The following is a 230,686-nucleotide window of genomic DNA, read 5'->3' on the forward strand; positions in this document are numbered from 1 at the left end:
CGATGCCCGACTGCCGTGTGCCGCCCAAATCGATGGGAATCCGATCGAGCTCTTGATGGTTCAAGGCACAGAGGACGCGTTCACGAGACAACATCGATGGGTATCCCCGCCGTGACGGTATTGGCTATCGATTCAAACGACGCCGGATGGCCGCGATGAATGCCGGCGAGGTACCGCAACAGCCGCCGATAAAGGCAACGCCTAGCTCCACCAATTGCGGAACGTATTCGGCGAACTCTTCCGGCGTCATAACATAGGCGGCTTTGCCGTCGACGATTTGCGGCATTCCGGCATTGGCCTTGATCCAGATGGGACGGTCGGTGGCCGCTTTGAGCCTGCCGGCGATGGCGACGTAACCCTCGATTCCTTGGCCGCAATTCGCGCCGATCACATCGGCGCCCGCCTGGGCGAGGGTCTCCGCCGCTTGCTCCGGGGTAGTGCCCATCATGGTCCGGTCGCGTTGCTTGCCGGAATCGAACGACATGCAGGCGACGGTGAGCAATCCCGCGGCTTTGGCGGCGCGGACCGCCAAGACCGCCTCGTTTGGATCGGACATCGTCTCGACGACGACGGCATCCGCACCTGCTTGGGCCAATGCTTGCGTCTGTTCGAAGAAGGCTTCTTCCAACTCGGCCGCCGTTTTCTCGCCCATCATCAACAAGACGCCGGTCGGTCCGACGGAAGCGAAGACCGCGGCCCGGCCGTTCGCTGCGAGCCGCGATATCTCAACGCCCGCCCGGTTGATCTCCGCCACCCGATCCGCCAGTCCATGCTTTTCCAAGGTGATGCGATTCGCACCGAAGGTGTTCGTGAGAATGACGCGGCTGCCGGCCTCGACATAGTCGCGGGCCACGGACTCGACGGCTTGCGGATGAGAAAGGTTCCACTCATCAGGGCACGCTCCGACGGGAAGCCCGCGTTCTTGAAGCTGCGTACCCCAAGCACCGTCCGTTATGATGGGCCGGTCTTCCAACAACCTTTTCAATAGATCGGACATGAATGCTGCGCCTTTTTGAACAAGGGATAACGATTCAGCCCGCGTAGAAATTTCGCACATGCATCAGAGCTTCGAAACCGTCGGCCTGAAGGACGGCGCGCAGGCATTGCATGGCGGGGTGATCCTCGGGCAGCAATTCGTACTTCCGCTTGACCGAACCGATGATCATGTCGAGCCCCCGCGGCATGGCGATCGTCAGAAAAGCGCTTTCCAGTGCGCTCTTGACGGGTGTACCGTCTTTTCGCTTCGACGGCAGCATGACCGTGAAATTGCTCAACCCGACCGACATGTGTATCCCCGCAAGGTCGGGATCGGCATGGATTCGATCCATGGCGGTCACAAGCCGTTTCAAGTTACCCTCGGTATCTCCGGCAATCGGTGCGATCCCGGGATCAATGATGAGATCGTCGTTCGTGATGCCCGGACAATGCGTCCGTGCCGCTGCAACCAGGGCTTTCGCGGCTTGATACGTTTGCTCGGCCGTTCGGGCCGGAATGTGCCTGCCGTCGGCGGCCAGCTCGGTTGCCAGGAGAATCGGCCGAAAAGGCTGGACGGCGTAAAGCTCCCACATTTGTTCTCGGGCCACCGTGATCGAATTGAGAATCGGCTTTTCGCCCCCGGCAAGGTCTGCCTGGTATGCCGCAAGACCGGCCTTCGCAATGACCGGGTCGGGCGTGTCGATGGACAAGGGTTTTCGGGTCACCTGCTGGATTTGAACGACAAGGTCCGCCATGAACTCGGGCGACCTCGATCCCACGTTGACGTCGATGTAGGCCGCTCCCCCTGCGTCTTGGCTGCGGGCCAACTCCAGAATGCCGGGAATGTCTCCCGCCTCGAACAAGGCTTTCGTAGAGGGCACGGAATCGTTGATAGATTCCCCGATGATCGTCAAACCTTCTATTGCCATATCGCGTGCTCCCGGCAATCCCCTTGAACCAATCCGCAACTGCGAGACGCGGCTCGATCGAACGCGAACGAAGCGTCTAGGAATATGTTTTAGGGGTTCTAACAAAACCGCTCTTGCCTAGTCTTTGCAATGCTGCTTAACTCTCGGGCCAGCCTGGTTAGCCAACGGAAGTGTCAAGGAGGACATGATGGCGAAGCCGTTGTTGCCCGACGCGCTGTGGGAACGAATCCAGCCACACCTACCGCCCGAACGCCCCAAGCCGAAAGGAGGCCGGCCGCGTGTTCCCGATCGCGCCGCGCTGACGGGGATTCTTTTCGTGCTGAAGACCGGTTGCCCCTGGGAGTATCTTCCGAAGGAATTGGGTTGCGGAAGCGGCATGACGTGCTGGCGGCGACTCCGCGACTGGCATGCAGCCGGTGTGTGGAAGAAGATCTGGAGGCTGCTGCTGGACGAACTGGGGGCGGCCGGTCGCATCGACTGGTCAACATCGGCCATCGACAGTTGCTCCGTGCGGGCGCTTTTTGGGGGGCAAAGACCGGCCCGAATCCCACGGATCGCGGCAAGAATGGCTCGAAGCGCCATCTGATGGTCGACGGCAGCGGCACGCCTCTGGCGATTGCCCACACCGGCGCGAACTGTCACGACTCGGAGATGGCCGTTGCTCTGGTTGATGCCGTTCCTCCGATCAAACAACCTCGCGGCGCGCCGCGCAAGCGGCCCGACGAGGTGCTCGCGGATCGCGCGTATGACGCCGAGGCCAAGATTCGCAAGCCCTTGCGGAAGCGCGGCATTCGGCCGTTGATTGCCCGTCGCAACACCGAACATGGCAGTGGCCTGGGCAAGTTCCGCTACGTCGTCGAAGCCTGCTTCGATTGGCTGTTCAACTGGCGCCGTCTGCGGGTGCGTTACGAGAAACGACCGGATCTTCACGATGCGTTCCTGTTCATCGGTTGTGCCATGATCTGCTGGAACCGGGTCATGGAGTTTTGTTAGAGCCCCTTAATGGTTACGTCGCTGAATTGCGACGGGACGCTCCTTTCACGACCCGAGGAACTACCGGCTCGGCGGGAAAAGTCAGCGGTGTTCGAAAAAATGCGGGCACCCGGTGGAGGCGGTGAGAGGACTCGGGCTGAAAGCACGTTCCCCGCCGGTTCAATCTTTGCCGTCCTTGTCGGTCGGCGGAGCGTGGTGGTCGCGGTCCAGGAAGGTATTGGCCCAAGATGAAGTGTGCTGCAACGCCGCGTCGTAGATCACAGGCGAGCCTTCCAGAAAGCGATCGGTTTCTCCATAGGCCTTCAAACGTTGATACACCTTGGCCCATAGGCACTCTTTGTCTTTCAGTTCGCATTGGCCGTCCGCGGCCCCACCGCACGGACCGTTTCGACTGCACTTGGAGCACCACCGCTTGGGGCAAATGTAGGCACAGTCCGGCAGACTGCAATCGCCGCAATCCTGGCATCCGTACATCGCGAACTTGGCGAAACGCTCGGCGGTATATGCGGCCTTGGCGGGCAAAGAGGATGGGCGTTTGTCCCAACGGGCGTACAATTTTCGCAACAATCCCCACAGCCCGCGGTCTCGCGTGAATGCCAATCGATGAACGAGCCGGGAGATTCGGTAGCTCAGAGTCACGGACTTGTTTCGGCGGGGTCGCTCCAACGATTGCAAGTACTCGCGGTTGATGCGATCCGGGCTGCTCAAGCCCGTCTCCGGATCGTGTTCAAAAAAGAAAAACTCCCCCGGCAAAGAAAACCGGATCTCCGGGAGGAATTGCCGCCAGTCGTCAGGCCCGAAGGACTCGGCCGACTCGATGACCCGGAAAAAGGCCTCTGGAGAGTTCAATCCTCCAAGATAGCCGGCCGCGAAGCCCAACCCCTTGAATACGGCCAATTGCTTAGCCGCGAGTTCGTAAAAGAATCGAGCGCCGCGATCGGGACCGCCGCCGTATTTCTCGCAAAGGGCCAGCAATTCGTCGCTGACCACGCAACCCGGCAATCGACCGTCGTGGAATAGCTTGGCGATACCTTTCGTCAGGACGTAAACGTTGCCGATGACCGGCACACCGCGAATGCCTCGGGCTTGGAGGAATAGCTTAACCTCGTGAAATTTTCGCACGTCGTAGCCCAACTGGGTGATGACCCATTGAGCACCTGCGGCGATCTTTCGAATCAACTTGTAATACTGGGGTACCAATTCATGCTCGTAGCGTTTGAACGGAGAAACGGCACAGCCGATATAAAAGGCTGTCGGCCGGAGTCTTTCCCGCCCGCCTTTGCAGTTGGGGATTTCCAATCCCCGATTCATAGCCGCGAGGAGGCTGATCAGCCCGACGGAATCCAGATCGAATACCCCCGTGGGTCGCCCGCCGAAGCCGGTCGCGGGGTAGTCGCCGGTAAGTGCCAAGACGTTCCAAAGTTCTTGGGCCGCCAACCGCCAGGCGTACGATTCGAGCCCGCTGCGATTCATGTCTTTACAGGTAAGGTGGATGACGACCTTACCCTTACCTTGGGCCTCGGGGAGCAAAGCAGCCAATCCGTCCGGCGGTAGCATGGGAGAGCCGCCGGGATTGTCGGTGATCGACACCCAAGCAATGCGGGGATCACTCGCCAGTTCCCGGGCCAGAATGACGGGCGGAAGCCTCTCCGGCTCCGACGGCAGCCCCCGTGTGGAGACGATTTCGGCTCCGTAGACGAATGTACCGCTCTCGAGGGCACGCCGAAATGCCGAAGTCGGCGAGTCCGCGGCCGCCGACTCGCGGCGCGAGACATCGGGGTTGTCGGCGGGCAGCGTCGGTTCATCAGCCATAGCGCAACACTCCGGCGCATCACTCCGGGTTAATCGCCTCAGCGGCGGCGAAGTCTCGTCGGAAAACGCGCGCCCGGGAAACGAACTCCGAAGGTCGCTCAACGATCAGCGCGGCGCTTCCTCAGCCGATTCGAGCGACGTGACGCGCGGCATCCTCTCGCGCTTCGGCGGCGCCGCGGCCATCGACAGCCGAAGATCAGGCCGATGTTGCCAACTCCGCGGCCAACTTGCGAGCCAGAGCGACGGCTTCCGTCGCGTTCTCACTGTAGCCGTCCGCTCCGATCTGCGAGGCGAATTGTGGTGTGAGCGGCGCACCGCCGACCATGACGCGGACTTTGTCCCGCAGTCCGGCCGATTGAAGCCCTTCGATGACCGATTTCATGTTCGTCATCGTGGTCGTCAGCAGCGCCGACATCGCCACGATCGTGCCCTCTTTTTCTCGGGCCGATTCGACGAATTTTTCGGCAGGCACGTCCACGCCCAAGTCGATGACCTCGAAGCCGGCTCCCTCCAACATCGATGCCACCAGGTTCTTGCCGATGTCGTGGAGATCGCCCTTGACGGTACCGATCACAACGCGTCCGGCGCGTTGTGCTCCGCCGGCGGCCAGCAACGGCGTCAGTAGTTCCAGGGAAGCCTTCATCGCGCGGGCGGCAATGAGCAATTCCGGCACGAAGTACTCGTTGCAGGCGAAGCGGTTTCCCACCTCGTTCATCGCCGGAATCATGTATTTGGCGATCAACTCCGAAGGATCAACTTTGGCTTCCAGGGCTGCCTTGGTGACCTCCGCAGCAAGGCGGTGGTCTCCGTTGATAATGGCATCATAGAGTTGCGAATAGTCGGCCATAATCCCTCCGATTCGTGAAAGCGGAAATCGACGTGGCGTCGACTGCCGATCGCAGGAGGCCCAAGAGAATCCCCTCCCCTCGGTGCGTCTCCGATTCACCCGGTTATGTTAGCTCGACTCCACCGATGCTACAAGAGCCGATCCATCCGTGCGCCCGCTTTTCAAACGAGGATCGGAGAATCAGGGGAGCGTTCGTGGCTCCAATTCTTGAAGGGGAACGATCCGTACCGCGTTCACCGGGCGTAGATCGAAAAGTTGGGGACCGATGAGGCCCTCCAAAGACCCGTGCTCCTGGTAATAGATAACAAGGCGCCGAATTTTCACCTCGGTGCTAGCCTCATCACCGCGCGGAACATCCGGCGGCGATCCCCAGATTACCCGCGAGCCGCCTCTCGTTTGCAATTCCAACAACAAATCCGAACGGCTCGCCGGTTCGGTTTGCGTTGGAATGATGCGGGCGAGCTGCAATTGCGTCCAATAGGGAGATAAGATTTCGGCGAGCTTGGCGGCCGCCTCGACACGTGGATCGCCCCAGGGCCGGCCGGCCGCATCGCTCGGCGGGGTTTGGATTCCTTCGATGCGTGGGTAACGCGCTGCCTCTTGCGGCGTAAAGTCACCGGTCGGAAGCAGAACACCGTTGACATCCACGGGGAGCAATCCCTCGGGTACCCGGACCATAGCCACGGGCTTGCGGTATTCGCAGGCAATGTGGACGCGGGCGGGGAAGGTTTTTCGGACCTGGTTGACGGCGGCGATCCAGGGATGGGCCGCAGCCGCATGATAAATCCGCTCGGTCAGATTGTCGTCGAGAATGGAAAGATGGCTGAAGTGGCCGAGGTACGCAAGAATCTCGGGCCGCAAATCGTGGTGGATCCACTCCGGAGGATCGGGAAGAACGAGAGTCTCCGCTGTTACGTCGTATCGGGGATCGATCGCGAGCTGCGCTCCGGCCTGCTTCCAAAGCAAATTCCAAAAAGCCAAAAGCGTTAACATGGCAAGAGCTAGCGCAGCGAAGGCACGCCCGAGCCAAGATATCCTCGATGCCGACGCCTTCGGCCTCTCCGCGGACATCTTGCCGACCTTCGCTGACTCAGCGGACATCGTCAACTCCGCCTCTTCCACGAAATAATCATGGCATCGCCAAATCTCGAAACGTCGATTCCCGGGTGAGCCGGATGGACGGACGGTATCCCCGCTCCGAGCGACTCGTTTCCGATCGGGTTCTCGTCGAGGAAATCCCCGGGTGCGCTTTCCAATAGGAGGCGGTCTGTCAATGGTGGAGCGGGCTGCCTCTCTTGCGGCTCTCCGTCGGGGAAAAATCCCACGATCGCACAAATCGCGATATCATGGCGCAGGATCGGATGCCGCCCCTATTCGTTCATCGTCGCGACTGTGACGAATTCGGCACGGCGGCCAAGATCGCCAACACGATCGTTCCGAACGTCGCAGCAACGATGACCGCCGCAATCCGTCCGGTAAAGTCTTCGCAACCGGTAAGAGCGATCGGCGGGACGCTCGAAAGGAATCGAAATCACCAGATTTCCAGGTCCAATTCGAGCTGCACGCCGAGTCGGTTTTGAACTTGCGTGCGGACGGTATCGATGATTCGCATGATATCGTTGGCCGAGCAGTTGGCCTCCGCTACCACGAAATTGACGTTTCGCTCACACAGGGTAGCGCCGCCGATCTGGGTCCCTTTCAGGCCGGCCGCCTCGATCAGCTCGGCCGCCGAGGCACCGCGTGGATCCTTGAACAACCGTGCGGAATTCTGATGTCCCAAAGGCTGACCGGCCTTCCTCAGAATCCACAGTTTGTGGAGGCGTCGCGTCAAATCCGCCGGGTCTTCCGGCGTCAATTCCAATTCCACCTCCACAATCACGGAGTCGTCCAGCGTGCTCTTGCGGCGGCTGAAGAGGATTTCGCGGTGCGTTCTGGTTTCGATCACACCGGAGAGGGTAACGACCTCCACCCGCCGGACCCATTCGCCGATATCCCCGCTGTGGGTGCCGACGTTTCCCTGGACGGCGCCGCCGACCGTTCCCGGGATGGCAACCAAGGTTTCCAGTCCGCCGAATCCCTCATGGGCGGCAAAAGTCACCACCCGCGTCAACGAAGCCCCGCCGCCGACGATAATGCGGTTTTCCTGCGACCGCATATCCATGAAGGCCGGACAGCCCAGATGCACCACCAAGCCGGGAACGCCTTCGTCACGGACCAGAATATTGGACCCGGCACCTAGGACGCGAACCGGCAGGCCCTCTTGCTTGGCACGCGCGACCAGAGCCGCCAATTCCTCCGCCGTCCGCGGCTCGGCATAATACTGGGCCGGTCCGCCCAATCCCAACCAGGTATGCATTGCCAGTACTTCCGACGGCCGGACCACCTTTTCGAAGCCGGACCAAGTGCCCATGACCAAGCCTTTCTATACTACCCAGCCGATTTCCTGCGATATGCCCCTGATTGGAACGGCGCGGCGCTTTTATGATTGTGCCCCGCGACCCGCATCCGGTCTAGGCGTTCTCAGCGGGTCTCGATCCGCGCTTGCGACTTTTGGCTGCGTTGTTCGGCAACGGCGTCGTCTGCTACAATTGCGTTATTCTACGGTCAAGGAGAAGTGGACGACAGTTGCAAACACGTTCGGATTCGCAAGAAGCAGCAATCGCGACGATCGCACGCCTCCCGCGGAATTGATGTCACGATGCATATCCGGAAGGCTGTCTTGCGGGACCCTTTCTTGCCACGGTCGAGGGACGCATGTCGAGTGCTTCGAGGGAGTCGAAAAGGCTGGCCGACAACCGGTGGTGGCGGAATTTGCCGAATCTACTCACCTTGTCACGAATCATTTTGGCCGTCGTTCTGTTCGTCGTTCTCTCGTTTCCGGCGTCGGCAACCTACCTCATCGGTTTGGCAATCTTCGTTTTGGCAGCGATTACCGATTTTCTGGACGGTTATTTGGCTCGCCGCTTTCATTTGGTCACTCCCTTGGGGCGAATACTAGATCCGTTTGCCGACAAGTTGGTTATCTGTGGAACGTTCGTATTCTTAGCGGCTTCACCGCGCATGTTGGAGACGCCTTGGGGACTGCATCCGTGGATTGTCGTCGTCATCATCGCCCGGGAGCTTCTGATCACGGGGCTTCGCAGCTTTCTTGAAGAGCGGCACGTGGACTTTTCGGCTCGTTGGTCGGGAAAAATCAAGATGGCGATCCAGTGCCTCTTGACCGTTGCGGCTTTCGTGTATCTTGCTTTCGACCAAGCCCCTCCCGGCTCGCCCGCCTGGTGTTGGATCAGCTTAGTAGTGTTGACGTACGCTGCCTTGCTGGTCACGGTGTACTCGGGATATCGATATGTGTGCATTGCCGCGCCCCATTTGAAAGAAGTGTTATGACGACGCCGACCGATGTCGGCGGTCGAGGCGGTGTCGGTGCGGCAGGCTTGCTGTGTCCAAACCACGGGAGACCCCTGCGGTGAGCCAGGGCTCGGGCGAACTACTCCTTGGGTCCGCCGTCGCCCGAGTGAGGAACGCCGCCGGACTTGACCGCAGGCGGTTTGTCTGAGGCCGGGTGCTCAACGCAATAACAACCAAGAACCACCAGTAACCCAGGTATCAAAAAAGCAGCGATGGTGTTCTTGCCGGTGATTGTCATCGTTTGTGCCGTGGCCGGGAGTTTCGCCTGGTGGTTGATATTGCTAAATCGTCGGGAATTGCGGCGTGAACTTTGGCCGGCCTTTCGATTTCGGCCCGCTCGCTGGGGAGCGTTGGACGTCCTGGGAGCTTTTTTCGTAGTCTTGCTATTGGCCGGGCTGCCGTGGGACCGGTGGTTGCTCGGCCGCGACGCGGGCCTCCGCAACGCTCTCCGTGCCCCAGGCGAGGCGTCGCATTCCGCGTCATCCGGGATGGACGCCGAGCCGTCCTCGAATGGCCAGCCCCCGGGAGCGGCTTCCTCGGCTCAGGAGCAGCACTCCGGCTCGACCGATAGCAAAGCGTCCGGGTTCCCACGATCGGAATCCGAGCGAAAACGAAGCCACGGCCTGTGGCTTCTCTTGCAAGATCGTCCTACCGCCGGCACGTTCTTCCTGTGCTTCCTGGTTGCAGTGGTGGCCGCCCCTTTGATGGAGGAGACCCTCTTCCGTCTGATCTTTCAGGGATGGCTTGCGACTTGCGAATTGCGGCTCCGCGAGCTGCAACGTGGAGGCCTCATCGTCAGGCGAGATGCCCCTATCTTAAGGATTCCCCGCCCGCGATGGTTTGGAGCCTTCTCGGTATTGGTGGTCGCCGCGTGCTTTTCCTTGATCCACATTCGATCAACGGTGGACGTCCCCACGGCGGACGACATTTTGGCGGTCTTGCTGCGTCAGTCGTGTGGATACGGCGCCGCTTTGCCCTTGTTGGCGGTCTGGCTGGCATGGGGCAGGGGAGTCCGCCTGCGCACTTGGGGCCTTGCCCGCGAAACCTTTTGGCCGGACCTACGGCTCGGTTTGCGCTGGTTCGCGACGTTGGCCGTACCGATTTACGGCCTGCAAGTCGGCCTTACCGCCATTACGCCGGACAGTGTCGTAGTGGACCCTTTGACACTTTTCCCCTTCGGGTTGGTGTCCGGTGTCTTGTGCCTGCGCACCGGCCGGCTCTTGCCCGCGATCATTTTTCACATGGCTCTCAACGGGACGAGCTTGGCTTTGGCGGCAATCTTGCTGCTGTCCGGGGCGTTTTCTTGAGGCAGCTCGGTTCCCGGCAAGGACGGCAAGCCGCCACAATGCATGGGCGTCCGCACTTCTGCCGTATGCCGCCCCGGCTTATAATGACCATAAAATGCCCTTGCACGGTTGTGCTCAGCCCCCCGTCGACGGCTTGAACAAAGGGTGGAAGCCGCGGGACAGACTGTGGATCGGCACTATTCCGGAGGACGTGTCATGGAACTCGGGTTCGGCATCATTGGGTGCGGCTTGATCGCAAAATTCCACGCCCGGGCGATTGCGGACGTGCCGGGGGCTCGTCTGGCCGCCTGCTATGACGTCGTGCCGGCGGCCGCAGAAAAGGTCGGAGAGGAATTCGGCTGCAAGGCATACAACGATCTCGACGCCATGCTGTCGGATCCGAACGTCCACGTCGTCACCGTTGCTACGCCGAGCGGGGCCCACATGGAACCTGCCATAGCCGCTGCCAAGGCCGGCAAGCACGTTATCGTGGAAAAACCTCTGGAAATCACCTTGGATCGTTGCGACGCGATCATCCGAGCCTGCGAAGAGGCGGGAGTGGTTCTCTCGACGATTTTCCCCTCGCGGTTCCATGCCTCCAGCCGCTTGCTCAAGGCCGCCGTCGAGGAAAAGCGGTTCGGCAAATTGACCATCGGCGATGCCTACGTCAAGTGGTGGCGAACTCAGCAATACTATGACGGCGGCGCGTGGCGAGGCACATGGAAACTCGACGGAGGCGGGGCCTTGATGAACCAGGCCATTCACAGCGTGGATCTGCTGGTCTGGTTGATGGGACCCGTGGCGGAAGTCTCCGCTCGAACGGCCCTCTTGGCACACGAACGGATCGAGGTCGAGGACGTCGCGATGGCCGTGTTGCGCTTCCAGTGCGGCGCGCTGGGCGTCATCGAGGCGACCACGGCGGCGTATCCCGGCTATCTCAAGCGGATCGAGCTGCACGGCGACCAGGGTTCCGCCGTGATGGAGGAGGAAGATATCGTCAAGTGGGATTTCGCCCAGATTCGTCCCCAAGATGAAGAGATACGTCGCAAAATGGCGGAAAAAGTCAGCGGAGGCGGCGGCGCCTCCGATCCGGCCGCCATCGGTCACCACGGTCACGCCATGCAGTTTGCCGACGTCGTCCAGGCGATCCGAGAGGGCCGCAAACCGCTCATCGACGGTGCGGAAGGGAGACGGTCCGTAGAGGTGATCATGGCCGTCTATCAGTCCGCAGAGACGGGGCAAATCGTCAAATTGCCGTTGCCTGCGGACCCGGTGCTGAAGGCGAGGGAGGTCGGCGTGGCGGGCTTGCGATGATGGCAATCGGGCGTCCAAGCAACAACGGACGCGACGGCGACCGCCATGACCGGTCGCACGGCGGCCGCCAAACATAGGTTCGGATCCATTCGGTAACATCCATTTAGCTTTCAAGGCACGAGACATGGTTGTCGAGTTCAAGCTTCCCAATTTGGGCGAGAACGTCACGTCCGGAGATGTTGTTAACGTCTTGGTCCAAGAGGGAGATGTCATTACGGGCAACCAAGCGGTTTTGGAATTGGAGACGGACAAGGCCGTCGTGGAGATTCCTTGCCCTCATGCCGGACGCATAAACAAGCTGTTGGTGAAGAAAGGCGACGCGGTCAAGGTTGGTCAGACGATTCTCTTGGTTGAGAGTGAAGCCGCGGCGGATAGTGCTGCGAAGGCTGAAACATCGGGCGCACGCCAAGCGGAGGCCGTTTCGGAAACGGCGGTTGCAACCCAAGCGGCGGACGGCAGCGGCAAGTCGGGTTCGGCGGCAAGTCCATCGGCTTCTGAATCTTCGGCGGCTACAAAGCCCGATGCCGCGGCCGGAGACGGTCGCAAAGTTTCTACAGACTCGGATTCCGCCGCGCGGAGGGATTCCCGGCTTCCGCTTCCCGCAGGACCTGCGGCCCGCCGTTTGGCTCGAGAACTTGGGGTGGACTTGCAGTCCGTTCGCGGCACGGGATCGCATGGACGCATCACCGTCGAGGACGTGCAGTCGGCCGCGGCAAGGACGACTCGAGAAATCGGTGTTCCCAGCCCGGTCGTCCCGCCCGGTGAACCCGGCCGGGATAACTGGGGAGCGGTGCGGCGGGAAAAGATGAGCAAGATCCGCAAGACCATCGCCGCGCAAATGACGCGGTCTTGGACCACGTGTCCGCGCGTCACCAATTTCGATGATGCCGACGTGACCGATCTGGAAAACTTGCGGAAAAGCATTCCGCCTGACTTCCTCGGCTCCGGCTTAAAGCTCACCATGATGCCGTTTATCCTTCGCGCTACGGCCTTGGCTCTTCGGCATCATCCTTTGCTCAACGCATCCTTGGACGAAGAAAACGAACAAATCGTTTACAAGGAATACGTGAACTTGGGGATTGCCGTGGATACGCCCCGCGGGCTCGTGGTGCCGGTACTGCGGAACGCCGACCGTCTGAGCATACCGCGTTTGGCCGAAGAGCTGGCCCGTTTGGCCGGAAAAGCCAGAAACGTCGATTTCACCGTCGAGGATCTCCGGGGTGGCACGTTCAGCATCAGTAATTTGGGAGCTGTGGGAGGCACCTACAGTACCCCGATCATCAATCATCCGGAAGCGGCCATCCTTTTGGTCGGCCGTTCTCGGTGGTTGCCCGTGGTCCGGGACGGCGCCGTCGTGCCGCGGTTCATGATGCCTTTATCCCTCTCCTACGATCATCGACTGGTGGATGGCGCCGCGGCGGCTCGCTTCCTCAACGAGGTCATCGATTGGTTGCAATCGCCGGGTAAATTGCTGCTGAGCGGTTGAACGCCATTCTTCCATAACGTGCGCCGCCCAGGTTTCCAAGTGCCCGCTTCCGGCGAGACGTTTCAAGGGAGGACGTTTCTCCGGGAGGTGAATTTCAATCGTATCGTCGGAGTGATCCAAGATGGAAACACAGTTGGTCGTCATCGGCGGCGGACCGGGAGGGTACGCAGCTGCGTTCTTGGCCGCCGATTTGGGAATGAAAGTGGTCCTTGTCGATCAAGAGCCGAGATTGGGCGGGGTATGCCTGCTTCGAGGTTGCATCCCTTCCAAGGCCCTACTCCACGTGGCCAAGGCGATGGCCGAAGTTCAACATCTGGGCGAATGGGGAGTCCGATACGACACCCCCAAGATTGACGTATCTTCTCTGCGGAACCGAAAAGACAAGGTCATTTCCACGCTGACCGGCGGCTTGGCCCAGTTGGCCAAAAACCGCGGAGTGCACGTAATTCAGGCCCGCGCGCGATTCGAGAATTCACGTCAAATCCGCCTCGGCGGCGTCGGTGGGAAGGCACCGCCCGCAGAGACCTTGACCTTCCAGCACTGCATCATCGCGGTGGGATCGCGCCCAACCGTCTTGCCCCTATTCGCAGGCGGAGGCAGCCGCATCATGGATTCCACGGCGGCGCTTGATTTGGAGGACATCCCCGAACGGTTGCTGGTGGTGGGCGGCGGATACATCGGCTTGGAACTCGGCCAAGTTTATAGCGCGCTGGGTAGCAAAGTTTCCGTGGTGGAAGTCACCAACGGCTTGTTGCCGGGCGCAGACCGCGACTTGGTTCGGCCGTTGCACAAGCGATTGGAACGGACGTTTGAGGCGATTTACCTGGAAAACAAGGTCGTTGCGCTGGAAGAAACGAAAGACCGAGTGCGGGTGAGTCTGGAAGGTACCGGCGGGAAGAGGAACGAGACCTACTCCCGCATTTTGGTATCGGTAGGGAGAACGCCCAACAGCGACGGCTTGGGGCTGGAAAACACCAAAGTCGAGGTCTCGGATCGGGGATACATCGTGGTTGACGCTCAAAGGCGAACCGCGGATGAGAGCATCTGGGCGATCGGCGACGTCGTCGGGCAGCCGATGTTGGCGCACAAGGCCGCCCATGAGGGCAAGGTCGCGGTCGAGGTGATCTTGGGGCACGCCGCGGTCTTCGAACCTCGGGCCATTCCCGCCGTCGTATTCACGGATCCGGAGATCGCTTGGGCCGGACTGACGGAGACGCAGGCTCAGGCCGCAGGCATTCCGTACGAGACGGCGGTCTTTCCGTGGGCGGCCAGCGGACGGGCCCAGGCGGTAGGTCGCACGGAAGGGTTTACCAAGTGGTTGGTGGATCCGCAAACCGAAAGGGTCCTGGGCTGCGGCATCGTCGGCCCGAACGCGGGTGATCTCATCAGCGAGTCCGTCCTGGCGATCGAAATGGGGGCCGTCTTGCGCGACATCACCGACACGATCCATCCCCATCCCACGCTCTCGGAAACCCTGGCCTTCGCGGCGGAGGTCTATTTCGGCACCGCGACGGATTTGTACCGTCCGAAACGGACGGCCCAAACGGAATAAAATCGAAGCCGGCGGCGGGGACGAAGAGGCCCGGCAACTTCTCCGTGCCGCCGCCTTCGGGCGTCAAGCGTATTCCGGGATGGGCCGGCTTGGTCGTTACCGGCGAATCTTTTTCCGCCGAAATACCCTCGGCAAATGCGTGGGACGAAGCGCGACGATGGATTTTCCTCGGGTAGTGATTGTCGGACGCCCCAACGTCGGCAAGTCCAGCATCCTCAATTGGCTGGCGGGAAGACGGGTATCCGTAGTCGACGTATTGGCGGGGGTTACGCGGGATCGGGTCTCGGAACGCATCACCGTGGGCGACCGGCACGTGGAATTGGTAGACACGGGCGGAATCGGCATCGTCGATGAGAGGGATTTGGCCGAGCAAGTGGAACGCCAGATCGCCGTGGCCATGGCGAGCGCGGATGTGATTCTCTTTGTCACCGACACTCGCGCGGGGATCACGCCCTTGGATGAGGAGGTGGCGAGACGGTTGCGATCGGTCCCCGGTCCCGTTCTTTGCGTGGCGAACAAGACCGATGCCCCTTCTTGGGACGCCGCGGCTGCCGAATTCACGCGATTCGGCTGGCCCGTCATTGCGGTCAGCGCGGAGCAACGCCGTGGTCGTGAGGACCTGCTCGAAGCCCTCGGCGAACTCCTGCCTCCGTCCCCGGCTGTGCCGCCGGAACCGGAAGTCATGAAATTGGCGATCGTCGGACGCCGTAACGTGGGCAAGAGTACGTTCATCAATACGCTGGCCCGGGAAGAGCGAATGATCGTGAGCGAAATCCCGGGCACCACCCGCGATAGCGTGGACGTGCGTTTTGAAATCGACGGTCGGGCGTTCGTCGCCATCGACACGCCGGGCGTGATGAGACGGAAGAGCGTTCGCGAAAGCGTGGAGTTTTACGGTCTGGTCCGCGTGGGAGAAAGCATCCGCCGGGCGGACGTGGTTTTGCTGTTCTTCGATGCCGCCCGTGAAATCGGCCGGGTGGACAAGCAACTCGCCCAAGCCGCCTTCGATGCTTTCAAACCCACGGTATTCGTAGTCAACAAATGGGATCTATTGGCGAAGCAGTTTCCCACCGCGGTCTGGGTGGAACGATTGCGCGACGTATTTTCCTCACAGCAGTACGTGCCCATAGCCTTCATCACCGGCAAAAGCGGCAAGAACGTGCGGCGTCTGATCGACGTGGCACAGTCCTTGTACAAGCAGTCGCAAGAGCGATTGACGACGGGTGTTTTGAATCGAATGATCCGCACGTTGTTGGTCCGAAATCCCCCGCCGCTCCACTCGGGCCGCCGGGCCAAGATCTATTTCGGAGTTCAGGTTCGCGCGGCGCCGCCGACCATCGTCGTCTTTTGCAATAACCCGCAGGCGTTTTCGCCGTCGTATCGGCGGTATATCCTCAACGCGATCCGCGATCAATCGCCGTTTGCGGAAGTTCCGATTCGATTGCTATTCCGTCAACGCACCGGCGCAAAGGGCGGTGAACTGCGGCGCCCGGCCCTGGACGAATTGCCGGAAGAAAGGCTCTCGGACTCACACCTTGCCGATCAGGAAGAGGCTTGGTTGGATGCCGCCGAAGAGCAACCGCCCGAGGGTGCCGACGACGATGTCGGCGAATTCTGATCGTTTTTCCGAGTTACGGCGGCGAGCTACGGCCCCGTGAGTTCGTAGACCTGGATATGGTTCGGCTGCGATCCGCCGGTCTCCTCGTTGTGAAGGATCATGCGTTTGCCATGAATCCAGGCCCCGTTCTGCGTTCCGTCGGATCGCACGAACGGCGGCAGGGCTCCGTCTTCCCCCGTATTTTTCGACCGCACGACTTGGCTCCAGCCGTCTCCTTCAGGCGAAAGCAAGGCAACCAGGCATCCCGAGGGGCCGGAGAAAACCAGGTCCGGAAAGTCATCGTCGTTCAAGAGGGTAAATCGCAGCCCCGCATCGCGCCCTTGCTCATCGACGAATGCGGCCGGGGCGGGCAGCGTTAAGTCCGTCAGTCGCCAACGCCCGTCTTTCCAGGCAAAAACGCCGCGGTGTGTGGGATTGGCCGCCACGACTTCAGAACAGCCGTCGCCGTTCACGTCCAGCAAACGAATGCCCTGGTCGATTCCGCGGCAGGCTGTAAAAACCGGGGTTCCGTCCTCGGGAAATTCCAGTCCGGCAAGCCCGTCCGGAACGGCGATCCAAGCCGTTCCGTCGAAGGTCCAAAGTCCCGCCCATGATTCATTTCGGACCAGGACGCAGGGGAGGGCGGGGGAGCCGAACATCCCGAATTGCGCGCCCGTCCCGGCCAAGGCACCGTCTTCCGTCGTGTACGTCAAGGGCACGGGAAAACCCGTCTCCCTCCATTCTCCCCGCTGCGCATCCCAGCGGCGCGTGACGCGAAGGCGCTCGTTGGCGATCACAACATCCAGAAACCCGTCTCCATCGACATCCAGCAGGCGCACGCCCTGGTCGCCGCCGTTCTCTCGCCGGAGGCCGACGGTCTTGGTGAGCTGCGAATCGAGGCGTTCCACGACGTCGCTTAGCGTAAGGAATCGTACCGCGGAGCCGTAGTTTTCGGATGCGTGGCGAATCAGTTCCATTACCTGATCGTTGCGAATCCACCAACCGGGATGGAACGTAAGAACGTAGACCCCTTGCTTGCGAACCGCGGCGTCGAGCGCGCTCTTCATGTCCTTTAGCGACTCTTCGGCGAACGGCTGCTTGTGAAAATGAAACGCGACCCAGTCGTCGGGCAACGTCATCGGAATCTCCCAGCAGCCCCAGCCCACAACCCAAGGATAGGGGTAATTCTCAACGAAGTTGACGAAGCCGCGATCGGCAGGTAGGTACCGAGCCAAACGCGGCAAACCTTGAACGGAGGCGGTCCATTCCGCCGGAATTTCCGGGTCGGCTGAAGTCGCGACTTGGAAAATGGAGGAGTCCGCCGACAAGAAACGGCCGTTGGGCGTGGCGGCATGGAATATCTCGGCGAAGAAGCGAGGACTCATGGCGTTGATGGAATCGCAACACGGCATGCGATACGCCCGGGGAGCGTGCGGCCCGAGGGCGTCGCTGATTTGATCCACCGCCCGGTCGTACGTGGCCTTGGCGGCCGCAAAATCGCCCTTTTGCAGGAGAGGACAGGGATGATCCGCGGTATGGGCCCCGATTGCGGCCCCTTCCTCCAACCAACGCCGGACGACGGGATCGTCCGCCGCGACGCTGTTGGCCATCAGGGTGACCGCGGCTTTTCCCTGGACGGCCTTCAGCTTGTCGAAAACCGGCCGGAGAAACTCTTCGAAGACGGCAGGATCGGGTTTGCGATCGGCTCGCAAGTCGTCGATCGTGAGCAGTATTACCGCCCGCACACCTTCCTCGCCGACCCACTGCGGAGTGACCAAGCGGGGAAACGTTGTGTGGGGGTAATACGGGTTATATGGCTCGGAGAGATACCAAAACCGATTGCCGGCAAGGTCGGTCATGGGGCGTATCGGTGTCGTTGACGATGCGGGCGACTCCTCCGCCATGAGCGACGATCCTGCCACGAAGGCCACGATCGGAATGACGGCAATCGCTGCGAGGCAGGCGACGGCGAGCCGAACTCGGGCCGGCATCGGGCACGAACCGAGAGGTACCGTGGGAGAATTCTTCGCGATCCATGTGGGTCGGCAACCGTAAGCGGACATGCTGTTCACCTTCGTGAAAGTCTTGTCGGATAAGTGCGGCGTTGAGCACGGCTCGCGACGGAACGGCGGGCCGCGCACATCGTTTCGGACTACGTGGTCGGGGCTGTTTGGACGGCGTATTTTCGAACCAACGAGGCATTCGCGGCCACTTGGTCCGAGTAGACGGGAAACATGCCGACGATCGCGCCGTCGCAAGGCTTGATGTTCCGGAATGCGAACGCGAATGCCTCTTCGATGTCCCTGCTACCGGTACACTTGCGCCCTGCCGCGAGAATCTTGAACGCCAGGCACGGCTGGGGGACCTCGCGGACAACGGCCGTCATCTCCACTGGATCCGTCTCCAGGTAAGGTTCTCCCACGATGGCCCGGCCGAGCAAGTCCACTTGTTCGTCTCGCGGCCGATTGACCTTGTACATGCAGGTCATGAACAGGTCGTTTTCCCAGCCTTCATCGGCGATTCGGCGGATATTCTCGGGATTGTGCGACGATACGCCCGCCAACACGCCGTGATCGTGGGCCTTCTTGACATAGTCTCTGACGAGTCGGGCCTTGCCCTGCCGAAATAGGCTATCGGTCACCCCGCCGTGATGAACCAGGGCGATACAGTGCGTGTCGTCGATGATTTGTTTCATGGGCGCATCGGTCGGACGTTCCGCGTGCAAGCAAATGAAATTCATTCCGGCGTCCGACTCTTGGAGCTTTTGGATGGCCCAGACCGATCGGGGTTCATAATCGAATTGCCAAGTTCGGATTCCATGCCGGATACATTGGCGCAAGAAATCGTGGATCCGCTCCGGCGTAAAATACTCTCGCATGTATCGGTCCAGGATGGGTGAGGCGTGAGAATACCCGCCGATGGGATTCCATCCCGCCACAAGCCGTGTGATGCGATGGGGGCCCAAAGCAATGGTGGGCAATACTCCGTCCTGCCCGGAGTCGCCCTGCTCCGGGCCGTCGGTCCGTTCCTGAGCGACGAGGTGCGGTACCGCCGGTCGAATGAAACCGGTACCGGCCGCCGCGATGGCGGTTTTCAAAAAGAAACGGCGTTCTCGCCCGTGGTGTTGGGGAGCGTGCTCACGCATCGGTCGGCTCCTCGATACGAAGATTGCTCTTGGTCGGAAGCCGCGCCGCTCGAATGTTATCGGGCGACGTGCCGGCCTCGCGAACGAAATGACTGCCGGTGAATGCGCATCACGAGGGCCGCATTGCCGCAGCGCCGCATCGAGCAGTCGGTCGTGATTTTAGCGCGGCGCCAAGGCCGGAGCAAGAGTAGGAATGCAATGTCCTCGAAAAGCCTGATCGGCTTGTCGGCCTGAACTCGGCACCGGAGGCCGCCGTTCCGCCCCGCCTTCCGCTCGGGAAGGCAGACGGTGGGCTTTGCGGTGTGACTTGCCGCGCGGCGCGATCATAAACCCGAGAAGGGGCCGGGAGAATCGCTAACGGATTTCTTCGACGGCCAAGGCGTGGCGAGCCATGAAGGCGACCGCCTCTTCCTTCGTGAAAACGCTGTCGGTGGTGCCGATCGCCCGGACGCAGCTTGCCCCCAACGCGCTCCCCCATCGAACGCATCCGATCGGATCCTCCCCCCAAAGTAGTCCGGCGATGAAGCCCGCGTCGAAGGCATCACCCGCCCCAGCGCCGCTGACGAACTCCACAGGGTAAACGCCGGCCCGAAACCGCTCGCGTTCTCCCCAAAAAAGCGATCCGCGCGATCCGGAGGTGATGACGACGTTGGCTGCCCCGGCATCGTGGAACCGCTTGGCCTGTTCCTGCGGATCGGAGACGCCCAGAATGATCTCGGCTTCGTCCTCGTTGGGCAGGAAGTAATCCACTTCGGGTAGAAATCGGCGGATGATGGGCCAGTAGTCGCGCTTTCCCATCAAAACGACGTCGAGAACCGTCTTGACGCCTTGGGATCGCAGGCGCCGGAGGGTCGCCAAGAAGGCATCGGTTTCGAGAGCGGGCATCATGAGGTAGCCGCCCACGTAGAAGACGCGCACGTCCTCCAGCCAGGATCGCGGAAGATCTTCATCGGAAAAGACGTGATTGGCCCCGGGAGTGCTAATGAATCGCCGATCTTCACCTTTTACGTTAACGATCATGGTGGCGGCCGTTCCGCGATCCGGCACGAATCGCACGCCCTCGGTGTCGATGCCCGCCTTGCTGAGTGTGTCGGCGATGAAGCGTCCGAAGGGATCGTCGCCCACGCAGCCCGCCACGCCGACGTCGATTCCCAGCCGACACAAATCCATGGCGACGTTGGCTGCGCATCCGCCCAAACCGAGTTGAATGCGGGGCGTCGGTACCAGTTCCCCCGCGACCGGAAGATGATCGACGGGTTCGCACGCGACATCGGCGAAAAGGATTCCTGCGCTGACGACTTCGTGTTTTTTCATCATGGATCACCCTCTTCGGCGGCTAAAGGAGTGCGCCTGCGGCGGCTGCAAGCCTCCGTTCCTCAATGCATGAGCCTCCGTTCCACCCAGCCGCAAATTTCACGCGCCGCGTCCGACTTCGAGCCGACGAAATTTCCCAGCACCGTGCCGTCGGGGGTGAACGCTGTGATTGCCGTTCTGTCGGAATGGATGGCCTCGGGATGGTTCAGGATAATCAGGTCGCATTGCTTGCGTTGCAGTTTCTGCATGGCCCGAGCGGGACCGTCGCGCGTCTCCAGGGCAAAGCCCACGATCCACCGTCCCTGCTTTTCGGCGGCCAAAGCGGCCAAGATATCAGGAGTCTCCACCAGCCGCAAGAACAGGTCCTCGCCGGTTTTCACGATCTTGTCTGCTGCCCGAGACTCGGGACGGAAGTCGCAGGGCGCCGCCGCCCCGATGACGCCGTCGCAGGCCGCGAACAGCTCGGTCGCCGCAAGCAACATTTCCTCGGTAGTGGTAACGTAACGCACCCGGCAATCCGGCGGATAAGCGATCTCGACCGGGCCCGAGACGATCCAGACGTCATGACCGGCGGCGAGGAAAGCCGCGGCCAAAGCGCTTCCCATGCGCCCGCTGGAGGCGTTCGACAAATATCGCACGGGATCGAGGTACTCGCGGGTGGGTCCCGAGGTAATCAGCACTCTGGCCACGGTGCAACCTCCGCACGCCGCTGAAGGACGATCGTGCGATGCCGGGGGGCCTGGACGGGCCGGTCCGCCGCCGAAACGGTCTCACCTGCCTCCCGATCGATCAGACGATGCGGCGATCAAGGATTTCCTCGATCTTGGCGAAGATGATGTCCGGCTCGGCCATGCGTCCCGCTCCGACCTCGCCGCAACTAAGGTGTCCTTCGCCGGGATCCATGATGATATACCCATCCTCGCGAAGCTGTTGCAGATTGCGTTGCACCGCCGGCTTAGCCCACATTTGGCTGTTCATGGCCGGGGCGATCAAGACCGGGCCGGTAAACGCCAGGAGGCAGGTCGTCAACAGGTCGTCGGCCAGTCCCCAAGCCGCCTTGGCGAGGAAATTCGCTGTGGCGGGCGCAACGCACAGCAACTCCGCCCGGCGCGCCAACTCGATATGGGGATGCGGCGTCGGCAACCACATGTCGGTGCCGACGGGGCGGCCCGTCAATGCCTCAAAGGTCTTCGGCCCTACCAGGTGTGCGGCCGCTTTCGTCATGACGACCGTCACGGAAACTCCGCTCTGTACCAGGCGGCTGACTAGCGCGGCCGTTTTGTAGGCCGCGATTCCCCCCGTCACGCCGACCAGAACCTCATGCCCGGGCATGACCGTTCGGACCTTTCCCTTGTTATGCCTGACGAACCGTCGCCGTCCGCATCATGAGGCGATGCGAATGTTATGCCGGCGGATCAAGCCGGCGGCAGGCCCCCGCCGGTCAAACCAAGATCTTCCGGTTCCGGGAGATCCGCCACGGTCCTCACACGGTCATGAAGATCCAGATAAATCTTATCCTCCATGATCTCTCGCAGGACGATTTTCATGCGATCTTTCGTCTCCAGGTCCACAAGGGGCGGCGCGCCCTTCATCAAGGCCACCAAGCGCTTTTGAATCAGCGTCGAGAGCTTGAAACGCCCGCCGACTTTGTCCACCAGCGCATCATCCTTCAATTCGTCGTACATGGGCTACAACCTCCGTCGGAGACGATTCCCTTTGGATCGTAAGTTCCGGTCAGTCCGGCCTCGAGGGCCAGGATTCCACAAATCCGGGCGGCGGCATCCTCCACCCGGTCATTGATCACGCGATAGCGGTATTGATCGGCCAGGCGCAGCTCCTCTTCGGCCCGTTGCAGTCGAAGTCGAACCGCTTCTTCGTCTTCCGTCCCTCTGCCACGAAGTCGCTCCAGCAGGACGGCGGGGTTTTCGGGCAAAAGGAAAATGCTCACGGCGTGCGGTAATGCATCGCGCACGGCGATCGCGCCTCGAACATCAATGACCGATAATACCCACTTCCCGTCCGCGAGCAAACGCATGACCGGATCGCGCAGCGTCCCGTACCAAACCCCATCGCCGAATACTTCCGCGGCTTCGAGGAACTCCCCGGCCTCGCGGCGGCGAAAAAACTCCTCGGGCGTCAAAAAGAAGTAATCGACGCCATGGACTTCCCCCGGCCGCGGCGGGCGAGTCGTGGCGGAGATGCTCTTCACCAAGGGCACGGGCGACTGCCTCAGCACCAGCCCCGCGACCGTCGTCTTGCCCACGCCGGAAGGCCCCGAAAGCACCACCAGTTTGGCCTGCCGTGACGGTTCCTGCGGTTTGTCGTCGAGGGAACGGCTCATGGGGCGCTTCGCAGCATTTCATCATTCCACGTTTTGTACCATTTCCCGGATTCGCTCGACCACCGTCTTGGCTTGCACGACGTAGCCGCTGATCCGCACATCGTTCGCTTTGGCCCCCAGCGTATTGATCTCGCGCACCATTTCCTGGGTCATGAAGTCGAGTCGCCTGCCGATACCCTCCGCGGACTCGGAATCCAACGTATGCAGAAACTGCTCGACATGACTTTGGAAACGAACCAATTCTTCCGAGATATCCGATCGCTCGGCGAAAAGCCCGACTTCCCGCAGGATGTCCTCCTGTGCCGCCTGCACATCGACTTCGCCGAGCAGGCGGTTGAGTCGCTCGCGCAAACGCTCCCGATAATTCTCGATGACGGCGGGAGCCCGGGCGCGGACCTGCTCGGCCAGCTCCAGCAGGTCACGGCAATTGCGACGCAGGTCGTCCGCCATGTTGCGGCCTTCGATTTGCCGCATCCGCTGAAATTGCTCAATCGCCTGCTTTAAGGCCGCCATCAGGCTCGGTTTCAGCTCTTCCACTCGGCCGGCCGGGTCGGAGCGATCCGAAATGACGCCGGGCAACTGGAGGAAGGCTTCCAGAGAATTGGGCGGCGTCGCATGAGCGTCGATGGCGATGCTCGTGAGCTGGCTCCAGTAGCCCAACAGGACTTCACGATTGACGCGGAAATCGACCGAAGCGGGCGGACGATCGACGAACAAATTGACTTGCACCGTCCCTCGACGGACGGCCTGCTTGAGCAAGGTCTCGATTTCCGCCTCGACCGCAGCCGTCAAGCTCTCGTTGGAGCGGATGCTGAGCTTAAAGTAGCGATTGTTGACGGCACGGAGCTCGGCACGCACGGCGAAGCCCGGCCCCTCGGTTCTCGCCTCTCCGAATCCGGTCATGCTGAGGAGCAAGACGACGACCTCCGGTGCGAATCAGCACTTGGGTGGAACAGGATCCACGATGAATCTCGAAGGATGCCGAATTGGGAATCTACCGCGAGCGGGGGAAGTTTCGGCGTGTCCGATGCAATCAAGGGGTTGCACCGGCCCCGCTTTCGCCGGATGGAGTGGGAACGTTAGCAGATGCCTCAGCCCCGTTCGCGGCCCCCGACGTAGGACCGGCCGGGGAACCGCCGTCACTTGACGAGGGGAGAAGCGTGGCTCCCGCCGACGGCTCCGAACCGCCGATATCGAGCCGGGATCGTTCCCCCCAGCGGAAATAACCCAATGCGAGGACGCACAAGACGATCCAAAATCCGGCCACGCCGATCGTGATCCGGGTAAACGTATCACCCGCTTTGGCGCCGAAGGCGCTTTGACCGCCCATCCCGCCGAAAGCGCCGGCAAGCCCTCCGCCCCTCCCTCGCTGGATGAGCACCAGCAGGATCATGAACACGGCAGTGACGGAAAGCAGGATCAAAAAAATGATTTTCATGGTCGTGTGATCGCCGTTCTGAGCCTTATTCCGAACGCTGAGGGCGAGACGCCGACGGCCCTCACAAGGCCTTGCAATTCTGTGCCGCCGCAACGATGGCGAGAAAGCTATCCGCCTTCAAGCTTGCACCACCGATCAAGCCGCCGTCGACGTCCGGCATCTTCATCAAGCTCTCGGCATTGGCCGGCGTCACGCTTCCCCCGTACTGAATTCGGAGTGCGTCCGCGGCGTCTTTGCCGTAGCGGACGGCAATCAACTGCCGAATTTCGGCCTGGACCTCCTCGGCTTGCTCGGGAGTGGCGTTTTCACCCGTCCCGATCGCCCAAACCGGTTCGTAAGCGATGACGCAACGCGACAATTGTTCGGCCGACAACCCGGCCAGCGAGCCGTCCACCTGGCGACGAATGACCGCGGCGGTCTTGTTTTCCTTTCGTTGACGCAACGTCTCCCCGACGCACACGATCGGCTTAAGCCCAGCCTCGAGCGCCGCCAAAACCTTCTCGTTGACGAAGTCGCTGGATTCCCCCATCGCACGGCGTTCGCTGTGACCCAAGATCACAAACGTGCAGCCGACATCCCTCAGCATGAGGGGACTGATTTCGCCGGTAAAGGCACCCTTCGGCTCAGGATACAAGTTTTGCGCGCCGAGTGCTACGCGTGAACCGGCCACCGCCTCCGCCACCGCGGATAAGTAAACGAACGGCGGGCACAGAGCTACGTCAACTCCCGGAAATGACTCGACGCCTTGCACTACCGCCTTGGCCAAGGCAATGGCGGAAGCTCGATCCAGATTCATTTTCCAGTTACCGGCCACGATCGGTCGCCGCATTCCGCAAACCTCCTTGAAAGGGATAGGGTGCGCAGAAAGTCCCCCTTGTCGCGTGAATTATCATTATCATCTACCAATTCCGCACTTATGACAAGGGGAGTGTCGCCTGGTTCTCGCCGCCGCATAGGTCGTTCTTCGAGCTTGGGCAACTTCTTCGGGAACGTACGAAACCCTGCCTGTTACGAGCCGATTCGCGGCCAAGCAGACCGATCTATTCCACAAACCGTCCTACCGTTTACACCGGACTCCGCAGAGAGAAACTTCATTCCTTCCGGGCGAGAATCACCCTGATATCGCAGACGTTGGTGTGAGTCGGGCCGGTCTTGATCAGCCCCGCCGTTCTTTCGAAAAAAGTGTAGGCGTCATTGCGTTCGAGGAATACGGCGGGGTCAAGGTTCAGCTCCTTGGCCCTCGCAAGAACGTCGGCATCCACGATGGCACCGGCCGCGTCGGTGGGTCCGTCTTCGCCGTCCGTCCCTCCGGAGAGAAGTGCGATGCCGCGAGCGCCGTCCCGCCATAGGGCCTGTGCCGCCGCGAGAACCAGTTGTTGATTCCTGCCCCCTCTTCCGCGTATTCCGGCCGGCGCCAATCGCACGGTCGGCTCTCCGCCGTTGATCAAGCAGTCGACGGTGCGTCCGGCACGCATGTCCAAGGCTTGCTCGGCGAGCTGCGTGCCGATTGCTTCCGCAGGGCCTTCCAAGCACGGACTGCTGACGCAAGCGTGCTGATAGCCCAACCTCTCGGCTTCCAAGGCGGCGGCATCGACCGCGACGGCGTTGTTGCCGATGACGAAGTGATGGACACGTTGCGGTCCTGCTTCGTCGCCGACGGCAACCGTCCTTTCTCCGCTCTGAAGCCAAGCGATCAGATGAGAAGGCAAGGCGGCCTTGACCTCCGGATACTTTTCCAAAACGGCGAGCGCCTCGTCGGGACGGACGGCATCGGGGACGGTTGGACCGGATGCGATGAGGCTCAGCGGGTCGCCGAGCACATCGGAAATGATTAGGGAGATGAGCGTTCCGGCACCGCAGGCTCGCAGCAACCCTCCCCCTTTGACGAGACTCAGCGCCTTGCGCACCGCATTCAACTCTGCGATATTCGCGCCGGCACTGCTGAGAAGCCGCGTCACGTTCAGCTTGTCGTCCAGGGTAACTCCCGACGCGGGCAATGGCAGCAGCGCGGAACCGCCGCCGGAAATCAAACAGATACAAAGGTCGCGAGCAGTCAAATTGCGTACGATCGCCAGAATCTGCTCGGTGCCCCATACCCCTTGGGCGGTCGGCTCGTTTACGCCGCCGGGACGCGCCGGATGGAGGTGAATCCGCCGAGTCGAGCGGACACAATCGTCGGGGACGTTGACCCAACCGCCGAGTTGAAATCGGTCCGCCCAGGTCGGGCAGAAAACCGACTCGATCCCGGCGACCATGCCGGCTCCGGCCTTGCCCGCCCCGACGACCGCAATTCTGCCGATGGATGCTAACGGGATTCGAAGCGGATCGAACTCTCCAAAAACCAGGTACCCGTCCTCGATTCGGACGTTACGTCGAACAAGCCGATCGGCATGGACGGCCTCAACGCCGGCCCGCCAAATGCGGAGCGCATCTTCGCGTAGGCGCTTGCGGTGATCCAGGGTCATCCTCAGAAAGTAAAACGAACCGAATCGGCGACGGCACTGCGGCCGGGGAACGAATCCACGGGGATGGGAACCGCCCTGTTTGCCGCTCTCAGCAAGGATTTTGCCGTGAGGACGGCGATTGCAAAAAAGGGCAGACGCCGAGTGTCACGGTAGCAGGCGGAGAATCACGGCGCGAACGTCGGCCACCTGTTCCCCCGCAATGTGCTTCGCTTTCAGAGTTAAGGTTCCCCGCCCCGACGGCAGTCGCATGGTACCCAGGGTCAGGGGTTTGAATTCTTTGACGTACGATTCTCCCGCACGCGGCACGCGGTCGAATTCCGCGCCTCGAAGGGGCGGATCGAACGGCTCGCTGATAGTCGCCGTCACTTGCGCCGATCCCAGAGAAAGCTCCACCACCGATCCGGTATCCGAGGCCGCACACGTGTAGAGCAGAACGGCCTCATACTCGCCGGGAGTGTGTACCTCCACGCTCCAGGTCACGGTATCGGAAAGGTTCTTCCAATGGGTGAAAAACGAACAGTTCGGCGCCTGGGCGCTCCGCCGGATTTCGCCGGCAGGCACGCCGTCGCGAGCCGGCAAGACCGTGGTCGGATATTCTCGGTAGCCCACGGGGAAAGGTCGATCGTCCGCTGTATCCGGAAGTACTTCCTTTCTCCATTCGTCCACCGCTCGGCTCAACTCGGCGGCAATCTCCGGAAATCGGTCTTGGACGGCGACTTTTTGCCCCGGGTCATTGTCCAGGTCGTAGAGTCGTCCCTGATGATCCAAAACGAATCGCTGCGTACGAACGCTGACGCGGCCGTTCCAGTGCGAAAAGATCCTGCGATCGACCGTATCCTCGCGCCGTCCTAGGAGCCAGGGAGCCAAGCTCATGCCGTCCCAGGGCTTCGGAGGATCGCACGAAATCTCCGTCAAATCGACGAGGGTTGGGAACAGATCGATGGCCGCCGCCGCTTGCGCGATTCTTTGACCGGCGGGAATCACACCGGGATAGCGGATAAAGCAAGCGGATCGGACGCCGCCCTCATCCGTAGACCCTTTGCGGCCTCGAAGGCCGCCGTTCCAGCGAGCGGAATTGGGGCCGTTGTCCGAGAAATAAATGACAATCGTGTCTCGGCTGACGCCGCGGCGCTCCATCGCTGCGAGCAAGCGGCCGACGTTCCAATCGATGTTTTCGCACATCGCCAACGCGGCTCGCGTGACGTCGATGTTTTCCGGCTCCGGCCCCGGATACCTCAACTCGATTGGGTTGTCGCGAAATTTGTCATAAAAACGATCCGGAACCTGGAACGGCGAATGCGGCGTATTGTAGGCCAGGTAACAGAAAAACGGGCGGTCGCCGGTTTCCTCGACGAAACGAATGGCACGATCCGTGAGATCGTCGGTAATATATCCCGTTCCGCGAACCCATTCGCCGTTGTGTTCCAACGGAGGTTCGAAGTAAATCCCCCAGTGGCCCGATGTGAAGCCGAAGAACTCCTGGAAGCCGCGGGCCAGCGGATGGTAAGGATATTGGCTTCCGTTGTGCCATTTCCCGAAAATCGCGGTTGCGTAGCCGGCGGATTGGAAGGCCTGGGCGATGCAGTACTCATCCAGATTCAGGCGTTCTCCGCCTCGGGTAACGTCGCGGACGCCGCCTCGGGGATGGTATCTTCCCGTCAAGAATTCGGCTCGCGTGGGGGAGCAAACCGGGCACACATAAAAACGCTCGAGGCTCGCCCCCTGTTGCGCCAAGGAATCCAGATTCGGAGTCTCCAGATTCGTGTTCCCCCGGCTGCGAAGATCTCCCCAGCCTTGGTCATCCGCCAATATAACGACCACATTGGGGCGAGTTTTCGCGGTCGCTACATTTTCGGGCAGCGCCGCCGAACTCAGAAGAATCCCCGTCGCGCAGATCGCCGCGAGCCTCAATCGCATCGCACCGTCTCTCCAAAAAAGGAAAAAGGATTCACGATCGGCATCGGTGATCGCGGCACGGTTCCCAAGTGTGAACCCTCCCGAGGACTCACCAGCGCCGAATCAGGAAATACGGGAGCGGCCGGCTCTTCGGCAAGCATGGGCGAACACCAGCCGTCGCCGCTCTCGGCACGACTCGCCCCCCGCCGATCCGGATGGATAGGATAACACGAAGGTCTCACGCCCAAAACACCCGGTCCGCGGGCTAATGCAAGGTCCGATCATAATTGAATCGGAAGCGGTCGAATCGGCGGCGGCGATCGAGCCATTCGGAGACGGGATCGGGTGAGGCGGTGAGATCCACGACCAAGTGCCGGGCACGGATCTTGCCGTTGGCAAAGTCGCGCCAGTCGAACGGATCCCGGGGACGAAACGTCCAGATGCCCGCTTCGCGGCGAGGGATCATTCGGAGACCGCGACGGTCGGCGAATTCCCGTTCCAGATAGTCCTCCGGCAATTCCACGCGGCTGAATGCGAGCGGCGGTCTTCCGAAGATGTACAGCGACATGGGAACCCGACACGAGGCGGATAGGGCTTCCAGTTGACGGCGGTCCGCTTCGTACGAGACGGTGACGCAGCTTGCCCCGAGGCGACGAAGGACGCCGGCGGCGAGGCTGTTGAGGACGGCCAAGCCGGGCCCCGCTTCAAAGGCCGTTCCGGCTTCGCGGGCCAGATGCCAGGCCCCCCAGCTATTCACTTCCAAACCGCACCGGGCCTTGCGGCACCGCTCGATGAGCCGAGCCATTTCTTCGACGTGCGACTCGAAGCACACGGGCGGAGTAGCGAGGATCAAGCGACGCTTACGGCAAACCGCCGCGAGCTCGGAAATCTGGTCCGGCGCGGCGTTTTCCACGATCACGTCCACTCCCGCAATTTCGGCGACGAAAGAGGCGACTTGATCGGCTGCAAGACGTACCCGGTTCGGCGGGGAACCGAGGGCGCGAATGTTCGGGTTGCTTTCACCGGGCATTCCCAACCATTCCGTGATTTCCGCCGGCGGTTGCCAATCCGTTTGCCGATGTTCGTTGCGTTTGGCCCGAGCGATTTCCGCCGCCAACCGCTCCACGGCCGCGTTGGCCGTCCGCGGCACCAAGAGGTAGTCCGGAAGGTCGGTCAGCAGCCTCTCCGCCGATACGCCGTGGAATGCGCGGGAGGCTACGGCTTCCAGGAGTTGCGAAACCGGAATCGCCTTGTTCGCTCGCACGACGCGGCTCTTCGGATACTCCCACTCGGCCGCCCATTTGTCCCATTGTAACCGGCAGCGGATTTCAGGACCTCCGCACAAGACTTGAAAGAGGAAACCTTGCTCGCGTCCCGGCTTGGTCTGCTCGGGCGTCGCTTCATCGGTCGAGCTGTCGGCTTCGGCGCTCGACGTTTCGAGGTTCAACGCCGCATCGCAGCCGTCTCGGGAACTCGCCCGTCCCGCGTCCGTGCCGGTCAGATCGGTATAAACTCCTTCCAAGAAACCCGCCGTCAATCGGCGACCCGTATAATCAGCCAGTCGCAGCGCCTGTTGAGACAAACGATCGGCGTCCTCGCCGTCGAGCGCGCGGCGATAGAGCGATACGGCGGTCTCGACCCATCGGGCATTTTTTAGGCGGCCTTCGATCTTCAGCGCGGTGACCCCGGCCCGGCGGATGGCCCCCAGTTGCTCGAGGGTGCAAAGGTCGTGCATGGAGAGCGGATTGCCAGCCGGGTTGCCGGCAACCGTCCAGGGTACGCGGCAAGGGCTGGCGCACGTGCCCCGATTGCCGCTGCGTCCGCCGACCCAACTTGACATGAGGCAACGACCCGAAACGGAAAAACAAAGGGCGCCTTGTGCAAAGACCTCGGTTTCAATGCCCGGCGTCGCCGCAGCCGCTCGAATATCCTCCAGCGACATTTCCCGGCCGAGAACCACGCGGCGGAACCCCAGCTCGGCAGCCGCCGCCACATCCGCCGAATTGACTGTTGCGGCCTGCGTGCTGAGATGCAGCGGCAGGTCGGGGATCAGCTTTTGGATCGCGAGAACGGCCGGATCGCGAACCAACACGGCGTCAACCCCGGCCTCCGCAGCACAGCGAAAGGCATCGAGGACGCGAGGCAGCTCTCGCTCCGCGAATACGGTGTTAAGAGTCAGATACACCTTCGCGCCGCGGCTATGCGCGAAGGACACGGCTTGCCCCAGTTCTTCCGGGGAGAAATTGCGGGCACGCCTTCGCGCGTTGAAATCCCGCAAGCCCAAATACACCGAATCGGCCCCCGCCTTGATTGCCGCCTCCAAGCACGACCGATCGCCTGCCGGTGCCAACAGCTCCACGCCGCAGTCCTCTTCCAGATCTCGAGCCGTCTTTCCTCTTGTTACCAACGCGTCGCCGCACGATCGGGGGCGGGCACTCCGGGCGATCTACGCGGAAGCCGAGCCGCTTTCCGATTTCTGAGATTGCGACTCTTCCTCCAAGAGTCCGTCGATCACCGTCATCAAACGTTGGACGTCCACGTGGTCGCTCACGAAATGCTTGACCCCCAACCTTCTCGCCTTAACTTGATTGTGATCGGGGTCGTACACGCCGAACGTGATAATCATAACGCAATGCGACGGCGTTCGGCGGAGGATTTCCTCGACCTTCTGAATGAAGTCGGCGCCGCCCATGTCGGGCAGGATATTGGCCACCAAAATGCCGGCGTAATCCCCCTCAGGACCGGTGGCCCGAACCATCCGTAGGCCGTCCGTGCCGCGAGCCGCGGTTTCGACCAGGCCGCCCGCCGCCGAGAGAATGCGATCCACGTCGGTTCGGACGGCGGGGTTCTCATGGACGACCAAGAAGCGCTTTCCCGCCAGCCGCCGTTCCTCTTGTGCTTCCGGCGGCGTGGGGGTGGCTTCGGTGGGAGGAAGCGTCTCGCCGACTTTCCACACGACCTCCTTGATCCCCCGAGCCATTCGGATGATTTCTCGTACTTCGCTCCGCAGCGTCTCGCGCAACTCCTCGGCCAACGCGTGCATCTCCGGTGATTCCAATCGCTCCCACAAACGAGCCGCCGTGTTGGTAATCGTTTCGACCGGCCGCGCGATCTTACCGTGAACCGCTTCCAACATGCTGCTGCGCGCCTGCTGTTCCTCGACCGCAATCAAGTCGAGAGCATTGAGCGCGACCACCAGATCGCGAGAAAACAGCTCCAAGAACAGGCGATCCTTCTCGTTGAAATCGCGGGGTTTGTCGCTCTCGACGTTGACGGTGCCGATGACGGTCTTTTTCTGGAAACCGGTCTCGTACTTGATAAGCGGGACCGTCAGCGAACTGCGGGACGTGCTGGTCCCCGGCAGGTACAGGCTATCGGTCAAGGTATCGTCGCAGATGTAAGACAGTCCCGACGCGGCGACATAGCCCGTGATGCCGCTGCCGGAGTATTCGACGTATAACGTTCGGTTGCTGGCCGCATCGCTCATGCCGTCCGCGATCAATTGCACCAGCTTCATTCGGCCGCTCGAGGGTTCCGGCGTGACGAGTCGAATCTCGAACACCTTGAAATGCAAGACGTCGCGCAGAAAACTCAGGCAGCGTTCCTTCAGCAGTTCTATCCGCTGCGCCGAGGTCCGATGAATCAAGTCCTGCGGCGCGATCTCGGCCAATTGCAAACCGGCCTCGTAGATAACGTTCAGCCGTTGCCACGGCTCGCGTTCCTCCGTGACATCGCGCAACACGGCCAAGGCGCACGTGGGCAAGGCTTCGGCGGCGATGCGCGGGATGACTTCCAATTGCAGGATCCTTCCATCCCACGTGGCGAAACTGGTCGAGGTGGAGCGGCGTTGACGAAAGGCGAAACTCAAGGGGGCAAAATCCGCGTGCAGGAGCCGCACGTTGGGAAACAAATCCTTGTAGAAATGTTTTCCGATCAAGGGCGCTGCGGCTCGCGCAAGCATCTCCGCTCGCCGATTCGCCCAAAGCACTCGGTGACTGCGATCGACGATCACCAATCCTTCCGGGACATCCTCTAGGACGGGGCATGGACAGCAATCGGAGGCCCCGATCGTCTTCGTCTCGTCAGTCAGGCCCTTCAAGAGGCGGGCGGGACACACGGACTGGTCAGCACAGGGGTTTGGTGATGGTGACGGGGGCAGGGGAGAAGCAAGCATGAGACGGGACCTTGCGCTGGGAAATGGCCGAACGTGCCCGAAAGACGATGTTACCACTCCTGCCGATGCCATCGGGATCGGCGGCAACACCCTGATTCGATTCGGCCGCGGACGGTTTCCAACCGCAAAATCATTGTACCGGTAGCGATTTATCTTGCCAACGAAGCCGGGCGATCGCGGCGACCGCCAGAGATGTCTCCATTTGGAATGAAGGTTGCCACCGCCGATCCCGACTCACGCATAGGGAATCCGATTTTCCCGTGTGATCAACCGGGCTCCCTCGCGTGCTCGGTGATAGCCTGTCCGGCGAATTCCTGGAAGAATTGAGAGTGCTCTCACCTTTCTCTTTATCGCCTATCAGATTGCGGGGCCGCGGATCCGGGAGTATCATCACACCTGTCGCCGGCAAGGTTCACCGAGGCAGGGGTTCAGGGAGGCATTTGCAGCCCGCACGATTCCGCCCTCGGGTTTCTCGAAAGGGTTGCGCACGGCTTCCTCACCCACAAAAGGATCGGCCATGAGGCGAACCATTTTCATATGGATGGCGGGGCTGTTGCCGTGGGCTCTAGGCGGGTTCACGCCGCTTCCAGCCGCGACTGGGACGGACACCGGCGGCAAACTGCCGAATTTCCTGATCATCATCGCCGATGATATGGCCTGCGAAGACTGCGGCGCCTACGGCCACCCGCATATTCGTACGCCCAATATCGATCGTCTGGCGGCGGAAGGCATCCGCTTCGATCAAGCGTTTCTCACATGCAGCTCGTGCAGCCCCAGTCGAGCGAGCATTTTGACCGGCCGGTATCCGCACGCTACGGGGGCGGCGGAATTGCATCAACCTTTGCCCGGCTCTCAAATCCTACTCACAACGCCTCTCCGTCAGGCCGGATACTTCACCATGGCCGCCGGTAAGTGGCATTTGGGAAACGCAGTCAAACCTCAATTCGACACGGTCCGCGAGGGCGGCGGAGACGGCGCCTACGGCTTTTGGCTGCCCGTCTTACGGGAACGCGACAAGAGCCGCCCGTTTTTCGCCTGGCTGGCCACGACGGACCCGCATCGTGATTATGCGCCGGGAACGATCGATCCTCCGCATCGCGAGAGCGATGTCGTGGTACCTCCCTATCTGCCCGACGTCCCCGAGACGAGACGGGACCTGGCCATGTATTACGACGAAATCGGGCGACTCGATCAATGGGTGGGCAGGGTTCGAGAGGAGTTGGAAGAGCAGGGCGTTTGGGATGACACCTTGGTAATCTTCATGTCGGACAACGGGCGTCCCTTCCCGCGGTGCAAGACCACCGTTTTCGACAGTGGAGTGCGAACGCCGCTCATCGTCCGTCTTCCCGGAAATCGTCACGCCGGCACCGTGTGCAAGGCCTTGGTCAGTTCGATCGACCTTGCTCCCACCTTGACGACCTTGGCGGGCCTCGACGTTCCGACCTCGTTCCAAGGCGTCAGCATGGTATCGCTTCTCGAAAACCCGGATGCGAAGATTCGCGACTACGTCTTCTCGGAACACAATTGGCACGATTACCGGGCCTTCGAGCGGGCGGTAAGAAGCGAACGGTATCTCTTGATTCGTAACTGGGTGAAGGACATGCCGCGGACGCCTCCCGCCGACGCCGTGCGAAGCCCCACGTTTCAGGCCATGCGGAGACTTCGCGATGCCGGAAAGCTGCCGCCTGAGCAAATGCAATGCTTCGTCCTTCCGACATCCGAGATCGAGTTGTATGATACTCAGGCGGATTTCCACAACTTGCATGACCTGGCGGGGCGTCCGGAGATCCGCGAGATTCGCCGCGAACTGGAAACTGCGTTGGAAGACTGGATGCAGCGCACCGGCGACGCCGTCCCTTCGACACTGACGCCCGATCGTTTCGATCGGAACACGGGAACGCCGTTGCCCAAATAGCTCCCTGGGAACCAGCGTGCCGCACGAACGTGCGGTTACGTACTGCAAAGGTCAGACCTCGAGCATCCTGTAACGGGGACGGATCCACTGGGAGGAGAATCATGAAATCGGCCTTGCCCTCGAACAGCTTCCGCGCCACCGGCAACCGTACCGCCCCAAAAGGGATCCATTGGAGCTTTGGGCCGGCAATCCTCGTCGTGGCGGGAATAGGCTTCCTCGCCTCGGCCGGCGGAGTCGCGGCCTCCGACCTGGCGGCCGGCGCCGCCGTCGGTGAGTGGGAAGAGGCGAGGATCAGCGAAACGATGCTGATTCGCGACTGGGTGCGGCAGGCGGAATTGCGAAGCGGCGTCGATACGCGCGTCCTGCCCGTTACTCCTGAAGAGGATGCCCGCGGTGCGTGCGACGGCATCAAAGACGGCAAGTGGGGATTTCACACGCAAATGGAGGCTCAGCCTTGGTGGCAAGTGGACCTTGGCGAGGCCCATGCGATCGATCACTTGCTGATTTTCAACCGGTGCGACGGCGGGACCGCCGCCCGCGCCGCCAAACTGTGCGTTCTGATATCCGATGACGGCGTGACCTGGCGGGAAGTTTATCGGCACGATGGGTCGTTGTTCCAGGGCGTGCCGGACGGCAAGCCTCTCCGCGTCGCGATGAACGGCGCCGCAGGAAGATTCATACGCCTCCAGCTTGCCGATACGCAGTACTTTCATTTGGACGAAGTCGAGGTGTACGTCTCGGGCGACGCTTCGGCCGGCAACATCGCCCTGGGAAAGCCGGCGCTTCAAAGCAGTGTCAGTCCGTGGTCGGTCAAACACCCCCTTCCCGGAACCGCCGAATCCGAACTTCGTTACCCGGTGGAATTATGGGTCGAGCGTGGCAAAAAACTCGCCGCGGCACTGTTGGAAATGCATCTGTCGGCCGAGGCGGAAACGGCGGTGCGCCGCGAACTTCAGGTGCTGCAAGAGGCCGAGAGAAGCATTGCCAGGGACCCGGAGTTGCCGTCGGAAGCTAGGCAAGTCGTCTATTTCACGGTGTGCGGAGCCATACGACGGATGAGCCGGGCCAACCCCTTGCTGGATTTCGACCGCTTGGTTTTCGTCAAGCGGGCGCCGCCTGCATTCCACCATATGTCCGATCAGTTTTACGGCTGGTGGTGCCGTCCCAACGGCGGCTTGTACGTCATGGATCAATGGAAAACCGACCGGCCGCGGCTGCGGTGTCTGACGGCGTCCTTGCCTTCCGGTTCGGTGATTCGGCCTGACGTTTCTTACGACGGTACGAAGATCCTGTTTTCCTACGCTCGCTATTACCCCGGCTTGCACGAGGAACCGAACAAGTTGGACAAGGGTAATGTCCCCGAGGATGCTTTCTTCCACGTATATGAAGTCAACGCCGACGGCAGCGGCCTGCGGCAACTGACCGCCGGAAAGTATGACGACATGGATGCCCGCTACCTCCCGGACGGCCGCATCGTTTTCCTGTCCACGCGCCGGGGCATCCACACTCAAGTCTTGCCGACGGCCGTGTCCGCGGCCGGCGAAGGCGGACCGGACTGCTATGTGCGCTGCGGCGGCGGCCCCGAGAGACCGGTCGCGATCTACACGCTGCACGTCATGGACGGCGACGGGAGAAACATCCGGCCGATCTCGGCATTCGAGAGTTTCGAGTGGCATCCCTGCGTCGATTGGAGCGGTCGCATCCTTTACGCTCGCTGGGACTACGTGGATCGCCATAATCAGCCATATATGGGGCTTTGGGCGACATTTCCCGACGGTACCGGCGTACAAGCCGTCTACGGCAATTTCACGCGGAATCCGCTCTCCATCTTCGAAGCACGACCGATTCCCGGTTCGCACAAACTGGTCTTCACGGCCTCGGCGCACCACTCGATTACCGGCGGTAGCCTATGCCTCTTGGATACCCGCCGAGGTTTGGACGATGAACCGCCGCTCACGCGTCTGACCCCGGAGGTATGCTTCCCCGAGAGCGAGGGATGGCCGAAACACTATTTTGCGAACCCCTATCCCTTGTCCGAAGAGCACTTGCTCGTGTCATGGTCGCACAGTCCCTTGGCGGACCACGGTCAAAAGATGGAGGACGCCGGCGCCGGCATCTATTTGTTCGACGCTTTCGGCAACCTCAATCTGATTTATCGCGACGAGGCGATCGGCTGCGAATGTCCCATCCCTCTGCGGCCCCGTCGCCGTGAAATCTCAAGCACCGGTATCGTGGACTCCCAACCGGCTGAAGCCGAAGGATCGCTGTTGGTGGCGGATGTCTATGAAGGGATGCCGGGCATTCCGCGAGGGACGATTCGCGAGCTTCGCGTGGTGGGCATTCCCGTCAAGACGCATCCCACCATGAACTATCCCAACTTGGGATTGACGCGCGAAGATCCGGGAAAATTCGTGATTGGCAGCGCCCCGGTGGAAAGCGACGGATCGGCCTATTTCCGCGTACTCGCCGGCGTCTCGTTGTTCCTCCAGGCCGTAGACGAAAAAGGGATGGCGGTCCGGACCATGCGCACGGCGATCTACGTGCAACCCGGACAAACCGCCTCCTGTGTGGGCTGCCATGAGCCGAGGACGCAGGCTCCGCCGGCCCGACCGATTGCCGCCATGTATCGACAGCCTTCGCGCTTAAGGATCGGGCCGCCGGGTTCATGGCCCTTGGACTACGAGGTGTTGGTCCAGCCGATCCTCGATCGCCGTTGCGGGGAATGCCACCAGGCCGGCAAGCCGGGGGAGAAATGGGACCTTTCTCCCGGCCGTTCGCTCGAGGTGCTCACCAATTACGGCAACCCGAGTCTGGCCCAGTCGGTGGCCGTCGCCTACCATCGAGGCCGTTCTCTGCCCGGTGAGGGCCATGCACGCATGAATCCGCTCTGGCCGATGTTGGATAAGGGACATTACGATGTTCGATTGACCCAGGCGGAGCGTGAAAGTCTGGCTTTGTGGATGGATCTTTACGGACAGCATCGGGGCAGTTTCGACGTCCGCCAGGAAGACGAATTGCGGGAGTTGTTGCGAGCCTGGAGCAACCTCCTTGTTCAGGAGCACCCATGACCGACCACTGGGAAGGCCCAACCTGCGAAGTCATCTCAATCGGCGACGAAATCGTCAACGGTCGCCTTTTGGATACGAATAGCCAGTGGATCAGCCAACGCCTGGAGGACCTCGGCGCGCGCGTGCTATACCACACGGCCGTGGGTGATGATCTTCCGGCCATGGCGGCCGTCTTCCGCCAAGCAATGGAGCGATCGGACTTTGTCGTCACGACCGGCGGTCTCGGCCCCACGGCGGACGACCTCACGCGACCGGCCTTGGCCGAAGCTGCGGGTTTGTCGCTGGTCGAATACCCTGAGGCGGTGCAAGCGGTGGAGGAGTTTTTTCGCCGACGCAATCGACAGATGCCGGAGCGGAATCGCATCCAGGCATTGTTTCCCGTCGGCAGCAAGATGATCGTCAATCCCCGCGGCACCGCGCCCGGCATCGATCTGGAAATTCCTCGTCCCGGCCGGAATGCTTGCCGTATCCTTTGCTTTCCGGGCGTACCCGTGGAACTGTACGAAATGTGGCCCGAGGCGGAATTGCGGCTGTGCCAAAGCGGCCTGGGCAGGGATTATATTCTGCACCATGACGTCAAATGCTTCGGAGCCGGTGAAAGCCAAGTCGAAGCAATGCTTCCGGACCTCATCCGTCGAGGACGCGATCCCTTAGTGGGAATCAACGCGTCCCAGAACACCATCATTCTGCGGATATCGACCCGCGGCCCCGATCGAGAGGCCTGCCAAGCGAAGGTCGAGCCGGTCCTGCGAACGATCCGCGAGAGTCTCGGAAATCTGGTCTTCAGCGAAGACGGCCGTGATTTGCACGACGTCGTTGCCGATGTGCTGGCACAGCGCGGCCTCAAGCTGGCGATCTTCGAATCGGACAGCGGCGGGCTCGTGACGGACTGGATGACGCAGACGCAGCAGGGAAGTTCGGTCTTGGCCGCATCCTTGATCGCGCCGGCGAACCGACTTTGGCAAGAGGAATGGGCAACCTTGGGCGACACCGGCGAAGCAGCCCAAGCGGCCAGGGAGCTCATCCAGCGCGTGGGCATGATCGTCCCGGCGGACATCGTCCTAGCCTCTCCGCCGGTCGAATCCGACGACGGGGAAATTCACAAGTTGACCGTATTCGTGTTCATGCTTCACCCGTCCAAGATGAGCGTTCGCAGCATCCATTTCAGTTCCCATCCGGCCTACCGCCGCATCACCATCGGCAAGCACATGCTGAACACGCTCCGACTTTGGCTACTCGAGACGCCGGCGTAGTCCGAGTTACCGGCCCGGTCGGCCGAGGCACGTGCGAAGGCGTCCTCTGATCAAGGGATCGGGAGAGCAGCAGAACAACGTCAGCGATTCGGCTGGGGCGTCAGGCTGCCGGAGAGCTCTTCCTGATAGCGCCGCCAGGCGACCATGGACGCAGAGAGGTGTTCCGCGGCGTCGCCGGGAATGCCATAACATTGCAAACCGATCGGACCCGAGTAGCCGATTTCACGCAACTCCTTGAGGAATCGCGGCACGTCGAAGGAACCCTTGCCCAAAGGCTGAATGTACTCGCTCCAGTCTCCTTTACAGGAATACTCTTCCGCCCCGTTGATGGAAACCGCTCGTAACCAGGGCCGGCACAGTCGCAACGCGCGCTGGAAATCTCGGTCCGGGCTGACGCGGAGCCAATGGCAGAGATTGAACATCACACCCAGGTTGGGCCGATCGACTTTCTCCGCCACGCGAACGGCGTCTTCCACCGCTTGGACCCAATCACCAGTGTGGGGATAGAGGACCAGCTCAACCCCGCTCGCGGCGGCGGCATCGGCCAATTCTCGCAGAACGGGAACCGCCCTTGGATCCCCGGAGGGATCGCCCGCCGGCAACCCGCGGAGCGTCAGCGCCACCTGAGTTCCGCGCCCTTGGAGAAGCGAGAAACACTCGAGCAGCCGCGGATCGTACGCTTGCCGCTCCGGCCCGACGTCGATAACGACGTAAATCTGAAAGAGCCGCAAACCCACCTGATCGAGCGTGCTCAGTCGCTCCTGAACTCGATCCAAGCCGATGTGGCCGGCACCGTCGTAGCCCAAGTCCTTCAACATCCGCGCCTGTTGTTCCAGATCCCGCTTCTCGGCATCATGGGTATCCATGCAGAGGGCGAAAAAGGGTTGCGAGGCAGCGCCCCCCGACTCCCCGGCGTCCACACCGCCCAAATTGCTCAAACCGCCGATCAAGGTCAAGGACCATAGGCACGCCCAAAATTGTAATCGAATCATCGTCTCATCTCCCTTCCCATGGAAACCCAAAACCGGGCAATTCGGAACCGGTCGAACATCGGGAATGACGTATTGCTTTTCCGCCGGATTCAAAGCCCGACTCGCTACTCAATCTCTCGGACGGCGTAAATGCGCGGCTGCGTCCGAATCGCGATCGGCCTACCACACTCGGCAGATGAAGCATTTGAGGTAGTTCGTCTCCTTGCAGGTCACCAAAGTCGGATGGTCGGGGGCGGCGCCGCGCATTTCTAGGATTTGAATCTCCCGTCGCGTCTGTTGGGCTACTCCGAACAACATGTTGAAGAAATCCTCTCGCGTGACGTAGCCGGAGCAACTGCACGTGACCAGCACGCCGCCCGACTCCAGCAGTTCGATGCCCAGCCGATTGAGGGAGTGGTAGGCGCGAAGGGCGTCGGGAACCGAAGATTTCCCAGCCGCGAACTTGGGCGGGTCGAGGATGACCATGCCGAACCTTTCGCCTTCCTTTCGCAGGTTTCCCAAGGTCTGGAAGGCATCGCCCACCGCAAACCGTACGTTGGCGACCCCGTTCAACTGTGCATTGGCTTGCGCGAGCGTGACCGCCCGCTCGCTGCCGTCAAAACCCAGAGCCTCCTCGGCCTTGCCGATCTTGACGCAGTCCAGTGCGAAGCCGCCCGTATAGCAGAACATATCCAGCACGCGTCTTCCCGCGGCATACCGGGCCGCAGCCAAGCGATTCTCGCGTTGATCCAGGTAGAAGCCGGTCTTTTGCCCTTCCATCAAGTCGACGCCGAACTTCAGCCCATGTTCTTCGACGACGATCGGACCTGGAGGCGGATTTCCGCTCAACACGCCGTCTGCGTACGCATCGCCCTGGGATCTCCGCAATTCCGCATCGACACGCACCAGCATCGCCGCCGGTCGCAGGAGATCGCCGATCGCCGCCGACAGGATCGGCAGGCGCTGCGCCATGCCGACCGATCCCACCTGTAGTACCACGTAGTCGCGGTATCGGTCGACGATCAGACCGCTCAAACCGTCGGCCTCGCTGAAAATCAATCGGCAAGCCTCGGAGGGCCGCATCAAGCCCAGCATCTCGCGGAGCATCACCGCCCGGCGAATGCGATCCCGCCAAAAGGTGGCATCCAATCTTTGCCGCGTATCCCACGAATACAGCCGGACCCGGATTCCGCCGCGACCTTCGTAAATTCCCCGGGCTATGACGCGGTCGCCTTTACCCACCAGATCCACGACCTGGCCGTCGCTGGGATTGCCTTCGATCCGCTCGATCGACGTAGCGCGTACCCAGGGATGCCGCTCCAAGAATGGTCGCGATCGGTCGCCGCGAACAAATACTCGCCCCGCCGCTGATTCCAGATCCATGCTTTTCTCTCAATTTTGTATCATCCGTCTCGCGTTCCGTCCGTCGAAGCGGCATTCGCACCGCAAGCGACAAAAACCGTTCGGCCGCCGAGGACGAGGCTGTGCAAAGTCCGTGGATTGGAGGCGCGGTATGATACTCCCATCCTCATCCACCCGACGGCGTTTCACATCTCGGTCGGTCAAGAGTCGGCCCGATCCACGGCCGCGTGTACCAAATCGCTGAAATCGCGTAGATCCCGCAGTTCCGCGCAAATACGCGGAGCGGCGAAGATTCTCACACGCTTCACATAGTCGTCGAATTGCTGCTGCGCCAAGGCTCGCACGACCGGCGACACCTGAACAAGCGGTCGATAACACTGTTCTTTGGGGAAAAATACATCCACCTGAAACTCGATCTCTTTATGGACGGGAGGAGCGTCGATCAGCACTTCGAACGGCGCCACCACCTTTTTGATCCGCGCGGACAATAGGGCCGCCAACTCCTCGCCGCAGGCGGCGAGCCACGGATACGGCCGCCGCGCCAAACGCCGATACAGCTCCTCGTTTTCGATGGCGCTGTACTGTGCCACCCGCTTGAACAGGCACCGCTGCGTACCAAACACGCCGTCGAGCAAGACTCCCGCGGCTCCGTTCCCCGCGATGCCGCGAAGCGTCTGCACAAAATCCCACTCGCTTTGGCGGAACAAAAGATCGAGGTCCAGCCGCGGGTAGATTTGGTAGAAGGCCCGCTGCAACATGGCCGTAGCGGACCGGACCGCGTGATGCCAATACACTTCGCTGAACATGACGTAACGCGCGAATAACATCAGCTCGGCCGCCGTCTTGCCCTTTTCCGTAATGGCCAAGCCGTCGCCCGCCTCGTTGACGCACAGGCTTTTCACCAATCGCTGCTGATCGAAGTTGCGCCCGTACGGAACTCCCGCATGCACGCTGTCCCGGTAAAGATAATCCATCTTGTCGATGTCGATCGGCCCCGAGAGGATGCCGGCCAGCAATCGCTCGCCCGGCTCTTGCGAATTCCCTCCGTGCAGCAAATGGACCACGTCCCGCGGATTGATGTTCCATTCGTGCCGAAGCACGTCTCCGATTTCGCTTTCGAGCAAGAAGCTGCTTACGAACATCTCGTGGCGAGGCACCCCGGGCAATCGCAGGTCCTCGATGGCGTGGCAGAACGGCCAGTGCCCCAAATCGTGCAGCAAAGCCGCCGCGATCAAGAGTTCGGCCTCTTCCGGCCGGACGATGCGTTGAAACCGCTCGTCGCTCTCAAGTCGTTTGAGGAATAGCAAGGCGAGGCGATACACGCCCAACGAATGCTCGAATCGCGTGTGATTGGCGGCGGGATACACCAGCGACACCAAGCCCAACTGCGTGATCCGGGCCAGCCTGCGGAACTCCACCGTGTCGATGAGGCGTTTCACCCGATCCGTCAAGGGCACGTCCAGTTCCGGGGGAATGCGTACCAGTTGCCGCTGCTCGTCGCAAGCTCGCAGTTCGGGGATGTCCTGGATGGCGTACATGAAGGGATCGTGAATCGTTCCTGAGAAAACTTCGCGCAACGCGGGACTATGCCGACCCGGCTTTTACACGAGGGGAATTTCCGTGGTAGGAATGTCCCAAATCCAGCCGAGATTGGCCGCCCAACGGAGCAGCACGGTGACCAACACGAAGAACGCGAAATGCAGCAGTCCGTTGCCGTAATCTAAATCCATCGTCAAGTAGGCGACGAAACCTCCCAACACGAAAAGCGGCGAGGCGAACACCACCCAGGTCCATGTCTCGGGCGTGATCAAGAATCCTCGCATCCCTTCGAAGCCCGCCCAGATCACCAGATAGCAGGCCGCGCACAAAATCGCCCGAACGTACAATCGGCGTCCCTGAAGGGGGAAGAGGTCATCCTCGCTGTGGAGAAAGGCATACCCGCCCGCCGCCAGCGCGGGCGTCACAAGGACAAGCCCCAAGATGCGGACGATCGGGTTCTCGAAGGCGGATGCCCTGCCCAACATGAACGTACCCACCGCGACGAGGAGGATCACCCCGATCACGGCCGCCGCGGCCACGGCATTGACCTCCAAACGCGGCCGGGCGATGGGTTTGGTGGCCAACTTGCCGGTCTGCGTGCGCCCTCCGGAAGCGAATTGCTCCGGTTCATGAATGACAAGTTGCTCGGTGAGCTTCGGGATTTGGATGACGGTCTTGCATTTGGGGCACGGACCGCTCTTGCCTGCGAATTTGTCGCTGACGTTGAATCGCGTCCTGCACCCGGGACACACGACGAAGATGGCCATGGCGATCCCCCGACTCTCTCGGCCCGGCGGAATCCGACTACGCTTCTTGACGCAGTCTCAGTCTCTAAAGCTTACCGGATCGAAGGGGGCTAAGCGAAGTCCTACCCACCGCGTTTTGGTGGCGCGAGCGATCTGGCGAGACACGCCGCAAGCGAAATGCCCGTCGCCCGGCGGGTTGCGGGCGGGATAAGCCGAGGAAGGAACGGACCTTCCGCAGGGCCATGAGAGACCGGTGACGAGGCACGAGCGTCCCGCCGTTTGCCGTAAGCCGTCTTTGCAGAAGAGAACCGGGCAACAATGCACGCCGTAGGGTTGGAACGCCATTATAAGCATAGCACGCATCTGAGCGTCAGCATGGGTCGGAGCATGATGCGCCGCCCTCATGGCATTCACTGAGCTAAATTATCTTGGGAGCCCACCTAAACACAACGGTGCCGATGGGTTGTGTCCGGTGCCGCACCTGACGCGGCTGCCGCTTGCGAGTGACCCCGAAATCGAAATTCTTCCATCCATGAAGCCGCATTTGCTCACCACTCCGTCCGCGTTCCCGGCTGCGACGATCGGGTTGATCGTTGCCTGTGGAACCGCCCTCGTCTGGTGGCTCGTCGTCGATACCGACCGAGAGCTGCGATCCCAAGTATTGCTCCAAGCCCGTACGGCGGCCGGTGCGATCAACGCCGAAGCCCTCCAAGCCTTGAACGGAACCGCGAACGACGCGGCCTCTGATCAGTACCGCTCACTGAAAGAGCAACTAGCCTCCATCCGCGAGGCCGACCCCAAGTGCCGTTTTGTATATCTGATGGGACAAAAAAGCGATGGTCGCGTGTTCTTCTTCGCGGACAGCGAGCCGGCCGGCTCCCCGGATGAATCTCCGCCGGGCCAGATTTATCAAGAAATATCGCCGGAAGATCTCGAGGTTTTCCGAACCAAAACCGCTCGAGTGACCGGGCCGACACACGATCGGTGGGGAACGTGGGTCACGGCGTTGGTGCCGCTATACGAACCCTTATCGGGACGACCGACGGGCGTCTTGGGAATGGATATCGACGCCCGGGATTGGACTTGGAACGTCGCCTTGCGGGCCGCCTTTCCCAACGGTGTGTTGCTGCTTCTTAGTCTTGGTCTTCTCGTGGCAATCACGTTCGCACTGAACGTAGCACGGCGGAAAGTCGGACGTTCCCGCACAAGCTCGATCGAGACGGCCCCGGGGACACGAACGGCACCCGGCCTGGCCGAAAAACTGACCATGTCGCGATTGCTTCTCGGAATGGGCCTCTTGGGCGTCGCGTTCTTGACGGTCGTCCTCTATCAGACGACACATTGGTCATGGGAACACATCAACCGCACCGCACAACACGAGGCCGTCTTGGCCGTGGCTTTCAACTCGGCTCTCCGCGACTACGTAGCGGAACATATTCGGCCGGAGATGGAAAAGCGGGTCCAATCCGGTGAATTCATTCCCGAAGCAATGTCCACATCCGTCATCTCAAGACACATCTTCGAGAAGGTTCAAGCCGCCTTTCCTGAAGCCGTCGTGCGATTCCCATCGAGAAATCCTCGTAACCCGCTCAATCGGGCCACACCGGCGGAGGAAGACATCATCCGCTTTTTCGAGCAAAATCCAAATGCCGCTTCCTGGACCGGCACGATTCGGTTTTCCCAGGACGGTGAAGAATACGTGGATCGAGCCATCCCGCGCCGATTCAAAACCGAATGCTTGAAATGCCACGGCGATCCGCAAGATGCGCCGGCCTCCCTTGTGGAGCGCTACGGGCCGATTGCCGGGTTCGGCCATTCCGTGGGGGACGTATCCCTGGATTTGGCGGCCATCCCCATCAGCGCCGCGCACGCTGAGGCGGCGTCCGATCTCCGCCGACACATGATTTGGGCCGCGATTCTCTGCTTGCTTTTCATCGCGGGAACGGCAGGCCTGGTGTGGCTCGACCTTGCCCAACGACGCCGAGCGGCAGAGAGACTCCGAGCTAGTGTAGTGTCTTGTAATTGAGGGAACTTATCCATGGCCGCCGGCGTCTCACTCTCAGACCGAGGAGGATGACGCCATGCGAGTTGCGAAAGCCATCGAGTTGAGTGACGCGGAACGAACGACGCTGACGAAATGGTCGCGGGGTCGGAGCACGCCGGCACGCGTGGTGTTGCGTGCCAAGATCGTCCTGGCCGCGGCGGCGGGCAAGCGTAACGACGAGATTGCCGCCGAACTCGGCTGCACGCGTCGCACGGTGGGAACGTGGCGGACCCGCTTCCTGGAGGCGGGTCTGGCGGGCCTCGACAAGGACAAGCCGCGCGGCGGTCGCAGACCGAAGGTCCGCGCCGCGAAGGAGGCGGAGATCCTCCGCAAGACGACGCAGGAGAAGCCCGCCAACGCCACGCACTGGTCGACCCGCTCGATGGCGAAGGCCGTGGGGGTGAGCAAGGCGACTGTGCATCGCATTTGGCGTGACCACGGCTTGAAGCCGCACTTGGTGAAGACCTTCAAGGTCTCCAACGATCCGCGGTTTGTCGAAAAGGTCGTGGACCTCGTAGGCCTGTACCTCAACCCGCCCGAACACGCCTTGGTGCTCTCCTGCGACGAGAAGAGCCAGATTCAGGCGCTCGATCGCACGCAGAAAAGTTTGCCGCTGTATCCCGGCCGGTTGGGTACGCTGACGCACGACTACAAACGCCACGGGACGACGACGCTGTTTGCGGCCATCGAGGTGGCTGAAGGCAAGGTCATCGCCGAGTGCATGCCGCGACATCGCCATCAGGAATGGTTGAAGTTTCTCAAGAAGATCGATGCGGAGACGCCGCCCGAACTCGACTTGCATTTGATCGTGGACAACTACGCCACGCACAAGCATCCGAAGGTGCAGCGGTGGCTGGCACGGCACCAACGCTTTCACATCCACTTCACGCCGACGAGTAGTTCCTGGCTGAATCTGGTCGAACGCTGGTTTCGCGACATCACGGATCGCCGCATTCGCCGCGGCGTCTTCAAGAGCGTTCGGCAGTTGGAACGGGCGATCTATGAATACATTGCCGATCACAATGCCAATCCCAAGGGCTTCACGTGGACGGCCAAGGCCGAGGCGATCCTCGCCAAAGTCCGTCGCGCCCGCGCCGCACTGGATAAGGCCCCATCTGAGTGAGACACTACACTAGCGAGGAGAAACACCGCCTCTTGTTCCAACATGCCATATCCGGCATCGGCGTACAGAGGATGGTGTGGGATGCCTCTGGTCGTCCCGTCGATTATATCTTCCTGGACGCCAATCCCGCCTTCGAAACTCATACCGGCCTTCGCGTCGGGGATATCCTGGGAAAGCGCGTCACCGAAGTGATCCCCGGTATCGAAAAAACAGGGTTGATCGAGCTTTACGGACGCGTGGTCTTGACCGGTGAACCCCTGAACTTCGAGCAATTCGTCGAACCGCTCGGCCGTCACTACGCCATCAGCGTTTACAGGATTGTCGAGGACCGATTCGCGACCGTATTTTCGGACGTCACCGAACATAAGCGGATCGAGTTAACTTTGCGAGACAACGAGGCGATGCTGCGAAGCATCACCGATGCCGCGCAAGAAGCCATTATCATGATCGATTCCCAGGGGGTTGTGACCTTCTGGAATCCGGCGGCCGAGAAAATCCTCGGATACTCGACCGATGAGGTCATGGGACGAAACCTGCATGAGCTTATAGCGCCCTCGCGGTTTCTTGATGCTCACCGCGCAGCATTCCAGGAGTTCACCAGGAGCGGCGGAGACCCGGCTGTGGGCAAAACACTGGAGCTTGCGGCCAAACACAAGGATGGGCGAGAGATTCCTGTGGAACTCTCCATCTCCGCGGTGTCGCTCAACGGTCGCCGGCATGCAGTCGCAATCCTTCGCGACATCACGGAACGCAAAGAAGCCGAGACGCGACTGAAAGAGCAAAATAATCTCTTGCAGACCATTCTCGACGGCATTCCCGATGTGATCGCCTTGAAAACGTCAGATCAGACGGTGCTCTCCTTCAATAAGGCCGGATACGAGTTGCTCGGTCTGTCGCAGGAACAGGTGCAGGGAAGAAAATGCTACGAGTTATTGGGCTGTGCTCAACCTTGCGAAAACTGCCCCACGCTGGAGTCACTGGCTACGCGGAAGGTCACGACGAATGAGATTCTCTTTTCGCAATTCGATCGATGGATTCGCGTAACTAGCATTCCCATTCTGGATGATTCCGGGGAAGTAACGCTGGTGGTGGAACAACTCCAAGATATCACCAAGCAGAAACGCGCCGAGCACGATCTGAACGGCATGGTGGAAGCCCTAGCGTCCGCCAATCAGACCCTAGAGGAATTTTACCACGTTGCCGAGTCCGCCACCCGGGCCAAGAGCGAGTTTCTGGCCAACATGAGTCACGAGATTCGCACGCCCTTGACGGCGATTTTGGGCTTTACTGAAATCTTGATCGGGGATCCCCGTCTTGAACAGGGACCGCCGGATTGGATCGATGCGCTCCGCACCATTCACCGGAACGGCGAACACCTCTTGCAGTTGATCAACGGCATCCTCGATCTTTCCAAAATCGAGGCCGGCAGGCTGGAGGTGGAACGCATCGCATGCTCCCCCCCGCAGATCCTCGCCGATGTAATCTCCCTGATGCGGGTCCGCGCCGCCGCCAAGAATCTGCCTTTGAACTTGCAATTCGCGGGCAGGATTCCCGAAACCATTTACAGCGATCCGCTGCGCCTACGGCAAATCCTGATCAACCTGATCGGAAACGCCGTCAAGTTTACCGAGAAAGGCGAGGTGCGCGTCGTCGCCCGGCTGGTACGAGACGCGAACCGGCCCTCCTTGCTTCAAATCGATGTGATCGACACGGGAATCGGCCTCACCGACGAGCAGATTTCACGGTTGTTCCAGCCGTTCAGCCAAGGCGATTCATCGACCACCCGGAAATACGGTGGAACCGGGTTGGGATTGACGATCAGCAAGCGTCTGGCCGAGATGCTCGGCGGCGACATTACGTGCCGTAGCAGCCCCGGTTGCGGCAGCACCTTTACGCTGACCGTCGCTACCGGGGACATCAGCGGGGTCGCACTGTTAGAATCGCCGGAAGAGAGCGTCGCGGCATCCCCAAAGCAACGCGAAGGCGTGGCCGTCCCGCTCGTCCGCTTGCAAGGGCGAATCCTGCTCGCCGAAGACGGTCCGGACAATCAGCGGCTCATCAGCTTCATCCTCAAAAGAGCCGGCGCCGAGGTGACCTTGGTCGAAAACGGTCAGGCTGCCTTCGATACGGCCCTGGCCGCCCGGGACCGCGGCGAGCCTTTCGACCTGATTTTGATGGATATGCAAATGCCCGTCATGGACGGCTACACGGCCACGGCACGACTTCGCGATGCGGGCTACACCGGCCGTATTATCGCCCTGACCGCCCACGCCATGGAGGGCGACGACGTCCAATGCCGTGAGGCCGGCTGCGACGATTATTTGACCAAACCGATCGACCGAGCGAGATTCCTGGCGACGATCGCTCGATTCTTGGAAGCCCGGCGGACGTCCACGGCCCCCATCGGCCCCAACGAACCCCAACCCGCGCACGAGGAATCGTCGGGGCCGCTAACGTAAGGCGTTGATGGATCGGCCGGGGCAATTCTACGCTGTGAGCCGGGCCGAGTCGCGAAGTGCATCACGCCGTTCGCCCGGCCGCAGGACCTCCGGGACGGCACCGACAGGGAGCCACCGCTTGAAGTTCCGGCGCGCCCGGGTAGAATCAGTAGCAAGTGCACGTCGTTACCCTGCGATCACGAGCGGCTTATGAGCCGAGCGATCCGCCGGAAAACGGGGTGACGTCTTCGCCATACTGTCGGGCGGCTAGCTCAGTTGGTTAGAGCGCGATCCTCACACGGTCGAGGTCACTGGTTCGAGTCCAGTGCCGCCCATTAGGGGCTGTGCTCTAGTCTGAATAGAAGCGCAAAACGCGGGAAAAGCGGGTTTCCGCGATTCGGCATCCGTTCTTTGCCGTTCTAGTCCGACGTGTGCATGGCCGCCGGTATGGCCAAGCCCGCAGCCCGTTGGAAATGCTCATCGAGGTGTTCAACGTCATGCTTCGCCGCAATCGCCACTGTGTTGCCAATCGACCTGTATACCGTGGCGATCGGAAACCGGCTTGCCAGGTCGGTTTCGCATGACGCCCGCAAGTTATGGACAATGCGGGGCCGCGGTTCCAAGCCTGCTCGCCGCACATCGACACAAGGCGATGATTGTTCGCCAAACCCAATTGGCTGCCGTCTCCATCAGTCGCCGCGTCTCTTCACGCGTGACATAACGCCGCCGCTCCAGAGGATTGCCCGCCGCGTGTTTGACTTTGGCAAAGGGATTTGCGGCCGTCAATCCGTTATCGACGGCCCACGCGAAAAACTGGCGCGCGGTTCGGAGTCTCCGGCTGATCGTCGCCGACGGTAATGCTCACTCTCAAATGATCAGCCACTTGCTTCAGCCCACCTTCCGATAACTTGTCGCAAGCCCGCTGGATGGCGTGATTGACCCACACGCGACACTTGTCGCCTTCCGCTCCCAGGCGGCGACTTTTGCCGTGAATGCCGTGGGCGGATTGCATTTCCTCAATTAGCCGGTCGCTTCGGCCTGTAAATGCTCAAGCCGGCCAATATCGTTGAAACGCTCGGCCTCTTCAATTACTTGTTCCGCCGATGCCATGCCGTGCCGCACTCTGCCGCAACTTGATGAGTTTCACTTTTTGTAGAGCAATCCGGCGTGCTTGCCGAAATAGCCACATTCTGGGTTGGACATCAGCGGTCCAAGCTCGCCGGGCGTCATCTCGACCGCCGGAGTCACCAAGAGTAGGATAGCTCCTTGGAGTAAGGCGGGAAGGTGGCTTAGGATTGATACAGCAGAAACGCCGGCTTTTTCGGTGTCGCGCATAGGACGCTGCGAATGTGGGCGACGCAGGACAAGATTCCCATGTGCCTCGTTTTCCCCAAAGGCCGCCGTCTATTTGGCAAGGGGAATTTCGAACAGTTCCCGTGTGAGTTGTCGCAGTCGTTGCGACAGCCGAACAGGCCTCGACGGGACGGCGGTCACTCCCCGTGCAGTGACCCCTCCCGACAGGATGTGGCCGGTACGGACTTGAACAGTGGATCGGACTTCCTTCCATGAATCCAGGATCAATCGTTCGCTGTCGAAACCGCGAGTGGGTACTCCTGCCGAGTGACCGACCCGAAGTTTATCTTCTGCGGCCGCTGACGGGCACGACCGACGACTGCACGGCCGTCCACAAGCGGCTGGCCGACTTGATTAGTTACGAATTGGCTGAGGAAAGGCTGACTTCGGCGACCTTTCCGCTGCCAACTGCCACGGACGTGGCGGACGCCGCCGGCGCGCATCTTCTTTGGCACGCTGCGCGGCTCATGCTGCGTGAGGGAGCCACGCCGTTCCGGTCGTTGGGTCGGATTTCGATTCGTCCTCGCGTTTACCAATTTGTCCCGCTGCTCATGTCGCTGCGGTTGGAACCGGTGCGACTGTTCATTGCCGACGATGTTGGTGTGGGCAAGACCATCGAGGCACTGCTGATCGCACGGGAACTCTACGACCGCGGCGAGATCGGGCGGATGTGCGTGCTTTGCCCGCCCAATCTCTGCCGGCAGTGGGCAAGCGAGATCGAACAGAAGTTTAATCTTGAGCCGGTCATCATCTCTTCGGGATCCGTCGGTCAACTGGAACGGCGGCTTCCGCCCGGCAAAAGCATTTACGAGCATTTTCCCGTTCAGGTGGCCAGTATCGACTTTGTCAAGACCGATCGCAATCGCCATCAGTTCCTTCAGTTCTGTCCCGAACTCGTGATCGTGGATGAGGTGCACGGTGCTGCGGCGACTCAGTCGCAGAGCCGGCAGGAGCGTCACGGCCTGCTTCGGGAAATCGCCAAAGATAACCAACGCCACCTAATCCTACTGACGGCTACCCCGCACTCGGGCATCGAAGAGGCCTTCCGGTCACTGTTGGGCCTTCTCCGGCCCGAGTTCGAAGGCTGGGACCTTGCCAACCTCAAAGAACCCCAGCGCATCGATCTTGCCAAGCATTTCGTGCAGCGGACTCGAGCGGATATCAAGCAGGATTGGGAACGCGGTGGGCAGTCGATCACCCCTTTTCCCGAACGCGACTCCTGCGACGAGACCTACGAGCTTTCCCAGGAGTATCGCGAGCTTTTCGATGGCACGTACGCGTTCTGCTCTGAGATCGTGCGCACGGGCAGCCAATTGGCAAAGCCCAAACAACGGGTTCGCTATTGGGGGGCTTTGGCTCTCTTACGTTGTGTTATGTCGAGTCCGGCCGCGGCCCTGGCGGCGTTGGCGAACCGCGATGGTGGGATCGTACCGGTGGAAGACGAGCCGGAGTTCGCTTCGTTTGTGTTCGAATCATCGGAAGAGGCCGCGGACGACGAAACGCCCACGCCGCCGGTGGAGGCTGCCGAGAGGATCCTGGCTCCGTCGGAACGCCGCAAGCTGCGGCAGTTGGCCAAGCTGGCCGAAGGTCTCCGCGGCCTGAAAAGCGACCCGAAGCTCCGCCGGGCGTGTGAGGTTATCAGAGAACTATTGAAGCAAGGTTTTAACCCTATCGTTTGGTGCCGCTATGTCGCCACCGCCGAGTATGTGGCCCAATGCTTGCCCGAGGTCCTTCCTTCCGACGTGCAAGTAACGTGTGTCACAGGCCGGCAAGGCGACGAGGAGCGGCAGGCGAAGATCCAGGAAATCGACGCCGCAAGGTCGCGGGTGCTCGTGGCGACGGACTGCCTTTCGGAGGGGATTAACCTCCAAGAGAAGTTCAACGCCGTCCTCCATTACGATCTGCCCTGGAATCCGAACCGCTTGGAGCAGCGCGAAGGCCGCGTGGATCGCTTTGGGCAGCCGGCCGGCCAGGTCAAGGCGGTCCGGTTCTTCGGCCGTGACAACGCCATCGACGGCGTGGTCATTGAGGTCCTGCTCGACAAGGCCCGCAAAATCCACCGCGCTCTGGGCACCCACGTTCCCGTGCCGGAAGAGAGCGAGTCGGTCACCGAGGCACTGCTCAACGCCCTTTTCCTCCGCGGCGGGCGCGCCAAGCCCGCGGGCGACAAGCAAATGACGCTCGACTTCGGAGATGACATCGCCGACAGCGTTACCGCGTTCCACCGGCGATGGGACAGGGACGCCGAGCGCGAGAGAACCAAGCGCCCCCGTTTTGCCCAGCGGGCCCTCAAACCGGAGGAGGTCCGGCGCGAGCTCGAAGCGACCGATAGCGTCCTGGGCGATCCGGACGCGGTCCGGGAGTTCGTCCTGACAGCAGCCCAGCGACTCCATTTGACCATCACGCCGGACAAGCGTCCCGATGTGTTTCGGGTGGCGGTTGGCCGGGACGTCCTAACCACGCTGCCGGAGGCCGTACGCTTCGCGCTTCCCGACTCCAAGACCGGTCAGTGGCTCATCAGCTTTGTCTCACCTACGCCCGAGGGGGCCGAATACGTCGGCCGCAATCACCGCTTCGTCTCCGCCTTGGCACGGTATATGTTGGAGCTGGCACTCAGCGCTCGAGCTGCGCCGGACGGAGACAGGACAACCCCTCAAGTCGTCTGCCGTTGCGGGGCCGTCCGCACCGGCGACGTCTCGCGTTTGACCACGATCTTGCTCCTGCGGGTTCGTTACCTTGTCCATCAGCCTGAGCGGGCGCCGCTCCTCGCGGAAGAGATCCTGGTAACCGGGTTCACCCACGGTTCCCCTGCCGGCCTTGCGAGAGGCGTCGCGAGTGAGGGCAGTATCCCCTCTCCCAAAGCGAGGCAGGGCGGAGATCAGGTAGGCGAAGCCCGGCAGTGGCTCTCCGACGCCGAGGCCTTGCGGCTGCTCGCCGCCCAGCCCGATGCCAATCTTCCCATGGCCGAGAAGCGAGAGCTGATCGAAGCCGCCCTGGCGGCCTGGCCCACCCTCGAAACCACCGTGCGTGAGCGGATTGCCGCCAGGGCAAGCGAGTTGGAGAAGAGCCATAAGCGAGTCCGCCAGGCCGTTGCACTGAAAGTCCGGCAATTAACCGTCAGCCCGCAATTCCCTCCAGACCTTCTTGGATTACTCGTATTGCAGCCTGTGGTGAAGTCATGACGATTTCCTCCATACGTATCGAAGGCGGCTTGCTTGGGCCGGAGATCCTCGAACAACTACTGACCGACGAGCTTCCCGGCCAGAAGCCTGGGGACTTCGGCTTGCCCGGAAAGCGAAACCTAACCGACGAAATCGCGGCGATCTTTGCCGATGCGCGAGCCCTCTGGGGCGTGTTCCAAAATCGCCTCCAGCGGCTTTCCGAAACGGACACGGCTACCAGTGCTACACGCGATGCCTGGGTCATTCCCTTTCTTGGGCTTCTCGGCTACGAGCTTCGCTTCAACCAGAAGGCCTACGACGTGGACGGATTGACCTTCGCCATTTCGCACCGCGCCTATTACCCCGCTTCATCCGGCAAAGGCGCCAAGGATGCGCACAATCGCCCCTCTCCGTCGGGGAAAGGGGGCGGGGGCGAAGGCGATGACGACGCTCCGCCGGTCCACATCGTCGGGGCCCGGCAAGAGCTCGGCCGTGTTCCCCCCTCGGGCCGACCCCGCCTGGCGCCGCATTCCCTAGTGCAAGAATACCTCAACCGCACCGAGCACCTTTGGGGGATCGTGACCAACGGGCTGGTCCTCCGCTTGCTCCGGGATTCCACCTACGTCCGCCGCCAGGCGTATGTCGAGTTCGATCTTCGACAAATCTTCGAGGACCAGCGGTTCAACGACTTTGTCGTGCTCTACCGCCTGCTGCACCGCACCCGCTTGCCGCGCGGCGTTGCCGACGCCGGGGACTGCCTGCTGGAGAAGTATTACCAAGAGGGGCTGGAGCAGGGCGGGCGAGTCCGCGAGCAACTCCGCGACGGCGTGAAAGAGTGCCTCAGTCGTTTGGCCCAAGGCTTCCTCAGCCATCCCGCCAATGACGACCTGCGGCGTCGCGCCTCGCCCGATTATACCGCGAATGATCGCATCACCCCCGAAGAGTTCTATCGCCAACTGCTCGTCCTGGTCTATCGTTTCCTCTTTCTCTTGGTTTCGGAGGACCGCGGGCTACTAAGCTCCGATCCCCTCTACCGCGAGCACTACGGCGTCGGTCGGCTCCGCCGCCTGCTGGACCGACAGAGTGCCTCGACGGAACACGACGACCTTTGGTGCTCCCTCCGCGTGCTTTGGCTCGTTTTGGTCAAGGACCGGCCGCAACCGGCCCTGAACAACAAACCGCCGGCCGCCGCCTTGGGATTACCCATCCTTAACGGGCAACTGTTTGATCGCCTAGACCTGGACGCCTGCCGGATTACGAACCGCGATCTCCTCGATGCCTTCTGGTATCTGGCCTACTACCGCCCGGAACCCAACGCCCCGCGGCGGCGGGTCAACTATGCCGCGCTCGATGTGGAAGAGCTCGGCTCGGTCTATGAAAGCCTGCTCGACTATCATCCGGGCATCACCTCCGACGGCCGCGGCCGGCTCAGATTCGACTTCCTTGCCGGCTCCGAACGGAAGAAAACCGGTTCGTATTACACACCCACGGAACTCGTGACCGAGCTGATCCGCTCCGCTCTGGATCCGGTGATCGCGGAACGTCTGAAGGCCGCGAAAACACCCGAGGAAAAAGAGAGGGCCTTGCTTTCCATCCGAGTTTGCGATCCCGCCTGCGGTTCGGGGCATTTTCTGCTGGCCGCAGCCCGCCGCCTGGGAAAGGAGCTCGCCCGTATCCGCACCGGCGAAGATGAGCCCGCCCCGGAACGCGTCCGCGAAGCCGTTCGCGATGTTGTTTCGCATTGCATCTATGGTGTGGACAAAAATCCGCTGGCCGTGGACCTCTGCCGCGTGGCCCTCTGGCTGGAGAGTCACACCGGCGACAAGCCGCTGACGTTCCTCGACCACCGCATCCGCTGCGGCGACTCGCTGGTCGGAGTTTTCGACCTGTCGGTGCTCCGGCGGGGCATTCCCGACGAGGCCTTTGCTGCCGTGACGGGCGACGATAAGGGCTTCGCTCGCTCCGTCGCCAAACGCAATCGGGAGGATATTCAAGGGTACCGCGACCTGATCGATTGGAGTGCCGAGACGGCCGTAACGGAATTCGCCCACCGCAGTCAAGATATTGACGCCATCGCCGACGACTCACCGGAGGCCGTCCGCCGCAAAAAACGGCTTTACGACCAGATGCGCCATTCACCATCCGCCCGGCGTCAGCGCCAGGCCTGCGACCTCTGGACGGCCGCCTTCTTTCAGTCACTGCGGCGCGGCGCCGACGTCGTGATTACCACCGCCGCGCTGAACGATCGTTTGGCCGATCGCCCCGTCGATGCCCGCGTCTTGGCCCAGGCCGAGGCCCTTGCGGTCCGCCACCGCTTCTTCCACTGGCCGCTGGAGTTTCCCGAGGTCTTCGCCGCCGGCGGCTTCGATGTGGTCCTGGGCAACCCGCCTTGGGAGCGCATCAAGTTGCAAGAAGAAGAGTTCTTCGCGGCGCGCGACCCCCGCATCGCCGACGCCCCGAACAAGGACGCACGCTCGAAGTTGATCGATCGGCTTGGAACCTGCAATCCGGCCCTTTATGGCGAATACCAGGAGGCCCTCCACAGCGCCGAAGCAACCAGCCTTTTCTTGCGACACAGCGGGCGATTCCCCAAAACCGGGCGCGGCGACATCAACACGTACGCCGTCTTTGCCGAGATCATGCGGGCGCTCCCGGCACCGACCGGTCGCGCCGGCGCAGTTCTCCCTACGGGCATCGCCACCGATGCCACCACACAGCACTTCTTCCAAGACCTGGTGGACACCAGCGCACTGGTAAGCCTCTACGACTTCGAGAACCGAGACAACCTTTTCCCCGCCGTGGACAGCCGCATGAAGTTCTGTCTGCTAACCATGACCGGCACCGCCCGACCGGCCCACGCCATCGAGTTCGCCTTCTTCTGCCGGCGCGCGTCCGACCTCAATGACACCGAGCGGCGCTTTACCCTCGCTCCCGAAGACTTTCGCCTATTGAATCCCAACACCCGCACGGCACCCATCTTCCGCTCCCGCCGCGATGCCGAGCTGACCAAGCACATCTACCGCCGCGTCCCTGTCCTAGTAAACGAGGGAAAAGGCGAGGAGGGCAACCCTTGGCGGGTACAGTTTTTCCGCATGCTGGACATGGCCAACGATTCCGGATTGTTCCGCACGCACGACGAGTTGGCCGGGCAGGGGTTCCGCTTAGAGGGGAACGTCTTCGTCCGCGGAAACGAGCGCTATTTGCCGCTGTACGAGGCCAAGATGATCCACCAGTTCGACCATCGCTTTGGGGATTACCGCGACCTGCCGCCCAATTCCAAGAGCACGCAGTTGCCCGAAGTACCGCTGGACCGCCTCCAGGACCCCAATTACCGGGTGCTCCCTCGCTACTGGGTCCCAGAGGCCGAGGTCGAAAGCCGCCTGCGGGCCAAGGGCTGGGATCGCGGCTGGCTGCTGGGCTGGCGCGATATTACGAACGTGACGAACGAACGTACTGTCATTGCCGCCGTCATCCCGCGCGTCGGCGTAGGAGACAAGTTTCTTCTCATGCTTCCGGACAAGCCGACTCAAGGGAAATGGCTGGTGGCAAGTTGTGATTCTTATGTCCTGGACTATTGTGCCCGTCAAAAAGTAGCGGGTACTTCCCTTAAATATTTTACCATGAAGCAGCTGCCTTTCCTGCCTCCCGCGACGTTCGGCTTTCCGTGCCCGTGGTCGCCGGGAGAGACGTTGGCGGACTTTTTGCGTTCGCGGGTGCTGGAACTGACCTACACGGCGGGGGATCTGGAGCCTTTCGCCCGCGACCTGGGCTACACTGGCCCGCCCTTCCGCTATGACCCTGAGCGTCGGGCGGTGCTGCGGGCCGAACTGGATGCCGCTTTCTTCCACCTGTATCTTGGCAGCCCCGAGGAGTGGCAGCGGGAGGCCCCGGCGAGCCTCCGCGAGCTATTTCCCACGCCGCGGGAGGCGGTGGATTACATCCTCGAGCAGTTCCCCATCGTCCGGCGGCACGACGAAGAGCGCTACGGCGAATATCGCACCAAGCGGATGATCCTGGAAATCTACGACGCCATGCAGGAATCGATACGGACGGGCATTCCGTGGCAATCCAAATTGACAGCAGCAGGTGAACGATGAGCAGGGGAAAAAGCATCTTCGACCTTCATTCGCAAGTCCTTGCCGACTATCGCGATTTCGTTCGTTCCTTCATCGAGATTGCCGACGCTCGGGCGCGGGAGTTTGTGGAACAGGCCTTGGCGGAGCAGGGCGACCTCTGGCCCGAACCGCTGGTGCAACTGAGTCCCGCCTACGCCGCGGGCAAGACGGTGGACGACTTGGCCGCCGAAGGGCTGATTGCCCCCGAGACCGCGGACATCTTTCGGCAAGACAACGGAAAACCCTTCCGGTTGTACCGGCATCAAGAGGAGGCCATCCGCAGAGCCCTGGCGAAAAAGAACTTTGTGGTCACCAGCGGCACAGGTTCGGGGAAGAGCCTTTGCTATTTTCTTCCCATGGTGGACAGCCTGGTCCGCGCACCGGATACCGGCGACCGCGTGGCGGCTTTGGTGGTCTATCCCATGAATGCCTTGGTGAACTCGCAGCTTCAGGCGCTGAACCGTCTGAAGGAGCGGTACGAGGCCCGCATGGGACGGCCGTTCCCGGTGACGTTCTCGAAGTACACCGGCGATACCGGAGAGGACGTCCGCGGCCAAATGCGGCGGCAGCCGCCCCAGATCATGCTGACCAACTACGTGATGGCCGAATTGCTGTTGGTGCGGCCCGAGGATCAGCGCTTTTTGGAGCGGGCGATGTCCTCGCACGCGGGCCCTGACGCGGCGGGGGAGGGGAGAGTGCCCGGCGGGCTGCGATTTTTGGTATTCGATGAATTGCACACCTATCGCGGCCGCCAGGGGGCCGATGTGGCGATGCTGATCCGCAGGCTGAAAGAGAGGTGCGCGGCCCCGGGGCTGGTCCATATCGGGACCAGTGCGACGATGGTGGCCGGCCGCCAGGCCGCGCCCGCCGAGCGCCGTGCCGCGGTGGCGGACTTCGCGGGGCGGTTGTTCGGCCATCCCTTCCAGGCCGAGGACGTCATCGAGGAAACGCTGGTGCCGTTCACCGAGGGCGGCCCGCCGTCCCCGGAGGAGCTGCGGCAGGCCATGGCCGGCGGGCGACCGGCCGACGAGGATTGGCAAAGGGATGCCGAGCGTTTCCGCGGACATCCGCTCGTGCGCTGGGTGGAGTACGCCTTGGGGATCGAAGAGGACGCCGAAGGCCGTCTTCGGCGGCGTGTTCCACGGACGCTGACGGAGGCGGCGAATGAGCTTGCGGAAGTGACGGGCATCGCGCCGCAGCGCAGCCGGGAATACCTGCGGAAGGTCCTGGAGTCGGGCGGGGCCGGGCCGGGAGACGGCGGCAATCGCGCCCCGGCCTTTAAGTTGCACCAATTCATCAGCCAAAGCCGGGCACTGTTTGCCACGTTGGAACCGGCACCACAACGTGAATTCTCGTTGGAGGGGCAGACTCCGGCCGGCGGCGGCCGAATCTTCGTCCCCCTGAAGTTCTGCCGCCAGTGCGGCCAGGACTACTATCACGTGCTGAGCACCGGTCTCCCCTCTTCCTCCGAGAGCGGGGCCGGCGGTGAGGGCTGCTTCCTGCCGCACCCCATCGGCGTGGAGTTCGGCCACGACGAGGAGGCGCAGCAATCGGGCTATTTGATGCCGGCACCTGCCGAGGACGATTGGAGCGAGGACCGCATTCCTGAGGAGTGGTATGACAGCCGCGGGCGGCTTAGGTCGACCTGGCGCGAACGGGTGCCCACTGCGGTCTGGGTCGCCCCGGACGGCACGTACCGGACGACCCCTCAGGCCGGGGCCATCAAGATGTGGTGGCAAAGGGAGCCGTTCTCGCTGTGTCTGCGCTGCGGCGAATTCTACACGGACCGGGAGCGCGAGTTCGCCAAGTTGGCGTCGCTCTCCAGCGAAGGACGCTCGAGCGCGACCACCGTGCTGGCGGTGTCTCTCTTGCGTCACGCCAGAGGTGGCGACGGGCCGCGCGACAAGCTGCTCAGCTTCACCGACAATCGCCAGGACGCTTCCCTTCAGGCCGGGCATTTCAACGACTTCGTCCACGTCTCACTGCTGCGTTGCGCGTTGTACGCGGCGCTGAAGCAAGACTCCGAGCTGACATTTTCGGAGGTGGCCAAACGCGTGGTCGAGTGCAGCGGTCTGACGATCCGGGACATTGCGCGGAATCCCGAACTGGCCCCGGAATCGGCGGCGGCCCGGGATGTGTGGAAAGTCTTTACGGACCTGACGGAATACCGTCTCTACGAGGATCTCCGCCGGGGGTGGCGTGTGGTCCAACCGAATCTGGAGCATGTCGGGCTTTTGCGGATTGAGTATCGCGGGCTGGAGGCCTTGTGCGCCGGCGAGAAGTACTGGCAGTTTCACCCCAACGTGGCGCGGCTGTCACCGGCGGAGCGGGAAACCATGGTCCGGGCCGTGCTGGACCAGTTTCGCCGCAAGCTCGCGATCTCGCGCCGTTGTCTTGAGGAAACCGAGCAGCAACAGATCCGCAAACGGGTTGAACAACAACTCAACGAGTTCTGGGGGCTCGACTCGAACGCCAACGAGCTTCGCCCCGCCGCGCGATACGTGCTACCGGGACGGTCGAATCAGCCGGCAAAGGGATACAGCTTGGGCGAAGGAGGTGCGATCGGCAGGTTCCTGCGGCAACGGCTCGGTCTTGCGACGGGCGAGTATCCGACGTGTCTGGATGCCTTGCTGAAACTGCTGGTGGAACAAGGCTTTTTGGTTCAGGTTGAGGCGAAAAACGACCACCGGTTCTATCAGCTCGACGCGGCCTGTTTGGTGTGGCGACTGGGAGATGGAACGCCCCCGTTCGACCCGATGTATTCACGCCGCACATCGCCGCGGGTCAACGCCTTTTTCCAGCGCTTCTATCAGGAGTGGCCGGGCTTTTTGGCGGGACTTGAGGCCCGCGAACATACGGCCCAGGTGGGTGAGCAGGGCGTGCGCGAGCACCGCGAGCGCCGCTTCCGTTGGGAAGAGAGCGATACGCAGAAGGAAAGAGAGGTGGGACGCCGCCTGCCCTATTTGGTGTGCTCGCCGACGATGGAGCTGGGCGTCGATATTGCGGACCTGGACTTCGTCCACTTGCGCAACGTCCCACCGACCCCTGCCAATTATGCGCAGCGAAGCGGGCGGGCGGGACGTCAGGGCCGGCCGGGGCTGATATTCACCTATTGCGGCGCCCTGAACAATCACGACCAGTACTTCTTCCACCGCCGGGAGGAGATGGTTGCCGGCAGCGTCCGACCGCCGCGCCTGGACTTGACCAATGAAGCCCTGCTGCGGGCCCACGTGCACGCCATGTGGCTCGCCCAAGTTCGCCTGCCGTTGGGTCGGTCCATCGAGGAGGTGATCGACACGAGCCAGGACGATTTGCCCCTCAAAACGGAAGCGGAAGGGGCCGTTCAACTCGGTGAGGCGGCGCGCTATGAACTGCGCCGTCGCGTGCAGAACGTCTTGACGCCGGATATGGGAATTCTGGAGCAGACGGGCTGGTTCAGCGACGATTGGCTCGACCGTGTCTTGGACAAAGCACCGGAGCAGTTCGATAAGGCGTTCGATCGGTGGCGGGAACTTTACCGGGCGGCGGTAAAGCAGCGAGACGCGGCCTATAACGAGCTTAAGCGGGCACGCACAACGGAAGATCAGGATAAAGCCGATCGCAAGATGAAGGAAGCCCAGCGGCAACTCAACCTGTTGTGTCAAATTGCCGTCACGCGAGAGGAAGGCGACTTTTATCCGTACCGGTATTTGGCGAGCGAAGGGTTCTTGCCCGGCTATAACTTCCCGGCCTTGCCGGTGCGGGCATGGGTGCCTAGGAAGGAAGGCGAATTCATCGGCCGTCCGCGTTTTCTCGCCATCCGCGAGATGGCACCGGATAACATTCTCTATCACGAGGGGGCCAAATGGGAGGTCGTCAGCTTCCAGTCGCCGCCGGGAGGACTCGATGAGCGTTTGGTCCGACGCCGGCTATGCCACGCCTGTGGTGCCTTCTGCGACAGTACGTTCGACCTTTGCCCCGTGTGCCGGACTCGCTTCAACGGCGAGAACAGCCTGCTGGCGCCCTTGCTGGACATGCCCAATGTAAGGTTGATGCGGCGCGAACGCATCACCTGCGACGAAGAGGAGCGGCGTCGGCTCGGCTACAACATCCAAACTGCGTTCCAGTTTGCGGGCAGCCCAGAGAAACCGCGGGTGCAAAGAGCGGACGTCGTTCTCGGTACCACCCCGGTCCTCCACCTGATTTATGCACCGGCGGCCACGTTGCTCCGCGTGAACCACGGCTTTCGGACGGCGAAACAGCCGGGTTTCTGGGTGGACTTCGAGAGCGGCGAGGCACGCGCGAGCGCTCCGGAGAAAAATGATGCCGCTCCACGAGGTACCCGGTTCCAGAATATCCGGCTCGCGGTTCAGGGAACTCAAAACATGCTCTTCTTGCAACTCGCGCGACCGGAATTGCGCGACGATCCGATCTTGGAAACATCCCTGCAATATGCCCTCCAACGGGCTTGCGAGCAGCTCTTCCAGCTAGAAGAATCGGAACTGGCTGCCGAACGGATCGGAACGGAAAAGTACCGGGGGATTCTGTTTTATGAGGCGGCGGAAGGAGGCGCGGGCGTCCTTCGCCGGTTGGTTGAGGAGGCGGATGCCGTTGCGCGTCTGGCTCGGGAGGCGCTCGCGATCTGCCACTTCGACGAGGATGGCAACGACCTCCTACGCAAATGTCAGGGAGCTTGTTACCAGTGCCTAATGAGCTACGGCAATCAGCACGAGGCGATGCAGTTGGATCGTCATCGCATTCTTCAAACCCTCCAAGACCTATTGGGCGGCCGGACGCTGCCGTGGACCGGCGAACGCGACTGGGGCTCGCACTTGGATTGGCTGCGAAGTCTGACCGATTCGCGTTCAGAATTGGAACGTCAGTTTCTGGACGCCCTGGCCGCGGACCACCGCCGGCTTCCCGACGAGGCGCAACGACGCATTTCCGAGGTACCGTGCATTGCCGACTTCTTCTACTCGCCGAATATTTGCGTCTTCTGCGATGGGTCCGTCCACGACGAACCTGCGCAAGTCGCACGGGATGAAGCTATACGTCGCGAACTGATTAACCGCGGCTACCGCGTGATCGTCATTCGATACGACCGCGACCTGCAATCGCAGATTGCAAAATACCCGGAGGTGTTTGGATAGACATACAATCTGGTACCGTGCCTGACCCCGGCTCCTGGGAAGGGATCGAAACGGGATGACTCGATTTTTAAGCAATATCTGCACCCAATGCTCCGAATGTACGTACTGCGATTGCTCCCCGTGGTCGCCTGGCGGAAATGCGGCCACGATTGCCCTTAGAGCATGTTTGAAAAGACTAGGAAGAAGCGGGTATTTGTGCGCAGCGATGGAAACAGGGGGGACGTTTTCGCAAGGGAGAGCGCAGCATGGAAGCCTACTACGCAACGGACCCGACCGATGACCAGTGGCAAGCGATATCGGGTCGGATTCCCTCCGCCAAGCCTGGTGGCCGCCCGCGCAGCGTGAACATGCGACAGGTGCTCAATGCGCTGTTCTACCTCGCGCGGACGGGCTGTGCGTGGCGAATGCTGCCCAGGGAGTATCCCCCGAAGAACACGGTGTTCTACTACTTCAAGACCTTCCGTCAGGAACGAATTCATGACTTGGTGCGGAAGCGCGTGCGGGTAAAACACGGGAAACGGCGGCAGCCCAGTGCGATGATCATCGACAGCCAGTCGGTCAAAACGACCGAAAAAAAGGGAGCTGTTGCGGCTACGACACAGGCAAGAGGGTGAAAGGACGCAAGCGGCGTCTCCCCGTCGACACCCTGGGACTGGTATGGGGGTTGGTGGTCCATGCGGGGGACGTGCAGGATCGTGACGGAGCCAAGTTGTTGCTGAAGGCATGCTGGGGACATTTTTCACGGCTGAACCGGATGTTACGCCATCTCAAGCCAGCCGAACTGGCCGCCCGATGGGAAACGTGACTTCTCAAACACGCTCTAAGACAAATCCATTCTTTCGGCAGCCATTTCGAGTCCCCCAGCGTCCACCTTGGGGACTGCGCCTCGCAACGGCGCGGTCATGGAACGTACCAAATCGGCAGGCGGGGAATTTGACCCAGCCGCTCCAGCGCCCGCAACTGCTGCCGATACCCGCGCGAAGCCTGCGCGGCATGTCCTTCTCCTCGATCCAGCGCGATGACGGCGTCGATGACGTCATCGCGGGTGAGGTTGCGGCCGCGACTCGCCCATCGCAGCATCCCCATCCCCACGGCGAAGGATACGCTGAGCGCCCGAACGCGGTCGGTCAGAGGCCGGCCGTTGGGGCGACCCGGCGGAGATGCGACCCGGTTTTCCGATCTTGCTCAATCCGAAAGGGGCCGGAGGGGCGCTGCGTCCTCTCCGACCCAAGACTTCCGGGCAGGATCGCTTACTTGAGGTCGGACAGGCTCGCTCCGAAATTGATGTGGAAGACCTGGCCATCCAGGACCAGCGCTGGAACCGATTGGACGCCCAGCTTTTCGGCCTCGGGGAGGCGGGCCTTGTCGGTACCTAGGTGCACCACCTCGATGTCGAAGCGCTGCCGGTCCAGTGCCCCAAGCACCGATTGCTCGGCACTGACACACACGGGGCAACCGGCGTGATAGAAGACGGCCTTTTTCTTCATGGCGCAGCTCCTTTCGTACAGGGTTGTTGTGCTTAGACTGGCCTCACGCGGGCCACATTGAATAATTATGTGGTTGGTGCGATGTGGCCAAGACGGCACTTTCCGGTAAGGTAGTTACGCAATGGTTCGTAATCGCCCCTCGTGTTTTACGGCGTCGCCGGCGGAGGCCGGAAGCGGCCCTTCCGTGGCAGCAATGGTCGAAAGCATCATCGGCTGCAAGTGGTCGGTCCGCCTCCTGGACCTGCTGGCCGGCGGATACTGCCGGCCCAGCACGCTGCTGCGAGCGTGCCCCGGTCTTTCGGCCAAGGTGATGAACGAGCGGCTGCGCAAGATGATGGGCTTCGGCATCGTGCGGCGAGTCGTGTTCGGCGAGAAGCCGCCCATCGAGGTGCAATATTCATTGACGCCCTTTGGCAATCGGTTTATCCGAATCCTGGAGGAAGTACGGCAACTCCAGGAGGCCCTGGACAAAGGGGACTTTTCGGCGGCTGAGTCCCCCTAAGAGGAGCCGGATACAACGGATCGGCTCTCAAGCCGCTGAAGCGGACGCCCGCCTCGGGCACACCCGGCGCTAATATCCTGTTCAATTCGGCCAATCATAATCGCGAGCGGGAGCTCCGCCGGATTGGCAATCCGGTGCCGCGCCTGTTCACGGCAAGCCTTCCGCCGGTGAGAGGGCCTTGGCTTGCGCCACATGTTTCTTGAAGCCCTATACGAGGAGACCGCGCCATGCATAGCTCAGCCTCTGCCGCACCGACCACGGGACGAATCGCCGCTATCGATGCCCTTCGGGGCTTCGATATGTTTTGGATCGCCGGGGGACAAGGGGCCTTTTTGGCCATCTTAGGGATCTTCGTCTCACCTCTGCCCGATTGGTTCAAGGCACAGTTCGAACACGTCCGCTGGGAGGGCTTCACCGCATGGGACCTCATCATGCCGCTTTTTTTGTTTGTGGTGGGCCTGGTCATGCCGTGGGCGGTTGCTCGGCGGATCGAGCAGGGCCGGACCAAGACATCACTCTACCTCCGAGTGCTTCGCCGAGTCGTCGTGCTATGGATTCTGGGCATGATGGTGCAAGGGCATCTGCTGGAGTTTGACCGCCAGACCATCCATTTCTATTCGAACACTCTTCAAGCCATTGCCGCCGGCTACCTGGTGGCATCCGTGTTCCTTTTACACTTGCCGGTCTGGGGCCAGGTGGCCGGCACTGCGGTGCTGTTGATCGGCTATTGGCTTCTGATGCTGCTGGTCCCCTTTGGAGGCCATCCGGCCGGCACGCTGGAAGAAAACGTTAACTTGGCCCTGTATGTCGACGAACGGGTGCTCGGCTCCTTCCGCGACGGCACAACCTATACATGGATACTAAGCAGCATGGCCTTTGCCGGCACGGTCCTGATGGGAGTGTTTGCAGGGCACCTCCTCCGCTCACGCCGGTCTGGAGGAATGAAAGTCGTGTGGCTTGTCATGTGGGGTGCCGGAAGTCTTGCCGCGGCTTGGCTGTGGTCGGGTGGTCTCGATCACTGGTTCCAAATGACCCTCGTGGGTAACTGGCGATTCCCCATAATCAAACACCTTTTCACCAGTTCGATGGTACTATGGGCCGCCGGCTGGAGCTACTTGCTGCTGGCTATTTTCTATTTGGCGATCGACGTGCTGGGCCAACGCTGGGTGGGGTGGTTCTTCGAGATCCTTGGGGCGAATGCCATCACAGCGTATGTAGCGTGGAATCTGATTAGTTTTCCAACTATCGCCGAGCGATTCGTGGGGGGCCTGGCTCGCTACCTGGTAACGCTCGGCGGGCCGTGGGCCGCCGTAGGCGAAGGCCTCAATCCGGCGGGGGCATTTGTGATCCTGTGGCTCCTCCTGTTCTATATGTACCGTAAGGGAACCTTCGTGAGGGTCTAAGTAATCCCGCTTTGCAAGCATCGCGCTAGCTGTTGCGATTGTCGGTGGCGGGAAGGCCCTATGTCTTCCGAAACAACGCCGCCCGAGCCACATCGCGCCAACATTTTGCTTCCCCGAGTTCATCAGCGTGCAACACGCCAATTACGACTTGGAGCGTCCTAGGCGGAAGAGACGCAGAGCATCGGATGATTGGATGCAAAGCATCCCGGACCACTCTGCTGCGCGCGGCTGCGACCGGCGTGCTGCATAAAGCTGATCGACGCTGTTGCCCGAACCGAAGTCTTGAATCACCTAGGGCAACACTTCGGCGGCAAACCAAAGGTTACCGCGTGGCAGCCTTCGCTCCGCCGGAGGGGTTTTCAACCGGAGGGGTTTTCAAAGGGTGTATCCGAGGTTGGCTCGCTCGCCTTGTAGTTGGCCCAGATCATCGCGGCCTTACGAAATCGTTGCGGCGTGATCCCCAGTTCACGACGAAAATAGTAAGTGAGTGCGCTCTGATCACAGAACCCGGTGTCCAAAGCGATCTGAACGAGCGATGCTTCGCTCTGCATCAAAAGTTCAACCGCCGTGTGTACGCGCGTCTTAATGATGAACTCTTTCGGACTTATACCGAACACGGAACGAAAAAGCCTTTCCAACTGACGTGCAGAAAGGTGCGTCGCGCGAGCAATATCCCGAACCCTTAGTGGGGACGATATGTTTCTTTTGATGCAGGCGATCGCCTTACCAAGGGGTTCACTCACCGGCAGCTGCTTGATATGCTCGTACTCTTTCAGAAAGCCAATGATCCCCACGACCCGGCCTGCACGGTTTCTGAGGGGAAGCTTATGGCATACAAACCACTGGGGCAATCCTTCTCGCGTAAACCATACCTCCAAACCGGTAATTGATCGACCGGATCGTAACACCTCCTCATCACGACGTCGATACAGATCCGCCAGCGGTCCCGGGGTCAGTTCATGATCGCATACACCAATCAGCGAGACCTCATCGTCTGCACGTAGCGTGTGAACCATTGCGCGACTCACGAACATGATTTCCCCCGGCCGACGCTTGAGAAAGACCCGATACTCGGGCATGTGATCGAAAAGGGTATCGAACGCGTCCAGGAGATCAACTTGCCGAAGCCATTGCCGTCGATCGCGCAAGCGTCGCTGCTTTTCCGATTGCGACACCTTCCTTAACACACCAATTGCCGCCCGGATCGGTTCCGGTGTCGCATTTTGCATAACATTCGACTCGTTTTGCATAGACGTGCAATTCTCGGGTCGAGTACGCTTCAATCTAGCAAGATGCACGTGGAGAGCCACGTGGAGAACTAACCGATCGGCGGTGTTCAACGGCTAATTATAAGCGTTTCAGTGACGGTGTCACGTTTGTCGCGTTCATCCAAAGAGTTTCCTCGTCTTGGGTCTCAAGAAAGGACGGTGTCTCATGTTGCGGGTCAGACGAAGTTATTGGTTCACGTTGGTGGAGCTTCTCGTGGTGATTGCCATTATTGGCATATTGATCGGCCTGCTCCTGCCCGCGGTGCAGGCTGCCCGGGAAGCGGCCAGACGAACGCAATGTGTTAACAATCTGAAGCAGGTTGCTATGGCGTTGCACTCTTACCATGATACTTACCAGAGCTTTCCCGCACTGGGTTCCCGTATCGTTGACGCGTCCCGCAGACCATGGCACTTTTATTCTTGGGCGATGATGATTTTGCCGTACATTGAGCAACGTGCGCTTTATGATGAGGTAATGGCGGCCGCGAGAGCTGGCACAATACCGTCACCGTGGTCGAGCTGGGCGACGTGGAATCGCGATTTGGCCTCGTTCATGTGTCCCTCGGACATACCTCCTCCGAACCGCAGCAAGGCCCCTGCACTCCTTAACTATAAAGCGTGCGTCGGCGACGACTATCTTCAGAACCATCTCCCACCTCAAAATCCCCAAGTGACCGGCGCCCCGGTGGGGATCCAAAATCGGGGCATTTTCCAGCCCGAGCGATGGCTGGGAATTTCATTCGTTTTGGATGGCACGTCCAATTCGGTTATGCTTGGCGAGATGGTGGTCGGAGGTCGGCCGCCCGAGTTGCTCGGCAGTGTCGCATTAAATATGAGTACCACGACCCCGGCGGCTTGTGTCGCGCGGATTGATCCCACCGATCCGAAGAGGCTCACTGGGCCTGTCCAGGATAACTCACGGCCCGTGGGTGGTCGTGCGTGGTACGGGCTACCGAATTTTTCAGGCTTCGCCACAGTGGTTCCCCCTAACGGCCCAAGCTGTCTTTACGGAGTGGATGGAAACGAATTCATGGGCACGGCGTCCAGTCGACATCCCGGCGGGGTGAACGTCGCGCTGGCGGACGGCTCGGTTCGATTTATAAGCCAAACGATCGATACCGGGATTCAGGCCGAACCCGACATACAGAATCCCGGATCGCGGCGGTCCCCATGGGGCGTCTGGGGGGCCCTGGGCAGCTGCACTGGAGGCGAAGCTGTGTCCGCCCCTTGATAACTCACCATTACCTTGTCGCATTTATCGTTCGGTCGGTGTATTGCCCTTCGTCATACCGGCTATCGAAAGGGAGCAGTAATGCTGCGCAACACAACGTTGAACGGGATCAGCATCCTTTTATTTACGGGAATCCTCGTGGTATCCACAGGATGTGGGAAGCGTGGCCCGAAGCTGGTGGACGTAAGTGGCACGGTCACTTTGGACGGACAGCCGCTGGGCAATGTGATCGTTACCTTTGTGCCCATCGAAGGCGGCGTTTCCTCATCCAGTGTCACCGATGAAGCTGGGCGCTTTAGACTCTCGTGCTCGCTGGGCCGAGGCGCCTTGGTGGGCCGGCACCGGGTGTATGTCCAATCACAGGCGGCCGGCCCGGAAGACATCATTATTCCCGATGAGGACGCCCCCGATTACAGGCCGGATCCTTACGCGAGCCTCCGCGCACCGCATTTCGTTGAAAAGATACCCGGCCGTTATAACACTAATACCGAACTTGTTCAGGAGGTACGGCCGGGTGTTATCGTGAATCTTGACTTGACATCCCGCCCGTGACTCCTTACCTGCGGATTTCTTGTTAAAGTGAAAGGCATTAATGCCGGAGAAAGGGGCAGATTTTATACACATCGATGCTCCCAGCAGTATGAGATTGCGGACACCGAGGAGTAGTTCATGATGCGCGTTCTTCAACGACGAGCGGCGGCGAAGTTATCTCTTGTCTTTTTCATACCGGGGATTTGTGCGTGGCAAATCGAATGCATAGGGCAGTGTTCGGCAGAGGTGCGTTGGAATCTGAAAAGTACGGCGCATGGTGATTTGCCGGTTCCCAATTTGGGAAGCGAACAAACATGTTGCATCGTGCTTGATGTTGACCAAGACGGTATCGACGATTTCGTGGTTGGTGAACGGACACAGGCACCGTCATTGGTTTGGTATAAGTGGCATGGTAGGGGATGGTATCGCTACATCATCGATCCCGATGCCTTACCCCTTGAAGCAGGAGGAGCCGCGGTTGACATCGATGGGGATGGAGACCTTGATTTGGTGTTCGGCGAAGACTACCGAGGAAACCGAATCTGGTGGTGGGAGAACCCTGCCCCGGATTTTCGCGGCCCGTGGCGACGACGAATCATCAAGAATTACGGGGACCGTCAGCATCACGACCAGGCTTTCGGCGACTTCTTGAAGTTGGGGCGTCCCCAACTGGTGAGCTGGAACCAGAAAGCAAAATCGCTGCTACTTTTTGAAATTCCTAAAGACCCCAGACAGGCGGAACACTGGGAGGGCCGGGTGGTTTTTCAGTGGGTGAGTGGGCCGCAGCGAGAGGGCTTATCTGCTCAATCCGTTGATGTTGATCTGGATGGACAGATTGACATTGTTGGGGGTGGGTCCTGGTTCAAACACAAAAGTGGTTACGAATTCCAGGAACACGTCATTGATCCGGCTATGGTGACGACTCGATGTGCCGTGGGGCAGCTCGTCCCCGGAGGACGTCCGGAAGTCGTTCTGTCCCCCGCCGAAGAGTCCGGCATCGCTCGTTGGTATCAATGGGACGGAAGCCGCTGGATCGCGCACGATTTGGGCTTCGTCCGTAACGGCCACACCTGCGAGATCGCAGATTTTGATCAAGATGGTCATTTGGATATCCTGATCGGTGAAATGGGAAAACCGGGGGCCGGTGACGATGCAAAGATTTTCATTTGGTATGGTGACGGTGCGGGAAACTTCCGGCAGACGATCGCCTGGCATGGTTTGGCCATTCATGAGGGAAGAGTGGGTGACTTTAACGGCGATGGGCGACCGGACATCCTAGTAAAACCCTATAGCCATCGCGCCCCTCGCGTCGACGTCCTCCTGAATATGGGGACCCAGGATTTACCTCTCGATCGGTGGACGCGAGTGGAGATCGGCCAATTGCCACATCGCGCCATCTTTGTGAACGCCGCCGACATCAACGGTGATGGCCTGTTAGATATCGTGGCTGGGGGATGGTGGTGGAAAAATCCTGGCACGGTCGGTGCTGCATGGCCACAACATTCCATCGGTCCGTCTCTTCGAAACATGGCCGCGGTTTACGATTTTAACGGTGACACGCTTCCGGACGTTCTGGGAACAAAAGGCGAGGGGAGCGATTCTAATCGAGATTTTGTGTGGGCCCGCAATACGGGCCCAGGAGAGTTCGAGATACTGGACAACATCCACTACTCCGGCGGCGGAGATTTCCTGCAAGGCTGCATCGTCGGCTCGCTTCCGAATGGTCTGAGCGTGTTCCTCTCCTGGCATCGAGACGGCGGCGGCATCCACGTCCTTTCCGTGCCCGAAGCTCCCGCCGATTCCCCTTGGACCTCTCATTTGATTAGTGAGACGGTTAGCACACCTCCTCAGGGTGAAGATTTGGCCTTGGGCGACATTAACCGCGACGGCGACCTCGATCTTTTGCTGGGTGACAAGTGGCTGAGAAATGACAACGGACAGTGGACCACGGTCGTGATCGGGAATATTGAGCAGGGCGAGCCGGATCGCTGCCGCCTGGCGGATGTCAATCGTGACGGCCGCCTAGATGCCGTTGTCAGCTTGGAGAAAGGAACCGACGTGTTATGGTTTGAACAACCAGTCGACCCCATGAGTCTATGGCACAAGCATAGGGTCGGCGTGGTAGACGGCCAAGGATTTAGTATGGACGTAGCCGACTTTGACGCAGACGGTTACCCCGACGTGGTAGTCGGAGAACATCGCGGTTCCCAGATGAACCGAGTGATCGTGTTTCGCAACCCCGGGCGCGAAAACCCGACGAACTGGAGTGACTGGCCCGCCGTCGTGATTGACCAGGGCAGTTCCGGAACCATCGACCATCACGATGGCACTTTGGCATACGACATTGATCGCGACGGCGACCTGGACATCATATCCATAGGTTGGCGCAATCCCAAGGTGTGGCTATTTCTCAATCAAGCGATACGCAAGACAACGAACGCCGAGTGATTCCTACAACGGCACGCTCTCGCCGGTCATAAACGCACGTCATAAAATGTAACCATCAAGCACCCTGTGGAGGAAGAACGTGATCGCACGTAATTGCGTTATAATCGTTGCTCTTGTCCCATACCTGATGTGGGGTTATGCGGCTCGGACGCAGTCCGCCGAGCTAGGTCCTCGCTCCGGAGATGTCTATAGGGAGTATATCCTTCACAACTCGGGGGATCGTGCTTGGCGGGTGACCAGTCCTGAGGCACGCGATCCTGGAGCCCAGAAATTCTTACCGAATCCAACCTGGGAGCTGGAGATTGACAACCTCGAGGGCGCAGTCCGTGCCGAGGTAATCCTTGACCGTTGGGGTGGACATCTGGATACAATGAACCCTGCAATCCGCTTCAACAAACAGGAATGGCTTGCCCTAACTCCTCCTACGATGACAAATGGTGATTCGCTCCCGGAGAATTATTATTTCCAAGACAATCCTGTGATTGCGGTGCCGTTACAACATCTCAAGGAGGGCACAAATATCATAGAGGGAATCTGCGGACACAAGAAGCCTGGGGGATGGGGACAATGGGGCCTGTATTCCCTCATGTTGCGGGTGTATTTCGATCCGACAAAGAAACCACATGTGAAAGGCCGCATTATTTCTCCTCTATCCGAGCAAACCATCGGGGAAAATCCGGTAATCACAATAGCCGTCGAGAGAGAGGATCAATTAGACCGAGTTGAAGTGTTTTCCTGGTATGAGGGTTACGACGAAAACGGGGACGGCCGCTTTCTTGATTGGCACGGGGGCTGGTTTCAGCCGGATCGTAACGAACCTGCACGATGGCTTGACCACGTCGGAACGGTGCTCGAGCCGCCGTTGCAAATTACCTGGGATACCCGGTGGGTTCCCGACCAGCCTCCGGGAAAGATTCGTTTGATCGCGCGCATCTGCGACAAGTCGGGGACTTGGCTTGTAACGGAGGAGGTGACGGGGCTGACATTGCATCGTCCCAATGAAACGGTCGCCTTGCATTGCGTGCGCGAGTTGCCTCCGGAGTTTGGTGTTCGTGTCGGCCAGCGCCGTTCATGTGTTATTAGCCTACCCGAAACTTATTACCCCGAAGCCGTCGTGGAGGCCGGGCTACATTACCGCACGTGGCACGGTTGGGATAGGCATCATGCACCTTACAAGCTCAACGACTATGAGCGACTGCACGAGGGGAATAACCACCACTATCACTATCATATCCACGCTATTCCCCCTCAGGTCTTGCGGCCTGGTGACAACATTTTCGAGATTTTCTCCGAAACCGACCATCACATGCTTGAAATCCTTTTGCCCGGCCCCGCTCTTATCATCCGCGCAAAAAAATGATCTGCAAACCAAGTCTTGTGCCCCTTCGGGTGCCGGCGGACGCGATGTGAACCTGCCAGGCAAAAATGATCGAGCACCACCCAATGGGCGCGCCACATTATGGTTAAGGAAGGGCGTCTCAAAGCCGATTCGCCGCGGGGCATCGGCCATCTCGATTGATTCGCGCTTTCTCGAGCCGGCCTGCGACGCGGGCAACTTTCTGACGGAGATTCTCAGACGCAAGCTGCGCGTGGTGGAGGACCGCTATCAGAAAAGCCGGCTAGAATACGAGCGTTGTGCCGTGCCGGCGGTTTCGTGCGGTTATGGTATACACCTTCTGGAAGACAACGTGCAGGAGTGCCGGGGGAATCTTTTCGACATTGCGAAGCAAGCCTACGCTCGCCTCAACAAAGACACGGCCAAAGACGCCTTTCTGGATCCGGGTGTCCCGGGGGCAGCGCCGGGCTCATCTACACCAAGGAGGCGAGGCCGGACGCCTTCGTGACTGTTTTCGTCTCGAGTGGAGCCGCCTGTGCGGCTAAGGATTCCCGGTTATCGTCGTGATGAACTGACAAATCGACAATTTCGGAAACTCGTTCGAGTCCACCGCGCCCATTCCGGCTTTTCTCCCTCGCTTCGCCTTCCGGACTTGCTTTTGACAGCAGGTTCTTCGCTTCCCGACCGAGGCAAGGGAATACGGGTTCTGCGCACCTTCAGCCACGGAAGCAGGGCAGGGCGAGGCGAGGCGACTTCTTGAAAAGGCGGAGTCGCTGCTTACTGTTCGCGATGACAGACGAACTCTGCCAACTGTCGCAGCGCCGCGGTGACGGCATTGTTCGGCAGCGGCTCTAAGACCTCCACGGCCTTCTGCACAAAGGACTGGGCCTTGCGATCGGCACGCGCCATCGCATCCGTCTGAACGAGCCGACTCCGAATTAAGGCTCGGAATCCCTCGCGGTGATCCCGCAGCGCGGCCACGACCTCCGCCCTCTCCTCTTTTCCAAGGCTTTCCAATAGATAGATCAACGGCAGCGTCGGTTTTTGCTTGCACAAGTCCGTGCCTAGCGACTTGCCCATTTTTCCTTCATCGCCCCAAATGTCGAGGATATCGTCCACGATTTGAAAGGCGATCCCCAAGTTGATGCCGAAACGGGCAAAGCGCTCGCAGACGTCCTCGTCGGCGCCCGCGTACAGCGCACCCAACCGTCCGCACGCCGCGTAGAGGGAAGCCGTCTTTTCGGAAATGATGTTGAGATACTCGTCTTCTTCCAGCTCGTAGTGCCCCCGAGTCGCAATTTGTCGCAGTTCGCCATGGCACATGAAATGGCTGGCCTTGGCAATTTCGCGGCAAGCATCCATGGTGTCCAGCGATCCGGCCAAGCAAATCGCACGTGCAAGAAGATAATCGCCGAGGAGAACGCTGGCCTCGTTGTCCCACCGAGCGTTGACGGTGTCCAAATGCCGTCGAATCACCGCCTCGTCCAAGACGTCGTCATGGACCAAACTAGCCGTATGCACCAGTTCAATAGCCGTGGCGATAGTGATGTGGTCGGGTGTGATTCGACCGCCGACCTTGCCGGCCAACACCACCAGGGCCGGACGCAGACGCTTGCCCCCCAATTGAGAGCCGTGCTTCAACATCCGGTCGATGAACTGACAGTCGCTCTTCAGCTCGCGGCGGAGAGCGTCCTCGATTTCCATCATCTCGCTCTGGATGACGGCATAGACCTGCCTCAGTTCGTCGGATGCCGCGGCCCAATTGGGGACTCCGGGATTCATGCTGAAGACGATCCTTCCGAAGCTAATACGGGGCTACCGGAAACAGCCCTCACCGCGCCGTCATCGTGCGGTCGAGCCTCCTCGCGAAATGCCGTAAACCGGCCGGTACAGCGCTGCGGTATGTCGGCGCCAAGCCGCTGCCCGTGCCGAAACCTCAAGTTTAGTCGCTCCGACACTGCTGCGACAGTCAGAATTACCCGTGCTCCCACGCGGATCGACCGCCCAAACATCGCGTGCGGACCGCATGTGCGGTGACATCCGGACGCAAGGATTAATCTCAATCATTCGTTAACTAATTCTTATTACGCATGCGCCGCCGGCAACGTTCGAGTCACCGCCGGGTCGGGATGAAAGGCTTGAGCCGCAATGTCGCCACGTTTTGCGTATCCGCCCGGGGAGCCTGCGCTACATCCAACGGATCGGATCGACTTCGGTGGAGGCCGGCCAAACCTCGACTTGGGGAAACTGTTCTTGCAGGACAGTCGCCAAGTGTTCCACCGCGAAGCGCTCGCTCGCGTAATGCCCCACCATCAGCAGCCCGATCCCGCGAAATTCCGCCTCGATGCAGCTATGGAATCGCGCCTCTCCCACGACAAAGGCCTGGCATCCCGCGCCGACGGCCGCATCCAACAGGTCCTCGGAGGCGCCGCAGCCGACGGCAACCCTTTGGACTCGCATTTGCGGCGATCCTACCGCGCGAGTGTACTTGATCCCAAGGACGTTTTTGACAAGCTGGGCGCATTCCAGCAACGACAGCTCCCCCGGCAGCGTTCCCAGGCGGCCCAATCCCAGTTCCGGAACCTCGGCGTTCGGAACGAGCGGTCGGATATCTTGCAGACCGATCTTTTCTGCCAAAAGCTGATTGATCCCCCGCGAAGCGGAATCGAAGGCGGTGTGCGGGCTGTAGACGCAGATACGCGCCGCGGCCAGTTCCCACAAGACTTTGCCGGTGAGCGTTTCGTCCGTCCAGCGTCGCTGCGGCCGGAAGGGCAGGGGGTGGTGCGTAACGACCAGCCCGGCCTCGCGCTCCACCGCCTCTCGGGCGGTTTTTTCCGATAGGGTCAGGCAGGTCATGATCTTGCGCACCCGCCGCTGCGCTGTACCGACCAGCAGTCCCACATTATCCCACTCTTCCGCCAATCCCAAGGGGGCGAAAGATTGCAGAAAGTCCATGACCTGACCGACCGAGAGCATGTCTGCCCAGCCTCCTTGAGTTTCGCGGTCTCCGCTTGATGTTGACGGTTCTTTTCACACAACTTCCCGTCGGCATGCCTACTCATTATGATGGCCGTGATCCAAGCACGAAACCGGCACCGATGTTTTCGCACCTTTTCGGACTTCCGCCGCGGCGGGGAGACCATCCGTCTCAACCGAGCCGTGGCGAGTCGAGAGGCAGGCCGGGCACCGTCCCCGCTCGCGCCGAACCGCAAAAAGAGCGCATCGATGGACCTGATCGATCGTCGACTGGACCGTTTGTCGCAAAACCGATTTCGCGCCTCTTTCGCCCTCTCCGATGCCGATCGAGCTTACGTCCATCGAAAGGGCTGGAAAACCATCGCCCGCCACGCAGAAGAGATCATCCTCACCCGTCTCGCGGAAGCGTTGCCCCCGAATGACGGCAGGCAAACTCCGTGGCAAGGGCATCCCGTCTTCGTGGCTCAACACGCCACGGCGACTTGCTGCCGCAAGTGCGTCGAGCGGTGGCACGCGATTCCGCGCGGCCGCCGACTCTCGCAAGACGAGGTCGCACTCCTAGCCGCCGTAATCCTGCGCTGGCTCCGGCGACGGATCGGCCCGGAATCGGACGGTGTCGCACACGACTCCGGTCATCCGCAACTGTTACTGCCCCTCGAATAGGTCTCGTGCGATTACCCGCGCACCGTCGCTGACCTTGGGCACGGTTCGCCGATCGCTCGCCGACCAAGTTACTCCTTCAAGGCCGCGATGAGGTCCAAAACCGCCTTCTTTCCGTCGGCGAAGAACATGAGCGTGTTCTCCGCAGCAAAAAGCGGATTCGGTATATTGGCGAATCCCGCACTGAGACTTCGTTTGATCACGACGACCGTCCTGGCCTTACCGACCTCGAGGATGGGCATCCCCGCGATGGGGCTTTGCGGATCGGTCTTGGCCAGCGGATTCACGACGTCGTTCGCTCCCAGCACCACCGCCACGTCCGTCTCGGCGAAGACGGGATTGATCTCATCCATTTCCTTGAGTTTCTCGTACGGTATCTCAGCTTCCGCCAAGAGCACGTTCATGTGGCCCGGCATACGACCGGCGACGGGGTGAATGGCAAACAGGACTTCGATCCCGCGGGATTCCAAGAGTTGATATAGATCGCGGACGGCGTGTTGCGCCTGTGCCACCGCCATACCGTAACCCGGAACAATCACGACACGCGAAGCGGAGTCGAACAAAAGGGCCAACTCCTCCGCCGAGGCCGATTTGACCGTCTTGTACAGATCATCCTGCTTGGGCGAGTCGTCGCCGGCCTGCAATACGCCGAACAAGACGTTCGTCATGGAGCGATTCATCGCCTTGCACATGATGTTCGTGAGAATAATCCCCGAGGCCCCCACGAGAGATCCCGAGATGATCAACACGGAATTGCCCAGCACGAAGCCGGTGGCCGCCGCCGCGAGACCGCTGTACGAGTTCAGGAGGGCGATTACTACCGGCATGTCGGCCCCGCCGATGGGATTGACCAACGTCACGCCGAGAATCGACGCGACCACGACAACCAACCAATACGCCGCCGCTGAATTCGGGTCGATCACCCCCCAAACCGTCAACAAGAGGGCGAGCAACCCGAGCACCGCGTTGATCGGCTGCAACAGGGGGTAGCGGACGGGCTGCCGAAAGGCCTTGTATTCCTCCAACTTGGCAAAGGCCAATAGGCTGCCCCAGAAGGTCACGGAGCCGATCACAGCCGAGGCATAGGTGGCGACGGCTACATCACTCAAGGCGAGAGGCGGCGAACGGACCAACTCGGCACCGGCAACCAAGACCGATGCCGCCCCGCCGAAACCGTTCAACAGAGCCACCATTTGCGGCATCGCGGTCATGCGAATTCGTACAGCCAGTACCGCGCCGATCAGGCCGCCCAGAACCAAGCCGACGATGATCCACGTGTACTCGATGACGTCCTGATGCATCAAGGTAGCGACCACGGCGATCAGCATGCCGAGCGCGCCGATGCCGTTTCCGCGGACGGCGGTACGGGGATGCGTCAACCCCCGAATGCCCATGATGAAGCAAATCGACGACACTAGATACAAGAGATTGATGATGGAAGCTTTATCCACGGCAAACTCGCTCTCGCCCAAATGCCGGCCTCAATCGCACTTCGGAAATGCCCCGGTCTTCGATTCAAGACCTCCATCCACGGCTGCCTGTCTCTCCGCCGCCCCGCCGTAACGCGAGGACTTTCCGCATCACTTCGATTTCCGTCGGAACATGTACAACATTCGATTGGTAACCAGGAATCCGCCCACCACGTTGATGGTCGCCAACGTTACCGCCAGCGTGCCCAAGATGGTGGCGATGATCGAGTGCCCCGCGCCGGCGGCAATGATCGCCCCCACGACCGTGATACCGGAAATTGCGTTGGAGCCGGACATCAAGGGCGTGTGGAGGGTCGGCGGGACTTTGGTAATGATTTCGAAACCCACGAATACCGCGAGCACGAAAATCGTGATTGCCAAGCTGAGCGGCAAGCTCGACGTTTGGTCCGAGGTTGAGGCGGCCTGCTCCGCGAAAAGAACCAAGTCAAACCACGCTGCCATAATTACCTCCTAGGAACTTCCACTTGCGTCCCGCCCCCAATCACGGGAAATCGCTTTCGCGCCGTTGATTCACCAAGCTTTGCGGAATACTAGCTCGCGTCTCCGAAAGCAAGTCGCGGTCCCACACTTATCCCACCTCCGGCAGCGGCGATCAGCATCACGTGCCGACCAATCCGGCATGAACGATCCGCCCATCACGACATAACATGGTCTCGCGAATGATTTGATCGTCCGCATCCAATTGTGCGGCCCCGTTTTTCACCAAATGCTGTAGGAAGTTCGTGACATTTTTGGAATACATCTGGCTGCCGTGGTAAGGCACTTCCGCAGGAAGATTGACCGGCCCAAGAATGGTGACGCCATTTTCCACGACGGTTTCACCGGCCTTGGTCAGCTCGCAATTCCCTCCGCGCTCCGCCGCCAAATCCACGATCACGCTGCCCGGCTGCATCCCGCGAACCATATCCGCCGTAATCAGCAGCGGAGCTCGCTTGCCGGGTATGGACGCCGTCGAAATAACTACATCGGACTGGGTTAAAACCCGGGCCATCATCTCGCGCTGCTTGCGATAGAATTCCTCCCCCAATTCCTTTGCGTAGCCCCCTTTGTCCTCCGCCGCAGCGGTTTCCAATTCCAACTCCAGAAATTTGGCTCCGAGGCTTTGCACCTGTTCTTTCACGGCAGGTCGCACGTCATAGGCGGAGACGGCCGCCCCCATGCGCCGTGACGTAGCGATCGCTTGCAACCCCGCCACACCCGCGCCGATCACAAACACTTTGGCAGGCGTCAAGGTTCCTGCCGCCGTCATCAGCATGGGGAAGATGCGGGGCAGGGACGCGGCCGCCAAAATCACCGCTCGATAGCCCGCCAACGTGGCCATCGACGAAAGAACGTCCATGCTCTGCGCCCGCGTGATACGGGGGAGCAACTCCAAGGCAAACAGAACAGCGCCCTTTTCCGCCCACCGTTGAATCAAATCCCGATGATTCCAAGGGTCCCACATCCCGATCCATATTTGCCCCTGCCGGCTGAGGGCCATGGCCTCGGAAGCGGCCTCTTGTGGTAGGTCCCAATGGACGCCGAGGACGACATCCGCCGCCAGAGCATCCGCCCGCGAGACAATTTGAGCCCCCTTTTCGGCGTACTCGTGGTCCGCGAACCCGGCCGATGTGCCGGCACCGGCTTCGACTCGAATACCGAATCCCGCTTTCACAAGCGGACCGACCTGAGCAGGGATGAGCGATACTCGTCGCTCACGGGGGAAAACTTCACGGGGAATGCCGACGATCATGGAAAACACCGGTCTCTTGACGCAATGCGGTATTCGCGGGTCCGTCGCCGCGATGGGTACCCAAGTTTTACAAACAAGCAAAAAGATCTGTTCGCGGTGAAGATTTTAGGATACCCCCGAGGCGCACGGCTTTCCAGGGGCACATTACCTCCCTCCTTTCCGGGGCGCGGCATCAACAGAAACGTTGGACGATCACGGCCCAATCCCCGGAGCAAGCCTACTGCGTGGGCACGTCAATCTCCGCCACGAAGCCCCCAATAGTTGCGCGGAGGACTTTCCCGCTCGGCCACCGGCCGCCCGACCGTCAGTGCGCGCTGAAGAACCGGGAATTGACTCCATCCGGTCCCACTCGCACGCAAATCGGGCGCGTGCATCGCGGACAGTGCCCCTGATAGGCGGTGCCCTCACGGTTGAGGTAAATGCGGGCATAGACTCCGCAACACTGGAAGAGAATTCCGAGAAAGGGCCGGACGGAGCGTCCCGTATCACCGAACCGAGGCGGCTCGGACGTCAAGTCGATGTGATCGGATTCCCTCTCTGCGGCCATGGCAAGCATCCTACACCGCAAACCGAACTTTCCCGCCATTTTCCTGCCCTAAATGGCGCGGTCCTCCAAGGTCTTTCGGTCGCTCCAGGCTTGAGGCTCAGCCAAAACTTGGCCGGGCGCCCCCGAATTGCGGGAAATGCGATCTCAACGCGTCTTCTCTTCCGTCAAGACGGCAGCCTTTTCCGAAGTCCTCAATCTTACGCATTCCGCAACCGTTAAATCCCCCACGACGTTGACCACGGTGCGACACATATCCAAGAAGCGATCGAGGCCGAGAATAATCCCGATGCCTTGGGCCGGAACGCCCACGCTTTGCATGATAATGACGATTACCGGTAGCGACCCGCCCGGAACACCCGCCGTACCGATACCGGCCAGCACGGCCATGAGGATTACCAGCAATTGTTGCAGGAGGGACAGATCCACGCCGAAGACCTGGGCAAGAAATAAAACCACCACGCCCTCGTAGAGCGCGGTTCCATTTTGGTTGGCCGTGGCGCCCACGGTGAGTACGAACCTCGCAACATTCCTCGGGATACCCAAATCCGTTTCGGCTACGCGCAGGGCGGTCGGCAGAGTGGCGTTAGAGGACGAGGTCCCAAAGGCAACGACGATAACTTCGCCGATTCGCGAGAAAAACTTGACCGGATTCCGCCTTCCCGCGACGAGCAGCATGAGAGGATAGACCACGAACATTTGTAGGGCCAATCCGAGCACGACGACGAGGACAAACGCGGCCAACGGTACGAAAAGGCCCCAACCCAGCCGAGCCGCGGCCCCGAACATCAAACACCCCACCCCGATCGGGGCTAAGGCCATGGCCCACTGCACCACCCGCATGGAGACGGCGAACAACGCCTCAAACACTTGCTTAAGCGGCAGCGATTGTTGACCCACAGCGGCCATGCCCATCCCAAAGATTAGGGCGAATATCATGACCGCCAACATACCGTTGCCTTTGGACGAGCCGTCCAGGGCGCCAACCATCTCTTGGAGGGGGTTTTCCGGGATCAAGTCGAGCAGGATAACACGCAGCGGCTTGGATTGCATGGCCGCAGCGACCGCATCCTGTGCTTGCCCCCCATATTGATGATTCAATGCCTCTCGCTGTTGCGTAGTGAGGGACCGCCCCGGCTGAATCGAATTAACCAATCCAATTCCGATTAGGACTGAAGACAGCGACAAAAAACCTGTGAGAAAAAGTGATATCCCGCCGATCTTTTGCAGCTTTCGGAGATCACCTAGCTCAACCGCCCCCAGGACCAAGGCTGAAAAGACCAGGGGCAAAACGATTGAGAAAATCAGTCGCAAGAATATCTTCCCAACCGGCTCGGTGACGTTCCGGATGAACCCATCAACCCGATCATGGCTGATTCCCAACCACGACGGCCCGCCGCCGGAAGATGAAAGCAGCAAGTTGACGGTCACCCCCAGGCCGACGCCCAAAATCATGCCGATTAGGATCCGCCGCGGTAGTTGCCAAGAATGGGATCGTTCACGGTCAGCCGTCATCGGCAACTCCAAAATCCATGGAATGAGGCCCGCGTGAAAGCTTACTGTTCCTCAACTTGACCTGCTATTGCAATCTAGCAAAAAGCGCGCGAGCCTTGGGGGACAAACCTGACGTCGCGATTGTGACGGACAGGTGTCAACAAAACCTAGTTAGTTTTGTTTCGTTTGCAATTTCCTGGTTCCGAACTTCGCCCGCAACCCCTTCTTTTCGACGGTTATATACTATCAATGTGTGGTAGAAGTCGAGATTTCGTCTGCTCCTAATCCGCAAAAAACGCTAAACTTTTGCTGTCTGACAAGAACCGCAATAGCGCCCTCAAGCCGCGACCTGCAACACGGCCGGCATCGCCTGGATCTCGGCCGCGCGGCTGAAGGGCGTTTTCAGGGCTAAAACCGAGACATTGACGCGGAGGTTGTGGAGATGTGCGGTATCGTGGGCTGCACCGGAATGGGGAATGTCGCTCCTTTTCTATTGACCGGACTCCGGCGATTGGAATATCGCGGATACGATAGCGCCGGCGTGGTATTGAACAACCCCGAAGGCACACCTCAGTTGCACGTCGTCAAAACCGCCGGTCGGATATCCAATTTGGAGAAGGAACTGGGACACAGCGCCGTTCAGGGCATGTGCGGACTGGGGCACACCCGCTGGGCGACCCACGGGCCGGCGACCACCGCCAATGCCCATCCGCACTTCGGCGGGGACGGCATCCTGGCCGTGGTCCATAACGGTGTGATCGAGAATTTCGACGCCCTGCGTCGTCGCCTCTCAGGCCTCGGCTACGACTTTCGCTCGGATACCGATACCGAGTGCCTTGCGCATCTCATTGCGGAATGCCTCAGAGAAATAGGGTTGAGCACGGACGAAATCGTGCGCCGCGGTTACCAACCGTTGGTTCGAGTGGTGCAAACGGCCTTGGCTGAAGCTCGCGGCACCTGGGGCTTGGCCGTCGTCTTCCGCGACTTCCCGGATGTGATCATCGCCTCGCGGTTGGGAAGCCCTCTCATTTGCGGCGTGGGGGAAGGCGGACATTACCTGGCCAGCGACGCATCCGCCTTAGCAGGATTCGCGACCAATGTGATTTTTCTGCGGGATCACGAGACGGCGCTGCTCACTCCCGATTCCGTGCGAATTTATCACCGTGACGACGGAGCCGTTCGCGTCACCCCCCAAGAGTTCCAGATGTCCGCCGGGGAGGCGGAATCGGGCGGATATCAGCACTTCATGCTCAAGGAGATTTACGAACAGCCGCAGACCCTGGAAAGCGCCATGCGCGGCCGAATCGATACCGATTTCGCCACCGCCAAATTCGGCGGAATCCAATTGTCCCCGCAGCAGCTCTTGCAGATCGAGCGCATCGTCTTAACCGGTTGCGGCACCAGTTGGCATGCGGGCTTGGTCGGCGAGTACCAAATCGAGACCTTAGCTCGTATCCCGGTCGAGGTCGAGTACGCCAGCGAACTCCGCTATCGCAATCCCCCCATGGATCACCGCACGCTGCTTTTCGCCATCACCCAGAGCGGCGAGACGGCCGACACCCTGGCAGCGCTACGGGAGATGAAACGCAAAGGGCATCTCAGCCTTGCGATCTGCAACGTGGTCGGCAGCACGATCGCGCAAGAGGCGGACGGCGGGATCTATCTCCACGCCGGACCGGAGGTCGGCGTCGCCTCGACCAAGGCATTCACGTCGCAGTGCCTTGTTCTCGCCATGCTGGCCCTATATTTCGGCCGGCTTCGCCACCTCAGCTTCGAGGCGGGGTTACGAATTATTGAAAACCTGCGGTCTTTGCCGGACAAAGTCCGCCAAGCATTGAACTGCGATGCCGCCGCCCGCCGCATCGCCGATCGCTTTTACCGCTGCAACAATTTCCTATACCTCGGCCGCCAATTCAACTTCCCCACGGCATTGGAAGGGGCGCTGAAACTGAAAGAAATCAGCTACATCCACGCGGAGGGCTATCCGGCGGCCGAAATGAAGCACGGCCCGATCGCCTTGGTGGACGAGAATACCCCCAGCGTCTTCCTGCTGCCGCGTGGGCCGGTGTACCATAAGGTCCTGGCGAACATCCAGGAAATCAAGGCCCGGGGAGGTCCCGTCATCGCCGTCGTCGAGGAGGGCGATACGGAAGCCGCCAAGTTGGCAGACGAATTGATCGAAGTCCCTGAGGTCGCGGATTTTCTCCAGCCGATCGTTTACATTATTCCGCTGCAGCTCTTGGCCTATCACATCGCCGTAGCCCGCGGTTGCGATGTGGACAAACCTCGGAATCTGGCCAAGAGCGTGACCGTTGAATAACAGTTGCGATCGACTGTCAAACCCAGGGTCTCATCGAAGAGATGGAGCTTCGGCCCCGAATGCGGCGGTCGATCGATTCGGACCGCGGCCGACGCCACTGGGAATCGTCGGCCTGTCGCACGGCGGTTGCGTGCGAGGATCACATGGGAGCCTGAGGCAACCTGCGAGGGTAGGGCGGCCGCTCACGAGAAGGCAACGGCTGCCGGTACATGGTGGCCCAGGCCTCTCGCTCATCTTCCGTTGCGTAGTAACGCAACCAGACTTCCGGATCCCCGTTCGCAAAGGCACAATCCCAATGCAGGTAGTTGTTGCGCAAATCGAGCTTCTTTTCCCGGGCCGGCAGTATGTCGCGATAAATGAGGCGGTAAAGTTCACGGTCGGAGAGGTGATCCGTGAACTCCAAGACGATTCGCTTCTCGAACAGGCGGTCTATCGTGTCCCACAGGATTCGTCGTAGCTCCTCATCGCTGAGGACTTCCGGGCGAGGCAGTCGCAACTCGGGCTCGAACCAGCGGTAGATGGGAAGAACCGGGGCCATCTCCCAGGCCAACATGCAGGCCAAATACTCGTTCTCAACGGCCAGCGGCAAACGATGGATGTTCACGCGAGAAATCGAGTCGTCGTAATACGGCTCCAACTCGTTTCGCAATTCGGCATTGCGAACGAGCAGATCGATTTCGTCCGGTTCACGACCCAAATGATCTCCCATCGCCTACCGCCCTGTTGCCAGAATCGAAGGAGCATTGCATCCGCAGACCGGGCTTCGACCACGAGGACTCCGCTTGCCACCTCATTCCCCGCAATCCAAGCCCCTCCATATCGACTTTACTCGAGAATTGTCCGGCCGCAAGTCGTCCGAAGCGGAAGATTTCTTGAGCTTTGCAAACGCCTCCAGCATATTCCGAACAGACGGTAAATCTTCGGATTCAAAATGGCAGGAGATAAAGTCTGGGGTACGAGGAGAAAATGGAGGGCATTGACCTCCGGCATACCGCGGCGGACAAAACACAGGTGCCGTCCCTATTCGCAGCAGCGTCGGACGTGATCGCGGTTGTCCACCGAATGCAATCAACAAGAACGAACACCGTCCCCGCAGCAGGCCGGCGCTTGCTTGTTCGAGACTATCACAGGCTGGCGCAAAGGCACATCGCTCCGCTGTCGGTTTTACCGCCGCTTACGAGCGAGCCGTCTCGGATCCGTCTTGCCCCTTTTTTTGTGAACAAATCTCTTGAGCAATCTCTTCTTCGATGGCCGAGATCTTTTCCAGGCGACGAGCGTGCCGTCCGCCCTCGAACGGCGTTTTGAGCCAGATCTCTATGACACGAAACAACAGTCGTTCCCCCAGCAAATCGGCGGAAAGGCAAAGAATGTTCGCATCGTTGTGCCTGCGGCTCATCTCGGCGGTCAGATCATCGTGACACGGCACCGCCCGCACGCCGCGAACCTTGTTGGCCGCGATCGACATTCCCAGCCCCGTGCCGCATAGCAGGATTCCCCGATCCACCTCGCCTTGCCCGACCTTCATCGCCACCGCTTCGGCGATGTCGGGATAATCCACGGGATCCTGCGAGTGCGAACCGACGTCGATGACTTCGTAGCCTCGTTCTTGAAGCCACTCGATGATTCGGGGCCGAATCTGATAACCGCGGTGGTCACTACCGATTGCAATTCGCATTTTGCTTGCGACTCCGAGACTCCGCAACCTTCAACGGCCGCGGGTATTCAACGATGTGTGGTGTACGATATTCCGCCAATTTCAGATCGATGCCAAGATTTGACCCAAGCGGCCCGCAATCGCCTTCTCGATCATGCAGGCACAGCGGCGATAATCCTGAATCGTTCCGCCGTAAGGATCTTCGATGTCCGTGCCGTCGGGACTGAGCAATTCCGTCCGATCACTCGCGAACGGGAAGGATGCGATCAACGACTCTTTCAGGGCCTGCGTCATGACGTAGATTCGATCTACGTACCGCAAAATGGAAGGGTTAACGGGCTGTGCCGCGTGGTTGTGCAAACTTATCCCCCATTCCTCAAGGACCGCCTCCGCCTCGGGGGTGGCTTGTCCGCCGGGCTGAGCGTGCAGTCCGGCCGAGAGTACAAGGAACCCCTTTTCCGGCAAGTCTTGCGGAGTACACTCCAGCTTCTCCGCCAAGAGCTTACGGCACAAAGCCTCGGCCATGGGACTGCGGCACGTGTTTCCCGCACAGACGAACAGAACCGCGACGGCCGCCAAGCTCCGCAGAGACTTTTCCGAGATCGCTCCCGCCCGCACCAGCTCCCAATCTCCGCCGCTATTCACGCGAACCACGGAGGACGCGGTACCATATCGGGTAGGCCCATCGTCCAGAATGACGTCGATCTCCGGAAAGGCTTCCGCAATTTCCCGTCCCGCGACGGCCGGCGGCTCTCCGCTGCGATTGACGCTCGTCAGAGCCAAGGGGCCGCTGGTCATGCGCAAAATCGACAGCGCCACCCAATGGTCCGGAACACGAAACCCCAGGGTCCCATTGGGGCACACCAAGCGGCGTGCGGCGTCCGGCAACGTCTTCGACAATCCGCCTTCGTCCGGCTCGGGCAACACCAGCGTCAGCGGCCCCGGCCAGGCCCTTCTGGCCAAACGCCATGCCATGGCCGGCAAGTTGGGGCAATAATCCCACAATTCGTCGGCATCCTTAATGGCCAGGGCGAACGGGCTTGCGGGATCCCGGTTCTTGAGTTGAACGATTCTTTCCAGTGCATCGGGACGAAGCGCCGACGCGGCCAGACCGTAGACCGTCTCGGTGGGAATTGCCAGCAATCGCCCTTCGGCAAGAGCCTGCACGCAACGATGGACAATATCTCGCGGCTCTTCCGCCTTGTGAAGATCAATGATCACTGGAGAACTCGTATTCGCCCCTGACCGACCGGCCCGAAAAAGACGCAAAATCTTTGTACGTCGTACGCCAGCGAGAATTGAAGCAACCCAACAAGTCCCTTGCCTTTTTATAAGTCTTCCGTGAGCAACCGGTCAAGGGTCCGGAGGTCGGAAGCTTTCCGGAGGATTCCGTCAGGCCGCTCAAGATAGTACGATAGGTGAGCTTGCGGAAAAGTTGCGAAGCGGCAAACCGAAACTGAGGTTACGACGATGCCCTTGATTCAAGACGTAAACCGACACCGGCAAGCCCTGGAATTCGGCGAAGCGCAGGTCGAGCGGCTGATCACCCGGCACCCGGACTTTTTCCCCATCTACACCGTTCAAGGCAAGTGGTATCACGAGGGCGAACTGTGGACGGATTGGACGGGGGGATTCTTGGCCGGAATGATGTGGCAGTTCGCGCTGCGCACCGGCTCGCAAGAATGGCGGCAGCGGGCCGTCCACTACTCCAAACTATTGGAGCACCGAAAACTCGACCGCAACGTTCACGACCTCGGTTTCATTTTTCTGAATACCTACCTCCCCTGGTATCAACAGACCGGCGATCGCGATTTGTTGGAAGTTTTGATCACGGCGGGACGCACGCTCTCTCTCCGGTTTCAACCCAAAGGGCGCTATCTCTGCTCGTTTATCGGGCCGCACAGCCTCTTCATCGACATCATGATGAACGTCCCGCTAATTTTCTACGCGGCTCAGCAGACCGGCGACACCGATCTGTATCGCATTGCCGCCGAGCACTGCCGAACCACACGAGACCGATTGGTCCGCGAAGACGGTTCGACCGCCCATGAGGGTCTCTTCGATGTTGAGACCGGGGAATTCCTGGGACAAAGCACCCATCAAGGCTTGCGGCCGGATAGCCGCTGGGCGCGGGGGCTTGCCTGGTCTCTGTACGGCTTCAGCAAGGTATACGGCCTCACCGGCGAAAAGGAGTTTCTGGAGGTCGCGGAACGGAACGCCGAGTTCTGGATCACCCATCTTCCCGACGACAAGATCCCGTATTGGGATTTCGACGCCGACCTCACGGCTCCCTTGCCCTGGGGACCCCAAAAGGATAGTTCGGCAGCCGCGATCGCGGCCGGCGGGCTGTTGGATCTCGCGTCCCAGACGCCGATTCCCGAGCGAGCCGCGATCTATCGCAACACGGCATTGGTGATGATCGAAGCCCTCCTCGATCCGGAATATCTCGCCACGGAGACTCCCGGCTGGGAGGGCATCCTCAAGCACGGAGTGTACCACACCAAAAAGGGCCTCGGCGTCGACGAATCCGTGATGTGGGGCGAGTATTTCTTCGTGGAATCTCTCACCAAGATACTCACGCGACAGCCGTGAAGCTCGGCCCGTCAGGGGTGACGGACGGAACCGCGTCGCACCGAGTTTCATCCGGTAGGAATTTCATCAGGTAGGATGCGGGCGACCGTTGCCGCCTTTCCGGCCGACTCCCCGCGGTCTCTCCCCGCGGTAGTAAGCGTCCATCAATTCCATGGGATGGAGTACGGCCACGGGTGCTCTCGCGCGCCGGATCTCGCGCTCGATCTGGAGGAGGCACCCGGCGTTGGACGCCAGCACTGCGTCTGCTCCCGTCCGCAAGATGTTTTCCAGCTTGCGCCTGCCCAGGCGCGATGCCAAGTCGTGGTGAAACAGATTGTAACTCCCCGCGGAACCGCAACACATGTTGCTCTCGGGAAGCGGAATAAGCCGCAAACCGGGTACCTGCCGCAGCAGGCGTCGCGGCTCCTCGACAACCCGCTGCGCATGTGCCAAATGGCAAGCGTCGTGATACGTTGCCGTCATGTCAATCGCATGGACCGGCGGAATGAAACCCAGCCGGTCCAGGAACTCATTGATATCCCGGACTTTTTCCGCGAACCTTCTTCGCCGGGGCGCGAGGTCGTCATGCCAATAATCGCCGTACTCCTTCAGCATCGCGCCGCAGCCCGCATGATTGACGATCACCGCGTCAACGTCGTCAACGGGAAAGGCACGGACATTTTGATCGGCCAAGCGTCTCGCCCCGTCTTCTTCCCCTGCGTGATAGTGTATGGCTCCGCAACAGACCTGTCCGTCGGGGATCAGCACGTCGCAGCCGTTTTCCTGAAGCACGCGGACCGTCGCCCAGTGGATATGCCGGAACATGGCATCGGCCACGCATCCAAGGAAAAAGGCGACCCTCGCCCGGCGCCGCCCCTTCGCGGGCAGAAAACCGGGCAGGGCGGGGCCCGGCGGCACCGGCGCGTTGACCAGCGTCAGCATGGCCCGCAATCGCGGCGGAAACAAATCCCATAGCCCCATGCGTTCCAAGCGATCGTATAAACGCGCCTTCTGAAGCAATCGGATCGGCGTCAAAGCCCCGCGTATTCGATCCGGGTAGGGGAAAATCCGCAACAGCACCAGTTGCCGAAACCAATCCAGCCGGCGCTTCCAAGCAGGCCGCACTTGCGCCGTCGCCAGCCGGAACGGCTCGAGAATCCGACTATACTCCACTCCCGACGGGCAGGCAGTCTCGCACGCGCGGCAATCCAAACATCGATCCAAATGAGTCTGCACGCTTTCCGTCACAGGGAGGCGTCCCTGCACGACCGCCCGCATGAGGTAGATTCGCCCTCGCGGACCGTCGTTTTCGTCGCCCAAGAGCGTGTAGGTGGGACACGTCGCGGTACATAAACCGCAATGCACGCAACTCAGGATTCGATCCTCGGGAATGGACACGGGCAAAGGCGGCGCCTTGCCGGGTGTGTCACCGCCGAACACGGCCGGAAGTAGGGAAGCTGGGGTCTTCATGCGACGCTGCAACTCGATTCGGGAGCCTGAACAACCAAGGACGGGTAATTCGCGCGAAGGATTTTCATCCGCCGAGATGATTCCCAGTGGGCCGTTCCCGAAGACTACGGCGGAAAGACATACCGACCGGGATTGAGGATGTGGTGCGGATCGAATTGGTCTTTCAATCCTTGCATGTGGCGCGACGCCGGACCGTTCGGTCCCCAAATGACCGATCGATTCCACGATTGATCCCATGGGTACCGCAAAACGGTCAAGCGGCCGCCCAAAGTCGCCGTCGCGCCACGCAAACGAACGACGACCTCAGGCGTTACGTCGGCGTCCTCATCCGCGAAAACGAAAATCTTGCCCAGCCCCGCGTGGCTGATGAACGAGGCACGTGGACGCATGCTTCGCAACTGCTCCAGGGCCGCCGGCACGCGGCTCGGCCGGACTGCCAGCTCGCACACAAAATGAGGTGGGGGAACATCCGCGAGAAACTGTGAGAGCAAGGCATAGCAGTCCGCGGGCAGCTCAACTCCGAGCTTCAAACCCGCGTTCGACAATTCTCGCCGCAATTCATCGCAGAAAGCGTCCACTTCTCCGGCCGAACCTTCATGAACGGTCACCACGCGAAAGCCGCAGGAATCATCGCCGACTCGCAGGAATCGATCGCGCCCCCATCGCGGGCCGCCCAAGACCTCGATGGCCGACGGCTCGCTGCGACTGGCAACCAAGCAATCCAACAGCCGTTCGAGGTCATCCCTCTTCGCGACCGTCCAACTCAGCACGCGCAGGCGTTCCGGGAGCGGTCGCACCATCAGGGTCAGTTCCACAATCAGCGCCAAGGTTCCCCAGGATCCGGTCAGCAATCGCGTCAAGTTATAGCCGGCCGCGTTCTTCACGACCTTGCCTCCGGCGAAGAAGGTGCGGCCCGTCCCGTCCACCGCCCGCACTCCCAGCACATAGTCGCGCAACATCCCCCAGCGATACGACCGCGGCCCCGGCGGTGACCAGGCCACGGCTCCCCCAATGGTGCTTTCGCCGCCGAAAACGCAATCGATGGGCAGGAACTGCGACTGTTGGGCCAAAATCTCGGCCAGACGCTCCAAGCGGACGCCGCAACCCACCGTCATGGTCAAGTCGCGATAGGAATAATCGACTACCTCTTGCATGGCGCCGGTGACCAGCAAGAAGCCGTCGCGACCGGGCGGACAACCGTACTCGTAATGCGTACCGGCCCCGCGAGCATACACCGAACGCCTCCCTCTTGCGGCTTCGGCGACAACCTCCGCCGTCTCCGCGATCGAAACAGGCGAAACTTGCTCGAGCATCACGTCGTTATCCATGGATGGCCGTCCCTGTGGAGCGGGTTGTTCTCTCATCGACCTGTTTTCGCGACGCCGGAGCCTATCTCGGATGCCGCTGCGATGCCTCCCCGAATGCGCTCCTACTCAACTGTGAATTCAAGCTTGGGATGTCGACGGCTCGAGGGGAGGCAGGACCTTGCCCGGCGTCAAAACCAGGTCGGGATCGAAGACTCGCTTGATCCGCCACATGGTCTCCAGATCTTCGCGGGCGAACAACTCGGTCATCAGCGGAAGCTTCTCGATCCCTACGCCGTGTTCTGCCGTGATGCTTCCGCCCAACTCGATACAGGTCTCCAGAATCGCGCGCCCGGCTTCCATGGCCCGCCGCACCTCATCGGAATCGCGTTCATCAAACAGCAAGATGGGGTGGATGTTGCCGTCGCCGGCATGGGCGACGTTCACGATCCGAACTCCGCGTTCGCGTCCGATGCTCGCCACTCGCCGCACCAACTCCGGCAGACGGGACCGCGGAACGACTCCGTCTTGAATGAAATAGCCCGTGCTGAGGCGTCCCACGGCACCCACGGCGGACTTGCGACACCGCCATAACAGCGCGCGTTCTTCTTCGGATGACGCGGAGAGAATTTCCTTGGCGTGACAATCCCGACACAACTGTAGGACCATGCCTTCCTGCTCGTCCAGCGCAATCGGCATACCGTCCAGCTCGATCACGAGGATGGCTTCCGCATCGGCGGGAAAACCGAAGTGAAAGGCTTCCTCCAACGCCTGGAGAATACCGCGGTCCAATAATTCCATGGCCGCCGGAATGACTCCCGCCGCAATAATGCGGCTGACGGCGTTGCCTGCGTCATCCAGGCGATCGAACGTGGCACGAAACGTTCGATGGGCGACGGGCAACGGCGTCAGCCGAAGCCACGCCTCCGTGGCAATCCCCAACGTACCCTCGGAGCCGGTCAGCAATCCGATCCAGTCGAACTCCGCGGAGCTCGTCTCGGGACCGATTTCCAGCACCTCGCCTTCACCCGTTACCCACGTCAGACCTAGGACGTGGTTGACCGTCACGCCGTACTTCAGGGTGTGCGGTCCGCCGGCATTGGTGGCGATATTGCCGCCGATGGTGCAGGCGACTTGGCTGGAAGGATCCGGCGCAAAATGCCAATACGTTCCCGCCAATACCGAACCAAGCTCCAGGTTCAGAACGCCGGCTTGCACCCGCACCATGCGATCCCGAAGACAGACTTCCAAGATCTTCTTCATTCCGGCGAGAGAGACGACCACGCCCCCATGAAGCGGCGTCGCTCCACCTGCAAGACCGGTGCCGGCGCCCCGCGGCAGCACGGGGACGCCATGCTCTCGACACGCTCGAATCACCTCGGCCACCGCCTTGGTCGATTTGGGAAACACAACGGCGGGCGGCGTCTCCTTTTCCAGCGTGTATCCGTCACACTCGTAGACGATCAGCTCGGACGGCCTCGTTATCAGATGCTCCGCTCCCACGATCCGCCGCAGCGCGCGCAGTAGAGCCGGCGGAAGCTCCGTGCCCCGTCGCGTGTCCTTGCAAACCGCCGCCCTGCGCGCCGCCGGATTGCCGCGTGAGAACCATCGAATCATTGGATATCCAGGCTATCGCCTCTCCGTGGGATACCATCGCGTTTCAAACCGAAACCATTCATGGGCGGAAACCTGACCGCCAAGAATCGCGAAATCGCCCCGTCGCGGGCCGACCGACGGGCAAGGACGCGGCGAAGGTCGATTGGATTCACTTCTTGACGGGGCGACCCAGCTTCGCTTCCACCGCCGCCACCTTGGCCCGCAGCCTCCCCGTATGCCCGCGACGGTAGTCCATTTTGATGACGCATTCGATCCGATTGCACTCCTGCGCCATGCGTTCGAAGCAGCGCCGTACCACCTCCATCACTTCTTCATACTCGCCTTCGAGAATGGTTCCCATCGCGTGGCATTCGTAATCCAAGCCGCTTTTGTCAATGATGTCCAGACTCCCCGCCACGTAGGAACTCAGACTTTCGCCTTGCCCCAAAGGATACATACTGAACTCTAACAATACCACGGCTCAATTCTCCCACACAGATTGCATTGGACGATCTACATGGAACGATTCTTTTCCCCGCTGCACTGCAAGTCGATCGCGAGCCTATCTCGCCTAATGTTATGCCGTTCGACTCCAAAGGGCTATCCGGCGGTTGCCCAACAGCCGCCGCGACTTCGTGCACATGGCCCCAATTCGCAATCACGGGTAAAATCAAAGGTCCGACCCGAACCTCGAAGCGGAAGTCCGGGGAGCCTTTCCCTAACCGGCTTGCGGCATCGGCCCGTCGCAGATTACGGAGGCGAATCGACGGGGCAGCATCGGCCTCCCGACCGGCTTTTCGTCGCGATCGCCGCCTGCCCCTGCCCGGGGAACGCCGAAGGAAACGCGTCGCATCCAACAAGCTCCGGGCCAACCGTGAAAGGCGTTTTCCGGCTTCATCGCGGGCACAGACATGACCCGTCTCGCGGTTCACAAGAAGCTTACGATTATGGTAACCGGATTCGCCTTGCCAACGGGGCATCTCCGGTATCATTTGATCCCATCGTGACGAAACGAAAACCTGTGAGTAAAGCACCACAATGTCCTCGGTTTACGACTTCGACGTACTGGTAATTGGGGCCGGGCACGCCGGGATCGAAGCCGCCCTCGCTGCCGCGCGGATGGGCGCGCAGACGGCATTGCTCACCACCAACCTCGACACGGTTGGGAAGATGAGCTGCAACCCCTCCATCGGTGGAGTCGGCAAGGGCAACATCGTGCGAGAGATCGACGCGCTCGGGGGCGTCATGGCTCGCGCGATTGATGAGACCGGCATCCAGTTTCGCATGCTCAACCGGCGTAAAGGCCCGGCCATGCACGGTCCGCGCGCCCAGGCCGACAAATGGGCGTACCATCAAACCGTGCTGTGGTATTGCCTGAATGAGCCGCGACTCATCCTGCGACAAGAGACCGTCGAATCTCTGCTGGTGGAAAAGACCGCAACGGGCCTTCGCATCGCCGGGGTCGGCGTCCGCGGCGACGCCGTTTACCGTGCCCCTTGCGTCGTGCTGTGCGCAGGCACGTTCATGCAGGGACAGCTCCATTTCGGCGAGAAGACGCAGCGCGGCGGGCGGGACGGCGAGGACGCCGTGTACGGCATCAGCCGCTCCCTCACGGAAATCGGTTTTTCCCTGTCGCGATTCAAGACCGGAACGCCCCCGCGACTTCACGGCGGAACCATCGACTACGATCGGCTGGAATTGCAACCGGGAGACGAAAACCCCGTCCCCTTCTCCTTCTTGACCCCGGCCATCCATCAACCGCAGTTGCCTTGTTGGATCACGTACACCAACCCCAGGGTGCATGAGATCATTCGGGCAAATCTGCATCGAGCGCCGATGTTTACGGGCCAAATCCGATTCACCGGCCCCCGTTATTGCCCGTCCGTGGAGACCAAAATCGTCCGCTTCGCCGATCGAGAACGCCACCAAGTCTTTTTGGAGCCCGAGGGAAGGCGGAACCGCGAGATTTACGTCAACGGCCTGGCCACGAGCCTGCCGCGCGACGTTCAAGAGGCGGTGGTTCGGTCCATTGTGGGCTTGGAGCGCGCCGAGATTCTCCGATATGGATACGCCGTGGAGTACGACTATTTGCCTCCCGATCAGTTGCAGCCTTCACTGGAAAGCAAGCTAGTCACGGGGCTTTTCTTAGCGGGACAAGTCAACGGCACCACCGGCTACGAGGAAGCGGCCGGCCAGGGATTGCTCGCCGGCGCCAATGCGGCCTTGAAACTACAGGGACAACCGCCCCTCATCCTCGGTCGGGAGCAAGCCTACCTCGGCGTCATGATTGATGACCTGGTCACGCGCGGAGTTGATGAGCCCTATCGCATGTTTACCAGCCGGGCGGAATACCGCCTCCGGTTGCGTCACGATAATGCCGACCGACGCTTGACGCCGCTGGGCCGAAAACTAGGGTTGGTGGATGACCGCCGATGGACCGTCTTCCAGGAGAAAACGGCCGCCGTGGAAGCCCTGCGCACGGCGCTGGCGACCTGTCGGCGGCAGGGGGTTCCGCTCGAGCACGTCTTGGCACGTCCGGACGTGGAATGGCACGAACTGCGCGCGGATTTCCCGCAGTTCGGGGAGTTTTCCGAGGATGTCGTGCAAACCGTAGTCTACGATATCAAGTACGCCGGTTATTTGTCCCGCGAAGATGCGGCCGTGGAACGTCAGCGGCGTTTGGAGCAGAAGCGGATTCCCGCCGACGTGGATTATTCGTCCGTACCCCATCTCCGCGCCGAAGCCCGCGAAAAGCTCAGCCGCGTGCGTCCTTGGAACTTCGCCCAGGCCGGAAGAATCAGCGGCATCACTCCCGCTGATTTGGCCGTCTTGGCGGTCTTTTTGGAAAAAGGATTTCGAAATCATCGAGAGTGCGATCCGAGCGTCGAAAGGCCGACGCAAGGGCCTTGAGGCACGGCACGTTTGGCGGCGGAAACGATTAACGTACTCCCGTCGCCGCACCCCGCCGCCCCAAGTTTGCGCCTTATCCGTACACCATGGGATGCATGCGATTCCTCTTGCCGATCAATCAGATGGAGCCAAGCCGGCTCAGCCTTGCCTATCTTGCCGGCTGGGACTGCATCCCTTGGCCGGGCAAAGTCTCGTGGAACCATGACGTCCTCGAGGTCATGCGCTCCGTCGACCAATCCGCGGCTCTGACCCTCCCCTGGCCGATCGCGGACAAGGGCACGCTGGCGGTCAGCACGGGAACCCTGATCGAGCGGGAACACCCCTACGCTTTGCCCCTGGAACTTGCCCGAGGAAAGGTGGGACGCCTGCTCAATCAAATGAGCGATTGGAAGGCGTTGGGGTTCCTATCGCCGACGGCGGCCGAGGAAGCGGCGAGCGAAGCGACCGCCTGCTTCGCCCAAGCCGTCGTCCTTCGTTCCGATAGCGAGCGATCGCGGAAACTCGCGCAGACGGCACTCGATCTGGCCGTAAGGGCGGGAGAAACAGCCCTCGCTGCGTTCATCGATCAGACTCTCGCCGCCCTGCGAAGCCGCCGGCCTAAAAGCCACATCTGGTGCGGCGCCGAGTACGGTCGCGTCGTCTTGTCCGCCGAGGAGCACCAACTGCTTGACGAGTTCTCGACCGCCGCAATGCTGCGAGTGACTTGGCGCGACTGTGAACCGGAAGAGGGGCAGTACACGTTCGACCTCTTAGACCGTTTGCTCTTTCTTTGTCGCGAACGGCGTCTACCTCGTTCCGTCGGGCCGCTGATTTCTCTCCTGCCCGGTGAACTGCCCGGCTGGATTGCGCCGGATACTCCCGCGGAGGATATCCAGCGACGCGCCTTGAAGTTCTTGACCACGCTCTTGCGAACCTATCGTGGCAGAGTTGATCTGTGGGAGGCGGTCGGCCCGCTCAATGTCCCCAACCCTTTCGGCTGGAACGACGAATTCTTGGCCAATTTCGCGGCTCGCATTGTGCAGCACATCCGCAACCTCGGCCCCGGGATTCCGATCGCCGTCTCCGTGCGTCAACCCTGGCTCGAAGACCTGCGTCGGCGGGAGTGCGAGTTCCCCGCGCCGATCGTGCTGGACGCCTTAATTCGAGCCGGCGTCGGTCTGTCGCAAATCATCTTGGATACGCACCTGGGCTACGATCGCGGTACCCTCCTTCGCGACGGTCTCGACGTCTCTCGTCAACTGGAATTCTGGGGCCAGTTGGGGCTACCCCTGATCGTGCGATTCTGCGCCCCCAGCCGCGGCGACGCCGACCCCTTCGCCCTCGGAGACGCCAAGGTTCAAGCCGCCCCGTGGAGCGAAGCGGCGCAAGCAGAATGGACGAAACTCTGGCTCCGGCTTATCCTCACGAAGAGCTTCGTGCGGGGCTTTTTCTGGTGCCAATTGAGAGACGCCGAGCCGCACGAGTTTCCCCACGGCGGGCTTTGGGATGTCACGCGGCGCGCAAAACCAGCCGTCGAAGCTCTCATCGAGTTTCGACGGCGCTATTTGGGCTAACGATCGCTTTTCACCGCAGCCTTCGCCGCCGTCGAATCTGCGTCCGTCGAATCTCGAAAAACTTCACCCAAGCGATTGCTTTCGACCTTTCGGCAAGCGCCCCCGTACCTGCCCGTCCGGCGCGGTCAATCCCGCGCGCTCTCACGAGGCTTCTTCTCCGCGGCGTCTCGGCCCTCCCGGATGCGAGACTCCAGACGCGGCAATCGCGGATTGTTCGGATCCTTCTCGCGTGACTGACGCAAGGCATTCTCCGCGTCATCCCAACGACCGCACGACAGGTAGGCCTCGCTCAGCAATTCGTAATTGACCGCCGAAGGGTCCGCGGCAACGACCTTTTCCGCCAGTGCCGCGGCCTCATCCGGGTTTTCGCCGGTATCGATGTAAAACTTGGCCAGCATGGCTTGCGGAATCGGATCGTCGGGAAACCTGGCCACGGCGGTCATCAACACGTCCTTGGTACGCAGAAAATCTCGCCGCCCGCCGTAGAAAGCCGCCAGAAACAGGTAAGGCAGCTTGTCGTCCGGATCGATGCGGCGCCATTCCTCCAGCACGGTCGCCGCCGCAACATCGTTGCCGAGCCGCTCGTAAACGACCGCCAGCATCCGCCGCGCTTCACGGTTGGCGGCATGAATCGCAAGCGCTCGGCGCAAATACTCTTCCGCACGACGCGCATCGCCGTGCGCATAATAGACCCCGGCCGCCCGGGTTTCCAACGTCGATAGCAGCTTCGCCGCCTCGCTGAAATCGCCTGAGAAACGCAATAGCGTCGGCTTGCCATCCAAATCCGACTTTCGTTTCTCGAACTGAGCGGCATATTCCTTCGCGGCCTCCTGGTCGCCGCGCAAAGCGTAGAGGCGGCTGAGCGACTCGTAGACATAAGCATTGCCGGAATCGGCGCGGAGGCATCGTTGGAAGACGTCTTCCGCCTCGATCAAATCCCCACGCTCCAGGAGTATTTCACCCAACACAAAAAGGCAACGCGCTGCTGCCGGGTGTTCTCTCAAATGCCCCCGCAGAAGCGACTCGGCTTCCGTCTCTCTGCCCCGCATCACGCGGTATTCCGCGGCTATCGCGACGGCATCAGAGCTATTCGGAAAACGCCGACTTAAGCGTGCATCCACGACCTCGGCCTCGTCCAGGACCTCCTCCATGCTCCGCGGCAGCTCCTCCGGGAAATCAGGTTCGAAGAGTTCGGGCACCCGAGACTCTGGGCCGTCTCCCGAGCCTATGTCTTTTGAAATACCTGTCGAGTCGCCATTTCCCAGGGAAGCTGCTTCCGGCAATGCCACGCGCTCCATCCGAGGAGATTCCGCTCGCCACGCCACCAGCCAAGGCGGCAAATAGGCGGCAGCAACGACGAGGGCCAAATAGGCCCACCCCGGTACAGGCATCCCGGCTTTCGGCATGATCTTCGATCCCTCCTCGCCCGCCCCAACTCTCGGACGAATCCCGCCTGTTTCGCGAGCCGACGGGTTTCCCGTTTGCCGACGATTTCGGTCTCAATCTTTCCACCCATTTTAGCCGCCCCATCGTGATGGGGGATACGGAACGAGCCGAAGAACCCGCTGGATAGTCCGATCCGAAGCCGCCTCGCGCCGCACGTCGGGATCTTCCCAAACGCGATCTACCCTGATTGAAAAAACGACGACAGGCGACTACGCTTGAATTGCCGAATTTCGGCAGCAGGGCGAACATTGCGGATCCGCAATCCCCCGCAGCGGTAACTGTCCGTCTCGTGTGGCTCGCACGGACGGAGTGTCGCCGTCGCGGTTCCGGTACGATGCTTCAATCAGCCGCCTTTTTGGGTCTGGTTCTGTGCCGGATTGGATCCGTAACGTGCGCTGGATCGTACCTGTCGCGGGCAATGCGGTATTGTTTTTTGACATGAAGGGGCACCCCAAGCTTTCAGGAGCGGTCGGAATGAGTACCTCTAGCAAAGGCCTGCCGATGGCGGCCAAATGGGATCCCGAAAAGCTCGCCAGAGATGAGCAGGTACTACGTGAATTGGAGAAAGAACCGCTTCTGAAACGCATTCGAGGCTATGCCAAGCTCACCGGACCGGCCTGGTTGCAAAGCGCCATGACGTTGGGGGCGGGAAGCGCGGCCGCCTCGGTGATGGCGGGGGCCTCGTTCGGCTACAAACTCCTCTGGGTCCAACCCCTCGCCATGGTCTTGGGTGTGGTGATGTTTGCCGCACTCGCCAAGATCGTTTTGAACACCGGAGAGCGTCCCTACCAACTATTCGCCCGCGAGTTGAGTTGGATTTTGGCGTTCCTATGGGCGTTGGGGACCATCGTCGCTTCGATCATATGGCACTTTCCGCAATACGGTTTGGCGGGAGGAGCCGCGTGGGACCTGGCTCAGGTCTTCGGCGCCCCCGCGGATCACCCCTGGCTGTCGTATGTCGTCCGGTTCGGAGTGGCCGTTTGCATCCTCGGGATCAACATTTTTACCGTTTGGAACTACGGCAGTCATTCCGCCGGAATCAAACTCTACGAAACCTTCCTGCGCTGGGTGATCCGAATCGTGATCGTCGCCTTTTTTGCCGTGGTCATTCTGTCCAAGACGGATTGGCTCGGTGTCTTCTGGGGATTCTTCGGCTTTTATCTCCCAAGCGACTCCACCGGTTGGACTGTCGTCTTGGGCGCCTTGGGAGCCACCGTCGGCATTAACATGACCTTCCTTTATCCTTACTCTCTCTTGGCAAAAGGTTGGGGAAAGTATCACCAGGGGCTTGCCAAATGGGATTTGATCAGTTCCATGCTGATCCCGTACACGATCGTGACCTCGCTTGTGATCATTGCCATGGCCAACACGGTGTATGACGGCAGGGATGTCGTGAACACGGACCTTAAGCCCGTCCAAGCGGCGGCCGTATTTTCCCAGCTTATGGGTTCCAATCTTGGCCGGATCATTCTCGACCTCGGGTTCTTGGCCATGACCTGCGGCGCCATCAGCACGCACATGGTGGTGTGCGGGTTCACGGTGTGCGAGATGTTCGGCCTGGAGTACACCGCCAAGCGGTTCCGAATCTTCGCCTTGACTCCCAGCATCGGTATTCTCGGTGCCGCGCTGCCCAGCCCGCTTTGGATGCCCGTACTGGCCTCGGCCATTTGTTTGACCATGCTTCCCATCGCTTACCTCGCCTTCTTCTTGATGGTGAACAAGAGATCGGTACTGGGAGAGGCATTGGGTAGCGGCCCCAAGCGGTGGGCGTTCAACATCGCGCTCATCGTCGCCATCGTCGTGACGACGGTGGGGGCCGGAATCAAGATCAAGACGGGTGCGATCGACCCCATCCGCAAGTGGCTCAACCCGCCCGCCGCCGATGCCGCCGAGAAACCCGCCCAAGGGGCGCCGCAGACGTCCGACCCGGTAGGTCCGGATCGGGAGACCCCTCCCTCGAAGTAGCCCCGATTCCCGCACTACAAGCGGTCGTTCCGTCTTCCCGTCGCCGACCGGAATCGGTCAGGAGAAACGAGTGGCGCGTCGCAACTTGGTTGGAAGCCGCGGAGTCATCACCGGTGCCTCAAGCGGGATCGGTAAGGCGCTCGCGGAAGAGCTGATTCGGCGTCAGTGCCGGATGGTGGTGGCAGCGAGACGAGCGGATAGATTGAACGACCTGGTGAGAATGGGCGAGACGCACAAGGCGGAAGTGTTTCCGTTTGTGGGCGACCTGGCGGACCCTGAAACCAGAATCCGACTTGCGACTTCGGTACGAGAGCAGCTCGGCGCACTCGACTTTCTCGTCAACAACGCCGGCATGGGGGCCCTTGGGCGTTTCGAGGACATGCCGCCCGAACGACTTCGTGAGGTCATGGAGCTCAATTTCTTCGGGCTGGTGGAGTTGACGTATGCCGTCCTTCCGCTGCTAAAGAGCGCACATCACCCCATCATTGTCAACGTTGGCTCCATCTTAGGACACCGCGGCATCCCTTGGCGAAGCTACTATTGCGCTTCAAAATTCGCCGTCCAAGGTTTCAGCGAGGCCGTTCGAGCGGAGCTCTCACGGCACGGCATTGACGTACTTGTCGTCAGCCCGGGACGAACCAAGACTGAGTTATTCGAGGGCCCGCTTGAACGGGGAACCGAGCCGGCGTGGCCGGAACCAAAACCGGTCACTGCCGAATACGTCGCCAAAAAAATCGTCAAAGCCATGACCCAGGGAAAAGCGGAAATCATTCCCCACGTATGGGGAAAAGGCATGGTCCTGCTGAGCAGACTCTTCCCCCGGCTGATGGACTGGATTCTCAAGCGCTACGCCTGAAACAGTGGATTAGGGGAATCCGGCGATTCTGCTCTGCTATGGCATAACCAGCATTCGGGGAATTTCGGCAAGGCTCGATGCAGTAAAAAATATTGCCACAAGCCCCCATTCTGCTTATGCTGTAATTAGCACTCATCTTTCCGACTTGGCGCAATCGGCAATTCCGCTGCTCGATTTTCTAACTTATCGAGAATTAGGTATGAAGACTCGGCAGTCGACCGTCGCTCTTTTCCTCATCAGCCACCTCATCCTATTTACCACAGGCTGTTTTTTGCTCGGCGCAGCGGACGAACTGGTCGCGGACGCTGCCGGGAACTCGTCAGGCTCGAGCGACGACGATTCTACTAAGGTTCAGAACGAGACCGTTCGCCGACTTCTGGAAAAACTCGACGATACCGACGCCGATCCGGAATCGATTCGCACGGTCCGCCGAATGCTGATTCAGGCGGACAAGGAATTGTCCCAGGGCTTGGCTGGAAACGGCCGTTCCCCACGGCAAAATGGATCATTCGCCCCTCCGAAAGCTGCGAGCGGCGGTACCGAATCGGACTTGTCAGCCAATCAAGCGGCTCCGAATCCGGCGGCCGGCAACGCTAAAGAGACCGTTGCTCCGAACTCGTCCAAGCCCGGCCAGGCCAGGACTCCAATCGTGGAAGCCCTTCTCACCGTGCTCGACGAGATTGCCGAGGCCGACAAGGACGCAAAGGATGCTATTCGCGACGCCTTGACGCAAGCAGATTCGCAACTCTCGCAATTTCTGGGAGGCAAGAGCAAGGAACGAATCCTTCAGGCCAACCGCAAAGCCCCCGTTCGCGTGCCCGTTGAGCCGCACCGTAGCTCTCCCGGCAAGGCGGGCAAGGCGAATCAAGACGGCAGCACCGAGAACGAGAACCCTTCGCAGCGCGACTGAGACCCGTCTACAGGCTGGGCTTCGGCGGAACTTTCGGTGTCCGCGGACCTTTTCTTCAACAACACCGATCACAATTCTCGATACTCGTAAGGGAATGCGCAATAACCGCTGCGCACGTTATCGCCGGCATTCCCCTCTTTTTCGGCTTCCGTGCGCGAATGCACCGACAAGGAAGTTTCTATGCAGGGCAAGGACTGCTCCCTACGGATAGCTGCGTTGGTTCTTGTACTCATTCTTCCGATCGCGGCGTCGGCCCAAGAGCAGGTTCTGATCCTCCGGGATCAAGGAACGGTGCAACCGGCGGGGAATGCCGGGAAAGGCGACGCGGAAAGCCCGCCGGAGACCTGGCTGTTTCTCGAGGACGCGCCGGTTCCCCGCGACGAAACGTCTTACGGCGAAGTCGAAGTCACTGTTCCGACGTTCCCGGAATCGGAGTTGGAAAGCCGGCCCAAACCTACCGTAAGACGCCATTACCCGGTTGCATTGACCTCAATCGAGGAAGTAGCGCCGCTACTGGAACCCACCCCGGCAAAAGCGAACCAACCGACTCCAGCCGTCCCCGACCAACTTCCACCCTCCGGCGAGGGAACGCGAGACGTGGCCGCGCCGTTTGAAATCATCGAGGAGTCGGGAGAGTTGACGGTGATCGTGCGGCGGAGCAAGCTGCTGCGGACGAAGGTGGACGTGTACCGCACGGCGGTGGTCGATCCGGCGGTGTGCGACGTCAGTCAGTTCACGCCCCGCGAGATCGCCATCCTGGGCAAGGGGCAGGGGGCCACGCACGTCACGTTCTGGTTCGCCGACGATCGTTATCGGCCGGTGACCTACCTGGTCCGCGTCAAACCCGACCCGGAGATCGAAAAACAGCAGACCGAGCGGTATGCGTTGCTGCAATCGCACCTGGCCCGGCTGTTCCCCGAGAGCAAGGTCGAGCTGCTGGCGGTGGGAGACAAGCTGATCGTGCGGGGTCAGGCGCGGGACGCCGCCGAAGCCGCCCAGATCATGGCCGTGATCCGCGGTGAATTGATCCGCGCCCGGGGCGTGGCCGAGGGGCAGGCCGACGACCCGGTGGGTCGCATGGCCGCCGGCCAGGATCTGCCGGCCCTGCAAGTGATCAATCTGCTCCGCATCCCCGGCCCGGCGCAGGTCGCCCTGAAGGTCAAGATCGCGGAGTTGAATCGCTCGGCCGCCCGCAACTTCGGCGTGGACATGAAGCTCAATCTCGATCAGGGCAAGTTCCTGATCCAATCGTTGCTGAACCTCAGTTCCGGCGGGACGGCCTCGATCCTGGGGACCTTCGACGGCGGGGACCTGAAGTTCGGCATCCACTACCTGGAGGAGCACGGCGTGCTGCGGATGCTGAGCGAGCCGACGCTGGTCACGCTCAGCGGTCGGCCGGCCACCTTCATCGCGGGCGGCGAGTTCGCCGTGCCGACCACGGTGGGCGTCAACGGCGTGGGGGCGGTGACCACGGACTTTCGGGCCTACGGGGCGATCATCACCTTCCTCCCCACGGTCATTGACAAAGACCTCATCCGCCTGGAGGTCTCGCCGGAGTTCAGCCAGATCGACAACAAGAACAAGGTCAACGGGACGCCGGGACTGCGGACCCGGGCGGTGACCACCACGGTGGAGATGCGGGAGGGTCAGACCCTGGCCCTGGCCGGTCTGTTGGACGACTCGATGTCGGGTAACAACCAGGGGGACCTGCCGATCGTGGCCCAGATCTTCGGCCGCCGCAGCATGTCCCGCAACGAGACGGAGTTGATCATCTTGGTGACGCCGGAGCTGGTCCACCCGATGGAGCCGGAGGAGACGCCGCCGCTGCCGGGCTTCGACGTGACCGAGCCGACGAACCACGAGTTTTTCATCAAGGGACACCTGGAGGGCCGGCCCACGCTGGAGTACGACGGCACGACCTGGCCCAACCTCCGCCGGCGGTACAACGCGGGCGGACCGGCGACGATCTCCGGTCCCTTCGGTCACGGGGACTGACACGACCGGCGGGCGGAGAGGCAAGGGCGGCGGTGCGCGGCGGCGTGCGAACCGCCCCAGCGATCAGACACGAAACGAAGCAAGACCCGGAGCGGAAGCCATGGAACGGCATCGGCAATATCAGGCAGGCGTGCGTCCGCGATCGCGGCGGACGGCGGCGGAGACGATCGGCGGGCTGGCCCTGCTGGCACTCTTGAGCGGCTGCCACGGGGCGGTGGGGGAGGCCAAGCGGGGACCGGCCTACGACCGGCCCTTCCCCTTGGGCCAGGTCACCGACGCCCATTGGGAGACGATGCAGACCAACGCCGAGGCGGCCGACTTCATCTTCTACGACCACGAATTCGTGGGCCGGACCCCGGAGTTGACGCCGCTGGGGCGAAAACACCTGCTGTCGGTCGCCGTGCGGCTGAAGCACGTCCCCTTCCCGGTGGTGGTCGAGGAACTGCCGGACGAGAAGGACCCGGCCTTGGATCAGGCCCGGCGGGCGACGATCGTGAACCTCCTGACGGAGTTGGGCTATCCGCGGGAGGAGATCGACGCGCGCGTGATCACGGCCCCCGGCTTCACGGCCGGCCTCAGCGCCGTGGAGGGCGAGGCCGCCTACTACCGCACGCTCAACGATACCTACGGCACCGGCGCCGGCTACGGCGGCTACGGCCGCTCCTTCGGCGGCCTCCGGCGGTAACGACGCCTCCGACCCGCGTTACTCCCGGCCTCCCGAGGGGCGGGCAACGGCCGGCTGATTTCACGGATCGGAGACGGCCGCGGGCAGCAAGCGAATTTCGAGGGATCAGCGAGAGATAGCTGAAAAAGCCATGCACATCAACACGCCCACGCTCCTTGCCGCACTCGTTTGCCTTTGTCTGCAATCGGGCTGTAGCACTCTCACGGAAGCTTTTAAAGGCAAGAATGATCCCACTCTTGCCGCAAAACCCGGAGAATCCGCACTCGGTCTTGCGACTGCTTCCCCATCCACCTCAAAGCAGACCGCCGCAAAGCGTCTCTCCGATGCGGAATACAACGCGCAAATCCTTCAGGGCAAAAACTTCGAACGGGTCAAAAAGTGGGAAGAGGCTCGGTCAACCTATCAGCAGTTGATCGCCGCTCGCCCCGACCGCTACGAGGCGTTCCATCGTCTGGCCGTCGTCGCCGACCGCCAGCAGCGATATTCCGAGGCCGAGGCGCTCTACTCCCAAGCCATCCGCTTGAGTCCCGGGAATCCGGAGCTGTTCAACGATCTGGGCTACTCCTACCTCCTGCAAAACGAATTCGCAAAAGCCGAAGTCGCTATTCTGAAGGCCGTGGCGATCGCACCGTCGAACGAGCGGTATCGCAACAATTTGGGATTGGCATACGGTTTCCAAGGCCGATACGAAGAGGCGATGGAACAATTTCGCAAAGCGGGAAGCGAGGCGGATGCCTGTTGCAATATGGCTTTTGTCCTTGCCCAGCAAGGCCGAACGGCGTCGGCCGAGGAATACTTGCAGAGGGCGATCAGCCGTGATCCTCATCACAAGGCTGCTCGTAAGGCATTGGAATCGCTCTATTCGACACCGGAAACGGGCGACGACGCTCTTCTGACCCAAGGCGTACGGCGTTGGGAACCGTTCGAGAACTACGGCCGCTCCGAGGACTCGGCGCTCGAAGCCAAACAGCCGATCGTTCAGACATCCCATGCCACGCCGTCCACCGCGGCGCGAGTTGCCTCTTTCGGTCGGCCGACATCCCAATCGCATCTGCAATCCGCCCGTTCCGCTTGGAGTGCGGGCATTCAGGAGCAAATCGGGGAATAACAACGCTCCGCTCGGTCAAAGTTCCGTCGCTTTCGCGGCCGTTGAGACACCGAGCTAATCGTTTTCGCGAGCCAACCGTTCCAAGTCCGCCAAGACCGATTCGAGGTCACGAACCTTTGCGCCGACTTTTCGCCCTTGGCGGTCCAATCGGGCCAGCTCGATGAGTTGCTCGAAGTCCGGATGGGATTCCAGCCTGGCCCGCAGCCGCCTTCCGACGCTGCCATTCAACCACTGCTTGGCCAAGGGAAGGTTCTCCACGAACCAGCGAGTCCTGGGCGAAGTGCAATCTTCGATCGCCCGCAACCCCGCTTTGACGTGGTCTCGGGGATCGATCGCCTTTCCGACATCGTGGAGCAAGGCGGCCAGAAGAAACTCCTCGTCGTAGGGGTAGGACTGCCACGCCAATTCAAATACTTGGAGGCTATGATAAAGAGCATCCCCTTCCGGATGCGTCCGGCCGTCCTGCCGTACGAACTCCAAGGCGGCCAGGAGCTTGCGATACCTCTGGATCGGACTCACCACGTCCTCACCAACCGCAATCGTCGGGGCCGCGCCGTCTTCGGGTCGCTCCGCTCGCAGCAGGGCATCCAAGGCATCTACTCCGATACCGGCCGCCATCCGTGGCTCCGGAGTTTCGCCCCCGGAAGGCGCCGTGATGAGCACGTTGAGCAGGACCGGAAAGCGTCCCCGCAACACGAGCGTCCCCGCATCGTCGTCGTAATCCGCGCTCCCATTCGAGTGGGATTTGCTCTCTACGAAGTCAATCCCGCCATTCCGGAGGGCCGCGCGTACGCTGTCCAAAGAGTCTGACAAGATCTCGATCCGTATCTCGCGACCCCGGTATATGAATCCAAAGGCAGGATCTCCGACCAGTCGGGGAGAAAATGCCGCTAAAGAGCGCATGACGTCCAGGGCGGCCGTTTGCAGTTCTCGAAGCTCCGAACGGCGGAGTTGCGGCTCCGAGGCCCGGGAAAGATTTCGCAATTGACTCTCAATCTCTGCAAATCCTGGTAAATCATTCGCAAAGTTGGCCTCTTTGGCGAAGCGCATCGCAGCCCTGGCACGGGCTTTCGCCAAATCCGTCTCCTCTTGCCGCAGGAGAAGCCGCGCCGCCTCTAGGGCGATTCGTCGACGAATGTTGATGTTTTTCATCGATTTAGGGTTTATTGGAAAGGTCGTTACCTCGTTCGAGAACGGTCTTCAATCCACAGCAGCTCGGGCCGCGTTTCGAATCATGGATTTGGAATCAAGCGACGCACAAACGCTTTCATCATTTGGATATCACTTTGATATCATCGAACAACCGACTTACGCATCCGTATACGGAGCAGCCCGATTCAGTATCCCGGTAACAAAATACTTGAAAGATAGTAGGAAAGTTGTATACTTACCATGATATTGCGGCGGTATCACAACGATCGAACTTCGCGATGGCGATTCATCGCAGCCCTGTGAGTCATCATTCCGATTTGCCGGCTCCTCTGATTGTTATCTCCGATTGCGGGTGCGAAGCAACGAGATTCCGCGGGGTTTTTCAATGAGAACCAAACGCATTATCAGCAGCGCCTTCTTCTTATTATGCTCAGTCGGCGCAAGTGTCAGCCCTTGGGCCGACACCCATGCTAACGCCCCCCACGGTTGGGATCGCCTGCCCCATGCCGTCGTCCTCGTCCAAGTCCCCTTTCCACATCCATGTGAGGAGGACGAGGCGGCACAGCCCGAGTTGGCGGCACAGGACTACCTCGACGGCGCTCGGCTGGTGCTTTTGCGGCCCGGAAGTGATCCGGAAGTCTTGGTCCCCCAGTTCGACAGCGCGGGGGATCCCGAAGTCTCTTACGACGGACAACACTTACTATTCTCGGGAAAAAGAGAGAAGGCCGGCCCGTGGAATATCTTCGAGTTGGATATGGCCACGCGTGAAGTTCGGCAAATCACCCGAGATCTGGGAAACTGTCGGCAACCCCGTTATCTGCCCCGCCAGTTCATGTTGGTTGCAATGGCGTCTCCCCCGACGCACTCGCAGCCATCGTCGGCACCAAGCGGAGAAGCGGAAGTCGAAGGGAAATTCACGTTTCAATCCGCCGACGAGGCATGGACCTTGATAGGTTTCGTGCGGGAATCGTCCGACATGCGAAGCGAGGGATCTCCCTTGCCGGTAACGCGTCTGTACTCCTGTCGTCCCGACGGCACCCAAGTGCGGCGACTCACGGCAAATCTCGCACGCGACTTCGATCCGAGCGTTTTGCCGGACGGCCGCATCGTCTATTCCGCATGGCGGCGGAGCAGTCTGGCCCGAGGTCCGCTGGGATGGATCAGTCTGCTGGCGCTGAACACCGACGGCACGGATATCATGCCGATTTGCGGGGACGTCGGCGCGCGGAGCAAACGGATGGCGGCCGCGGTCCCTCAAGGTCTCTTGGGCAAATTGGTTTTCGTGGAATCCGACGTCGCGTCCTGGGACGGGGCAGGGGACTTGGCTACTGTGGACCTGCGTCGTCCTTTGGCTACTTACGCCGTTCTGAAAAAGGATCAGGATTTCGCCTACCACTCACCGTCATTCTTTGCGGAGGGCGAAGTCTTGGTGTCGCGCCGCCCGCGCGACGGCTCGGCCTCGCACGCGTTAGGGATCTTGCAGCTAGCCGACGGAGAATGGACGCCTTTCTTCGACGATCCCCGATATCATGATTTTCACGCCAAGATCGTCGCTCCCAGGCCCGAACCGGACGGCCGTTCTTCCGTGGTGGACGACCACGACCCATTTGGAACGCTCTATTGCCTGAATGTAAATATCAACGATCTCCCGGCAGATCGGCAAATGTCCGCCGGAATGGCCCGCGCCGTAAGGATCCTCGAAGGGGTGCCCATGAGCGGCAACCGCGCCGAAAGCGGCCGGGTCGGCGAAACCGTCGTCCCGGACGGTGCCGTACGACGTCTATTGGGCGAAATTCCCCTTTATCCGGACGGCTCGTTCCAAGTCAAAGTCCCGGGCGGGGTACCCTTGGAAATCCAGCTCCTCGACGAAGACGGCATGAATCTGCGGAGCTGCGGTTGGATTTGGGCACAGAACCGTTTCTACCAGGGCTGCATCGGTTGTCACGAGGATCGCGAGTTGGTTCCGGACAATCGCATGGCGGATGCCCTCTGGAAGCCGGCCCCCACGCTGGCGCCGCCGGAGACCCAGCGACGGACGCGCGACTTTTTGCACGATATCTGGCCGCTCGTGGTCAAGGATTGCGGCGATTGCCACGGCCCGACCGGCGCCCATTCACCTCGGCTGTGGCAGACGGCTTCCACCGGCACTCCGTCCGAGCTTGCCGCCGCGCGGGAGGCCTTCGTTGCACTCATGGTCCCGGAATATCCCGATTGGCGCGACGGCAAGGGGCGGTACGTCGTACCCGGACACGCCCGCCTTAGCCCGGTCATTTGGCACCTAGCCGGGAAAAACACGGCGCGTCCCTGGGATGGTCCGGTCGCCTCCCAACCGGTCGTTTCCATGAATCGCCCGGAAAGTAGTTACCCCGTCGATTCACTCAAGACTTGGGTCGAATGGATCGACTTCGGCGCCACGTGGGACGCCGCCCTAGATCAAACATCTTCCAAAGGGCGTGAAGCGTCCGAAAAGGATCGGAGCGACGATCCCGCCGATGGAAACTGAACTCTTGGGACCTACGGCATGAATCCTGCTCCAATCCATCGTCAAGATTGTCATAGCCGAATTGCCGTGCTCTCACGCATTGCGATCGCCGCCATCGCGAGCTTTCTCCCGTACACCGTAAGCGGCGAGGAGGCGCTGCCTCTTTTCACCGACATCACGAAACAAGCCGGCATTACTTTCCGCCATTCCATCGGCGATCTGGAGTTGAGCAATATCGTCGAAGGCTCCGGCTCGGGTGCATGCGTCTTCGACTACAACAATGACGGCTGGATCGATATCTATTTTCTGAACGGTGCATGGACGCCCGGCGTGAGCGACAATCGGGGCCGGCACCTCCGTGGAAAGCTGCGCAACACGCTATACCGGAACAACGGAGACGGGACTTTCACCGATGTTACCGAAGAGGCGGGCGTCGGCGACTTGTCGTTCAGCTTCGGGGCGTCCGCCGCCGACATCGATAACGACGGCGACCTGGATCTCTACGTGCTCAATTACGGGCCCAACGTCCTTTATCGCAACAACGGCGACGGCACCTTCACCGATATTTCGCGGTCATCCGGCCTGGACGATCCCCACTGGTCGCTTTCCGCGCCGTGGCTCGACTACAACGGCGACGGCTATCTCGACGTCTACGTCTGCAATTACCTAGAGTACGATTTGGGGGCTTTTTCCGCCTATTATCGTGCGGACAACTTCCCCGGACCGCTGAGCTACAAGGGACAGCCGGACTTCCTCTACCGCAATAACGGTGACGGTACTTTCACGGACGTGACGCGCGAAACCGGCCTCTGGAATCCCGAGGGGCGGGGAATGAGCGCCACCGCGGTCGATTTGGATAACGACGGCCTCTTGGATATTTTCGTGACCAACGATGCCATGGCCAACGATTACTTCCGCAATCAAGGCGACGGCACCTTCGTCAACGAAGCCTTGCCGCTCGGTTTGGCGTTCGGAGAAGGCGGCCAAGGCGTTTCCTCGATGGGACCGGATTTCGCGGACGTCAATCGCGACAAGCTCTTGGACGTTTTCATTCCGGACATGGATTACGGATGCCTGATGTTTAATCGGCGGGACTACTTTGAGGACGTAACCGCCCGGGCCGGCGTCGCACAAGTCTGCGGGCAATACACCGGTTGGGGCAGCGTACTGTTCGATTACGACAACGACGGCCACGTGGACATTTTCGTCGCCAACGGCAATGCCCATCATGAGTTTCCCGAGGAGGACGTCCTTTTGCGCAATAACGGCGACGGCACCTTCAGCGATGTGGCCCGTGCGTCGGGCGACTATTTCGGCGAAAAATGGGTCGGCCGCGGGGTGGCTTGCGCCGACCTGGACAACGACGGCGATCTCGATCTGATCGTCGTTAATCTCAACAGCGAGGCCCGGATTCTGCGGAACGACGGTGGAAACCGCAACCACTGGCTCATGGTGCGACCGAAGCTCGCCAAAGAAAAGCGCGATGCCGTGGGTTCACGCGTGACGATCGTCGCCGGCGGACAAACGCAGTTCCGTGACGCCGTGCCGGTGCGAGGTTACCTGTCGCAAATGGATCCCCGCGTCCATTTCGGTCTGGGCGGAGTCTCCACGGTGGATCGCGTCGAGATCCGCTGGCCGGACGGTTCAAAGACCGTTCTCACCGGCGTTCCCGCCGACCAGGTTTTGGAAGTGGTCAAACCGGAATGAGCGCGTGTGAGGGCGACGAGTGATTCATTTTTCAGAATAAAAAGTATTTCATCAAAGACGATGGTTGCTCGCCGTACGGGGCGGCCCCTTTGGGCAGGGAATCGGCCGGGCGAAAGCAGAGACGCCTGGAGGGTGGCGATGTTCTTTCGGGGACGGCATGTCGGCGCCGAGTGGCTACCATTCCTCGGTCTGCTCCTGATCGGTATCGGCCGGACGGCCGGGGCCTTCGAGGGGGCTCTGCGCCACCCGGTCTACGTGGGCGTCAAGGTCTGCGCCCAATGTCACGACGGCGACGCGATGGGAAATCAATGTTCGATCTGGGCCAGGTCCAAACACGCCGACGCCTACGCCGCCCTATCCAAACCCGAGGCCCGGCAAATCGCCAAGTTGAGCGGGGTCCCCGTCCCCCCACAGCAATCGCCTTTGTGTTTGGGTTGCCACGCCACGGCCGCCGAGGCCGAACCCTGGGAACGCGACCCCACGTTCGCGATTCAGGACGGTGTGCAGTGCGAACACTGTCACGGGCCCGGCAGCGAGTATGCGGATGCAGCAATCATGATGAATCGCGAACAGGCCATGAAAAGAGGCCTGCGAATGCCGAGCAAAGAGGAATGCCACTCGTGCCACGCGCCCAAAGGTTCTCATGACGCCGTCTTGAAAGGCCAACGATTGGACATGGACGCGGCCTGGGAGCAGATCAAGCACCCCACCCCCGAAAACGCCGAATTCCGCAAGCCGTCTTTTCCCGAGTTTGTCGCCTCCCCTAAAGAACCCGCCTTCGTGGGGGCCGCATCCTGCGCCGAATGTCACGAAGGTCCGGATCAACAAGACCACTTCAGTGCATGGAAGCGCAGCCGTCACGCCGACGCCTTCGCCGTCTTGGCCACGGCTGAAGCGCGCGCCATCGCGGCCGCCATGGGTGTTGCCGGCGACCCGCGTACGAAGTTGGAGTGCCTGAAGTGTCACACCTCGGTCTACCATCGACCGGCTTCGCACGTGCTGGGAACCGCCTCGGTATACGAGGGGGTGTCCTGCGAAGCGTGTCACGGGCCCGGCAGCCAACACGCCCAGACCTATTCGCGACCTCAAGCCGCCGAAAAGAACGGCTTGCTCAAGGTCAACGCGGCCGTCTGCCTGAGCTGCCACGAGAACGCTCACGGCAAGCCTTTTCAAATCCCCGACAACTTGGCCGAGGCCTCCCATCCGACCCGAGCGCGCGAGCGCGAAGAAGTGGAACCGCAGTACAAGACTCCCGTCAACCTCGCGGTCAGCCCCGACGGTAAAGAGCTGTATGCGGCCTGCGAGGCATCAAAAAGCGTCGTTGTGGTCGATCTCGGATCATTACGGAAGGTAGCGGAAATCTCTGTCGGTGCGCAACCGCACGACATCGCGTTCTCCCCGGACGGCAAGACCGCCTTCGTCAGCAACCGACTGGATGATACCGTTTCCGTAATCAACACCGGTTCGCGCAGGGTCACGGCGACGATCCCTGTGGGAGACGAGCCGCACGGTATGGTTGTGGACCGCCGAGGGGCCTTTCTTTACGTTCTCAACACGCTTTCCGAAGATATCTCCGTCATCGACTTGAGCACGCAGACGGAAGTCAAGCGTCTGGCGGCGGGGCGCGGGCCCTGGTCGGCCGCCATCTCCGCCGACGGCAATTGGATTGCATGCACCAATGTCCTCTCGCATTTCGTCCCGTTTCGTACGCCTTCGCGTTCCGAGGTGACGCTGATCGATGCCCGGGAGGGAAAAGTGACGCTGCGTGCGATGGTGCCGGGCGCCAACGGCCTCCGCGGCATCGCTTGGCATCCCAGCGGAGACTTCGCCCTTTTCACGCTCAATCGGCACAAGAATTTGGTCCCGATGACGCGCGTGGTCCAAGGATGGACAATCACGAACGGATTGGGGATTTTGTGGCGGGACGGCCGCGTGGATCAGGTGCTCCTGGACGAACCCGGCATCGCCTTTCCCGATCCCACGGATGTGATTGTCACCGAGGACGGCAAACACGCCTTGGTGACCAGTGCCGCCTCGAACCGGGTGGCCGTCGTCGCGGTGGACAGGCTGCTGAAAATTCTCGAATCCGCCGATGAGACCGAACGCGCGCAGGTCATCCCCAACCACCTGGGAAAGGCGTCGGAATACGTCCTCAAGTGGATCGAGACGCCCATCTGCCCGCGCGGCATTGCGATTCAGCCGGGTGCCGGCCGGGCCTTCGTGGCGGCCTCGTTGGACGATCGGATTGCCGTGATCGACCTAAATACCTTCGAGGCGGCGGGCGTCGTGCAACTCGGTGGGCCGCAAGTCATCACGAAGGAACGCCTCGGCGAGCGGGTCTTCCATTCCGCCGCGAATACCTTTCAGCGGCAATTCGCTTGTTCCAGTTGCCACCCGGACGGTCACGTCGAAGGCTTGACCTACGACATCGAACCGGACGGGATCGGCGTCAACCCCGTGGATAATCGCACTTTGCGAGGGATCCTGGACACGGCGCCGTTCAAATGGGAAGGTTTGAATCCGTCACTTTCGCGGCAGTGCGGGCCGCGGCTTGCCGTGTTCTTCACGCGCATTCACCCTTTCACGCCCGAGGAATTGTCCGCCCTGGATTATTACATCTGCACCATCCCCTCGCCGCCTAACCGGCATCGTCCCATGGGCGCGGAACTGACGCCGGCACAGCGCCGCGGCAAAGAGATTTTCTATCGCACCATGACCAACGACGGGCGGCTGATTCCCATGGAAAAGCGTTGCAGCACTTGCCATTATCCGCCGCTCTATACCGACCGCCGCATTCACGACGTGGGCACGAAAATGCCCCTCGATGAGCACGGCCTGTTCGACACTCCCCAGTTGTTCAACGTGTACAATTCCGCCCCTTACCTCCACAACGGCATTGCCGAAACGCTGGAGGAAATTTGGACGCGGTTCAACCCCTACGATCAACACGGTGTGACCAACGATATGACGAAGGATCAACTGAACGATCTCATCGAATACTTGCGGACGTTGTAGTGATCGGTGTATTCGCGTTATCAATACAAGGCGATCGGAGGTCCGGTCATGAGAAGCGTGAGTCGTATGCGGAGACTGTTGCTGCGGTCGGCGGCCGTTCTGCTTTTGGGTAGCTGGGCCGGCGTCGGTTCGACCGGGGAGAGCACCGAGGCACAACCGGAGCCTGCGCTGCCCGCGCTGGCTTTCGGACAAAGCGTGGAAGGCGTATCCGACGAGGATTTGCCGTACGTTTATACTCAGTGGAAGAACTATACCGTCGCGGACGGGCTTCCCAACGATCATATCTTCAGCGTCAAGGCCGTCGCCGAGGCGGTGTGGATCGGCACGGAGGATGGGCTGGCCCGATTGGACAAGAAAACCGGCCGAATACAAAGTTGGAAGGAGGCCGACGGTTTGCCATGGCGGGCCGTCACGTCCATTGACGTCGATCCGAACACGGGCGATGTTTGGCTGGCACTTTTCGGCGGCGGACTGGCCCGGTTTTCCGGCGGTCGCTTCGATCATTTCCATCAACTCAACAGCGGCCTGGTGAACGATGTCGTCTACGGTGTGGCCGTCGAGAACAACCATATTTGGTGTGCCACCACGGCCGGCGCCAGTCGCTACGATATTGTGACCGGTAAATGGGATGTCTTCACGGAAAAGAACGCCCCGATGGAGGAGATTTGGAATTACAACGTGACCTACGCACCGTCGGTCAACAAGGTATTTCTTGCGGTCTGGGGCAGCGGTTGCTTGGAGTTCGACGTTCCCACCGAAAAATGGAAAGTCTATTTGGATCCCGACAAAGAAATGGAAATCGACCTCTACCGCGATGATGGGATCATCCACGTCATCACGACCTCAGCGAGCTTCGCGGACGGCGCCTTGTGGGTGTCGGGGTATTTCGGTAATTGCCGTTACGACGGTCGGCATTGGCGAGGCTTTTATGCCCACGAAACCGGCCTGCCCAGCGACTTCACCAATTTCCTCAAGGCCCGTTCGGCCAATGAGGCTTGGCTTTGCACCGATAAAGGTTTGGGCGTAATAGCGGATTACGCCACGGACACGTACGTCGCCTACTATCGCAATGCGGACAACCCCGGCGGGGTTGCTAAGGTGTCTCGTCAAGGACGTTTGCTTCGTGAAATTCCGCTTGAGGTTTCAATCGCGCACAATTTCATAATCGGCGTTGACTTCGACGGCGACGACGTTTGGGTCGCCACCGCTCACGGCCTTTCTCACGGAACCGGAAAGGGCTATTATTCCGGTGTTAAGAAAGACGCCGACCGGCCAAAAGCGATCGCGGCGACGATTCAGGAGAAGGCGACCGCACCGTAATCGACATCCGTTCCAGAACCGCAAGTGCCGAATCGGGCAAAATCTTCGTAACTCGGAGGTGATCCATGCGAAACCGGACATCTTTGATTGCCGTGCTAATCCTCGTGGGATATCTATGTAGCCGCCAAGCGCCGGCTCTGGGCGAGGACCCGCCCGCCGCCGGCGCAACGACGAAAGCGGACTTCGGCGTTCCCGTCGAACCCAGCATGAAACCCGTCCTTGAGGCCGTTCACGCGATTAGCGATCCCTATCGTGCTCCAAAACTGCCGCTCAAAATCGATCAGAATTACGGGCACACTCCGCGCGATTTGGAACCGTTCGGCTACGTGGCGCCTTTCAAACGACACTTTTTGGTCCAGATGGAATACACCGGACCCGGTCGCGGGATTCCCGAACCGGAGCACGTCGACTCGGTCAAGATCGGTTTCCTCGGTCCGATCGAGCCGACCGTCTCCGTCGCCACGGGTGGAAGAAGCCACGAAGAAAACCTCGGCCAAATGATGCTGCGGGGAACCCAACTGGCCGTGGAAGAAGCCAACGAAGAGGGCGGGTATCGCCGTCGCGGAATCCCCTTCGAACTGGTCGTCCGTAACGACAACGGACTTTGGGGCTCCTCGGGAAACGAGATCATCAATCTTGCCTACAAGGATCAGGTTTGGGCGATCCTGGGTACGATCGACGGGGCGAACAGCCACATCGCCATTCGCGTCGCGCTGAAGGCCGAGATTCCCATGATGAATACCGGCGACACCGATCCGACGTTCATCGAAACCAACATTCCCTGGGTGTTTCGCGTGATTTCCGACGACCGCAGGCAATGCTACCTGCTCGTTGATTACATCTACCGCAAGATCGGTATCCACAAATTGGGAATCATCCGAGCCAGCAATCGCTACGGCCGATTCGGCGTTCGCGAGTTGCGTGACGGCAGCCGTCGCCTCGGCAAGCCGGTGCCTCTGGAAATGGCTTATTTCGTGGGTCAAGCCGACTTCGCTTTGGAACTGCAACGCTTGAAAGACGCCGGCGTCGAGGCCGTGGTGCATTGGGGCGACGCCGAGGACGGCGCCCGAGTTCTGAATCAGATGCGCGAGATGGGAATGAAGCAGCCGTTCTTCGCGTGCGATCGCTGTCTCGGACCCGAGTTCGCCGAGATCGCCGGAAACAACGCAGAGGGCGTGGTCTGCGCATCGCCCTGGAATCCCGAGCGAGACGATCCGCTGCTCAAAGCATTCCGCGAGCGATTCACGCAGCGATTCGGCGTCGAACCCGATACCTATGCTGCGCACGCCTACGACGGCACCCGGATGCTCATCTGGGCGATCCAGCTCGCCGGGCTGAACCGCGCCAAAATACGAGATGTCTTGGCTTATCGTACCGAGCCTTGGCACGGCGTCGTCGGCAAGATTCAATTCACCGCCGCTTTGGACGGACGCGAAGAAGTATTCCTGGCGATCCGAGAAGGCCGCCGATGGCGATACTATTCCCGCGAAGAGTTGAATATTCCTTCCGGTGAAATCGAGAAATACACCGACCATCTCCGGACGGTTCCGAGCGATTTGACTCAGTTGCAACAGCCTTGAATCGCGGTGAACCCGCATGTGGAACTTGCACCATCGGCGACGGCATAGGCCCGTGCTTTGCCGCTCGCCGGTCTTTTTCTTGGCCGCCTGCGTATGGGCGCTGGGGTCGCTTCCAAGCGACGCACGGGAGGAAACGGCGCCGCGTGCCGATGCTCCGCCTCACCGGGACTTCCGTCACGCGGAAACCCTCACGGCTCCTGATTTGCGATCGTCGTTCGCCGCCGCCCAGGACGGAATTGTTGTCGGGTATTTCGGGCCGTTCGAGACCGAAAAGGACGCCGACACTTCGCTGTGGCTTGCTGCTGAATTGGCACGAGAGGACATCGCGGGGGAATGCCTCGACGGCCGTACCCTGAAATTACTGCCGGCTTGGTCCCAGTCACCGTGGACCGGCGGGACCGAGGTCTTGACCGATCTGATTTTTCGACGGCAGGCGTTGGCTGTCATCGGCAGTATCGACGGCGAAAGCACGCACCTGGCCGAGACGCTCATCGCAAAGGCCCATGTCCCGCTTCTTTCCTCCGTATCCACCGCGAAGAGCGTCAATCTTGCCAACGTGCCGTGGACCTTCAACGTCCTGCCGGGAGACCACCTCATCGCTCCGAAACTGGCGCGATACTTGGCCGCCTCGGCACGCTCTCTCGCGGTGATCAGCGGTCCGGACCACGATTCGCGGGGTTTCTGGGGAGAATTGCGGCCGCACCTTCCGGCGGAGCGTATCGCTCTGACGGGCTTGTGGACGGTTCAAGGAGCCGGCAGGGAGGAATCGCAATCGCTCGCCTTAATCGCCGGCAAAGTCGTGACGGCGAATCCCGAATGCGTCCTGATCACCGCGAATCCGGTCACGGCGGCTCGTGCGGTGCTTGCGCTCCGCGAAGCCGGCTATTCCGGTGCCTTGGTAACGGACGCCCGGGGAGGGCGGCGTGCCTTCCTGGAAACCGCCGCCGGCGCCGCCGATGGGATTGTGTGTCCCCTTGTTGTCGAACCGTCCGACAGGCTGGAAGATTGGTTCACCCGTTTCCAGAGCCGATTCGACCGAACAGGCGACTATGCCGCCGCCGCGACCTACGACGCGGCCTGCCTCCTGTTTCGTGCCGCCATCCGCGCCTCCTCGCCGCAACAAGCGATCGTCGATCGCGCGAGTATCGCCCAAGCCCTTCGCCGTCTCTCTCCGTACGCCGGCATCACCGGCCGCATCGAGTGGGACGACCTCGGCGCCAATCGTCGGCCGGCCGAATTGGGTGTTATCCGGGGTGGAGCGGTGCGACCGATCGCGTCGGACGCCTCCCAGTGATCGGGGCCATGGAGATACGCGATCGGACACCGCGGCACCCTCGCGGCGGGGAGCACCGCAGCGGTCTTCTTGCCCGGCTCATCGATCAACGGTCACGGCCGGCGAACCGATTCGCCTGGTGTTAAAGATCTCCTGCGCGCGGCGCGTGGCCGGCGTCTCCGGGTAGGTCTCCTCCGGGGGATACGGATAACGAGACATGCCGTGGAAGGGCAGGGGGGCCACCGTTTCGCCGGCGGCCGTGTACAGGTCCATGTCTTTACAATAGCTGTCCGTCTTGAGAAGCCAGGAGCGAACGTAACCGGGAGGCGGATCGGGGATCGCATCGGCCTGGAATTCCACCGCCACCTCTTCGCCCGGTCCCAGGATCACGAAGGCATCATCCGGATTTTCGATCAGCTCGCGAACGTCGCCGAATCGTGTAAACGCCCCAGGCAGCGATTTCCACGACAGCGTGTAGTCGATGTTGGCGTAATCCAGCAGGTTCGGGCCTTTTCCGTCGGGTGAATACTCGCGGGGGAAGCCCAGATATCGCAATTCCGCGCGCGACGCCGCTAACTCGTGAACGCGATTCGGCGATATGACTTCCACCGCGGCCAAAAAGACCCGATCCCAGTACAGTTCCATATTGGAGCGAATTCGAAATCGACGATCACCGGGGCGCAAAAGTTGCGTCAAATCGACGGTCATCCAGTGATTGATACCGGCAGGGTAGGCTGCTTCGCGAAGGATCTCCACCCACCGGCCATCGCGAAAAACGTCGATGCTGGGGGCCTCCAGCCGCACCCCCGCCTGGGCCGCGGCATAATTCGTCTGCGAATAGCCGTACTCGACCCAGCCGTTCGCGACCAGAACGACTCGCCGTTGCCCGGCGATCCAATTTCCCAATTCCGTCCCGAAATCCAGCTCGATGCCGTGGGGCAAAGCGACGCCGCAAAAGCGCGGGTCCAATTCAGTCGCTCCCGCATACACGCGATCGACTTTCATCAGGGCCTTCAACACGTCTTCATCGAGATGATTTCGGGCTGCGACGGGATCCAGCCGATCTTGCTCGCGAATCACGAAAACTTCGAACGGCGGCGGTGACAGGTTCACTGCCATCATTTCGTGCGGCAGAACCATCGCCTCGGCAGGGTGATCGACCGCCACCAGCTTGATTTCGTCCAGATAGACGACCTCCTCCAAAGGCTCCACGATTCTGATTTGATACCGACCATCCTTCTCACGAAGCCCCGGAATTGGGACGATTTCCGTCGGGTCGGGTGCGGCATAGACGCCGGGGGAAACAAGATATCCCAAGCCGCCCATGCCCCCGAAATCGCTGATGAAGGCGAACTTCTCGCCGTCCCAAGCAAAAAGATGGGGACAGGATGAGGTCTTGCGCGGGATTTCGGCCACCTTGTGGACTTGATCGGCCGGCAAACCGACTTCCGCTTGCAGCACACCGTCGGGCCAGGTGATGCGAAGCCATTGGACCTCGGTGTTATCTCCCAAGCCGAAATGCAAGCGTAGCGGCCCCGCGGTCGACGGACCGTTGACGGTTCCGACCACCTGCTGAGCCGTGATCGTGCCCGATTTGATTTCGACACGAGCACCGATGGCGGATTCGTTGGAGCGCGATTTCTGGTCGCGGTAGCGAGTCCCCGCGAGGTCGAATTGCACCCAATGCCCGCCCGGCGTAACGTTCTTCAACCATTTGGGTGCGCCGTCCAGCGGCAAGAGAAGCACGTCCAGCCTGCCGTCGACGTCGGGATCGGCAGCCAAACACGGAGCGTTTCCGGAAGAATTCAACGCCGCGAACAAAAAACCGCCATCCAATTTCTCACAATTGAGCCAACGTCGGCGAGGCAAATCGTTGATGAGGGCCACCGGTCCACGACTCCCGTCGGTGCGCAGCGCGTCGCCGATTACCAGGTCCAAATCGCCGTCGTTATCAAGGTCCGCGAATTGGGCCGTCGTTCCGCCTCGCGCCCCCGGCACCGCGGTGAATTCGGGGACTTCCTCGAACCGCAAGTCTCCCACATTGCGAAACAACCGGTTCTCGGTCCCGGTCATCACCAACAGGTCGATGCGGCCGTCATTGTCGAAGTCTCCCGAGGTGGCAGCCACACAACCGGAAACCCGCAGGCCCGTCCGTTCGGCGTCGAAGAGACGGTACTTCCCGACGCGATCATTCACCCAAAGGACGGGCGCACCCTGGGCGGGCAACAGCACGGCATCGGGATCGCGGTCGCCGTCGATGTCGGACCAAACGAAATTGACCGACGCTTTTCCCGCGGCGTTAAACCCCAGCTCGTCGGCGGCCTCCCGATAGGTACCGTCTCGGTTATTGCGCCATAGCCGCACGACGCCGCGATCGGCGGCCGTCGGCAGACAACACGCAAGGAGGTCCAGGTCGCCGTCGCAATCCACGTCGATCATCCGTACCGCGGCGGTAAATGTTCCCTCCGGCAGGCTCGACGACAGGGATTCCATCCGCGTGAATTGTCCGGTACCATCATTTTCCCAAAGCTCGTCTTTCCCTGCGCGGCCCAGCCATAGATCTAGATCGCCGTCATTGTCCACGTCTCCCGCCGCGACCGACACTACATGATCCGAAAGAGTCGCTGCGGCTTGGAAACCGCCGGAGCCGTCGTTCCTAAGGATCTGCGCTGCGGCGTTTTCGCCCACACCGTAGACGATCAAGTCGATATCACCGTCGCCGTCCCAATCTCCCAACACGGCCCCGCCCGTGCGAACGCGAACGTTTTCCCACTCCCAGGACCGAATTTCCACCGGTAAAGCGACAACCTCCGGAGAGAAGGTGAAGGGCCGAACGGCCTGCTGCTCGGCGTGAGGGAGGGGTAAATCGTCCGGCCCCAAGGCCAGATAGTACTTTCCGGCAGAGCCGTAGATCTTGCGGACCGTGAAGCTGCCGCCGGCCAACTCCGCGTTATTCAAGGCTCGAAATCGCTCGAACAAGGGGGCGGCCTTGTCTCGCTGCCCGCCGCGTTGATAAAGCATGGCCAGCCGATACACGGCGGACACGAATCCCGGATCCCGGGTCGTAGCTTGCTCCAACAGCGAAACGGCCTCGTCGTTGCGGCCCAAGACGATCAAGGATTCGGCGGTTTTGAAAGCCGCGTGGGCGTCGTCGGGGTCTTCGCGATGAACCCGCGAAAAACATTCCAGCGACTTTTCGTGCTCACCGACGTGTTCGTAGTACAACCCCAGCCCATACCATGCATGCAGGGAGTCCGGCCTCTCCGCCACGAGCTGTTGCAGCAAGTCGCGAGCTCGATTCAAGGCATCCGTTCCGCCGGATTCCTCCTGCATATTCAGGTACGCCAAGGCCAGGTTGAATTTCGCGGCGAACCAATTCGGCTGCGATTGAAGGACTTGGCGAAAGGTCTCAGCCGCCGCGGAATACTCGTACTTTTCCAACAGCGCGCAACCGCGATTAAAGGCGGCAAGCGCCTGGTAGGCGGACGATCGGTCGGCCGGGGTCTCAGCCCGGGATACCATCCCCGCCGAAACCGCGGCGAGTGTGATCACGGCGATTAGTGCCGAAGTCATGACTTGTGCGGCAGTCAAGGGACGGGCCACCACGTGCTCCTTCCTCGTCCAAGGGTAGGCCAATTTGGCAACCAACGCCGTCACCCAAGGGAAAAGTTTCCGCGAAAAAGCCTTTTCCACGGTCACTTGCGGCTCAAGTCTCGTAGATTCAGCGACGGCACGGCGGAGCCCCGGACGTGCCCGCAAAAGCCCAAACGCGAGGAACCTCGATTCTTCGGTATTCGGAACCTACCGCCGGACCTGGATCGAGGCCGCATCGACCGCTCACCGTAACTTCGTGCCTGCCAGAAGATCCCTTTACATTGTAGGCAGGCGACGATCGGATGGAGCAGCAATCCGAACAGCGGCGGCCGAACCCGATCATTCTCATTCTTTGGCCTGGGTGCTCAAATACACCGCGGCGCCCATTTGCTGAATCTGGTCGAGCTGTTCCTCCAACCAATCCACGTGGGCGTCTTCGTCCTTCAGGATGGACTCCAAGAGCTGCCGGGTCACCGCATCTCCCACCTTGTCCGCCAAATGGATGGCCTCGTTATACAGCTTGACGGCGTCCAATTCCGCGTTCAGGTCGAATTGGAATTGCTGCGGGATGTCCGGCCCGATATGGACCGCGTTGAGTTTGGACACGGTGGGCGTTCCGCCGAGAAAGATGATGCGCCCGATCAGGCTCTCGGCATGCTTCATCTCCTGAATGGCTCGACGCTCGACCGACTTATGGAGCCGTTCGTAGCCCCAGTCGTCGCACATTTCGGAGTGGACCATGTACTGCATGATGGCCGTCAACTCCTCGGCCAACAACTCGTCCAACTGTTTCAACAATTCGGGATTGCCTTGCATGAATCCGATCTCCTTTTGTAGAAGTCCCCCCCAAAACGATGATGCACAACACTCGATTATCGGGGCACCGTGCGGGCGACACAAGATCGCGTTCGCGACGTCCCAAACAGCGACGGACGATGAGGAAATGAAAATACTCGATCTGCCTACGGTCGTGCTACAATGATGGTTCGCCCTTTTGAAAGCGTCCGTTTCCGCGGCTGGATTTCGAGCTTTCGTCGCTTGCGTCGTGTGGTGGCCATGAGCGATCCCAAAACTTTAGCAGCCGGCGCGCACGGTCTTTTCGCCGCGAGCACCCCGGTTCGCTCCCCAACCGCCTTCGCGCCGGCGCGTGCCGGGACTTCGGCCGTCTTGACTCTTGTTCGTCGGATGGACGCCCGGCTCACTTCGCCCGTCCTGGAATGGTTTCTCATTTTCTGCGTATTTTTTTCCAAGGTGCCTGGCCCGTACCCGACGTTAACGAACCCTACTACGTGGGCAAGGCGATCCACTTCTGGAATCCCGATTTCGGTCCGCGCGACGACTTTTTCGCCAGTCGCGACGCCCACTGGGTCTTCTACTTTTCCGCGGGCTGGTTGGCCCTGATTCTTCCTCCAACCGCCATGGCATGGACGATCCGGCTGGGAACTTGGGCACTCCTCGCCGAGGGATGGCGCCGATTGCACCACGGCATTCTGTCCCGCGGGGGTCTTTTCGCTGTGTGGACAGCCGCTCTGTTTGCAGCGGCCAACGATCATTTGCACATGGCGGGAGAGTGGGTGATCGGTGGAGCGGAAGCCAAGGGCATCGCCTATGCCGCTTTGTTTTTCGCTCTTGCCGCACTCGCGAACGGATGCTACCGGCGGGCTTGGATCCTACTCGGCATCGCCACCGCATTCCACGTTTTGGTGGGCGGTTGGGCTATGATTGCCGCGGCCATCGCGTGGCCGACCTCGAACTCCAATCGATCAAGTCTGCGGAGTATGATCCCCTATATGGCGGCCGCCGTGGTGATCGCTCTGCCCGGTATCCTCCCCTCTCTCATGTTGGCGTCGGGGGCGTCGCCGCATGTGGAGTCGCAAGCTCACCGCATTTATGTGTTTCACCGGCTCTGCCATCACCTTGTGCCCGGCTGCTTCGGCATCTGGAACATCACTCGGTTCGCCCTGCTAAGTGGGGTTTTTCTCTACCTATGCCGTCAAGTATCCGCGGACGACCGATGGCTGAGAGTCCGCAACTTCGTGCTGGCCGCCTTACTGATCGCAGGGATCGGCATGGTGCTGGGGGCGACGGTCCAAATCCGACCGGTATGGAGCGCCGCCCTTCTGCGATATTACTGGTTCCGGCTGGCCGACGCCGCGATCCCCCTCGGCACCGCCCTTGGAGTCGGCCTACTCGCACAATCCATTTTTTCCGAAGCCGCTGTCCAAGCAACCCGGGTGCGTCGCGGCTTGGTGTATTTGGCGATAGCAGCGGCCGGGACGCATCTGGTCGGGTATGTTGTCGTTCGCTCCGTTCCCATCGTTCCCCGCGCGGAATGGAGGGCGACCACCTGGCGAGAATCAGTCACCGATCCTCAATTGCTCCGCAACTATCGCGGCTGGCGCCGAGCCTGCCATTGGATCGCCGAAAACACGCCGCCCGACGCACGCTTCCTCACGCCCCGACGTAACGGCAGCTTCAAGTGGTACACGGGTCGCAGCGAGGTCGTCACCTGGAAAGAAATCCCGCAGGACGCCCAATCGATCGTGCAATGGTGGAATAAGCTCCTTGACATCCATGTTCTAGATGATCCCGTGCTGGGCAAACGGTGGTCTCGAACGCTCGCCGAGCTGCGAGAAAAACGCCTCCTGGAATTGGCCGAGAAATATGAGGCGGATTACATCGTGACAACCTGGAAACCCGCCTTGGACCTGGAACAGGTCTTTGCCGAGCCTGGAAATCCGTGGGTGGTGTACCAAGCCAAGCGGACTCGCCCGCCTGAACGCTCCGTTCGCGGGGCCGTTCCCATGCCCGCGAACATGATTCAGCCGTAGAGAACCCGACCGACAAACCAAGCTTTCAAAAGCAGATCACCAACGTGATGTCGCAAGAGTCCTCGCCCAACGCGATCGACGGCCTGGGCTTCATTCAGTGGTTGCGTACGCGACTGAAGTCGCCTCTGCCGGGTTTTACCCCCGAAGGCCGCTTCAGCCCGCGTCCCGTTCAGGGTAGAAACTATGCGGAACCGTTGAGCGACCCTAAACTCGCCGCCGTTCTGCTTTTGCTCTATCCGAAGAGAGGAACTTGGCACATTCCTTGCGTCGTTCGCCCCATGACGATGCCCACTCACGCCGGGCAAATCGGATTACCCGGCGGAACACTTCTTCCGAATGAGCCGCCGGCGGTCGGGGCGATTCGCGAATATCAAGAGGAACTGGGAGCCGGCCCCGACCAAGTGGAGCTACTCGGTCCGCTGACCCCCATCCACGTGCATTCCAGCGGTTACCGCATCCATCCTTGGCTGGGTGTTGCCTTTCAAACCCCGGACTTCTCGATCAACACTCACGAGGTAGAAGGCCTCTTGGAGATTCCGTTGGCGCATCTCATGGATCGGCGGAATTTCAGTTCGCAGCCGCGAACCCATCGCGGTGAGACCTATGAATCACCCTGCTTTTCGTTTCAGAGTCATCAGATATGGGGTGCTACGTGCGTCATCTTGGGTGAGTTAATTTTGCTGGCTGAAGAGTACTTGGCAACCGCTCGCCGCCCCCATATCGGCCCTTGAATGCCACCAGGGCAAGCTCTGCCGGCGTCGATGATGTCCCATCCCGCTGTGCGCCCCCCATTGTGGGTGATACGAGTGAACCGAATCCAGTACTTGTCCCATGCTATGGATGGGCCTACAATCTTTTCGCACAGGATGCACAGACCTAAATATCACAAATCCAACCATCCGATAAGCCGATTGGTCGCGGCCGCGACGTTCCCACCGAATACTGAATTCTCCGCCGCTTCACGCGGGAATCCGCCTCCGAGAATCGGCGATCGATGAGCTTTGGCGACGACTAACCTAACCCCGTAACTTTCGAGTCAGGTAGCCATCATGGGGAATCGTCGGACCAAAAGCCCTTTGAACCACGAACTTAAGTCCCCAACTTTCGCGAGCCTCCGATCACCTGCCGCAACCGCATGGGCAACGGCGTGCGTCTTCGCCGTCTCCATAGCCGCCGCAACGACGGCGGACGAACAATTGCCGTCGGCGGCTTTGATCCAAGCCGATTCGGTGCGAAGGGAGGCCAAGGATGCGCCATCACCTGCCGCTTTTGTCGAAGTCGTCCAACCGTTTTTCGAGCGACATTGCTACGACTGCCACTCCGGGGAAGGCGCCGAGGCGGGCTACGACCTGGCGGCTGCGGTCTCGCAAGATGATATCGTTCGTGACCCTCGTCGCTGGCGACGCGTGCAAACCATGATCGCGACCGGCGGAATGCCTCCGCCGGAGATGCCGCGACCCGCTCCGGAAGAACGCGATCAGGTTGCCCGGTGGTTGGCGGAGACGATCGAGGCCGCCCTCTGCTCCGGTCCGCAGCAGCCGGCGCGTGTCACGGCGAGGAGGCTCAATCGTCTGCAATACGTCAACTCGGTACGGGACTTGATTGGGGTGGAGTTGGACGTCGACCTTTTGCCGCCGGATGACGTCGGCTACGGGTTCGACAGCGTGGGCGACGTCCTATCCATGCCGCCGCTGCTCTTCGAGAAGTTCCTGGGCGCGGCGGAAAAGGCAGCCGCCGATTGCCCCCTGCCCGAGGCCGTGAAAAACGGCACCTTGAACGGTGATGCCTTAACCGACCTCTTGGCTGATCTGATGAGCCGCGCCTACCGCCGGCCCGTGCGTCCGGACGAAAAGGCAAGGTTGAACCGGCTGGTAGTACAGGCCGAGAAAGAATTGGGAACATCCGATGGTACCTACAGAACCGGCATCGTCGCCATTCTCAGCTCGCCGCATTTCCTCTTTCGCCTAGAGCCGGATCCGGCGGGCATGCCCGCTGGTACGGTACGCCCCTTGAACGACTTTGAGCTGGCAGCGAGGCTTTCCTACTTTCTTTGGAACAGCATACCGGATCGGGAATTGATGGAATTGGCGGGGCAAAACAGGCTGCGGGCGAACTTGCGTCAACAAATCGATCGCATGCTCGCGGACCCTAAGGCCCGCTCATTCTCTTATGATTTCGCGGAACAATGGCTGCAACTTCGCAATCTGGATCATTTCCAGCCCGATCCTACGCGCTTCCCAGGGGTGGACGACTCGCTCAAGTCGGCGATGCGGAGGGAGGCCGGCCTCCTGTTCGAGACGATCCTCCGCGAGCGTCTGCCCGCCATCCGTTTGCTGGATGCTGATTTCACATTCGTCAACCGCCGGCTTGCCGAACACTACGGCCTGCCGGGGGATTTCGACGAGACATTCCGACGCGTCTCGTTGAAGGATTCCCATCGTGGAGGCGTCATCACGCTTGCCGGCGTGCTGGCCGTCACCTCCGTACCCACCAGAACGTCCCCGGTCAAACGCGGCAAGTGGATCATGGAGACGATCCTCGGCACACCTCCGGCCGATCCTCCTCCGGGCGTCCCGCTGCTTCCAGACGACACGGAACCCAACGTAACGGGTACGCTGCGAGAGCGGACGGAAAAGCATCGGCAAGACCCCAACTGCGCGGTTTGCCACCAGGTCATGGATCCGCTCGGCTTCGCCTTGGAGCACTTCGACGCCGTGGGGAGGCGACGGGATCAAGAGGGCGGTTTACCCATCGATGCCTCCGGAGAGCTTCCCGACGGCAGGAGCTTTCGAGATGCCGACGATCTCAAACGAGTGCTCGCGAGCACGTCGGGCGCGGAGTTCCTCTCGTGCTTGACGGAGAAACTGATGATTTACGCTTTGGGCAGGGGACCGACGGACTCGGACCATTGCTGGATTCGGCAGTTTGTCGCGTCATTGGATCCCGAGAAGACCGGCATTCAAGACGTGATCGTAGCGATCGTGGAGAGCGATGCCTTCCAAAAGACTGTTACCGGCGGACCGTCGGCCGAGTCAACCGACTGAGCGGCCTCGTCGGGCCGGTGAGGTTCAATACTCGGGAGCCTGGTAATCGATCTTCGGCCGGTGAGGCGTACCCGACCGATCCGGCCATGGTGAGACTGAGCGTGACAACTCCGAAGAACCTTGACCATTCTCAGGGGAGGTAAAGATGACGGGTCACCGCATTTCGCGTCGTACGGTGTTACGAGGGCTGGGAACCGCGGCGGCGTTGCCGTGGTTAAACGCCATGGCTCGGCCTGCCATGGCGGCTCCCCAATCCGATCCCCTGCGAATGCTGTTCCTATACGTGCCGAACGGTGTTCGTATGCAGGCGTGGCGGCCCAAACAGGAGGGGACGCTTACGGAGTTGCCCTCCATCCTCAAGCCGCTGGAACCGTATCGTGAATACGTGACGGTGTTGAGCGAGCTGACGCTGAACGGGGCACGGCCGCTGGGCGACGGACCGGGTGATCACGCTCGAGCCGCGGCGGCGTTCTTGACAGGCGCGCATCCCAAGAAAACGGGCGGCGCCGATATCCATAACGGCGTTTCGGTGGATCAAGTGGCCGCCGAAAGCTTGGGCAAGGAAACGCGGTTCCCGTCCCTCGAGTTGGGCGTCGATCCGAGCGCCCAAGCCGGCGCCTGCGACTCCGGTTACAGTTGCGTTTATTCTTCCACTCTGTCCTGGCGGTCTCCCACCTCACCGCTGGCCAAGGAGACCAACCCTCGGGCTATCTTCAATCGACTTTTCGGGGATGCCCGGAGCCGAGAGGCGGGAGAACAGCGCCTGCTCGCGCAACGGAAGAGCATTCTGGACTTTCTGGCCGACGACGCTGCATCCCTCCGCCGAGAGCTTGGCCCCGGAGATCGGAGGAAGCTGGACGAATACTTTTACGCCGTCCGTCAAGTCGAGCAACGCTTGGAGCGTGTGGAGAAAGAGAATCGGCTTTTCGCCGCAGGTTTGGAGCCCCCGCCCGAAGTCAGCCGCCGCGCTTTCAGCGAGCGCCTGAAACTGTTGATGGACATGATGGTTCTCGCCCTGCAAACGGACTCCACTCGCGTGATCACCTGCATGTTCGCCAACGAGGGCAGTAATCGCAGTTACCCCGAGGTCGGTGCCGCGGAAGGACATCACAGCCTCTCGCACCATGAGAGAAACCCGGCCAAGCTTGATCTGCTCGAAAAGATCGACACGTTCCACGTTGAACACGTTCGGTATTTCCTCGACAAACTCCACGCGACCGAAGAAGGCGGCGGCCGCCTGCTCGACCACTGCCTGATCGTGTACGGCAGCGGCATCAGCGACGGCAATCGACACAATCACGACGATTTGCCGATTCTGTTAATGGGCAAAGGCGGGGGCCATCGCGGAGCCAGACACCAGGTCTACCCCAAAGAGACTCCGTTGGCGAACCTCTATTTGGCGCTCCTCAACTTGGCCGGAATAGCGGAGAACAAATTCGCCGACAGCACCGGGCCCCTCGAAGGGCTTTTGGGCTGAACGTAACTTCTTAGCCCTTCCCAAATCCGACTTGGAGCAGGGCAGGGGACGACGAGGGCATCCATCCTCCCGGGTCGCACCCTTGCTCAACAACGTACTACGCGAATCGCCTTGCGTGGGGCGGTGGGACAAATCGCCTCGCAGGCTCCGCAACCGGGACAGCGTTCGAGGTCCACGACGGGCAGCACCGAATAGGTTTCCTCGTTGAATTCCAGGCGAATCGCCTGGTACGGACAGTGACTCCGGCAGACGCCGCACTCGCGATCTTCGCTGAGGAGGCATAGGTCACTCTCCAGTACGGCCTTTCCGATTACGGTCGCCTGCTTTTGTTCCAATGAAAACGGGGTCAATGCGCCCGTGGGACAGACATCGCCGCAGCGGTTGCACGTGGGCAGGCAGAAATCGTTCGAAAACGTCAGATGTGGGACAAGCCAAGTCGTAAGCGGTCCGGAAAACAATTGCGGTCGCACGATGCCGGTGGGACACACCCGTACGCAATTGCCGCATCGCACGCAAAGCGAGAGGAACTTGCGATCGTCGGGAAAAGCGCCGGGCGGCCGCAACGGCTGAGGTTCGGCGGTTCCGATGCGGGGCGACAGCCAGGCCCAAACAAATCCACCCGCCAATGCCAAGGCAGCTCGCCGACCGACGATCGTAGCTTCGGTGGGCGATGCCGCCCGGTTCGCCGGACCGGGTACCGACGAATCAGCCGGGACGGGCTTTGCGCACCGCCGGGCCACGCAGACATTCAGCCCGCGGCGGCCGGCGAAGAGTATTTCCTGCAGTCCTCCCAGCGGGCAGATTCGGTTGCACCACAGCCCCGGCAAAACGAAGCTGATCGCCACGGCGACCGCGATGCCCGAAATCCCGACTGCCCACTGAGCGGGCCCCACCGGGGAACGATGCCCCAGCCCGCTGAACAAGGCAAGTGGATCCAGCCAAAGCAAGATCGGACTGCCCAAGAGGGCACCGCCGAGGGCCAGGAACACGAAAAATCGGCCGAATCGAGGAAAGGCGGGGGCTTGCAGCCCGACGCGTCTGCCCACCCGGCTTGAGATCTCGTTGCAGGTGCCAAGCGGGCAAACCCAGCGGCAGAACCATCGCAACCGAAAAGCGGACACTGCCACCGCCGACAAGGCCGCGAATCCGAATACCGTCAGCGTGCCGCCGGCCACCATGGCAAGAACGGCCAAGTATGGACTAAAGCCTGCCGGGATCGCGGCCAGCAGGGTATCGCGCGTGAGGTCACTCAAGAGAATCCAGACCACCACGGCCAGCAAGACTAACCGCACGGTCCAACGGATAACCTCGCGCTCACGTCCGGACGCACGGCCCGCTTCCGCCGAAAAGCCGTCTCTTGCGCCCGCGGCTGCCTCTGCCCGCAAGTCGCAATGCTCTTGAGACTGCGGATCAACCAAGATACGCGCCCTGCTCTCGCAATATCTTTTGGACCGTGGGGACCGGCACGGCCCGAACCGGACAGCGTTCCCGGACCGCGACCGCCGCCGCTACTCCCGCCGCATGGCCGGTGGCAAAACAGTTCGGAATCAGGCGGACCAAATCCGCCATCTGCATTTCGGCGCTGATGCAACGGCCGGCCGCCAGTACGTTCTCAACGCCTTTCGGCACCAGCGCCCCGTACGGCACTTGCCATTCACCGTGCCGGCCGTTGCTCGATCCGCCGACCGCCACGACATCGTCGAACCGCCGACCGGATCGCAAATCCTCGTACCGCACGGTCGCCATTCCGTTCAGCACGCGAGTGATGCGAACGCCCAACTGAGGGGCCGTTTCCATCAAATAGATCGACTCGTAGCCGGGTGTCCGCCTCGCCCGCTGAATGTTTTGCCAAATGAACTTTCGATGCGACAACTCCATACGGGTCAGCGTCCGAACATCCAGCCCGTCCACTTCGGGGCCGATCAGATTGATCCAATTCACCCCGGCGACCGGAGTGGGACTCCCCAACCGCTTCGGCCTTTCGGATTCTTTCGTTCGAGAAAGATCGACGCGATCCAAGTTTCCCACCCGCGATACCAAGCCGACATTGTGCGAGCGGTGCTCGAACTCCGCTCCCGCGGCGGCGAAGATGTCTCCATCGCCGGTGGCGTCAATCACGACGTCGGCCAGGATCGCTTGCCGGCCGGACTTGCTCTCGAAAACCGCGCCGCGAACAGTCTTTTCCTCCAAGATGGCGTCCACGCCCCAAGCGTGCAAGAAGACCTCCACTCCCGCCTCTTCGATCATTTCCACCATCACGTACTTGAGGGCCTCGGCGTCGACGGTCGGGTTGCGGCCCGGTTGACGATCGATGATCCCGCCGGGAAGCTTTTCCAACCGCTGCATCATCTCTTCCCCGATCCCCATGCAGACTTGCCTGCCGCCGGAGACGATATGCCCCAACACCAATAACACCAAGCCGCCCGTCCAAAGGCCGCCGAAATGTCCGTAGCGCTCCACGAGGGTCACGTCGGCACCGGCTCGCCGAGCGGCGATTGCGGCAGAGACCCCCGCCGGTCCACCGCCGACCACCAAGACTTGGCATCGCGAGAGCAACTCCAGCTCCCGTTGAGGTTGGATTACGCGACCGCCGACGAACCGGGCTGTGAATCGCGTATCTTGCACCTTTCGAGGATCGATCACGCTGCTGGTAAAGCCCGATGACTCGCCGACGGGTGCCGCCGACGGACTTTCGGAACGGGCAGCGGGAAACACGCCCATTCCCCCCATCGCTCCCAGTGCTCCGATCGCTCGCAGCCAATCGCGCCGATTCAGCCCGTTCATGAATGGTCCCTTCCGTCACTCCGCTTCAGCGATACCCCGTCCCTCCGACGCTTTGCCGCCATGATAAAAGCCGATACCCCCCGCCGCAAGCCAAGCGTGCAACGAGGGGCATCAGGAGATCGTGGCGCCGGCGGACTTCAGCGAGAGAGAAAGTCCGCCCATGACGGGATCACCGGCGACGGACGCGAGCTGCTGAGGGGCTATTTCTGCATGGTCGGAGCCGTCGGCACTCGGTCGGGCAAAGCCGCGGCGGGGGTATACTGAATGTCTTGGTCTTGCGGTTGCGACGGCGCGTCACGGGCAACGTCATCCCGCGATGCCGCCTCCCCCTGGGGCACCGTCGTTCCTTGCTCCGCAGCGGTTTCACCGCTTTGCCGACGTTCCAGTTCCTCCCCCAACAATTCGACCTTGCGCAAAGTCTCTTTCATGTTTTCAAAGTCCAGCAAGAGGGGAGGCTCGCCGGGAAAAATCACCGCGGCCATGCCGGCAATGCGCCAACCGCCGTCCTCTTTGCGCAGCATCCACATGATGTCGTCGGAGCGCGGTTTGCCGTCCGCCCCGATATCCGTCCAGGTGCTCATCACGCGGGCCCCGTCCTCCGCCAAGAACTCCACCTTGTCCGAGACTCGGTAGCTTGCCGTATCGCTGCCCACCGGCGCGAATTGGCGATTCAATTCGCCCGCCTGCTGCCGGGCCAATTGGGTAAACATGGACACCACTTTCTCGTCATCCCCGGTCCTCACGGCTTCCAAGAAGACTTTCGTGGCAGCCACCGGGTCGGCGGTGTTGTCGGTGATGGCATCTGTGGTTTTCTCCGCAGACGGAACGGCGTTAGCTTTCCGCGCCGACTCTGCGGATGGTTTTCCCGCGTTTTGAGTACCACCGCAGCCCGCAAAGAAAACCCAGCAGCCAAGCAGAAACAAGCCGCAGACCGTCCGACCCGCCGCTACTCGTCTCATCTCATCCTCCCTGACTTTCTCTGCCGCCCATCAAAGCGGTATCCCACGCGCCGATTCTCGTCGCGGCAACCGCAGGAGCGGCCCCGCAACCGAACGCAGTCAGTGTCGCGATCCGGCCCCATTTCGTCAATACGAACATTCCACCCCGCCGACTGCCGGCGCGGGGGCGCGGGATTTGATCTCCGCCGCCCGTGCTTTCAAACGAGGTATTGTGCCGCCTGAGCATTGCCACCGCGGCGTCACTATGGCCCCCGCGACAGGCGCCACTCGCGTTTCGCCGGACCGGCGTTCGCTGTACACGCCTCTCTCCATGCGCCGAAGGAGGCCCCAGGCGCGCTATGTTCGCGTCGCAGCTCGGAGTTTCGCGCTACGACTGCGGGGATTGACGGTCATTTCATCTTCACTCGGGGTGACGGGTTTCTTGGTAAGAGCGGAATAGCGTGGATCGTCGCGAAACGTCTCTTTGACGATGCGATCTTCGAGCGAGTGGAAACTAATCACCACGATTCGCCCGCCGGGACGCAAGACTTCGGGAATCCGTCTCAAGGCCGACTCCAGCGCGTCCAACTCCTGGTTCACGGCGATCCGCAATGCCTGAAACGTTCGCGTAGCGGAATCGATGCCCCCAAACCGCGAGCGAGGTACCACGCGATGGATGATTTGCGTCAACTCTCTTGCCGTCTTGATTTGGCGAAAGCGGCGTTCCTCCGCGATCGCGCGGGCAATGCGGCGCGCAAAGCGTTCTTCTCCGAACTTGTGAATCAACTCGGCCAGCGCCCGCTCGCTCAGACGGTTCACAATACGCCAAGCCGGCTCCCCCTCGCCCGGATCGAAACGCATATCCAAAGGACCGTCCGAGGAAAAGCTAAATCCCCTTGCACGATCTGCAAGTTGATCGCTGGAGAGCCCCAAATCCAAAACGACGCCGTCGACGCACTCCCACCCCAGCTCGTCGAGCACTTCCGGCAGGTCGCGAAAGTTCGCCTGCACAAGATGAACCGGGAAGCCGGCAAAGCGGCCCTTCGCCCGCGCGACCGCGCTCGGATCCCGATCCAGCGCCAGAACTTTTCCACCCGGCAGGACGGCGCGCAAGATCGACTCCGTGTGTCCGCCGCCGCCCAGCGTCCCATCCACAATGGTCTGACCCGGCTGCGGGGCCAACCAAGTCAGGACTTCCCGTAACATCACCGGGACGTGGCAAGTCCTTTCGTCGGGGCCCGGGCCGGAACCATCGTTTTCCATGGATCCCTTCTGAGTTTTGCGAACGACCCTGGTAAGATACTGACTTGCGACCCGGCAGCACCGGCCGACCTTATGGCAATGGCAATCGCGCGGAACATAAAAAAAGACCCACCCTCGAACACATCCTGTTGTTCATACGAGGGCGGGTCTCTGAACCCCGCGCACCCATGCGCCGTTGGGGTTCGCGTGCCGCCTGAGACCACTTCCTGTGATCCGTCGGTGAGGATTGCACCGGTACGTGGCAACCGGCAAGGAACGTCGATCGGTGGCCGCTAATCGACGTTCGCATCCACACGCAAGGCGACATGCACGGACGGACGTCGCACCATGTACATGAGTTATCACCCTTTGGAGATGCCGGAATCTTTATCCCGGTTTCGCCCAAAGCGGCAGGTTTTGAAAGACGGTCTTCTCCGTGAGCAACTACTCCCTTCCCATCGTCGGGCCAATAACCATCTTTGCAACTTGGGACGGCGCAGTCAAACGATTCCAGCCATGGATCCCATCTCAAGAATACTATCAATCCCCCATCAAGAGTTAGCGATTCATTACCTTCTCGCAGATCCCGTGCATCGCTAAACCGAATCGTCGGACCGCAGCGCGGCTTCGGCCACGCGTTCGTACTCTGCCCGATTCCGCTGCCAATACTGCTCCCAGCGTTCTTTTCCCCAAATCTCAAGGTGGTCCATGGCGCCGATCACAACGACTTCGGATTCCACTCCAACCTCGTCCAACAAGGCCGCAGGCAGCCGAATTCGGCCTTGGCGATCAATCTCGCATTCCTCGCTGAGCAAGAAGAAGAGCCGGGTAAACGCCCGCACATCGGCCTGGGTCGGCGACGCATGCCTTACTCTCGCCGCGAATCCGTGAAACGCATCCGCACCGTAGACGGCCAAGCAACCATCCAAACCTAAAGTTACGAAGACCGTGTTCCCGGGCTGACAACCTAGGGCATCCCGGTGCGGCTTGGGCAGGGCAAGCCGAAACTTGGCGTCCAAAGACCGCAGGAATCGACCAGTCAGTACCGCCACGGTTCACCCACTTTTCTCCACAAATCCCCACCGGCATTCCAAGATATCCCCTTTCGACATTCCGTCAAGACAGCATTCCGGGGCGAATCGACTTCCGTTTTTTCCGCGAGACGGAAGTCTCCCTCCGGTGGTTAGAACCGTCATCAAGAAAAGCCGTAAATCGAGATTCTTGGGGGTGTAACGGAGTCGGCGGCAGCGTCATGCAGCCCCTCCGACCGCTCAAGCAAGCAATCTGTATAAGATAGGCGATCCGGCGGCGGAGTTATTCGAAACAGAATACCCCTACGGAATGAGTCTCTACCCCCCCACCAAAGATCTATCCTGTGATCCGTAAGAGCTCTTCCCAAAGGGATTCGTAGAGGTTTGTCACGCGATCCCAACTGAAATGCGTCACGACGTGCCGACGATTGCGGTCACCCAACTCGGCTGCATGCCTGGGATTTGAGAGCATACGCACGATGGCACGACTCAGGGCCGCGGCGTCTCCCGGCGGCACCAATTGCTCGCGAGATTGCTCGCCCAGTATTTCCGCCACACCTTCCACGTCACTTGCCACGACAGGGCAACCTGCCGCCATCGCCTCCAAAAGGGCGTTCGGCATCCCCTCCCAACGCGACGGTAACACGAAAAGTTCTGTCATCTGCAAGATGGCCGTCACATCCGGGCGATATCCCTGCCATACAACGCGACGATGGATTCCCAGACGAGTCGCCAGGTCCGCGAGCTGCGGTTTCTGCGGTCCATCGCCCACGATTTGAAGCATCGTGTCGGGAAACAACGGCAGCCACGTCGCAGCGCTCTCTAACAGCACGTCGATCCCTTTTTGCGGCACCAATCGGCCCACAAACGTCACCCGCCGCGCTGTTTCGGGCACGTTTCCCGATTTTCCATCAAGCGCGTTGTCCGGAGACCGGGCGATCCGCCCTCGTCCGCAATCCAAGTCCACGTCGATCCCATTGGGAATCACGATGATCTTGTTCGGCGAGAGCAGCCCTCGATTTACTGAAAACTGGGCCACGGAGTTACTTACGCACACATAGCGGTCCACCCAGCCCGACGTCAACGCGTCGAGCCAGAGGTGCCATTCGGCGAATCGCTCCGCCACTCGGATGGCGGACGCCACGGCCGGCACCCCCGCCAATCGACCGGCAATGCGACCCAAGAGATTCGCATGGAACAAGAACGTCTGAAGGACGTCCGGCTGCTGATACCGAATCCATTTCGAAAAATGGATCAAGGCCTTGGGCAAGTCGCGGGGTGTTCGGCAATCGAGGAAAAGGATGGGAATACCGCGGTCCGCGATCCTCCGGACCAATCGATCGTCCCTTCGCGGTCGCGGCGCCAGCGAGACCACCGATAGCTGAAAACGCGCGGGATCGACGCGGCACGCCACTTCCGACAGGCACTTCTCGGCGCCGCCGACGTCGAGATCCGTAATTCCCAGCATGACACGAATCGGAGCACGTCCCATTCCACGCTTCCAAGGACTTCGTAATGCGATGCCGGCTCCCACCGGTGGTCTCAAGCAGCCGATGCATCCATCTATTATGCCGTATTTCGTGCCGTCACCGCGCGACCCATGTTACCAAGCCTCGTTCTTTGCAGACGCCGCACAGTCTCGGGGGGAGGACTCGTCGCAGCCGAGATTCGCCCCCCCGGCCCCTGTGGAGCCTCACCCGGTTGTCATCCGCGGCTCCCTGCGCCATCTTCATCACGGGCATATCCGAGCACACTCATGGACGTCGGCGCGGGCCGGTCGTAGAATCGGGTTTTGAAGTAATGCGCGGAACGGATGCGCGACGAATCAAGGGCACGCTCCCAAAGTTCGCATTCAGACGTCGGGGGGGCACATTAGACCGGGGAACTTCTCGGCGGCGCCGATCCGCTTCGCGACGCTTCGCTTGGCACAAAGTCCCATGGACGGACCTGCATGACCAATCTCTCGGACTACGATTACCCGCTGCCTAAACATCTTATCGCGCAGAATCCACTTCCCAATCGCGCCGACGCCCGATTGATGTTGGTTCGTCGGCAGACGGGAGAAGTGGAACACCATCACGTCCGTGATCTGCCGGAGTTGCTGGACAAAAGCGACGTCGTAGTGCTGAATGATACCCGGGTCATCCCCGCACGGCTGGTAGGTTACCGCACGGAAACCCGAGGGCGTTGGGAGGGCCTGTTTCTCGAATCCGACGGCACGGGGATATGGCGCGTGCTGGCTCATACCCGGGGAAAACCACAGCCCGGCGAAACCATCCGCCTGATCAACGCCCAGGGGGAAGAGGATATCCTGTTGCGGCTTGTGGCCAGACTGGAAGCGGGTTCCGGCGAATGGTTGGTGATTCCAGACTCGGACGAGGATGCCTTGTCGGTGCTAGATCGCGTCGGTCGCGTGCCGCTCCCGCCGTACATTCGGGACGGAGAAATGATCGAAACGGATCGGCAGCACTATCAGACCGTCTTCGCGCGGGTGCCCGGCGCCGTCGCCGCTCCCACCGCCGGTCTGCACTTCACCAAGAAGCTGCTGGACGAGATTCACCGCAAAGGCATCGCGATCGAATACGTGACCCTGCACGTCGGGTTGGGAACGTTTCAGCCCATCAAACGCGAACGGATCGAGCAGCACCGGATGCACGGCGAGTGGGGGAGGGTGACGGCCGCTACGGCGGCTCGCCTCCGCGAAGCTCAGTCCCAGGGACGTCGGATCATCGCGGTCGGCACCACCGTCGTGCGTCTCTTGGAGACGGCCGCGGAGGAAGGCGAATTGCGGCCTTTTTCCGGAGAGACCGATCTCTTCATCAAACCGCCCTATCGCTTCCGCGCCATCTCCGCCATGATGACCAATTTCCACCTACCCAAAACGACCTTGCTGGTGCTGGTACGGACCTTCGGGGGGGATGATCTGATCCGCCGGGCGTACGAGGAGGCCGTACGCGAAGAATATCGTTTTTACAGTTACGGTGATGCCATGCTCATCATCTAGCCCTTCGGGACGGAGTATCGGTTGGAATCCTTGCCGCCGAAGAAAGCGGCGGTTCGGTGCCGTCACGCGATGGGACAAAAGGCATGCCACCCAAGGAGTTTGAACGTGGGCCCGATTTCGGAAGAATGCGTCTTGGTCATTCCCACGGCAGTGTTCCGCGACGCGGGACATTTCCAAGGTTTCTCGCGCGACGTAGAACGCTATGTCCCGCTGTTGTTCCAGCCCCGTCATCTTGCTTTCCGCCCGCGAGGCGAAGTAGAGCACGATCCGAGCTTCAAGCAACTGATTCCCTACGTCGTTTTGACGCACGGCGACGGCATCTCGGTTCGGGTATTCCACTACACGCGCGGCCAAGGGCAGGGCGAATCGCGACTGCATCTCAAGCGGAGCATCGGCATCGGCGGCCACATCGCGCAGATCGACGCGAGCGCAACGATGGACGCCGCCTTCGAGGAAGGATTGCGACGAGAGCTTTTCGAAGAGGTAACCCTGGATACTCCGTTCACGTTGACTCCGGTCGGTCTGATCAACGACGACGAGACCGACGTGGGTCGGGTACACCTGGGGGTCGTCTGCTTGGCTCGGCTCGAAGAACCCAGGGTCCTGGCTCGCGAAGCTGACATTTTGAACTGCGGATTTGCCTCGCCGCACGAATTGCGAAACAATTGGGATGACTTCGAAAGCTGGTCGCAACTAGCGCTCGGGCATCTGTTTTGAATGGGCGCCTGCGGTGCGGCGGGCGTCCCCGCCAAGCCGCCGTGAACGATCCGCCCCTCGCGCTTGCCCCAATGAACGTTTCGCCCCCCATTTACCTGGACAATCATGCCACCACTCGCTGCGATCCGCGCGTGGTCGCAGCCATGTTGCCCTATTTCGACGAAATATACGGAAACCCGGCTTCCACGACGCACCTCCCCGGTCGACAGGCTCGCCAAGCGGTCGATGATGCTCGCGAGCGCCTCGCCCGTTGTTTGGGGGCATCCCCCCAGACGATCTACTTTACCAGCGGGGCCACGGAGAGCAACAATCTCGCCATCCTGGGGTCTTTGCGGCGTTTGAATCGGCCGGGCCACATCATCACCACGGCGATTGAACACACGTCCGTGCTGGAGCCTATCGAGGCCGCGCGATCCCTGGGATTCGACGTCACCATCCTGCCGCCGGCTCCGGTTGATTCGGAGGAGGGCGGCAGAATCACGCCCGAGGCCTTTCTCCAAGCCGTCCGTCCGGATACGGTCTTCGCCTCGGTGGGATTGGCCAATAACGAAATCGGCGTGATTCAACCGCTTCAACAAATCGCCGAAATCTGCCGCGACAAGGGAATCATTCTGCACACCGACGCGACGCAGGCGGTGGGCAAAATCCCGTTGGACGTGGCCGAGCTCGGCATCGATCTCATGAGCTTTTCGGCCCACAAACTCTACGGCCCGAAGGGTATTGGAGCAATTTTCGTCGCCAAGCGGAGGCCTCCGCTCCGCGTAGCGCCGTTGATCCTCGGCGGCGGACATGAACGCGGTCTGCGGAGCGGGACGCTGAACGTCCCCGGCATCGTGGGATTCGCCGCGGCCCTCGAACTGTGTTGCTGCGAACGCGAGGCCGAATCCCATAGGCTCCGCTCGCTGCGTGATCTGCTATTTCGACTTTTGAAGGGCGGGCTGGGTGACGAAATCGCCCTCAACGGACCGGCCCTGGAGCGATCGGATTTGCGCCTGCCGGGAAATCTGAACGTCCGGTTTCGACGCCTGGAGGGAGAGACCCTGCTCCTCCATCTTCCTCATCTGGCCATGAGCAGCGGTTCCGCTTGCAGTTCGGCGACGGCGAAGCCAAGCCACGTCCTGCTGGCGCTGGGCCTGTCGGAACAGGAAGCAAGGGCCTCGATCCGCATCGGACTCGGCCGATTCAACACGGAGGAAGACGTACGGACCGCCGCGGCGGCCATCGTCGAGGCGACGAAAACCCTTTTGGGAGACGATGGGAACCGGTGACCGAACAGCGAACGGAGGCGCTTTCATCCTCATCTTCCCGCCGTCGCGGCCGGTCTCACCGTCAACCGAAGCGACTGAAACGAATCCGCCGCCGGCCCGCAGTTCCTCTTGGGGCGGGGACCGTGACTTCTTGCCCTCGACAATCGTTGCAGCCCCCAGTCGCCACTCGTAGAATCTAGCTGTGTGACGAAGGACGGACGCAACAAGGTCGCGGTCGCGCGGGCGGAAGTCCGCAAGGGGATCGGGCATGGAAAAAGCCGCGAGACGACAAGTCGGTAGCCCGACCTTGGGTCGGGTAGGGCTGAATCGTCGCCAATGGTTGCTCTTTCTCTCTTTGGCGGCCACGCGCGTTCCCTTGGACGGTACCCCTCTTGCGACGGCCGCTGAGCCGGAAGCGTTGCGGTTCGGCTTCGACGGATCGCTCCTATCCAAGCGTGGCGGGCGCATCGTTTGGCCGGATCCCTGGAACACCTGGTCCGGCCTAAGAGGTCAAGCATCCCTTCGCATCGAAGACGGTCCGGCGGGCATGGGCCGGGTCGCCCACTTCCACACCGTCGCCGGTTCCCTAGTTTTGTATCGGGATTTGCGCAGTCGCCCGGCCGATATTCATTCCCTACCCTGGTTGTCGTGGCACTGGAGCGCCGAAAAACTGCCCGCCGGGGGCAGCATATTTCGCGCGGAGCGCAACGATCAAGTGTTACAAGTGTATTTGGCTTTCCGCCGGGAAAACGGCTACAACATTCTGGGTTACGTTTGGGACACCGCCGACGACGAGCGGGCCGAGAATGTCTCCCGCCAGTCTTTTCGGTCTCTTGTGTTCGGGCGTATCGACGCGGCCGTGCACGTTGTACGGAAAGGACCTGCGGACGGATGGCTCTGGGAAACGCACAATTTTGGGGAAGACTACGCGAAGTATTTTTCCCGCTCCCGTCTGACTTTGGCGGCGCTGGGAATCTGGTCGGACAGCGATCACACGGGTTCGGTGTCCGATGGGAAGATCGGTCCGCTTGTTTTCTCGGCCTCCAAGCCGCAAGATAGGTTAACGACGGCGAAAGAGACGAGCTGAGCCGCGCCAGCGAGTCATAACGGGTTCCTCGCCGGTCCGCCGCTCGCGCCGGGGTTTCTAAGGCCGCCGACCGCGGTCAGCCGGCGGGAGTATGGGTTGCCGTCTTGTCCGCACCGCAAACAGAGTCTTTGTCATGCCGAAGTCGCAAACCGGATCCCCTCCGGAAACGCCCCTATTCTCAAACGAAGACCGTCCCGATATCGCCAAAAGCGACGGCAATTCCCTTGCCGAGCGGAGGGTCTTCGTCATCGACGCCCACTCGCTCATCCATCAGCTCTTTCACGCCATTGCACCCTTGACGGCCCCCGACGGACGCCCGGTCAATGCAGTGTTCGGATTCGTTCGCGATATGCTGAATCTCCTGCGGCAGTATCGGCCCGACTATCTGATCTGCGCGTTCGAATCCGCGAAGCCGACGTTCCGCAAGGAGATGTACGCGGAATACAAGGCGCAAAGACCCCGCCTCGATGACGACCTCCGCTCGCAGTTTGATCTGATTCGCCGGTTCATGGACGCACTCGGGATTCTCAGCGTTTCCGTTCCCGGTTACGAGGCCGACGACATCTTGGCAACGATAGCCCGAACCGTGGAGCAGGGGGGTGGCGAGTGCGTTTTGGTCACGAACGATAAGGACTGCCGCCAGTTGCTGTCGGACAAGGTTCGCCTGCTGAATCTTCGCACACGAACCTTTTTGGATTCGGGTAAGTTGGAAGCGGAATGGGGCATTCGCCCCGAGCAAGCCGCCGATTTCCAGCTTCTCGTCGGCGATAGCACGGATAACATTCCCGGCGTTCCCGGCGTGGGACCTAAAACGGCGGCCAAATGGCTTCGACAATACGGAAGCTTGGACGCCATCCTCGCTCATGCCGAGCAGATTCAGCCCGAAAAGCTGCGGCAAAAGCTGATCGCCGATCGGGATCGTATCCTAGCGACGCGACCGCTGGTGGAATTGCGCACGGATGTACCGCTGACGTTTTCCTGGAATGCCGCGCGGCCCGGGCCGATTCGCCAAGAAGCCGCCCGGCAACTGTGCGAGGAACTCGGATTTCGCAGTCTGCTATCGGAGATCGAACGCTTGCCGACCACCGCGGGCGACACGCCGCCGAAGTCCTCGATCGCCGTCAACGCCCACATCATCGACGACCTACAGGCTTTGCGGGAACTGGTCGATCGGCTGCGGACGGCTTCGTGCATCAGCATCGACACGGAAACGACCGACGTCCGGCCCCGCTGGGCCTCCCTCGTCGGCATCGCCCTATCAACGGCCCCGGAGGCGGCCTATTACATCCCCCTGCGCGGACCTGAAGGAGCAAGAACCCTGCCCGAGGGCGAGGTCATCGCCGCGCTGCGGCCCGTGTTGGAGGATGCCCAAATCCCCAAACTGGGACAAAATCTGAAATACGACCGTATCGTCTTTCGCAATAGCGGCGTCTCGCTGCGGGGCATCGAATTCGACACCCTGATTGCCGCCTATTTGCTGGATGCCGGCTCCCGCTCTCACAGCTTGGATGAACTCGCGAAACGCTACCTCCAGTACGAGACGACGAAGATTGACGAGCTGATCGGCAAAGGCAAGCAACAACGGCAGCTCGATTCCGTCGAGATTCCCCGAGTAGCCGCCTACGCAGGCCAGGATGTCACACTTCCGTGGTACCTTCGCAACCGTTTAGAACCTCAATTGCGAAGCGAGGGGCTTCAGGACATCTTCCAAAACCTCGAAGTCCCTTTGATCTCCGTCTTGGCGGACATGGAGTTCCGCGGAATCCGCATCGATAACGAATATCTGGGCCGCCTCAGTCGCCGATTCGCCGAGCGCATGGAGGAACTGGAAGAGGAGATTTATCAGTCGGCCGGCATGCCCTTCAACATCGCTTCGCCGAAACAGCTCCAGGAAGTGCTCTTTCATCGCCTGGGCCTTCCCGCCGTCAAACGGACGAAGACCGGCATGAGCACGGACTCGGAGGTCCTGGAGGATTTGGCGCCGCTCCATCCGCTGCCGCAAAAAATCCTCGAATACCGCCAGTACGCCAAACTTAAGGGCACGTACGTAGACGCTCTTCCGCAAATGGTCTGTCCGCGCACCGGCAGGATTCACGCCTCATTCCATCAAGCCGTCACCGCCACCGGCAGGCTAAGCTCCAGCGACCCCAATCTCCAGAACATTCCCATCCGGACGGAAGAAGGGCGTGCGATTCGTACCGCCTTCATCGCGGAAGAGGACTGGGTCTTGATTTCGGCGGACTACTCGCAAATCGAGTTGCGGATTTTGGCGCACCTTTCGAACGATGAACATCTGTGCCGCGCCTTCGCCGAGGATCACGACATTCATCAAGCGGTCGCGGCCGAAGTGTTCGGCGTTCCCCCGGAAGCCGTCACCCCCGAACTGCGGCGTCGGGCCAAGGCCGTAAATTTCGGCGTGATCTACGGTCAGACGCCCTTCGGGCTGGCCAAACAGTTGCGCATATCGCAGGAAGAGGCCGCTCAATTCATTGATTCCTACTTTTCCCGCTATCCCGGCATCGATCGATTCTTCGAAAGCGTGCTTGCCGATTGTCGGGAGCGCGGCTTCGTGCAAACGATCCTCGGGCGGAAACGGAAAATCGCGGGAATTCGTGAGAGCCCCAACCGGCAGCGGAATCTACCGGAACGGACGGCGATCAACACGGTCATCCAAGGCTCCGCCGCGGACCTGATCAAGAAGGCCATGATTTGCGTCCATAGGCGGCTGAAACAAGAGCGGCTTCAGGCGGGATTGCTGGTGCAAATCCACGACGAATTGTTGCTGGAATGCCCCGGCATGGAACTTCCCGTGGTGGCGGAACTGCTCCGCGAGGAAATGCAACATGCCTTTTCCTTGCACGTACCGCTGAAGGTGGATGTCCGCAGCGGCCTGAATTGGGGAGAAATGCAGGCTCTGGAACCGACTTGAGCCGGCGTTCCCGGCCCGCAAAGCCCCGCCGCGCATCGAGCCGGCGGCCCGTCTTGCCTCGGGCATCATCGAGTCGTCGAATAGGGACCGCATCCCAACGAATTGCGAGAGACGAAGCATGTGGATCATCGGAATCGTAGGAGGAATCTGTGCGGGCAAGACGGTGGTGGCGCACGAACTGACGGTGTTGGGTGCCCGCCATTTCGACGCCGACAAGGTGGCCCATCGTCTCCTCATGAAACCGTCGGTAGCGGAGGATCTTACCGGCATCTTCGGCCGGGAGATTTTGTCCGCAGAGGGAGGAATTGACCGGAAGAAATTGGCGGAAATCGTCTTCCATGACGGGCCTCAAGCGGATCAAGCCCTGCGAAGACTGGAGTCGGTGCTGCACCCCTTGGTTCTGGTCGAGTTTTACGCCGAGGCTCGCCAGTCGGCGAGGGAGGGCATCCCCGCCTTGGTCCTCGATGCGCCATTGCTCTTGGAGGCAAAATGGGCTAAACTATGCCATAGAATCATTTATGTTGACGCATCTCCGACCGTGCGCGCGGAGCGTGCTCGTTTTCGCGGGTTCGACGCGGAAAGTCTTTCTCGGCGCGAGCGCCGGCAGAAATCCCTGGAGTTCAAGCGGCTCCGGGCCGACTTCATGATTGACAACACCGCGTCCCGCGAACACGTCCAGGCTCAAATAGAACGGTTTTGGCGTTTACTTATCGGCTAGATTCCCGCCCCCAGGTTTAACGCTTATTTGAGCATTTGGTCGGCCTCTTGCAGGAAATCTGCGACCGCGGCTCGGCCTACACCGGTTCAAGCCATGACGCGGATGCCGCTCCCGGCCTCTAGGTGTTACTCGCGGTTGATCCATTCCAGCTCCACCTCGCCGAGAGTGCTGCAAGGCCGTCCGGGAATCGCCGAAATGCGACGCAAAGATGACACGCGAAGGCTGAACGAGTGTACTTGCCCGGCGGGCTGCTCCTCCGACGACGGCCCGATGTTCGAATTGCTCTAAAACCACCGTATTCGTATTCCCTCCACGGCACCGATCGCGTGCCGGACGTCGGCTTATCAGGAGCCTCACTCCATGTCGCAATCGCACAACTCCAATTATCACGACTCCGCCTCGACGCCGCCTCGACGCTTCAGTCGGGAGGGCGGAGACGGTTCGCCTCGCGGCGGGCATCGCCCGCGGCGTCGCCCCGATAAGGAGAAGGAACCGCTGTCCATCGCGGAACAATTGGTCGAGGGCCGCCTCGATACCGACGAAGAGGATCGCGAACTGGAAAAAATCAAGCAATCCGGCGATACGAATATCGCCGTCTTGCAGCGGATGTCGATGGCGGAATTGATCGAGGAAGCGCGCAAGGACAATCTCACCGACATCGCCGGCATTAATCGCCAAGAGCTGATCTTTCGAATCCTGAAGGAGCGAATCAAACTCAGCGGTTTGATGTACGGTGAAGGTACGCTGGAAATCCTTCCGGACGGTTTCGGTTTCCTCCGCAGCCCGGACTATCATTACCTCGCTTGCCCGGACGATATCTACGTTTCCCCCAGTCAGATTCGGCGATTTGGTCTGCGCACCGGCATGACCGTATCGGGACAGATTCGTCCGCCGAAGGAGAACGAGCGCTATTTTGCCCTCTTGCGGGTAGAGGCCGTCAACTACGAAGACCCGAATCTGGCAGCGAAAAGAATCTCCTTCGACGATCTGACGCCGTGCCATCCCGACCAGCGGATCATGCTCGAGACGACGAGCGACGAGATCGAATGCCGCGTCGTGGACCTGATTGCGCCGGTCGGCTTCGGCCAACGCGGCCTGATCGTCAGCCCCCCCAGAGCGGGCAAAACGATTCTGCTCCAGAAAATGGCCAAGGCCGTCTTGCACAACTATCCGGACGGTTACGTCTTCATGCTGTTGATCGACGAGCGGCCGGAAGAAGTGACCGATATGGAACGGCAGGTCAAAGGCTCGAACTGCGAAGTCATCAGTTCCACCTTCGATGAGGCACCCGCGCGGCACATCCAAGTCTCGGAGATGGTGCTGGAAAAGGCTAAGCGAATGGTGGAGTACGGGCGCGACGTGGTGATATTCTTGGATTCCATCACCCGTCTGGCGCGTGCTTGGAACGCCGAATGTCCGCACTCCGGGAAAATCCTCAGCGGCGGCGTCGACGCCAATGCCCTCCAACGGCCTAAGCGGTTTTTCGGCTCAGCGCGAAAAATCGACGAGGGCGGCTCGTTGACGATCATCGCCACCGCCTTGATCGACACCGGCAGCAAAATGGACGAGGTAATCTTCGAGGAATTCAAGGGCACCGGCAACATGGAAATCGTCCTGGATCGCAAACTGGTGGACAAACGGATCTGGCCCGCCATTGACATCAATCGCTCAGGCACGCGGCGGGAAGAGATGCTGCTGGACCGGGAGGAATATCGCAGGATTTGCGTGTTGCGTCGAGTGCTCAATGAGATGAATGCCCCGGATGCGATGGAATTCCTTGTGGGCCGCTTGGCCAAGACGAAAACCAACGCCGAATTCCTGATGAGCATGAACGTGCGCTAGACGCCCCGTAATTGGCGCGAAGGCCCCTCGCGGTGACGACGGCAAACATCCCACTTCGATAGGGCGTCCTGCCGTGCGGCATCGAGATTCAGCCAGCCATCCGCCGTGGATCATTCCGTCGGTAAAGACGCGGGCAGAGCAGGGGACCCGTGACAAATCGGGAATATCAACGACTCTTGTCAGGTGAGAGCCACCAACCATGAAATTCGATACGTTACCGCCTGACGCATGCCGGTCGGAACCGATTCCGTCCCTGACGGACTACGGCAAAATGGCGGTCATCGTCGCCCGCTTCAACGAGACGATAACCCGGGGGCTCCTCGAGGGCGCGGTCGGCGTCTTGCGGCAAGCCGGGATGCAACCCGACGACATTCACGTCTTCTGGGTACCGGGGGCCTTCGAGATTCCCACGGCGGCTGCCATCGCCGCCCGATCCGGCGCGTATTCGGCCGTCCTGTGCCTGGGCGCGGTCATTAAGGGCGAGACCTCGCACGATACCCACATCAATCGGGCGGTCAGTCTTTCGCTGGCGAATTTGGGCATGGAAACCGGCATTCCGGTTCTGTTCGGTGTGTTGACGTGCGAAACCCTCGAGCAGGCGATCGCCCGTTCCGCCCCGGCGCCGGCTGCCCACGGAAAAGACGGAGCCGGTCCCAAGACCGGCAATAAAGGGGCCGAATGTGCGGAAGCGGCCTTGCAGATGGTGGCCGTCCTCCGTCGAATGAGAGAGGTGGTCTCATCCTCCCGATAAGGCGCCCGCGGTTCGGTCCATGTTCAGGAAACAAGTCCCGGGGTCCCATGGAGTTCGATCCGTGACGACTCGTCCCGCCCCAGATCGCCACCAAGCCAGAGTCTTGGTTTTACAACTCCTATACCAAGACGACCTCAACCCTCGAAACAACCCGGCCAAAGGCGAGGAGATGATTCAAACCAGCCTTCGCCAGCCGGAATTGGTACGTTTCGCGAAAGACCTTTTGGCCGGTGTCCGACGACACCGCCGCGAATTGGATGAACGCCTGCAACGGGGCGCGGAGAATTGGACGCTGAATCGCATGGCCGCCGTAGATCGCAACGTATTGCGTCTGGGAGCTTATGAATTGCTCTACACGGACACGCCCGCCAACGTGGTCATCGACGAAGCTGTTGAATTAGCGAAATCGTTCGGCACCGAGCACTCCGGGGCTTTCGTCAACGGCATTCTCGATCTCGTGTTGCGTGAGCGAGAGGCCGCGTCAGCCGGTCGCCGTGGTGAACGCGAAGCCTCCCCTTGACCGGCTCGCCGTGGGGGCCGGCATGAGGGAGTCGCCGACTGCGGCCTACCTTACAAACGAAGGAATATCGGGATCAAAAAAGACGGCGCCGAAAAACGACCCGGGGCGTCGCTCCACTGCAAGCTGTTTTCGGAAAGAGACATCAAATCATGGGATTCTTTGACCGGATCAAGCAAGGTCTTAAGAAAACCGCACAAATCCTGCAAACGGACATCCGCGATCTCTTCAAGGCGAAGGGGCGGCTGGTCGATCAGGCTTTCCTCGATGAGATCTTCGAAGTGCTCGTCCGCACCGACATGGGTGTCCAAGCCGCGCGGCAAATCGCGGATCGCATCGCGGATAAGTACCGGAATCGCGTCATCGAATGGGAGGACGCCGTCGCGGAGATCAAATCGCACTTGAAGGAGCTTCTCCGCCAACCCGACGCCCCGTTGAATTCGGCTCCCGACGGGCTGACCGTCTTGATGGTCTGCGGGGTCAACGGGTGCGGAAAGACCACGACCATCGCCAAGTTAGCGCACATGCTGAAAGGCCAAGGCAAGAGGGTCGTGCTGGGAGCGGCGGATACGTTCCGAGCCGCCGCCGTGCAACAGCTTCGCACGTGGGCCGAGCGATTGGGAGTGGAAATCGTGACGGGAGCGGAAGGCAGCGATCCCGCCGCCGTGGGACACCGCGCCGTCTCCGCCGCCTTGGAACAAGGGGCCGACATCTGCATCGTGGACACCGCGGGCAGGCTTCAGACGCATCAAAACTTGATGCGAGAGTTGTCGAAAATCCACCGGGTGCTGGGAAAACAAGTGGATGGAGCCCCGCATGAGGTGCTACTCGTCCTCGACGCGACGACCGGGCAGAACGGCATCAGCCAGGCCAAGCATTTTACGGATGCCGTAAAGTGTACCGGGTTGGTACTGGCGAAGCTCGACGGAACGGCCAAAGGCGGCGTCGTGGTGGCCATTCGTCAACAAGTCGGCCTGCCTGTCAAATTCGTCGGCGTGGGGGAGCGGCCGGAGGACCTGCTTCCCTTCGATGCCGAAGTCTTCGTGAACGGACTCTTCGACGACTGAATCCGTCCCTATCCGCGGGTTTCTCCTTCTCCCGCGCTTGCAGTGGAATCGCGTTTGTTCCACAATAGCAGCGGTATCGAAATCGGACTGCCTTGTGCCTTCCGTACCGCGATTCACGCTACCCCATCTTGAAAGGAGAGGTTCCATGTCGTCGTCGCAATTATCGCGTCGTTCCATGCTCAAGGCAGGCGCCGCGTTGACCGTGCCGCTTTTGGTGTCGGGCAAGGCATTGGGTTTGGAAGGTGCCGCGCCGGCCTCCGAACGCGTGAAGGTCGGCATCATCGGTCTGGGCGGACGTGCCCGCGGGATCGTCGCGGAATCCCAGGAATTGAAGAATCTGGAAATCGTGGACGTCAGCGACTGCTTTCGTCCGGCCGTGGATCGTTTCATCAGCGAAAAAGCCGGCGGCCGTAACTGGATCGGATACGACGATTTCCGCAAGATGATCGAGGAGAAGAAGCCGGACGGTGTAATGGTCGAAACAACGACCCATGCTCGTGCTTGGATCGCGGTGACCGCCATGCAGATGGGCATGGATGCCTACATCGAAAAGCCCATGTGCCTGACCATCCAGGAAGGGCGCTACATGGTGAACGCGGCTCGCCGTTATCAGCGAGTCACGCAAGTCGGCACGCAGCAGCGCTCCATGCCCTACAACAATTGGGCCAGCGATTTGGTCAAGAATGGGGCCATCGGAAAGATCAAGACGGTGTTGGCCCCGAACTTCGTCGGCCCCGAGAAGTGGCCGGGCAAACCGGAAATGCCGCTCCCGTCGGGCGGAAAAGAGGGCTGGTGGGATGTCTGGACGAATCAAGCCGAGCTTCGCCCCTATCACCCCGAACTGCACCACGGCTGGGAGCGTTGGTGGGACTATGACGGCGGCGGTTTGTGCTTCGGCGTCACCGGCTGGGGTACCCACTCCTACGACCAGATCCAGCGAGCACTGGGAACGGATGAAACCTGCCCGGTCGAGATGGTCCTGGAGGAAGCGGTCTACACCGGGCCTTGCGGGCAATTCGAGCGGGTGCCCGACGACGATCCCACCTACCTCGAATACCTGAATCAGTTGGCGCGACCGGTCACCGGTCCGCGCGCCAAGGTGCGCATGTGGTATGCCAACGGCACGGAATTGCGTCTGCACTTGGACGGCGATTGGGGGCCGGGACTGGGAGCGATCTTCATCGGCGAAAATGGCAAGATCGAAATCAACCGCAACAAGATCGCCACCAATCCCAAAGAACTTTTGCAACGTCCGGACAACCCCGGCCCGATTACGCGGCCTGAGACCGAATATCACATCGCCAATTGGCTGGACTGCATCAAGACTCGGGGCAAGTGCAATGCGGACATCGAGTACGGCCTACGATCCACGACGCTTTGCTACCTTGTGAATATCGTGCGCGAGGTCGGTGAGGTAGGCTTCAAATTGAAATGGGATCCGGCGGCCGAAAAGTTTACCAATCACGAAGGCGCCAACCAGTCTTCCTACATCACTCGGCCGCGGCGGAAGGGCTACGAACTGCCCGCCTTGACCTGATCGGTTTGCCGCCTGGAGTCCTACGGTAGCGAAGTCCGAAGCGGTTGTGACGATTGTAGGGGCCAGGCCGCGACGGCTGGATGGCCGGACGAACGGCTGCCGTCGAAGTCATCGTCGGTTGCGGCCGGTCAACGCCGCCGGCCGAATCAGTAATCTTTTGCAATGAAGGTGAGGCTCTCGGCTCCCAGCGAGTGGAGTCGGGGGCCTCTTTCATTTCCCTTCGTCAAGATACGGAAAATCACCCGCCAGAACATCCCTGCAAATCCGTCACAACCGTTACCACCGGAGCGTTGGGAGCCTCGATTACCATCGAACCCGCCGTTGAAGGCGTTGCAGGCTGCATCCCCGCTATACCCCTCACCGATACAAAAACTGATCCATCCGATTTTCCGCGCGCCGCCCGCACGAGACATACATCTTTGCAGCCGATGGATAGCAGCGGACGGGACGGGCCCGGCGAGAAGGCCTCAGTTCAACCATCCAAACTTCCTTTACGGGACGCCTAGCATGCGACGCTTCGGACTTCCACTGCCCCACAAGTTGTTGTCACTGACAATCGGGTTCGCCTTGGGGATCGCGCTGATAGGACTTCACGATCGCCGGCAAGCCGCCCGCCCTGCCGCGGCAATTCCCACCCGCACGGCTTCCGGTCTCCCTCAGGCAGTGCCGCATTCGGTAGGCCGCGTCTCTTTCGTGGACGATTTCTCCGCCGGCGCGAAGCCTTCCGCCAATGTTGCCGAGGAAATGCGCACTAGCCATACCCAAAGCTGCCTTGTCACGCCTGCGGTGCCTACCGACATGCGACTAAAAGAGGCAAGCGGCGCCGATGGTATTGTTGCCGCTTTTCGCGAGGTTTCCCTCAGCGGAACCCTTCGCCAGCCGCCGTCTCTTGATCTTTCCTCTCGTGACGAACCGTTCGGTTACGAATCGTACGCGAAGTCGAAGGATGCAAACCGGCACATCCCGCCCACTCGGACAGACGCGGGAATCGTAGTCTCGCGGTCGGCGTCGACGGACGATCTGCAACTTGCCGCGTCCCGTCTGAACACGGCACTCACGCGCAACATTTCGACGGAACTAGTCCAGCAACCGAGTGCCGTTGAACGGGTGGCTTTCTGGGATGATCGCCCCATCCTCTGGGCACCCCAAGGAGAAGACTTCACATCGCCGGCGGATCGCGGCGACCAGGCCGTTTCCCAATTGCCGCTCCGAACGGTCTCCTTGCCGGATCGCCCCAGCCGTGTCCAAGCCGCTTCGTCCAGCCGAACGGCCCATGCATCTCCCCTGGATCTTGCGCCGATCCCCGAGGCCGCATTGATGGGTCAAGCGCCGCCTGAAGACGAGACTCAGGAACCGGAGGCACATGCCGTCGCGCCCGAAAACTGCGTCGCTTGCAAGCGAGGTTGGTTCTCGGACTGGCTGCCGTGCGATCCGTGCCGTTCGGACACGCCCTACGAATTGCCCACTCCCTCCTTCCTCGCCGCTCGCGGCATCGACTTCGGCGGATGGATCGAGGGCGGGGCCGCCGTCGTCGCCAATCGCCCCGTCGACCGCTACAACGGCGTCGTCACCTTCGCCGATCGCAACGCCGAACCCCAACTCAACCAGCTCTGGTTCTTCCTCGATAAACCCGCCGACAACCAAGGCTACGGCTGGGCTTGGGGCGGGCACGTCGACTTCCTCTTCGGCTCCGACGCCCGATTCACCCAAGCCGTCGACGGCCTGGAATCCGACTGGAACCAAACCCATCCCTTCTACCAGGCCGCCCTCCCGCAGTTCTACCTCGACATCGCCTATAACGATTGGCTCCTCCGCATGGGCCACTTCTACACCATCCTCGGTTACGAAGTCGTCCAAGCCCCCAAAAACTTCTTCTACACCCACTCCTACGCCCACCAGTACGGTGAACCCTTCACCCATACCGGACTGCTCCTCTCCCGCAAACTCAACGACCAATGGGCCTTCTCCCTCGGTCTCCACCGCGGCAACGACCAGTTCGACGATACCGACGGCCAGGATGCCATCGGCTTCCTCGGCGGCGTCAACTGGACCAGCCTCAACGAACGCCTCGCCTTGGCCTTCGCCCTCTCCGCCGATGAATTCGGACCCCAAACCCAACGCGTCATCTTCTCCACCGTCGCCACCTGGAACATCAGCTCCCGCAGCCAATACGTCTTCCAGTGGGACTGGGGCAACGCCGAGGACGCCCGAGGCGTCGATAGCCAGTGGTACGGCATCAACCAATACTTCTTCTACACCATCAACCCCTGCTGGAAGTTCGGCACCCGACTGGAATGGTTCCGCGACACCGACGGCACCCGCGTCACCGGCATCGGCGTCGGCAACCAAGTCGCCGGAGCCTCCTTCCCAGGAGACTTCTACGAAATCTCCGTCGGCCTCAACTGGTCGCCCCGCGCCAACATCCTCGTCCGCCCCGAGCTCCGATGGGACTGGTACGAACCCGAAGGCGCCGTCGCCACCTTCCCCTACGATTCCGGAGACCGCGACGATCAGTTCCTCTTCGGTTGCGATTTCATCCTCACCTTCTGAAAGGTTGACGGCGGTGGAATAAACCCCAAAAACGGGGCGTAAGCGGCGAGTAGAAGAAGTATCGGCCAACCTTGGCGAGACAGGAACACACAACGCATTTCTCCCAATTTGACATCTACGCCGGAGAAAATCCTTTTTCCTGATAAACCACGAGGTTTCGGATAACCGATAAGACACTAGGAAAGGCTTTCGCCGTTGCGACTTGTCCGGCCTCGTGAGAGATCGCCGTCTCCCGTATCACCGCGGTCTCTTTCACTGCCCCAGAACGGTACTTCAGGAAAGGGAGTCCCAGGATGTCCATGAAACTCAAGGCATGGAAGCTCGCCATGGCGGGCGTTTTCTTGGTCGGAGCCGCCGCCCAAAGCTTGGCACAATCCGGCGGCGTATATCCCACATCGCTCACCGGAAACTATTTCGGAGGTCAGACCTCAGCGAACTGCGGCTGTGGAACGTCGGACGCTTACGGCGACTGCACATCCTGCCGGGGCGGCTTCTTCTCGGACTGGCTGCCGTGCGATCCGTGCCGTTCGGACATGCCCTACGAATTGCCCACTCCCTCCTTCCTCGCCGCTCGCGGCATCGACTTCGGCGGATGGATCGAGGGCGGGGCCGCCGTCGTCGCCAATCGCCCCGTCGACCGCTACAACGGCGTCGTCACCTTCGCCGATCGCAACGCCGAACCCCAACTCAACCAGCTCTGGTTCTTCCTCGATAAACCCGCCGACAACCAAGGCTACGGCTGGGCCTGGGGCGGGCACGTCGACTTCCTCTTCGGCTCCGACGCCCGATTCACCCAAGCCGTCGACGGCCTGGAATCCGACTGGAACCAAACCCATCCCTTCTACCAGGCCGCCCTCCCGCAGTTCTACCTCGACATCGCCTACAACGATTGGCTCCTCCGCATGGGACACTTCTACACCATCCTCGGTTACGAAGTCGTCCAAGCCCCCAAAAACTTCTTCTACACCCACTCCTACGCCCACCAGTACGGTGAACCCTTCACCCATACCGGACTGCTCCTCTCCCGCAAACTCAACGACCAATGGGCCTTCTCCCTCGGTCTCCACCGCGGCAACGACCAGTTCGACGATACCGACGGCCAGGATGCCATCGGCTTCCTCGGCGGCGTCAACTGGACCAGCCTCAACGAACGCCTCGCCTTGGCCTTCGCCCTCTCCGCCGATGAATTCGGACCCCAAACCCAACGCGTCATCTTCTCCACCGTCGCCACCTGGAACATCAGCTCCCGCAGCCAATACGTCTTCCAGTGGGACTGGGGCAACGCCGAGGACGCCCGAGGCGTCGATAGCCAGTGGTACGGCATCAACCAATACTTCTTCTACACCATCAACCCCTGCTGGAAGTTCGGCACCCGACTGGAATGGTTCCGCGACACCGACGGCACCCGCGTCACCGGCATCGGCGTCGGCAACCAAGTCGCCGGAGCCTCCTTCCCAGGAGACTTCTACGAAATCTCCGTCGGCCTCAACTGGTCGCCCCGCGCCAACATCGTCGTCCGCCCCGAACTCCGATGGGATTGGTACGAACCCGAAGGCGCCGTCGCCACCTTCCCCTACGACTCCGGAGACCGCGACGATCAGTTCCTCTTCGGTTGCGATTTCATCCTCACCTTCTGAGAGGTTGACGGCGGTGGAATAAACCCCGCCGTGGCGCCAATCGGAAGCAGAGACACGATCGAAAGCGAGGGTCGCCCCCCGCGGCGACCCTCGCTCGCTTTCTTGAGCGGCCATTCGGCGCAACGCTTCCGGCCCACTTGCGATCCCCGCCGCCGTGCGCTAATATCAACCCAAGAAAGGCACATGGGAATCGCCGATGAAACTAATCATCGCCATAATTCAGCCGCACCGTCTGGAGGCCGTCAAACAATCGCTGGCGGAGGTGGAAGTCTTCCGACTGACGGTGATGGACGTGCAAGGCTTTGGGCGGGAACGTGTTCAGTCCGAAACGTATCGCTCCCAAGAATTCGCGGTGAACCTTGCGCGAAAGGTTCAAGTCATGATCGGCGTGAACGACGAGTTCGTGGACCGGACCGTCGAAGCGATCATCCGGGGCGCACGCTCCGGCGCCGAAGGCCAAATCGGCGACGGCAAGATCTTCATCTTGCCTCTCGAGGATTGCGTCCGAATCCGCACCGGCGAACGCGGCGGCGAAGCCATCTGACCGAAGCCGTCTGACCACGGCTTGCGGCATCCTTCGCTACGGCCTCAGCCGTCAGCTTCTATTGCGTCAAGGACGGTTCCCGGGTGGATTGCCAGGCGGGATTGATCGTCCGTCCGACCGCGTCGGCGATTTTGCCGCATAACGCCATCAATTCCCTGAATTGCTCGAACGTCAAGGATTGAAAGCCGTCGCTCAAGGCCCGTTCCGGGGTAGGATGGACTTCCACGATCAAACCATCGGCTCCGGCGGCAACGGCGGCCGCTGCCATGCGTCCCACCAAAACGCTATGGCCGGTGCCGTGGCTCGGATCGACGACCACGGGCAAATGTGTGCGTTCGTGCAGCCATACGACGGTGGATAGGGAGAGCGTGAACCTCGTGTGAGTTTCGAAGGTACGGATGCCGCGCTCGCACAGGATGACGTTGTGATTTCCGGTATTTAAGACGTACTCGGCGGCCAAGAGCAATTCCTCCGCAGAAGCGGCGGGCCCTCTTTTGAGCAGCACAGGCTTGCCTGCCTGCCCCACCTCTTCGAGCAGACGGTAGTTCTGCATGTTCCGGGCGCCGATTTGCAGGATGTCGGCATAGGCCGCCACGACCTCCACGTCCGCCGGCGTAATCACCTCCGTGACGACGGGCAAACCCGTCTCGGCCCGCGCTGCGGCAAGGATTTTCAAGCCGTCCTCTTTCAAGCCCTGAAAAGCATAGGGACTGGTACGAGGTTTGAAAGCTCCACCCCGCAAAGCCGCGGCGCCCGACGCTTTCACCGCCCGCGCGGTCGCCAGGGTCTGCTCCTCATTCTCCACAGAACACGGACCGGCGATGACGCCGATATGGGAGTTGCCCAAAACCAGGGGCCCCACGCGGACCACCGTCCGTTCGGGGCGAACTTCCAGACTGGCGACTTTGTAGGGGGCTAAGATGGGGATGATCTCCGCCACACCCGGGCACGACTCCAGCGATTGCCGGTGTTCGTCCCGCTTGTTCCCGATCGCCGCGATGACCGTCCGCTCCGTTCCCATGATGACGTGGGGTTTCAGACCGAGTTCACGCACCCGGTCCACCACCCCGCGAATCTGTTCATCCGTGGCGCCGTTTTTCATCACCACAATCATGACCGAGTCCTCCGCCTTGCAGCGTACTTGGGGAATACTAAAGGTTCACGGTAACCAACGCCCAACACGATGTGATGACAGAACGAAAAAGCCCTGACAATCGGTCGCGATTGCCAGGGCTTTCAAGGTTTCGATCTGTCTAACTATTCTACAGACCGCCTCCGGCCCCGCAATCGCGGGGGCAATAAAACCCGAAATAGGCGGCCCACAAACCCAACATGAACAACCGTCTCGATCAAGAATACCTACACAGCGGTTCGTCCACCGAACCGCATACTTTTACTATCGGAAATATAAACCGATCCCAACAGAAAATCAATCCCTGCGAGAAGAATGGACTTTTCCTTTTCGGCAATCTACGTACGGTCACAAGTTTTCCCGAACCAAACCCAAAGCCCGGAGTTTGCTCAAACACTCCTCTCGTTCGCGACACCTCTCCAGCTCCACCCAGCTCAGGTCTTGCGCTGCGTCAAACGCGGCCAAGTCCGCCGGCAGCCGGCCTTGGGCTGCCAATCTTTGGATCACCTCGATATCCAGCCGTGTGAGCAGCAAGGACCTCAACCGGTAGTCCTGGAACGCCTCCCATGTCATCGGAAACAAGGGGGCCACAATCTCCTCGCCAAGGACTCGCGCGTACTGGCGAATCTCCAACTGAGCACTGGAATCCAATCGCAACTCCAGAAAATGCAACAAGTTGTGCAAGTCGATTTTCCAATAGGCCTCCGTGTACGTCGATAGCGGCAGGTCTTTACGAGCCTGTTCCCGGGCAACGCCCAGCGACAGTCGGCGCTGATAGACCTCCCTCAGTCGGTCCTGGACTTCCTTTTCCTCCTCGGAAAGCTCCGCCCCCAGGTCCGGTGGTAAGAACCCCTCGCTCCCTTGACGATTGCCCTGGGATTGCATTCGCCACTCAGCGGCCGCCGTTCGATGGGCCGCGTCGATCGCCACGGAATAGCGCGTGCTGTATTCGTTCACCGAGGCCGTGCGATGTCGGATCCACTGTCGCCAGATGTCCATCGGCACGCGGACCAAAAATTTCAACTCCGCCATCTCGAAAGGCGTCGTGTGGCGATGCCGCATCAAGTAACGAATCAACGTGCGGTCATCGGACACGCGTTTGGTGCCTTCGCCGTAGCTTACCCGAGCCGCCTGCACCACGGCCGCATCGCTTCCCATCACGTCCACCAGACAGACGAAACCGTCGTCCAGGACCGGGAACTTCTTCCAACGCAGCGATTCCAATGTTTCCGAGAAAGTAGTCATTACGATGCTTTGCATAAGCTCGGGCGATATTCCGCGACCCCTCGCCGAATTCGCTGCAACCGCTCATCCGGGCAACGCTCAAACGGGACGGAGCGGACCGGTCACGACCGCCCGCCACCGCTTTGCAGCTCCTGTAGCAAATTCGCCAGATAGCCGGGATTATCGCTTTCCACGAGATGCTGAATCCGATCGGGCGGAATCGATAAGTTCTTGAGGGCGGTCGCCACGCGTTCCCACAGGCGCGCCCTTGCCTTTCCTTCGGCTAGGTACAAGTCGCCGACCAAATCCCCCAACTTCTGGAGCATCAAGGTGTCGCGGTGCTCATAATACCGCCGGATGACGCCTTGTTGATACCGAGTCCGTGATTGTCCGGATGCCGGAGCCTTCTTCGCCACGCTATGTTCTCCCCAATCATGCCCCGCTTCGACGATCATAGAGCGGGCCGTCGTGTCTGTCGAGGACCGGTGGGATGCCTCGGCAACCGATATGCGCAGCGTCGTAATTGTACCGTCCGGCCCATCAAGGCCCTCGAATCGCCCTCGGCGAGCCTCTTCGAAAAGCGGCATCCGTATGCCGAGATCCGCCGCCCGAATCAATTGGTGGGGGGAGTGGGGATGAGCTTTTTCAGCTCCGCACGAACGTCGGCATACCGGGGATCGTCACCCAAATTGTGCATCTCCGCCGGATCCTTTTCGTGGTCGTACAGCTCGACGCCGCGTGCACCTGCGTCCCATTCCGTGTACCGCCACCGTGCGGTGCGAACGCTATAACCGTGAAATAGGTTCTTTCCCGCACGTCGCGTCACTTGCGTCACCGCGAACGGCTTCCCGGGAAGTTCCGGATTCTCCAGCAGAGGTACCATGCTTTGACCGTCGAGGTGCGACGGCATGTCTAGTTCGCACAACTCCACCAGCGTGGGATAGATATCCACCATTTCCACGATCCCGGCCGTCGCTTTGCCGGCGTCCTTCATCCCCGGCACCGCAACGATCAACGGAACCCTGGCCGATTCCTCAAAAAGCGAGCGCTTTTGCCAGAGGCCGTGCTCGTGCATGTGATAGCCGTGGTCGCTGGTCATTACGATCACCGTATTGTCGGCCAGGCCGAGTCGATCCAATGCGTCGAGAACCTTCCCGACCTGAGCATCCATGAAGGTGATGCTCGCCAGGTAGGCTTGGACGGCCTGCCTTTTGAGGCTTTCGTCCATCTCCCGCTCTTCGGGATAGAGTGTGATCGCCGCCTCCGGCACGGTATCGAAATACCCGGGCGGAATCTCGGGCAGCGGCACGCGATCCGGCGGGTACATTTCGAAGTACCGGTGGGGGGCCACGTACGGCGTATGAGGGCGATAAAAGCCTACCGCCAAGAAGAAGCGTTTGCTTCGGCATTCTTCCAGCAAGCGTACGGCTTCCGCCGCGCCAATGCCGTCCGTCTGCTCCTCGTCCGTGCCGTCGGCGGAAAGCCAACTCAACGTACCGCCGAACTTCCCCTTGACCAGACTGAATATCTTGTCCTCCTCGTCCTTGTCACGACCTCGCGGGTTGACGACCAAGTCCCAAGATTGCGGGTCATCCAGCCCGCTCGTGCCGATCTGTGCCGGAACGCCGTAATGATAAAGCTTGCCCACCCTGGCCGCGAAATAGCCGTGTTTGCGGAAACACTGCGGCAGGGTCAGCACGTCCGGAACATTCTCGCGGAAGTGAACGGCATTATCGTAGACGCCCGTGTGATCCGGGCGCAAACCGGTCAAGAACGAGGCCCGGCTAGGATTGCACAACGGGAACTGGGTGTACGCCCGATCGAATCGCCTGCCGCGCGCAGCCAAACGATCGATGTTCGGCGTTCGGACCAAGGGATGTTGATAGCAGGAAATCGCATTATTTAAGTCGTCGGCGATGAGAAAGAGGACGTTATATCGCCCCTTAGAGGATGACGTCTCGGCGGCGTCACCGCGAGGGAGCGTGCTCCCGCCCCCAAGGACGCTCAGGACCAAGACCATCCCCGCGGGCAGAAACCGGTTCGTTGTGGTGCGCAGATTGTTCATACTGATTTCCTTGCAATGGTTCCCATGGTCTCCAGCGTTTCTCTTGGTGACGCTCGCCCGAATTTCGTCTTACTCCGCTGCCCGGTCGTCGCCGGCGGATCCCGGTGACAGGCAATCCGGCGGAGCCTCATCCCGTTGCATGACGTAAGGCAGCCGAAACACGGTGTCGCCTGACTCGTTGGTGAAGTACAGATGGGATTCCGAAAACCGATCCGGATTCCCATCCGCCCATAGAGCGAAGAATTCGGGGTGGGCATTCACGGGCCGACGCACGTAGTTGTGGTTGAACCAACTGCTCATGGTAACGGTGCGATTCCGTTGCCAATTCCGCCCCTCGTCCGTGCTCACCCAAATGGCGATCTCCCCGCCCGCGCCGATCGGCTGGGGACCGGTCTCCGTAGGCCCGATCACGCGCCACATTCCCGGTCGAACGTCCAGCATGCCCGTCGAGTAATTGTGATTGGCGGGCGTGATTTCGTAGAACGCCCACTCCTCTCCCAGCCAATGGGCGACGGTCCACCAACGCGGGTCTCCCTCCGGCCCGGGCTTGTAGCTACCGGAGGTGATGAAAAGGATAACGGGCCGCCCCTGATCATCCCAATCAACATCGTGGATATAGACCAGCCGTTTTTCGGCTTCGTAATCCCGAACCAAGGCCGGATTGTGCGGGTCCGACAAGGGCAATTCCAGGGCTTCCCCGCGGACGTTCCGCCAGGTCTTCCCCAGGTCGTCCGTCTGAATGTAATACAGGTTCGTACGGCGATCGACGTTTCCGCCGGGATGGTAGTTGAAGGCCGTGAACACGACCTTGCCCTTTTGCCAGCTCGTCTGGTAGTGCCCGCCCATGCCGGCGAACTTCTGATCGGGCGACCAATCGCGACCGTCCGGACTGGTGCTAAAATAAAGCTCCCGCCCCTTGGTGTACTTGGTGAAGAGGTGCAAGAATCCTTCTCCCTCCATCCAGTGCGGCTGGGGATAAGTGATTTCTCGCTCGCTCACCAACTCGAAATCCTCAATCGAATACGGCTCGCGACTGCGGTAGATGAAGCCGGGCCGGATTCTCATCCGTCCGCTGACAAACACCCACAGATAACCGTCGCCGTCCACCCAAAGCGCAGGGTTGTCGTGCGGATCATCGACGCCTTGCTTGTCATGAACGATCGTAGGTCGCGGCACGGTCTTCCGCACGTGATCGTAATACGAAACCATATTCAAGAGGTGCCGTTTCCCCTCTTTCGCCCCCCCGTAAACGAAAAAGGTCTTCTGGACGGCCGGACAATAATAGGCGATCGGCACGTGATTGGCCGTGTAGGTCCCCAAGCCGCCCGAGTATTTGTCCCCGTACTCCGAAAACTGACCGAGCGTGAACCAAATGCCGCGGTAACCGTCATCCTTGTCGGATGCCGCGGCGAGGGTGGCGATCATTCCCCATGAGCTCGCCAGGATCGATCCCACCACCAGAAAGGTTATGAGAAATTGCCGCGATCGCATTCGACGATCCTCCCTTCGAAATCCGCCCGTTTTTTCCGCAGCCGTAGGTTTCCGCATGACTTGTTGCTGTTTACAAGCACCTAACATAATATGAGAGCTGATTTCGGCTTACAAGAATCCGATCACGTTCGGATCGACTTGCATGAGAGGCGATGACGCCATGACGTTCGCATCAGAGCGGAAGTTTCGGCTCGGACCGGCTGCCATTGCAGTGCTGCTCATTTGTGGTCTTTCCACCGTGCAGGGAGCAGAGTCGCCGCTCCGCGCCAAAGTGCTGACCTTCAACATCCGATACGGCACCGCGCCGGACGGGCCGAATCACTGGTCGCACCGAAAGGATTCGGTCATCGACCTTATCAAGCGAGGGGATTACGACTTCGTCGGTCTGCAAGAGGCACTCCGCTTCCAAATCGATGAGATCCGGCAGGCCCTGCCGCATCTTCAGGAGATCGGCGTGGGTCGCGAGGACGGCAAGCAAGCCGGAGAATACTCGGCCATTCTTTACGATGGTCGCCGCTGGCGCGTCGTCGAGCAGGATACGTTCTGGCTCTCCGACACGCCGACGGTACCGGGTTCCAAGAGTTGGGGCAACAATATCCCTCGCATCGTCACCTGGGGAAGGTTCGCGGAATCGGCAAGCGGTAGCGAGCTCTACGTCTTCAACACGCATTTCGACCACCAATCCCAACCCTCGCGGGAAAAAAGCGCCGCCCTGCTTGCCGGTCGTCTTGCCGAACGCGAACCTCGTCGGCCGGTCGTCGTAACGGGAGACTTCAACGCAGCGGAAGATAATCCCGCGATTCGGCTGCTCAAGGGCGAATCGGCAGGTTCTCCGATTCGGCTCCTCGACACCTATCGCATTCTCCATCCCGACGCGAAAGAGGTCGGCACGTTCCACGGATTTCTCGGCGGAACGGCGGGCGGCAAAATCGATTACGTCTTCGTCGAATCGGGAACGAACGTGATACGCGCCGAAATCCTCCACGACTCGCGTGACGGGCGATATCCGTCCGATCACTATCCGGTCATGGCCGAGATCGAATGGCCCGGACCGACGAACTGACCCCGCCCGATCCGCGGGCTGCGGACCAACCCGTAGTACCATCGACGGGACAAGCCGGCTTCACGGGTCTTCCTGAACCCCTTTGGTCACCCGCCGCTCTCCAGCAGAATCACTTCAAGCCGTGATGGGGGAGGGTAGGGGGGATCGCGCGGCCGGTCGCGATTCGGCGGCAGCGTCTCCCAGCGCAGAATGTAGCGTCCGCGCGCAGCTCGGCCGGCGTCGGACGCCGTACGAACCTGCATGCCGGGGAACGAGGATTCCACTGCCCGCAATGCGACCGGCAAAACAGGGGCGATTCGTCGGACTTCCCGAATCGATAAGGTCGTTTCGTCCAAGATCCAAGTTCCGCTCCCATAGCGGCTGTGGTGATATTCCTGTTGCAGCAATCCGGCACCGTCCGGCCGTATGGGATCGGCGCTGATCTCGCCGACGATCGTTCCGCCGCCTCCGAACTCCCAGCGGTACTCCCAATCGCTGATGGGCCGGATACTCCAAGCCTCTTGCTCCCAGCGGGCTGCAAAGATTTGACTGCGGCCGGCGTCGTCATATCGATGGTAAGTAAGAATCGGCCGCCGCTCGTGATCAAATCCGACGCGATGCCCGATATTGATCATCCCTCCGCCTACCGGAGTTGCGTCGACGATTACTTCCGCGTTATCGGGGGTTATCGGCAAGGATAGGGGGCGACCGGAGATCGTTTCCCAGTGTTCCAAATCGCGGGATCGCGCGTAGCACAGAGTGTGGTTCGTGGCACAATCAGGGGTGTCCCGCCACATCCAACAGACGTGCCACCAACCGTCCGGGCCGAGGATCGGTCCCGAAGGATAGGCACTCATTTCTTCACCGCCGTCCCACATCGGTGCGTCGAACAGACGCTGCCAAGTTTCCGATTCGACATGGTAAAGGTTGAAGAATTGCCGCCCCCGCCCGCTGGCCCCATCGCGGTAAAAGAAGATCAAGGCACCGTCGGGGCGAGAGATGAATTGCGGATAGGTGCAGCGTTCCTCGTCTCGGCCCACCATGCGGTGAATCGCTTGGAATGTCGTGATATCGTCCGGTTGGGCGGTGCGAAAATAGACCAACGGATGCACGTGCATGTTACCCGCCAAATGCAATCGCCCGGCGGCATCCCGCGCCATGACGATCCCGTTATGGCTGTCCCAAGCCACTTTCGAATCCAACCTCTGCTTGGTCCAAACGTCTTGCGAAAGCTCGCGCGAGGCCACCGTCATCACCCGATCGGCATCATAATAGGCCACATATTGATGATCTCCGGCAGTGAGCAGAAAAAAGCCGACGGGATGGCCCGCCCAAACGCGGTCCACTTCCCACCGTCCTGCGATACCGTCGTCGCCGGAAGGATTCTGAGCGAGGCTCGGCCGACACACGCCGCTCAGGATCAGCATGGCAGCCGCGAAGAATAGGCGGGGGTGGGTCATGACTTGGTCGTCCTTGGGGTGCTGGGCGGTAAAATCCGCGGATCGTTCGGAACGACAACGGAGGGGGGAACTACGACGTCGGCCTTACAGTCTATTGCAAGCCTGCGCCGGACGCATAGCGTCCTTGTCGATAAATGCGTGCGCGAACATCGTCCACAACCCAGTGGCAGACGCAGGAGTGAATGCTTTCCACCATCTCCATGTCGTCCAGGGCTACATGCAGGCCCTTTTGCTGCAACCGTTTCAAGGCCCCGCCGTCAAAACCGGTCATTCCGTAAGTGATCAGGCCGTGGGCGTTGGCCCATTCCACGGCACGAACGATGTTGGGGCTGTTCCCCGAACCGCTGATCGCGATCACGAGGTCGCCGGCTTCCGCATAATTCGCCAATTGTTGGACAAAGATGTTTTCGTAGCCGAGATCGTTGGCCAGGGCCGTCAACCACGCCATGTTCGCCGTCAGGCTGATCGAGCGGATTCTTCGTACGGAACCGCTGAGGAGATCGCTCTCGCGGATCACCCCTTTCGCCAAGTCTTGCGCCAGATGCGACCCCGTCGCCGCGGACCCGCCGTTGCCGCAAACGAAGACCTTGGTTCCCTTTTCCCAAGCCGAGAAAATCTCCCCGGCCAAGTCGTCCAAGGCTTGTTCATCGAGCCTTTGCAACTCGCTCGCCAACCGGTCCATGTACTCCCGCAGGCTGCAATGGCCGCCCAACATGCCGTTCCGCCTTTCTCATCAATCCAAGATCACCGGAACCCGCGGCACGTGCCAAGTCGATTCCGCGAGGCTCCCCCTCATATCAGTAACATGCCCAGTAACATGCCGACCCCAGTCGACGCGGTTTCTCCGTTCTGCCGGATCGGCACTCAAACGCCTTGCGCCGAATCGGGAGGTGCTGCATCCGCCTCGCCCGTGGTGCGGCCCCGCGGACCCGCAAGGTCGATGACCGCCGTCTCGGCAGCCACGACGAAGACCTTTCCGTCCCCCATCCGTCCGCTGCGGGCTTGTTGCACTACCAACCGCATCACCTCTTCCGCTCGGAGATCATCGACCCACAGTGTAATCTCCACCTTAGGTAGAAAGGCAAATGCGTAGTCTCCTCCCCGGTACTCCTCGAGGTAATGCTTTTGTCGCCCAAACCCCTTCACTTCGCAAACCGTAAAGGCTTCGACCGGAGCGTTTCTGAGCGACTCCAGAACCCGTTCGGCAACGAAGGGGCGAACGATCGCAATAATCTGCCGCATCGGCGTCGATTCTTCCCAAAACTGTACGGCCGGTCGCTTCGGCCACCAGCGCGGGGCAGGAGTCGCGGAATTCGCAGCCCACCGCAGTCCGCCGCGCAATACGCCCGGTAAGGCCGCACAAAACACTGCTTCAACATAATCGGTTACCGGCATGGTAATCAACCGTGCCATTCTCGGCCATGGTTGGGGCTTCGGAAAGGGCAGAGAAGCCGTTCACATTGCTTGTATCGCACATTGCCGAAGCGCATACTGTGGAGGTTCAAGGCCGGGTTCCAGATTTTACCCGCTAGGCGGATCGAATCGCCCGGCGGCGACGCCGGCCCTCCAGTCTTTCCCCGATCGCAAAAAGGAAAACTCAGCTATGTCCATTCTTGCACGCGCGTTATTAGCGATGTCGTTGGCTGCGGCGTTCGTTTGGCCTTGCACCGAGCGGGCTTGGGGAATAGAAGCACCTTCGGGCAGCTCCGCCCCTCGTCGACTCCCAAATCTGGTGATCATCTTCGCCGATGACATGGGCTACGGGGACATCGCCGGCTGGGGGCACCCGACGATCCACACGCCCCATTTGGATCAAATGGCCGCGGAGGGACAAAAATGGACCAGCTTCTATGTGGCGGCCTCGGTATGCACCCCGAGCCGGGCGGGTCTGATGACGGGGAGGCTGCCGATCCGCAGCGGCATGTGCTCCGATACCCGCCGTGTCCTGTTCCCCGATTCAGCGGGCGGACTCCCCGCCGATGAAATCACCATCGCGGAAATCCTTTCCGATCGGGGATACGCCGCCGCCTGCGTCGGCAAATGGCATCTCGGCCACCTCCCCCAATATCTCCCAACTCGCCAGGGGTTCGACCAGTATTTCGGTATCCCCTATTCGAACGACATGGATCGAGTCGCCTCGGCGCCGTCCGGCCGGCAAGCCTTCCTCGATCCCCAAATCTCCTTTTGGAACGTGCCGCTCCTGAAGAACACCGAGATCATCGAACGGCCCGCCGACCAGACGACCTTAACGCGGCGCTACACCGAGGAAGCCATGCGGTTTATCCAAGCCAACCGCGACAAGCCCTTCTTTCTCTATCTCGCGCACACGATGCCGCACGTGCCCCTGTTTCGGTCGCCCGAATTTGCCGGTCGCAGTCTCCGCGGCCTCTACGGCGATGTGATCGAGGAGATCGATTGGTCCGTGGGACAAATCTTGAAGACGCTCCGTGAGGCGGGATTGGCGGAAGAGACTTGGGTGGTTTTCACCTCGGACAACGGCCCTTGGCTCAGCTTCGACGAGCAAGGCGGGTCGGCGGGATTGTTGCGAAGCGGCAAGGGCAGCACGTGGGAAGGGGGAATGCGAGTACCCTGCGTGATGTGGTGGCCGGGGCGCATTCCGGCCGGCTCCGTGGTCCGCGAGATCGGCAGCACGCTCGACATTCTGCCGACGGCAGCCCGGCTCACCGGGGCGGAACTCCCGCAAGATCGCGTCCTGGACGGGTTCGATATCAGCCCCGCTATGTTCGGCACGGGTCCCAGCCCGCGGAACCACATGTTCTTCTACCGCGGCACGCGACTTTACGCCGTGCGATTGGGGCCGTACAAGGCACATTTCATTACCGAGGAGCCGTATGGCGCCGACACCAATCGGCAGGTCCACGAGCCGCCGCTCTTATTCCAACTGGAGATCGACCCCGGGGAGCGCTGGAACATCGCCTCCGCGCACCCGGAAGTCATCGCGGAGATTCGCGAGTTGGTCGCGCGGCATCAAGCGGAACTCAAACCGGGCGAGCCGCAGCTCGATAGGCGAATCTCAGAGCGTTGACAACCGGAATCGTCTTGAATAGGCGACGCGTGCCGGAACGGACGGCTCACCGCCTATTCCGCAATCGGCTGTGCACCGAAAACGGGTGCGGCACGGTCCGTGCGCGTCTCGCCGGCGGCGGGGTGGACGTAGCGCCAAGCGGGCGGCTCCGCGTGCGATTCCGCTCCAAGAAAGGCCGGAATCACGATCCGATCCGCCGGGAACCTGGGACGCTTCGGCGGTACGACCCGGCGATCAAGCCGAAAGTCGCCCGCCGCCGGGTCGGTAAACAGCGGCCAAGCCCACGCGAAGAGATTGTCGTCCTCGCCCGCTTGGAAACCGGGTCGAAAAGCGAAGCTGCCGGCGAGCCAGTTGTCGGCGACCACACCAACGACCGGTTTGGCATCGCCCCGCATTCCGATCAAGCTTTGGCCTGTCTGTCGCGATCCACCGTCGCTGATCAGGTTTCCAATCATCCGGACCTGGGCACCGGGCGTGGACAGCTCGACTACAGGCGAGATGAACGGCGTCACGATGGTGTTGAAATACAAAAAGGCCGTGCCGTCTCGCCCCTTGCCGCCGTCTTGGCCGAAATGGATCACGCCCCGATTGCCGGCACAGCGCGGATTCTTCGCGATCACGTTGCCCCAAAGCAGGGCATGGCTCTCCGGGAGGGACGTCTCCGCCGCGTCCACCAGGTCCAGCTCGCGATTGGCGGAATCGTGAATGTAACAGCACTCCACCCACGTGTGATGGGCACGACTTTTCACGTTGTGGCCGGTCAGGCTCCCATAGATTTCACAGAATCGCAAACGGACGCTCGTCCCCCCGAGGTACAAATTGTGGTTGTAGCCGGGATCCGCCGGATCGCCGTTTTCGTAGATGCGGCAGTACTCGATCCTCTGATCGACGCCCGCCTCCAACGAGCCGTTACCGTTGGACATGATTCCCATGTCATTTCCGTGAATGCGGCACCCGCGAATGACCACCCCGTCGGCCTGATTGATGCGGACGCCGGCTCCGTTGTGAGATTCGTTGTGGGCGCCGAATATCTCGAAACCTTCCAGGACGCAACCGTCCGCCTCGGGATCGAATTGGAAGACGGCCCGGGGCGTATTCCCGCGACCGCTGTAGTCGAAGCCCGTGCCTGAGATGCGAACCAGTTCGGCCGACCCTCCGCCTGCGGCTCTCGCAACATCGCCCGCCGCTCCTCGAAACGTCAGTCGCGGCTTCCGCACGAGGACCGCCGTTTGCTCATACGGCTCTCCACCGTCTCGGGGATAGACCAGAATGACATCGCCCGGCGAGGCTGCCGCATAGGCATCCTCGATTCTCTTGAATTCCTTTCCCCGCCCGACGGTCCGGTCAGCAGCCGCCGCCCTCCCCCCCGCGGCCAGCGCCAACCCCAGCAGCACGACGCCCGCCCCGATTCGTAGGAATCGCGGCACAGCCGACGATGCAACCTCAGAATCTCGCAATTTCCGCCCCGCCAACGAAATGACATTGCTCGGCATCTTCCGTTTCCTCGTGGCAAGTATTCCCGGGCACGTTGTCGGGCGGCGACTCACGGAATCGAATCGACGGTGTTTCCGGGCCGCCCAGTCTCGCGAGCGAATTGCTTCCCCTAGCGCGCGATAGACGGCAAGCCGTATTCTCACACACTGGCCGGAGCGGTGAACCGACTCGATTCCAGGCCACGTCTTCATAAAGCGGCTAGCGCGACAAGTCCAGTTCTCGGCGGTCGCATCCGCCTTTTTGCGAGTGCACGCTCACCGCGGCCGAACCGCGGCCTTGAACGTACCAGCGAACGTAGACGGCCGACATCCCCGGCACGAACTCGACTCGCAGTTCGGCGGGATTCTCTTTCTGCTCGCGCGGATTCTCAAAAAAAGGCGAGTCGCTGATCAGTCCGAGGAGGACCTTGTCGGCCCCCTCCAACGTCACGCGATCCGGCGGCGTGATCCGCCGCTGCCGATCAACGGCCGAACGGGTCGGCGACAACCTCCGATTCTCGACGGTCGCAGAAATCCGCAACACACCGTTCGCTTCCCGCCGAACTTCCACATCTCCCAACCGCACGAGCGGCATCTGATCGGCATGATACAGGACGAAGGACATATTGCGATGGCACTCCTCCTCCAGCATGAACGACGGCGGTTGGCGTCCCCAAGACTTCACCGCACCGCCGACTTCGATCTTGCCGTATTGCGGGTGATTCACCTCTTTCCAGGGCACGTAACCTTGCCCCAATAGGAGATAGCGATCGAACTCTCGCATTTGCTCCTCCCGCAGGCTGATCGTTCGATCCACCGCTTGACCGAAGTAATTGCGAGGGGTGAACAGTTCCGTCGTAAAGCAGAAAATGCCCCGCATCTGATAGAGCCAATCCAATTCCCCGCCGAAGACGGTGTAGAGGTCCTTGTGGATAACCATGTAGCGGTAGCCCGGCAGCATCTTCTCGCCTTTGCTTGCCAAGGCATCGAATACGGCGAGGTCGTCTGCCGCATAAGAATCGTCTGCCGATCCCGGCCCCCGCAAGATCATCCCTCCGAAATTGTGAAAGGACTGCGCGCCCGCGATGTTCGGATGTCGCAAAATGAAATCCGCCGCCGCGCGATTCTCCGGCAAGGCCAAGGGATACAAGATGGCGCCGCCTTGCACGTTCCGCGGCTGCCACTGCCAGGGCCAATTTCGATTGGGATCGTAGTTGCCCGGCGGATCTTCGTTGATCTTTCCGTCCCCGTCGTTGTCGTAGCCTTCCGGGCCGAGAATGCGATACCGCCCCGGCTCATCCGGTTCCGCCGGAACCATCCACTCCGGGAAACGCGGGTGCGGTACGTAGCGACCGTTCGGATCGGCGACCCGCATCAGCGTGATGTTCCCGTCTCCGTCCAGATCATCCCAGCCGTCCTCATCCGCCTCGCCGTCGCGGTCGTCATCGAACGGGACCTGACCGCCCCGAGGGGTGTGCGTGGATTGCGGGGTGTGCATGTGGGCGTCGCGACTATCCGGACTCAGCATCGGCATGATGTAGAATACGCGATCCCGCAACAGCTCCGTGATCTTCTCATTGCGGCCGAAAGACTCCAACAAGAACCAGGCGGTATAAAGCGCGACCTCCGTTCCTTGAATCTCGTTGGCGTGAATGCCCGCATCCAGCCAGAAGCCGGGTTTCCGGTCGTCGGGCACATCGCTTTGTTCGGTTACGGTCAGGAGCCATAAGTCGCGTCCCTGGTAGGATCGCCCCAAGGACTCCAGGCGGCACAGCTTCGGATAGGCGGCCGCCAATTGCCGGAGCAAATCCGTCGCGCCGTCGTAGTCGTGATAGCGATTCCATGCAACGGGGATCCGAGGTGATGTCGGGGCACCCATCACGGGATAGGACAACTCCTCAGCAGAGCAGGGGAGGGGGATCGCCAACACCGCGAGCAGAACCAGTTCCCCCAAGCGGCGCATTCCTCGAACGGAAATCCCCAGCAGCGGCCTTCGCATTCCAATCGCTCCGTATGGCACGAGAAAAAGGATCGAATTTGCATCCCTCGGCGGAACGACGCCGTCATTCAGCAGGCAGTTCGAGCGTCTTCGTCGCCTTCCCAACCTGGGGCGCCGCGGCCGTCACTTGTACGCGAAGCCGACCAACCTCCTCCCGGCGCCGCAGAATCCAACGCAGCTCCTCCCGACCACCGTTGCCGGGCAGAGGCTTCAAGAGGGTTTTGCGAAACCCCTGTACTAATTCCCAACCTTCGCCCCCCAATTCCACTCGCACGGGATACGGTTGCCGATTGATTTCTCCCATTTTCGGCATGGTAGGCCATTGCCCTACGTTTTGGACTTCCACGGTGAGGCGAAAGAGACCGCCGCCCAATGCTTCCAAATCCGATCTGGCGATGCGAAGCCGTGGTAGAGCCTCCAGGATTCGGGCGACCCAGCGCTCGTGCTTTTCCGCCAGATCTTCCACCAGCGCCGGCGGCGGATTCCACTGGGAGGCGGGAATGAAGCCGCCGATCTCGACGCGGCGGCCCGGGAAGTCGGGGTGATCGAAACGGTGCCAGTTCACAAACGCGCGGACCCCTCGCGCTTCCCAAAAGGCAAGCGCGGTCCGCTGGAATCGGCCCCGCTTGTCCTTGCCTTCCTCCCCGTTTCTCTTGTCGGCCGATTCCATCCGCTGAGTCTCAGCGGAATCGCCTTCGCTGCGCTGCGGCGAATCGGCTGTCTGCGATTCCCCGGACTGAGGTGTTTGCAACGGCTGAATTTCCTCGCAATCGTCTGCCTTGCGATCGGTATCGTCATCGGATTGCCCATCTTCCGGCCTCGGCGACGGCGAGGGAACCCACGTTCTTGCGGCAAAGGACCAGCATCCCCCGTGAAAATATGCCCAGGCAGGGAAGGAGCCGCCTTCCGGCCGCGATTCTACGTCATCCGAAAACCCGGTAACCTCTCTGTAGAACTTGGCAATGGGATCAAAGTGCGTTGCGTCCGTTGCTAGAATTCGCTTCTTGACGGCGGCGCTCTCGGCGGATGGATCCGGCGTCCAGGGCTTGAGCATGTTGTCACACGTCCCGAGCACCACCACGGCGGCAATGTTCCCTTGATGCATCAAGAGATCGGCCGCCGCCTGCGTTTCCGGTTCGCTGACCTGCCACGGTCCCGCATCTGCGGCGAAAAATGGGTACTCGAACGGAAAGTTGCGGTTGAAGGCCGTCCCGCCGGCCGGATCCTCGTTGACCAACCCGTCATGATCGTTGTCAATGCCTTCTGAAACAACCCGATATCGGGTCCGTCCTACGTCGGCCGCTTCGAAAGGTACAAGCACACGCGCATCCTGCGGATGCTCAACCCATTCGCCTTCGGGATCGACGATCCGCATCGACAAGATTCTGCCGTCGCCGTCGAGGTCTTCCGGTCCGTCCTCATCGACTAGCCCGTCCCCGTCCTCGTCCCAAGGTCGTGAGTTGCGATTACGCTCCCACATGGGATCCTCCCAAATGGCCGCGTAGGCATCCGGCGAGGCGACCGGTACCACGTAGACGGTATAGCGGCTCAACAGACTCTTCCATCGACCTCCGGACTTGGCATCGGCGATCAGTCGATCCACCAGGCTCAGAGCGACGGCCGAGGACGAGAACTGTTCGGCGTCCCCACCGGCAACGATCAGAACCGCCGGCTTGTTTTCGATTCGACCGCTTCCCAGCTTGATCAGCCAAATAGGGCGATCACCTAACGTTTTTCCCAAGCTCGTCACCCGGCAATAGGACGATGCTTGCCCCAAGGCCTCGACGCGCCGGCAGACCTCGTCCCAACCGGGAAATCCTGCTCGAGGGTCCCAATCTTCCGCAGCGCGTACGCCGCGTCCGGTGATGAGAGCAGCGCAAAGCGCGGCAAGGAAAAAAAAGATTCCTCGGCCATCAAGAATCCGAATGCGTGTCACACAAATTCGTTGCCAAATCAACGGCCTACCTCCGGCTAGTCCTAAGCAAAGACACGTCCTTTCAGCGCCCGCGTGCAGTCTTCTCCCGGGGCCTGATCGATTGGGTTACCACCGTAATCTCTTCCCAAGATTAACACACTCTGCAATCTGTGTAACCCAACCCGGTCAAGTTTTCCGAAGATTCCTATAACGGCCCGCTGAGGTAGTTCTTACACGGATTACTGCCTTCGTCGCCGGCATAATCAGAGCGAACGTTCCACCTTCTCACGATTGCGCCACCGACGACGGGGATTCCCGCAGCTCCGATCGGATACCTGCCGCGACAACGCTTAAGTACAATGAAGCGCTTCCGCGGCCGCGGCAGGCGTGCGAAACGGCGAACCTTTTTCCGCGTCCCGTCCTTTCAACCGGGGGGACAACCTCGACGAATGCTTGTGGCGGATCTGGGAGAGATATTTATTCTGGCCTGGTTCTTTGTGACGGGAAGCGTTCTCGGAAGCTTCCTGAACGTAGTCATTTACCGCGTTCCGCGAGGGCTGAGCCTAGTGCATCCGCCCTCACGCTGTCCGGTCTGCCTACACCCTATCCGGTGGTATGATAATGTCCCGGTTTTCGGCTGGTTCCTTCTCCGGGGACGGTGTCGCGACTGCGGCACGCGGATTGCGCTCCGCTACCCCCTTGTCGAGGCCCTTTCCGCTCTGGATGTGTTGCTGATCGCGTGGAAGACCGGGGAATGGCGTTGGGTACCCGTTCTAGAGGCCCTGCTACGGGGAGGGGCCATCCAACCTGCCGTGATGGAGACCGCGGCCTTGGTGGGCGTAAGTCTGAGCTTGCTGGCTGCCGCGCTTATCCTCTTTGATGGCGCGCGTGTGCCCCTAACGTTTTGGGCAACCTCCGTTTTGCTGGTACTATTAACTCATCTGGCGAGCCTTCCGGTCTTCAAGGGTGAGGCAACTCCCTCGTCCAGCCCGATTTCCAACCTCACGACGGCCGTCCGACCGCAGGTCACGGGAGAATCACCGGTTGAGTCCCGCCCACAACGCGTCGTTGTTAGAACCGAAACGCACATGCTTTCGTTAGTTCTAGCCCTTGCGGGGGGAATGCTGGCGGACGTTTGGCTCACCCAGCCTTGGCATCCCAGAACGACATCGAAAAAAGCCCCGCCGAACGGGCTGGGTTTCATCAAGGCGATATTCGCAAGGCAATTTCGCAAAAAAAGGTCCGCCCCGGGCAAACCCAAGCGATCGGAAGTTCGGGAAAGATCCCCCTATTCCGGCTGGGAGTTTTCATTTGGTTGTGCCATTTGCGGCTGGATATTCGGTCGGCCGACGCCGGCAGCCGTTCTGATCGCCTTCCTCGCAGCAATCGCCATGATTGTGGTTGGCATACAAAAACGACTTCGCAGTTCGTCTCGACCTCCGGAACAGCGATTGGAATCCGCGGCATCCCGGCCGACATCCATGCCGGACGGCGATCCGCTTCGAATTCGGTCTATTCCAATGTTCGCACTTTGGCTATTCTTCCTAAGCTGGATTATTTTTCGGTAACCCTGGTTTTCCCGACGCGGGGCAGGGGAGCTAATCCGATTCTCCTAAGCAGTTTTTTTTCGCTGCTCGTGGATGAGCTAGACTTTGTCGGTGCGTTGCCTCCCCAATAGCTTGCCCCATCAACTCAACTCGCGAAGAAGATGGAAGAACTCGAACGAGCAGCCAACCTGAAGCGGATTCTGGAATCACCCAGCTACCGGGTGGCATATCAGGATTTGGACTTCCTCACGGACCCCAAACTCCGGCCGACCCGCATGGAGTTGGAGCTGCTGAAACCGGAGTTGGCATTTGAGCGACTCAACATCACGGCCACCATCGTCGTTTTCGGCGGGACCCGAATCGTCGAACGCGCATCCGCTGAAAGGCAGCTTCGGATGGCGGAAGACAGCCTGAAGCGGGATCCGCAAAACCGCAGTCTCCAACGGCAGGTAGCGGTTGCCAAAAGACTGTTAGCCAAAAGCCACTATTACGACATCGCGAGAGAGTTCGCCCACATCGTCTCCAAGGCTTGCACCACGGAAGGACGTTGCAATTACGTCGTTTGCACGGGTGGCGGTCCCGGCATCATGGAAGCGGCCAATCGGGGCGCCTACGACGCCGGCGCCAAGTCGATCGGATTGAATATCCGGTTGCCGATGGAGCAGCAGCCCAACCCGTATATCACACCGGAGTTGTGCTTTCAATTTCGCTATTTCGCACTCCGCAAGTTCCACTTCCTCCTGCGAGCGAAAGCACTGGTGGTATTCCCGGGCGGATTCGGCACGCTCGATGAATTGACCGACGCCCTGACGCTCCGCCAGACTCGGCGGATGCAACCGATCCCCATCATCATCTTCGGCAGAGAGTACTGGGAACGCGTTATCGACTTCCAGTACCTGGCCGATGAGGGCGTGATCGACGACGCGGACCTGGAGCTTTTCGAATACGCCGAAACGGCTCAAGAGGCGTGGGACAGGATCTGCCGTTTTCACGAGTCGGCGGTTCCGCCGACCGTCCGCCCCGCCCATGGTCTGGACAACGGTGAGGACAACCGTTGGAGTGCGCACTGATTTCGGGTGGGAAGCCGCGTCACGTCCCCTCACATTACCGCGGTCCCTCTCGGAAATCGGTCGGGGCGTTGCTCCCGAGGGATCGCTCCCGTATGCTTCATCGTGGGCACATCGATTCGCCGGATCACGTTCGGCCCGCCGCGGCAATCCTGTTTGCCGCCGGGCACGGCGAATACCGCTCGCTACGTAGCAGGGCGGCGGCCGTGAGACACGCTGAGTTCATGGCCGCCGACCTCATCGTTATTCCCAGCACCGACACGAAAAAGGAGAGGTGTCCCGTGAAAAAGTTCGTTCTTGCAAGCATCGCAGTCGCTCTCGGCTTGGCGGCGGGGATTTCCGGCCATTATCGTCCGGCTTCGGCAGCCGAACCAGCCGATTCCCCAGAACCGGAGGCCAAGCAACCGGCAGCCCAGGAGCCGATTCAGGTACCCGACGGAGACTTTGCCCAAATCACAGCCTTTCTCGAAAAACTGGCACAGCAACCGGCCCCCGCGAATCCGGAAGCGGCCGCCGAGTTTCGAAAAACTCAGGCCGCGGCGATACGTTCCGGCGCCGAGAAACTGCTTTCTCAGAAATTGTCCGTGGCCCAAGCCGACGAGGCTTTTCAGTGGAAGTTCCGTGGGATTCTCTTCGGCCTGCAATCCGGAGACACGAGCGTGCGGCAGGAGTTGCCCCAACTTGCCGATACCTTGATCGCTCGCGCCTTGGATAACCTCGGTTCCGCCACGGACGATGAGCTGCCCGCGCTCGTGCAATGGGCCGTAATGGCGGTACGGATCGCGGGACCGGCCGCGGTCGAAAAGGCACAAGACTTTTCCGCCAAGCTCCGAGAAAAGCAAAAGGCCGGCCTGTCACTTCAGTTAGAAGCCGTCCTTTTGCCGCTCCTCGCCCGGTCCGATACGCGAGAGGAATTGGCCGGCCGATTGGACAAGTTCTTTGCCGATGCCAAAACGGCTCTCAACAAGGAATCGCCGGAGTTGGAAACCGTTCAGGCCGTGACTTCCCTCCTTGGACAATTGGAAGCCCTGGGATTCGACGAGGCGGCAGGCCGACGTTACAAGGAAATCGGCGAGCTCCTGGTCAAGTCATCCGATGAGCAAATCGCGCGCCTCGGCCGGCGACTCGAAGGAGTGGGACGCCGCTTGAGCCTGGTCGGCAACCAATTGGAATTGGTCGGCAAGACCGTGGATGGCAAGGATTTCGATTGGTCGCAGTACCGAGGCAAGGTGGTCCTTGTGGATTTCTTCGCCACATGGTGCGGACCGTGCCGCGCGGAGATGCCCAACCTCAAGAAGAATTACGAGCTATATCACGACAAAGGATTCGACGTGGTGGCCGTCAGCCTGGATCAAGATCGGCAGGCGCTGGAATCGTATCTCGAGGAGAACAAGCTGCCGTGGGCGGTCTTGCACAATCAAGACCCCGAGGCGAGCGGTCCGGCAAACCCCGCCGACTACTACGGCATCATGGCCATCCCCACCGTGATGCTGGTGGACAAGGACGGCAAGGTCTTGACGTTCGAGGCCCGCGGTTCCATGCTCGGCGAACGCCTATCCGAATTGCTCGGCCCCGCTGAAAAGCCCGACGATTCCGCGACCTCGAAGTCGCCCGCTTCTGCGGCCGTGGAACGCGAAGGAAAGTGATCGCGATCCTTCCTTGTCGACTCACCGACGCCGCCTCACCTCGCAGCCCGAGGTGGGACGCCGGGGGGAAGTAGGGCGGGAGCATTCGCTCTCGAACGCATCAACGGAAGGGATTGTCGATATCTTCACCAGGCGGTGTCGCTTGGGGCGGAGCCGGTGCTTCCGGCGCTACCGGCTTTGTTTGCGGCTGTTCAGGTTTCTCGATTTCCGTCACGACCGGGACGTGGTAAAGCGGTTGCTCTAAATCGATTTCGCGGAAACACTGAATCAAGCCCGACTTATCGGCGAGATAGATTCTGTCCGTTTCGCCGTTGGTGATTTGGAAATCGAACGCCGCGATGTCCAACTGCCCGAGCGGCGATCCGGTTTCCTTGTCGAGATACCACAATCGGCCCAAGGCGTCCCGTGCGTAAACTCGCTTGGCGCTTGCGGCGATGAATTTCGTCGGTCCGCTTAGGCGCCAAAGGGTTTCCCCACTGTCGGCGTTGACTCGGTACATGCCGCCGAAGCGCGTCGTCACGTAAAGCGAATCCTCGATGAGCACGGGCGACTCGGAGATCGGCTCGCCCAGCGATTTGCGCCAAAGCAATTTTCCGTCGCGCTCATTGAGGCAGAAAACGAAGCCGCTCGCGGCGGCAACCCAGAGTTTGCCCGGTATGCCTTTGGACGCATCGCCGAACCTTACGCAAGGAGGCGCGACGATTTCCGCCGCAGCGCGCAGTTGATACACGAGCGAAAATTGATTTGCCGAAAACAGATTGATCTCTCCCACAAACAAGAAGCCTCGATCCGTCGGCCAGGCAACCCTTTCGGAGCCTTGATCGGAGTAGGTGAGTTTCGGCTCGACGTTGATACGGCCGAACGACTGGAGAAACAAACCGCGTTCCTTGGTTTGGGCCAGGCGGAGACTCGCCCCCGTCAGCCCGGCGGCCGCGGCGGAAGCAACGGATTCGGCGGCCACTTGCGCATCATCCGCTTCCGTTGAGCCGCCATCCGCTTGGGGAGTTGCGGTCGGCGGCGCACCACCGGTCGCGGCTGCGGGTTGTGTGGACGATTCGGAGGCGCCTGCCGCCGCTGCCACGGTCCTCCAAGCATAGGCCCGCATTTGCGGTGTTTCCCATTGGAACGCATAGGACTCCATTTTTCCGCCCACCAATGGAGCGTAGACTCGGCCGGGGCTGATGGCCGGTCCCGCACCCGGCGCACCCTCCAGCGTGTGTTTCCATAGAATCTCGCCCGTGTGCCGATTGAGGACGTAAATTGTGCTGCCGTTAATAACGGCGACGAGATGAATACCGGCCGTCGGTTTCAGACTCAGCAGTCGCGGATCCCCTACGCGAACACGCCATAAAGTCTTTCCCGTCTCGGCATCGATTGCGGTCAATACGGAAAGGCTGGAGAGAGCGAACACAACGCCCCGATCAAGCACAAGATACTCCAACCGACCGGCCCCCGCATCGACGCTTGCGACGTTGAACCAGGGCGTCGTCAGGCCGTGCGGCTGGAGCCGCGGCTGCGGAATCAAATCCGCGGCGACTGCCGTCCGAGGAACCTGCTCGCCCAATGCAATGACAGCCGCAATCAGCATGAACCAGCGGAGCCGAAGAGTTGTCATCGAATCCTCGCACCTTATGCACAACGGTTGATGATCCGGACGCAAACATCGCCGCCCGGCATGATTTCCGGCCGGATCAAACACGTGACGATCACCGTCATCCTACCATCATGATAATTGAGAATCGCGGCGACTAGAAACTTTTTTCTCGTTTCTCGCCCGCCGATTGATTTTTGGTACACTAACGGACATCCCACGTTTTCGCGGACGAAATTTGATCGTGTCCACCGAGCCACGGCAGCGCCAAGTGCCCTGACCGCGAAGGAAAACCGAACTCAACACCGCATCGTGCCTCAAAGGATCGCCAGAGTCGAAGCTTATGACCCCAGACCGGGCCTCACCCCCTAGAATAGAGAACCATGAACTCCCTCGTGCAGAGGAAGTTGTGCTGGGCTACCTGAACTTTTCGGATGGAACGCGAGACCCGCGATTTTTCGCCGCCATGAACCGACTATTTGCCGACATATTCGGCGAAAGCGGCCCCCCCGCCGCCGGGCCGGGTGAACCGGACGCCGGCGTCGCACCTTGGTCCCCCATCGTCGAACGCTTGCAAGACGCCACTATGGTTCTCCAGTCCCGCGGAGGCGCCTTTTCCAATTTGGAGCGTGCTCAGACCGTGCTGACCATGGTCTTCGAGGGGCTCATCCCGGCTTACCTCGACTTTCACAGGGACCTCTTGGGGTTGGGACACGCGACCTCCCTGTGCAGTCCTTTCCTCCTGGCCCGATTCTGTGAAGCGGTTCTCCAAGCTCGCGCCGAAAACGAAGAGGCCTCGCAACCCGTCACGATCCGTGCGGCGCTGTCGAAGGTTAACGACTACGTAGGATACCGCCCCACGGCGGTCCTCGAGGGTAATCGAGCAACGCAACCCTACGCCCACGAATTCGTCTGCCCCATCCCGCTGTATGTGCAAGGGGCGGGCACGGCTTGCGGTCGCTATCGTGCCCTCATGGAACGTGCGGTACGAATCCTTACCACGATCGACGAGTCGCTTCGAGAACAATTCCACTTTCAGATCGAGAATCTCGAGGAAATCGCGCTCGATCCGCGGGGATTGGACCAAGAACACCCCGCGGCTTACCGTCCCAACTACCAGTTCGGTCTGTGGGATCCGCACAGTCTGAACGGGCGAGGCTGTTACCGACGGCTCATTCTGCACGATCTACCCTTGGAAATCGCACTAAGATGGGCCACGCGTGCCGACCCGCCCGAAGGTACCGATCCCTGGTTCGAAGCCGCCGCCGTGGTCGCCGGCACGATGTTGATGGGCGCAGCCGTTTGGGGACCGTACCCGGGAGCGTTGATGTCAACGACCAATATTTCCGACCTGCTCGGACGGATCGCCAAGGCACGTGATAACTTCTACCTTTGGCTCGCTTCATCCCACAGGGAAACGCACGAATCGAATTCAGCAAACGCACACGTGACGCGAGGGCGCCCCTTCGAAGCCGTCCGGCAGTTCCTGAATACCACCTTGGCGGAATACCGGTCGTCACAAGTCCACGCCTCGAGCGTGGCTCGCATCATGGCCCAATTGGGGGCCGTTGAAGCAGCCAAGACCGCCGCCGCCCGGCTGCGGTCCTCCACAGCGGGTCTTCGCGTCGGCATCATCATACGGTTGGGATCCGCGGAATCGCTGTTGCGGCAAAAGCAGCTGCGTGATTGCTTGACCGAATTGAACGAATCCGTGCGCATGATCCGTTCCGCCGTGGAATGCGGGGCGTTGGGCGATCCGTGGAACGTCTTGGGCATGGGCGGCCATTTCCCCATATTCGAGTGGAGCTTGGAAGGCCCCATCGACCCGCGTCTGACTCTACTGATCTATCTGATGGATAAGCTCTTTCAGCTCTTCGCTTCCTTACGGCGTCACGCCGCCGCGGCGGACGACGGCGAAATTGAAGAGGCGGCAAAGCGGCGGATGGGAGAGCTGGCCGAATGGTGGGACCAATTCGCCACGGCCGAAGTCTCCGACCTCAACGGTTTTCGCGGGCAAGACGTCTGCGACGCCGCCCAACAGGTCGCCGACGTGATCCATACGTGGCGCGGAGAACGCAAGGCCGCCGGTGACACGGCCTTTTGGAGACGCCATGTTTCCCGTATCCGATCCGCCGACAGCCTGGCCCTATTGGTCGACACCCTGCTCGATCAAGACGACCGCGAGGCGGCCATGGCGTTGTTGGTGTATTGGATCACCCGCGCCAATGACCTGGGATTGCAAGGGACCCTAAACTCCTTCCCCACGCTGGCGTACCGTTGGTTCCGGCCGCTATGGCGGGCGGACGAACCCGCCGTGGGAGATCGGCGAAAACGCTGGATGGAAGTCCGCAAGTTTCTCGATTACCTCGAAGCCAATGCCGACACGTTGTGGGAAGTCCCTTCGCTGGGAGAGTTGCTGGGGACGACCGCCCCCGGCCGGCCGGACAACTCCGCCGCGGCCGAACCGCAGCACGAAGATTCGCCGTGGCAAGCGGCTTACGAGGGAGTCGTCTTCCGCGACAGCGCCGATGACGGGGTGGAAGGTATTTTGGAGGATACGAGCGAGCCGCTGGAAAACTTTGAGCTGAGTCGCGTGTCCGACGAACTTCGCAATCGCATCGGGTTTCTCCTTACCGTCCTGATCTTGCGGCAATTGGCGGCGGCGGCTTTCCGCGGCCTGCAATACGAAGACTCCGAGGTCAGCGAAGTCCTCATTGCGTGGCACCGCCACGTCTTCCGCATCGAGGAGTCGCTGCTCCGCCTGGCGGAAGAGTTGCGACGTTATCCCTTGGGAGAACCGGGAACTTCCCCCCAACGCCTCGCGGAATACGACAATCGACGCAAGCTCCGCGACGCGCTCGCGGAGCGAGTGGCATTGGCCGCGCTCCAGGCCGGCGATACGCGTCGATTTCTGGCCGCTACCTTGCCGGAATCTTTGTGCCCAAGCGACGCCTGTCGCCGGGAAATCGACTGGGTATGGGAAGAGGACTTCGTCGCGCTGCTGCGGACCCTCCTTCACAATCAACTGGAATCCCTGGAGGCGGCTTGGACCGACTTCGTGATCGGAGTCCGGCAAAGCGAACCGCTATACACCCCGGTTTGGCGCGGCGGCCGCCCCCGGCAGTATGCCGGCCGAAAATCGCTCTACCGGTGCCTGGCGACGGCCACCGCGATGGTCCTACGTCGCGGCTTGGTGGCTCCCGCTCTGAACGCTTTGAGCTTGCTCCGCGAGGCCGAGAAGCAAAGCGCCGGCCAGGGCGGCCAGGTGTCCGAGATGGAGCTGGTCATCCGCACGCTCTGCGAGAGCGTCGCCCAAGCTCTTCTCACCGCCGGGCGCGACGGGACCGTGGACGAAAACGTGGGCGGCACGCGAAGAGCCGGTCTCTTCCAATCGCTCTGGTGGGCCGCCTCGCGCTTGCAACGAGCCTGGCCCGAACTCACGGCCGAAATCTACATCTCGATCGTGGAAACCGTCGGTTCTTCGCGAGAGTGGGAACATATCACCCGGTTCATTCGAACGTACGGCGGAGAAATCTTTACTCAAGAATTTTTGGATTACGACCATTTGCGAGGAATCGCCTTGACGGGAGCCGATCGCTTCCTGCGAGAATTGGATCGAACCGGAGATCGGCCCGAGTGGCGATTGCTACGCGATATCCGCAAGGGTTCCATCTCGCTCGCACAGGCGGCCAAGAATCTGCAATTCATCGCCGAAATCATCCTGGAGAACTACGCCGAATACGTGGACTACAATAGTCTCACCACGCAGTCGGACTACGGCGAGAACCTTCATTGCCTCCTGGACTTCCTTGCCTTGAAGGAACGATTCACACGCATGGAGTGGAACCTGACGCCGTACATGGTCTTTTACGATCAACTCCTGCAAAAGGGTTTATGGTCGCTCGCCGACCGTTGGGAAAAAGACCTGGTGGAAGAGACGGCGCCGGCAATCTCCGAACTGCAAGAGGCCTATTCCCAACTCTCGCGGCACCACGGCATCCACCTTCCCGTCTTGGAAGAAACGCTCCGGGACGGCTTTCGCGGCATTCTCTTGCGGCGTCGCATGGCGGCCTTGGCTCGGAAGGCCGTTCATCTCCAGGAAGCCGCCCGGCGAGACGAAGTGCTCAAAGAGCTGTGGGAGGCCGTCGAGGAATACGGCGTCCGTCATGTCGTGATGGGAGCATCGGCGCCGTCGTGGCTGTTAGAGCTTGAGGAACACCTGAATCGCGCGTCTCATTTCGGCGACGAGATCGAAGGCGGGTGGCTGCAATTGCTGGAAGAAAACGGGGCCGGCGCACGTCACGTCCTCTCCGCCGAGGAGATTCTGGCAGGACTGGACGCTTGGGAGATCGGCAAGCGCCGTCCGAGTCGCCGGTGAAGGGCGTTTGCGGATTCATTCCAAGTCCCGGCTTCGCTTGGGAGACTGATTGCGTGGCAGCGCACGATCGGATCACGAGTCTTCGCAATCCGACGATCAAGGCCGCGCGAGCATTGCGCGACGGAAGAAAGCGGATAAAATCCGGCCGGATGATCGTCCACGGTCTGCGGGAAATCTCCCGCGCGGTCGCCGCCGGCATCCGATTCGAGCACGTATTTTTTTGCCCGCCGCTGATGAGCGAGGCGGGCCGACGCCTGCTTGAAGAATTGGAGGCCAGGGGTGACCCGCTGATCGAAGTGTCGCAACCGGTCATCGAAGGCTTGGCGTTCGGAGATCGCATGGAGGCCGTCGTGGCGGTGGCCGAAACGCCGCGTCGTGAACTAAAAGATTTCCGACTCGCCCGGCCGGACGAACCTCCGCTGATCGCCGTCGTCGAAGGCGCCGAAAAGCCGGGCAACCTGGGGGCGGTCATCCGTTCCGCGGACGGGGCAGGGGTGGGAGGGGTGATCGTCGCCGACCCGCGGACCGATCTTTTCAACCCCAACGTCATTCGAGCCAGCCTCGGAACCGTCTTCGCAATGCCGACCGCCGTGGCTTCTTCCGAGGAGGTTTTCCAGTGGCTCCGCGATCGCGGCATGGTCGCCTATGCCGCCCGGGTGGACGCCGAAAAGGAGTATTGGCAAGCCGACTTCACCGCACCCTGCGCCATCGTCTTGGGCAACGAAGCGCAGGGTTTGACGCGCCGTTGGTCCGGACCGGGGGTTCAATCCGTGCGGCTACCCATGCTGGGCTTGGCCGACAGTCTGAACGTCTCCGCCACCGCCGCCATCTTGCTCTACGAGGCCCGCCGCCAAAGGAGTCGGGCCTAGGGCAGTTCGCCGCCTCGCTCGCGGAGATTCCCCGGAAGCGGATCAGCCGCGATCCGTACAAAAGAGGGCGGCCAAAGTCAGAGCGAATCCCATCAAAACCGGTGCGTTTACGTTTTCCTGGAATAGGATCCAACCCGCCAGCGCCGCCAAAGCCACTTGGGAGGCCGTCAGAATGTTGGCTCTCGCCACCGGCGTCCATTGCAGCCCTTTGGTCAGCGCCAAAAACCCCAGCAAATTCAGGAATCCGGAAACCCCCATCCAAAAGAGATGCTCAGCGGGAGTGGCGGCCAGCCGCGCGATGCCGAACCGTGCCCAGCTCAAAACACCGAGCAAAACCATGCCGCACCCCGTCACGACCAGCACCACGACCCACACCGAGGTATCGCGTCTTGCGACGTGTCGGATGGCGATGGTCAGCAGACCGTAGGTGACTCCCGCCAAGCACGCCACCAGGATGGCGACGATCACCATCCCGGCGGGAGTGTGGATTCCCTCCAGACCGCCTCCGGCGCCGGCTCGCAAACACACGATCCCGGCGATCAGCAATCCGATGCCCAACATGACCCGCCAAGTAAGCGATTCCTTGAGAAAGAACGTTCCCAGCAGCGCCGCGCTGATCAAGCTGACCGCCAAGGCCACCGGCAACGCAATGGCCAGCCCCACGATTCCCATCGCCCAAAGCAGGCCGACATTACCGATCAATTGGACCGCGGCTCCGGCCGCCAGCAGGATCCCGAGACTTCGGCGTGAAGGGAGACTCGCCCGACCCCGCAGATACTGGAAAAGCAGCAACGGCCCCACGACCAGAACAGTCACCGTCTCCTTGACGCAGATCGTCCACATCGGATCGGTGGCGCGACTCGGATCCGCCAGCATCCGCAGGGCAACGTTCGCCCCCGCGTAAAAAAACGCCGCGGAAAGGCAGAGCACCGTGCCGAAGATTGCGGCGGAAGGCACATCGTCCGCCGAAGTTTCCCGCCGGTTGAGCCGTTCCGGCGAATGACCCGGCTCCGTCACCGGCTCCGTCAACAGGGGCGTCTCAGAGAAAGGTTCCATACCGGCGTCGGATAGTCGGCAAGCGGACCGCGAGAATCGTGCGGAGCAAAACAGGGTTGCGACGCGCGCCCCGCACGTCGGTTCCGTTTCACGATACCCGATGCGTCACGGCTTGGGTAGGATGGGTCGCGACGCCGACTCCGCGCACAACTTCCTTTAGCAAAACGGCCGCCGGCGATCGCCTACGGCTCACTCGGTCGCTCATCCGCCGCGCCGGTGAATTCCGCTATCGATAGATCGGTAATCCGAACCTCCCGTAGCGCCTCATGTCCCAGAAGGCGGTTCACCCGCGTAGCGACCTTCTTTCCGAGGTAATCCACATTCCGTCGTTCCGCGGCCGCGCTCAATCGCACCGTCACCAAAAGCTCATCCTGAATAGTGTGCCCGAATCGGCTCATAAAGGAGTCGAACTGCTGTTCGTCCGGAAAGACGGTAACCGCCTCCATCTTGAATTGAACCGCGGTGCTGACCCGAGTTACCGGATCGTAATCCATCAATTTGATGGTGCCGAAATCAGCGATCCCGTTTCCCTTCCAAACCGCCGGCGAGCCTGTCCCGGAGGATCTTCCCAAGGAGATCCTCCCATTCAGCCGCTCCAACCAGCGATTCCAGTGCCGTTCTCCGCTGAAAGAGGCCAACGCACCGATCAAGAAGCACGGCAAGAGCGCGACTGCCACCAACAGCCCCTGGAACAAGTTCGCTGCGACTCCGCTATTTGCTAACCCACGTCGCCGGGAGCGACCCGAGCGATCCGCGTTGTGCGAAGTCCGGTCATTGGAAATTGGAAAAAGCTTCGGCATCGAGCGAATGAAATGCTGTGAGGATAAGTCTGCAAAAGGATCGGCGCAGTCCGCCTCCCTAAAGCAAGTGTACTACACATCTCGCCCGCTGATACCTAATTTCCGCTCTCAGCACTCGTAGCCCGCAGGACGCTCGTACAGCTTTTTCCTTGTACTCCAGAGCCCGGCCGACGGCGTGGGAATGAAGTAAACCTCCTCACCAGTCGGAGTCGTGTTCCACCCCTCTTTCATACGATCCGGCGGGTATCTACGGAGGGTTTCCGCTAGGTCGGCATAACCGAAGTTGACACCCTCGATTTCTTCCCGGGTGAGGTGCCCGGGGGCGTACGTAATCCGGAAACGTCCTTCCGACGACCCGTGAATCAGATGGGCGGCGGCGTGCGCCAGGTCCTGCAAGTCGGAGTTCCTGCGGTAAAGTTCCATCACGCGAGCGGTGCCGACGTAGCCATACTTGCGGATCAGGCGATCGACCTCTTCCTGCTCGCCGAATCGCTTCAGACCGGGCGCGATGATCACCAATTCGCCCCCGTCCGCCATGACCATCCTGGTACGATAGACGGCCTTGTTCGCCACCCAGGTGCTGACAAACTCGTCCTCCTGCATCACGCACACCACCTTGGGAATCGGTTCCTCGAAAACCTTGATGTTCTGCTCGCGGGATTGCCGTGCCGCCGACGTGTACGTTTCCAAGTCGTCGCCGACGTAAATCCCCGTATGAACCAGCCGGTCCTCGGCATTGCGAGCCATGACGATTTGGATGTAGAAATCGGGCAGGCCGCCCAAGCAGTCTTGCTCCGCTTTGTTATAACAAGCACGAATCGGCGTCGTGAGCGTGCCCAAGTTGTTCTCAATGCCGCAGCAAGCCGCCGCGATGTGCGACGCGCAGATCGTCGATTTGCCGGCCAAGCCGATGAAATAGTTCTTGTTGTGGTTGGCAAAACCCAGCACCTCGTGCGGTACCACGTGCCCCACGTTGATAATCAGATCCCACGGCTCCTGCATGAGCATCGTGTTCAATTCGATGGGTATGGCCCAATCCGCCGCCCCGTGGGTGGCCTCCCGTACAAAATCGGCCGGAATCTCACCAACCGGGACCACGGTATCGATCCAATGATGGGCGTGGATCCGCTCGTTCGGAATGGAACCGAACATGAGGCGATTCTGCTCGGGCGTGTGCGGTTCGTGCTGGCCGAGCGTGGGGATCACGTGAACATCGCAATCCTTGTGTAGAATCTCGTAAAGAATCTCCGTCATTCGGCCGGCACCGGAGTGCATCCGCGTGATGTCCGGCGGCAACAACAACACCCTTTTGGGATGGGGACAGATTCGCGATTTAGCCTCGCTGACCGCCTGTTCCATCAACTCGCGAATTCGATTCGGCGCAATCTCTTCACTGCGTTCAAAAAACCACGGCATGTTTTCGGCCTTCTCGTCTCGTCATCCACGGCTCACCGGTGCGCATCCCAAACCGCCGCCGCTCCCTGCTTCTTACCGCTGGGAATTTCGGCGGTTCTTATCACTTCATTATTGCCGTGCTTCGTCGGTACGGGGAGACGCCGCCTCCCGGAAAAAAGACGCAGGCTTGCGAAAAAGAGCCGGCTGAATCCTCCCCGTCGCAGCGAACACGATCAACAGCCCTGCGGCGGTGAGGCAACCGTAAATCCAGTTCCCGGCGTAGCCCACGACCACTTCGCGTGTTCCGGGAGCAATCCGCACTACCAATCGCCCATATCCATCAGCGGACGGCTGAGCCGGGCGTCCGTCGAGCCATACCCTGGAGCGCGGCCGACGCAAATAATTGACGGTCACCTCACCGCCTTGAGTTAAGGCCGCGGTATCAACCACGACTCTGGTCTCCTCGACTCGCATGGGAAGAGCGACGGCCGTCCCCGTCCGCCCTCCCGGCAAACGTGCCTCAATACCGCCGCCCGATTGCGACGCGGCCCCTTCGGCAGTCCCAAAAGCGCGCGGCGCGGCATCCGCAAGGGCGAAGACCGCGACGGAATCATTATGAAAAATCGGTTCGATGCTGCGACACAATTCTTGAATGCGAGCATCTCGATACAGGGTTTCGCTCTCCGCCTGCCCGGCGTCCCGCGCGCCGCTAAGACAAGGCTCTACCGCACAGCGATGAAGGACGAGATGGGTCACGCCGTACGCACGCAAGGCTGCCCGCGGATCGCGGCGGACTTCCGCTTCCACTGCTCGATTCTCCGGGGTTTGTCGCACGAACTCGCCGTAGCCGTCGATCGATTCCAGGCGATAAACGAGCGGGAAGTTCAGCCCCAGCCCCCACACGAAACGAGGAGCCGGCGAACGGAAAGGGGTGACGGGCATAATCCGGGCGGGCACCTCGCCCGGCCGTAGAATCTCCGCCATCGACGGTGGTAGGTCAACATACGTTCTATCCCCGAATGCGTAGAACGTGCTGTCCGCTTGGATGATATGCCAAGTTATCAACAATGAGGATGCTGCAAAAAGCCCGATGGCGCGGCGATTCGTAGCCGAAGGGCGGGAAAGGGCCCCCGACGTCTGAAGATCATGTGCCTGCCGGTCGGCGCCGTCGTTACCGCGGGCGAACGAAGCCGCGCCGACTGCTGGGCGATAAGGTCCGGCCGCCTGCCGGAAGAATAGGTGGTGCAAGACCCGTGCCCCGACGAATATCGTCGCCAAATGGACAAAGGGCAAATACTTGAAGGGGTGATACACTGCACCGAGGACCGGCATACGAGACTGAAGCCACCAAAGCCCGCCTTCGTTCCCCATGGCCAACCACAGGGCCATCAGCGCCACCGGAGTCCACGGGTCTGCGAACCATCTTCGACGGACTCTTGGCAAGCCCATCGCCGCCGCGCTTGACAGCAACCAAGCGACTGCGAACAGTGTGCCTGCATAGTAGAAATGCCCGGCATGTCTGTTAGCCGGATCGGCCCAGTCGCTCGGACTCCGGCACTCGGCTAGAGGGTAGGGGAGGAAGATCGCACCCACTGCGTCCTGAATGCCGTGATCAGGCCCGGACGGTCGCTGAACCGAGCGGACGGCGAAGAATTGGGGAATCAATAGGGGAGCGGCCATCGCCAGGCCCAAAACGGTACCCCGGACCAGTCGGAAAACCGCAGCGCGGCCTAATCGGCGACGATAACCGGCCCAAAGTACCCACAAAGCGAATAATTGGGCCGCATACAGCCACATCTGGGCGTTTCCGGCGTGGAAGAAGAACCCCCAAACGACGCCCCATCGCCAAATCCATGTCCGGTCGACCGACTTTGTCCGCCGGAAATCTTGCCCCTCCTCAACCAGCGCATGCAACATCCCGGCAATCATTGGGAGATAGGCGAAGACGGGCGTCATGTAGTACCACGAGCGACCGGCAATCAGAGCGAAGCCGCAAAGCGCCCACGACATCCCCGCCGCGGCAGCCACGGAAGGATGAAGCCCGTTTCGCCTCAAGACACGGAAGCACGCCCCGTAGCCGCACACCAGATGTCCCCAGCAAAACACATCGACGGTCCATGAGGGATCACCGATGAGGAGATCGGCAAGGGCGTAGGAAATCCAGGTCGGTGGATAAGTCGCCGCAAACACGCCCAGTTCGGCAACGGGCATACCAAGGAAGACGCGCGGCGTCCACTCGGGGAATCGGCCTGCCGCCAACGCTCGCCCGACCGCGTCGATGGCGGGGAAGAATATGGAAAAATTGTCGTCGCGCAAGAAGTATCGCGGTTCCCGCCGTTCAAGGTAGATTGCCGCCGCAATCACCAAGCCCAATCCCGCCAGGAAAAAGATTCCGCCGCGACTATTCGCGCAATCGATCCGCGTTCCAAAACGAAGGCTCGGGCGAAAGCTCTCGCCGAGACCGATCAGGAGCCGTCGTCCCCACTGCGTGTTTCGGCGGTGCAACCAGGCGAAAAAAGCGGCCGCTCCGAACCAAATCGCGGTGACCCAAGTAAATGGATGGGTCAGCCATTCTTGCAGCCACCAACCCATAAAGTGCAGGTCGCCGGGGTAATTCAGCAGACCGTCGAACCACGGCAACAACGAGCGGGGCGGCTCAAAAAGCGTGCCCACTCGAACGATTTCGGCAGCAGGGAGGGACGACGAGCGGGCGTGGTCTTGCCCCGGCCCGGATAATTCCCGCAGTCGTCCCATCGGCATCGGACGCGTCGTACCGCCGATTTGCACCCACCCATCCTGGAAAAAGGGGAGCGACGCCTCCGTGATCTCGATCCGGAAATCCCGTGCCCAACGCTCAGATATGCTCCACCGAAACTCGCGCCGCACAGGCGGGGATTTCCACCACTCCGCCTGGGCGTCGCCGCGGCTTACGATCTGTGTCCCGCGTTCGGGCAATATCTCCGCGGAAAACCCGCTGCGGTACACTTGTATCAGGCGAACCGTCGGGAGCGGTACCTCGCGGTCGAAAGCCAAAGCGATTTCGACGTCTTGCGCGGCACCACCCTTCGCCCCTTGGAAGGCCGTGACACCGCCGATCCAAAGGAACAAGACGATCGCAACACCCAGGGCGGGCACCGGCAAGAGCGGTCGCAGACTTGACGTGGCCGTGTCTCGTTGGTGAGTCATACTGACCGAATCCACACCACGGAGTACCCGGTTTTCTCCAAGAATCTATCCGCGTAGACGTGCCGGGGTACGGCTTTCCGACGAGATCGACCAGCCTCTCACGCTAACTTCCACGATTCTCGGGGAACCGCCGGATGCCGGGAGATATGGGCCTGTGGAGATACACCTGCCGTCCCGATTGATTTACAATAGCGAATGCGGAGCATCGATCCAACAATCAGACAACCGGCTGTCCAACCCTACGGGGCCGGTAACTCCAAGAGATCTATCATGGGACCTTGGTCCCACGCGAGGCCGACCATGGAAAGCATCATTCTCGCCGACGTGGCGTCTCTCCTGATTTACGCCCAGGAGTCGGCGGGCAGTTCCGGTTCCGCTTGGGCGCCCGGGTACCTGGTGGCGATCCTGACGGTGCTCCTGGCTCTTATGGTGGCCTTGGCCCCCAGCCGGCGCCGTAGTGCCCCGCGGAATCTGGAGTTCGAAGGCACGACCTGGGGGAAGGTCCTCACCGAAGAAGGACAGAAGAAGGAAACGGCGCAGACCCCGCCCGGCGTCTTCAACCCCGCTCAGGCAGCCAAACAGGCACGCAAGTAAGGCACATTCATCCCTGCGATGAGCGTGCGAATCCCCCTTCGCTGGGGCATCGAACGTCGGCCGGATGCAAGACGCGCTCAGTCCGGCAATGGAGCCGAGACGCGATTGGCCGACCGGCTCAAAAAGACAGGCGCCGCAACTTGATTCCGCGAGGGGGCCGAGTGGTAGAATTCCGCGATCCTCGCCACGACCACATATTGCTCATCCACCGTCAATCCCGGGAACAGCGGCAAGGCAAGCACTTCCCTGGCCGCGGCGAACGTCTCGGGGAGATCGGTAGGCGCATACCCCAGGTGGCGGAAGCACTCCTGCTCGTGAAGGCCGAGCGGATAATAGATTTCGGAGCCGATTTTCCGCTCCGAGAGGTGCCGACGTAACGCGTCGCGGCGGCCGTCGCGAACCCGAATGACGAATTGATTCCAGACGTGCCTTCCCTGCGGCGAGGCGACCGGCAACCCGATCACGCCATCCAGCCCGAACTCCCGAAAGAGCTCGTGGTAGATATCTGCCTGCCGGGATCGCTCGGCCGTCCAACTCTCCAGCAGCTCAAACTTGATGTTCAGTACCGCTGCCTGAAAGGCATCCATACGGCCGTTGATGCCGATATGGGAATGATAATATCGCGGATGCATGCCATGAACACGCAGGAGCCGCAGCCTCTCCGCGGTCTCCGTCGCAGAGGCGGTGAGCATACCCGCGTCTCCCATGGCGCCGAGGTTCTTCGTGGGATAGAAGCTGAAACAGCCGATACAACCCATGCTGCCCACGCGGCGACCTTGATACTCCGCGCCGATCGCTTGAGCGGCGTCCTCCACCACGGCGATTTTGAAACGTTCCGCCAACGCCAGGATCGGCCCCATGTCCGCCGCTTGTCCGAAGAGGTGCACCGGCAAAATGACCTTGGTCGTTTGATGGATCAACCTCGCGACATCCAGCGGAGCAATATTGTACGTCTTGGGGTCGATATCCGCGAAGACCGGCGTTGCACCCAGTCGTGTGACGGCGCTGGCGGTGGCGAAAAAGGTGAAACTGGGAACGATCACCTCATCCCCGGGACCGACTCCCAAGGCCATCAACGCCAGCAGCAGGGCTTCGCTTCCGGAAGAGCATGCGATGGCGTGCGGAACTTGGCAATGCTCGGCCAGCGTCTTTTCCAGTCGCTCGACTTCCGGTCCTAAGACGAATGCCCCGGAATCACAGACGTCCGCCAATGCGGCCACGATGCGATCTCGCATCGGCGTATGACTGCGCTTGAGATCGAGGAAAGGCACCGGACGCTCGAGATTCACGGAGCCGGTTCGAGGCAGGGAAGAATGCTGCGGGCAAGATGAGTGATTCATAGCGGAAGCGTCCATGCTGAAATCGCCGAGGGCCGTCCAAAACCGTGCATCCCATCGCGGCGGACCGGATCACCGGCACCACGAGGAAACGCTTGAAAACTAAGGTCCGGCGAGAAAACCGTCAAGACCAACTCACGTCCCGCTGACGGCTACGGGAAACGGAAGGGGATGAGCAGAAGGGCGACCGCCGAAAAAAAAGGGGGTTCCGACGAGCCACCTCCGCAGTGGCTTGGTCACGTGGCAAGGGCAAGGAAACCACGCGCCCAACGCTCCGCCGGAAACCCCACGGGCCAGCCTTCTTCAGACTGAGAAATTTAAGAGCAAATACTGTTCCGCAGAGAATTCTCCCTCGAGCCTAAACCGCAAAATATTATTGGAATGAATGTTATGGCATTCTTTCCGAATTATGCCAAGTCCGGCGGCCGCCGGACCGGAAAAACCGCTGTATCGAGCCGAGACAAGATGAACAAATCGGCTGCAACGGGATTGGCCTAGGGAGACTTTCCAAACGGCCGAAGTGTATTACTATGCTACACCCTTGCGGGTTGCAGCCAAATGCACCAGTGGGTGCAAAGAGGCCGAATCTAATTTCCGTTGAGAAGCGAGACCACCTCAGTCGCCGCTCGTTGTCGCTCTCGATCCAGATAATCGCGCCCTTGGCGGATCCCGATATGATCCCACGGCAAGGATGAGGCGGCATCTCTCTCCTGATGCAAAATCCCCTCGATATCCATTGCCGTTTCCTGAAGGACTCGCCACCACGTTTCGGAATCGAGTTGATCACTCCAGCCGTCGAAGCGACATCCCTGCCGCCAGGCCTGCTCCAAGGCATCGGCCAGGCGATGATCCCCGCGAGCCATGACGCCCTCCAGCAAGCTGGACTCCACGGGGTGGCACTTCACCTGAACGCTTCGCATGCGACTTCGCGTCTTCAAGAAGCGATGCGCGGCCTGGAAGTACTCCCGGGTCTGCATAGGATGCCATTGATAGGGTGTGTGCGGCTTGGGTACGAAGTTCGAAACGGAGGCCGTTACCTCGGCGGGTCTCCCGCGGACCTCCCGACCGATACGCGAGATCTCCTCAGCCAACTCGATGATCCCCGCCAAATCCGCCTCCCTCTCTCCCGGCAACCCGCACATAAAGTACAACTTGACGCGGGAAAACCCCTGCTGGAACGCCCGCCGGCAGCCTTCGAGGAGATCTTCGTTGCGAATCCGTTTGTTGATTTGGCGCCGCATATCGTCCCGGGCGGCCTCCGGAGCCACGGTCAACCCCGAGTGCCGTTCACTCGTCAACAGTTCCGTCAACGTGCGGAGTTGCTCATTGACCCGCAGACTGGGAACCGAAATGGCGACGCCGTACGGCACGAAGGTTTCACGCAGGTTTCGAATCAAGAGATCGAACTGCGGGTAATCGCTGGAAGAGAGCGAGAGCAACGAGATTTCATTCATTCCCGTGTTACGATAGGCCTCCCATGCGGCCTCCACGATGGTCTCGGCTCGGCGGTAACGCAACGGCCGTTTGATGGTCGTGCTCTGGCAAAATCGGCAGCGCCACGGACACCCCCGCATGATCTCGATGGCGATTCGATCTTGCACCACCTCCACGTTCGGCACGATCGGTCGGGTCACAATGGGAAAGCCTTCCAAGTCCGCGAGGACGGCGGGCGAGATTACCTTGGGAACCGCATCATCCCCGGGCACACGGACGGGGAAGCCCTCCAGCGACCACTCGACGCGATAGCACCGCGGTACATAAACAAAGGGAAACTCGCGTGCCAAGGCGTTCAGCCACTCCGCGCGACGTCCTCCTCGTGATCGCAGTTCCAACCACCGCCGACAGACCGCCGGCAAGGCCTCTTCGCCGTCACCGATCACGAACACGTCGATGAATTCGCTCAAAGGCTCGGGATTCTGCGCACACGGCCCACCCGCCATGACCAGCGGGTCGCTCTCCCGGCGATCCCGTGATCGCAGGGGAATGCCGCCCAGATCCAGGATCGTAAGCACATTGGTGTAACACAGCTCGTACTGCAACGAAAAGCCGACCACGTCGAAGGCGTTCAGGGGCGTGAAGCTCTCCAAGGAGTAGAGCGGCAACCCCTCTCGCCGCAAGGCCTCCTCCATGTCTCGCCAGGGAGCAAACACCCGCTCGCAGACCCAATCCGTCAAACGATTCACGGCTTGATACAACACCTGCATGCCGTGGTTGCTCATTCCGATGGCATACGCATCCGGGGAAGCGAAGCAAAGCTTGCCCCGAACATGTCGATGGTCCTTGGTCACCGCATGCAACTCCCCCCCCACGTATTGGCCCGGCGTCTGAACCCTCGGCAGAATACGTCGTACGACGGCCTCCTTGAGCTGCATATTCATCATGAGTGTTACACTTTCCCATTAGGCCAAGCCGGATTTCCCTCTCCGCCGCGGGGCGGTGATGTAGTTCATTATTTACCCGACTCCCCCGCAAGAGAACTCTCTCAATGGCATTACCGCCGGGCAGCGGCCTCGAATCGGAGCCGCGAATCTTGGCCGACGGGCTGCCGTAGCCGCCCCAAGGCGCGCCATCAATCCGCCGTCGCTTCCGACCTCATTCGCGAAAAAAACCGTCGTGTGTAGTAAAATCCAAAGTGTCGGCCGAAAGACGCGAGCTCATGGCCGAGTCGCCTCGCCCCGCGTTCGAAACGGTGATTTCGGGGTTTGAGGATGCGAAGGCATACCGAACTCGTTAACCTTGGATTCCTCCGGGTGTCCGCGCAAGGAGCCGCCGCCATGCCGTCGTCCAAGCCTACGCAACCGTGCGATGGGAAAACCGTGCGGGCCGTCCTACTGCTGGCAACGTTTGCCCTATCCCTCACACCGCCTTTTGCACGAGCGCAAGACGTGTTTACCGCCTTGCGAGAAGAAATGGTGCGCAGGGATCTCATTGATTGCGGGATTCGCAACCCGCGAGTCCTCGAAGCCATGCGTACCGTGCCGCGGCACGAGTTCGTCCCACCGGCCCAGCGCACCTTGGCCTACTATGACATGGCGTTGCCGATCGGCTTCGGACAAACGATTTCGGCCACCTTGATCGTCGCCTACATGACCGAACAGCTCGACCCGCAACCCGACGACAAGGTACTTGAAATCGGAACGGGAAGCGGTTACCAAGCCGCCGTACTAAGCGGATTGGTCCGCGGGGTCTACACCATCGAAATCGTTGAACCGTTGGCGGCCCAAGCAGCCGAAACGATCCGCCGGTTGGGCTACAGGAACGTCTTCGTCAAGGCGGGAGACGGGTTCTTAGGCTGGCCCGAACACGCGCCGTTCGACAAGATCATCGTCACCTGCTCCCCTGAAGACATCCCTCAACCGCTCGTGGAGCAGCTCAAAGAAGGCGGCCGCATGGTGATTCCCTTGGGTGAGCGATACCGCCAGACCCTTTACCTGCTGCGAAAGAGGAACGGTCGCATGGAGCAAGAGGCGCTCCGGCCGACGCTCTTCGTCCCGATGACCGGAGAAGCGGAAACGCGCCGTAAGATTCAGCCTGATCCGCGCGACCCGAAGCTCGTCAACGGAGACTTCGAAGAGGCCGCCAACGAACGTCGCGAGCCGGACGGCTGGTATTATTTCCGGCAGTTCGAATTACGATCCGATAACTCCGCGCCGAGCGGCAAGAATTACGCCCGCTTCAACAACGAAGTGCCGGGAAGGCCGGCGCGTGCCTTGCAAGGATTTCCCCTCGACGGCCGATTCGTTCGGCGGATCCATCTGAGTTTTTGGGTCAAAGGCGAAGGGATCAGGCCGGGCGCCACCCCCCAAGAATCGGCTACCGTCACGATTACGTTCTACGACGCTAATCGGGCTACCGTAGGGGAATGGTCGGTGGGACCGTTGCTAGGTACGTTTCCGTGGCAAAAAAGGACGGCCGTCATCGAAGTCCCCCCCGCCGGTCGAGAAGCCATCCTCGGCATCGGTATGCTCGGCGCCGTCGGCATCGTATCCTTCGATGCGATCGAGATTACGCCGGTCACGCGATCGGGAAGGTAGGATTGTGACGGAACCGAATCGACCGGCCAATATCTCCCGCGCGATCCTCCGATGATTTACACAGATGCCTAGCGGCGCGGTGAAGCCCCGGGACGGAGAGTATCGGGGCTCCCAAGATGCCGGGCCGCAGCAACCAACGGCACCCTCGAAGAACGCTCCATCTTGCACGGCCGAGCCGACTTGCCCGAGCGACCAAACCCCGCAATACGCCCAACCTACTTGATCGGAAAACCTTGGCGAGACTATTGTAGAGGGAAGGATGCGGTTTCGCCCGGCATCGTCCCTCGGTATTGCACCGGGAGAGGGCAAGTCGCCAAACGATAAGGAGAATCCCCATGCCGCGGAAGACGTTGTTGTACTCAGTACTTGCGGGCGCCTTCGTGTCACTGGTATCCGTACACGACGCCCAGGCCTTTTGGCACTGGCGCGTTTGGGACCCCTGTTGTCCGACGTACGTACCTTCTTGGACCGCCTGCGATCCTTGCTGGACTCCCTGCGATCCGTGCTGCGGACCGGCCGTGGGCGGTTGGTATGTGGGAATCCGCCCCGGTCCGATTCGGCGATTGATTCTCGGTCCCTACCGTTGGTATCGGACGCCCTGGATTGGTTGTTGCGATGTTTGCGGTTGGGACGCCTGCGACTGCGAGCCGTCGGGGGTAAGCGTGCCGAGCACGCCGCTGGTCCCGACACCCGCTCCGGCTGACAATCAACCCCTCCAGCCGGCGCCGCGAGCCGAGCCGAATAATCCGATGATGATTCCCGACGCTCCCATGTCGTCGCCGATCAATCCCACCAGCTACGAAGTACCGACGCGGAATGACAGCGGTTTGCTGACGATCTACGTCCCCGCGGACGCCTCGGTTACGATCAACGGCCTCCCGACCAAGAGCGTCGGCACGCGCCGTGAGTACGTTTCGTACGGACTGCAAAGCGGCTTACAGTACCGCTACACGGTCACCGCCGTGATCGAACGCGACGGCAAGGCGTATGAAGAAACCCGCGAAGTGATTCTGACGGCGGGCGACAAGAAAGGCGTCGCTTTCTCCTTCCAATTGCCCACGGAAAACGTGGCCGGGATTTGACGGTGATCAACATGCTGCCGGGTTAGGAATCGCATCATCCAAGCGACGGCGAGATTCCCTCGGCGGAACGGCGGAAAGAATCGAAGCCGTGGGGGCGGCCTGACAACGGGTCGCCCCCCGTGCTTTTTTGCATTGTCCCGTTGGGAAAACTACGTTACGGCAGGATTCTGTCCCCATGTGTCTGGCGGGTTTCGCGCGCGGCTCACAAAGCGGCTGCTGAAACACTGCGTCTCAGGCGTTCTTGCTCTCAGCCGCGAACCCTCCGCCGGGCGCCGTTGTCCAAGCACGGAATGACCGGTACACTGACGGGATTCCGAACCGGCATTACCCTCCCAAAACACGAATCTTTGCCAACTTCCCGCCGGACGGATATTGGGAGGGCTGCGGATCGGAAAACCGGCCTTGGAAAACTTCCGTTCTCGGCTCACCCGTAACCAAACCGCGGGAAAGCTCGATCGTACCCATAGCGCATTTAGGAGTGATGGTAATGTTCAAGTCGCTAGCCGTCGTCGGGGCCACCGGAGCCGTCGGCCGCATCATGTGCCGACTCTTGGAATCAAGTTCGGTAACCTTTGAAGAGTACCGTTTTCTGGCCTCAGCGCGTTCCATTGGACGAACGATCGAATTTCGCGGTCGCAACTATCCGGTCTTGGAGCTAAAACCGGAATCCCTCGAGGGAGTCGACCTGGTCGTCAGCAGTACGCCGGACGACGTGGCCAAGGACTTCATCCCCAAGGCCGTGGAGATGGGCTGCGTGGTCGTGGACGAAAGCGCGGCATGGCGGATGGACCCCAAGGTCCCGTTGGTCATTCCCGAAGTCAACCCGCACGCCGCGTTCCGGCATCAGGGCATCATCGCCAGCCCCAACTGCTCCACCACGCAAATGGTCGTGGCCTTGAAACCGCTGCACGACTTCGGCCGCGTCCGTCGGGTCGTGGTCAGCACCTACCAGGCCGCCAGCGGGGCGGGCGTGGGAGGCACCCACGACTTGATCGAGGGCACCAAGGCTGCACTGGAGGGTCGCTCCTACACCAACACCACCTTTGCTCATCCCTTGGCCTTCAACCTGATCCCGCAGATCGGCTCTCCCAAACAGCAGGGCTACACTTCCGAAGAACTCAAGATGGTCTTCGAGACGCACAAGATATTGGAAGACGATTCGATCCGGATCTGTCCCACTTGCGTACGCGTACCGGTGGCCAATTGTCATAGCGAGTCGATTCTGGTTGAAACCGAAAAGAAGATCACCGTGGAGAAAGCTCGAGAGTTGTTCGCCGCCTTCCCCGGCATGGTCGTGGTGGATGACCTGAATGCCAAACTGTACCCCATGCCCAAGGACTGCTCCGATCGCGACGAGGTCTTTGTCGGCCGCATTCGCGAGGACCTTTCCTCCCCCAACGGCATCGCCTTCTGGTGTGTGAGCGACAATCTCCGAAAAGGAGCGGCGACGAACGCGGTTCAGATCGTCGAGCTTCTGCGGCACGGTGAACCTTCCGGAAAACGATAGCCGAGAAAGGGAAGCGGCAGGGAAGCGAAAGAGCCGAGTAGGGGAGGGCGGCCGATCACGACCGTGCATCGACTTCCCGCTTTCGATCGGCCTTCCGACGCGTCCCAAACCTCGGCTTCCGCGTGAACGGCGTTATGCGCTGCATTCGTTTGCGACTGGCTTACGATGGAACCGATTACGACGGCTGGCAAAGCCAAAAGTCGGGGCGAACCATCCAAGACGCCGTGGAGGCCGCCGTGGCCCGGTTGATCGGTCGCAAAGTCCGCGTATTGGCCAGCGGCAGGACCGACGCCGGCGTCCACGCCGTGGGACAAGTGGCGGCTTTTCGAACCAATAGCGCGTTACCGCCCCAGGTCATCCGCAAGGCACTGAACGCCCGGCTCCCGGACGACATCGTCGTCCTTTCGGCCGACGAGGCGCCCGCCGAATTCCACCCCATCCGCGACGCCAAGCAGAAGCACTACCGTTATCTCCTCTCGGACGCCGAAATGCCGAATGTGTTTCTGCGACGGTACGTCTGGCGTTATCCCCGCCCGCTGGATGCCGCGGCCATGGCTAGAGCCGCGGAAGCCCTCCGCGGCACCCATGATTTCTCCGCCTTCCAAAGCTCGGGATCCCCGCGTGCCACCAGCGTGCGTACCATCCACGACTTGTGTGTCGGTCGCAGCCGGTTCATTCCACATCTCATCACGATCGACGTGACGGCGGACGGATTTCTGTACAACATGATGCGAAACATCGTGGGCAGCTTGGTCGACGTGGGACGCGGAGCCCGACCGGCGTCGTGGGTCCGGGACGTGCTGGCCGGGCGAGACCGACGATGCGCCGGCGCCACCGCTCCCCCCCACGCGTTGTTTCTCATTTCGGTGACTTATCCCGGCAGCGAATCCGTCGCGTTCGGCTGCAACGAACGCTCACCCTGGAGCGGAGTCCTGCATCCGGAGTTTCCGCTCGTATAGACTGAATAAATTGAACGGTCCGGAACCGCGTAGCAACTCGCTTCCGCACCCATCCCCCAGAATACCACCGCACCGCCGGGCAAATTGCCATTGCGCTATCGCATGCGGAACGGCGGCAAGCGTCCCGACAACCGGGCAAGACTGAACCCGATCCATGCGCGTCATCCACATCATCACCCGACTGATTCTCGGCGGTGCCCAAGAAAACACCGTCTTGTGCTGCGAAGACTTACGGCAGCGATTCGGGGATGACGTCCTCTTGGTGACCGGTCCGCCCTTGGGACCGGAGGGAAGCCTCTTGGAGCGGGCACGCAATGCCGGAATTCCGACCGAAATCGTCCCGGCCTTGCGGCGCGAGATTCACCCCTGGCGCGACGCCTTGGCCTACTTCGCTCTCCGTCGCATCATTCGCCGGTTTCAACCCGACGTCGTCCATACTCACAGCGCCAAAGCCGGCATCCTCGGCCGCATCGCCGCCTGGCGGCTCGACGTCCCGGCGGTGATTCACACGATCCACGGCGCACCGTTCCACCCTTATCAAATCGCTCCGGCCCGATGGTTCTCCATCCTTTGCGAACGCTACGCGGCACGGCGATGCCACGCCCTGATCGGAGTTGCGGATGCCATGATTGATTCGGCCGTCGATGCCGGCGTTGCCGATCGGCACAAGTGCGTCACGATCTATAGCGGCATGGAAGTCGAACCGTTTCTGCGAGCCGACGAGCGACGCGCCGCAGTCCGCCGCGAATTGGGCTACAACGACGAACATTGCGTCATCGGGAAAATCGCCCGGCTCTTCCACTTGAAAGGGCACCGCGACGTCATCGCCATGGCGCGCCGCTTGATACCTCGAAACCCTCAAATTCGGTTTCTATGGGTGGGCGACGGCATCTTGCGATCAGACCTGGAACGCGAGATCGCAGAGGCCGGGCTGACGGCGTACTTTCGGCTTACCGGCCTGGTCGATCCCTCAGACCTACCGGATTTGGTAGGGGCGATGGACATCTTGGTCCATGCCAGCCTCCGAGAAGGCCTTGCCCGGGTTCTCCCTCAGGCGTTATTGGCTGGAAAACCCGTGGTTAGTTACGACGTCGACGGGGCGCGTGAAGTTTGCCTCGACCACCAAACCGGCTTCCTCGTCCCGGCAAGGGATGTGGAGGCCCTAACACTGGCCGTCCAGCGATTGATCGATTCTCCGGACCTTCGCCGACAGTTCGGCAGGGCAGGGCAGGGGAGGTGCGTTCCCATGTTCTCCCATCACGCCATGACGGAGCAAATCCGGGCGCTTTACTGTCGGGTCCTGGAGGAAAAGCGAAGGCGATCGCCGCTCGACAGCCCGTAGTCGCCCCGCCTCCATCCTTTCCGCCGTTGTTCGCCCCTCGCTTCGCTTGAAACTTCCAGTGCGGAAGTTGGAGGCAATTTCCGTCCGAGATCTGCCTTTCCACCCCGAAACCGGGAAACTCGCGGCGCTCGAGTTTCCTGCTTGTACCGGAAGCACGGGAAAAGGCCTGATTCGTCGTTGTGACGAATGGGGTTTTTCGGTAAGATAGACGGTCCAAGCTGATGCCGCATAGCTTTGACCACTGCAATTTACCCCCTAGATGAGGGTAGTACTCACGCCTTTTTCTGCGCAGGTTTGTCGTGAGCACGGGAATCGTTTTCATCGGTCGCTATCGTCTCATCAACCCCGTCTATATGGGTGCTACTACCCAACTGTGGCAGGGTATTTACGACGTGACCGGAGAGCTATTCGCCGTCAAGTTCCTTCAGGAGCAATTTCGCAAGGATCGCACGCAGATCGGTTACCTCAAATGGGAGTATACGGTCGGATCGCAATTGAACGATGAGCACGTCATCCGGATCGTGGAATTCGGCACCCATCGCGGCATCCCGTTTCTCGCCATGGAATGGTTCTCCGGCAACAATATGAAGGCTCTCATCCGCCAAGGAATCGACGCCTACGCCCATCTCGCCAAGCGAATCATTTTCCAAGCGGTGGAAGCGGTGGCGTACCTGCACCGACAGGGCTATGTGCACCGCGACATCAAACCGGAAAACTTTTTGGTCGGGCCGAGCGGCGAGGTAAAACTGATCGATTTCGCCCTGTGTCGCCGGATCTCCAATCCCTTGGCGTGGCTGCTTTCCCCCAAGACCAAGATCCAGGGCACCTGTAGCTACATTTCGCCGGAACAGATCCAGAATCGCCGTCTCGACGGTCGGGCCGACCTTTACAGTCTGGCTTGTACCATCTACGAGCTCCTGTGCGGACGGCCGCCCTTTACGGGCATCAATCAAACCGAATTGCTCAATCGGCATCTCAAGGCCGCCCCGCCGCCGATCGAGTCGCTCAACCCCAACATCACCCCGCAGTTTTCGCAACTGTTGCAAAAGGCGCTTGCCAAACGGCCCGCCGATCGTTTTCGCAGCGTGGCGGAGTTCTACGGTTTGCTGCACGATGTGGAGATATTCAAAGAGAAACCGGCGGGTGAGGTTTCTCCCTTGCTCGTCCCGGGAGCATAGCCTTGGAACCGCGGAAATCCAGCAGGGGCAGCAACTAGGGCGTCGATTCACGGCGACCAAACGCCGCGCAAGATTCATCCGTAGCAACCATCACGAGAGATTGTGAACCATGCCGGCAACGGAATATCGCTTGGCTTTTGAACGGCCCATTTACGAGCTGGAAGCCCGCGTCGAGAAGCTGGAAAGAATCTCCCACGAAGACCCTCAAGCCCGTGAGGAGCTCCAGCAAAGGCGAATCGAATTGGCCGAACTGAAGAAACGCATTTACGAGAACCTCAAGCCTTGGGAGGTCGTGGAGGTCGCTCGGCATCCGGAGCGTCCCAAGACTTCGGACTATCTGCAAATGGTGTTCGAGGAATTCGTGGAGCTGCACGGCGATAAATGCTACGGCGACGATCGGGCGGTCCGAACAGGTTGGGTCAAACTGGATGACTTCAAGGCCATGTTCGTCGGCCACGACAAGGGCAAAAACACCAAGGAGCGTCTGGCCTGCAATTACGGTTGCGCTCATCCGGAAGGCTACCGCAAGGCCATGGCCAAGATGCGTTTGGCCGCCAAGTTCTCGAAGCCGATCATCTGTTTTATCGACACGCCGGGCGCGTACCCCGGCATTGCCGCCGAGGAACGGGGCCAGGCTCAGGTCATCGCCGAGTCGATGTTCCTCATGTCGCAATTGCCGACCCCCATCATTTGCGTCGTGATCGGGGAGGGCGGCTCCGGAGGCGCCCTCGGCATCGGCGTCGGCGACCGCGTTGCGATGTTGGAACACGCCTACTACTCGGTCATCAGCCCCGAGGGCTGCGCCGGGATACTTTGGAAGGATCGCCAGTACAAAGAAAACGCGGCCGAAGCCCTGAAAATGACCTCCAAGGACCTCATGCGGCTGGGCATCATCGACGCCGTCATTTCCGAGCCCTTGGGCGGAGCACACCGCGATCCCTTCCAAACGGCTTCGCGTCTAAAGACCTATCTTCGTAATACGCTTAAAGAACTCAGCACCATTCCCATCCCTGAACTGGTGCAAAGCCGCTACGAGAAGTTTCGCCGGATGGGAGTCTTTTTGGAGGGCGGAGAAGAGATTCGCAACGGCACACCCGTGCGAGCCGAGCCCCCTACCGAAGCTTGAGCGATCTCCGCGCGGAGCCGTGAAGTCCGCCCCCGGTTTCAGGCCGGTCTCGTCGGCGGAAACCGCCGTCGTTCCAACCCGCGCCACTCATTGCGGACCGAGCCGAACCTGTTGACCGACTTGGAACGGCAGGCATGTCACGCGTCCCAAACTCAAAGGCGGCGGAGGCAGAGAACGAGGCGACGAAGCCCGCAGGTTATTGGGCCGGTGCAGACCGGAGGCGACGGACTTGGACGGCATCGCCAACGTCCGATAATGTTTCTTATGTTCGGTCAGAAACCAGGATTTTCCCACAATTTGCCCACAACTTGCGTCTTCGATCCCGGAAGTGCATCCCGCGGCAAAACTTCGGCAGCCCGTGGGCCGATCGCCCGCTCTCGCAGCGACGGCGACCTCATGCGGTACGCCGCCGCGAGATCGCGCGTCCAAGCGGGAAGCCGCGCGGGAGAATCCGTTGCGGCCGGCCAGGAGAAGTCGAGACTTTCAGAGCCGGGCAATCCCTGCTGCGGGGACCTCTGCCGTTCGAACTCGTCGAGGTACTCCCCCATCTGCCTGCGGACCTCGGGCGGCAAGACCGTGGCTGCCCGTTCGATCAACTTGGTAAGCACCGGCCCCGAACGAGAAGATAGGACCACCACTCGAAACCCCTCTGAAAGGGTGACTCCGAAAAACGCGACTATGCCTGCTATAAGCAGCCCCTTGATCGCCCCGAACACAGCGCCGAGTTGGCGATCAAAATCTTTCAGTTTCATGCGATCGATTGCCGCGGAAATCCAGCGAAAGAGCATCCAGATCAGGAGGCCTGACGCGGCGAAAACGATGAACATACCCAAGTAATGATTCCACGGCGTCTCAGCGCTCAGTCGCTCTCCCAACTGAGGTCCGAAGCGGACGGCGGCGACAGTCCCCACAATCAGTGATGCGAGAGACGCCACTTGCCATGCAAAGCCGCGCCACGCTCCTCGAATCAGCGAAACTCCGACGAGGATCAGCACGATCAAATCGAATGTTGCAATGGGCAGGGTATTCACCCCGTGCTCCTTGTCCCTTCGGCGCGTGTTTCTGTGCGGCTCCCCCGCCGAAACAGGGCCGCACGGAATACCGACAATGCTATTTCGCTCTCCGTTGGTTCTGATTTAACACGAACACCGCGTTTCGTTGCGCTCCGGATCCTCGGCGGAAGGCACCGGTCGAGCAGGGCATGGTGCCAAGAAAGTCTAGCTTTTGTCCGCATCCCCGCCGAGCGGACTGCGCCGAGGACGCCGCAGTTCTTTGGAATCAAGCAGGATTGTCACCGGTCCGTCATTGAGAAGTTCCACCTCCATATGCTCCCGAAACCGTCCTTCGGCGGTGGCCAGTCCCAATTTGCGAAGGGCCTCGACATAGACCCTGTAAAGCCGCTCGGCTTGTTCGGGTGGAGCCGCGGCGGTGAAACTTGGACGACGCCCTTTGCGGCAATCCGCCAAAAGCGTGAATTGGCTGACGACCAGGACCGCGCCGCCGATTTCTCCCACGGCCAGATTCATCTTGCCTTCCTCATCCTCAAAGATGCGTAGGCCGGCCGTCTTTTGCGCAAGCAACTCGGCTTCGTCGTCCCCGTCGTCCCCCGCAATGCCCAGCAACACCAAAATGCCTTTGCCGACCTCGCCCACGACCCGGCCCGTCACGCGCACGCGAGCCCAAGCGACCCGTTGGATACACGCTTTCATTCGGATGCTCCGACTTCCCGCTTCGAATCCACTGCCTCTTGCGGCGGGGTTCTCCCATGCCGGGCGAAACCCCGTGCTTGTAAGATGATAGAATGCCGGGACTCGGGCGAAAACGCCAAATCGGAGCGCGGGGCTGATTTCCCCGGACTGCCGGGACGATCGGGCGAGCCGCGCGATGCCGCAAAGTCGTTTGCAACCGTTGCCGTCCGATTCCTACAATGAGTCACAAAGAGAGCGCGGCGACCGACACGTTCCGCCATCATAAGGAGACCTTGCCATGACTCTCGTCAGCGGCAAACCGCTCGTTGCCATTACCCAGGGGGATCCCGCCGGCATCGGCCCCGAAATCATCGTCGCCGCCTGGTCCTCACCGGAATTGCATCAGTGGTGCCGCCCGGTGGTGGTGGGATACGCGGACTACCTCCGGCGAGCGGCGTCCATTCGCAAGCTACAACTGGACGTGCGGGGAGTGGCATCCGTGGACGACGCCCAACCTTCGCCGTGCCTCATTCCTTGCTTGACGCTGGGCGACGGCCACGCGCCGGACATTCCTCCCGGCCGTATCGATGCCCGGGCCGGAGAGGCGGCTCATTGGGCCATTCTCTTGGCGACGGAGTTGGCGTTGTCGGGCAAAGTGCAAGCCGTTGTGACCGCTCCCATCAATAAGGAAGCCCTGCAAAAGGCGGGACATCATTATCCAGGCCATACGGAGCTGCTCGCGGAATTGTGCCGAACACGGGAGTTCGCCATGCTTCTTTACTTGGCGCCGGGAGCCCCGCTGAAGAATCCCGTGGGCCTGTCCGTCATTCACGTAACGCTGCACACGGCGCTGCGCAAGGTCTTCCAATCGCTTACGGTGGATGAAATCCACAGCAAAATTAAATTGGTCGATCATTTCGTCAGTCTGTTGAAGGAAGGCAAACCGCGTATCGGCGTGTGCGCGTTGAACCCGCATGCCGGTGAGGGCGGTTTGTTCGGCTCAGAGGAAGCAACCGTTATTGCCCCCGCCGTCCGCCGGGCGCAAAGCGAGGGCATCAACGCCGACGGCCCCTTGCCGGCGGATTCCGTGATGGTCCACGCGCGGGACGGGCGATTCGATGCCGTGGTCGCCATGTACCACGACCAGGGACATATCGCTTTGAAATTGCTGGGGATGAAACGGGCGGTCAATGTCACGGTCGGCCTGCCGATTGTCCGTACCAGCGTTGCCCACGGAACCGCATTTGACATTGCCTGGAAGGGGATCGCCGATCCGGGCAGTCTCTTAGAGGCCGTGCGCGTGGCCTCTTTGCTGGCGACCAAACGCGCGGTTCCGACGCCGTCAGCTTAGGCTTCGGCGGTGTCCCGCCCACCTTTTCTCCACAGATGACCTGATCCCGATTCTTTGCCTTGGGATCTCGCTGGGCATTCTCGATTCCCTCCCGTTTCGGCTGCTTTGCGACGGTCATGGCGGCCGGATTTCCGGTGTTTTCCGGTTGCGAAAGCACGTGGTAAGCCGCGGATTTTGACGGCACTTCCGCCGCAATTATGACGATAAGACCCAATGCTCGGTCTTTTCTGAGAGAACGCGAGCCTCCGTTTGGGTCCAAGATGCGCAGGTTGATGATTTTGCCGGATTTACCAAAGAATCACCGCGAAATCGGCCGACGATAACCCTGAAAGAGGCTAACGGCTCTCCCGCACCGGCTCCTTGGAGGTTCGGTCGCAGATGGTCTGGTGAGGTGTTCCCGGGTCGGTTCGGATGGAACGATGCGGCGCCCGGCGTGACATACGACGCGGGCGATGACCGCCCACCGAGCGGATTCCATTTAGGGGGGATGTCTGATGAGATACGGAAGTCTGATGTGTGTCGCCTTGCTGGCCCTGGTGGGCTGCAAAGGTCCCTTTCAACAGAACCTGCCGCCGGCCCAACGACTCATGGAGCCGGGGCCCGGCGTCGGCGGTCCCGGCCCGGGAGTTCAAACGGCCTACATGCCCATGCTGGCGCCCGCCCAAGTGCCGGTGTCCCAGATCCTCTTCGCGGGTCCCGAGGGCATGCAAGTTTTATGGGATGTTACCGCCCCCGGAGCTTTCGACTCCGAACCGCTGATTTGCCCCGGCCGGTACAACTTCCCGCAAGGTGCGATGTATCGATTGAAGCTCACGAACATTCCGGGGCGTCCCGGCGTCGAGTTGTACCCGACGTTGGAAGTCGGCCCCGCGATGCCGCGCACGGAGGCCTTCATTGCCCACAACGCCATTCCCGTGCAGATTACCGAGGAAGACCTCGACCAAGTGTTGAGCGGCAATTTTGTGACCAAGGTCATCTATCTCCCGGATCCCAACTACCAAGAGTTGGCTTTGGCCGGCGTGGAGACCTTGGTTAGCACGCGGCTCGACCCGGGCGTAGATCCTATCGTGGAGGCCGATCGTCGCGGCTCCATCCTCGCCATCGTGCGGATCGGTAATCGCGACCTGGAAGTACCGGGAGAAGCGATCGGGCCGCAGGATGTGGTTCCGGCCGGCTATCCCAACGGCCTGCAAGCTACGCCGTTCGCCCCGCAAGCCATGGGCGTGCCGGGCGGTACGGTTCCCCAAAACTACATTTCGGGCGTGAACGCCCCGCAATACGGGATGCCGATGAGCGGAACGCCGATCGGGCTGCCCGGTCCGCCGCACGTTCCCCTGGGCGGTCAGGCCGGATTGCAGCGTCACGTGATGGTCAATCACACGCGAGTTCACATGCCGGCGCCCACGGAACGATTCCGCGTGGATGTCAAGCAAAGCCCCGGCATCAGCTATCCCAAGCCGGCCGACCACGTGTTCATCAACGAGCAGACGCTGCCGGGACCGACCGTGTATCGGCAACCCATGTCCTACGGGAATGAAGTCGTCGGCCAGGCCATGCCGGCCGAGGCGTGCCCCACGGACGCCATGCCGCAATAGCCAAGACGGCGACTTGCCGAACGCCATGGGGGCGCAAGGAACCCAGGAACCTTTCGCCGACGTACCCGAGACGGCCGTCCCTCGTCGAAGAGTCATGACTTCCACGACGGGATGGCCGTTTTTCATCGTCCTTTCGAAATAAGCTACGCGGGCACCGTCAAACCGCTCCAAGATGCGAAGACCAGCGATGTTCGAATGCCATTTTCCCCAAGTTCGCCGGGAGCAAGGAACGGGCGCGAAGCCCCAGGCTCCGACCAAGTCCGCGGGCGGTCGCCGCGGCGCCGTCAGGATGCTGCTGATCCTCGTCGCCGTCTTGTGGTCGCCGCAGGTACGTGCGCAACCGTCTTCGCCGCACCTGTACTTCAATGCACGAACCCCGCCGGGCTTGGTCGGGACCACGCGCATTCACCGCGGCGGTCCGGTGGATAACTACTTCCAGCCGGTCGAGATTCGCGGTCCGGCGGGACTCCATGTATCGTTGGCGGAAAACGGCGCCTTCTCGGACCCACGCCCTGCGCCGCTCACGGCCGGCCTGCTGATCGGCAGGGTTTATCGGCTGCGGTTGACGGAAATCCCGCTCGTGAATCAAGAGGGCATGGAGCTGTTTCCCACCTTGGAGATCGTGGACCGCACCTATCCGCCCCCGGGCCGGGAAGCCCAATTTCCAATCATCGCGGAGATTACGCTCGACGACTTGCGATTGGCGTTGGAAGGCAAATTCGTCACGCGCGTGATTTACTTGGAGGACCCGACGCAAGCCGTACCCGCCCCGGCGAACGGGCCCGAACAACCTTGGTTCGACGTACCGCCGAACCAGGATCCCCTGGCGACGGCGGACGTTTTGGGGCGTCCGGTAGCGATCATTCGTTTGGGCGGGAGGCTTCCCATGCCGGAGGAGCAGGCGGACCCGGCGTTTCTCTTCGGCTGTCCGCCGTTCGTGCCGTATCCGGCGAAAGTCAAGCTCCTCCCGCGTCCGCCGCGTACGGAATCGGGTCGCCTTTCTCATGCGCTGCCGGATGTTGCGGGAGGCGTGCGATGAACACTCCGAACCGGAATCGGCGAAATCGCATCGGCTTGTTTTCGCGAGCCCTCCGCCGAATACCCGCGGCGGGCTGCCTGCTGGTTCTTTGTTCGTGCCGCCCGTTGGGAACGTTGAACCATTCACCGCTAGCCGGCACACCCCTACCCTCCCCTGCCCTCTCCCAAATGGACGCTTTGCCTGCCGGCATGCCTTCCGGCCCGCAACCGGCCCGGCCGGCAGGACCGATCGTGCCGGTGCAGAATATCGAAACGTCCCCGGAAACCGTCCCCGAAATAGCCGCGATGCCGCCCTATGCGCCGCTTCCTTTGGGAATGCCTCCCGGCATGCCGCCGACGCATTGGTCGCCGCCCGGCGTTGCCGCTCCGTGGCCGCAGGATGAATTTCTCGCCGACGGCGGCGATCTACCGCCCTTCGCCGCGCCCTCGCAAGGCGGCGTGATCGGGCTCAATCCGGAAGACGCGGTCGCACAATACACCGCCTCGGACGGAAAGACCGTGGTGCAGCCGTTCAACCGGGCCTTCATCTACAGTCCCCGATTCGCGGCGGTACGCCAGGTGGTCGGCGTTCAGCAAAACGATCAGGCGGAAAGCACGGCCGGCGTCCACCTGCCTACCCACTTGGCTCAAGGCAACGAAAGGCTGGAACCCGGCGTCGGGACCCAGCGCTATCAGCCCTTGGGCACAACCGGCAGACGCGGGGCCGGTCTTTTCCTGTCTCGCCAAGGCGACGGCGCGGTTTCTCAGGCGCTCGGTCCGAAAGGCTTCAGCGACGCCTTCAAACCCTACGAAAACCTCCGTGCCATCGTCAACGGAGTCATGGATTCCCAGGAAATTCCCACGCTCGCCGCTAGCGTCCAAGCCGCGATGGCATGGTCTTCCGACCAGGCCGTCCAGATCATTCTCGACGGCACGGCCGCCGCCGAAGCCGCCGCCACGACCAAACTGCACACGGTTTACGTGGTCAAAAGCGAGCACGGCGAGGCCAAGCTGCGGCTGATCAAGACGGCCTCGACCGACGCGGCGCAACCCGGCGACATCGTGGACTTCACACTGAGGTTCGACAACGTGGGGACCGCGGTCATCCAACGAGCGGTCATCATCGACAATCTCGGTCCGAGGTTGGAATACGAACCGAATTCCGCGCAGGCAAGCGTGGAGGCGGTCTTTTCCGCGCAGGCCAACGAGGCCGGCTCCTCGCTCTTGCAATGGGAGCTGGATCGGCCGCTCAAGCCGGGTGAGGGGGGAATCATCCGGTTCCGAGTCAAAATCCGCTGACGGCTAGGCGGCTCGCTTCGCGATCGCAATCCTTTTTGCAGACGACGAGACCCCGAAAAGCGTCTCTTCCTCTGCGACGTTTCCTTTGCGACATGACGTCACGGTCCGGGTTGCAAATCCAGCAACGCCACGTCCTCGGCATCCAGCGCGATTTCCAGACGTCCCTCGCGGATGGGGAATTGTCGCCCGGTGACGAGGTCGCGCGCCGCATCGCGGGATTTCCACGCAGCCGCCAATTGGACGACCGCATTCCGATTTGCATCGCCGGCATTGAATACCGTGAGATAACGCTCGCCGAATCGTTCCAGGTGTATTTCCCGGCTCTCGGTCCGCGCCCAAGTCACGGGTTCCCAACCGGCTTCGGAAAGCAAACGGCACAGCGGAACATACCTGCGAAAAAGAGGTCGATCCCGCTCATACAACTCGGCTCGCCGAAAATAGTGCCCCGTCGAGGCGTCGGCGCTAAAAAAACCGGGAAACATCCCGAATGCCAATGATCGCTTCATGTACTTTTCGACCAAGTCCGCTCCAAATTGCTCGAACTCGGTGTTTTGAAGGAAGCAATACGGTTTCGGACCGCATAAGGCTCGGCGATATAACAACTCCGAAATCGTCATGGGCCGCCATTGCCCGCCCGGATTCCAGTCGGTTTCCGACCCGGCCACTTCCAAGAGAGGAACGAGCCAACACAAGTGGTACGGCGTGCCGTTGGCCATCATGTATTTACCCATGGCATGCACGTCGCGAGCAAGGGCGCGGACATATTCATACGCGATCAACCCACGAAAGACCGCCGGACGCAAATACTGAGAATCGAACGTCAGCGGTCGATCGCCCACAAAATGATCCCGCCGGAAGTTCAACTCATCCGTCACGTAACCCTCGCTGGAGTCGACGTACTCGCCGTCCAGGTCGGCCGCGCGGTTCGGACCGTATAAGCGATTGCGCAACGAATCGTTCCACTTCAGCCTGAAGTCCGTATGGGCTGCGGGGATTTGCGGCAAGGAGCACATGCTCCACACGGCTCCATTGCACCACGGCGTATCGAGCAAGCGAACGGGGATCCTACCATCGGAATCGCGAAAGCTGCTGCTCCGCCAGGCCAGTGCCCGCACATCGCCCCGCTCAGCCAAGTTCTCGGCAAACGCCGTCGCCGCGTCATAGGTTCTGGGAACATCCGGCGGCATGGCCATCCACCAAGTCATCGGCTCGGTATAGCGGAAGGTCACGATGCCGTGCTCGTCGTCCCAAGCGGTCTCGTTGTCTCCTTCTTTGAAGGCGAAACCGAAATCCTGCCAATCGCGCACCTCGCTGATCTTGGCGAAAGGCATCCACAGCCCGTGCCGAGCAAGACGGTTCACGAACGATTCCGGGAAGAGACGCTGATATTGCTCCCACGCCGCGCGAAAGGACCACTCCGGATCGAAGGCGAACGATACCAGACGCAACGTAGCCTCCGGTTTTTCCTTGGTAAGGCCCAAATCGAAGGCCGCGAAAAGCTCGCCCGTGCCCGCGCTATATCCGCAGCGGAACACAGCCGGGTAGGCCATGTCGATGCCCACTGCCCATCCCCGACTGCCGCCGGTAATAGCCGCCAAGGGCCAACGCGATAGTCCCCGGCCGGTCCCCGCCCGCGTCGCTGCAACGATCATGTATTCCCGATCCGGCGCCGTCCGTTCGGCAACGTCCGGTGCTCCGCACCACATCAACGGTTCTCCATCGTTTGCGCGAACCCACGCGTCCGGAAGGGAAAAAACCAAGGTCACCGCGCGATCCCGCCCGGTGGTATCCCTGAGCTTGACGTCGTAGAAGGCGGCGGGCTGGGGCGATTCTATCGCTGCGTCCTTCGATTGGGAAACGCGAACGTCCAACTCCAACCCCAGGGCCGCCCGCTCGATCGCCACGAAGTCGGAATCGGCCGCAACGTCTCGAACGCTGAAACCGTCGCGAGGGCGATCGGGCCGCAAACAAGGAACACCGTCGAATCGTACCACCGGCCCGTCGGTCTTCAGTTCGTGCAGTCGGGCATGGCGAAACGACGCCCGCCCGGAATGTCCGCGAAACAGCAGGTAGAACGAAACTCGCTTGACCGGCTTATCCGGGAAGATGAGGACTTTGGCGGGTTCCCAATCATGAGTACCCGGGGAGAACGCCGCGGTTTGTCCCCACAACGGCGTGCCGTCCTGATAGACCAAGTCCAAGTAAAGCGAGTAATTGGAATCCTTGCCGCCACCCACCTGTTCGGCTGCGCTCTCGGCGAAGGCCACGATCGGCGACGGTTCGGACTGGTTCAGCTCCAGACTTTGCACGATGCCCCGCTGGGCGGTCGCGGCACCGTTGTCGCAAATCAAGACACCGTCGTCACCTTGCACATACCCTTCGCCGTAAGGGCGCCAGGCATCCGGCTTGAGGAGGTTTTCCCCCTGCTCGCGGTCGCGGAATAAGCGGCGAACCACGGTCGGCCCCTCCGTAGCCTCGCCCGCCAATGCCTTCGCATCCGGGAAGGCCGCTCCGCCGATTGCCGCGACGGTAAGACACGCGACGATCGGTCCCAGCTTCGTCCCGCGTCTTCGCAAAACCTTCTCACCTTCGCCTTCGGCCATGCGCCGGCATCTTTGCAACCGCGACATCTTGCATACCTCCGCACTCCGCCCCGGAAGTCACGAACCGATCCTACCGCCCCACGTCCTCGAGCCGCACCTTCACGAAGAGCTGCTGATCTGCTTCCAGTCGCAGCGGCCGCTGGAACGTCAAGAGCAACCGGCCGTCGGTGCCGGAAGTCGTCACGGATATCTCCTGATCGTCCAGGGCGGCTTGGACCGCGGCGGCGCGAGTACCGGGAGGCAATCCCGCGATAAAACGATTGACGTCCAGAGACCCGTATCGCAGCTCGATCCGGCAAACCAGCTCTCCCTCTTTCAAGGACTGCCGATAGAGGCCCCAGCCTTGGGGCGCGGTGAAAAAGGACGCATGATCCTCGGGCCGCCAAACCGGCAAGAATCCGATCGTCTTTGCAGGACCGTCCATGATCGCGCCCTGGCAGGCCGTCAGTAGAGACCAGGAACTCATGGCCCGGGTATAGAACTTGCCGCATTCGTCATCCCCGAAGGGATTGCCCGAATAACCCCAACTCGTGTAATTCCCCGGCGACAGGCCCTGCCGCAATCGACCGTCGTATCGCAGGGCGATCGCCCGGGCCACGGTGAATCCTTCCCTCAGCAGGCCGCTCTGAATCATGGCGGCGGCGGCCGCATATTCAAAACCCGTCATTACCTCGCCGGCATATTGGATCGGTTTGGCCGGAATCGCGGTTCCCTCCGGCCAAACGAACATCTGCGTTCCGGCGTCCTCGTCGGCCACGAATTTTCGCGGACGCTGTGCCAAACCTTCCATGCGCCCCCGAAAATTGAAGAGGAACAGATGGCTCAATGCCGTCCGCACGTGGTCCTCCGGATAGACCGCTCCCAGGTCCAACTGCGATGCCCACCACTGTCCCAGAACTTGGTCGATGCCGCAACCGTCGCCGTAATCCTGATACGGCGTCGCTTCCGGAATCTGTACGTAATACCGGCCGTTGAACAAGGTGCGATCCTGCTCGGCCGCCCCCGCGAGGAATATCCGACGATAATGGTCGGCGGAATCGCCGTCGCTCACCAAACGGGCCATCTCCTCCGCGGCGCGCAAGGCCGCCAGATACAGGCTGCCCAGCCACGAGGAGCTGCCGCCCAATTCGCCGTCCAAGGTGTTCCACTGCGGACCGGAAGGCACGCCGTTTTCGTCCGAATCCCAGCGGCGAATCAAGTAGTCCATGGCCGCCTTGATACGGGGCCAATACGCCCGCAACCAAGCATCATCCGGCGACATGAGGTGCTCGCGGTAGGAATTCAGCACGACCCCGCATTGGCCGTCGAAAGCGGGGAAGGAATCGGGTTGCCGATGCGGAACGGCACCGTCCGCCTTTTGATATCGGAATTCCTGCTGCCGCATCAGCCGGGCGACGGCCGGGAAAAGACGCGCGTGCGCTTGGGCATAGTGCCACACGTGATTACAGTTGCCCATGCAGCAGCCGGCATCCGAATTACAACCTTCCCAGCCTCCGAAGTAGTCGTCCTTGGTCCAGAACACGGTTCCGCTGCGGAGAATGGCGGTCTGATTCGCGATCCGATCGATCAGCCAAACGGGCAGATTCGAGGCGTACAGAGTGTCGACATACAAACGGGTGCGGGCATAGAGCTCCCCCTCTCTCGCCAGCACGGCGTCGGTCACCTCCTCGGCGTTTGCCCACACCGATTCGTACTTGCGACCTTTGCCCCCCCAATTCCCCTGTCCCGCAGGGAGATCGGGGAAATACCAGGCCAGAACTACGGTAAGGGTCTTGCTCTCGCCGGGCGCCAAGTTGACGGGAGCTGCGATCGCCCCGCACAACGAACGCCCGCTGGGAGACGGCCCCGCGCCGCCTTCAACCGCCGTGCCGCGGAGCGTGCCTTCGCCGAATTGAGCAACCAGTTCGTTCAAGTCGTTCCAAGCCGGAACTGCGACGGCCTGGGGATCGCCCACGGCCAGAATCACGTCCCCCTGCCCTTTTCCCCCGCGTTCCATAACCAACCATGTCGCCCCTGCACGCCGGAGAATGCGATTGACGTTTCCCCCAAAGGCTGAATGACGATCACCTTCGATCGCCCCGTCGCCCCGGTATCCCGCCACGTTCTGCTGCGTCGCCAAAAACTCGAGAGCCGCGGGCGTCGTTCCGGGATTGTGAAAATGGAAGCGATGAATCACGCACGGAATAGCGGAATCCTCGGCTTCCAAGGGGATGAAGGGATTGTACACTTCCATGCTCACGCGGCATGGAATCGCGTCGTCCTCGAAGGCATATTCCGCGATAGGATATCGAGCACGCAACTTTACCGATTTCATGCCCGGAAACGGCCCCTCGGCAACGGTTTGCAAGGCCCGCACGGCGTACCCTTCCCCGACTTCGGCCCGAACCGCAAAGAAGCTGTTCGGGACGGCGCGGTAAGCGACGTTTCCAAAGATCTGCCAAGCATGTCTCCGGCCGGTGCCGTCGAAATGCACCGCTCCCACGCCGATTCCGCCTACCGGCAGATCGATGGCCGTCAAGCGTTCACCCTCGTAAACGGTCGGCTCGCCGGGGGCGAAAAGGGCCGGGTCTTGCATCAACTCCCGGCGTCGTTCTTCCCGGGCTTGTTCCAAGGCCGCTTCTTTGGCTGCGGCGTCGGCCAGCATGCGCCGCCGCAATTCCTCCGCCGCGAGACGCACCTCTCGAAATCCCATGGCGTCGGTATGACGGGCGATCTCTCCCTGATCCAAGACGCCCGCGTAGAGGGCAACGTGCGCCAATCCGCCCGCAAATCGCTCTGCCCCGGAAGGCTGCGATGAGGCGAGGTTCAACGGGCAGCCCCGCTGTTCAGTGTTCAGGGTCCAAGCGGTCTCGTCCGTCAAACAGGCCACACCGTTGACATAGACCGCCGTGCCGCCCGCCCCCGACGTCACGACCAGATGGTACCACTTGCCTTTTTCCAAAACGCCCGTCGCCGGGCGATACTGCGCCACCGATCGCCCGTTCCAAAGATCGATTGCGGAACGGTCGCCGTGGAGATGAACGCTCCATCGCGTGAGCTGATGATTGCCATCTTCGCGCATGGCGATCAGGCATGGATTGTACGGCATGGAATCGAATGCCGGCGAGAACCACAACTCAACGGTTATTTCCGAAAGATCCAAGTCAGGCCGCGGCCCCCAGGTCATGTGGCGTATCCCGTCGAACAACGCGGCTCTCTGCTCGTCCGGTCCTTGCCCCCAAACCGGTTCACCTCCGCGGACGGCATCCGCGGGAAGCTCCTCGGCCGTTTGCAACGGTGCATACCACTTGATGGTCGGAGTCCGGCGAACCAGGTCCTCGTAGTCCGACGCATCGGCGACACCGCTCCAGAATCCTAAAATGAGGCCGACAAAGACGGTTCCAAGGATTGCGTTCACGAGGCCACCTCTCAAGAGAGCACCACGGTGAAAGTTGAAGTCACGGCTCGAGAATACTCGCCGCCTACGTCCGGACCGATCACTCGAGTCCCAGTAATGCGATTCCTAAGAGCCACGGCAGGGGTAAACTGGGGGACTGCGTATCCGTCTATTCTTACACGTGAATCGGGAATGTACTCTAACAGTCGGAAGATCGCGCCGTCAACCGAAAGGGTCACCCCGCGTCACATTCCCCTGAAACAGGAAGGAATCCATGTCTCGCCTCAAATTGATCATTGTGCTAGCGCTTACGGCCTTGTTGGCCGTATTCGTGGTCCAAAACGCAGCGGCCTACGAGGTACGGTTCCTGATCTGGAATCTATCGATTTCGGGAGCGGCTCTCGTTTTCGTATCCGCGGCGGCGGGATTTCTTGCGGGGGTTCTGGTCGGCGGACGTATGTCGCATTCCGGCACCAAGCACGACACCGCGGCGAACCCTCACGACACGTGACGGTTCGCGGCTTCCGACTCTAATCGGCGGGCCGTCGCCGCCCGGGTCGAAGCGCTTTTCAGGTTGCCTCGCGCTGCCGCAAGCGATCGATCACGACGGCTAGAATGATGATCAGCCCGATGACGGCCTCTTGGACCCACTTGGGCCAGCCCATTTGCTGCCCGCCCATGTACAAGATGGTGATAATCAATGCGCCGATCACACTGCCCAAGATCGATCCCTGCCCGCCCATCAAGCTGCCGCCGCCGATGACGACGGCCGCGATGATGAATAGTTCGTAGGACACGGCCGAGGTGGGCTGCCCGATACCGCCGATAAACGAAAACTGCATCAAGCCCGCCAATCCGGCGAATAGCCCGGCCAAGGTATACGTCAAGATTTTGATCCGGGCCACGGGCACCCCGCACAGTCGAGCCGTCTCTTCATTCGACCCGATGGCGTACATGTACCTCCCGGGGCGCGTGTAACGCAGAAACAGCGCGGCGGCAACGGCCGCAAGGATCAGCACCCACACGCCGGGCGGAAGGATCCACATCCGCCAATTGGGATCTTGCGACGTCAGGGTGGGATCCATGAGTTGCGTGAGCCACGTGTCTTTGTGGGGATAAATGTCTTTTTCATCGGCCAGGCCTTTGGCCAAACCGCGAAAAATTCCCATCGTTCCCAGCGTCACAATGAACGGCACGACGCGGAGGCCCACGACGGCGATCCCGTTGCACAGCCCCGCCGATACGCTTACCAGGATGCCTGCCGCCAGGGCGAGCCAAGGGATCAGCAGCGGATATTGCTCGGCAAGGTATACCGTCTCCGTCGTCCCGGCCCCCGTCGTCGCCGTAACGTGCAGGTCCAGTACCCAAGCCACCGTCACCACGGTCAACGCGATCATCGATCCGACGGACAGGTCGATTCCGGCCGAGATGACGATCATGGTCATCCCGAGTGATGCGGTTGCGTACACGGCGCTTTGCCGCAGGATGTTCTCCAGATTCCGCGGTGAATAGAACTTGCCGCCCTCCACCGCAAGCGCGAAGAAGCCGAAGACGACGACCAGTGCCAAGAATCGCCCCAGCGAGTGAACCCAGGGACTTTGTCGCAGCAGCTTGACGCGGTCGGTCCATGATTCCGGCCTCGTCGGAAGAGTCGGGGGATTCTGGGATGAAGTCGTCATAGCGATTCCTCTTGTCCCGTGGCCTCCAGCATCAGGCGATGCTCCGTCCACTCCGAAGCGGCACGAGGCGGTCCGAGGACTCCCCGGCACATGACCGCGATCGAATGGCACACGCCGAGCAATTCCGGCAGGTAACTGGAGACCAGCAGAATCCCCTTCGCCCGTTTCCCCGGCGTCCCATCCGCTTGCGCCGCGTCGACGATCATGCGATAGATTTGGGCCTTCGATCCGACGTCGATTCCCCGCGTCGGTTCATCCAGTAGTAAGATATCGACGTCGGCATGGAGTAATCGCGCCAGCGCGACCTTTTGCTGGGTCCCGCCGGAAAGCGTACCGACGCTCTGCCAGGGCGAACGGCACTTGATGGCGAGGGCGTCGATCCAACGACGACACGCGGCGGCCTGCCGCGAGGGCAAGACCACGCCCGGCGGTCCCAAGTTCTCGAGCTTGGGTAGAGTAAGATTGTCGGCAATGGACAACCCCAATGCCAACCCCTCCTTCTTGCGATCCTCGCTCAAGAGGCCCATCCCTTGCCGCCAGCGCTGTTGCGGCGAAGCCGGGCCGAGGTAAGCCCCCACCCGGATACGTCCCGACGTCACCTCGTCCAAGCCGAAGATCGTCCGCAGCAACTCCGTTCTCCCTGCGCCCACCAATCCGGCGATACCCAAGATTTCGCCCCGTCGCAAAGTGAGCGTGGCCGATTGCGGTTTCTTTCGCCCCGCCAGCCCCTGGACCTCGAGGAGCGTCTCCCCGAGGCGCGGCTCGGCGCTGGGGTAGAGTTCGTCAACCTCTCTCCCCACCATCATGGCCGCTATTTCCCGCGGCCGCGTTCGAGCGGTCTCGCCGCCGCCCACCGTCTCGCCGTCCCGCAACACGGTAAAGCGATCGCTGATCTCCTGGACCTCTTCCAAGAAGTGGGAAATGTACACAACGGATATGCCCTGGGACTTCAGCCGCCGAATCAGAGCGAAGAGCTTCTCGGAGTCCTTGCCCGAAAGACTGCTCGTCGGCTCATCCAGCACCACGACCCTTGCTTGGACGGCCAGCGCGCGGGCGATCTCGACCATTTGGCGTTTGCCGGGAGATAATCTCCGCACCTCGACATCGGGAGCGATCTCGACCCCAAGCTGCTGCAAGGCCGCCGAGGCCTCCGCCCGCATCCTCCGCCGCGATACCCACGGGCCGCGGTACGGCTCCACACCCAGCAGGATGTTCTCCGCGACGGTAAGGTGCGGTGCCAACGACAATTCCTGATAGATCATGGCCACCCCGCGCCGCCGGGCGTCGAGCGGATTGGCGGGGCGATACGGTACCCCGTCCAATTCCATCCGGCCGGCATCCGGGATGCAAGCGCCCGAGAGGACCTTCATCAAGGTGCTCTTGCCCGCCCCGTTTTCTCCCACCAGGGCATGAACTTCGCCCGGGCGTACCTCCAGACGGACGCCGCGCAGGGCCGCCGTCGCGCCAAAACGCTTCTTGATGCCATCCATCAAGAGTCGCGGAGGAATGTCGGCTGCCGACGCCATCACCGGATCCTCGCAAGCGTTGTCAACGCAACCAAAGACCATCAATCGCCAATCAGGCCGGGCCGGCCGTGTCATTCCTTCAGACCGACCAAGCGGCGAACCTCCGCATCGGAGGCCAGCTTTTCCTTCGTCACCACGACCACGCCCGTGTCGATGATCGGCTCCACTTTCTCCCCTCGCAGATGCGAGACCAGCGTTTCGACGGCCAAGCGTCCCATCTTCCTCGGATTCTGAGCCACCAGAGCATCGACCGCCCCGCTTTGCAGGGCCTCGATCAAGCGCGGTGTGAAATCGAATCCGATGAAGCGAGTCTCGACCTTGACCCCGCTTTTCCGCAGGTCTTCCAGTGCGGCCAGCATTCCCAAGGTGGAGCGATCATTGCAAGCGAAGATGCCGTCGAGTTTCAACTCGTTATTCTCGACGAATTGCTCCAAGGTATTCGCCGCGGTCTTCTTGCAACCGGCTACGGTGGCATCCTCCGGGTAGGGATCGCCTGCAATCTCCAAACCATGCTCTTTAGCCGTGGCGATGAATCCCTCACCACGTGCCTCGGTGCTGCCGGTCCCTTGCACGAATCGTAGGACGAGGACGCGACCTTTCTTGTCCCCAAGCAATTCCGCCATATGCCGGGCCGCCAGAACCCCGCCCTGGCGGTTGTTGGTCGCAACGAAGCTGACGTGTGCGTTTCCGTCGATCTCCGAGTCGAAAATGACGACCGGAATGCCGGCTTTGACGGCGTTTTCCACAGTCCGCCGCTGGGCCGTGCGGTTGAGCGGCGCCAAGGCGATACCGTCCACTTGCAAACTGATCATGTTTTCGATGATCTTGTTCTGCTCCGCCAATTCGGTTTCGGTCAGCGGCCCCTCCCACTTCATTTCCACGTTCAAGGCCTGGGCTGCCTCCGCCGCGCCCTCTTTGACCGTTTCCCAGAATTCCGCTCCCGTACTCTTGGGAATGACGGCGATCACAAGTTTGCCGCTTTGCCGCCGACAGCCGCCGGCCGACAGGCCGAGGACCGCCAACGTCACCACGACCGCCGCAATTTTTCCCGCTCGCCTCATTTTCAATCCTCCTGTGAAATCCATCCGGCCGTTTGCCTGAGCATGATGGACGCGAGCACACCGTCGCGTAATCGTCCAGTTTAACCCCGCGCGAGCACGTTTGCATGCCGCCGCCTGATCCGGCGAAAAACTAGAACTAGAACGGTTCGCCGGCGTCGCGGGCGGGCCGATTCGTTGATCACGACCGCGACGGGGACGACGCTTGGGCTGACGCGAATTCGCAAGCGATTGACTTTCAGTCTGACCCGATAATAATGCTACAAGTTCGGTTTCCCCCTTTTTGCCCCGTGGTCCGTTTCACGTGAGGTTCCACCATGCGACGCTACTGGTTATCGATGACGATGTGCTTGCTGCTCTTGCTGCCGCAAGCCGCAAGCGCTCAGGTCCGCAATGAGATCGCCTTCCCGGATATTCCGGGCTACGTCACGCTGAAGTGCGACTTCCACATGCACACCGTGTTCTCGGACGGCTTGGTTTGGCCCACAGTCCGGGTCGATGAGGCGTTTCGCACAGGCTTGGACGCCATCGCTCTGTCGGACCACATCGAGTATCAACCGCACAGGGACGACGTACCGACGAAGCACAATCGACCCTACGAGCTGGCGGCGGGTCGGGCGAGAGAACTGGGCATCCTGTTGATTCGCGGCGCCGAAATCACGCGCGATACCCCGCCCGGCCATTTCAACGCGATCTTTCTCCAAGACGTGAATCCCTTGGAGCAGACCGAGTTCGTGGATGCCGTCAAGGCGGCCAATGAGCAAGGGGCCTTCGTGTTTTGGAATCATCAAGCCTGGAAGGGAGAAGAGCTGGGCCGCTGGCTCGACGTCCACACCACCCTCTACGAAAACAAGTGGCTGCACGGTATGGAGGTCTGCAACGGGAATTCTTACTATCCCACCGCTCACCGCTGGGCTTTGGAAAAGAACCTCGTCATGATCGGCAACTCCGACATCCACGCTCCGGACCTCTTGCAGAAGAACACCTCCGCCGAACATCGCACAATCACCCTGGTGTTTGCCGCGGAACGTAGCGTTGAAGCGATTCACGAAGCGCTGCGGGCGGGACGTACCGCCGTATGGTGGAAAGACAAGCTGATCGCTCGCCCCGAGCTGCTGCAGGCCGTCGCCGAAGCGGCAATCCAGATCGATGCTCCGTATTTGCGATCGAAAAACGCCGTTTGGTTCCGTGCTCGCAACCTGTCCGAAATGGATATCACGTTGGATCGCAGGGGCAACGTGGGGCCGACTCAGGTCGTTCTCCCGGCGCGCACCACCGTGGGTGTGCGCGTAAACGTTCCGGACGCCTCGCAGCCGATCACGTTGGATTACACGATCAGCAACTTCCTGGTCGCGCCGGAAACCGGCTTGCAGGTGACGTACACGATTCCGGCGCCGTAACGGCGGACGGCCTCCCACGCGTCGGTTCCGGCTTGGGATCGAACCGTGCCCCGGAATCATTGCGCCGTCGGGAAGCCGTGCATCGCATAAGCCGGCAATAGTCCGACGAGAAGCCGCTTTTGCCCGCGTTGCACGATCACGCCGTGCGACGCGGGCTTTCTATTTCAGCCGCTAAGGCTTGGGAGAAGGACGGTGACGACGGCGCATCCGGGCTTCCGTTTGCGGCGTGCTGCGGCGCGTGCTACCGTTGGGCAACGGTCGACCGTATATTGGCGGGATTGCACGCCGCCATCCGGCGCGTGCGTGGTGCGCCGTCCGCCTCGCATCTCGGCATGGCGCGAGGCGATCAACGAAACTTCAGTCGCATTCCAGGGCGTATTGTGAACGGTCCATCCAACCACAACATCCCGAGTCGAGAAGAAATCGCGGAGCGGTACTTCGCGCAACTCCCCTACCCTCCCTATCCGATGCAAGAGGACGCCCTGCTGGCGTGGTTCTCCAGCCGGCAAGGCGTGCTGGTGTGCGCCCCCACCGGAACCGGCAAGACGCTCATCGCCGAGGCCGCGCTCTTCGAAGCCCTGCACACCGACACCGTCGCCTACTATACGACGCCGCTCATCGCGCTGACCGAGCAGAAGTTCCGGGAAATGCAACAGGCGGCCGAACGATGGGGCTTTCGGAGGCAGGACGTGGGCCTTGTCACGGGCAATCGACGCGAGAATCCCGACGCGCAGATCCTGGTGGTCGTAGCCGAAATCCTCTTCAATCGCCTTCTTCACCCCGACGTTTGGGACTTCAGTTGCGTCAGTTCCGTGGTGATGGACGAGTTTCATAGTTTCAACGATCCGGAACGCGGCATCGTGTGGGAATTCACCCTGGGGTTGCTTCCGCCGCACGTCCGCACCCTCCTCCTCTCCGCAACCGTCGGCAACGCCCCCGAATTCTTGTATTGGCTCCGCACGTCTCACGGGCGAGACCTGGAATTGGTTGCTAGCACCGATCGCAAGGTGCCTTTGACTTTCCAATGGGTGGGCGACTGTCTGCTGAACGAGCAGATCGAGGGCATGGCGGCGGGCCGTGAGGAGGAGCGCCTTTGCCCTGCCCTGATCTTCTGCTTCAACCGCGAGGAATGCTGGACCATCGCCGAGCAACTCAAAGGGCGAGGACTGGTTACCAAGGAGCAACAAGCGGCCTTGGCGGAATACCTGGACCGCGAGGATTTATCGCGCGGCGCCGGCCCCAAGCTGCGCCAGTTGCTCCTGCGCGGCGTGGGCGTCCACCATGCCGGAGTCTTGCCGAAATACCGCCGCCTGGTGGAAGACCTGTTCCAACGCAAGCTCTTATCCGTCGTGGTATGCACGGAGACTCTGGCCGCGGGCATCAATCTCCCCGCTCGCTCCGTGGTGTTGCCCTCGCTGGTGAAAGGGCCGCGCGACCGACGCCGGCTCATCGACGCCAGCTCGGCCCATCAAATGTTCGGTCGGGCGGGCCGGCCCCAATTCGATAGCCAAGGCTACGTCTTCGTCTTAGCCCACGAGGACGACGTCAAAATCGCCCGCTGGAAGGAAAAATTCGACCGGATCCCGGAAGACACCAAGGACCCCCAACTGTTGCGGATGAAAAAAGAGCTGAAACGCAAGATGCCGCAACGGCGTCCCGAGGAAACCTATTGGAACGAAGCTCAGTTTTGGAAGCTGAAAGAGTCGCCGCCCGCGCGCTTGGTGAGCCGCGGCCATCTGCCCTGGCGACTTCTGGCATACATGCTGCAAGCGTCGCCCGAGGTGGAGCCGATTCGCAGGCTGATCGGAAAACGCCTTCTCGACAGTTCGCATCGCGACGCCGAATTGCGTTATCTGGATCGGATGCTTCTCACCCTCTGGCGAGCGGGACACGTGCGATTGGAGCCGCCTCCCCCGGTCGAAGCCGCGGAACCGCCGCGACCGAAAAAGATCGACGTGGATCGGACTTCGTGGGAGTTTCCGACGGACAAGCATGCCGCCGACCCAGAGACCGACGCAGAGGACCCGGCATCGACGGGATACTCTCCCGCCGCTGCATTCCCCACAGAAACCCTTGCGCAACTCACGCTGTTTCGTAGCGTGCATCCTCTTTACGGCATCTTTCTCATCCACCAGTTGGGCGTTGCCGACGACCAGGAATTGCTCCAGGCCGTGGAAAGCGTGCTGGAATTGCCGCGTTCGCTGCGCAACTACGTTCGCGTGCCGTCCTACGACGATTTGCCCCCCGGTCCGCTTGCCACGCAGCGGTTGGATCCCCTGCTTCTCCATTTGGGCCTGGCCTTGCCCGATCAATTGACCGGCCGGAAGGACGACGAAGACGAAGAAGAAAAAGAAGACCGTCGCCGACGACAGCGTCGCGGCTTCGCTGAAGAGGCGCCGCGCGTGTTCACCTTGGCCGAAAAGTTGGAACTTCTATTCCGCCACGACTACCCCGACGTCCAAGACATGAGAATCTGCCCCGTGTGGGTGGCGGGAGAATTGCTCGAATTCGGCGGCGAATTCCACAAGTACATCTCGGCAAAGAGTCTGCAAAAGCAAGAAGGCATCATCTTTCGGCACCTTTTGCGGTTGATCCTGCTGCTCGGCGAGTTCAAGCAGCTCTGCCCGGCGGAGCTGACCGGCGAAGAGTGGACGGCTCGCCTGGACGGTTTGATCAGCGTATTTACCACAACTTGCCGCGAGGTCGATCCCACGAGCACGGAAAAGGTGATTGAGCAAATCGAAGGCGAAGAAGTCCCAAGCGACGTTTAGGTTCCGTCCGTTCGCGGCGGGACCGGCCGCGGCGAGCGGCGGACCGGCATCCGGACAGCCTCAACCCGGATCGCGATTCGCGCCCTGGATCCTGCGCCCGCGTAAAATGAGTTTGGTCCTGCAAGCTTCGAGCGGAACTCCGTTGCTACTCGTAGCAACTCGCAGCAACGGTCACGACTTCGGTGTGCCGGATTTGGCGCAGGGGCAGCCTTGTCGAGGAAGTGATTCCGGCGAATCATCCATGATCAGGGGACGGCAAACTCAATGAAAAAACTCTCGGTCGGTGATAAGGCTCCGGATTTCGAGACCCGGGATCACAACGGCCAACCCGTACGGCTTTCCGATTATCGCGGCCGCTGGGTGGTGCTATTCTTTTATCCCAAGGACAACACGCCCATTTGCACCCGCGAGGCTTGCAGTTTTCGGGACGCGTACGAAGAATTCTTGGACTTCGGTGCGGTTGTGCTGGGTGTCAGTGCCGATCCGCCCGAGAGCCACGCCCGCTTCGCGGCGCAGCACCGGCTGGGTTTTCCCCTCTTGACCGATGACGGCTCGTTAAGTCGCCTCTTCGGCGTCCGCAAGCTGCTGGGAATCTTACCGCGTCGGGCCACCTTCGTGATCGATCCGGAGGGCACCGTCGCCATGGTGTTTTACGCGGATCTATTCGCCGCGGCGCATGTCCGGCGGGCGATGCAGGCGATTCGCAGGGCTTCGGGCTGAACCGACGGCGTCGAAAGCCGAGCTCGCGTCTCAGCTCGCCCTTTTCGAGGATTGCGGCGCGATCGGTCCGCCGCCTTCTTGCAACAGGACGGCTTCCCATGCGCGGAGAGACTCCCGCCATGCATCCAGGCTCTTCGTGGGATAGTCGGCGGGCCAACCTCCTTTGCGAAACTCTTCACTCACTCCGGAGTCACCGATTTCCCGCCGCCAGTCCGCCAGCGCCTTTCGCATCCGCTCCAGAACGTCGGCGTAGCGCGGATCGCCGGCCAAGTTCCGAATTTCGTACGGGTCCTCGCGCAAGTCGTACAGCTCCTCCTCCGGCTTCGACGGCTGCATGAAGGCATCCTGCTCGGGAGAAAGCCTCCCTTCCAAGTGCATAACATTCAGTAACGCCAGAATGGGATATTGCCTTTCCTTATACTCGTTGTATTGGCAGTAGGCTCGCTCGGGCATGAGGTTGAGGATGTACTTGAATCTCCCGTCTTGGCAGGCCCGCATGGCGTCGTGCGTATCGTCCATTTTGTCGCGTGCGGTGAAGAGGTATTCTCGTGCAACGTGATGCGGATCCAAGAGATCGCGTCCTTGCATCCAGGGCGGAACCCCCACGCCGGCGGCGGCGATGATCGTCGCCGTAACGTCGATTGCGCTAACCAATTCCTCGCTCACCTTCCCAGCCGGAATTTTGTCCGGCCAACGCATGATCAACGGAACGTGGGTGCCCTGCTGATAAAGAAACTGCTTACCACGGACTTCACACCGCCCGTTGTCTCCCATGAAGATGACGAGCGTCTTGTCGAGCAAGCCTTCGCGCCGCAAACGATCCAGGATTTCTCCCACCAGATCGTCCATCCGCTGGATTTCCTCCAGCCCATTGGCGATGTCGCGTCGGGTCAGCGGCGTGTCGGGGTAGTAAGGCGGCACCACTACCTTGCCGGGATCAACAGGCCGATTCGGATAATGATGCCAGGTGCGATGCGTATTGGCCAAGGTTATTTGGACAAAGAAAGGTCGGCCCCCAGCTTCGGACCAGTCCTTGCCCGGAAACAATGTCGCCGGGTCGTGTTCGAAGTTGAGATCAAGCTTGTTGCTTTTCATCAAGGCGGTGAAGTAACCCGATTGCTGCAGCAGAATGGGAAAGGTAGTGACGGGCGGAGGCAAGGGCTTCTTGTCCGCCGTGCGATGTTGGTGCGCGGCAATCGCATTCTGATACATCCCCGTCATCATGGCGCTGCGCGAAGTGGAACACACGGGAGCCGTCGTGTGCGCGTTTCGGTAGAGCTTTCCTTCGGCGGCTAATCGATTCAGGTTCGGCGTTTGGACGTAATCCACGCCGTAGCAACCGAGATCGGGGCCGATATCCTCGGCGAGAATCCAGACGATATTGGGTCGCGCGTCACTCTCTCCCGCCGCCGGGCTCCCCGCTCCCAACGCCGCCCAAAGCACGACCATGACCGCCGGCAAGCAGGGCCCCGGCCGCCGGAAACCGCGCGACGCGGGCGGAAAGGGCCTCCCAGTGATCCGGAACATGACCTCGCCTCCTCGTAACTCTCGGATTTTCGTGAGCATCATGCACAGGATCTGTCCCGTGCACACGGTCGGCCGGCGGGCAAAGGGCAACACGCTTGCAGGGAAGGTCGCGCGGTCCGCAACCGGACTCTCCGTGACGGCGACGCCTCGACCGCAACCGGCGCATGCGTTATCTTAGACGTTTTTAATGCAGTTGGCACGTCGGGCCTGCGCATCTCCCCGGATGACGACGGCGGTTGCAGTGCGCGACTTTCCTCGCTCGACCTCGCCTACACGCTCGCACGCTTTGGAGTGAAGACCATGGCAGATGGTGATTCGGCACTTCGGTATGACGCATCCGGCGTGATCCTCGACTCCACCGCCGGGACGTGGGACCGAGAAACCGGCCTGCTACCCGACGACGTCCAGTGGATTTGGCCGCGTCTCCTCGCCTGCCGAGACGAAGTCCTGGCCGACGTGGAGACGAAGATTCAAGGACGGCCCGTACCGCCGGAAAAAGAGCCGCTGGATTCCCGCTTCGTCGATCTTCCCGAACGTTTGCTCGGTCCCGAGAGCGGCCTCGTTGATCAATGGATCGCTACCGCGGATCGCTTCGCTGCGCAATTGGATCGGGTCGTCGTCCTGGGGATCGGCGGTTCCTACATGGGCGCTCGGGCCATGTTCGAGGCCTGTTGCCACCCCTATCACAACGAGTTGCCGCGGACAAAACGCAACGCCCGACCGCGACTCTACTTCGAGGGCAACAACGTCGATAGCGACGCCATGCGCGGCCTTTTGGAACTGCTGGAATCCGGCGGTTCGGACTGGGGCCTTGTGGTCATCAGCAAGAGCGGTTCCACGTTGGAAACCGCCGTGGCCTTTCGGGTGTTCGTGGACGCGCTTCGATCCGCGGCCGGCGATCGGTTCGCGGAACGGATTTTGGCCGTAAGTCAACGGCAAAGCCGCCTGTGGCGATTGTGCGAGGCTCTCGGCGTACCCCAACATCAACTCTTCGAGTTTCCCGACGACGTAGGCGGCAGGTTTTCCGTGCTGACGGCCGTCGGACTGCTTCCGGCCGCAATCCTGGGTTTGGACGTTCGTGCCCTGCTCCAAGGCGCCGCCGCCGCAAACACCGCGTTTCGGCGCGACACCTTCGAAGAAAACCCGGTCTTGGCCTACACCGCGGTCTGCCACCTGATGGAGCTGCGACGGCATGCCGGGATTCGCGTCTTGTCCACATGGGGAAAACGATTAGAGGCCGTCGGCTTGTGGTACGATCAGCTACTTTCTGAAAGTTTGGGAAAGAACGGTCAAGGCGCTACCCCGTTGACCGTGGTGAATACTCGGGATCTCCATTCCCGGGGGCAACAGCACCAGGAAGGGCGTCGCGACAAGCTATTCACCAATCTTTTCGTCCAAAGCCCGTCGCTCTCACCCGTGTCATTGCCGCGATGGGACAACGATCAAGATGCGCTGAATTCGCTCGCAGGCAAGCAGGTTTCGGAGGTTCTTGACGCAGCGAGGCGCGGGACGAAAGACGCCTACGCCCAAGATCGCCGCCGGACCGCCGAGATCGTCATACCGCGTCTGAACGAACGGGCATTGGGCGAACTGTTCCAAATGCTCATGCTCGCCACGGCCGTGGAAGGTCGCCTGATCGGCATCAATCCGTACGGCCAACCCGGCGTCGAGGCCTACAAACGCTGTATGCGGTCATACTTGCAGGCGGAGAGCACTTGACGCCGAGCGTCAGGTTCGGCTTCGCCGCCGGGGCGGGCGACGCTCCACTCGGGCGGTTGACTTGCCCGATAGGATTCATCGACCGTTTTCTTGGTTCATGGGATAGGAAATCGCAGCCGAAAGGAACTCTTCGGGACAGGTTTTTCAACCGCTTCGGCTTGGTGGAGGAGGGCAACCATGGCTTCGGAATTGCGCTGGCTGGGACACGGCACTTGGTCGATTCGGACGGGCACCACGCATATCATCCTGGATCCGTTTCTGGATGATTCGCCGGTGGCGCCCGTCAAAGCAAGCGACGTACCCGCCGACTATATTCTCGTCTCGCACGGCCATTTCGATCACGTGGCCGACGTGGAAAAGATCGCCAAGCGAACGCGAGCTACCGTCGTCGCCAACTTCGAGATTTGCCAATGGCTCAATGCCAAGGGGGTCGAAAGGACCCACGCCATGAACATCGGCGGCGGCTACGACTTCCCGTTCGGTCGCGTATATCAGACGATCGCCCATCACACGTCGATGTTGCCGGATGGAGCCTACGGCGGGCAACCCTGCGGCTATCTCTTGACGCTACCGGAGGGCAACGTCTATTTCGCCTGCGACACCGGCCTGTTCTTGGACATGCAGCTCATCGGCAATCGCGGAATCGCCTTGGCCTCGCTTCCCATCGGCGACAATTTCACCATGGGCCCGGACGACGCCCTGGAAGCGGTGCGACTGCTGCGTCCCAAGCGGGTCGTTCCGGTCCATACGAACACATGGCCGCTGATTGCTCAAGACCCGCACGCTTGGGCGGAAAGAGTCCGCCAAGGGGGCCTCGCAGAGCCCGTCGTGTTGGAGCCGGGCGGAAGCATCGTATTGGAGTAAACCGTGCCGCAGTTCGCCGCGGTCACGAACCCGCGGTCGCGAACCTCCCTCCGCGGGCCGGCGGTTACCGTGTGTGGCCGCAATCGCCGCATCCTTCGGTGTCGCCGGAGCGCGAATTGCTGTCCGGCGGGATCGCAACCTGGATCGCGCCGTCCACGATGCGAACTTCGTACAGCGGCGCGCGCAGATTGGGTACGTCTTCGCATACCCCGTCTTTAAGACGAAACGCCCACATGTGGCGGGGACAGATGATGGTCCCCTCCCACAGTTGACCGGCGCTCAGCGAGTCGCCCATATGGGGACAGAGGTCGCTCATGGCGTAGACCTCGCCTTGGACGCGGAATAACGCGATATCGTGCCCATCCTTTTGCACCAGAAGGCTCCCGCCGTCCGGCAATTCGTCCAAGTGTGCAACCGTGATATAGCGTTTGGCCGGCTTGCCGGAGGATTCCATTTCGTGCACCATGGGTTGTGCCTTCAAAGCCGTTGTGTGATCGCAAGCTCCGCCGTTTTTTGATTCTCGTCGCCCGGTTATGTCGGGAGTCGACGGCGGCGCTTTTGCGAAGAGGTTTTCCCGGCATCCCTACGAGAGATGCCGCCGAGGCATTTCCGTGTTTGAATTCTACTCGTGTGAACGATCACGGTAAAACGGAGAGGACGCCGTGCGAACGAATCCGCTCAAGAACAAGCTCCTGCAAGGCA

At 60.8% G+C, this 230,686-nt stretch carries 164 protein-coding genes, 1 tRNA gene and 1 pseudogene (2 of these 166 only partly in view); 87 read left to right on the forward strand and 79 right to left on the reverse strand.

Going from position 1 to position 230,686, the window contains the following annotated elements; genetic code table 11:
• The 3 genes in view from ACZ5B4_RS06415 to ACZ5B4_RS06425 are tightly spaced (at most 34 nt apart) and all read right to left on the reverse strand, a layout consistent with a single transcriptional unit that may run on beyond the window.
• A protein-coding gene (locus tag ACZ5B4_RS06415) for a uroporphyrinogen decarboxylase family protein (protein WP_464913605.1) crosses the window boundary here: on the reverse strand, positions 1-94 show its beginning. 1,121 nt of this gene lie to the left of the window's left edge; 94 of the gene's 1,215 nt are visible here — the first part of the coding sequence; the start codon lies at positions 92-94; its stop codon lies off the left edge, out of view.
• A gap of 30 nt (positions 95-124) precedes the next feature.
• Positions 125-997 (reverse strand): homocysteine S-methyltransferase family protein, encoded by an 873-nt coding sequence (locus ACZ5B4_RS06420; RefSeq protein WP_464913606.1) that lies wholly within the window; start codon positions 995-997, stop codon positions 125-127.
• A gap of 34 nt (positions 998-1,031) precedes the next feature.
• Positions 1,032-1,904, reverse strand: a complete 873-nt coding sequence (locus ACZ5B4_RS06425) for a dihydropteroate synthase (protein ID WP_464913607.1) — start codon at positions 1,902-1,904, stop codon at positions 1,032-1,034.
• Positions 1,905-2,091: 187 nt separating this feature from the next.
• Between ACZ5B4_RS06425 and ACZ5B4_RS06430 the strand changes: the two genes are divergently transcribed.
• Positions 2,092-2,897, forward strand: a protein-coding gene (locus ACZ5B4_RS06430; RefSeq protein ID WP_464913989.1) for an IS5 family transposase whose coding sequence is annotated in 2 segments (ribosomal slippage) — positions 2,092-2,437 and positions 2,437-2,897 — 807 coding nt in all. Because the reading frame shifts where the segments join, the coding sequence is not laid out codon by codon here.
• A 159-nt stretch (positions 2,898-3,056) separates the two neighbouring features.
• Here the strand turns inward: ACZ5B4_RS06430 and ACZ5B4_RS06435 are convergent.
• The 4 genes from ACZ5B4_RS06435 to murB all read right to left on the reverse strand — a co-directional run bounded on the left by ACZ5B4_RS06435 (position 3,057) and on the right by murB (position 7,966).
• Positions 3,057-4,709 (reverse strand): methylenetetrahydrofolate reductase C-terminal domain-containing protein, encoded by a 1,653-nt coding sequence (locus ACZ5B4_RS06435; protein ID WP_464913608.1) that lies wholly within the window; start codon positions 4,707-4,709, stop codon positions 3,057-3,059.
• A gap of 196 nt (positions 4,710-4,905) precedes the next feature.
• A complete protein-coding gene (locus ACZ5B4_RS06440) occupies positions 4,906-5,556 on the reverse strand; it encodes a corrinoid protein (protein WP_464913609.1) in 651 nt (216 codons plus the stop codon).
• Between the two features lie 180 nt (positions 5,557-5,736).
• Positions 5,737-6,549: a cell division protein FtsQ/DivIB gene (locus ACZ5B4_RS06445; protein ID WP_464913610.1), complete on the reverse strand. Its 813-nt coding sequence runs from the start codon at positions 6,547-6,549 to the stop codon at positions 5,737-5,739.
• A 538-nt stretch (positions 6,550-7,087) separates the two neighbouring features.
• Positions 7,088-7,966: a UDP-N-acetylmuramate dehydrogenase gene (gene murB, locus ACZ5B4_RS06450; protein ID WP_464913611.1), complete on the reverse strand. Its 879-nt coding sequence runs from the start codon at positions 7,964-7,966 to the stop codon at positions 7,088-7,090.
• 344 nt (positions 7,967-8,310) lie between these two features.
• On the opposite strand from murB, the gene pgsA reads away from it, so the two are divergent.
• From pgsA to der, 6 genes are all read left to right on the forward strand, one after another.
• A complete protein-coding gene (gene pgsA / locus ACZ5B4_RS06455) occupies positions 8,311-8,943 on the forward strand; it encodes a CDP-diacylglycerol--glycerol-3-phosphate 3-phosphatidyltransferase (protein ID WP_464913612.1) in 633 nt (210 codons plus the stop codon).
• Positions 8,944-9,176: 233 nt separating this feature from the next.
• Positions 9,177-10,271 carry a CPBP family glutamic-type intramembrane protease gene (locus ACZ5B4_RS06460; RefSeq protein ID WP_464913613.1) on the forward strand — a complete coding sequence of 365 codons (1,095 nt, stop codon included), beginning with the start codon at positions 9,177-9,179 and terminating at the stop codon, positions 10,269-10,271.
• A 195-nt stretch (positions 10,272-10,466) separates the two neighbouring features.
• Positions 10,467-11,564, forward strand: coding sequence for a Gfo/Idh/MocA family protein (locus tag ACZ5B4_RS06465; RefSeq protein ID WP_464913614.1), 1,098 nt, complete (start codon positions 10,467-10,469; stop codon positions 11,562-11,564).
• Positions 11,565-11,688: 124 nt separating this feature from the next.
• Positions 11,689-13,050, forward strand: coding sequence for a dihydrolipoamide acetyltransferase family protein (locus ACZ5B4_RS06470; RefSeq protein ID WP_464913615.1), 1,362 nt, complete (start codon positions 11,689-11,691; stop codon positions 13,048-13,050).
• A gap of 121 nt (positions 13,051-13,171) precedes the next feature.
• Complete coding sequence (gene lpdA / locus ACZ5B4_RS06475) at positions 13,172-14,602, forward strand: dihydrolipoyl dehydrogenase (protein WP_464913616.1); 1,431 nt, start codon at positions 13,172-13,174, stop codon at positions 14,600-14,602.
• Positions 14,603-14,759: 157 nt separating this feature from the next.
• Entirely contained in the window at positions 14,760-16,220 is a 1,461-nt protein-coding gene (gene der, locus ACZ5B4_RS06480) for a ribosome biogenesis GTPase Der (RefSeq protein WP_464913617.1), read from the forward strand.
• 26 nt (positions 16,221-16,246) lie between these two features.
• On the opposite strand, the gene ACZ5B4_RS06485 is transcribed toward der, so the two are convergent.
• The 14 genes from ACZ5B4_RS06485 to ACZ5B4_RS06550 all read right to left on the reverse strand — a co-directional run bounded on the left by ACZ5B4_RS06485 (position 16,247) and on the right by ACZ5B4_RS06550 (position 33,044).
• A complete protein-coding gene (locus ACZ5B4_RS06485; RefSeq protein ID WP_464913618.1) occupies positions 16,247-18,262 on the reverse strand; it encodes a polysaccharide deacetylase family protein in 2,016 nt (671 codons plus the stop codon).
• 89 nt (positions 18,263-18,351) lie between these two features.
• Complete coding sequence (locus ACZ5B4_RS06490) at positions 18,352-19,344, reverse strand: hypothetical protein (RefSeq protein WP_464913619.1); 993 nt, start codon at positions 19,342-19,344, stop codon at positions 18,352-18,354.
• Positions 19,345-19,698: 354 nt separating this feature from the next.
• Positions 19,699-20,661 (reverse strand): carbohydrate kinase family protein, encoded by a 963-nt coding sequence (locus ACZ5B4_RS06495; RefSeq protein WP_464913620.1) that lies wholly within the window; start codon positions 20,659-20,661, stop codon positions 19,699-19,701.
• A gap of 59 nt (positions 20,662-20,720) precedes the next feature.
• Positions 20,721-21,347: a phosphopantothenoylcysteine decarboxylase domain-containing protein gene (locus ACZ5B4_RS06500; protein ID WP_464913621.1), complete on the reverse strand. Its 627-nt coding sequence runs from the start codon at positions 21,345-21,347 to the stop codon at positions 20,721-20,723.
• 100 nt (positions 21,348-21,447) lie between these two features.
• Positions 21,448-21,990: a flavoprotein gene (locus ACZ5B4_RS06505; protein WP_464913622.1), complete on the reverse strand. Its 543-nt coding sequence runs from the start codon at positions 21,988-21,990 to the stop codon at positions 21,448-21,450.
• An 83-nt stretch (positions 21,991-22,073) separates the two neighbouring features.
• A complete protein-coding gene (locus ACZ5B4_RS06510) occupies positions 22,074-22,343 on the reverse strand; it encodes a DNA-directed RNA polymerase subunit omega (protein WP_464913623.1) in 270 nt (89 codons plus the stop codon).
• Positions 22,328-22,999: a guanylate kinase gene (gene gmk / locus ACZ5B4_RS06515; RefSeq protein ID WP_464913624.1), complete on the reverse strand. Its 672-nt coding sequence runs from the start codon at positions 22,997-22,999 to the stop codon at positions 22,328-22,330. Before gmk ends, ACZ5B4_RS06510 begins: the two co-directional genes overlap by 16 nt.
• A 21-nt stretch (positions 23,000-23,020) precedes the next feature.
• Positions 23,021-23,914: a YicC/YloC family endoribonuclease gene (locus ACZ5B4_RS06520; RefSeq protein WP_464913625.1), complete on the reverse strand. Its 894-nt coding sequence runs from the start codon at positions 23,912-23,914 to the stop codon at positions 23,021-23,023.
• A 118-nt stretch (positions 23,915-24,032) separates the two neighbouring features.
• Positions 24,033-24,437, reverse strand: coding sequence for a preprotein translocase subunit SecG (secG, locus tag ACZ5B4_RS06525; RefSeq protein WP_464913626.1), 405 nt, complete (start codon positions 24,435-24,437; stop codon positions 24,033-24,035).
• Positions 24,438-24,498: 61 nt separating this feature from the next.
• Complete coding sequence (gene tpiA, locus ACZ5B4_RS06530) at positions 24,499-25,266, reverse strand: triose-phosphate isomerase (RefSeq protein WP_464913627.1); 768 nt, start codon at positions 25,264-25,266, stop codon at positions 24,499-24,501.
• Between the two features lie 262 nt (positions 25,267-25,528).
• Complete coding sequence (locus ACZ5B4_RS06535; protein ID WP_464913628.1) at positions 25,529-26,902, reverse strand: glycerate kinase type-2 family protein; 1,374 nt, start codon at positions 26,900-26,902, stop codon at positions 25,529-25,531.
• 144 nt (positions 26,903-27,046) lie between these two features.
• On the reverse strand, positions 27,047-28,819 hold the full coding sequence (locus ACZ5B4_RS06540; protein ID WP_464913629.1) for an arylsulfatase: 1,773 nt from the start codon (positions 28,817-28,819) through the stop codon (positions 27,047-27,049).
• 244 nt (positions 28,820-29,063) lie between these two features.
• Positions 29,064-31,157 (reverse strand): U32 family peptidase, encoded by a 2,094-nt coding sequence (locus ACZ5B4_RS06545; protein WP_464913630.1) that lies wholly within the window; start codon positions 31,155-31,157, stop codon positions 29,064-29,066.
• An 87-nt stretch (positions 31,158-31,244) separates the two neighbouring features.
• A complete protein-coding gene (locus ACZ5B4_RS06550; protein WP_464913631.1) occupies positions 31,245-33,044 on the reverse strand; it encodes a GAF domain-containing protein in 1,800 nt (599 codons plus the stop codon).
• Between the two features lie 445 nt (positions 33,045-33,489).
• Between ACZ5B4_RS06550 and ACZ5B4_RS06555 the strand changes: the two genes are divergently transcribed.
• The 3 genes from ACZ5B4_RS06555 (at position 33,490) to ACZ5B4_RS06565 (ending at position 39,208) form a co-directional block, all read left to right on the forward strand.
• Positions 33,490-34,887 (forward strand): sulfatase family protein, encoded by a 1,398-nt coding sequence (locus ACZ5B4_RS06555; protein WP_464913632.1) that lies wholly within the window; start codon positions 33,490-33,492, stop codon positions 34,885-34,887.
• Between the two features lie 101 nt (positions 34,888-34,988).
• Positions 34,989-37,955, forward strand: coding sequence for an HzsA-related protein (locus ACZ5B4_RS06560; protein ID WP_464913633.1), 2,967 nt, complete (start codon positions 34,989-34,991; stop codon positions 37,953-37,955).
• Positions 37,952-39,208 (forward strand): molybdopterin-binding protein, encoded by a 1,257-nt coding sequence (locus ACZ5B4_RS06565; protein WP_464913634.1) that lies wholly within the window; start codon positions 37,952-37,954, stop codon positions 39,206-39,208. Before ACZ5B4_RS06560 ends, ACZ5B4_RS06565 begins: the two co-directional genes overlap by 4 nt.
• 80 nt (positions 39,209-39,288) lie before the next feature.
• On the opposite strand, the gene ACZ5B4_RS06570 is transcribed toward ACZ5B4_RS06565, so the two are convergent.
• The 4 genes from ACZ5B4_RS06570 to ACZ5B4_RS06585 all read right to left on the reverse strand — a co-directional run bounded on the left by ACZ5B4_RS06570 (position 39,289) and on the right by ACZ5B4_RS06585 (position 43,847).
• Complete coding sequence (locus ACZ5B4_RS06570) at positions 39,289-40,200, reverse strand: sugar phosphate isomerase/epimerase family protein (protein ID WP_464913635.1); 912 nt, start codon at positions 40,198-40,200, stop codon at positions 39,289-39,291.
• A gap of 159 nt (positions 40,201-40,359) precedes the next feature.
• Positions 40,360-41,562 (reverse strand): class I SAM-dependent rRNA methyltransferase, encoded by a 1,203-nt coding sequence (locus tag ACZ5B4_RS06575; protein WP_464913636.1) that lies wholly within the window; start codon positions 41,560-41,562, stop codon positions 40,360-40,362.
• 179 nt (positions 41,563-41,741) lie between these two features.
• Complete coding sequence (locus ACZ5B4_RS06580) at positions 41,742-43,079, reverse strand: HD domain-containing protein (protein WP_464913637.1); 1,338 nt, start codon at positions 43,077-43,079, stop codon at positions 41,742-41,744.
• Positions 43,080-43,142: 63 nt separating this feature from the next.
• The gene (locus tag ACZ5B4_RS06585; protein ID WP_464913638.1) at positions 43,143-43,847 is read right to left on the reverse strand and encodes a zinc ribbon domain-containing protein; all 705 of its coding nucleotides are present in this window, start codon (positions 43,845-43,847) and stop codon (positions 43,143-43,145) included.
• Positions 43,848-44,358: 511 nt separating this feature from the next.
• On the opposite strand from ACZ5B4_RS06585, the gene ACZ5B4_RS06590 reads away from it, so the two are divergent.
• From ACZ5B4_RS06590 to ACZ5B4_RS06630, 9 genes are all read left to right on the forward strand, one after another.
• On the forward strand, positions 44,359-45,852 hold the full coding sequence (locus ACZ5B4_RS06590) for a c-type heme family protein (protein WP_464913639.1): 1,494 nt from the start codon (positions 44,359-44,361) through the stop codon (positions 45,850-45,852).
• 55 nt (positions 45,853-45,907) lie between these two features.
• Positions 45,908-46,993, forward strand: coding sequence for an IS630 family transposase (locus ACZ5B4_RS06595; RefSeq protein WP_464911496.1), 1,086 nt, complete (start codon positions 45,908-45,910; stop codon positions 46,991-46,993).
• Positions 46,990-49,452 (forward strand): PAS domain S-box protein, encoded by a 2,463-nt coding sequence (locus tag ACZ5B4_RS06600; protein ID WP_464913640.1) that lies wholly within the window; start codon positions 46,990-46,992, stop codon positions 49,450-49,452. Before ACZ5B4_RS06595 ends, ACZ5B4_RS06600 begins: the two co-directional genes overlap by 4 nt.
• 240 nt (positions 49,453-49,692) lie before the next feature.
• Positions 49,693-49,766 (forward strand) — tRNA-Val (locus ACZ5B4_RS06605).
• A gap of 1,230 nt (positions 49,767-50,996) precedes the next feature.
• On the forward strand, positions 50,997-53,966 hold the full coding sequence (locus ACZ5B4_RS06610) for a helicase-related protein (RefSeq protein ID WP_464913641.1): 2,970 nt from the start codon (positions 50,997-50,999) through the stop codon (positions 53,964-53,966).
• On the forward strand, positions 53,963-58,042 hold the full coding sequence (locus tag ACZ5B4_RS06615) for an Eco57I restriction-modification methylase domain-containing protein (protein WP_464913642.1): 4,080 nt from the start codon (positions 53,963-53,965) through the stop codon (positions 58,040-58,042). The genes ACZ5B4_RS06610 and ACZ5B4_RS06615 overlap by 4 nt, the downstream gene beginning before the upstream one ends.
• Positions 58,039-63,189 carry a DEAD/DEAH box helicase gene (locus tag ACZ5B4_RS06620; protein WP_464913643.1) on the forward strand — a complete coding sequence of 1,717 codons (5,151 nt, stop codon included), beginning with the start codon at positions 58,039-58,041 and terminating at the stop codon, positions 63,187-63,189. Before ACZ5B4_RS06615 ends, ACZ5B4_RS06620 begins: the two co-directional genes overlap by 4 nt.
• A gap of 245 nt (positions 63,190-63,434) precedes the next feature.
• Positions 63,435-63,803, forward strand: coding sequence for a transposase (locus ACZ5B4_RS06625; RefSeq protein WP_464913644.1), 369 nt, complete (start codon positions 63,435-63,437; stop codon positions 63,801-63,803).
• Complete coding sequence (locus ACZ5B4_RS06630) at positions 63,800-63,994, forward strand: hypothetical protein (RefSeq protein WP_464913645.1); 195 nt, start codon at positions 63,800-63,802, stop codon at positions 63,992-63,994. Before ACZ5B4_RS06625 ends, ACZ5B4_RS06630 begins: the two co-directional genes overlap by 4 nt.
• A 95-nt stretch (positions 63,995-64,089) precedes the next feature.
• Here the strand turns inward: ACZ5B4_RS06630 and ACZ5B4_RS06635 are convergent, their stop codons facing one another.
• Both ACZ5B4_RS06635 and ACZ5B4_RS06640 read right to left on the reverse strand, forming a co-directional pair.
• Positions 64,090-64,269 carry a hypothetical protein gene (locus ACZ5B4_RS06635; protein ID WP_464913646.1) on the reverse strand — a complete coding sequence of 60 codons (180 nt, stop codon included), beginning with the start codon at positions 64,267-64,269 and terminating at the stop codon, positions 64,090-64,092.
• Between the two features lie 170 nt (positions 64,270-64,439).
• Positions 64,440-64,676 carry a thioredoxin family protein gene (locus ACZ5B4_RS06640; RefSeq protein ID WP_464913647.1) on the reverse strand — a complete coding sequence of 79 codons (237 nt, stop codon included), beginning with the start codon at positions 64,674-64,676 and terminating at the stop codon, positions 64,440-64,442.
• A gap of 193 nt (positions 64,677-64,869) precedes the next feature.
• Between ACZ5B4_RS06640 and ACZ5B4_RS06645 the strand changes: the two genes are divergently transcribed.
• Positions 64,870-65,178: a winged helix-turn-helix transcriptional regulator gene (locus ACZ5B4_RS06645; protein ID WP_464914002.1), complete on the forward strand. Its 309-nt coding sequence runs from the start codon at positions 64,870-64,872 to the stop codon at positions 65,176-65,178.
• A gap of 227 nt (positions 65,179-65,405) precedes the next feature.
• Positions 65,406-66,581: an acyltransferase family protein gene (locus tag ACZ5B4_RS06650; protein WP_464913648.1), complete on the forward strand. Its 1,176-nt coding sequence runs from the start codon at positions 65,406-65,408 to the stop codon at positions 66,579-66,581.
• 359 nt (positions 66,582-66,940) lie between these two features.
• Here the strand turns inward: ACZ5B4_RS06650 and ACZ5B4_RS06655 are convergent, their stop codons facing one another.
• Complete coding sequence (locus ACZ5B4_RS06655; RefSeq protein WP_464913649.1) at positions 66,941-67,810, reverse strand: helix-turn-helix domain-containing protein; 870 nt, start codon at positions 67,808-67,810, stop codon at positions 66,941-66,943.
• Positions 67,811-68,015: 205 nt separating this feature from the next.
• Here ACZ5B4_RS06655 and ACZ5B4_RS06660 point away from each other — a divergent pair, with 205 nt between their 5' ends.
• The 4 genes from ACZ5B4_RS06660 to ACZ5B4_RS06675 all read left to right on the forward strand — a co-directional run bounded on the left by ACZ5B4_RS06660 (position 68,016) and on the right by ACZ5B4_RS06675 (position 73,419).
• Positions 68,016-69,080, forward strand: a complete 1,065-nt coding sequence (locus ACZ5B4_RS06660) for a DUF1559 domain-containing protein (protein ID WP_464913650.1) — start codon at positions 68,016-68,018, stop codon at positions 69,078-69,080.
• Positions 69,081-69,161: 81 nt separating this feature from the next.
• Complete coding sequence (locus ACZ5B4_RS06665; RefSeq protein WP_464913651.1) at positions 69,162-69,632, forward strand: carboxypeptidase-like regulatory domain-containing protein; 471 nt, start codon at positions 69,162-69,164, stop codon at positions 69,630-69,632.
• Between the two features lie 117 nt (positions 69,633-69,749).
• A complete protein-coding gene (locus ACZ5B4_RS06670) occupies positions 69,750-72,059 on the forward strand; it encodes an FG-GAP repeat domain-containing protein (RefSeq protein WP_464913652.1) in 2,310 nt (769 codons plus the stop codon).
• Positions 72,060-72,291: 232 nt separating this feature from the next.
• Positions 72,292-73,419, forward strand: coding sequence for a hypothetical protein (locus ACZ5B4_RS06675; protein ID WP_464913653.1), 1,128 nt, complete (start codon positions 72,292-72,294; stop codon positions 73,417-73,419).
• Between the two features lie 753 nt (positions 73,420-74,172).
• On the opposite strand, the gene ACZ5B4_RS06680 is transcribed toward ACZ5B4_RS06675, so the two are convergent.
• On the reverse strand, positions 74,173-75,177 hold the full coding sequence (locus ACZ5B4_RS06680; protein ID WP_464913654.1) for a polyprenyl synthetase family protein: 1,005 nt from the start codon (positions 75,175-75,177) through the stop codon (positions 74,173-74,175).
• Between the two features lie 405 nt (positions 75,178-75,582).
• Positions 75,583-76,371 (reverse strand): Nif3-like dinuclear metal center hexameric protein, encoded by a 789-nt coding sequence (locus ACZ5B4_RS06685; protein ID WP_464913655.1) that lies wholly within the window; start codon positions 76,369-76,371, stop codon positions 75,583-75,585.
• Positions 76,372-76,620: 249 nt separating this feature from the next.
• On the opposite strand from ACZ5B4_RS06685, the gene ACZ5B4_RS06690 reads away from it, so the two are divergent.
• The gene (locus tag ACZ5B4_RS06690) at positions 76,621-77,034 is read left to right on the forward strand and encodes a DUF4186 domain-containing protein (RefSeq protein ID WP_464913656.1); all 414 of its coding nucleotides are present in this window, start codon (positions 76,621-76,623) and stop codon (positions 77,032-77,034) included.
• 68 nt (positions 77,035-77,102) lie between these two features.
• Here the strand turns inward: ACZ5B4_RS06690 and ACZ5B4_RS06695 are convergent, their stop codons facing one another.
• The 5 genes from ACZ5B4_RS06695 to ACZ5B4_RS06715 form a co-directional block, all read right to left on the reverse strand.
• A complete protein-coding gene (locus ACZ5B4_RS06695) occupies positions 77,103-78,482 on the reverse strand; it encodes an NAD(P)(+) transhydrogenase (Re/Si-specific) subunit beta (protein ID WP_464913657.1) in 1,380 nt (459 codons plus the stop codon).
• A 129-nt stretch (positions 78,483-78,611) separates the two neighbouring features.
• A complete protein-coding gene (locus ACZ5B4_RS06700) occupies positions 78,612-78,962 on the reverse strand; it encodes an NAD(P) transhydrogenase subunit alpha part 2 (protein ID WP_464913658.1) in 351 nt (116 codons plus the stop codon).
• Positions 78,963-79,119: 157 nt separating this feature from the next.
• Positions 79,120-80,253 (reverse strand): Re/Si-specific NAD(P)(+) transhydrogenase subunit alpha, encoded by a 1,134-nt coding sequence (locus ACZ5B4_RS06705; protein ID WP_464913659.1) that lies wholly within the window; start codon positions 80,251-80,253, stop codon positions 79,120-79,122.
• Positions 80,254-80,557: 304 nt separating this feature from the next.
• On the reverse strand, positions 80,558-80,800 hold the full coding sequence (locus ACZ5B4_RS06710; protein WP_464913660.1) for a hypothetical protein: 243 nt from the start codon (positions 80,798-80,800) through the stop codon (positions 80,558-80,560).
• 144 nt (positions 80,801-80,944) lie between these two features.
• Positions 80,945-82,312 (reverse strand): dicarboxylate/amino acid:cation symporter, encoded by a 1,368-nt coding sequence (locus ACZ5B4_RS06715; RefSeq protein WP_464913661.1) that lies wholly within the window; start codon positions 82,310-82,312, stop codon positions 80,945-80,947.
• Between the two features lie 421 nt (positions 82,313-82,733).
• Here ACZ5B4_RS06715 and glmS point away from each other — a divergent pair, with 421 nt between their 5' ends.
• Positions 82,734-84,611: a glutamine--fructose-6-phosphate transaminase (isomerizing) gene (gene glmS / locus ACZ5B4_RS06720; RefSeq protein ID WP_464913662.1), complete on the forward strand. Its 1,878-nt coding sequence runs from the start codon at positions 82,734-82,736 to the stop codon at positions 84,609-84,611.
• 139 nt (positions 84,612-84,750) lie between these two features.
• Here glmS and ACZ5B4_RS06725 read toward each other — a convergent pair whose 3' ends face one another.
• From ACZ5B4_RS06725 to ACZ5B4_RS06735, 3 genes are all read right to left on the reverse strand, one after another.
• On the reverse strand, positions 84,751-85,320 hold the full coding sequence (locus ACZ5B4_RS06725; protein ID WP_464913663.1) for a hypothetical protein: 570 nt from the start codon (positions 85,318-85,320) through the stop codon (positions 84,751-84,753).
• A gap of 465 nt (positions 85,321-85,785) precedes the next feature.
• Positions 85,786-86,286: a ribose 5-phosphate isomerase B gene (gene rpiB / locus ACZ5B4_RS06730; RefSeq protein WP_464913664.1), complete on the reverse strand. Its 501-nt coding sequence runs from the start codon at positions 86,284-86,286 to the stop codon at positions 85,786-85,788.
• An 81-nt stretch (positions 86,287-86,367) separates the two neighbouring features.
• Entirely contained in the window at positions 86,368-87,486 is a 1,119-nt protein-coding gene (locus ACZ5B4_RS06735) for an L-threonylcarbamoyladenylate synthase (protein WP_464913665.1), read from the reverse strand.
• A 249-nt stretch (positions 87,487-87,735) separates the two neighbouring features.
• Between ACZ5B4_RS06735 and ACZ5B4_RS06740 the strand changes: the two genes are divergently transcribed.
• On the forward strand, positions 87,736-88,857 hold the full coding sequence (locus tag ACZ5B4_RS06740) for a glycoside hydrolase family 88 protein (protein WP_464913666.1): 1,122 nt from the start codon (positions 87,736-87,738) through the stop codon (positions 88,855-88,857).
• Between the two features lie 66 nt (positions 88,858-88,923).
• On the opposite strand, the gene ACZ5B4_RS06745 is transcribed toward ACZ5B4_RS06740, so the two are convergent.
• The 4 genes from ACZ5B4_RS06745 to ACZ5B4_RS06760 form a co-directional block, all read right to left on the reverse strand.
• Positions 88,924-90,306 (reverse strand): (Fe-S)-binding protein, encoded by a 1,383-nt coding sequence (locus ACZ5B4_RS06745; RefSeq protein ID WP_464913667.1) that lies wholly within the window; start codon positions 90,304-90,306, stop codon positions 88,924-88,926.
• Positions 90,307-90,410: 104 nt separating this feature from the next.
• Complete coding sequence (locus ACZ5B4_RS06750; RefSeq protein WP_464913668.1) at positions 90,411-91,634, reverse strand: FAD-binding oxidoreductase; 1,224 nt, start codon at positions 91,632-91,634, stop codon at positions 90,411-90,413.
• Positions 91,635-91,751: 117 nt separating this feature from the next.
• A complete protein-coding gene (locus ACZ5B4_RS06755) occupies positions 91,752-93,227 on the reverse strand; it encodes an FAD-binding oxidoreductase (RefSeq protein ID WP_464913669.1) in 1,476 nt (491 codons plus the stop codon).
• Between the two features lie 148 nt (positions 93,228-93,375).
• Positions 93,376-93,684 carry an MTH1187 family thiamine-binding protein gene (locus tag ACZ5B4_RS06760; RefSeq protein WP_464913670.1) on the reverse strand — a complete coding sequence of 103 codons (309 nt, stop codon included), beginning with the start codon at positions 93,682-93,684 and terminating at the stop codon, positions 93,376-93,378.
• A 560-nt stretch (positions 93,685-94,244) separates the two neighbouring features.
• Here ACZ5B4_RS06760 and mnmG point away from each other — a divergent pair.
• Both mnmG and ACZ5B4_RS06770 read left to right on the forward strand, forming a co-directional pair.
• Positions 94,245-96,116 (forward strand): tRNA uridine-5-carboxymethylaminomethyl(34) synthesis enzyme MnmG, encoded by a 1,872-nt coding sequence (mnmG, locus tag ACZ5B4_RS06765; RefSeq protein WP_464913671.1) that lies wholly within the window; start codon positions 94,245-94,247, stop codon positions 96,114-96,116.
• A 95-nt stretch (positions 96,117-96,211) separates the two neighbouring features.
• Positions 96,212-97,669 (forward strand): pterin-binding domain-containing protein, encoded by a 1,458-nt coding sequence (locus ACZ5B4_RS06770; RefSeq protein WP_464913672.1) that lies wholly within the window; start codon positions 96,212-96,214, stop codon positions 97,667-97,669.
• A 125-nt stretch (positions 97,670-97,794) separates the two neighbouring features.
• Here the strand turns inward: ACZ5B4_RS06770 and ACZ5B4_RS06775 are convergent, their stop codons facing one another.
• Positions 97,795-99,075, reverse strand: a complete 1,281-nt coding sequence (locus ACZ5B4_RS06775) for a tetratricopeptide repeat protein (RefSeq protein ID WP_464913673.1) — start codon at positions 99,073-99,075, stop codon at positions 97,795-97,797.
• 514 nt (positions 99,076-99,589) lie between these two features.
• On the opposite strand from ACZ5B4_RS06775, the gene ACZ5B4_RS06780 reads away from it, so the two are divergent.
• The 6 genes from ACZ5B4_RS06780 to ACZ5B4_RS06805 all read left to right on the forward strand — a co-directional run bounded on the left by ACZ5B4_RS06780 (position 99,590) and on the right by ACZ5B4_RS06805 (position 106,634).
• Positions 99,590-101,080 carry an NRAMP family divalent metal transporter gene (locus ACZ5B4_RS06780; protein ID WP_464913674.1) on the forward strand — a complete coding sequence of 497 codons (1,491 nt, stop codon included), beginning with the start codon at positions 99,590-99,592 and terminating at the stop codon, positions 101,078-101,080.
• A 70-nt stretch (positions 101,081-101,150) separates the two neighbouring features.
• A complete protein-coding gene (locus ACZ5B4_RS06785; protein WP_464913675.1) occupies positions 101,151-101,936 on the forward strand; it encodes an SDR family NAD(P)-dependent oxidoreductase in 786 nt (261 codons plus the stop codon).
• A gap of 199 nt (positions 101,937-102,135) precedes the next feature.
• The gene (locus ACZ5B4_RS06790; protein WP_464913676.1) at positions 102,136-102,846 is read left to right on the forward strand and encodes a hypothetical protein; all 711 of its coding nucleotides are present in this window, start codon (positions 102,136-102,138) and stop codon (positions 102,844-102,846) included.
• Between the two features lie 216 nt (positions 102,847-103,062).
• On the forward strand, positions 103,063-104,841 hold the full coding sequence (locus ACZ5B4_RS06795) for a type II and III secretion system protein family protein (RefSeq protein ID WP_464913677.1): 1,779 nt from the start codon (positions 103,063-103,065) through the stop codon (positions 104,839-104,841).
• 100 nt (positions 104,842-104,941) lie between these two features.
• The gene (locus ACZ5B4_RS06800) at positions 104,942-105,526 is read left to right on the forward strand and encodes a hypothetical protein (protein ID WP_464911464.1); all 585 of its coding nucleotides are present in this window, start codon (positions 104,942-104,944) and stop codon (positions 105,524-105,526) included.
• Positions 105,527-105,656: 130 nt separating this feature from the next.
• Positions 105,657-106,634, forward strand: coding sequence for a tetratricopeptide repeat protein (locus ACZ5B4_RS06805; RefSeq protein WP_464913678.1), 978 nt, complete (start codon positions 105,657-105,659; stop codon positions 106,632-106,634).
• Positions 106,635-106,688: 54 nt separating this feature from the next.
• Here ACZ5B4_RS06805 and ACZ5B4_RS06810 read toward each other — a convergent pair whose 3' ends face one another.
• Complete coding sequence (locus ACZ5B4_RS06810) at positions 106,689-107,252, reverse strand: HD domain-containing protein (RefSeq protein WP_464913679.1); 564 nt, start codon at positions 107,250-107,252, stop codon at positions 106,689-106,691.
• A 919-nt stretch (positions 107,253-108,171) separates the two neighbouring features.
• Here ACZ5B4_RS06810 and ACZ5B4_RS06815 point away from each other — a divergent pair.
• The 6 genes from ACZ5B4_RS06815 (at position 108,172) to ACZ5B4_RS06840 (ending at position 119,184) form a co-directional block, all read left to right on the forward strand.
• A complete protein-coding gene (locus ACZ5B4_RS06815) occupies positions 108,172-110,289 on the forward strand; it encodes an HzsA-related protein (RefSeq protein ID WP_464913680.1) in 2,118 nt (705 codons plus the stop codon).
• Between the two features lie 18 nt (positions 110,290-110,307).
• Positions 110,308-111,975 carry a CRTAC1 family protein gene (locus tag ACZ5B4_RS06820; protein WP_464913681.1) on the forward strand — a complete coding sequence of 556 codons (1,668 nt, stop codon included), beginning with the start codon at positions 110,308-110,310 and terminating at the stop codon, positions 111,973-111,975.
• 138 nt (positions 111,976-112,113) lie between these two features.
• Positions 112,114-114,990 (forward strand): multiheme c-type cytochrome, encoded by a 2,877-nt coding sequence (locus ACZ5B4_RS06825; protein WP_464913682.1) that lies wholly within the window; start codon positions 112,114-112,116, stop codon positions 114,988-114,990.
• A 48-nt stretch (positions 114,991-115,038) separates the two neighbouring features.
• Positions 115,039-116,310, forward strand: coding sequence for a ligand-binding sensor domain-containing protein (locus ACZ5B4_RS06830; RefSeq protein WP_464913683.1), 1,272 nt, complete (start codon positions 115,039-115,041; stop codon positions 116,308-116,310).
• Between the two features lie 65 nt (positions 116,311-116,375).
• Positions 116,376-117,890: an ABC transporter substrate-binding protein gene (locus tag ACZ5B4_RS06835; RefSeq protein WP_464913684.1), complete on the forward strand. Its 1,515-nt coding sequence runs from the start codon at positions 116,376-116,378 to the stop codon at positions 117,888-117,890.
• Between the two features lie 16 nt (positions 117,891-117,906).
• On the forward strand, positions 117,907-119,184 hold the full coding sequence (locus ACZ5B4_RS06840) for an ABC transporter substrate-binding protein (protein WP_464913685.1): 1,278 nt from the start codon (positions 117,907-117,909) through the stop codon (positions 119,182-119,184).
• Positions 119,185-119,262: 78 nt separating this feature from the next.
• Here the strand turns inward: ACZ5B4_RS06840 and ACZ5B4_RS06845 are convergent, their stop codons facing one another.
• Entirely contained in the window at positions 119,263-122,769 is a 3,507-nt protein-coding gene (locus tag ACZ5B4_RS06845; protein ID WP_464913686.1) for a CRTAC1 family protein, read from the reverse strand.
• A 333-nt stretch (positions 122,770-123,102) separates the two neighbouring features.
• Entirely contained in the window at positions 123,103-123,573 is a 471-nt protein-coding gene (gene bfr, locus ACZ5B4_RS06850; RefSeq protein ID WP_464913687.1) for a bacterioferritin, read from the reverse strand.
• Positions 123,574-124,046: 473 nt separating this feature from the next.
• Here bfr and ACZ5B4_RS06855 point away from each other — a divergent pair, with 473 nt between their 5' ends.
• The 4 genes from ACZ5B4_RS06855 (at position 124,047) to ACZ5B4_RS06870 (ending at position 130,109) form a co-directional block, all read left to right on the forward strand.
• Positions 124,047-125,588, forward strand: coding sequence for a DUF6798 domain-containing protein (locus ACZ5B4_RS06855; RefSeq protein ID WP_464913688.1), 1,542 nt, complete (start codon positions 124,047-124,049; stop codon positions 125,586-125,588).
• Positions 125,589-125,635: 47 nt separating this feature from the next.
• Positions 125,636-126,319, forward strand: coding sequence for an NUDIX hydrolase (locus ACZ5B4_RS06860; RefSeq protein WP_464914003.1), 684 nt, complete (start codon positions 125,636-125,638; stop codon positions 126,317-126,319).
• A 345-nt stretch (positions 126,320-126,664) separates the two neighbouring features.
• The gene (locus tag ACZ5B4_RS06865; RefSeq protein ID WP_464913689.1) at positions 126,665-128,632 is read left to right on the forward strand and encodes a DUF1592 domain-containing protein; all 1,968 of its coding nucleotides are present in this window, start codon (positions 126,665-126,667) and stop codon (positions 128,630-128,632) included.
• Positions 128,633-128,777: 145 nt separating this feature from the next.
• Complete coding sequence (locus ACZ5B4_RS06870; RefSeq protein WP_464913690.1) at positions 128,778-130,109, forward strand: DUF1552 domain-containing protein; 1,332 nt, start codon at positions 128,778-128,780, stop codon at positions 130,107-130,109.
• An 86-nt stretch (positions 130,110-130,195) separates the two neighbouring features.
• Here the strand turns inward: ACZ5B4_RS06870 and ACZ5B4_RS06875 are convergent, their stop codons facing one another.
• The 6 genes from ACZ5B4_RS06875 to ACZ5B4_RS06900 form a co-directional block, all read right to left on the reverse strand.
• Positions 130,196-131,401: a 4Fe-4S binding protein gene (locus tag ACZ5B4_RS06875; protein WP_464913691.1), complete on the reverse strand. Its 1,206-nt coding sequence runs from the start codon at positions 131,399-131,401 to the stop codon at positions 130,196-130,198.
• Between the two features lie 118 nt (positions 131,402-131,519).
• The gene (locus ACZ5B4_RS06880) at positions 131,520-132,893 is read right to left on the reverse strand and encodes an FAD-dependent oxidoreductase (protein WP_464913692.1); all 1,374 of its coding nucleotides are present in this window, start codon (positions 132,891-132,893) and stop codon (positions 131,520-131,522) included.
• 200 nt (positions 132,894-133,093) lie between these two features.
• Complete coding sequence (locus ACZ5B4_RS06885; protein ID WP_464913693.1) at positions 133,094-133,603, reverse strand: hypothetical protein; 510 nt, start codon at positions 133,601-133,603, stop codon at positions 133,094-133,096.
• A 585-nt stretch (positions 133,604-134,188) separates the two neighbouring features.
• Complete coding sequence (gene rsmH / locus ACZ5B4_RS06890; RefSeq protein ID WP_464913694.1) at positions 134,189-135,094, reverse strand: 16S rRNA (cytosine(1402)-N(4))-methyltransferase RsmH; 906 nt, start codon at positions 135,092-135,094, stop codon at positions 134,189-134,191.
• 575 nt (positions 135,095-135,669) lie between these two features.
• Positions 135,670-136,125 carry a division/cell wall cluster transcriptional repressor MraZ gene (gene mraZ / locus ACZ5B4_RS06895; RefSeq protein ID WP_464913695.1) on the reverse strand — a complete coding sequence of 152 codons (456 nt, stop codon included), beginning with the start codon at positions 136,123-136,125 and terminating at the stop codon, positions 135,670-135,672.
• Between the two features lie 316 nt (positions 136,126-136,441).
• Positions 136,442-137,596: a glycosyltransferase gene (locus ACZ5B4_RS06900; protein ID WP_464913696.1), complete on the reverse strand. Its 1,155-nt coding sequence runs from the start codon at positions 137,594-137,596 to the stop codon at positions 136,442-136,444.
• Positions 137,597-138,055: 459 nt separating this feature from the next.
• Here ACZ5B4_RS06900 and queA point away from each other — a divergent pair, with 459 nt between their 5' ends.
• The 14 genes from queA to ACZ5B4_RS06970 all read left to right on the forward strand — a co-directional run bounded on the left by queA (position 138,056) and on the right by ACZ5B4_RS06970 (position 156,251).
• Entirely contained in the window at positions 138,056-139,108 is a 1,053-nt protein-coding gene (gene queA, locus ACZ5B4_RS06905) for a tRNA preQ1(34) S-adenosylmethionine ribosyltransferase-isomerase QueA (RefSeq protein WP_464913697.1), read from the forward strand.
• 105 nt (positions 139,109-139,213) lie between these two features.
• Positions 139,214-139,825: a phosphoesterase gene (locus ACZ5B4_RS06910; protein ID WP_464913698.1), complete on the forward strand. Its 612-nt coding sequence runs from the start codon at positions 139,214-139,216 to the stop codon at positions 139,823-139,825.
• A gap of 71 nt (positions 139,826-139,896) precedes the next feature.
• Positions 139,897-141,093, forward strand: coding sequence for a cysteine desulfurase family protein (locus ACZ5B4_RS06915; protein WP_464913699.1), 1,197 nt, complete (start codon positions 139,897-139,899; stop codon positions 141,091-141,093).
• 247 nt (positions 141,094-141,340) lie between these two features.
• The gene (locus tag ACZ5B4_RS06920; protein WP_464913700.1) at positions 141,341-142,159 is read left to right on the forward strand and encodes a DUF3047 domain-containing protein; all 819 of its coding nucleotides are present in this window, start codon (positions 141,341-141,343) and stop codon (positions 142,157-142,159) included.
• Positions 142,160-142,292: 133 nt separating this feature from the next.
• Positions 142,293-145,088 carry a DNA polymerase I gene (gene polA / locus ACZ5B4_RS06925; protein WP_464913701.1) on the forward strand — a complete coding sequence of 932 codons (2,796 nt, stop codon included), beginning with the start codon at positions 142,293-142,295 and terminating at the stop codon, positions 145,086-145,088.
• A 118-nt stretch (positions 145,089-145,206) separates the two neighbouring features.
• Complete coding sequence (gene coaE, locus ACZ5B4_RS06930) at positions 145,207-145,806, forward strand: dephospho-CoA kinase (RefSeq protein WP_464913702.1); 600 nt, start codon at positions 145,207-145,209, stop codon at positions 145,804-145,806.
• A gap of 360 nt (positions 145,807-146,166) precedes the next feature.
• Positions 146,167-147,648: a transcription termination factor Rho gene (gene rho / locus ACZ5B4_RS06935; protein WP_464913703.1), complete on the forward strand. Its 1,482-nt coding sequence runs from the start codon at positions 146,167-146,169 to the stop codon at positions 147,646-147,648.
• A gap of 199 nt (positions 147,649-147,847) precedes the next feature.
• On the forward strand, positions 147,848-148,399 hold the full coding sequence (gene ribH, locus ACZ5B4_RS06940) for a 6,7-dimethyl-8-ribityllumazine synthase (protein WP_464913704.1): 552 nt from the start codon (positions 147,848-147,850) through the stop codon (positions 148,397-148,399).
• Positions 148,400-148,460: 61 nt separating this feature from the next.
• Positions 148,461-148,919, forward strand: a complete 459-nt coding sequence (gene nusB, locus ACZ5B4_RS06945; protein ID WP_464913705.1) for a transcription antitermination factor NusB — start codon at positions 148,461-148,463, stop codon at positions 148,917-148,919.
• A 149-nt stretch (positions 148,920-149,068) separates the two neighbouring features.
• On the forward strand, positions 149,069-149,983 hold the full coding sequence (ftsY, locus tag ACZ5B4_RS06950) for a signal recognition particle-docking protein FtsY (RefSeq protein WP_464913706.1): 915 nt from the start codon (positions 149,069-149,071) through the stop codon (positions 149,981-149,983).
• 145 nt (positions 149,984-150,128) lie between these two features.
• Positions 150,129-151,520 carry a Gfo/Idh/MocA family protein gene (locus ACZ5B4_RS06955; RefSeq protein ID WP_464913707.1) on the forward strand — a complete coding sequence of 464 codons (1,392 nt, stop codon included), beginning with the start codon at positions 150,129-150,131 and terminating at the stop codon, positions 151,518-151,520.
• A 1,107-nt stretch (positions 151,521-152,627) separates the two neighbouring features.
• On the forward strand, positions 152,628-154,070 hold the full coding sequence (locus tag ACZ5B4_RS06960; RefSeq protein WP_464913708.1) for a porin: 1,443 nt from the start codon (positions 152,628-152,630) through the stop codon (positions 154,068-154,070).
• A 293-nt stretch (positions 154,071-154,363) separates the two neighbouring features.
• The gene (locus ACZ5B4_RS06965) at positions 154,364-155,707 is read left to right on the forward strand and encodes a porin (RefSeq protein ID WP_464913709.1); all 1,344 of its coding nucleotides are present in this window, start codon (positions 154,364-154,366) and stop codon (positions 155,705-155,707) included.
• 196 nt (positions 155,708-155,903) lie between these two features.
• Positions 155,904-156,251 (forward strand): P-II family nitrogen regulator, encoded by a 348-nt coding sequence (locus ACZ5B4_RS06970; protein WP_464913710.1) that lies wholly within the window; start codon positions 155,904-155,906, stop codon positions 156,249-156,251.
• 58 nt (positions 156,252-156,309) lie between these two features.
• Here the strand turns inward: ACZ5B4_RS06970 and aroF are convergent, their stop codons facing one another.
• The 5 genes from aroF to ACZ5B4_RS06995 form a co-directional block, all read right to left on the reverse strand.
• A complete protein-coding gene (gene aroF, locus ACZ5B4_RS06975; protein WP_464913711.1) occupies positions 156,310-157,365 on the reverse strand; it encodes a 3-deoxy-7-phosphoheptulonate synthase in 1,056 nt (351 codons plus the stop codon).
• Between the two features lie 366 nt (positions 157,366-157,731).
• The gene (gene thyX, locus ACZ5B4_RS06980) at positions 157,732-158,628 is read right to left on the reverse strand and encodes an FAD-dependent thymidylate synthase (RefSeq protein WP_464913712.1); all 897 of its coding nucleotides are present in this window, start codon (positions 158,626-158,628) and stop codon (positions 157,732-157,734) included.
• 101 nt (positions 158,629-158,729) lie between these two features.
• Positions 158,730-159,023, reverse strand: coding sequence for a hypothetical protein (locus ACZ5B4_RS06985; protein ID WP_464913713.1), 294 nt, complete (start codon positions 159,021-159,023; stop codon positions 158,730-158,732).
• Between the two features lie 197 nt (positions 159,024-159,220).
• Positions 159,221-160,672 carry a sulfatase gene (locus ACZ5B4_RS06990; protein ID WP_464913714.1) on the reverse strand — a complete coding sequence of 484 codons (1,452 nt, stop codon included), beginning with the start codon at positions 160,670-160,672 and terminating at the stop codon, positions 159,221-159,223.
• A gap of 69 nt (positions 160,673-160,741) precedes the next feature.
• Positions 160,742-162,163, reverse strand: a complete 1,422-nt coding sequence (locus ACZ5B4_RS06995; protein WP_464913715.1) for a BNR-4 repeat-containing protein — start codon at positions 162,161-162,163, stop codon at positions 160,742-160,744.
• A 160-nt stretch (positions 162,164-162,323) separates the two neighbouring features.
• Between ACZ5B4_RS06995 and ACZ5B4_RS07000 the strand changes: the two genes are divergently transcribed.
• Positions 162,324-163,226 carry an endonuclease/exonuclease/phosphatase family protein gene (locus ACZ5B4_RS07000; protein WP_464913716.1) on the forward strand — a complete coding sequence of 301 codons (903 nt, stop codon included), beginning with the start codon at positions 162,324-162,326 and terminating at the stop codon, positions 163,224-163,226.
• Between the two features lie 86 nt (positions 163,227-163,312).
• Here ACZ5B4_RS07000 and ACZ5B4_RS07005 read toward each other — a convergent pair whose 3' ends face one another.
• The 3 genes from ACZ5B4_RS07005 to ACZ5B4_RS07015 all read right to left on the reverse strand — a co-directional run bounded on the left by ACZ5B4_RS07005 (position 163,313) and on the right by ACZ5B4_RS07015 (position 166,078).
• Positions 163,313-164,665: a BNR repeat-containing protein gene (locus ACZ5B4_RS07005; RefSeq protein WP_464913717.1), complete on the reverse strand. Its 1,353-nt coding sequence runs from the start codon at positions 164,663-164,665 to the stop codon at positions 163,313-163,315.
• 91 nt (positions 164,666-164,756) lie between these two features.
• Positions 164,757-165,380, reverse strand: coding sequence for a D-sedoheptulose-7-phosphate isomerase (locus ACZ5B4_RS07010; RefSeq protein WP_464913718.1), 624 nt, complete (start codon positions 165,378-165,380; stop codon positions 164,757-164,759).
• Positions 165,381-165,529: 149 nt separating this feature from the next.
• Positions 165,530-166,078 carry a P-II family nitrogen regulator gene (locus tag ACZ5B4_RS07015; RefSeq protein ID WP_464913719.1) on the reverse strand — a complete coding sequence of 183 codons (549 nt, stop codon included), beginning with the start codon at positions 166,076-166,078 and terminating at the stop codon, positions 165,530-165,532.
• 190 nt (positions 166,079-166,268) lie between these two features.
• Here ACZ5B4_RS07015 and ACZ5B4_RS07020 point away from each other — a divergent pair, with 190 nt between their 5' ends.
• Entirely contained in the window at positions 166,269-167,711 is a 1,443-nt protein-coding gene (locus ACZ5B4_RS07020; RefSeq protein ID WP_464913720.1) for a sulfatase family protein, read from the forward strand.
• Between the two features lie 53 nt (positions 167,712-167,764).
• Here the strand turns inward: ACZ5B4_RS07020 and ACZ5B4_RS07025 are convergent, their stop codons facing one another.
• The 3 genes from ACZ5B4_RS07025 to ACZ5B4_RS07035 all read right to left on the reverse strand — a co-directional run bounded on the left by ACZ5B4_RS07025 (position 167,765) and on the right by ACZ5B4_RS07035 (position 173,139).
• Positions 167,765-169,204 (reverse strand): right-handed parallel beta-helix repeat-containing protein, encoded by a 1,440-nt coding sequence (locus ACZ5B4_RS07025; RefSeq protein ID WP_464913721.1) that lies wholly within the window; start codon positions 169,202-169,204, stop codon positions 167,765-167,767.
• A gap of 199 nt (positions 169,205-169,403) precedes the next feature.
• On the reverse strand, positions 169,404-171,182 hold the full coding sequence (locus tag ACZ5B4_RS07030; protein WP_464913722.1) for a M14 family metallopeptidase: 1,779 nt from the start codon (positions 171,180-171,182) through the stop codon (positions 169,404-169,406).
• A gap of 64 nt (positions 171,183-171,246) precedes the next feature.
• A complete protein-coding gene (locus tag ACZ5B4_RS07035; RefSeq protein WP_464913723.1) occupies positions 171,247-173,139 on the reverse strand; it encodes a M14 family metallopeptidase in 1,893 nt (630 codons plus the stop codon).
• Between the two features lie 407 nt (positions 173,140-173,546).
• On the opposite strand from ACZ5B4_RS07035, the pseudogene ACZ5B4_RS07040 reads away from it, so the two are divergent.
• The 4 genes and pseudogenes from ACZ5B4_RS07040 to ACZ5B4_RS07055 all read left to right on the forward strand — a co-directional run.
• A pseudogene (locus tag ACZ5B4_RS07040) lies at positions 173,547-173,831 on the forward strand (prepilin peptidase); the annotation flags it as partial.
• Between the two features lie 416 nt (positions 173,832-174,247).
• The gene (locus ACZ5B4_RS07045; protein WP_464914049.1) at positions 174,248-174,775 is read left to right on the forward strand and encodes a hypothetical protein; all 528 of its coding nucleotides are present in this window, start codon (positions 174,248-174,250) and stop codon (positions 174,773-174,775) included.
• A 30-nt stretch (positions 174,776-174,805) separates the two neighbouring features.
• Positions 174,806-175,714: an LOG family protein gene (locus tag ACZ5B4_RS07050; protein ID WP_464913724.1), complete on the forward strand. Its 909-nt coding sequence runs from the start codon at positions 174,806-174,808 to the stop codon at positions 175,712-175,714.
• A 92-nt stretch (positions 175,715-175,806) separates the two neighbouring features.
• Positions 175,807-177,357: a TlpA family protein disulfide reductase gene (locus ACZ5B4_RS07055; RefSeq protein WP_464913725.1), complete on the forward strand. Its 1,551-nt coding sequence runs from the start codon at positions 175,807-175,809 to the stop codon at positions 177,355-177,357.
• A 100-nt stretch (positions 177,358-177,457) separates the two neighbouring features.
• Here ACZ5B4_RS07055 and ACZ5B4_RS07060 read toward each other — a convergent pair whose 3' ends face one another.
• Positions 177,458-178,972, reverse strand: coding sequence for an outer membrane protein assembly factor BamB family protein (locus tag ACZ5B4_RS07060; RefSeq protein ID WP_464913726.1), 1,515 nt, complete (start codon positions 178,970-178,972; stop codon positions 177,458-177,460).
• A 442-nt stretch (positions 178,973-179,414) separates the two neighbouring features.
• Here ACZ5B4_RS07060 and ACZ5B4_RS07065 point away from each other — a divergent pair, with 442 nt between their 5' ends.
• Both ACZ5B4_RS07065 and ACZ5B4_RS07070 read left to right on the forward strand, forming a co-directional pair.
• Positions 179,415-183,326 carry a hypothetical protein gene (locus tag ACZ5B4_RS07065; RefSeq protein WP_464913727.1) on the forward strand — a complete coding sequence of 1,304 codons (3,912 nt, stop codon included), beginning with the start codon at positions 179,415-179,417 and terminating at the stop codon, positions 183,324-183,326.
• A 53-nt stretch (positions 183,327-183,379) separates the two neighbouring features.
• Entirely contained in the window at positions 183,380-184,195 is an 816-nt protein-coding gene (locus ACZ5B4_RS07070; RefSeq protein WP_464913728.1) for a TrmH family RNA methyltransferase, read from the forward strand.
• Between the two features lie 42 nt (positions 184,196-184,237).
• Here the strand turns inward: ACZ5B4_RS07070 and ACZ5B4_RS07075 are convergent, their stop codons facing one another.
• The 4 genes from ACZ5B4_RS07075 to ACZ5B4_RS07090 form a co-directional block, all read right to left on the reverse strand.
• Positions 184,238-185,251, reverse strand: coding sequence for a DMT family transporter (locus tag ACZ5B4_RS07075; protein ID WP_464913729.1), 1,014 nt, complete (start codon positions 185,249-185,251; stop codon positions 184,238-184,240).
• Between the two features lie 182 nt (positions 185,252-185,433).
• Complete coding sequence (locus ACZ5B4_RS07080; protein WP_464913730.1) at positions 185,434-185,946, reverse strand: hypothetical protein; 513 nt, start codon at positions 185,944-185,946, stop codon at positions 185,434-185,436.
• A 213-nt stretch (positions 185,947-186,159) separates the two neighbouring features.
• On the reverse strand, positions 186,160-187,467 hold the full coding sequence (locus ACZ5B4_RS07085) for a nickel-dependent putative hexonate epimerase (RefSeq protein ID WP_464913731.1): 1,308 nt from the start codon (positions 187,465-187,467) through the stop codon (positions 186,160-186,162).
• Between the two features lie 108 nt (positions 187,468-187,575).
• Complete coding sequence (locus ACZ5B4_RS07090; protein WP_464913732.1) at positions 187,576-190,632, reverse strand: hypothetical protein; 3,057 nt, start codon at positions 190,630-190,632, stop codon at positions 187,576-187,578.
• 300 nt (positions 190,633-190,932) lie between these two features.
• Here ACZ5B4_RS07090 and ACZ5B4_RS07095 point away from each other — a divergent pair, with 300 nt between their 5' ends.
• Complete coding sequence (locus ACZ5B4_RS07095; protein ID WP_464913733.1) at positions 190,933-191,226, forward strand: hypothetical protein; 294 nt, start codon at positions 190,933-190,935, stop codon at positions 191,224-191,226.
• Positions 191,227-191,303: 77 nt separating this feature from the next.
• Here the strand turns inward: ACZ5B4_RS07095 and ACZ5B4_RS07100 are convergent, their stop codons facing one another.
• Both ACZ5B4_RS07100 and ACZ5B4_RS07105 read right to left on the reverse strand, forming a co-directional pair.
• Entirely contained in the window at positions 191,304-192,515 is a 1,212-nt protein-coding gene (locus ACZ5B4_RS07100; protein WP_464913734.1) for a DegT/DnrJ/EryC1/StrS family aminotransferase, read from the reverse strand.
• 635 nt (positions 192,516-193,150) lie between these two features.
• Entirely contained in the window at positions 193,151-194,944 is a 1,794-nt protein-coding gene (locus ACZ5B4_RS07105) for a TIGR03960 family B12-binding radical SAM protein (protein ID WP_464913735.1), read from the reverse strand.
• Positions 194,945-195,337: 393 nt separating this feature from the next.
• On the opposite strand from ACZ5B4_RS07105, the gene ACZ5B4_RS07110 reads away from it, so the two are divergent.
• The 7 genes from ACZ5B4_RS07110 to ACZ5B4_RS07140 all read left to right on the forward strand — a co-directional run bounded on the left by ACZ5B4_RS07110 (position 195,338) and on the right by ACZ5B4_RS07140 (position 203,791).
• Positions 195,338-196,597 (forward strand): protein-L-isoaspartate(D-aspartate) O-methyltransferase, encoded by a 1,260-nt coding sequence (locus ACZ5B4_RS07110; RefSeq protein WP_464913736.1) that lies wholly within the window; start codon positions 195,338-195,340, stop codon positions 196,595-196,597.
• Positions 196,598-196,932: 335 nt separating this feature from the next.
• Positions 196,933-197,679, forward strand: coding sequence for a TIGR03000 domain-containing protein (locus ACZ5B4_RS07115; RefSeq protein ID WP_464913737.1), 747 nt, complete (start codon positions 196,933-196,935; stop codon positions 197,677-197,679).
• Positions 197,680-198,166: 487 nt separating this feature from the next.
• Entirely contained in the window at positions 198,167-199,186 is a 1,020-nt protein-coding gene (locus tag ACZ5B4_RS07120; RefSeq protein ID WP_464913738.1) for an aspartate-semialdehyde dehydrogenase, read from the forward strand.
• Positions 199,187-199,320: 134 nt separating this feature from the next.
• Positions 199,321-200,145, forward strand: coding sequence for a tRNA pseudouridine(38-40) synthase TruA (truA, locus tag ACZ5B4_RS07125; protein ID WP_464913739.1), 825 nt, complete (start codon positions 199,321-199,323; stop codon positions 200,143-200,145).
• A gap of 154 nt (positions 200,146-200,299) precedes the next feature.
• On the forward strand, positions 200,300-201,487 hold the full coding sequence (locus tag ACZ5B4_RS07130; RefSeq protein WP_464913740.1) for a glycosyltransferase family 4 protein: 1,188 nt from the start codon (positions 200,300-200,302) through the stop codon (positions 201,485-201,487).
• A 299-nt stretch (positions 201,488-201,786) separates the two neighbouring features.
• Complete coding sequence (locus ACZ5B4_RS07135; RefSeq protein ID WP_464913741.1) at positions 201,787-202,665, forward strand: serine/threonine protein kinase; 879 nt, start codon at positions 201,787-201,789, stop codon at positions 202,663-202,665.
• Positions 202,666-202,774: 109 nt separating this feature from the next.
• Positions 202,775-203,791 carry an acetyl-CoA carboxylase carboxyltransferase subunit alpha gene (locus ACZ5B4_RS07140; protein ID WP_464913742.1) on the forward strand — a complete coding sequence of 339 codons (1,017 nt, stop codon included), beginning with the start codon at positions 202,775-202,777 and terminating at the stop codon, positions 203,789-203,791.
• 272 nt (positions 203,792-204,063) lie between these two features.
• Here ACZ5B4_RS07140 and ACZ5B4_RS07145 read toward each other — a convergent pair whose 3' ends face one another.
• Positions 204,064-204,822: a CvpA family protein gene (locus ACZ5B4_RS07145; RefSeq protein WP_464913743.1), complete on the reverse strand. Its 759-nt coding sequence runs from the start codon at positions 204,820-204,822 to the stop codon at positions 204,064-204,066.
• Positions 204,823-205,008: 186 nt separating this feature from the next.
• Positions 205,009-205,500: a D-aminoacyl-tRNA deacylase gene (gene dtd / locus ACZ5B4_RS07150; RefSeq protein ID WP_464913744.1), complete on the reverse strand. Its 492-nt coding sequence runs from the start codon at positions 205,498-205,500 to the stop codon at positions 205,009-205,011.
• A gap of 277 nt (positions 205,501-205,777) precedes the next feature.
• Between dtd and pdxA the strand changes: the two genes are divergently transcribed.
• From pdxA to ACZ5B4_RS07170, 4 genes are all read left to right on the forward strand, one after another.
• A complete protein-coding gene (pdxA, locus tag ACZ5B4_RS07155) occupies positions 205,778-206,830 on the forward strand; it encodes a 4-hydroxythreonine-4-phosphate dehydrogenase PdxA (protein WP_464913745.1) in 1,053 nt (350 codons plus the stop codon).
• A gap of 494 nt (positions 206,831-207,324) precedes the next feature.
• A complete protein-coding gene (locus tag ACZ5B4_RS07160) occupies positions 207,325-208,425 on the forward strand; it encodes a hypothetical protein (RefSeq protein ID WP_464913746.1) in 1,101 nt (366 codons plus the stop codon).
• Positions 208,426-208,612: 187 nt separating this feature from the next.
• Complete coding sequence (locus tag ACZ5B4_RS07165; RefSeq protein ID WP_464913747.1) at positions 208,613-209,464, forward strand: hypothetical protein; 852 nt, start codon at positions 208,613-208,615, stop codon at positions 209,462-209,464.
• The gene (locus tag ACZ5B4_RS07170) at positions 209,461-210,741 is read left to right on the forward strand and encodes a hypothetical protein (RefSeq protein ID WP_464913748.1); all 1,281 of its coding nucleotides are present in this window, start codon (positions 209,461-209,463) and stop codon (positions 210,739-210,741) included. Before ACZ5B4_RS07165 ends, ACZ5B4_RS07170 begins: the two co-directional genes overlap by 4 nt.
• 98 nt (positions 210,742-210,839) lie before the next feature.
• On the opposite strand, the gene ACZ5B4_RS07175 is transcribed toward ACZ5B4_RS07170, so the two are convergent.
• Both ACZ5B4_RS07175 and ACZ5B4_RS07180 read right to left on the reverse strand, forming a co-directional pair.
• A complete protein-coding gene (locus ACZ5B4_RS07175; RefSeq protein ID WP_464913749.1) occupies positions 210,840-213,344 on the reverse strand; it encodes a hypothetical protein in 2,505 nt (834 codons plus the stop codon).
• 70 nt (positions 213,345-213,414) lie between these two features.
• A complete protein-coding gene (locus ACZ5B4_RS07180) occupies positions 213,415-216,741 on the reverse strand; it encodes a GH116 family glycosyl hydrolase (protein WP_464913750.1) in 3,327 nt (1,108 codons plus the stop codon).
• Between the two features lie 253 nt (positions 216,742-216,994).
• On the opposite strand from ACZ5B4_RS07180, the gene ACZ5B4_RS07185 reads away from it, so the two are divergent.
• The gene (locus ACZ5B4_RS07185; protein ID WP_464913751.1) at positions 216,995-217,231 is read left to right on the forward strand and encodes a LapA family protein; all 237 of its coding nucleotides are present in this window, start codon (positions 216,995-216,997) and stop codon (positions 217,229-217,231) included.
• Positions 217,232-217,289: 58 nt separating this feature from the next.
• Here ACZ5B4_RS07185 and ACZ5B4_RS07190 read toward each other — a convergent pair whose 3' ends face one another.
• The 3 genes from ACZ5B4_RS07190 to ACZ5B4_RS07200 form a co-directional block, all read right to left on the reverse strand.
• On the reverse strand, positions 217,290-218,399 hold the full coding sequence (locus ACZ5B4_RS07190; RefSeq protein WP_464913752.1) for an ABC transporter permease: 1,110 nt from the start codon (positions 218,397-218,399) through the stop codon (positions 217,290-217,292).
• The gene (locus ACZ5B4_RS07195) at positions 218,396-219,925 is read right to left on the reverse strand and encodes a sugar ABC transporter ATP-binding protein (protein ID WP_464913753.1); all 1,530 of its coding nucleotides are present in this window, start codon (positions 219,923-219,925) and stop codon (positions 218,396-218,398) included. The genes ACZ5B4_RS07190 and ACZ5B4_RS07195 overlap by 4 nt, the downstream gene beginning before the upstream one ends.
• 71 nt (positions 219,926-219,996) lie before the next feature.
• Positions 219,997-220,986 carry a substrate-binding domain-containing protein gene (locus ACZ5B4_RS07200; protein WP_464913754.1) on the reverse strand — a complete coding sequence of 330 codons (990 nt, stop codon included), beginning with the start codon at positions 220,984-220,986 and terminating at the stop codon, positions 219,997-219,999.
• Positions 220,987-221,300: 314 nt separating this feature from the next.
• On the opposite strand from ACZ5B4_RS07200, the gene ACZ5B4_RS07205 reads away from it, so the two are divergent.
• The 3 genes from ACZ5B4_RS07205 to ACZ5B4_RS07215 all read left to right on the forward strand — a co-directional run bounded on the left by ACZ5B4_RS07205 (position 221,301) and on the right by ACZ5B4_RS07215 (position 225,874).
• Positions 221,301-222,383, forward strand: coding sequence for an Sb-PDE family phosphodiesterase (locus tag ACZ5B4_RS07205; protein ID WP_464913755.1), 1,083 nt, complete (start codon positions 221,301-221,303; stop codon positions 222,381-222,383).
• Positions 222,384-222,763: 380 nt separating this feature from the next.
• Entirely contained in the window at positions 222,764-225,154 is a 2,391-nt protein-coding gene (locus tag ACZ5B4_RS07210) for a DEAD/DEAH box helicase (RefSeq protein ID WP_464913756.1), read from the forward strand.
• A gap of 264 nt (positions 225,155-225,418) precedes the next feature.
• Positions 225,419-225,874, forward strand: coding sequence for a peroxiredoxin (locus ACZ5B4_RS07215; RefSeq protein ID WP_464913757.1), 456 nt, complete (start codon positions 225,419-225,421; stop codon positions 225,872-225,874).
• Positions 225,875-225,904: 30 nt separating this feature from the next.
• Here the strand turns inward: ACZ5B4_RS07215 and ACZ5B4_RS07220 are convergent, their stop codons facing one another.
• Positions 225,905-227,401, reverse strand: coding sequence for a sulfatase family protein (locus ACZ5B4_RS07220; protein ID WP_464913758.1), 1,497 nt, complete (start codon positions 227,399-227,401; stop codon positions 225,905-225,907).
• 300 nt (positions 227,402-227,701) lie between these two features.
• Between ACZ5B4_RS07220 and ACZ5B4_RS07225 the strand changes: the two genes are divergently transcribed.
• Both ACZ5B4_RS07225 and ACZ5B4_RS07230 read left to right on the forward strand, forming a co-directional pair.
• Positions 227,702-229,120 (forward strand): glucose-6-phosphate isomerase, encoded by a 1,419-nt coding sequence (locus tag ACZ5B4_RS07225; RefSeq protein ID WP_464913759.1) that lies wholly within the window; start codon positions 227,702-227,704, stop codon positions 229,118-229,120.
• A 177-nt stretch (positions 229,121-229,297) separates the two neighbouring features.
• The gene (locus ACZ5B4_RS07230) at positions 229,298-229,984 is read left to right on the forward strand and encodes a metal-dependent hydrolase (RefSeq protein ID WP_464913760.1); all 687 of its coding nucleotides are present in this window, start codon (positions 229,298-229,300) and stop codon (positions 229,982-229,984) included.
• A 64-nt stretch (positions 229,985-230,048) separates the two neighbouring features.
• Here ACZ5B4_RS07230 and ACZ5B4_RS07235 read toward each other — a convergent pair whose 3' ends face one another.
• Positions 230,049-230,450, reverse strand: coding sequence for a Rieske (2Fe-2S) protein (locus ACZ5B4_RS07235; RefSeq protein WP_464913761.1), 402 nt, complete (start codon positions 230,448-230,450; stop codon positions 230,049-230,051).
• Positions 230,451-230,646: 196 nt separating this feature from the next.
• Between ACZ5B4_RS07235 and ACZ5B4_RS07240 the strand changes: the two genes are divergently transcribed.
• A protein-coding gene (locus tag ACZ5B4_RS07240; RefSeq protein WP_464913762.1) for an HpcH/HpaI aldolase family protein crosses the window boundary here: on the forward strand, positions 230,647-230,686 show its beginning. 752 nt of this gene lie beyond the right edge of the window; the window shows 40 of its 792 coding nt (coding positions 1-40); it begins with the start codon at positions 230,647-230,649; its stop codon lies beyond the right edge, outside the window.

The organism is Thermogutta hypogea (assembly GCF_055386265.1).

Excerpts from the sequence above, each read along its gene's own strand:
- ACZ5B4_RS06585 (WP_464913638.1), bottom strand. The coding sequence starts at position 43,847 with ATGGCCATCTTCGTCGTGTGTCCCGGGTGCAGGACGCGATTCAACGTC.
- ACZ5B4_RS06920 (WP_464913700.1), top strand. The coding sequence starts at position 141,341 with ATGGAAAAAGCCGCGAGACGACAAGTCGGTAGCCCGACCTTGGGTCGG.
- ACZ5B4_RS07065 (WP_464913727.1), top strand. The coding sequence starts at position 179,415 with ATGAACCGACTATTTGCCGACATATTCGGCGAAAGCGGCCCCCCCGCC.
- ACZ5B4_RS06590 (WP_464913639.1), top strand. The coding sequence starts at position 44,359 with ATGAAGCCGCATTTGCTCACCACTCCGTCCGCGTTCCCGGCTGCGACG.
- ACZ5B4_RS06625 (WP_464913644.1), top strand. The coding sequence starts at position 63,435 with ATGGAAGCCTACTACGCAACGGACCCGACCGATGACCAGTGGCAAGCG.
- mnmG (WP_464913671.1), top strand. The coding sequence starts at position 94,245 with ATGTCCTCGGTTTACGACTTCGACGTACTGGTAATTGGGGCCGGGCAC.
- ACZ5B4_RS06840 (WP_464913685.1), top strand. The coding sequence starts at position 117,907 with ATGTGGAACTTGCACCATCGGCGACGGCATAGGCCCGTGCTTTGCCGC.
- ACZ5B4_RS06650 (WP_464913648.1), top strand. The coding sequence starts at position 65,406 with ATGCATAGCTCAGCCTCTGCCGCACCGACCACGGGACGAATCGCCGCT.
- pdxA (WP_464913745.1), top strand. The coding sequence starts at position 205,778 with ATGACTCTCGTCAGCGGCAAACCGCTCGTTGCCATTACCCAGGGGGAT.
- dtd (WP_464913744.1), bottom strand. The coding sequence starts at position 205,500 with ATGAAAGCGTGTATCCAACGGGTCGCTTGGGCTCGCGTGCGCGTGACG.
- secG (WP_464913626.1), bottom strand. The coding sequence starts at position 24,437 with ATGAAAATCATTTTTTTGATCCTGCTTTCCGTCACTGCCGTGTTCATG.
- ACZ5B4_RS06465 (WP_464913614.1), top strand. The coding sequence starts at position 10,467 with ATGGAACTCGGGTTCGGCATCATTGGGTGCGGCTTGATCGCAAAATTC.
- ACZ5B4_RS07055 (WP_464913725.1), top strand. The coding sequence starts at position 175,807 with ATGCTTCATCGTGGGCACATCGATTCGCCGGATCACGTTCGGCCCGCC.
- ACZ5B4_RS06665 (WP_464913651.1), top strand. The coding sequence starts at position 69,162 with ATGCTGCGCAACACAACGTTGAACGGGATCAGCATCCTTTTATTTACG.
- ACZ5B4_RS07050 (WP_464913724.1), top strand. The coding sequence starts at position 174,806 with ATGGAAGAACTCGAACGAGCAGCCAACCTGAAGCGGATTCTGGAATCA.
- ACZ5B4_RS06570 (WP_464913635.1), bottom strand. The coding sequence starts at position 40,200 with ATGATTCGATTACAATTTTGGGCGTGCCTATGGTCCTTGACCTTGATC.
- ACZ5B4_RS07220 (WP_464913758.1), bottom strand. The coding sequence starts at position 227,401 with ATGTTCCGGATCACTGGGAGGCCCTTTCCGCCCGCGTCGCGCGGTTTC.
- rsmH (WP_464913694.1), bottom strand. The coding sequence starts at position 135,094 with ATGGAAAACGATGGTTCCGGCCCGGGCCCCGACGAAAGGACTTGCCAC.
- ACZ5B4_RS06510 (WP_464913623.1), bottom strand. The coding sequence starts at position 22,343 with ATGTACGACGAATTGAAGGATGATGCGCTGGTGGACAAAGTCGGCGGG.
- ACZ5B4_RS07160 (WP_464913746.1), top strand. The coding sequence starts at position 207,325 with ATGAGATACGGAAGTCTGATGTGTGTCGCCTTGCTGGCCCTGGTGGGC.
- ACZ5B4_RS06815 (WP_464913680.1), top strand. The coding sequence starts at position 108,172 with ATGAGAACCAAACGCATTATCAGCAGCGCCTTCTTCTTATTATGCTCA.
- ACZ5B4_RS07195 (WP_464913753.1), bottom strand. The coding sequence starts at position 219,925 with ATGGCGTCGGCAGCCGACATTCCTCCGCGACTCTTGATGGATGGCATC.
- ACZ5B4_RS07170 (WP_464913748.1), top strand. The coding sequence starts at position 209,461 with ATGAACACTCCGAACCGGAATCGGCGAAATCGCATCGGCTTGTTTTCG.
- bfr (WP_464913687.1), bottom strand. The coding sequence starts at position 123,573 with ATGCAAGGCAATCCCGAATTGTTGAAACAGTTGGACGAGTTGTTGGCC.
- ACZ5B4_RS06820 (WP_464913681.1), top strand. The coding sequence starts at position 110,308 with ATGAATCCTGCTCCAATCCATCGTCAAGATTGTCATAGCCGAATTGCC.
- ACZ5B4_RS06860 (WP_464914003.1), top strand. The coding sequence starts at position 125,636 with ATGTCGCAAGAGTCCTCGCCCAACGCGATCGACGGCCTGGGCTTCATT.
- ACZ5B4_RS06700 (WP_464913658.1), bottom strand. The coding sequence starts at position 78,962 with ATGGCAGCGTGGTTTGACTTGGTTCTTTTCGCGGAGCAGGCCGCCTCA.
- ACZ5B4_RS06755 (WP_464913669.1), bottom strand. The coding sequence starts at position 93,227 with ATGATTCGATGGTTCTCACGCGGCAATCCGGCGGCGCGCAGGGCGGCG.
- ACZ5B4_RS06595 (WP_464911496.1), top strand. The coding sequence starts at position 45,908 with ATGCGAGTTGCGAAAGCCATCGAGTTGAGTGACGCGGAACGAACGACG.
- ACZ5B4_RS07225 (WP_464913759.1), top strand. The coding sequence starts at position 227,702 with ATGGCAGATGGTGATTCGGCACTTCGGTATGACGCATCCGGCGTGATC.
- ACZ5B4_RS07095 (WP_464913733.1), top strand. The coding sequence starts at position 190,933 with ATGGAAAGCATCATTCTCGCCGACGTGGCGTCTCTCCTGATTTACGCC.
- ACZ5B4_RS07020 (WP_464913720.1), top strand. The coding sequence starts at position 166,269 with ATGTCCATTCTTGCACGCGCGTTATTAGCGATGTCGTTGGCTGCGGCG.
- ACZ5B4_RS07030 (WP_464913722.1), bottom strand. The coding sequence starts at position 171,182 with ATGCGAAGGCCGCTGCTGGGGATTTCCGTTCGAGGAATGCGCCGCTTG.
- coaE (WP_464913702.1), top strand. The coding sequence starts at position 145,207 with ATGTGGATCATCGGAATCGTAGGAGGAATCTGTGCGGGCAAGACGGTG.
- ACZ5B4_RS06495 (WP_464913620.1), bottom strand. The coding sequence starts at position 20,661 with ATGATGAAAAAACACGAAGTCGTCAGCGCAGGAATCCTTTTCGCCGAT.
- ACZ5B4_RS06645 (WP_464914002.1), top strand. The coding sequence starts at position 64,870 with ATGGTCGAAAGCATCATCGGCTGCAAGTGGTCGGTCCGCCTCCTGGAC.
- rho (WP_464913703.1), top strand. The coding sequence starts at position 146,167 with ATGTCGCAATCGCACAACTCCAATTATCACGACTCCGCCTCGACGCCG.
- ACZ5B4_RS07005 (WP_464913717.1), bottom strand. The coding sequence starts at position 164,665 with ATGACCCACCCCCGCCTATTCTTCGCGGCTGCCATGCTGATCCTGAGC.
- aroF (WP_464913711.1), bottom strand. The coding sequence starts at position 157,365 with ATGATTGTGGTGATGAAAAACGGCGCCACGGATGAACAGATTCGCGGG.
- ACZ5B4_RS06750 (WP_464913668.1), bottom strand. The coding sequence starts at position 91,634 with ATGGATAACGACGTGATGCTCGAGCAAGTTTCGCCTGTTTCGATCGCG.
- ACZ5B4_RS06505 (WP_464913622.1), bottom strand. The coding sequence starts at position 21,990 with ATGCCCGGGCATGAGGTTCTGGTCGGCGTGACGGGGGGAATCGCGGCC.
- truA (WP_464913739.1), top strand. The coding sequence starts at position 199,321 with ATGCGCTGCATTCGTTTGCGACTGGCTTACGATGGAACCGATTACGAC.
- ACZ5B4_RS07190 (WP_464913752.1), bottom strand. The coding sequence starts at position 218,399 with ATGACGACTTCATCCCAGAATCCCCCGACTCTTCCGACGAGGCCGGAA.
- ACZ5B4_RS06970 (WP_464913710.1), top strand. The coding sequence starts at position 155,904 with ATGAAACTAATCATCGCCATAATTCAGCCGCACCGTCTGGAGGCCGTC.
- ACZ5B4_RS06610 (WP_464913641.1), top strand. The coding sequence starts at position 50,997 with ATGAATCCAGGATCAATCGTTCGCTGTCGAAACCGCGAGTGGGTACTC.
- ACZ5B4_RS07140 (WP_464913742.1), top strand. The coding sequence starts at position 202,775 with ATGCCGGCAACGGAATATCGCTTGGCTTTTGAACGGCCCATTTACGAG.
- ACZ5B4_RS06575 (WP_464913636.1), bottom strand. The coding sequence starts at position 41,562 with ATGGATCTGGAATCAGCGGCGGGGCGAGTATTTGTTCGCGGCGACCGA.
- ACZ5B4_RS06880 (WP_464913692.1), bottom strand. The coding sequence starts at position 132,893 with ATGAACGGGCTGAATCGGCGCGATTGGCTGCGAGCGATCGGAGCACTG.
- lpdA (WP_464913616.1), top strand. The coding sequence starts at position 13,172 with ATGGAAACACAGTTGGTCGTCATCGGCGGCGGACCGGGAGGGTACGCA.
- ACZ5B4_RS07085 (WP_464913731.1), bottom strand. The coding sequence starts at position 187,467 with ATGCCGTGGTTTTTTGAACGCAGTGAAGAGATTGCGCCGAATCGAATT.
- tpiA (WP_464913627.1), bottom strand. The coding sequence starts at position 25,266 with ATGCGGCGACCGATCGTGGCCGGTAACTGGAAAATGAATCTGGATCGA.
- ACZ5B4_RS06485 (WP_464913618.1), bottom strand. The coding sequence starts at position 18,262 with ATGTCCGCTTACGGTTGCCGACCCACATGGATCGCGAAGAATTCTCCC.
- ACZ5B4_RS07185 (WP_464913751.1), top strand. The coding sequence starts at position 216,995 with ATGTCTCGCCTCAAATTGATCATTGTGCTAGCGCTTACGGCCTTGTTG.
- ACZ5B4_RS06775 (WP_464913673.1), bottom strand. The coding sequence starts at position 99,075 with ATGCCGAAAGCCGGGATGCCTGTACCGGGGTGGGCCTATTTGGCCCTC.
- ACZ5B4_RS06900 (WP_464913696.1), bottom strand. The coding sequence starts at position 137,596 with ATGGGACGTGCTCCGATTCGTGTCATGCTGGGAATTACGGATCTCGAC.
- ACZ5B4_RS06995 (WP_464913715.1), bottom strand. The coding sequence starts at position 162,163 with ATGCGATCGCGGCAATTTCTCATAACCTTTCTGGTGGTGGGATCGATC.
- ACZ5B4_RS06550 (WP_464913631.1), bottom strand. The coding sequence starts at position 33,044 with ATGGCATCGGCAGGAGTGGTAACATCGTCTTTCGGGCACGTTCGGCCA.
- ACZ5B4_RS07120 (WP_464913738.1), top strand. The coding sequence starts at position 198,167 with ATGTTCAAGTCGCTAGCCGTCGTCGGGGCCACCGGAGCCGTCGGCCGC.
- ACZ5B4_RS07175 (WP_464913749.1), bottom strand. The coding sequence starts at position 213,344 with ATGGCCGAAGGCGAAGGTGAGAAGGTTTTGCGAAGACGCGGGACGAAG.
- ACZ5B4_RS07115 (WP_464913737.1), top strand. The coding sequence starts at position 196,933 with ATGCCGCGGAAGACGTTGTTGTACTCAGTACTTGCGGGCGCCTTCGTG.
- ACZ5B4_RS06810 (WP_464913679.1), bottom strand. The coding sequence starts at position 107,252 with ATGGCGGCCGGTATCGGAGTAGATGCCTTGGATGCCCTGCTGCGAGCG.
- ACZ5B4_RS06580 (WP_464913637.1), bottom strand. The coding sequence starts at position 43,079 with ATGTACGCCATCCAGGACATCCCCGAACTGCGAGCTTGCGACGAGCAG.
- ACZ5B4_RS06640 (WP_464913647.1), bottom strand. The coding sequence starts at position 64,676 with ATGAAGAAAAAGGCCGTCTTCTATCACGCCGGTTGCCCCGTGTGTGTC.
- ACZ5B4_RS07090 (WP_464913732.1), bottom strand. The coding sequence starts at position 190,632 with ATGACTCACCAACGAGACACGGCCACGTCAAGTCTGCGACCGCTCTTG.
- ribH (WP_464913704.1), top strand. The coding sequence starts at position 147,848 with ATGAAATTCGATACGTTACCGCCTGACGCATGCCGGTCGGAACCGATT.
- ACZ5B4_RS07110 (WP_464913736.1), top strand. The coding sequence starts at position 195,338 with ATGCCGTCGTCCAAGCCTACGCAACCGTGCGATGGGAAAACCGTGCGG.
- ACZ5B4_RS07130 (WP_464913740.1), top strand. The coding sequence starts at position 200,300 with ATGCGCGTCATCCACATCATCACCCGACTGATTCTCGGCGGTGCCCAA.
- ACZ5B4_RS06680 (WP_464913654.1), bottom strand. The coding sequence starts at position 75,177 with ATGAATCCCGGAGTCCCCAATTGGGCCGCGGCATCCGACGAACTGAGG.
- ACZ5B4_RS06690 (WP_464913656.1), top strand. The coding sequence starts at position 76,621 with ATGGACCTGATCGATCGTCGACTGGACCGTTTGTCGCAAAACCGATTT.
- ACZ5B4_RS06620 (WP_464913643.1), top strand. The coding sequence starts at position 58,039 with ATGAGCAGGGGAAAAAGCATCTTCGACCTTCATTCGCAAGTCCTTGCC.
- ACZ5B4_RS07010 (WP_464913718.1), bottom strand. The coding sequence starts at position 165,380 with ATGTTGGGCGGCCATTGCAGCCTGCGGGAGTACATGGACCGGTTGGCG.
- queA (WP_464913697.1), top strand. The coding sequence starts at position 138,056 with ATGACCAATCTCTCGGACTACGATTACCCGCTGCCTAAACATCTTATC.
- gmk (WP_464913624.1), bottom strand. The coding sequence starts at position 22,999 with ATGAGCCGTTCCCTCGACGACAAACCGCAGGAACCGTCACGGCAGGCC.
- ACZ5B4_RS06460 (WP_464913613.1), top strand. The coding sequence starts at position 9,177 with ATGGTGTTCTTGCCGGTGATTGTCATCGTTTGTGCCGTGGCCGGGAGT.
- ACZ5B4_RS06615 (WP_464913642.1), top strand. The coding sequence starts at position 53,963 with ATGACGATTTCCTCCATACGTATCGAAGGCGGCTTGCTTGGGCCGGAG.
- ACZ5B4_RS06885 (WP_464913693.1), bottom strand. The coding sequence starts at position 133,603 with ATGTTTACCCAATTGGCCCGGCAGCAGGCGGGCGAATTGAATCGCCAA.
- ftsY (WP_464913706.1), top strand. The coding sequence starts at position 149,069 with ATGGGATTCTTTGACCGGATCAAGCAAGGTCTTAAGAAAACCGCACAA.
- glmS (WP_464913662.1), top strand. The coding sequence starts at position 82,734 with ATGTGCGGTATCGTGGGCTGCACCGGAATGGGGAATGTCGCTCCTTTT.
- polA (WP_464913701.1), top strand. The coding sequence starts at position 142,293 with ATGCCGAAGTCGCAAACCGGATCCCCTCCGGAAACGCCCCTATTCTCA.
- ACZ5B4_RS07235 (WP_464913761.1), bottom strand. The coding sequence starts at position 230,450 with ATGGTGCACGAAATGGAATCCTCCGGCAAGCCGGCCAAACGCTATATC.
- ACZ5B4_RS07165 (WP_464913747.1), top strand. The coding sequence starts at position 208,613 with ATGTTCGAATGCCATTTTCCCCAAGTTCGCCGGGAGCAAGGAACGGGC.
- rpiB (WP_464913664.1), bottom strand. The coding sequence starts at position 86,286 with ATGCGAATTGCAATCGGTAGTGACCACCGCGGTTATCAGATTCGGCCC.
- ACZ5B4_RS06745 (WP_464913667.1), bottom strand. The coding sequence starts at position 90,306 with ATGAAGACCCCAGCTTCCCTACTTCCGGCCGTGTTCGGCGGTGACACA.
- ACZ5B4_RS07060 (WP_464913726.1), bottom strand. The coding sequence starts at position 178,972 with ATGACAACTCTTCGGCTCCGCTGGTTCATGCTGATTGCGGCTGTCATT.
- ACZ5B4_RS06915 (WP_464913699.1), top strand. The coding sequence starts at position 139,897 with ATGAACGTTTCGCCCCCCATTTACCTGGACAATCATGCCACCACTCGC.
- ACZ5B4_RS06955 (WP_464913707.1), top strand. The coding sequence starts at position 150,129 with ATGTCGTCGTCGCAATTATCGCGTCGTTCCATGCTCAAGGCAGGCGCC.
- ACZ5B4_RS06725 (WP_464913663.1), bottom strand. The coding sequence starts at position 85,320 with ATGGGAGATCATTTGGGTCGTGAACCGGACGAAATCGATCTGCTCGTT.
- ACZ5B4_RS06435 (WP_464913608.1), bottom strand. The coding sequence starts at position 4,709 with ATGGCTGATGAACCGACGCTGCCCGCCGACAACCCCGATGTCTCGCGC.
- ACZ5B4_RS06670 (WP_464913652.1), top strand. The coding sequence starts at position 69,750 with ATGATGCGCGTTCTTCAACGACGAGCGGCGGCGAAGTTATCTCTTGTC.
- ACZ5B4_RS06565 (WP_464913634.1), top strand. The coding sequence starts at position 37,952 with ATGACCGACCACTGGGAAGGCCCAACCTGCGAAGTCATCTCAATCGGC.
- ACZ5B4_RS06560 (WP_464913633.1), top strand. The coding sequence starts at position 34,989 with ATGAAATCGGCCTTGCCCTCGAACAGCTTCCGCGCCACCGGCAACCGT.
- ACZ5B4_RS06710 (WP_464913660.1), bottom strand. The coding sequence starts at position 80,800 with ATGGCCGCAGAGAGGGAATCCGATCACATCGACTTGACGTCCGAGCCG.
- ACZ5B4_RS06440 (WP_464913609.1), bottom strand. The coding sequence starts at position 5,556 with ATGGCCGACTATTCGCAACTCTATGATGCCATTATCAACGGAGACCAC.
- ACZ5B4_RS07215 (WP_464913757.1), top strand. The coding sequence starts at position 225,419 with ATGAAAAAACTCTCGGTCGGTGATAAGGCTCCGGATTTCGAGACCCGG.
- ACZ5B4_RS06635 (WP_464913646.1), bottom strand. The coding sequence starts at position 64,269 with ATGCTGCGATGGGCGAGTCGCGGCCGCAACCTCACCCGCGATGACGTC.
- ACZ5B4_RS06965 (WP_464913709.1), top strand. The coding sequence starts at position 154,364 with ATGTCCATGAAACTCAAGGCATGGAAGCTCGCCATGGCGGGCGTTTTC.
- ACZ5B4_RS06445 (WP_464913610.1), bottom strand. The coding sequence starts at position 6,549 with ATGTTAACGCTTTTGGCTTTTTGGAATTTGCTTTGGAAGCAGGCCGGA.
- ACZ5B4_RS06770 (WP_464913672.1), top strand. The coding sequence starts at position 96,212 with ATGCGATTCCTCTTGCCGATCAATCAGATGGAGCCAAGCCGGCTCAGC.
- ACZ5B4_RS06805 (WP_464913678.1), top strand. The coding sequence starts at position 105,657 with ATGCACATCAACACGCCCACGCTCCTTGCCGCACTCGTTTGCCTTTGT.
- ACZ5B4_RS06870 (WP_464913690.1), top strand. The coding sequence starts at position 128,778 with ATGACGGGTCACCGCATTTCGCGTCGTACGGTGTTACGAGGGCTGGGA.
- ACZ5B4_RS06740 (WP_464913666.1), top strand. The coding sequence starts at position 87,736 with ATGCCCTTGATTCAAGACGTAAACCGACACCGGCAAGCCCTGGAATTC.
- ACZ5B4_RS06780 (WP_464913674.1), top strand. The coding sequence starts at position 99,590 with ATGAGTACCTCTAGCAAAGGCCTGCCGATGGCGGCCAAATGGGATCCC.
- ACZ5B4_RS06540 (WP_464913629.1), bottom strand. The coding sequence starts at position 28,819 with ATGCGATTGAGGCTCGCGGCGATCTGCGCGACGGGGATTCTTCTGAGT.
- der (WP_464913617.1), top strand. The coding sequence starts at position 14,760 with ATGGATTTTCCTCGGGTAGTGATTGTCGGACGCCCCAACGTCGGCAAG.
- ACZ5B4_RS06660 (WP_464913650.1), top strand. The coding sequence starts at position 68,016 with ATGTTGCGGGTCAGACGAAGTTATTGGTTCACGTTGGTGGAGCTTCTC.
- ACZ5B4_RS06790 (WP_464913676.1), top strand. The coding sequence starts at position 102,136 with ATGAAGACTCGGCAGTCGACCGTCGCTCTTTTCCTCATCAGCCACCTC.
- ACZ5B4_RS07200 (WP_464913754.1), bottom strand. The coding sequence starts at position 220,986 with ATGAGGCGAGCGGGAAAAATTGCGGCGGTCGTGGTGACGTTGGCGGTC.
- ACZ5B4_RS07075 (WP_464913729.1), bottom strand. The coding sequence starts at position 185,251 with ATGGAACCTTTCTCTGAGACGCCCCTGTTGACGGAGCCGGTGACGGAG.
- ACZ5B4_RS07015 (WP_464913719.1), bottom strand. The coding sequence starts at position 166,078 with ATGGCACGGTTGATTACCATGCCGGTAACCGATTATGTTGAAGCAGTG.
- ACZ5B4_RS06800 (WP_464911464.1), top strand. The coding sequence starts at position 104,942 with ATGGAACGGCATCGGCAATATCAGGCAGGCGTGCGTCCGCGATCGCGG.
- thyX (WP_464913712.1), bottom strand. The coding sequence starts at position 158,628 with ATGACTACTTTCTCGGAAACATTGGAATCGCTGCGTTGGAAGAAGTTC.
- ACZ5B4_RS06655 (WP_464913649.1), bottom strand. The coding sequence starts at position 67,810 with ATGCAAAATGCGACACCGGAACCGATCCGGGCGGCAATTGGTGTGTTA.
- ACZ5B4_RS06555 (WP_464913632.1), top strand. The coding sequence starts at position 33,490 with ATGAGGCGAACCATTTTCATATGGATGGCGGGGCTGTTGCCGTGGGCT.
- murB (WP_464913611.1), bottom strand. The coding sequence starts at position 7,966 with ATGGGCACTTGGTCCGGCTTCGAAAAGGTGGTCCGGCCGTCGGAAGTA.
- ACZ5B4_RS07000 (WP_464913716.1), top strand. The coding sequence starts at position 162,324 with ATGACGTTCGCATCAGAGCGGAAGTTTCGGCTCGGACCGGCTGCCATT.
- ACZ5B4_RS06825 (WP_464913682.1), top strand. The coding sequence starts at position 112,114 with ATGTTCTTTCGGGGACGGCATGTCGGCGCCGAGTGGCTACCATTCCTC.
- ACZ5B4_RS07205 (WP_464913755.1), top strand. The coding sequence starts at position 221,301 with ATGCGACGCTACTGGTTATCGATGACGATGTGCTTGCTGCTCTTGCTG.
- ACZ5B4_RS06830 (WP_464913683.1), top strand. The coding sequence starts at position 115,039 with ATGAGAAGCGTGAGTCGTATGCGGAGACTGTTGCTGCGGTCGGCGGCC.
- ACZ5B4_RS06705 (WP_464913659.1), bottom strand. The coding sequence starts at position 80,253 with ATGATCGTCGGCATTCCCCGTGAAGTTTTCCCCCGTGAGCGACGAGTA.
- ACZ5B4_RS06420 (WP_464913606.1), bottom strand. The coding sequence starts at position 997 with ATGTCCGATCTATTGAAAAGGTTGTTGGAAGACCGGCCCATCATAACG.
- ACZ5B4_RS06535 (WP_464913628.1), bottom strand. The coding sequence starts at position 26,902 with ATGACCCTGGATCACCGCAAGCGCCTACGCGAAGATGCGCTCCGCATT.
- ACZ5B4_RS06685 (WP_464913655.1), bottom strand. The coding sequence starts at position 76,371 with ATGCTCTCGGTCGGTCAGGTCATGGACTTTCTGCAATCTTTCGCCCCC.
- ACZ5B4_RS06990 (WP_464913714.1), bottom strand. The coding sequence starts at position 160,672 with ATGAACAATCTGCGCACCACAACGAACCGGTTTCTGCCCGCGGGGATG.
- ACZ5B4_RS07230 (WP_464913760.1), top strand. The coding sequence starts at position 229,298 with ATGGCTTCGGAATTGCGCTGGCTGGGACACGGCACTTGGTCGATTCGG.
- ACZ5B4_RS06715 (WP_464913661.1), bottom strand. The coding sequence starts at position 82,312 with ATGACGGCTGACCGTGAACGATCCCATTCTTGGCAACTACCGCGGCGG.
- ACZ5B4_RS06425 (WP_464913607.1), bottom strand. The coding sequence starts at position 1,904 with ATGGCAATAGAAGGTTTGACGATCATCGGGGAATCTATCAACGATTCC.
- ACZ5B4_RS06470 (WP_464913615.1), top strand. The coding sequence starts at position 11,689 with ATGGTTGTCGAGTTCAAGCTTCCCAATTTGGGCGAGAACGTCACGTCC.
- ACZ5B4_RS06835 (WP_464913684.1), top strand. The coding sequence starts at position 116,376 with ATGCGAAACCGGACATCTTTGATTGCCGTGCTAATCCTCGTGGGATAT.
- ACZ5B4_RS06490 (WP_464913619.1), bottom strand. The coding sequence starts at position 19,344 with ATGCGTGAGCACGCTCCCCAACACCACGGGCGAGAACGCCGTTTCTTT.
- pgsA (WP_464913612.1), top strand. The coding sequence starts at position 8,311 with ATGTCGAGTGCTTCGAGGGAGTCGAAAAGGCTGGCCGACAACCGGTGG.
- ACZ5B4_RS07105 (WP_464913735.1), bottom strand. The coding sequence starts at position 194,944 with ATGATGAATATGCAGCTCAAGGAGGCCGTCGTACGACGTATTCTGCCG.
- ACZ5B4_RS07025 (WP_464913721.1), bottom strand. The coding sequence starts at position 169,204 with ATGCCGAGCAATGTCATTTCGTTGGCGGGGCGGAAATTGCGAGATTCT.